Here is a 227,967-nt window from a genome sequence, read left to right as displayed (position 1 = left end):
GGTGTTCGCCCGCGACTTGAAGGCGCTTGCGGGCCGGGCCGGGCTCGATACCGCCCTCGTCTCGCCGCACGTGCTGCGGCACGCCTTTGCCAGCCATCTGCTTGCCAATGGCGCGGATCTTCGCGTCGTGCAGGAACTGCTCGGCCATGCCGACATCTCCACCACGCAGATCTACACCCACGTGCTGGAAGAGCGGCTGCACCGGCTTGTGCAGGACCACCACCCCCTTGCAAAGCGCGGAAAAAAACAGGAAGAGAACGCCTGAAAGCGCGGCCGTCAGCCGCGTGCCGCCTTACCGACACGATCTTCACGCAGGTGTCGGCCGTCGCCATCAGATAACCGACCGGGCCCATGCATAATTATCTCGAATTCGAAAAGCCGATCTCCGATCTCGAGGGCAAGATCCACGAGCTGAAGAAACTGGGCGAAGAGGACGAGAGTGTCGATACGGCCGATGAGATCGCACGGCTCGAGGCGCGCGCTCGCGATGCGATGGCCGACATCTACGCGAAGCTGACGCCATGGCAGAAGACGCAGGTCGCGCGTCATCCCGCCCGGCCGCATTTCCTCGATTACGCGAAAACGCTCTTCACCGAGTTCACGCCGCTTGCCGGTGACCGCAAGTTCTCCGAGGACGCGGCAATTCAGGCCGGCCTCGCCCGTTTTCGTGGTACGCCCGTCGCGCTGATCGGCCAGGAAAAGGGCCACGACACCAAATCCCGCATCCGGCACAATTTCGGCAGCGCCAAGCCTGAAGGCTACCGCAAGGCGATCCGCGTCATGGAAATGGCGGACCGTTTCGGCATGCCGATCGTGACGCTGATCGATACCGCAGGCGCCTATCCGGGCGTTGGTGCCGAAGAGCGCGGCCAGGCGGAAGCCATCGCGCGCTCCACCGAAATGTGCCTCAAGGTAAAGGTACCGATCATCTCGGTCATCATCGGCGAAGGCGGCTCGGGCGGCGCGATCGCGATCGCCACGGGCAACCGCGTCTATATGCTCGAGCACTCCATCTACAGCGTGATTTCGCCGGAAGGCGCGGCCTCGATCCTGTGGCGTGACTCGACCAAAGCCAAGGATGCCGCGACGAGCATGCGCATCACGGCCGAAGACCTGAAGGACCTCGGCATCATCGACGGAATCATTCCCGAGCCTGTCGGCGGCGCGCATCGCGAGCCGGCACAGGCGATGGCTGCTACTGGCAGCGTGATCGCGGATGCATTGCAAGATCTTTCGGCGCTTGACGGCGCCGCGTTGGTCAAGGATCGCCGCGAGAAATACCTGGCGATCGGCCGTCAGCAACACTGACGGCCCTACAGTTTCCGAACGTCCGGACGTCGCCTTTAGAAGACCGCTTCAGAGAACGGCAGTCGCTTCGATCTCGACCTTGGCCCGATCTTCGACGAGCGCCGTGACCTGCACCATCGTCATGGCCGGGAAATTGCGCCCCATGACGTCGCGATAGACGCGGCCGAGGTCCTTCAAGCCGGCGAGGTATTCCTGCTTGTCGGTGACGAACCAAGTAAGTCGCACGAGGTGTTCGGGACCGGCGCCACCTTCTTCCAGCACCGCGCGGATGTTCTTCAACGCCTGCTCGCACTGGCCCACGAAGTCGTCCGTTTCGAAGACCTGCTCGGCCGTCCAGCCGATCTGGCCGCCGACGAAGATCATCGTTCCCGTTGCCTTCATGCCATTCGCGTAGCCCTTGGCGGGCGCCCAACCTTCGGGGTGGAGTGTGGTCACGCTCATTCGTCTTCTTTCCGTCTTGTCGTTCAGTTTTCGGCGCGCAGCCTGAAGCGCTGAATCTTGCCGGTCTGGGTCTTCGGGAGTTCGTCCACGAAGCGGACGAGGCGGGGATATTTGTAAGGCGCAATGACCGCCTTCACGTGGTCCTGAAGGCGTCTGGCGGTCTCGGTTCCCGTTTCGACACCCTGTGTCACGACCACATAGGCGCAGACGACCGTGCCGCGCTCCTCGTCCGGCACGCCGATGACAGCGCATTCGGCGACATCGTCATGGGCGAGCAGCGCCGCTTCCACCTCGGGCCCGGCGATGTTGTAGCCGGCGGAGATGATCATGTCGTCGGAACGGGCGGCGAAATGAAAATAGCCTTCCTCGTCCTGGGTAAAGCTGTCGCCGGTGACATTCCAGCCGTCACGCACATAGTCGCGCTGGCGGGCGTCTGCGAGATAGCGGCAGCCCGTCGGGCCCTTGACCGCCAGCTTACCGACCGTGCCGCGCGGCACTTCCTGCATGGCCTCGTCGACCACAATCGCCGAATAGCCGGTGACCGGACGCCCGGTCGATCCCGCGCGCGCATCGTCGAAGCGGTTGGTGATGAAGATGTGCAGGAGTTCAGTCGATCCGATACCATCGAGCATCGGCTTGCCGGTCTTCTTCACCCACGCATCGAAAACCGGCGCCGGAAGCGTTTCGCCGGCCGATACCGCGGCACGGAGCGAGGATAGATCGGCGCCCTCTTCCATCGCCGCCAGCATGGCGCGATAGGCCGTCGGCGCGGTGAAGCACACGGTGGCGCGGTACTTCTGAATGATCTCGATCATGTTCGGCGGCGCTGCCTTTTCGAGCAGCGTCGCAGCCGCGCCGAAGCGCAGCGGGAACACGGCCAAGCCGCCAAGGCCGAAGGTGAAGGCAAGCGGCGGCGAGCCGACGAACACGTCGTCTGGCGTGACGTTCAGCACCTCGCGTGCATAGCCGTCCGCGACGATCAGGAGATCGCGGTGGAAATGCATCGTCGCCTTCGGCTCACCCGTCGTGCCGGAGGTAAATCCGAGCAGCGCCACGTCGTCGCGGCCGGTCTTCACCGCATCGAAGCGCACCGGCTTGTCGAGTGCCACGCGGTCTAGTTCCGCATCGAAATTGGCGGTGCCATCGAAGCCGACGACCTTCTCCAAAAACCTGCTGTCCTTGGCGCAGGCGACGAGTTCGTCCATCAGCCGCGTGTCGCAGAGCGCCAGAGAAATCTCCGCCTTGTCGACGATTTTCGCCAGCTCGCCGGCACGCAACATCGGCATCGTGTTGACCACGACGGCGCCGGCTTTCGTCGCAGCGAGCCAGCAGGCCACCATGGCAGGGTTGTTGGCAGAGCGGATCAGCACGCGGTTGCCGGGCTTGACGCCGTAATCCTCGGTCAGCGCATGCGCCAGGCGGTTCGTCCAGTCCGACAGCTCCTTGTAGGTGCGGCGGCGGCCATTGCCGATCAGCGCGACATTGTCGCCGAAGCCTTTTTCGACCAGCCGATCGGTGAGCTCGACGCCGGCATTCACATAATCCGGATAATCGAAGCCGGAGAGATCGATCTCAGGCCACTGATCGAAGGGGGGCAGGTTGTCGCGGGCGAAGGTGTCGATGTGGCCCGTCGGTCCCAGTTGCATGTCTCTCTCCCAAAAAACCTCGCGCCCAACCTCAGGCCATGACCTGTCTGGCGATGACGACCTTCTGCACATCCGATGCGCCCTCGTAGATCCTGAGCGCGCGGATCTCGCGGTAGAGGCTCTCGACGATCGAGCCCTTGCGCACTCCATCTCCTCCATGGATCTGCACGGCCTTGTCGATCACCGATTGCGCTCGGTCGGTCGCGTAGAGCTTCGCCATCGCCGCTTCGCGCGTGACCCTCGGCGCGCCCATGTCCTTGGTCCAGGCGGCGCGGTAGATGAGGAGCGCCGCCGCATCAACGTCGAGCGCCATGTCGGCGATGTGCCCCTGCACCATCTGCAAATCACCGAGCGGTGCTCCGAAGAGTTCGCGCTCGCGGGCGCGCTTCACCGTTTCGTCCAGCGCCCGGCGGGCAAAGCCAAGCGCCGCCGCGCCAACGGTCGAGCGGAAGACGTCGAGCACGGACATGGCAATCTTGAAGCCATCGCCCGGCTTGCCGATCAGGGCGGCGGCGGGGATGCGGCAATTCTCGAATTTCAGGCGGGCCAATGGATGCGGCGCGATGACGTCGATCCGCTCGGCGATGGTGAGACCCGGGGTATCGGCCGGCACAACGAAGGCCGAAATGCCCCTTGCGCCCGGTGCCTCGCCGGTGCGCGCAAAGACGCAATAGAGATCGGCGATGCCGCCATTCGAAATCCAGGTCTTCTCGCCGTCGAGCACATAGGCATCGCCATCGCGGCGCGCCGTCATGTCCATGTTCGCGACGTCCGAGCCGGACCTCGGCTCCGAAAGCGCGAAAGCCGAGATCGCGTCGCCCGCGCGGGTTTTCGAAAGCCAGGCCTTCTGCTCGGGCGTGCCGAACAGCGAGATCGCGCCGGTGCCGAGGCCCTGCATCGCGAAGGCGAAATCGGCAAGACCGTCGTGGCGCGCCAGCGTTTCGCGGATGATGGCGAGCGAACGCACGTCGAGCGGCTGATCGCTTTCCGGATCGATTGCAGAGTGGCGCAGGAACCCGGCGGCGCCGAGCGCCTTGACCAGCGCCTTGCAGGCGCCGTCTACATCGTGATGGTCGACTGGAAGATGCTTTTCGCACCACACTTCGAGTTCGGCTGCCAGCGCGCGATGCCGGTCCTCGAAGAACGGCCAGGAGAGGAAGGACTGGTCAGGCATGGTTTTCCTCCGCAACAGAACCCTCATCCGGCCCTTCGGGCCACCTTCTCCCCCGTGGGGAGAAGAGGGAATATGCGGTTGGCTCAGCCGTCCTCTTCTCCCCATTGGGGAGAAGGTGGCCGAGCGAAGCGAGGACGGATGAGGGGACGGTCGCCATCAATTGCCCTCGAACACGGGCTTCTGCTTTGCAACGAAGGCGTGGTAGGCGCGGTGGAAATCCTGCGTCTGCATGCAGATCGCCTGCGCCTGTGCTTCCGCTTCGATCGCCTGTTCCAGCCCCATCGACCATTCGTGGTTCAGCTGGGTCTTGGTGATCGAGTGGGCGAAATTCGGGCCTGCGGCGATGCGCGAGGCGATGTCCATCGCATCTTTCTCGAGATCGGCAGCGGCCACGAGGCGATTATAATATCCCCAGCGTTCGCCTTCGTCCGCGCTCATCGAACGGCCCGTATAGAGCAATTCGGCCGCGCGGCCCTGGCCGATCAGGCGGGGCAGCATGGCGCAGGCGCCCATGTCGCAACCGGCGAGCCCGACTTTCGTGAAGAGGAATGCGGTCTTCGCCTCGGGCGTCGCGATGCGAATATCGGACGCCATCGTAATGATCGCGCCGGCGCCGACGGCCACGCCATCGACTGCGGAAATGATCGGCTTGCCGCAGTTCAGCATCGCCTTGACCAGATCGCCGGTCATGCGGGTGAAGTTCAACAGGCCCTTCATGTCCATGCCCGTCAGCGGGCCGATGATGTCGTGCACGTCACCGCCGGAGCAGAAATTGCCGCCATTCGGGAGGAAGACGACGACGTCGATGTCGTCGGCATAGGTCAGCGCGCGGAAGGTGTCGCGCAATTCCGCGTAGCTTTCGAAGGTCAGCGGGTTCTTGCGCTCGGGGCGCGACAGGCGAATGCGTGCGATGGTGCCGTCCACCTCCCATTCGAAGTGCTGCGGCTTCAAATCCTTCATCGCGGTCATTCAGTCTCTCCCAATTTCGGTTCGGCGGCGCCCAGAAGCGCCATCAGCTGGCGGGCAGCATCCTCGTCCAGCCCGCCAAGCAATTCATCCACCCAGCCGCGGTGGACGCCGGCCATCGCGGCGAAATCTTCCTGGCCCTTTCGTGTGAGGCGCACGAGCATGGCGCGGCGGTCATTCTCGACGGAGACGCGCACGACGAGGCCATCCGCCACGAGCCGCTCGATGATCCCGGTCACATTGCCGTTCGAGACCATGAGCTCGGACGACAATTCGCTCATCTTCATGCCCTTTTCGGCACGATAAAGCGCGGCCAGCACATCGAAGCGCGGCAGGGTCGTGTTGTATTCCACCCGCAGGCGCTCGCGCAGAACGGCCTCAATCTGGCGCTGCGTCTTCAAGAGCTTCAGCCAGACCCGCAGGCGCTGGCGCGCCGCATCGGGCTTTGCGATTTCCAGAGGCTCCACGGCCTTGGCGGTTTCCTGATCACTCATATCTCGCCCCCCGAAATCGAGATCGCCTGCCCAGTGACCGAGCCGGCATCGGCGCCGCAAAGCCACGTCACGGCATCGGCAATCTCGCGCGGCTGGATGAAGCGGCCCATCGGGTTGTTGACGGTCAGCGCAGCCGCTGCCTCGTCACGCCCCTTGCCGGTCTTTTCCATGATGTTCTCGATCGAGCGCTCCAGAAGCGGCGTTTCGGTGAAGCCCGGGCAGATGGCGTTGACTGTCACGCCCGTCTTCGCCGTTTCGAGCGCCAGCGCCCGCGTCAGGCCGATGACGCCATGCTTGGCGGCGCAATAGTGCGAGACGTAAGGGTAGCCTTTGAGGCCCGCCGTCGACGCGATTGCGATCAGCCGCCCGAAGCGGGCATCGCGCATTGTCGGCAGCGCGTGCCGAAACGTCGTGAAGACGCCGGTGAGGTTCACCGCCAACATGCGGTTCCAGCCGTCGATGTCCATCTTGTGGAAGGGCACGCTGTCGGCCGCACCGGCATTGGCAACGACGATGGAGAGCGGGCCGCACTCCGCAGTCGCTCTCTCAAACGCATCTGCAATGGAGACTTCGTCGGTCACGTCACCTTCGACCGCGAAAATGCGCTCATGCGAGCCTGCCACATCCTCCAGCGCCGAAAGCCGACGGCCGAGAATGGTGACGGACGCGCCGCGGGCTGCCAGCGTCTCGGCGATCACGGCACCGACACCGGTGCCGCCACCGGTCACGAGCGCATGGCGCCCGGCGAGATCGAGGCCGCTCATCAGACAGCCGTCAGGTTTTCGCCGCGCTCCGACAGGCGGTAGAGCTGGTCGCGACCCGGCCAATAAGGAGCAGGCCAGGCCTCGTTGCGATCACCAAGACCAGCTGCCGCATGCAGCATCCAGTACGGATCGGCCAGGTGCGGTCGGGCAAGGCAAACGAGGTCGGCGCGGCCGGCCATCAGGATCGAGTTGACGTGGTCGGGCTCATAGATGTTGCCGACGGCCATGGTCGCCATGCCCGTTTCGTTGCGAATGCGGTCCGAGAACGGCGTCTGGAACATGCGGCCATAGACGGGCCGCGCACGCTTCGAGGTCTGACCTGCCGAAACGTCGCAGATATCGACGCCAGCTGCCTGCAGCATGCGGGCGATCTCAACCGCTTCGCCTGGGCCGACGCCCTCGCCTTCCACCCAGTCATTGGCGGAGATGCGCACGGAGATCGGCTTGTTCTGCGGCCAGACGGCACGCACCGCGTGGAAGATTTCCAGCGGGTATCGCATGCGATTTTCCAGGCTGCCGCCATACTCATCGGTGCGGCGGTTGGTCAAAGGCGTGATGAAGGCCGACAGCAGATAGCCATGCGCCATGTGGATTTCGAGCATGTCGAAGCCTGCGCGATCGGCCATCTCGGCAGACGCGACGAACTGGTCGCGCACCTTGTCCATGTCGGCGCGGTCCATTTCCTTCGGAGCCGCATTCTTGTCCGACCACGGCACGACGGAGGGTGCGAGAAGCTCCCAATTGCCCTCGCGCAGCGGCGCGTCCATTTCTTCCCAGCCGACCTGAGTCGAGCCCTTGGCGCCGGCATGGCCGATCTGAGCGCAGATCTTGGCATCCGTCTCGGCGTGCACGAAATCGACGATGCGCTTCCACGCAGCCTCGTGCTCGGGCTTGTAAAGCCCCGGGCAACCCGGCGTGATGCGGCCTTCGGGCGACACGCAGGTCATCTCGACATAGACCAGTCCCGCGCCGCCCTTGGCGCGTTCGCCATAATGCACGAGATGCCAGTCGGTCGGGGTGCCGTCGACGGCCTTGTATTGCGCCATGGGCGACACGACGACGCGGTTCTTGAGCGTCATGTCGCGCAGCTTGAAGGGCGCGAACATGGGGCGGCGGATCGGCGAGTTGCCGTTGACGCCCGCCTGCTTCTGGAACCAGCCTTCGGCACTTTCCAACCAATCCGCATCGCGCAGGCGCAGGTTCTCATGGCTGATGCGCTGCGACCGGGTGAGCAGGGAATAGTTGAACTGCACCGGATCGAGATCGAGATAGCGCTCCACATCTTCAAACCAGGCGAGCGAATTCTTCGCAGCCGACTGCAGGCGCAGAACTTCCAGCCGTCGCGCGTCCTCATATTTGGTGAAGGCCGCTTCGAGCGTCGGCTCGGAATGCAGATAATCAGCCATGGCGATCGCGCTTTCCAGCGCGAGTTTCGTACCCGAACCGATGGAGAAATGCGCGGACGCCGCCGCATCGCCCATAAGCGCGAGGTTTTCATACGACCAGCGTTCGCAGAGCACGCGCGGGAAATTGATCCAGGCCGAACCGCGGATGTGGTTGGCATTGGTCATCAGGCTGTGACCGCCGAGGTGGTCCTTGAAGATCTCCTCGCAGACCGCGATCGACTCCTGCTGGCTCATGTCGCCGAAGCCGAACTTGTCCCAGGTCTCCTGGCTGCATTCGACGATGAACGTCGCCGTGTCGGGGTCGAACTGGTAGGCATGGGCCCAGACCCAGCCATGTTGGGTCTTTTCGAAGATGAAGGTAAAGGCGTCGTCGAACTTCTGGTGCGTGCCGAGCCAGACGAACTTGCATTTGCGATTGTCGATGTCGGGCTTGAAGACATCTTCGAACGTCTTGCGGGCCTTGGAGTTCAGGCCGTCCGAGGCGATGACGAGGTCATATTCGGCCATGTAGCGGCGCACGTCGTCGATCTCGGTCTCGAAACGCAGTTCGACACCGAGTTCACGTGCCCGAGCCTGCAGGAGTTCCAGCAGTTTCTTGCGGCCGATGCCGCAGAAGCCGTGTCCGGTCGAAACCGTCTTGGTATCCTTGTAGACGACGGCGATGTCGTCCCAGTAGGCGAAGTGCTCGCGGATCGCTTCAGCGCTCTTGGCGTCGTTTGCCGCCAGATTGTCGAGCGTCTCGTCCGACAGGACGACGCCCCAGCCGAACGTATCGTTCGGACGGTTCCGCTCGATGACGACCACCTCGTGGGAAGGGTCGCGCAGCTTCATGCTGATTGCAAAATAGAGACCGGCCGGACCGCCACCAAGACATGCAACGCGCATCGCTTCACTCCCTCATGTTCGAGCAGGAGAGTGTCAGAGCGAGATGCTTTTTTCAAGCATGAAACTTCAAGCCTAAAGTTTCTGTTTCGGAGGGCTCGAAGGATGCCGTCGCCGCTCCATCGACCAGACATCCCCTTAGGGTGCAGCGACCGGCACGTTGTCGATCAGCCGCACGTCTCCCAACCACACCGCCGCCAGCAGGCGCGCCGGCCGAGCGATCGCGTTTACCGGCGACAGATCGTCCTCATGGCGCAGTTCGAGATACTCGAACCGTGCCTCCGGGATGGATTTCAGCCGCTCGGTTGCCGCACTCAGCGTCTCGGCGATCCCAGCCCCTGCGGCCAGTTGCCTCGCCGCTTCGTACAAGGCGGCCGGGATGGCGGTGGCATTCGCGCGCGCTGCTGGGGACAGCCGCTCGTTTCGCGACGACAGAGCCAATCCATCGGCGTCGCGCACGGTTGGGCAGCCGATGACCTCGATCGGAATGTCGAGGTCCCGCGCCATACGACGAACCACGTGCAGTTGTTGAAAGTCTTTCTCGCCGAAGAACGCCTTGTCGGCACCGGCCTGAAGGAAAAGCTTGGAGACCACCGTCGCGACCCCATCGAAATGACCCGCTCGTCCCGCGCCACAAAGGCCTTCTGAGACACCGGAGACGGACACCTTGGTCTGGAAGCCCGATGGGTACATTTCCGCAGCACTCGGCGCATAGAGCACGTGCGCGCCAAGGGGCTTAAGCTTTTCAGCGTCGCTCTCTTCCGTGCGTGGATAGGCGGCAAGGTCGGACGCATCGTTAAACTGCTTGGGATTGACGAAAAGCGTCACGATCACCCTGTCCGTTTCCGCGAGCGCTCGACGCACCAGGCTGAGATGGCCTTCGTGGAGCGCGCCCATGGTCGGCACCACGCCGACGGTGCAGCCCTCCCGGCGCCACGACCTGACCTCTTCGCGCAGTTCCACCACCGTCCTGATGATCTTCATGGCTCGCTCCCCTTTTCGCGATCGGCAGATGCCACAGATTTACGCGGATATCGACTGTCACTTCCAATCGGACGGAAGCTCGCCATGGCCTCTCATCCGAATTGATTTGCATGCTACCCATAACGCCGGCGGCCGGTTACGGTGCGGCAACTGAGGGGCCGGACCCGGGCGGGAAGCGGCGTCGATCACGTGAAGGAGGAGCACGTCATGTCCATGGTCTTTTATGGCTATTTCCGATCGTCGGCGGCCTATCGCTGCCGCATCGCCTTCAATTTGAAGGGCGTTAGCCCCGAAGCCCGGTACGTGCATCTTCGCAAGAATGGGGGCGAGCAGAAGATGCCGGCCTTTACGGCGCTCAACCCGCAAGGCCTCGTGCCGGCTCTTGAGATCGATGGCGCGGTGCTCACGCAATCGCTCGCCATCATCGAATGGCTGGAGGAAACACAAGGCGGGCCGGCACTTTTGCCGAGTGATCCACTGGAGCGCGCGGAGGTGCGCGCATTCGCGCAGGTGATCGCATGCGACACCCACCCGCTGCAGAATTTGCGCGTGCTCGATTACCTGAAGGGTCCGCTCGGGCTCAGCCAGGCGCAGGCGGACGACTGGTGCCGGGAATGGATCGGGCGCGGACTTTCGGCTTGCGAGTCTTTGCTCGAGCGCCGCGGTGTCGAAACGACCTTCTGTTTCGGCGAGGCACCCGGGCTTGCCGACATCTGCCTCGTTCCGCAAATGTTTTCGGCCGCCCGCTTCGGCGTCGATCTCACTGCCATGCCACGCCTCAGGGCGATCGAACGGGCCTGCAACGCGCTCGAGGCATTCGCCGATGCGCATCCCTCGCGTCAGCCCGACACCGAGGCTTGATCCATAAAAAATGCCGCGGCGCGAGCCACGGCATTTTCGTCTGATGAGAGCGGTGACAGATCAGGCCGCAGGCTGCTTCGTCTTGCGCAGATAGGGCAGCACGCGCTCGAACGAGCCGAAGCGCTTTTCGGCATCTTCGTCGGAAACACCGGCGGTGATGATGACATCCTCACCCTGCTTCCACTGCGCCGGCGTTGCCACCTGGTGCTTGGCCGTCAGTTGGATGGAATCGATCGCCCGCAGGATCTCATCGAAGTTGCGACCAGTCGTCATCGGATAGGTGAGGATCAGCTTCACCTTCTTGTCCGGGCCGACGACGAACACCGAGCGAACGGTGGCATTGTCGGCCGGTGTGCGGCCTTCGGAACTGTCGCCTGCTTCGGCCGGCAGCATGTCGTAAAGCTTCGCGACTTTCAGATCCTTGTCGCCGATGAGCGGGTACTCGACCGAATGGCCGGTCGCGATCTTGATGTCTTCCTTCCACTTTCCGTGGTTCTCGACGGGATCGACCGAAATGCCGATGATCTTGGCGTTGCGCTTGGCGAACTCATCCGCAAGCCCCGCCATGTAGCCAAGTTCCGTGGTGCAGACCGGCGTGAAGTTCTTCGGATGCGAAAAGAGAACTGCCCAACCGTCTCCGATCCACTCGTGGAAATTGATCGTCCCTTGCGTGGTTTCAGCGGTGAAGTCGGGCGCCGTGTCGTTGATGCGAAGACCCATAGCCGTCTCCCTTTCGATTGGGTTTAATCTATTGCCCTAAGATAATGATGCCGACCGCTCCTTGCGACCGGAAGGCGCTCCAAACTTGGCGGCGCACCTGATCAGGCGTTCCGGCATCGGCACCAATCTTGAAAAATCATTCCGCCGGTGATTTTGGCAGCGCGCGCAGATCCTGCGACCACGGCAATGCGGATCCGCACCAGATCTGCCTGGCTGGCGCAAGCATGGCACGTTGGGCAAACGTGCCTACCCTTAGTCCCAGCGGGCTCTCCTCATTGTCCGCATCTGCCGACCATAGCGGCGTACCGCATGTCGAACAGAACGCCTGCTCGCGTCGGTTGCCGCTTTCGGCAACCTTCACATAGCGCTGAGGCTGACCACGCAGCAGAGAGAAGTCAGCCCGCCGCGTCGATACCGAGATGCGGTAGGCTGTGCCCGTCAGCCGCTGGCAGTCGGTGCAGTGACAAATGGTGACACGATCGGGGTCGATCTCAGCCGTGAAAGCGATTGCTCCGCAATGACAGGCGCCGTCGACTTTCATCGCGCGTCTCCTCGATCAGGTGGCGAGCTTTTCTGCGATCAGCTTGGCCAGCCGTGCGGCCACCTCGTCCTTGTCCAGATCGGGCCAGGTGTCCGTTCCCTCGGGCGTCAGGATGTGGACCTGATTTCGCGCGCCGCCCATGACGCCGGTTCCATGCCCCACATTGTTCGCGACGATGAGGTCGGCACCTTTGCGCGCGAGCTTGGCGCGGCCGTTCTGTTCGACATCGTCCGTCTCCGCTGCGAAGCCCACCACCAGCTTAGGACGCTGCGCGTGGTGGCCGATGGTCTTCAGAATGTCCGGGTTTTCGACAAGCTGCAGCGCCGGCGGGGCGGCATTCGCCTGTTTCTTGATCTTGTGACCTTTGTCGGAAATCGTGCGCCAGTCGGCCACGGCCGCGACCATCACCGCGATATCGGCAGGCAAGGCTGCCTCGACGGCCGCCATCATCTCACGCGCCGTTTCGACATGCTTCGTCTCGACACCCGCCGGGTCGGGAAGCGTCACTGGACCCGAAACAAGCGTCACGGAGCAGCCGAGATGGGCAAGCGCGGCTGCGATCGCGTGGCCCTGCCGGCCGCTTGATCGGTTGGCGATATACCGCACGGGATCGATCGGTTCGTGGGTCGGTCCGGATGTAACGATCGCATGCCGGCCGGCAAGCGGCTTCGGCGCTTCGTCCAGCAACGCTTCGGCGGCAGCCACGATGGCCAGCGGCTCGCTCATGCGCCCGCGGCCCGCCTCGCCGCCTTCCGCCATCTCGCCGGTCTCCGGACCGACGAAGTGGATGCCGTCGCTTTTCAACTGCTCGACATTGCGCACTGTTGCCTTGTGGCTCCACATGGCGGGGTTCATGGCGGGAGCGAGCAGCACCTTGCGATGCGTCGCGAGCAGGACGGTCGAGGCGAGGTCGTTCGCCAATCCGGCCGCCATCTTCGCCATCAGGTCCGCCGTCGCAGGCGCAACGACGATCAGATCGCACTCGCGCGCGAGCCGAATGTGGCCCACATCCTGCTCGTCTTCGCGCGAGAAGAGTTCGGTGAAGACCTTGTCCGCCGCCAGCGCACCGACGGCCAGCGGCGTGATGAACTCGCAGGCGCCCGCTGTCATGATTGGTCGAACGGCAGCGCCGCGCTCGCGCAGCCGGCGGATCAGGTCGAGGCTTTTATAAGCCGCAATACCGCCACCGATGATGAGAAGAATGCGCTTGCCGTTCAACGCCATAGCTACCCGTCCGCTTCAATCCGCCGAAAGCGCGGACCGAAGGTCGGTATGCCCGAAATCATCGCCCTTGAACAGAAGCGGCAGGTTTCGAGCGCAGAACCGTCGATGATGAGGCTCATTGCTCTTCAATGTACGCCCAGAGCGCATCAGACTCCGCCTTTTGGTCGAAGTCCGCTCGCGGACGGACGCCAAGTGCGAGAAGGTCCTCGACCCTCGGCTTCTTTCGCCGGCGCTCTCCGCGAACGGATTCAATCAAGATCCGCCACGCTTCTTCTTCCATGGACACGCCGTGGGCAGCCGCGCGTTCGCGCAGCGCCTGCTTCGTCTCCTCATCCAGCTTGCGTACGGTGATTGTCGGCATACTCTAGCCTCTGCAATCGAGATTACCGCGCGTCGCTTGATGCAAGCAATGCTAGCACGATCAGCCGATCTGGAACGCGATCCAGACCAGTGTCGCCGCGATGATCCAGAGTGCGACGCGTCCGCTTCGGCTGTGACGGGCCTCCGACCGACCGATTGCTTCCGCCGTTTCGGCATCGAACCGCAGTCCGTTTTCGGCCATGGCATCGATTTCCCGCGTCAGCCGCTCGGTGCGCGCTGCGATCTCGGGCGCCTGCTCGGCCAGCTTGAAGGCGGCGCGCAGTCCGTCACGCGCGTCGCTGACGAGGCGGGCCGGGCCCAGATTGCCGCGGATCCATTCGCCGACGACCGGTTCGGCAGCGCGCCACATGTTGAAGCGGGGGTTCAGCGTGCGCGACACGCCCTCCACCACGACCATGGTCTTTTGCAGCATGACGAGTTCAGGCCGCGTCTGCATGTCGAAAAGCTCGGTGACCTCGAACAGAAGCGTCAGCAGCCGCGCCATGGAAATCGTTTCGGCCGACTGGCCATGGATCGGCTCGCCGATCGCCCGAATGGCCTGGGCAAAGCTCGCCACGTCATGGTTGCGGCCCACATAACCCGCTTCGAAATGCACCTCGGCGACGCGCATATAGTCGCGCGTGATGAAGCCAAAGAGAATTTCGGCCAGGAACCGTCGTTCCTTCTTTCCCAACCTGCCGACGATGCCAAGATCGACCGCGACGATCGTGCCATCGGCCTGCACGAACAGATTGCCCTGGTGCATGTCGGCGTGGAAGAAACCGTCCCTCAGCGTGTGCCGCAGGAACGACTGGATCAGAACGTCGGCCAGGTGATCGAGATCGTGGCCGGCCTCGCGCAAGGCGTCCACCTGGGACATCTTGATGCCGTCGATCCACTCCATCGTGATGACGTCGCGGCCGGTGCGTTCCCAATCCACCTTCGGAACACGAAAACCGGGATCGCTGGCCGTATTCTCGCCGAGTTCTGAAAGCGCTGCCGCCTCCAGCCGCAGATCCATCTCGATGCGGGTCGTCTGCTCCAGGATGCGGGTGACTTCGATCGGCCGCAGCCGCCGCGTGAGGGGCACGTGGCGTTCCAGCAATTCGGATACGAAGTAGAAGGTCGCAAGATCGCGCCGGAAGCGACCGCGAACGCCTGGGCGGGCAACCTTGACGGCAACCTTGTGCTCGACCCCGTCCTTGATGACGTAGGCCGGATGGACTTGCGCAATCGAGGCAGCTGCGATCGGCGGTTCAATCCGCATATAAGCATCGCTGATCGGGCGCCCGATCGACAGGGAAACGCTCTCCATCGCCTGTTCGAGCGGAAAGGTCTCCATCCGATCCTGCAGAAGCGCCAGATCGGCGGCAATATCGGCGCCCACGACATCGGGTCGGGTCGCCAGGAACTGGCCGAGCTTGACGTAGGATGGGCCGAGCCGCGCGACTGCCCGCGCCAGCCGGTCGCTGCGGCTCGCTTCCTTGGCCTTGGACCGAGCCAGGTAGCGGGAAAAGCCGTGCAGCGTGCGCATTAGCGGCGGCAGATCGTCCGCTGGCAGGGCCGCGATCACGCCTTCGCGCACGAACACCCAGCCGACCCGGACCAGTTGCAGATAGGACATGAAATTGCCCATGCGGCTCAAAGCTTCCAGCCGGAATGCAGAGCCGCGATGCCGCCCGAATAATCGGTCCACTTGACCCTGTCGAAGCCCGCCTGCTCGATCATGCGCGCAAATTCACCCTGGCGCGGGAATTTTCGGATGGATTCGACGAGATATCTGTACGGCTCGCCATCGCCTGCAATCGCCTTGCCGAGCGCGGGGATGCCATTGAAGGACCAGGCGTCATAGACCTTGTCGAGGATCGGCATCTGGACCTCGGAAAATTCCAGCACGAGCAGCCTGCCGCCACGCTTCAGGACGCGGTGCGCCTCCTTGAGCGCCTTGGCGATGTCGGGAACGTTGCGAATGCCGAAAGCGATCGTATAGGCATCAAATTCAGCATCGCCGAACGGCAATTCTTCCGCATTGGCCTCGACGAAATCGACGTTCTCGGACAGGTTTCGCTTCTCGGCACGCTCTTGACCGACTCCCAGCATCGATCCGTTGATATCGAGCACGGTCGCATGCGCCTGGCGGTGCGAGGCATCGACGATGCGAAAGGCGATATCGCCCGTACCACCTGCCACATCGAGCACCTTGAAGCCTGGGTGCCGGGGCGGATTGAGCGCCGTCACCATCGCGTCCTTCCAGACACGGTGCAGGCCGGCCGACATCACATCGTTCATAATGTCGTAGCGTCGGGCCACCTGATGGAAAACGGCATCGACCATGCCCTGTTTCTCGCCACTTCCCACGGATTTGAAACCGAAGGAGGTATCCATGCCGCCTTGGGCAGTCGCGCGCTCATCGGACATGCAGTGTCTCAATCCTTGTTGCCATCGGCTTTGCCGCACTCGTCGCGAGGTCTTATATGGGCAATCATTCTGAAATCAAAAGCTTCGGCGCAGCTTCGCCGCGAAGCTCATCGGGAAAGCGCGGACTGATCAATGCCCGAATTGCCTGAGGTGGAAACGGTGCGGCGCGGCCTGGCGCCCGCCATGGAAGGTCGCACGATCGCCCGTGTCGAGCAGCGGCGGCCCGACCTTCGGTTCCCTTTTCCCGAGAACTTCGCCGCACGTCTTGAAGGCCGCTGCATCGTCTCGCTTGGCCGGCGTGCGAAATATCTGCTGATCGAACTCGATGACGATGCTGTCGTCGTCGCACATCTCGGCATGTCGGGATCGTTCCGGATGGAGGCACCCGGCGCCCCTGATCCGGAGACCGACACACCCGGAAATTTTCACCGTGCCCGCTCGCGCCTCACCCAGCACGATCACATCATCTTTCATCTTGCGGACGAAGGGGCACCGCTTTCCGTCATCTATAATGACCCGCGGCGCTTCGGCTTCATGACACTGATCGAGCGCAAGGCCGATCTTCCGGTTCACCCGCATTTTCTGGGCCTCGGGCGCGAGCCGACTGGCAATGATCTCGACGCCGATTATCTCGCATCGCGCTTTGCGGGAAAGACCGCTCCGCTCAAGGCCGCGCTTCTCGACCAGCGGGTGATCGCCGGGCTTGGCAATATCTATGTGTGCGAGGCGCTATGGCGCTCCCGCCTATCACCGCGCCGCGCCGCCGGCTCGCTTGTCACGTCCAGCGGCAAGCCGGGCAAGCGGCTCGATGCCCTGAGTGTCGCCATAAGGGACGTGATCGCCGACGCCATCGCTGCCGGCGGCTCGTCATTGCGCGACTACATGCAGGCGGACGGGGCGCTCGGCTATTTCCAGCACAGCTTTTCCGTCTACGATCGCGAGAGCGAGCCTTGCCGTCGCGAGGCTTGTGGCGGTACGGTCCGCCGCATCGTCCAGAGCGGGCGATCGACATTCTTCTGCCCCAGCTGCCAGCGGTGATACCGGGCCGGCGGGGCCCTCAGGCGCAAGGGAGGTTTCATGGCCTACGAAACGATCAAGGTGGAGACGCGCGACCGTGTGGCGATCGTGACTTTGAACCGGCCGGACGCCCTCAATGCGCTGAACTCCACCGTGATGACCGAGATGATCGACGCTACGGAAGGCTTCGATCGCGAAGCCGGCATCGGCGCGATCGTCATCACCGGTTCGGAAAAGGCCTTCGCCGCCGGTGCCGACATCAAGGAAATGCAGTCGCTCACCTTCGTCGACAATTACCTCGGCGACTTCATCGGCGGCTGGGATGCCATCGCCCGCACCCGCAAGCCCAAGATCGCTGCCGTTTCGGGCTACGCGCTGGGCGGAGGCTGCGAGCTGGCGATGCTTTGCGATTTCATCATCGCTGCCGACACCGCGAAGTTCGGTCAGCCGGAAATCACGCTCGGCGTCATCCCGGGCATGGGCGGGACGCAGCGCCTGACGCGGGCGGTCGGCAAGGCCAAGGCAATGGATCTCTGCCTCACCGGCCGCATGATGGACGCCAATGAGGCCGAACGCTCGGGGCTTGTCGCACGCGTCGTGCCGGCTGCCGAACTTCTCGACGTGGCGATTAAGGCTGCACAGAAGATCGCATCCTTGCCGCTGCCGGCCGTGATGATGGCGAAGGAAACCGTCGATCGCGCCTTCGAAAGCACCCTCAGTGAGGGCCTGCGCTTCGAGCGCCGGGTGTTTCACTCGCTGTTTGCGACGGAAGACCAGAAGGAAGGCATGGCGGCCTTTGCCGAAAAGCGGAAGCCCGTCTTCAAGAACCGCTAGCTGGCGATCGGGCGCGCGACGATCTGCGCCCCGGACAGACGTTTGCGATGGCCTGTCCTGCGTTTTGCGCGTTGACGCGTCCGATCATTCCAGCTATACGCGCCGCACGGATTTGGCAGACCATTCGTGTGTCCGCCTGCTCATTTGCTCCCACTCTCGATGATGACGAAGCCTCCGACGAGGTTTTTCCGCGGGCAGTGGCGGCACGGAACAAGTTTGTAAGAGAGGCATCGATGGCCAATACCACTTCGGCGAAAAAAGCGACCCGCAAGATGGCGCGCCGCACCCTGATCAACAAGTCGCGCCGCTCGCGCGTCCGTACGTTCGTCCGCAAGGTCGAAGAGGCGATTGCTTCGGGCGACCTGCAGGCAGCTGCAGCCGCTTTCAAGGCAGCACAGCCCGAGCTGATGCGCGCTGCGACCAAGGGCGTGATGCACAAGAACACGGCATCGCGGAAGGTCTCGCGCCTGGCGGCTCGGGTCAAGGCGATCAGCGCCTAAGACGTCCCATTTCCGAACACCATCTGGTTAAGCCTGGCCGCGGCCGGGCTTTTCTGATTCATGCCTTTTCGAATTGCCACAGTCGCTGGATTGCCCGTCACATCCCTGACATAGACCTTACGGGCCGACAGATTTTATTGTTTGAGAACAGTATCTTACAGGAGGTGTCTCTTTGTACGCAACTTGTTCTCCCGGCCGCAATTTGGCCAAAAGCGGTCAAGCGCTATTTTATTTTTTTCTCCGCGCCCGTGACTTTTTAGAGTGGATTTTTCGAAAAGCGCCTTCCTTCAACGCTTTACCGAAAACGCACTTGTTGCGGCCCCTGCGCAGCCGGGCTGTCAAGCCTTCCACCGTTAAAACGGCGTAAATTCTCCAGTTGATATCTCTGAACGAGGCTGCCTTAATACCTTCCACAGGGGGCAGCCAGTAAACAGGTGACGGACCGCATGCGGATCGTCACTGCCGACGGCCAACGTCGAGCTGAGCTGTTTCCGCACATCGTTAGCGCGCGGCGTTATCGCGCATTCATTGTCTTGATGACGAGGATCGGCACGCGGATCATCCTTCGCGTGATACGTTTCTTGTTGTCTTTTAGAAGACCACTGCATCGGGGCGCATGTGGAACACTGCGAGGGGAAACGCTGAGAATGAGCAGATAGCGGGGCGACGGGCAAAACCGGCTCTCCTTCGTTGCGAGGCGGAGGGACCGGAGCCGGTAGTCGGTGTGGACGCGAGGCCTCACCGACTGATGCGAGTTTCGACATGGCAAACGAGCGAAACGGCATCTGAAAAGGCGCCATCCGATGGGCATGATGTCCGGGATGGGTGGGACAGGCGAACAGCAGTTTAAAAGGCGGCAAAATATGCAATCGACACCAGCGTCCGTCGCACAAGGCGGCGATTGGAATGCGCGTAAGGATGTGGAGGACACCAGTTCGTCCGACCTCAACCCGCACCAGCGGAATGGAGGCGATGAGATGGTCCATGATGCGCAGTTCGAACGGGTTCGCGCTCGCCTCAAGGCGCAGCTCGGCCAGGAAATCTTCACGAGCTGGTTTGGCCGCCTGAAGGTCGACTCCACATCGAAGAGCGTCGTGCGGCTTTCCGTTCCGACAACCTTTCTCAAGTCGTGGATTCAGAACCGCTATCTCGACCTGATCTGCAAGCTGTATCAGGAAGAGAACGCCGAGATCCTCCGCGTCGAGATCGTCGTTCGTTCCGCCACCCGGTCTTCACGTCCGATGATCGGACAGAACACCGGTGAGGCCGCAGGCGCGGCGCAGATCGGCAACGCGATCAATCCCGTCCACATCCGCATTCCGTCTGCTGGCCCAGCACCCGCTTCGGCCCGCCGCCCTGCCCCGGGCTCCAATCCTGTCGTCGGCTCGCCGCTTGACGCCCGCTATACGTTCGAGTCCTTCATCGAGGGATCGTCGAACCGCGTGGCGCTTGCCGCCGCGAAGACCATTGCCGAGGCCGGTGCGGGCGCGGTGCGCTTCAACCCTCTCTTCGTTCACTCCAGTGTCGGGCTCGGGAAGACCCATCTCCTGCAGGCGATCGCCTCGGCAGCGCTCGCCAGCCCGCGCAACCCGCGCGTCGTCTATCTGACGGCGGAGTATTTCATGTGGCGGTTCGCCAGCGCCATTCGCGACAATGATGCGCTGTCTTTTAAGGATGCGCTGCGCAACATCGACCTCCTGATCATCGACGACATGCAATTCCTGCAGGGCAAGTCGATCCAGAACGAGTTCTGCCATCTCCTGAACATGCTGCTCGACAGCGCCAAGCAGGTGGTCGTTGCCGCCGATCGGGCACCGTGGGAGCTGGAATCGCTCGACGCCCGCGTGCGCTCGCGTCTCCAGGGCGGTGTTGCGATCGAGATGGAAGGACCAGATTACGAGATGCGCCTGGAAATCCTGCAGCAGCGGCTTGCCGCCGCGCAGGCAGAAGACCCATCCGTCGATATCCCGCTGCCAATCCTCGATCATGTGGCGCGCCACATCACCGCGAGCGGCCGTGAACTGGAAGGTGCCTTCAACCAGCTTCTCTTCCGTCGCTCCTTCGAGCCCAATCTCACGATCGAGCGGGTGGACGAGTTTCTCGGCCATCTCGTCAATGCCGGCGAGCCGAAGCGCGTCCGCATCGAAGATATTCAGCGTGTCGTGGCGCGCCACTACAATGTCTCGCGACAGGAACTGGTTTCCAATCGCCGGACGCGCGTGATCGTCAAACCACGTCAGATCGCGATGTATCTCGCCAAGACGCTGACGCCGCGCTCCTTCCCGGAGATCGGCCGCCGCTTTGGCGGACGCGACCACACGACCGTTCTGCATGCCGTGCGCAAGATCGAAGACCTGATCGGGAAAGACACCAAGCTTTCCCACGAGGTCGAACTGCTGAAGCGTCTGATCAACGAATAGCCATCGCGCTGCCGCCTCCTCCCCCCGTCCATGGGGTGCGCGGATCCGCGGCAGCGTGACCGGAGCCCGGAGAGGGCGGCGGACGGCCGACAGCGGCATTTCGGTTTTCCTTGAAGACCGGTGCCGCTGCCGGTCGCCTGGTTTTTACCTGTCTTTTCCCCATGATCCACGCCGTCCAGAGGCATGCTTGAGCCCCTTTGGTCTTGCGCTCAGCCGGCCAAATTGCCAAATTGCCGGTCCACATTTAAGCGAGCCTCCGAACAAGCGATCGCAGTAGGTCCGGCCAGTCGCCGTCGGAGAGGCTGGCCCGCCAGAACGCCCCAAGAAGGCTTGAGAAGACGAGAAACGGTCCCATGCGTGTCACGCTCGAACGGTCGAACCTCTTGAAGTCGCTGAACCACGTTCACCGCGTGGTGGAGCGGCGCAACACGATCCCGATCCTGTCGAACGTGCTCCTGCGCGCCGAGGGCGCGAGCCTCTCCATGCGCGCCACGGATCTGGATCTCGAAATCACCGAAGCCGCTCCCGCCATGGTCGAGCAGGCCGGATCGACGACCGTTCCCGCCCATCTTCTCTACGACATCGTCCGCAAGCTGCCGGACGGCGCCGAGGTATCGCTGTCGATGACGGGCGAGAAGGGACAGATGAGCGTTTCCTCGAGCCGCTCGCGCTTCACGCTGCAGTGCCTGCCCGAGACGGATTTTCCGGATCTGACGGCCGGCGCCTTCAGCCACACCTTCCGTCTGCCCGCCGAGACGCTGCGCATGCTGATTGCGCGCACCCAGTTCGCGATCTCGACGGAAGAGACCCGCTACTATCTCAACGGCATCTACATGCACACGGTCGAGGATGGCGACAAGCTGAAGCTGCGCGCCGTTGCGACCGACGGACACCGCCTGGCGCGTGCCGACATCATCGCGCCGTCGGGCGCCGAGGGCATGCCGGGCATCATCATCCCGCGCAAGACTGTCGGCGAGTTGCAGAAGCTGGTCGACGATCCTGAAGTCGTCGTGACGGTGGAACTGTCGGACGCGAAGATTCGCTTCACGATCGGCTCGATCGTTTTAACCTCTAAGCTGATCGATGGCACCTTCCCCGACTATCAGCGCGTTATCCCGACCGGGAACGACAAGGAACTGACGATCGACTGCCAGTCCTTCGCCCAGGCCGTCGACCGCGTATCGACGATTTCGTCGGAGCGCGGGCGCGCCGTCAAGCTCGCCATCCGCGACGGTCAGCTGGTGCTGACGGTGAACAACCCGGATTCCGGCAGCGCGACGGAAGAGCTTGCCGTCGGCTACGACAACGAGCCGATCGAGATCGGCTTCAACGCGAAGTATCTGCTCGACATCACGGGCCAGCTCACCGGGACCGAAGCCGTGTTCATGCTGGCAGATCCGGGCTCGCCGACGCTTGTGCGCGAAACCAGCGACGACGACGCGCTTTACGTTTTGATGCCGATGCGGGTTTGACCCCGGCTTCTAACGCCTCGAGGCGGCAAGGCTGATGCCGGATAAAGTGGCCATCGGGCGTCTCAGCCTCACCGATTTCCGCAATTATAGCGAGCTGACGCTGCGCTTTGCGGGAAAACATGTCGTCTTCACCGGCAATAATGGTGCCGGCAAGACGAACCTGCTCGAAGCGATCTCTCTGCTTTCGCCTGGCCGCGGCATGCGGCGAATTACCTATTCGGAAGCCGCGCGCGAAGGGTCGACCGGCGGTTTCACGCTGTTTGCGGAAGTCGAGGGCATGGCGGGTCCCGCCACAATCGGTACGACCGCTGGTGATGAGGCGGAAGGCGGCCAGCGCCGCGTGCGCATCAATGGTGCAGCCGCGCGCACCAACGAGGCGCTTCTCGACCATGTTCGGATCACGTGGCTGACGCCGGCGATGGACGGGCTTTTTACCGGACCTGCTGGCGACCGCAGGCGGTTTCTCGACCGCATGGTGCTTGCGGTCGACCCCGGTCACGGCCGCCGCGTGGCGGATTATGAAAAAGCCATGCGCGGACGCAACAGGCTGCTTTCGGAGGGCCGGTTCGATCGCGCCTGGCTTGAAGGTATCGAGGCACAGCTGGCCGAGCTTGCCGTCGCGATCGCCGTTGCCCGGCAGGATTTCGTGCGGCTGCTCACGATTCTCCTGGAACGGGCGCCGGGTGAAGCCGCGAGCCGCTTTCCGAAAGCCGCGATCAAGCTCACGGGCTTCATGGATGATCAGCAAGCCCTTGCGGCGAGCGACATGGAGACACGCTTCGCCGCGTCGCTCGCAGAATCCCGCTGGCGCGACGAAGCGGCCGGGCGGATGCTGGAAGGTCCGCACCGGCAGGATCTCGAAGTGGTGCATGCGGAAAAGTCCATGCCCGCCGCACAATCGTCGACCGGGGAGCAGAAGGCGCTCCTTGTGGGCCTCGTTCTGGCCCACGCGCGGCTGGTCGGCGACCTGACGGGAGCGGCACCGATCCTGCTGCTCGACGAGATCGCCGCGCATCTCGATCCATCGCGCCGTGCCACACTCTTCAGCATCATCGACGATCTCGGCGGCCAGGCCTTCATGACAGGCACGGATGCTGCGCTGTTTTCCGCCTTGGAAGGGCGCGCGCAATTCCTTAGCGTGAATGCCGGCACAGTGACGGAGACCGTTTTCGATGGCTGAACCCGCGCCGCCTTCCCTTTCGCCGGATGAGATCCAGCGCTATGCGCGCCACATCGTGCTTCCCGAAGTGGGCGGGCCCGGCCAGCAGAAGCTGAAGGCTGCGCGGGTCCTCGTAATCGGCGCCGGCGGCCTGGGCGCTCCCGTGATTGCCTATCTGGCGGCGGCAGGCGTCGGCACGATCGGCATCGTCGACGACGACATCGTTTCGCTGTCGAACCTCCAGCGCCAGGTCATCCACCGCACCGCGTCCATCGGCATTCCCAAGACGGAAAGTGCTGCGCAATCGGTTCAGGCCCTCAACGACAACGTCGAGATCGCCCAGCACCAGACACGGCTTGATAGTGAGAACGCGCAGTCTCTCTTAGCCGGCTATGATCTCGTCATCGATGGGTCGGACAATTTCGACACCCGCTATCTCACTGCCGATACGGCGCTTGGGGTGAAGATCCCCCTGGTCACGGGCGCAGTTGGGCGGTTCGATGGGTCGCTCACCGTCATCCTGCCCGATGGTGTCGACGCAGATGGCCGGCCGCACCCGAGTTTCCGCGATCTCTTTCCCGAGCCACCGCCGCCCGGCCTTGTGCCGTCTTGCGCCGAAGCGGGCGTCGTCGGTGCGCTCACCGGTGTGATCGGCACGCTGCAAGCCATGGAAGCGATCAAGCTGATCACCGGGATCGGCGAGCCGCTGGTTGGACGGCTCTTGCTCTACGACGCGCTGGGTGCGCGCTTCGACGTGATGCGCTATCGCAAAGCGCCAGCTGCTTAGCCGGCTTTGTCGACGAAGTCGGTGTTGGCGAATGCCATGATGGCGTCGAGCATCAGTTCATCCTCGTCGCCTTTCATGCGGCTTTGCAGCGCCTGACGCGACATCTTGAAGACCGAGCCGTCCACTTCCTTCACGGGGTCGAGGCGCTTGAACCCCATCTGCCACTGCGAGAACGCACGCTGTTCGGCATTCCGCTCGACGAGGACCATGAAGTTGCGGTGGCGGGGGTCCCTGCGAATCACTCGGGCCACTTCGCCGATCGTTGCCCGGTTTCCTTCGAGAACCTGAATGAAGGTGTCGTCGGCATAGAGCAGCACGCCGGTGACGTCGCGCGCCTTGTTGTTGCGGCGCGAAGCCGACAGGATGTCGTCGAGATCGGCTGGGCTGATCGGACGGGTGGCACCGCTTACGTACAGCAGTTGGAAGATCGACACGCGGGGCCTCCGGATGCTCTTTGGCAGGAAGCACCCGGAGTATCACAAAGGCGTTACTCGACCCTTAAGTCGTTGTATTAGAAGTACTTATATCAGGGATGCGGAAGATACGCTCAGGCCGCGATGCCGATTTGGTACTCCTTGATGGCATCAAACTTGATCGCTTTCCAGCGCTCCGCCTCGTAGTTCAAGGAGAACCCGTCGGACGCAAGGAATACCGGATCGCCATCGAGATCGCGGGCAATATCGCCGCGTTTGACGGTGACGAAGCGTTCCAGTTCGGCCTTGTCCGCCGACGAGATCCAGCGGCAGACATTGAAGCGCGCCAGCTCGAACGATACCGGCAGACCGTATTCGGCTTCCAACCGCGCCTTCAGAACGTCGAGCTGCAGGGCACCGACGACGCCGACGAGCGGTGGCGACCCATCTTCCGGCTGGAAGAGCTGCACGACGCCCTCCTCCGCCATCTGCGCCAAGGCCTCCTTCATCTTCTTCGCCTTCATCGCATCTTCGAGCCGGACGCGGCGCAGGATCTCGGGCGCGAAGTTCGGCACGCCCTTGAAGACCAGATGTTCGCCATCGGTCAGCGTGTCGCCGATCCTGAGCGTGCCATGGTTCGGGATGCCCACCACGTCGCCGGCATAGGCCGTGTCGGCAAGCTGGCGCTGGTGGGCGAAGAAGAACTGCGGGGCCGATAGCGACATCGGCTTCCCGGTGCGCGCAAGCCGCGCCTTCATGCCGCGCTGCAGCTTACCGGAGCACACACGCACGAAGGCGATGCGGTCACGGTGGTTCGGGTCCATATTGGCCTGGATCTTGAAAACGAAGGCCGACATCTTTTCGTCGGTGGCCGCAACCTTGCGCGTGTCGGCAATCTGGTCGCGCGGCGGCGGCGCGTAGCGGCCGAGCGCATTGATCAGGTCACGAACGCCGAAATTGCGAAGCGCCGAGCCGAAATAGACCGGCGTCAGATGACCTTCGAGGAAAGCCTGGCTGTCGAACGGCCGGCATGCCTCCATGGCTAGCGCGCACTCCTCGATGAAGGCTTCGCGCTCGTTTTCGGGCAGAAGACCTGCGACCGCGTCGGACTCAGGCCCATTCACGGACGTCGTCTGCTCCTCGGCGTCGCTGCGGCGGATGGTGTTGTCGCTTAAGTGGTACGTGCCCGAAAAGCTTTTGCCGCGACCGATCGGCCAGGTCATGGGCGCCGTGTCGAGCGCGAGCTTTTGCTCGACTTCGTCGAGGATCTCGAACGGGTCGCGGCTTTCGCGGTCCATCTTGTTGATGAAGGTCACGATCGGAATGTCGCGCAGGCGGCAGACTTCGAACAGCTTCAACGTGCGCGGCTCGATGCCCTTCGCCGCGTCGATGACCATGATGGCAGCATCGACGGCAGTCAGCGTGCGATAGGTGTCGTCGGCGAAATCCTCGTGGCCCGGCGTGTCGAGCAGGTTGAAGACATGATCGCCATATTCGAAGGTCATCACCGAGGTGACGACCGAAATGCCGCGTTCACGTTCGATCTTCATCCAGTCGGAACGCGTGTTCATACGGTCCTTCTTGGCCTTGACCTCGCCGGCAAGCTGGATCGCGCCCCCGAACAGCAGCAGCTTTTCGGTCAGCGTCGTCTTGCCGGCGTCGGGGTGCGAGATGATCGCGAAAGTGCGGCGCCGTGCCACTTCGGCGGCCAGTGGTTCGCTCATGGTGTGGATATCCTGTTGTTGCGGGGTTTCTAGCCGGTCCTCCCGCGTCTTTCAATTGACCGTAGCGCTTGGCTTGCGGCAAATGCGGCGATGACCAGCCCTGCCACCAGCGACGCCCCCATTCTCGGCCTGATCCGCCTTCCGCATGGCGAAGGGCTTGCCCTGCCCGGCTACCAGACCGGCGGTGCCGCCGGCATGGATCTGCGCGCTGCCGTCGAGGCGGATAGGCCCCTGATGCTCGCCCCCGGCGCGCGGGTGCTGGTGCCGACCGGCTTCATTTTCGAGATTCCCGTCGGCTACGAGGCGCAGATTCGGCCCCGTTCCGGGCTTGCTTTTAAAAATGGGGTGACCTGCCTCAATACGCCAGGGACGATCGACTGGGATTATCGCGGCGAGGTGCAGGTGCTCTTGATCAACCATGGCGATGCGCCCTTCGACATCACCCGCGGTTTGCGCATCGCGCAGATGGTGATCGCCCCGGTCGTACGCGCTGCCGTCGAGGAGCGCGCGGAGGCTTCCCAGAGCGCGCGCGGGACGGGCGGGTTCGGTTCGACCGGCACTGGATAGCCTGTGGATAACCGCTGGAAAAGCTGTGGGACGATCGTGGACGGAGCGCTCGTCACGTTCTGCTAATGTTCAGACGGCGAGCACCAACGCCGCCACGCCGCAAACGATCAGCGCGCAGCCTGCAAGTTCCATGCGCGTGATGGTTTCCTTGAAGATGAAGACCGATGCGGCGAAGGTGAACAGCATCTCCACCTGCGCCACCGCCTTCACGTAGGCCGCCTGCTGCAGCGTCATCGCCGTGAACCAGCCAAAGGATGCTGTGGCGCCCGCTAAACCCACCAGAAGCGCGAGTTTCCACGCCTTGCGGATGCGGGCAAATTCCTCCGGCTCCCGCAGCGCCATCCAGATCGACATGACGATGGTCTGGAAGATGACCGCAACGACGAGCGTAGTCCCTGCCTGGATCACCGCATGGGGGCCGCCGAGCGAAACGGACGCCGCACGATAGGAAACGCCGGAGACGCCGAACAGCGTTCCCGAAGCAAGGCCGATCAGCGCCGTTCTGCTGGTGACCGAAAGCAAAAGCGCCTTTGTGGAAAACGTCGTGCGCGCCACCGAAATCAGCATCACGCCGAAGACCGAGATCGCGATCGCGACGAGCGTTCCGACCGTGACGACTTCGCCGAGGAACAGGAGCCCGAACAGGGCTGCCTGCGCGGGTTCGGTCCGCGAATATGCAGTGCCGACCGTGAAGTTTCGAAACGAGAAGAGATGGACGAGAAGCGCCTGCGCAAGGATCTGCGCGATGGACGCAAGCACGACCCAGAGGAAGAAGGTGGTGTGGACCGCTGGGATCGGCAGATCGAGCACCGCGACCGCAATGGCCAGGAAGAGAAGCGCAAAGGGCACGCCGAAGCCGAAGCGCACAAAGGTTGCCCCTGTCGTGCCCATCGCGCCCTTGAGATATTTCTGAAGCGCCGAACGGATATTCTGAACGAATGCCGCGGCGAAAGTGATTGCGACCCAAAGTTCCATGTCGGTCGCGTTAGCACGAAGCCATCGCGCTCGGTAGCATCCCCGATCCGAGAATGATGGCTTTAATGCCTGCCAATCACCACATTCGGGGTTCTTCCTGTTTCTTTACGAGCGGTATGGCATAAAGTGGCGATGGCACCGAAGAATCACACACCACAACCCGACGATTTCACGCATATCCGCGACTGGGTCTTCGATCTCGACAACACGCTCTACCCGCGCCACACGGATCTGTTCTCGCAGATCGACGCGCGGATGACCGATTTTGTGGCGGAGCTGCTGCATCTGCCTTCGGACGAAGCGCGCGTGCTGCAAAAGCAGTATTACCGCGACCACGGCACCACGCTGAAAGGCCTGATGACCGAGCACAAGATCGACCCGAACGCTTTTCTGGAGCGGGTGCACGACATCGATTATTCGTGGGTGAAGCCCGATCCGGCGCTGGGCGAGGCGATCAAGTCGCTGCCCGGCCGCAAGTTCATCTTCACCAATGGTGATACGCGCCACGCCCAGCGCACCGCACAGGCGCTCGGCATTCTCGACCATTTCGACGACATCTTCGACATCGTCGCCGCAGACCTGATGCCGAAGCCGGCCGCCGTGACCTACGACAAGTTCATGGGGCTGCACCGTATCGAGGCGGACCGCGCGGTCATGTTCGAGGACCTGCCGCGCAATCTCACCGTTCCCAAGGCCGTCGGCATGAAGACCGTTCTGATCGTGCCGAACAACATGGAAGGCCCGCTCGGTGACGTCTGGGAGCACGAGGGCTATGACGGCGAACACATCGATTATGTGACGGATGACCTCGCCGCCTTCCTGAAGGCGGCTCAGCGCCAGTTGGAGCCGGGCGAGTAACGCCCGGCTTTCATTTCCGCAAGTTTTAGTGCTGATGCTCGTGCGCGCCACCCGCCTGACGGGAGCCCGCTGCAAGCACGGGCAGGTCGAGCGTCACTTCGCCGGCATTTTCGAACTCGAGCGTCACCGAAACAGTCTCGCCTTCCTCGAAGCCTTCCGACAGGTCCTGGAACATCAGGTGATAGCCGCCTGGCTCAAGCGCGATGCTTTCACCAGCGGGAATCGCGATCCCGTCATCCAGCCGGCGCATCGTCATGACGTCATTCTCGACGGCCATCTCGTGAATTTCGGCGCGCTCGGTCACCGGTGAAGTCACGGCAACCAGACGATCCTCGTCGTCTCCGGTATTCTCGACCGTGAGATAACCACCGCCGACGCGCTGGTTCGGCAGGGTTGCGCGGGTCCAGTAGCCCGAGATCGTCAATTCGCCGATTGTGACCGGTTGAACTTCGGCGTCCGCCGCAGCCTCGGCGCCGTGTGCGTGGCCGCCATGGGCGTGGGCATGCTCGCCGGCTTCTGTCTCAGCGGCAACGACGGTCAGCGTCGGTGCAGGATAGTCGAGGCTGTGCGGGTCGATGCCGTCTTCGGCCACGTCCACCCAGGCGACTTCTCCGTCGGCGCAAAGCTGGGTCGTCGGGAAGCTGAGGACCGCGCCTGCCTGCACATTGGAGATGCGTCCTGCAACGACGAATTCGTCGTAATGGCCGTCCTGCAGATCGCCACCCGACCATGTGACGGAGCGCACGCCCGACGTGATTTCACGGCCATGGAGATTGTGGGCCTCGGCATAGTCTCCGGTTTCGGTCTCGAGCGTCCAGCCGGCCTTCGGCATGGGCTTGGCGTCGATAAAGCCTTCCGGCAGGTCGATCGTCACGGTGTGCGTGGCCTGACCATCGCAACCGTGCGGAATGCGCATGACAGCCTTGAAGGAGCCCGGCTGAGCCTCCGCCCGCTCGAGCGATGCGTGGGCGGATGCGTTGGAGATCGGGAATACGGAAAGCGTGGCGAGCATGGTGCCGGCCAGTACGGATGCGTGAACGCGCATGAAAATGCCTTTTTCAGATCTGGGAATGCCAAAGCGTCGACCACGTTCGTGGCCGTATCGGATCAGATCGAAAAAGGTGGGGCCTGGCCGGGAGGTCCAAAACTGCGGTCGGGACCTGGAACGACCGTCGCTGACAGGGGAACCGAACTGCCGGCCGCTTGCGGCTCGCCGATGCGTCCGATCTCCGGCTGCGATGGCTCGGGAAGCGCGGTCAGCGCGCAGAGCGCGGTGCAGACGCAGTGGTCGATGGCCGACGAGGCACCGTCGCCATCGATTGCCTCTGCCGGATCGAACGGCCCGTGGACGGTACAGATGACCCCGGATGGCTTGCCCGCAGCCGCATGCGCCTCGACGAAGGGCTGTAGGAACGGCAGTGCGAGCACGAGCAGCGCCACCCGCGCGAACAGCGAGATCTCGCTGCGCAGGCCGACGATCAATCCCTCGTGCCGCCGTTTCCTCATGGCAGCACCTCTTATCGGCTTCGGCCGTGGGCGCCAAACGACAAATTGCAGCAGGCCCGGTGCATTGCGCTCCTTGCCACAATCGTGCCTCTTCCTTAGGAGGACGGACATCGTGCGGGGCAGCAATGTCCGGCACCACCGAAACCCAGACGAGAGGCCCGCATGACCAGCCATCAAGACCTTGCCCGGATCATCGATACCGCCTTCGAGGGGCGCGACCAGATTACCACGTCCACCAAGGGCGAAGTGCGCGATGCGGTCGAAACCGCGCTCAACCTGCTCGACCAGGGCAAAGCGCGCGTTGCCGAAAAGGGCAGCGATGGCGAGTGGACCGTCAATCAGTGGCTGAAGAAAGCCGTGCTTCTCTCTTTCCGCCTCAACCCGATGGACATCATCAAGGGCGGCCCCGGCGACAGCGTCTGGTGGGACAAGGTCGGCTCAAAGTTCGACGGCTGGAGCGGCATCGATTTCGAGAATGCCGGTTTCCGCGCCGTACCCAACTGCACCGTGCGCCGCTCGGCCTTCATCGGCCGCAACGTCATTCTCATGCCCTCCTTCGTCAATCTCGGCGCCTATGTGGATGAAGGCACGATGGTCGACACCTGGGCGACCGTCGGCTCTTGCGCGCAGATCGGCAAGAACGTGCATCTGTCAGGCGGCGTCGGCATCGGCGGCGTCCTGGAGCCGCTGCAGGCCGGCCCGGTCATCATCGAGGACAATTGCTTCATCGGCGCGCGCTCGGAAGTGGTCGAAGGCTGCATCGTGCGCGAAGGCGCCGTTCTTGGAATGGGCGTCTATATCGGCAAATCCACCAAGATCGTCGATCGCGAGACCGGCAGCGTCACCTATGGCGAGATCCCTGCCTATTCGGTCGTGGTGGCCGGCACCATGCCGGGCAAGCCGATGGGCAACGGCGAGCCCGGCCCCGGCCTCTATTGCGCCGTGATCGTCAAGAAGGTTGACGAGAAGACGCGGTCGAAGACGTCGATCAACGAGCTGCTGCGGGCATGAGATGAGCGACAGCCAACGAGGGGCGGACAAGGATCCAAAGGGCGCCGGCGGCGCCACCCTCTTCTGGCTGTTTTTGTCGGGACAGGGGCGCATCGGCCGGCGCCTCTTCGTTCTCGGCTGGCTGTTTCTGACAGCCATCAACGGCTTCCTGCTCTCCATCCTGCTCAAGCTCGACGAGGAAAGCGAGGCGGTCCTCTTCTGGATTTCGGTCTCGTTCGTCGTCGGGCTCTTCACCCTCGCCGCGTCCATCATGCTGACGATCAAGCGCCTGCGCGACATCAACGCGGCGAGCGCGTTTGCCGTTTTGATCTTCATTCCGATGCTGTCGCTGATCGTACTCGGGCTGCTGGCGCTCATTCCGGGGCAGCCTGAGGGCACGGACGTGGACGAGCGCGACGAAAGCGATGACACCGACCTCTGAACCGGGCTAATTTTCCGCACATGACACAAGAGACCCTCGCCACGGACCCCGTCGTCAATCTGTCAGCGCTGGTGCGCTGCGCCTCCGTCACGCCGGCAGAGGGCGGAGCGCTCGGCGCGCTCGAAGCCATGCTCGTTCCTCTCGGCTTCAGTGTCGAGCGCGTCACTTTCAGCGACGACGATACGCCCGACGTCGAAAATCTTTATGCGCGTCTCGGCAGCGCGGAGCCGCATCTGATGTTTGCCGGCCACACCGACGTGGTGCCGCCCGGCGATGTCGCCGCCTGGTCGAAGCCGCCTTTCGAGGCAGCCATCGTCGACGACATGATGATCGGGCGTGGCACGGTCGACATGAAGGGTGGCATTGCCGCCTTCGTGGCCGCCTGCGCGAGCTACATCGCCGAAAACGGACCGCCGAAAGGCTCGATCTCTTTCCTCATCACGGGCGACGAGGAAGGGCCGTCGATCAACGGCACCGAGAAGCTCTTGAAGCATGCCGATGCGAAGGGCGAAGTCTGGCAGGGCGCGATCGTCGGCGAACCGACGAACCCCGAAGCCATGGGCGACATGATCAAGATCGGTCGCCGGGGCTCGCTGTCGGGCTTCATCACCGTTCACGGCGTGCAGGGTCACGTCGCCTACCCGCATCTTGCCGACAACCCGATCCGCGCGATCGTGGCGTTCTGCAATGCGCTGCTCGACACGCCGTTCGACAACGGCACGGATACTTTTCCGGCTACCAATCTCGAAATTACGTCGATCGACGTCGGCAATCCGTCCGTCAATGTGATCCCGAGCAAGGCAACCGCAGCTTTCAACGTGCGTTTCAATGATCGCTGGGACGCGGAAAGCTTGCAGATGGACATTCACAACAGGCTGGATCAGGCGGCGGAGCGTTTGCGCAGCGGCACGGAGCGGCCGCCGGTCGACTTCGACATCGCCTGGAAAGAGCGGCCGAGCCCATCGTTTCTGACACGTGACGAAACGCTGATCGCCGCCATGCAGCAGGCGGTCGAGGGCGTGACCGGGCGGACGCCCAAGCTTTCCACGACCGGTGGAACGTCGGATGCCCGTTTCATCAAGGATTATTGCCCCGTCGTCGAATTCGGCCTTGTCGGCCAGACCATGCACATGGTCGACGAGCGCGTGGCGCTCTCCGATCTTCGGACGCTGACGCAGATCTACCGCCAATTTCTCGATCGCTGGTTCGCCTGATGGTCAGCGGCGGAGAAGTGCAGCGATATCTCTCCGGCGTGTTCATGCTGGCACGCAACGATCAGCGCGGCTTTGCCTATCTCGATCTCACCGCGGACGGGTTCTGGCGCTCTTTCACCGCGATCCTCTACGCCGTGCCAGCCTTCGCGCTGTCCTGGCTCAACTACCGCACGAGCTATATCGCGGCGGCGGGCGACAGCGCTACAACGGGCCTCGGCTTCTTCCTGCGGCTCGCTCTCATTGATGTGCTCAACTGGATCGTGCCGGTGATCATCGTTGCTCTCGTCGCCGCGCCGCTCGGTCTCTCGGCGCATTTCGGCCGGTGGGTCATCGCCACGAACTGGCTGAGCCTGCCCTTTGCCTATCTTATGGCGATCCCGGTCACGATCATGCTTTTGATGCCCGGCGCCGAACCGATCGCGGTGATCACTTCGCTCGCGTTCTTCGGCATCGCAATCGCGATCTTCTTCCGCGTGACGCGCATCGCCTTCGATAACGACATGCCGGTCGCCATCGGCATCACCATCGGCATCGTCGTCCTGTCCTTCACCATGACCGGCATGCTCCACGCCGCCTTCGGGCTCGCGCTGGAGCCCTTGCCGTAAGCGCTGCGGCCACGATCAGATGGCGCGCTGGTTGACGCGTTTCGAAAGCTCTTCGGCGCTCTCGACGCGCTCCGAATAGCGATCGACGAGATAGTCGGCGCGATCACGCACCAGCAGCGTGAACTTCATCAGCTCTTCCATCACGTCGACCATCCGATTGTAGAAGGGCGATGACTTCATGCGGCCGTTCTCTTCGAACTCGGTGAACGCCTTCGGTACGGAGGACTGGTTGGGGATCGTCACCATGCGCATCCAGCGCCCGAGGATGCGCAGTTGGTTGACCGTGTTGAAGCTCTGCGAACCCCCACAAACCTGCATCAGCGCTAGCGTTCGACCCTGGGTCGGGCGCATGCCGCCGAGCGCAAGCGGCAACCAGTCGATCTGGGCCTTCATGATTCCGGTCATCGCTCCGTGCCGTTCGGGCGAGCACCAGACATGGGCCTCCGACCAGAGCGACAGATCGCGCAGTTCCTGCACCTTAGGATGGTCAGCAGAGGCAGCATCCGGAAGTGGCAGATCCTTGGGATCGAAAATCCTCACTTCTGCACCGAAGCGGGTGAGAACCCTGGCTGCTTCCTCGGTCATCAGGCGCGAATAGGACCGTTCGCGCAACGATCCATACAGCATCAGAACGCGGGGCGGATGCGTCTTGTGAGCGGGCCGCAGCAGCGCGTCCTCGTCGATGGGCCGGAACGCATCGTCGCGCAGCGCCGGGAAATCTTGCGTCATGAGTATGCCTTTGCTGTTGGTGGAGGACCCCGAGACTTAAGGCCGCCGGATCACTTCACCATCTTCCTTCGTAAACTCTGTCACCGCACCGTCCGGCAGCAGATCCAGAACCTGTTCGGAGGGACGGCAAAGGCGCGTGCCCAGCGGCGTAATCACGAATGGCCGATTGATGAGGATCGGGTGTTCCATCATGCGGTCAAGCAGATCATCCTCCGTCAGGCTTGCATCTTCGAGACCGATCGCATCATAGGGCGTGCCTTTACGCCGTAGCGCCCCACGGACCGTCAGACCCGCATCGGCGATCATCTGCCTGAGCGTCTCGCGCGTCGGCGGGTGCTTCAGATATTCGATTACCAGGGGTTCGACGCCGCTTGCCCTGATCATCGCAAGCGCATTGCGCGAGGTGCCGCAAGCGGGATTGTGGTAGATCGTCACGCTCAAGCGCATCTCCATAGAGTGATATTTCTAGATTTATCGATATATCTGCCGCTGCGGGGAACTGCAACACCCTCGCGGATCGACATTGCAGGGCAGCAGGTGCCCTCCTACATCCTCAGACACAAGAGAGAACCTGGGCCATGATTTTCAGCAGCATCCGTCTCGCAATTGCAGACCTTTTCGCGCCGGAAAGCCGTTCGGCATTCTGGAAGGTGATCGGCCTGACATTGCTGATGCTCGTCGGGCTGTGGTTCCTCGTCACCGGTGTCTTCTCCGAATGGACGCTGCCCTGGCTGCAGGGCTTCTTCCCCGACATGCCGGAATGGACGAGCACGGCCGGATTCCTGTTCGGCATTCTTGCATCGATCGCGCTGGCTCTTGGCCTTGCGTTTCTGATCGCGCCGATCTCCGTGCTGATCGCCGGCCTGTTCCTCGACGATGTGGCGGAGGCGATCGAGCGGCGGCACTATGGGGATCGGCCGGTCGGTCAGGCGCTGTCGCTGCGCCAGTCCATTCCGCACACGCTCAAGTTCCTCGGCATCGTCATCCTGGGCAACCTTCTGGCGCTGATGCTGCTCTTCATCCCGCTCGTCAATCTGATGGCGTTCTTCGTGGTCAACGCCTACCTGCTGAGCCGGGAGTTCTTCGAATTCGCCGCCATGCGCTACCACACGCCGGCGGACGCCAAGCAACTGCGGTCACGCCACGGCACGACGGTGTTCTTCGCGGGCATCGCGATCGCCGCGTTCCTGGCGATCCCCATCCTCAACCTTTTGACGCCGCTCTTTGCGGCGGCGCTGATGGTGCACCTGCATCAACGCGTCGTGGCCAAGGACCCCGAATACGCACTCACGGCGCGCGCCCCGACCCCTGCCACGGTGCGCTGACGCTCCAAGTCAGATCGCTTCTGCCGTCGGAGCGTCGATGTCCTGCATCAGTTCGACGATCGGTGCGGGAACGTCCGTCGTCTTTTCCTTCGACTTGCAGATATCGGCGATAATGCAGCGCTCGCATTCCGGTTTGCGGGCCTTGCACACATAGCGCCCGTGAAGGATCAGCCAGTGATGCGCGTGGTAGAGATAGGGCTGCGGGATCACCCGCATCAGGATCTCCTCCACCTCGTCCGGTGTCTTGCCGGGCGCGAGGCCGATGCGGTTGCCGATGCGGAAGATGTGCGTGTCGACCGCCATCGTCGCCTGACCGAACGCCATGGAGAGCACCACATTCGCGGTCTTGCGGCCGACGCCCGGCAGCGTCACCAGCTCTTCCCGCGTCATCGGCACCTCGCCACCGAAGTCATCGACGAGCTTCTGGCTGAGCGCGATGACGTTCTTCGCCTTATTGCGGAATAGCCCGATCGTCTTGATGTAGTCGCGGACCGTGTCTTCACCGAGTGCCAGCATCTTCTGCGGCGTGTCGGCCACTTTGAAGAGCGCCCGCGTTGCCTTGTTCACGCCCGCATCGGTCGCCTGGGCTGAGAGCGCCACCGCGACGACCAGCGTGAACGGGTTCACGTGCTCCAGTTCGCCCTTCGGCTCGGGCCGCTGCAACTGGAAGCGCCGGAACATCTCCTCCAGCTCCACCTTGGTGTAGCGGCTGCGCCGCGTCGGTTTGCGGGGACTGCGGCTCGCGATTATTTGTCCGGCGGGGGTCTTGGGCTTTTGCATCCGGCCTCTATAATCTGCGTCCATGAGCCAAGGCAACGCGGCCGATGCCGCACCCGACACACCGGTCTTTGAGGCCCTTTTGACCCCGCACCGGTCGCTCGGTCGCGGCGGCTTCATCGTCTTGATGGCGCTGACTTCGGCGCTCTTCATCGCCCACGGGATCGTGTTCCTGATTGCCGGGGCCTGGCCGATCTTTCTGTTCTTCGGGCTGGATCTTGCGCTGCTCTACGGCGCGTTCTGGCTGAATTACCGCTCGGCCCGTGCGCGTGAAATCGTCAGCGTGTCGCGAACACTGCTCACGGTCCGCAAGATCGCGCCATCCGGCCGCAGCGCCGAACACCGGTTCAACCCGTTCTGGGCGCGCTTCCATGTGGCCCGGCATGAGGAGATCGGCATTACCGGCATGGCCGTGGAAGGTGAAGGCCGGCGCACCGATGTCGGCTCGTTCCTCAATCCGGACGATCGCGAAAGCTTCGCCCACGCCTTTTCGGGCGCGCTCGCTTCGGTGAAACGCTGAACGAACCGGCCTGATCAGCCGCAGAAGCGGCTGGCATCGGCGCGGTAGTAGTTCACGTAGCGCGGGCTGATCGCGGCGCGCGGCAGGACCACCATCACATCTGTCGTGCCGAAGGCCCGATCGATCACGGCACCGTCGCCGAAACGGGCCCCAAGCCTCAGATAGCCCTTCACCAGCGGCGGCAGTGCCGCAAGCGCCTCGCGCGGACGGATCGCTTCGACGGGCATCAGATCCATCTTGCGGTAAAGCTCCGGCAGCGCCGACACGGCCCACTCGCCTTGCGCGGCCGCGGAATGATGCAGGAACGACAAGGCGAGCGCATGGGCTTCCGGCCGGCAGCCGCCGAAGGATGCGCAGCCGAACATCACGTCGATGCCGTGCTCCAGCGCGTAGGCCCAGATGCCCTGCCACAGCAGTTCAACGGTGCGCTTGGTGCGGTAGGTCGGCAGCACGCAGGAGCGGCCGAGCTCGAGAAACCGCTTCTGCGGGTGGCGCGCGATCAGATCGGAGACGCCGAATTCCGAGGTGGAGTAGAAGCCGTGATGCGCCTTCGCCACGCTTTGGCGCAGCAGCCGGTAGGTGCCGACGATCTGGTCTTCCGCGTCACCGCCAAGGCTGGTGTCCAGCACCAGCAGGTGGTCGCAATAGGCATCGAAGCTGTCGACATCGTAACCTGTCGATGCGGACGCCGGCGTCATGCGAGCGCCGAACTCGCCCACGAAAACGTTGTGACGCACACGTTGCGCGGCACGGACCTCAGAAGGCCCTGCTGCAAGGCGGGTGACCAGCGTGCCGATGCGGCCGAGGACGGCGCTGTCGGCGACGACATGGGGCGGGATCATCCGGCTCTGGCTGGCGGCAAGCTGTCGAAGCTCAATCGTCATGGGAATCATCCAAAAAGGCAACCGTTTCTGCAGCGCCTTTAAACATGACTGTGCAACAGAGCAGTGACAAGGTCGGCGGGCGGATGAAACCCCCGGCTGCGGCCTCAGGACGCGATGCGCGCGATCAGCCGCAACAGGCTCGTCGGATCGATCGGCTTCTCGAGATAGAGATCTGCCCCGATGAGAAGCGTCGACTCGCGCGTCTCATTCTGCCCGTCGGCGCTGAGCACAACGACAGGGATATGCGGCAAGCGCCGGGACCGCTGCGTGGCGCGGATTTCGCTGATCGCAGTTGCACCATCCATCACCGGCATCGCGAGATCGGTGATGAGCAGATCATGGGCGCAGGCGCCGGTGATTGGATCAAATGTTTGTTCGATCAGTTGCTGCCCGTTCTCGACGAGAACCACAGAGTGGCCCTCCTTGCGCAGGACATTGGTGATGAGCAGCGCATTCACCGGATTGTCCTCGGCAACAAGGATGTTCAGCGAGCGCGTCATCCCGTCGAGAACGATGAGGCGATCGCCATCGGGATGCGGCGCGTGGTCGGGCAGTGCACGAAACTCCCCGCGAAGAACCGACACGAGGCTCTTGAGGCGGATCGGCGCGATCAACCAGCTGTCGAAGCCGCGTTCGGTCAGACGCTGCAGTGCCTCGCGCTCGATGGGCCGAACGAGAAGCGTGCGCCGTGGGCCGCCACTTTCGAGAGGCGGCAGTCCGGCGATCGATCCGCGGGCACGGTCCAGGATCCGTGCATCGACAATGACGTCGGTGATTTCTTCATCGGCGCAGAATGCCGCAAGATCGCCGCTGGGCGTCGCCACGTGCCAACTGCGGCCCCCTTCAGCTGCGATGCGCTTGACCAGCGCATCCGCCGTCTGGCCGCGCGGCACGAGCAGCAGCACGCGGTTTCCGGCAAGCGCCGGCTGCTTGGCGAAGTAATCGATGCCCGAGGGCGACAGCGCCTCGGCGAGCGGCAGGGTCACGATGAACCGGCTTCCGTGCCCGGTCAGGCTCTCGACCGTAATGGTGCCACCCAACGCCTTGACGATGCGGTTGGAGATGGACAGCCCCAGGCCAACGCCGCCATGGGTGCGTGTCTTGCCGCCATTCGCCTGCTCGAATTCCTCGAAGATGCGTTGCTGATCGCCACGCGCCAGGCCCGGGCCGGTGTCGGCAAAGGTCAGCACGAGGTTGTCGTCGACACGTGCCACCTCGAGCATGACGCCGCCCGTATCGGTAAACTTGATCGCGTTGCCGAGGAGATTGAAGACCACCTGACGGAGGCGGTTGTGGTCGGTCGCGACCATCGTCGGCGTGCCGGCGGCGATCGCTGCGGCGACATCAATGCCCTTTTCGTGGGCCCGCGGCGCCATCAGTTCGATTGCGTCTTCGATCAGATGGTGCAGATCGCCCGTCTCGCGTCTCGGTTCGAACTTGCCGGCCTCGATGGCCGAGAAGTCCAGAAGATCGGCCACGAGATCGAACAGCGCGGTGGCGGAACGGCGTACGGCTTCGACATAGCTTTCCTGCTCTGCGGAAAGCTGCGTACGCTCAAGCAGATGCGTCATGCCGAGAATGCCGTTCAGCGGCGTGCGCACTTCGTGGCTCACCATCGCGAGGAAGCGCGATTTGGCGCGGCTCGCCTCTTCCGCCTTGCGGCGGGCCTCGACCAGTTCGGCGGGCAGCGCTGCCGGTTTCTGATCGGGAGCGACAGGTCGACCCGTGCTGCCGGAGACGAAGGCAATTGCAGCCGCACCGGTCAGGCCCACCATGAGAAAGGGTATGCTGGCCGGCGCGATGAAGGAGACGATGGTCGCGACGAAAAGGCCGGCAAGCACGATGCCGGCCTGGGGCTGGTCTGAAAGCCGCTGGCGAAAACTGCCGAACCACCCACCGGAGGCCGGTTGGGAAGCCTCCAAGGGTCTCAAGACCCGTGAACGTTCGCTGTCAGGGACAAAGGCCATGAGAGCGAGACTAGCAGCCTCACCCTAGGGAAGATTTGAAACCTTCCGTAAGATTTTAGGGAGATCGTGAGGCGGTGCGCCTCAGACCGCCTCGACTTCCCGAACTTCGGGAATGAAGTGCTTCAGAAGGTTCTGGATGCCGTGCTTCAGGGTCGCCGTGGAGGACGGGCAACCGGCGCAGGCGCCCTTCATGTTCAAGAAGACCGTGCCTTCCTTGAAGCCGCGGAAGGTGATGTCGCCACCGTCCTGGGCAACGGCCGGACGGACGCGCGTTTCCAGAAGTTCCTTGATCGTCGCGACGATCGTTTCGTCCTCGTCGTCAAAGAACTCGCCGTCATCCATGGCGTTGCCGCCCGAATTGGCTGCCGCCATCACCGGCTGTCCGGCCATGAAGTGTTCCATGATGGTGCCGAGCACGGCGGGCTTGAGGTGCTGCCAGTCGAGCGCATCGGACTTCGTGATGGTGACAAAGTCATAGCCAAAGAAGACGCCTTCGACGCCGGCAATCGCGAAGAGTTTGCCAGCAAGCGGGGAGGTTTCGGCGGCAGAAGCGGCATCGCGGAAATCCGCCGTGCCCTGCTGCATCACGACCTTGCCCGGCAGAAACTTCAGCGTCGCCGGGTTAGGGGTGGCTTCGGTCTGGATGAACATGTTCATTACTCCCTGTAAACCGGGCTTAACCGATCGGAGCGCCAAGCGCGCTGCTAATTTCTCGCGTTTCCGGACGGTGAACCGGTATCCAATGCTCCTGGAAACGCTGCTAGTTTGGAATCTTTCCAAAGAAGATATGGCTTTCCGCGGTCGCGATCAAGCGACTGCTTTGCGATAGTTGACTGCTTTTGGAAAGTTTGATGCGCGGTGGCTCAGCTCAGCGCATCGATGTCATCGTCGGAGAGATCGCTCGGAATGACGGTGACCGGCACCGGGAAGGCGCCTGCCCCGCGTCCACCGATCGCCGAAACGAGAGGACCGGGGCCATCTTTAGCTGAGCCCGCCGCGAGAACCAGGATCGCGATGTCCTTGTCTTCCTCGATCAGCGCGTTGATCTCGTCGCGCGTCGATCCTTCGCGCACCACGGTTTCGGCGTCGATACCGATCGTTTCACGCACGCGGCCGGCAGACTTGGCGAGAAGGCTTTCGGCTTCCTCGAAAGCCTCTGCCCGCATGATTTCCTCGACACCGAGCCAGTGTTGGAAATCAGCGGGCTCCACGACGAAGAGCAGCACGAGGCCGCCGCCGGAGTTCTTGGCGCGCATGGCCGCGTAGCGCACGGCACGTTCGCATTCGGGGGTGTCATCCAGCACCGCCATGAATTTGCGGCGGTGCCCTTCTTCGCGCGATAGTCGTCTTGATACCATGGCGCGGACATTGCCACCGCGCCCATGCCCCCGCAAGAGACATTGTGAGCGGCTGCTTTGCCCCGCTCAGAGGAAGCCGATAATGTCCTTGACGTCTGCCATCGTCTCCTCCGCGATGACACGCGCCTTGGCGGCGCCTTTTGCAAGAACCGCGTCGATATGGCCGGGATCGTCCATCAGGCGGCGCATTTCACCGTTCATCGGCGCCAGCTTTTCGACGGCGAGATCGGCAAGTGCCGGCTTGAATTCGGAGAACTGGCGGCCACCGAATTCGGCGATCACGCTCGCCCGGCTCGTCTCGGCCAAGGCGGCATAGAGCGTGACGAGGTTCTCGGCTTCCGGGCGGCCGGCGAGGCCCTCGACCTCGGACGGCAAGGCGTCTGGATCGGTCTTTGCCTTGCGGATCTTCTTCAGGATCGTGTCGGCATCGTCGGTCAGGTTGATGCGCGACAGGTCGGACGGATCCGACTTCGACATCTTCTTGGTTCCGTCACGCAGCGACATGACGCGCGGTGCCGGGCCTTCGATCAGCGGCTCGGTCAGCGGGAAATAGGCGTCGATGCGCTCTTCGCCGACGATGGTTTCGACGGCGCGGCCGCTCGAGGCGATCTTGCCGGAAAAGTCGATGTTGAACTTCATCGCGATATCGCGGGTCAGCTCAAGGTGCTGCTTCTGGTCGTCGCCGACCGGCACGTGGGTTGCGCGGTAAAGCAGAATGTCGGCAGCCATCAGCGACGGATAGGCAAGCAGGCCGAGCGAGGCGTTCTCGCGGTCCTTGCCGGCCTTGTCCTTGAACTGAGTCATGCGGTTCATCCAGCCGATGCGCGCGACGCAGTTGAAGATCCAGGCGAGTTCGGCGTGGCCGGACACGGCAGACTGGTTGAAGACGATGTGGCGCTCGGGATCGATGCCCGCAGCCAGGAATGCTGCAGTGATCGAGCGCGTCTGGCCCTTCAAATCCTCATGGACGAGCTGCGCCGTGATCGCATGCAGGTCGACGACGCAATAGATGCAGTCGTAGCTGTCCTGCAGCGCGACGAAACGCTTGATGGCACCGAGATAGTTGCCGAGATGGAGGTTGCCGGTGGGCTGAACGCCTGAAAACACCCGCTCCTTGAATTCTGCCATGCGCATTGCCGGGCTTGTGGAGGGCCCGCTCCTTTGGTTCGGCCCGATCAGGCCCATTGAAATCGCGGCGGGTTATGCATGGACGCCCGCCCTTCTGCAAGAGCCAGCCACCCGCAAGGGTCGGCGTCGTGGATCAGGTTGCCGCCTTGTTGCGCTTGAGGAGCCGCATGAGATGGCGGCCCTCGATTGCGCCCGTGGCGAGCGTGAAACCGAAGTAGACGAGCGCTGCGACGCCGATCGTGCCGAAGACGGCAATCGCTCGCACCAGCAGCCCCGCATCCATCAGATACGGCTCGAGATAGGCGAGCGCCAGCCACAGCACCGCGCCCATGAGCGCGCTGCCGGCGATGATGAGCGCGATGCGCCGCAAGGTGACGCCGGACGGCCGGAAGAGGTTGCGGTTCCACAAAACGATGGCAAGCAGGCCGGCATTCGCCCAGCCAAAGAGCGCCGTCGCGATACCGATGCCGACGACGCCGTAGATCGGGAACAGGATGAGGCTTGCGGCGACGTTGACGACAACGCCGACGCCCGCCATCCACATGGGCGTGCGCATGTCTTCGCGCGCATAAAACCCCGGCTGGAAGATCTTGATCAGCACGAAGGCCGGAAGGCCGAGCGCGAACGCGGCAAGCACCGCCGCCGTGATCTCGGTGGTCTCCCGGCTGAACGCACCGCGCTCGAACAGAAGCGCCACGATCGGCGCAGGCAGGATGAGCAGTCCGACGGTCGCGGGGACCGTCAGCGCCAGGCCGAATTCGAGGCTGCGGTTCTGGAGCACGGCCGCATCGCCCAGATCGCCGGCCTTCAGCGAGCGCGCAAGTTCCGGCAGCAGAACAACCCCGATGGCAACGCCGATCGTCGAGAGCGGCAGCTGGAGAATACGGTCGGCATAATTGATGACGGCGATCGCACCATCCTGGCCGGATGCGATGACCTGGCCGATCAACAGGTTGATCTGCGTGATGCCGCCGGTGATCGCCGCCGGCAGCGCCAGCCACAGCAGGCGTTTGACGGCAGGCGTCGGTCGCGGCACCCGCAAGCCAATATGAAAATGCTCCCGCCGAACGCCCCAGATGATCGCGGCGAGCTGCACGAAGCCTGCGACCACGACGCCCCAGGACAGGGCAAGGCCAAGCCCCTCCTCATCATAACCGAGCGCCATGGCGATCAGGATCGCGCCGATCATCACGACATTGAGAAGGATTGGCACGAAAGCGGCCAGGAAATAGCGGCGAAACGCGTTCAGGATACCCGAAAACATCGCCACCAACGACATGGCGGCAAGATACGGGAACATGATCCGCGTCATCGTCACCGTCAGGTTGAACTTGTCGGGCGTATCGGCAAAGCGCGGTGCGATCACGGTGCCGACGAGAAATGGCATAAAAATCATCGCGAGCGCCGATAGCGCAATCAGGATGAAGATCAGGACCGAAAAGACCTGCTCGGCAAAATCCCTCGCCGCAGCACGCCCGCCGCCCTCAAGCTCCTTGGCGAACAACGGCACGAAAGCGGAGTTGAACGCGCCTTCCGCGAAGAGCCGTCGAAAGAGGTTCGGAAAACGGAACGCCGCATAGAACGCATCGGCAACCGGTCCCGCGCCAAGCGTGCTCGCGATCAATGCCTCGCGCACGAAGCCGAAGACGCGGCTGCCCATAGTGGTGCCGCCGACAGTGGCGAATTTTGCTATCAGTCCCATGGTGATTCAGGCTTTCACGCGTCTGGCCGACGCACGGCGCGGCGTCGGCGGAGCAACCATCCCGTTCGGCATGCGCTCTCGCGCTTCGTCTTCGACATTCGCCATCACCGCCTTCAGCCGAGCAATGATGTTGGCTTGGCGCGTTTCGGAGACGATCTTGTGGCCGACGAGATCGGTCACGTAAAAATTGTCGATGACTTTTTCCCCGAAGGTCGAGACATGCGCAGACGTGATGTCGAGCGAAAGGTCGGACAGCACGGCGGTGATGCTCGCCAGCAGGCCCGGACGGTCCAGCCCTTCCACCTCGATCACCGTGAACTTGTTCGACAGGGAATTGGAAATGGTCACCGCCGGCGGGACCTTGAAGGCATGTGCCTTGCGCGGCTGTTTCGATTTGGGGGCGATCACGTCCGGAAGGCGCTTCTTGCCCGACAGCATGTCCTCGATCAGGCGGCCGATGCTCGTTGCACGGCGGATTTCGTCGGCATCATCCTTGAACTCGCGGTTGATCAGGATCGTGTCGAGCGCGCGGCCGTCGGATGTCGTGAATATCTGCGCGTCAGCGATGTTGGCGCCGGCCGCGGCGCAGGCACCGGCAACCAGCGTCAAGAGGCGCGGATGGTCGGGCGAGAGCACGGTGATTTCCGTGATCGCGTGGAAGGAATGGGTGCGCACCATCGTCGCGAGCACCCGGCCTTCTCGATCGGCCTCGCGCACGAATTCCGCATGGCGGATCTGGTCTTCGAGTTCGGTCGACAGAAGATACGGTTCGTAATGCAGGCCGAGATAGCGCTGACGGTCCGCCTCGTCCCAGGAGGAGAGCGCCTTGCCCAGCTGCTCGGAGGCAAACAGTGCGCGCTCCCGGCGGGAGACTTCCGAAAAACCGCCCGACAGCATCAGCTCGGTCTCATAATAAAGCGTGCGCAGGAGTTGGCCCTTCCAGCCGTTCCAGACGCCCGGGCCGACCGCCCGGATATCGCAGACGGTCAGGATCAGGAGCAGCTTCAGCCGGTCGAGCGACTGCACGATCTGCGCGAAATCTTCGATCGTCTTCCGGTCATTGAGGTCGCGCGCCTGGGCGATCATCGACATCTTCAAGTGCTCTTCAATCAGCCAGGCGACCAGTTCGGTCTGCTTCGGCGAGAGGCCGAAGCGCGGGCAAAGCTTGCGGGCAACACGGGCACCGGCGACCGAGTGATCTTCGGGGCGCCCCTTGGCAACATCGTGCAGGAATACGGCCACATAGAGCGCCTGGCGTTCCTCCACGCTCGGCATAAGCTTGGACGACAGGGGATGGGCGTCCATGTCACGGCCATTGTCGATGTCGGAAAGTACACCCACGGTGCGGATCAGGTGCTCGTCGACCGTGTAGTGATGATACATGTTGAATTGCATCATCGCGACGATCTTGCCGAATTCCGGGATGAATCGGCCAAGCAGGCCCGCTTCGTTCATGCGCCGGAGGATGAGCGCAGGATCACGGCGCGACGTCAGGATCGACAGGAACAGCCGGTTTGCCTCGGCATCCTCGCGAAGCTCGTTCTTGACGAGCCGCAGCGACCGCGTGACCCGCTTCAAGGCATCGGGATGAAATTCGAGCCCGTTGAGATCGGCAAGGTGGAAAAGGCGGATCAGGTTCACCGGATCGCGCTTGAAGACGTCCTTGTCGGCGATGGTGATGCGGCCCCGGTCTTCCAGAAAATCCAGCGTGCCGGGGATCTTGCGTGTGCGGGCGGTGAAGCGCGTGATCATCGCGGTGATGCCCGGCGCCTCTTTCGCCTGCTGGTCCTCAAGCTCCGCGCAGAGGATGCGTGTCAGGTCGCCCACATCCTTCGCCACGAGGAAATAGTGCTTCATGAAGCGTTCGACGGCGGAGAGGCCCGGGTGGTCGTGGTAACCGAGCGCTTCGGCGATCTCGCGCTGAATGTCGAAGGACAGGCGCTCCTCGGCCTTGCCGGTGAGAAAATGCATCTGGCAGCGTACGGCCCAGAGGAAATCCTCGGCCTTTTTGAAGACCTTGAACTCGCCCTTGGAGAGCACGCCGAGCTTCACCAGCTCCGCCTCGTCATCGATGCGGTAGAAGTATTTGGCGATCCAGAACAGCGTGTTCAGGTCGCGAAGGCCGCCCTTGCCTTCCTTGACGTTCGGCTCGACGAGATAGCGCGTGTCACCGGACTTGCGGTGACGCTGATCCCGTTCGGCAAGCTTCGCCTCGATGAATTCCGGCGCTGTCGATCGCACCACCTGCGTGTCGAACCGTTCGGTCAAGGCGTCGAAGAGCGGGACCGCGCCACAGATGCGCCGCGCTTCGAGGATCGCGGTGCGGATGGTAATGTCGCTGCGCGACAGTCGAATGCACTCGTCGATCGTGCGCGTGGCGTGACCTACCTTGAAGCCCATGTCCCAGAGCACGTAGAGCACGAACTGGGCGACCTCCTCTTCCCGCCCGGAACGGCGATCGGCAAGAACGAAGAGCAGGTCTATGTCGGAACCCGGCGCGAGCGTGCCGCGGCCATAGCCGCCGACGGCCGCCACCGTCATCCCGTCACCCGCTCCAGTACCGGAGCCTTGCGAGGGGTAGACATGCGTCGTCGCAAAGTCGAAGAGCGCGGTGATGATCGTGTCCTGGAGATGCGAGATTCGTGCCGCACAGAGCAGGCCCGAGCCATCGCTTTCCAGCAGCGAACGCGCCTTTTCCCGGCCTTCGGTGCTCACTCGTCGCATCTCGGCAAGAAGGGCAGCGCGTGCCTCCGGCGTGGCGCCCCCATGCTCGGCGGCGATGGCCGAGACGGCCTGGGCCAGCGCAGGGGCGTCGACGATCTCGGTGAACTTCATGTCGTGCTGCGTCATGGAATCATGCCGGCCCCAGTTTCCCAGAAGCGCTATAGCCTATCTCGATGCCCGGGCGCCATTGCGGCCGCTCAGGAATAGGTAGCGAGACGTTCCGTCAGAAGGGCGAAGAAGCCCTCGGCATCCACCTCCCGCATGACGGTCGCGTTCGGCGCCCGGTCGGTGACATGCCACCAGTCGACGACCGTCATGCCACGCGTCAGATCCGAGGCAGTCTCGATCTCGACGTTGCAGAAACGTCCGGCGAAAAGCTCGGGGCGCAGCAGATAGGCGATGACGCAAGGATCATGCAGCGGCGCACCGTCGGAACCGTATTTCTGCTCGTCGAAACGCTCGAAGAACACCAGCATTTCGGCAAGCGCTCGCGTAGCCTTCGAAGGGAGCGCGGCGATTGCCTCAGTGCGGGCACGGGTGGTCAGCACCTTGTGCGTGACGTCGAGCGGCATCATCACGATCGGCACGCCGGCGCGAAACACCACATCCGCCGCTTCCGGATCGACATAGATGTTGAATTCAGCGGCAGGCGTGATGTTGCCGCCTTCGAAGAAGCCGCCGCCCATCAGGACGATCTCGGCAATGTGGCCGGCGATCTCCGGCGCTTTTTGAAGAGCCAGCGCCAGATTGGTGAGCGGCCCCAACGCACAGAGCGTGACCGTGCCTGTCTCTTCGGCAAGAAGCGTGTGGATGATGAAATCGACCGCGCCCTCATCCTGAAGCTTGCCGACGGGCTCATCGAGCAGCGGACCGTCGAGCCCGGTCTTGCCGTGAACGTGTTCCGCCGTCACAAGCGGACGCTTCAACGGTGCATGGGCGCCAGCGTAAACAGGAATGTCGGTACGTCCCGCCAATTCGCAGATGATCAGTGCGTTGCGCGTCGTCCAGTCGAGCGGAACGTTGCCGGCCACCGCCGTAATGCCGAGAATGTCGAGTTCCGGGCTTGCCAGCGCCAGCAAAATTGCGGCTGCGTCGTCCTGTCCCGGATCGGTATCGATGATGATTTTGCGCGTCGTGCCGCTGTGCATGTCGTATCAGGTCCTGGTCTCTTTCCGGCAACGCCTATCCTTGCCGGCCCCTCGCCGCAAGCCGCTTGCAGTGCAGCAATCCGCCACCCATATTGAGAGCAACGGAGATGCCGCCCTCTAAGGGTCTCCGCCTGAATGGTCGCTTCGTGCAAGGACTGGCAGACGATGTCACGCATAACTCCCTTTTCGAGCCCGCTGCTGCTCGGCTTCGACACGATGGAAAAGACGCTGGAGCGTCTCGCCAAGGCGAGTGATGGATATCCGCCCTACAATATCGAGCGGATCTCCCCACGTGACGGCATCGGAGACAGGTTGCGCATCACGGTAGCCGTCGCTGGCTTCAGCGACGACCAGCTGGATGTGACCACCGAAGAGAACCAACTGATCATCCGCGGCCGTCAGGTCGATACCGAAGAGCGTGATTATCTGCACCGCGGTATTGCCGCGCGACAGTTCCAACGCATTTTCGTGTTGGCGGATGGGATCGAAGTTCTCTCTGCGGAGTTGAACAATGGACTGCTTTCCATTGATCTTGCCCGTCCGGAACCGCAGCGACTGGTGAAGAAAATTAATATTTCGGTTCGAGACTGAAATATGCAGGGCGCGCGAGTCGATCTTCGATCGAGCGGCCCGTTTGGAGAAATGCCATGGCTTTCAAGGAATTGACATCGCGAGATGCCGCCGGCGCCGAGCTGGCAGCGAAGATTAGCGCGAACGAGCTTGCCGATCTCGGCAATGGCGAAGTCGGCTATATCCGCAAGATGCGGTCGGAAGACGTGTCCAAGAAGTTCCCTCAGGCACCGGATCTGGAACCCGGACTCGACCTTTGGGGTCTATTCGGTGCCGACGGTACGCCGATCCTCCTGAGCGACAGCCGGTCCAGCGCCTTCTTCAAGGCAGCCGAAAACGACTTGAGCACCGTCAGCGTTCACTGACGCTTGCATTGATACACGAGGGCGGCGTCTTCGACGCTGCCCTCATCAGGCGGCGTTCGACGCCTCGTCCTGGGTCAGGAAGGTATAGATCGCCGACGCCTGGTCGCTCGCACGCAGCTTTGCGACCGTGTCCTGATCCCGCAGCACGCGTGCAATGCGCGACAGTGCCTTGAGGTGATCCGCACCCGCACCCTCCGGAGCAAGCAACAGGAATACGAGGTCGACGGGCTGATCGTCGAGCGCTTCGAAGTCGATCGGTTGATCGAGACGCGCAAAAACACCGACGATTCCAGGCAGCGTCGTCAATTTTCCGTGTGGGATGGCGATGCCGTTCCCCACACCGGTTGAGCCGAGCCGTTCGCGCTGAAGAATGACCTCGAAGATTTCCCGTTCGGTCAATCCGGTGATTTGGGCGGCTTTCGAAGCCAGTTCCTGAAGGAGCTGTTTCTTCGAGTTTGCCTTCAGCGCGGGTATCACCGCGTCCGGGGCAAGCAGATCAGCCAAAGCCATTCCTATTCCTCGCGTATCATCCCGGCGACATCGAACGTCCGCCCCAAAAAGGGGCGGACATTACGCATCAACTCGTCAGGATTTATTGTTGGCTGCGTCGACCCAGCCAATGTTGCCATCTGTCCGGCGGTAAACCACGTTGAGGGCATCGTTGCCGGCATTGCGAAAAATCAGAACCGGTTCATCCGTCATGTCCAGCGCCATCACTGCGCTTGCGACCGACATGGTTCTTACCACTTTTGAGCTCTCGGCGACAATGACGGGCGCGTAATCCTCAGGAATTTCGTCGTCCTCGTCGGAGCCGCTGTCCATAACCGTGTAGGGCAGTTCCATCATCTTGCTCTGGCCGTTGCCGGCGTGATGGTCCTTCAAACGGCGCTTGTAGCGGCGCAGTCTCTTCTCCAGGCGCTCCGAAGCGCCATCGAATGCGAACTGCGGCTCCTGTCCTTCCCCGGTCGCCTGCATTACCACGCCCGTATCGAGATGAATCTTGCAATCGGCGGTGAAGCGCGACCCGGATTTCTCGACCGTCACCTGGCTGGAATATCCTCCGTCGAAATACTTGCTCACCGCATCCTGGATCTTGTCCTCGATCCTGGTACGGAAGGCTTCGCCGATTTCCATATGTTTTCCAGACACGCGCACGCTCATGGAGAGCCCTTTCTTATTCTGTGACTTGCGGTGTCAGCTTATGCCAAGGTCGAGCGCCATCCAAGCGCAGACCTCGTAATCGGTCCGGTCCTTCGCGGCGCTTGGCTCGCGCATCTCGTCCGGCCGTCGGCGGTTATCTTTTCGGAACGCAGCCTCATGCACTTTGATACTGCCGGTTCCACGAATGGCGGGGCGTGTACGCGCCGCAGAATGGCCTGTCAAGCAAGGCGAACCGGCACTCGGGGAAGCTGAAAGCCTAGGAAGCGACGCTTGCCATGAGCGCCTTCTTTTCCCGTCGGCGCTGGACCGACGAGGGAATGTTCATCGATTCCCGGTACTTCGCGACGGTCCTGCGGGCGAGATCGATGCCCCGATCCTTCAGCACCTTGACGATATCGTCATCGGAAAGAACCGCATCTGCCGCTTCCGCGCCGATCATTTTCCGAATCGTTTGCCGCACGGCCTCGGCCGAATGGGCGTCCCCGCCTTCGGACGAGGCGATCGAGACAGTGAAGAAATACTTCAGCTCGAACACGCCGCGCGGCGTCATCATGTATTTGTTGGAGGTGACGCGGCTGACGGTCGATTCATGCATGCCGATCGCGTCGGCGACGGCGCGCAGATTGAGCGGCCGCAAATGGCTGACGCCATGCAGCAGAAACGCGTCCTGCTGCCGGACGATCTCGCTTGCCACCTTCATGATGGTGCGGGCGCGCTGATCGAGGCTGCGCGTCAGCCAATTGGCGCTTTGCAGGCATTCGGCGAGGAACGCCTGGTCTTCGGGGCTCTTGCCGGCGATGCGACTGACATTGGCGTAATAGGTCTGGTTGACGAGCACGCGCGGCAAAGCGTCGGGGCTCAGCTCCACATGCCAGCCGCCCTCCGCGGCCTGGCGGACCATGACATCGGGCACGATCGTCTCGACGCTGCCCTTCTGGAAGGCCAAGCCCGGCTTCGGGTCCAGCGCGCGGATTTCGCCCAGCATGTCGAGGATGTCTTCATCGTCGACGCCGCAGAGCTTGCGCAGTGCTGCAAAATCCCGCCGCGCCAGCAATTCAAGGTTCTCCAGAAGGCACGCCATGGCCGGGTCGTGCCGATCACGCGCTTTCAGCTGCAGTGCGAGGCATTCTTTCAGCGACCGTGCGAATAACCCGGGTGGGTCCATGCGCTGCAACCGAGCGAGCACGGCCGTGATCACATCGGACGAAACGCCCAGGCGCTCGGCCATCGCAGCCGCGTCGAAATCGACATAGCCCGCATCGTCCAGATGATCGGCGATCTCAGCCGCGATGGCGCGCTCGATGGGATCGGCAATGGACAGCGCGATCTCGGCCTCGACATGGTCGCGCAGCGTCGTTGCGGCCGCGACGAACTCGTCGAGATCATGGATGTCGCCGGCACCGGAGCCGTTCGCGCCAGGCATCGATTTCCAGCTGTCGAGGAATTCGGGCGACGCGGCTTTTTGGGGCTCGCCATCGTCGGGAAAAACATTATCGTAATTCGCATCGAGGCGCTCGGACACGAACTCACCATCCGGTGTCAGGCCGTTTTTAGCCCAATCGGCATCGCCGTCGGCAAAGGCTCCGTCCCCGGCTGCATCATCGCGCCTGTCGCCGTCGTCCGACCGACGCTCACCTGAGCGACCGAAGTCGTTTGCGTGCATGTCCCCGTCGTCACCCGCCAATTCCAGCAGGGGGTTCTTTTCGACTTCCTGCTCGATGAAGCGGTTGAGCTCGATATGGGTCAGTTGCAGCAACCGGATCGACTGGATGAGCTGCGGGGTCATCACCAGTGATTGGCTCTGGCGCAATTGCAGGCTTGCCGACAGTGCCATGACTGAAACGAACTCCGGAAACGCGACGCTCGGTGCGGCTTGCCGCACGACCAAAGTGATGTGGCCCAAAAATTGCTTTTTTCCCGATCCGGGTCAAGTCAAAGCAGATTTCTGCGACATTGTGCTTAAAGCGTAAACTGTTCGCCCAGATACAGGCGGCGAACGTCCGGGTTGGCCACGATTTCATCCGGCCGCCCATGGGTGAGCACCGCGCCCTGGTGGATGATGTAGGCCCGGTCGATGAGGCCGAGCGTTTCGCGCACATTGTGGTCGGTGATCAAAACACCGATGCCGCGCTTGGTCAGGTGGCGGACCAGATTTTGAATGTCGGCGACTGCGATCGGATCGACGCCGGCAAATGGCTCGTCGAGCAGCATGAAGGTCGGGTCGGAGGCCAGTGCCCGGGCGATTTCGAGGCGACGCCGCTCACCACCGGACAGCGCGATCGATGGCGATTTCGCGAGATGGTCGATGTGGAATTCTTCCAGCAGCGAGGCGAGCTTTTCGGACCGCTTCTTCCGGTCAGGCTCGACCACCTCGAGAACGGCGCGAACATTTTCCTCGACACTCAGGCCGCGAAAGATCGACGCTTCCTGCGGCAGGTAACCGACGCCGAGCCGGGCACGGCGATACATCGGCATCTGCGTCACATCGAAACCGTCGATCTCGATCGTGCCCTTGTCGACCGGAACGAGCCCCGTGATCATGTAGAAACACGTCGTCTTGCCGGCGCCGTTGGGCCCGAGAAGGCCTACCGCCTCGCCGCGACGCACACCGAGGGAAACGCCGTTTACGACGGCGCGCGACTTGTAGCTCTTGGTCAGGCCTCTCGCGATCAGCGTGCCCTGGTAACGCGCCTCGGATGGCGCATCGCTGTCGCGCGCCGGCGGCGCTCCCCGGTTGAAGAGAGAATTCAGCAAGAGGATGGGTCCTTGAGGCCGTTATTCCGAAGGCCGCGAGGCTGGGTTCAACTGGATCTGCACCCGGTTCCCGCAGCTTTCGAGGCGTGCATTGCCGTTGGCGACCTCGACCGTCAGCTTGCACCCGACGAGGACGTTGTCGCCTTCCGACAGAACGACCCTGTCGCCGGATAATGTCAGGATTTCGTTCGACATGTCGTAGGTGCCGGCGTCCGCGGTCGCAGTCTGCTCGCCGGACTGAAGAAGCACGTCGTTGCGCAATTCGATGCGCTCGATCGCCGCCGTTCCGGTGGATACAGAGCCGCTGTCGCCGCTGTAGAACACGGTCATGGCGCCCGACTTCAGCACCATCTCGCCCTGAACGACATTTACATTGCCGGTGAAATCGGCGCGGCCGTTGCTTTCGCTGACCTGCAGTTCGTCGCTTTCGATCTGGATCGGCTGATCCTCGGACAAAGCGAACCTGGAGCTTTGCCGCTCGACCGTCTGCGCCTGAAGAGACGGCACCGACAGGGCGAGCGCTGCAAGGACAAAGGCTGCATAACGCGTCGGACGGGCGAGCGACGAAGTATAGAAATTCATGGAAGACATATCAGTCGGCGCTTTCTTCGCGGCTGCTCAGCGTCGACGGATCGATAATCATCCGCACGTCACGCTCGAAAACTATGATCGCGCCGTTATCCCTGATCCGAACAGACTGCGCAACAAGAGACGTCTTGCCATTGCGGATGACAACACCGTCATTGGTTTCCATGGCCCCGACACCCATGTCGAACCTGGCGGATTGAAGATCGACTTCAAGGCCTCCGGTCGCACGCACCGTGAAGGGTGCATCGAGCACCAGGGTTTCGAGCAGACGGTCATAGATTCCGCGCTCGGCCTCGACGCTTGCGATCTCATCGTCGCCGACGGGCAGTTCCGCTTTGATGTCGTTCAAGGTGATGACATCGGGCGTCGCGACATTCTGGGTGGCACGCGCGGCGTTCATCGTGAAGGTCCGGCGATCGTCGTTCTGTCCGGAGAGCGCCGGATTTTCCATGACGATGACGCCATTTTCCATCGTCATGCGATCGAAGACGATGTCGGCGGGAGTCACCCGAAAAGCAATTGAGACAACGACGAACGCGACCGCAAGGCCGATCGACACCACCGGCAGCAAAATCTTGAGCCGTTTCACCCATGCGGAATGGCGCTGCCCCTTGCGGTATTCGCGTGCAGCACGGCTGATTTCCGTACCGCTGCCATCCGCCATTGCCTCACCACTCACTGCCATTTCGCCGCTCTTTTGATCCGTCGCACTTCGACCTTGTGCGCCAATATGGTTATTTTGCCGTTGACCGACCAGTCGACGACGGAAGCGTCAGCGATATTTCCTCTGCCGTCATGGCGCAGCGGTTGCGGCTCTGGTATGGAAACCGGCCACGGGATCACGTGAAAGGATTGTTATCTTGGACCAATCTGGCATCGCCGATCGTCGGCGGCTCAGACGCAAACTGACCTTCTGGCGCATCGTCGGCCTGCTGGCCGTCGTGCTGCTCGTCGTCGGCCTCACCTATGCCGGTGGGTTTGCCGAGCGCGGTGAGAAGGCACGGTCCCATATTGCGCGCGTCATGGTTTCCGGGGTCATCACGGCAAATGAAGACCTGCTGGAACGGCTCGAGGACGTCCGCGATGATCCAAACGTTCGGGCCGTCGTCATCGGCATCGAGTCCCCCGGTGGCACCACCTATGGCGGCGAGGTGCTCTATAAGGCGGTGCGGGACATTTCCGCCGTCAAACCCGTCGTCGCCGAAGTGCGCGGGCTTGCCGCTTCTGCCGGCTACATGATCGCCAGCGCCACCGACCACATCGTTGCCGGCGAGGCTTCCATCGTCGGGTCGATCGGCGTGATCTTCCAATACGGCAATATTTCCGAGCTCCTCGACAATATCGGCGTCAGCGTAGGCGCCGTGAAATCGTCGCCGCTCAAGGCAGAGCCCTCGCCTTTTTCGCCCGCAAATCCTGAAGCCGAAGAAATGATCGGCCGGCTCGTCGCCGATTCCTACGACTGGTTCGTCGATCTGGTGGCCGAGCGGCGCAACATGTCGCGGCCGGAGACACTTGCGATCGCCGACGGGTCGATCTTTACCGGACGTCAGGCGCTTCAGAACGGCCTGGTCGACGCCATCGGCGCGGAGGACGAAGTGCGCGCCTATCTCGGCACGCGTGACATCGACACCAATCTCGATATCGTCGACTGGGAGCCCGAGCGCTCGCGTGGCCTGCTCTTCGGCCAGGCAGCAGCTGGCCTCATCGGTGGAATGTTCGGCAATTCCGCTCTTGGAAGCCAGGTTCTGTCAGCTTTTACCGATCAGAAGTTGTTTCTTGACGGTCTGATTTCGGTTTGGCAGTTTGGCGGGCAACAAGCACGAGACGACTGGGGGAACACACCGTGATAAAGTCGGAGCTGGTGCAGATCATTGCGTCTCGTAATCCGCACCTCTTCCATCGCGACGTCGAGAACATCGTCAATGCGATCCTGGACGAGATCACCAATGCTCTGGCCGATGGAAATCGCGTCGAACTGCGCGGTTTTGGCGCTTTTTCGGTGAAGAACAGACCGTCGCGGTCTGGCCGGAACCCGCGCACGGGTGAAACCGTTTTCGTCGAAGAGAAGTGGGTCCCCTTCTTCAAGACCGGCAAAGAACTGCGTGAGCGCCTGAACCCCGATCAGGTCGACTGAACGCGGTTCGCATGAAGCCGCCGATCAAGAAGCTGGCCCGGTTCACCAGTCATTACCAAGAGGCGCTTTCGCGTGAGAAAACTCGTCAACATCCTTATCCTGTTGCCCATCGCCGTCATCCTGATCGCCCTGTCGATCGCGAACCGCGGGGCGGTGACGTTGGCGCTGAACCCTTTCGCGCCGGATGACAGCGTGCTGTCGATCACGGGACCGTTCTTCGTCTTTCTTTTCGTCACGCTGATGCTTGGCATCCTGATTGGCGGCCTCGCCACCTGGTTCACGCAAGGGCACTACCGCAATCGCGCCCGCAAGCAGCGCTACGAGGCGGCGAAGTGGCAGAACGAGGCGGACCGGCAGCGCGAACGGGCCAACGATCTTGCCCGACAGACTGGCGGTGCTTCACCGAATTCCCTGACGAGCGGCTCCGGGTCCACCTTGCCTGCCCGGACGTGATGGTCCGCTCGCCATCTTGAAAGTGCGTTTCCCATGCGCGTGATTTCTGCCAGCGACGTCGACCGGGTGCTCGGTTACACCGCCCTTGCCGATGCGCTGACCAGGGCTTTTGCCGAGGGCGTCCAGGCGCCGACGCGGCATCACCACACCATCGAACGGCCCGACGGCGCGGACACGACGCTGCTCCTGATGCCGGCCTGGAGCGATTTCTGCGCCCGGGGCACGTCGGCCGATGGCTATATCGGCGTGAAGCTCGTGACCGTCAGCCCGGACAACAACGCGCTCGCCAAGCCGGCCGTCATGGGCGTCTACATTCTTTCCAACGGACAGACAGGCGAACCGCTCGCTCTCATCGACGGGCAAGCTTTGACGGTCTGGCGCACGGCCACCGCGTCGGCGCTCGCCGGCCGCTATCTCGCCCGCAAGAACGCTAGCCGCATGGCCATGTTCGGCGCCGGCCGACTTGCCCCTCACCTCATCCGCGCGCACGCCGCCATGCGGCCGATCTCGCACGTCACGCTCTGGAACCGCAGCCGGGAGAACGCCGATGCGGTTGCCGAGGCGCTGCGCGACGACCCGTTCGAAGTCCGTGTCGTGGAAGATCGCGAGGAAGCCATCCGCGATGCCGATATCATCTCCGCCGCGACGATCTCTGAGACGCCGCTGATCGAAGGCCGGTGGCTGAAACCTGGCGCGCATGTGGATCTCGTCGGCGCGTTCACGCCGAAGCTTCGGGAGAGCGACGACGAAACGGTGCGCCGGACCACACTCTTCGTCGACACGTTCGATGGCGCGCTCACCGAAGGCGGCGACCTCGTCCAGCCGATCGCAGCCGGCATCGTGTCGCGTGATGACGTGAAAGCCGATCTCGCCATGCTCGCCAGCGGGACCCATCCTGGCCGCACTTCAGACGGCGAGATCACGCTCTTCAAATCAACCGGCTGCGCACTGGAAGATTTCGCGGCTGGAATTCTGGTCTATGAGACAATCACACGCGAGATGTAATGCGCGTCATCGCGCCATTTTGGCGAATTACCGCGTATGCCTCTTAGCCCGCTACCGCAGATGGTCGGGGCGAGCCCGACCATGAAGAGGTCGCGCCTCAGGCCGACGCGTTGGCGCCGCTGACCACTTCGTTGAACTTGGCAAAGAACTGGCCGGCGAGCTTCTTGGCGGTGCTGTCGATCAGGCGGGAGCCCATCTGGGCGATCTTGCCGCCAACCTGTGCCTTGCAGTCGTAGTTCAGCACCGTCTCGGCCCCGTCCTCCTCGAGCGACACGTCGGCACCGCCCTTGGCGAAGCCCGCGACGCCGCCCTTGCCTTCGCCCGAGATCGTGTAGCCCTTCGGCGCGTCGATGTTTTCCAGCGTCACGTTGCCGTTGAAGGTGGCGGACACGATGCCGATCTTCAGCTTCACGGTCGCCGCCATCGCGTTGTCGCCGGTCATCTCGAGCGACTGGCACCCCGGAATGCACTGGCGCAGGATTTCCGGGTCGTTCAGGGCCTCCCACACCTTCTCACGCGGTGCCTGGATGCGTTCGCTGCCATTCATTTCCATGAAGCCGTCCTCCGCGCTTTCACTTCGATTTCCGGGCCTTTCTTGCAATTCGCCGGGCGCTTTGCCAAGAGGGAGCGCAAGAGACTGCCTTAAAGTATGAGCCCGGCCATTCTACGGCCCGCTCACCCATGGATCCGCCCTTGAGTGCAAAGACACGCCGCAGTCGAAGCAAAGCGCCTGCCGAAGACGCGCAAAAACCGCCGCTTGCCGAACGCCCGCTGACCCCGCGCCGCGGCGCGCGGCCGGCCGAGCGCGTGCCAGTCATTCTGGAAAGCGAGGCGTCAGACGGCTACCGCCTCATCGATAGTGGCATGGGCGAGAAGCTGGAGCAGTACGGCCCCTACCGCATCGTGAGACCGGAAGCGCAGGCGCTGTGGCAGCGCACGTTGCCGGCCAAGGACTGGGACCAGGTCGACGCGGTCTTTACCGGCGATACCGAGGAAGACGGGATGGGCCGCTGGCGCTTCCCGAAGACGCCGCTCGGTGAAACCTGGCCGATGAAGCTCATGGACGTCGATTTCCACGGCCGCTTCACGGCGTTTCGCCATGTCGGCGTGTTTCCCGAACAGATGGCGCACTGGTCGTGGATGGCCGATCGGATCGCGTCTGCCGACCGGCCGCTCAAGGTGCTCAATCTCTTTGGGTATACTGGCGTCGCCTCGCTGATCGCAGCGGCCAACGGCGCGGAGGTCACCCATGTGGATGCCTCCAAGAAAGCCATCGGCTGGGGCCGCGAGAACCAGGCGCTCGCCCGGCTCGACGACAAGCCGATCCGCTGGATTTGCGACGATGCCATGAAGTTCATCGCGCGCGAGGAGCGGCGCGGCAACCGCTATGACATCATCCTGACCGACCCGCCGAAATTCGGCCGCGGGCCGAACGGCGAAATCTGGCAATTGTTCGATCATCTCGCTCTGATGCTCGATATCTGCCGGGAACTCTTGAGCGAGCGGCCGGAGGGCTTGGTGCTGACGGCTTATTCCATCCGGGCGTCGTTCTATTCGATCCATGAGCTGATGCGCGAAACGATGCGCGGCGCCGGCGGCACGGTGGAATCGGGCGAGCTCATCCTGCGCGAAAGCGAGGCGGGCCGCGCGCTTTCGACCTCCCTCTTTTCACGGTGGCTGCCCCAATGACCGAACGCCGCCGCATAGGCCAGGTGAAGGAAGTCACGAGCCTCACAAACCCGCTGATCAAGGACATTCGTGGCCTCACCCAGAAGAAGAACCGGGAGGAGAGCGGGCAGTTTCTCGCCGAGGGCCTGAAGCTCGTCATCGACGCGCTCGATCTCGGCTGGACGATCTCGACGCTGATCTACGCCAAGAATGCCAAGGGACGCCCGCATGTGGAGCCGACGGCGTTGAAAGCGCTGAACGCCGGCGCGCTGGTGCTCGAAGTCAGCGAAAAGGTGCTGTCGACGATCACACGGCGGGACAATCCGCAGATGGTCGTCGGCGTCTTCGAGCAGCGCTATGGCAAGCTCGACCGGCAAACGCCGGCCAGGGGCGAGACCTGGCTTGCTCTCGACCGGGTGCGCGATCCCGGCAATCTCGGCACCATCATCCGCACCGCCGATGCGGCCGGCGCGTCCGGCATCGTGCTCGTCGGCGAAACGACGGATCCGTTCGCGCTGGAGACGGTGCGAGCAACCATGGGCTCCATCTTCGCCGTGCCGCTCTACCGAGCTTCGGTTCCTGAATTCCTCGCCTGGTGTGGAAAGCACAAGGCGCCGCTGGTCGGCACGCATCTCGAAGGCGCAGTGGACTACCGCACCATCGATTTCAAAAAAGCGCCGACAGTGCTCTTGATGGGCAATGAGCAGCAGGGCCTGCCTGCGGAACTGTCGTCGGCCTGCTCGGCGCTCGCACGCATTCCGCAGCAGGGTCGGGCCGACAGCCTCAATCTCGCCGTTGCGACCGGGCTCATGCTCTTCGAGGCGCGCCGGCATCTTCTTTCCCTGGAGACATGACCCCGATGGCCAAGCCCACCGCCCTTTCCCGGCCCCTGCCGGCGCTTGGCCTGCTGGCACTGCTGATTGCTGCCGACCAGGCGATCAAGCTCTGGGTCGAGGCGGCATTGCCGCTGCAGCAGCCGATCGAATTGTTGCCGATGCTGGCGCTCTTCCGCACCTACAACGAAGGCATCGCGTTCTCCTTCCTTGCCGGCCAGTCGGAGTGGACGCTGGTCGCCGTGACGACCCTGATCGTCTGCTTCGTCGTCTATCTCTGGCGGTCGACCGCGCCCGACCGGTTCTTCGCCCATCTTGGCTATGCGCTGATCGTCGGTGGCGCGATCGGCAACCTGATCGACCGGGCGGCCTACGGCCACGTCGTCGATTACATCCTGGTCTATACCGAGACCTGGTCTTTTGCGGTCTTCAACCTCGCCGACAGCTTCATCACCGTCGGCGCGGTCTCGATCGTGCTCGATGAAATTCTTGCATGGCGGCAGGGCCGGACCACACCGAAAGACCAAGCCGAATAAGGTTTCGCATCGGGCCAGACGCGCCTATCTCTGACAGACGATCGCAAGCGAAGGAGGAAGCGCATGCAGGAGCCGTTCAAGGCCATCGTCGTCTCGCGCGATGAGAACAAGAAGCAGTCGGTGGCGATCACCGAACTCACCCATGCCGATCTGATGGAAGGCGACGTCATCGTCGAGGTCGAGGCGACCACCGTCAACTACAAGGACGGGCTTGCGATCACCGGCAAAGGGCCGGTCGTGCGCCGCTGGCCGATGGTTCCCGGCATCGATGCCGCCGGCACGGTCGTTTCCTCCACCGGCACGGAATTCAAGGCAGGGGACAAGGTGCTGCTCAACGGCTTTGGCGTCGGCGAAACGCATCTCGGCGCCTATGCCCGCTACATGCAGCTCAAGAGCGACTGGCTTATCCCGCTGCCGGAAGGTTTGAGTGCCCATGACACGATGGCCGTCGGCACGGCAGGCTACACCGCCATGCTCTCCGTCATGGCGCTCGAGCGCCACGGCATCACGCCGGCATCGGGACCGATCGCCGTCACCGGCGCCAATGGCGGCGTGGGCACGGTCGCGATCGCGCTGCTCTCGAAGCTTGGCTTTGAGGTGGTCGCCTCGACCGGTCGCTTAGGCGAAGCGGACTTTCTGAAATCGCTCGGCGCGACCGAAGTGATCGACCGGGCGGAGCTCTCCGAACCCGGCAAGCCGCTTGGCAAGGAACGTTTCGCCGGCGGGATCGACGCGGTCGGCAGCCATACGCTCGCCAATCTGCTTGCCCAGACCCGCTATGGCGGCGTGGTCGCGGCCTGTGGTCTCGCCCAGGGCATGGATTTGCCGACGACGGTCGCCCCGTTCATCCTGCGCGGCGTCACGCTTTGCGGGATCGACTCGGTGATGGCGCCGAAGCCGGTGCGTATCGAGGCGTGGCAGCGCATTGCCAAGGACCTCGACATGGACAAACTCAAGGCGATTTCGACGACGATCGGCTTTGAGGACATCACCGGCGCTGCAACGGATATTCTGGACGGCAAGATCCGCGGCCGGGTCGTCGTCGACATGACCGGTTAGGCCCGACCGTTTACCCTGCGCGCTGCAACGGCTAGACCGATGCCATGATCATTCTTGCCCTCGATTCTTCCGCCGGCCTCTGCGCTGCGGCCTTCTACGACGCGTCCGACGGCACCGCGCTCGGCCGTGTCGTGGAAGATATCGGCCGGGGCCATGCGGAGCGCATGATGGCGGTGATCGAGGCGGCACGGCTTGAGGCCGGCATCGCGCTGAAGGAGATCGACCGGATCGCCGTGACTGTCGGCCCGGGCTCTTTCACGGGCATCCGCGTGGGCGTCGCCACCGCGCGCGGGCTGGCGCTGGCACTTGGTCGCCCTTCCGTTGGGGTGACCACACTCGAGGCGTTGGCTGCTTCTGTCGCGCCGGCGGATGTTTCCGTGATGGCGATTCTCGATGCACGGCGTGACGAGGTTTTCGCGCAGGTCTTCGCAGCCGATGGCACCCCGCTGACCGATCCGGCCGCACTGTCCGTGGCGGAAGCGGCGGATCTGGCGATACGGCATGACGCCCGCCTCATCGGTTCCGGTTCGCCTCTCGTTGCTTCCCTGTTGGGCCAGCCGGAGCGCGCCATCTCCGAAGCGGGCACGGTCGAGATCCTGGATGTTGCCCGGGTCGGGGCAGGAAAAACCGCGAGCGCACCGCCGGCCCCGCTTTACCTCCGGTCGCCCGATGCCAAGCCGCAGGAGGCCTACCTCCTGGCGCGGCAGGAGCGGCTGGCGCAATGATCGGCGGCTTCTTCACCCGGACCGCCGATGTCGAGGTCGTGCCGATGGAACAGGCCGATTGCGATCGCGCGGCCGAGCTGCATGGCGCCAGCTTCTCGCGGCCCTGGAGCGCGGAGGAAATCGACGTTCTCCTGACGCAGACCAACGTGCACGGTTTCGTCGCACGTCAGTCTCCGACGGGACGCGGATCCTTTGCCGGCTTCATATTGCTGCGCACTGCGGCGGACGAGGCCGAAGTGCTGACGATCGCCGTGCGCGAAAAATTCCGCAGCCAGGGCATCGGCTGGCGGCTGATGCTTGCCGGTATCCGGCAGATGCGCCAGGAAGGCGTCGCCTCGATTTTTCTGGAGGTCGATGCCACAAATCTGCCGGCGCTGGCACTTTACCGCCGGCTCGGCTTCGTCCAGGTGGGCGAGCGAGAGGCCTACTACAAAGCCGCCGATGGACGACGGACGACGGCGCTTGTCATGCGGCTTGATCTGATTTAGTGCGGCTAACCCTCGCCGGTCGTGCTCTGACGGCGAGGAACTGAACGATAAGAGGGTCGGAGCGTTCGTGACCAGCGAGACAAAGCCACTGGAAGAACGCTGCGCCGAGCGCGGCATGCGCATGACCGAGCAGCGCCGCGTCATCGCGCGCGTGCTCGATGGCGCGGACGACCACCCGGACGTCGAAGAGCTCTACCGCCGCTCCGTCGAGGTGGATCCGAAGATTTCCATTTCCACCGTCTACCGCACCGTGCGTCTGTTCGAGGATATCGGCATCATCGAGCGGCACGATTTCCGAGACGGGCGTTCGCGCTACGAAACGGTTCCGGAAGAACACCACGACCACCTGATCGACCTCAAGACCGGGCAGGTCATCGAGTTCCATTCGGCCGAGATCGAAGCGCTGCAGGAGCGGATCGCCCGAGAGCACGGCTTTCGCCTTGTCGACCACCGCCTGGAACTTTACGGCATCCCCCTCAAGAAGGGCGATGCCTGAGAGTGCGTGCGCGCTCGGTGCTTGCGCTCCCCCGGAAGACGAGACTGCGATGATCGGCTGGCTGCGCCTCGTCTATGTCGCCCTTGCCTTTCTGGCCATCACCGCGGTTCTTTTGCCGCCTCACCTTTTTGCATTGTGGCGTGATCGGCCGCTAGCGCGCCGCATTCCGCGGCTGTGGCACCGGCTGATGTGCCCTGTTCTTGGTCTGAAGGTCACCACGCGCGGTACCCAACATTCGAATGGCCCGCTGATGTTGATTTCGAACCATGTTTCGTGGCTCGACATCATCGCGCTGGGTTCGGTTGCAGACGTGGCCTTCATCGCCAAATCCGAAGTGAAAGACTGGCCGGTCTTCGGGCGGCTGGCGCGTTGGCAGCGCTCGATCTTCGTCGAGCGCAACCAGCGGCGCTCCACCGGCGAGCAGGTCAGTGCCATCACTGAGAGGCTCGAGCGGGGTGAGATCGTCGTTCTCTTTGCCGAAGGGACGACGTCGGACGGCAATCGTGTTCTGGAGTTCAAGTCATCGCTCTTCGGCGTTGCCCGCCAGGCCGGCGAAGATGCCCATGCCGGCGTGGTGCTGCAGCCCGTATCGATTGCCTATAACCGCATCCAGGGCCTGCCGATGGGTCGACGACACCGCTTCCTCGCCGCTTGGCCGGGCGATGTGGAGCTTCTGCCGCATCTTTTGACAGTGCTGCGCGAGGGCGCGATCGACGTGGAGATCTGCTTCGGCAAGCCGCGCGAGGTGTCGGACGCGCGCGATCGCAAGGCTGTGAGCCGGCTCCTGCGCGAGGAAGTCGAGACGATGCTCGCGGAAGCGCTTCGACGCTAGACTTCTGCGCTTTTGCTGCAACCGGCATTTTCTTCCGCCGCCGGACCGACTAAATAGGCGGCCATGCAATCAACGAGCACCCCTTTGGCAAGAACGCCTTCGCCCGCCGACAATTCCTCTGCGCCGGCGGATTCCAACCAGCGCAAGGTCTATGTGAAGACCTATGGCTGCCAGATGAATGCCTACGATTCCGATCGCATGGCGGACGCGCTGGCGAAGGACGGCTACGCCCGCACGGAGCGGCCGGAGGATGCGGACCTTTATCTCATCAACACCTGCCACATCCGCGAAAAGGCCGCCGAAAAAGTCTATTCCGAGCTCGGCCGCCTCGCCAAGCAGAAGGCCAAGGCCGAACCCGGCGCCAAGGATTTTCTCGTCGGCATCACGGGCTGCGTCGCGCAGGCCGAAGGGCAGGAAATCTTCCGCCGTGCTCCTGTGGTCGACCTCGTCGTTGGCCCGCAAACCTATCACCGGCTGCCCGAGATCGTCAGCGAAGCGCGCGCCGGGCGTCGCGTGGTCGATACCGACTATGCGATCGAGGACAAGTTCGCGCATCTGCCGCGGCCCGACCGCAAGATCGTCCAGGCGCGCGGCGTCACGGCCTTCCTCACCGTGCAGGAAGGCTGCGACAAGTTCTGCGCCTTCTGCGTGGTACCCTATACCCGTGGCTCGGAAGTCTCCCGATCGGTGGCGCAAATCGTGGCCGAGGCGGAAGCGCTGGCCGAGGCAGGCGTGCGCGAACTCACTCTTCTCGGCCAGAACGTCAATGCGTGGCACGGCGCGGGCGCCGATGGTCGGCAATGGGGGCTGGGCGAACTTCTCTTCCGTCTGGCGGAAGTGCCCGGCATCGCCCGCCTTCGCTACATGACGAGCCACCCCCGCGACATGGACGATGCGCTGATCGCGGCGCATCGTGACCTCTCGCAGCTGATGCCGTATCTCCACCTGCCGGTGCAGTCCGGATCGGATACGATCCTCAAGGCGATGAACCGCCAGCACCAGGCGGACGACTATCTGCGCCTGATCGATCGGATTCGCGCCGCTCGGCCCGACATTGCGCTTTCGGGCGATTTCATTGTCGGTTTCCCTGGTGAGACCGATGCGGATTTTGAAGCGACACTCCGCCTGATCGAAAACGTCGGCTATGCGGCTGCCTACTCGTTCAAATACTCGCCACGACCGGGCACACCTGCGGCGGAAGCCACGGATCTACTGCCCGAAGAGGTGAAGTCGGAGCGTCTGCTGCGCCTGCAAGCGCTTGTCACAAAGCAGCAATATGCTTTCCAGCAAGGGTGCGTCGGCAAGACCGTGGACCTGCTGATCGAGAAGCCGGGACGTCGCGAAGGCCAGATCGTCGGGCGCTCTCCGTGGTTGCAGCCAACAATTGTTGATGCAAAGGCCGGTGCGATCGGCGACATTGTGAAGGTACGAATCACGGCGAGCGAGGCCAACAGTCTCTTTGCCGAATGCATCCAAGGCTGATAGTTTGTCGATGAGTTGAGCGAAAGGAGCCCCACCGCTTGCAAGCGCACGATCCCGTCATGACACCGCCGGACAGAAGCGCCTCCGGCGCCTCCGACACCACCCACATCGTGCTCACCTTCGACAACAACAGACTTGCAAGCGCGCTGTTTGGCCAGTTCGACCAGAACCTCGCTCTCATCGAGCAGAAACTCGGCGTCGATGCCCGTGCCCGCGGCAACCAGGTCGCGATCCGCGGCGATGCTACGGCGACGGACCATGCCCGCCGCACACTCGATTTTCTCTATGAACGCCTGCAGTCCGGCAGCGAAATCGCTGCGTCCGACGTGGAAGGGGCCATTCGCATGGCGATTGCGTCGGACGACCAGCTGATCTTCCCGACCATGGAACGCAAGGGCAAGATGGCGCTTGCGCAGATCTCCACCCGCAAGAAGACGCTGGTGGCGCGTACGCCGACGCAGGATGCCTATATCCGCGCGATGGAGCGCAGCGAACTCGTCTTCGGCATCGGGCCGGCCGGTACCGGCAAGACCTATCTCGCGGTCGCCCACGCGGCGCAGCTGCTGGAGCGCGGTGCGATCGACCGCATCATCCTGTCCCGCCCGGCCGTTGAAGCCGGCGAGCGCCTGGGCTTTCTTCCGGGCGACATGAAGGAAAAGGTCGATCCCTATCTCCGCCCCCTCTATGACGCGCTCTACGACATGATGCCCGGCGACAAGGTCGAGCGCGCGATCACAGCGGGCGTCATCGAAATCGCCCCACTCGCCTTCATGCGTGGCCGCACGCTGACCAACGCCGTCGTCATTCTCGACGAAGCGCAGAACACCACGTCGATGCAGATGAAGATGTTCTTGACGCGTCTCGGCGAGAACGCCCGCATGATCGTGACCGGAGACCCGAGCCAGATCGACCTTCCGCGCGGGGTGAAATCCGGCCTCGTCGAGGCGCTGCGCATCCTCAAGGGCGTCGAGGGCGTGATCACCTGCCGCTTCCGCGACGTCGACGTGGTGCGTCACCCGCTGGTGGCGCGCATCGTTCGCGCCTACGACGCCGACAGCACCATGATCGACGAAAGCGGCAAGCCCGATCCGCGATGAGCGCGGCCGAGATGGGCACGATCGACATCCAGGTCACGGTAGAGGCAGGCGACTGGCCGGCGGAAGAAGCGTTGTACGAGACGGCGACCCGAGTGCTCGGGGCCGCAAACGCCTATCTGTCGACCGAGCTTCATCAGCCATTCCCCGCCATGTCGCCAGAGCTGTCGCTGCTCTTCACGAATGACGCGGCGATGCGGACGATCAACGCCGAATGGCGCGACAAGGACAAGCCGACGAACGTCCTGTCTTTCCCCGCATTTCCACTGGTTCCAGGGGGGATGCCTGGACCGATGCTTGGCGACATCGTGCTCGCAAGTGAAACAATTGCCAATGAAGCCAATGACTTACAACGAAGTTTCGGCGATCATCTGGCGCATCTCCTCGTGCACGGCTATCTTCATCTCTTCGGCTACGACCATATCGAGGTCGAGGATGCTGAGATCATGGAACACCATGAGATCCGTATTCTTGCCACACTCGGCATATCAGACCCATATGAGGGACAATCCCTCTTGGACACGACGAAGAGACAATGAACGAACAAGTTCGAATGCCCCTGCCGTCTCCCGCCTCCGATGAGAGCGGCGAAGACGGCTCCCAACCTCCGAGTACGAAGCCTCAGCAGCGCAGACGGACCGGCCCCCTAAACCTATGGTCCAAGGCGACGCGCTGGTTGAGGCCCACAGATCGCAACAATATCCGCGATAATTTCGCCGACGCTCTCTTGAGCGACGCCGAACACAATCTCGCGTTCTCACCCGAAGAACGCGCCATGCTGCACAACATCCTGCGGCTGCGCGAAGTGCGCGTGGAAGACGTGATGGTGCCGCGTGCCGACGTCGACAGCGTCGATCAGACCACGACGCTTGCGGAACTGCTCGTCCATTTCGAGGAATCCGGGCACTCGCGCATGCCGGTCTATGCCGATCATCTCGATGATCCGCGCGGCATGGTCCATATCCGCGATCTTCTCGGCTACATCACCAAACAGGCCCGCTCGAAACGCCGGGCGACGACCACCAAGACAGTGGGCGCCGCCAATGCCAACGGCCAGGCTGGCAGTGGCGAGAAAGCAAAGCCGCGGCCCGCGGTCGATCTCGGGCGGGTGGATCTCTCCAAGACGGTCCAGGAAGCCGGCATCATCCGCAAGGTGCTGTTCGTGCCGCCATCCATGCTCGCTTCCGACCTCATGGAGCGCATGCAGGCGACGCGCACACAGATGGCCCTCGTCATTGACGAATATGGCGGCACCGACGGTCTCGTTTCGCTGGAAGACATCGTGGAGATGGTCGTTGGCGACATCGCGGACGAGCATGACGACGAAGAAGTCATGATCACGCGGTCGTCCGACGACGTCTTCCTGGTGGATGCCAAGGCCGAACTCGAGGATATCGCGGAAGCGATCGGCCCGGATTTCGATGTGTCCGAACAGATCGAGGACGTCGACACGCTGGGCGGCCTGATCTTTTCGGAGCTCGGCCGCATTCCGGCCCGCGGGGAACTCGTCCAGGCGCTGCCCGGCTTCGAGTTTCATGTGCTCGACGCCGATCCTCGCCGCATCAAGCGGGTTCGCATCGTGCGCAAGCGCCACAACGACCGCCGCCGCCGTCCGGCACGACCGGAGTTGGAAAGCAACGCTCAGCCGCTCGCTCTGCCGGCACCCGAGCATGTGAACGAGCAGCCCATCGCAGCGGTATCGCCACCGGTGCCGCAGCCGCTGGAGCAGTCGCAAAGAGGCTGACGGCGCACTCGGGTGCCTGATCCTTCATCTCCACACAGATCAGCCGCCGCTGCCTTCAAGACAGCGGCGGCTTTTTTTGGAAGGATGGCGCCGGCGATTCGGGCAAAGGGCAAGCCATCATGAATGCATTGGAAGTGTTCGCAGGCAACCTCATGCTCGCCTGGGGCTGGCAGCGGGCAGTCATCGCCATTCTGGCCGGCGCGCTCGCCGTGTTGGCACTGCCGCCGTTCGACTTCTTCTTCGCAATGTTCCTGACGTTTCCGATCCTCGTCTGGCTTCTCGACGGGGCAAGTGGCGATCCAGACCGGGGGTTCCTGCGCCGCCTCTGGCCCGCCTTCGTGACCGGCTGGTATTTCGGTTTCGGCTATTTCCTCGCCGGCCTCTGGTGGCTTGGCAACGCGCTCCTGGTGGAGGCCGAAAGCTTCGCCTGGGCCATTCCCCTTGCCGTTCTGGGTCTGCCTGCTTTTCTTGCGCTGTTTTTCGGCGTTGGCACGGCGATCGCCCGCATTTTGTGGTCCGACGGGCTTGGGCGCATCGCGGCTCTCGCCTTCGGGCTTGCGCTCATGGAGTGGCTGAGAGGCTTCATCCTGACGGGCTTTCCGTGGAACACGATCGGCTACGGCGCGATGCCCCTGCCGGTTGCCATGCAGACGGCGCAGATCCTCGGGCTGAACGGCATCACCGCCCTTTCCATCTTCACCTTTTCCATGCCGGCGCTTCTGGCGACACGCCAGCATATGCGGCTCGGTCTTGCATTGGCCGCAGCACTCGTGGCCGCCCATCTCGGCTACGGTGCCTATGTGCTGAACAGTGCGACAGCTACCCCGGCCGAAAACGCACCGACAATCCGCATCGTCCAGCCCTCCATCCCGCAATCGACCAAATGGGACGAAGCGGAACGCGACCAGATTTTCGAACAGCACCTGGCACTGACCCGGCAGGCTCCGGCGGAGGGCGGGCCTGTGCCCTCGCTCATCGTCTGGCCGGAAACGGCTGCACCCTTCATTCTGACCGAAGCGCCGATCGCGCTCGAAGCGATCGCGCAATCCCTGCAGCCCGGCCAGCAGCTCGCCACCGGCGCGATCCGGATGGAGACCGTACCGGGCGATGGCGTGCGCTACTACAATGCGATCAGCGTCATCGGCGAGGATGGCGAGATCATCGCCTCCGCCGACAAGGTTCATCTCGTACCGTTTGGCGAATATCTGCCGCTGACGGACCTTATGAGCTCGCTCGGGTTCTCGGCTGTGGCGCAAATGCCGGAGAGCTTCACGCCTGCACCGGCCACCAGCCTGCTGACGCTGCCGACCGGCACCGCGCTGCCCCTGATCTGCTACGAAGCGATCTTCCCGCTGGAACTGCCCGAGGGCGGCGATGCGCCCGATTTCATCCTCAACGTCACCAACGATGCCTGGTACGGCGCGACGCCGGGTCCCTACCAGCATTTCCGGCAGGCGCAGGTTCGTGCCGTCGAACTCGGCCTGCCGCTCGTTCGTGCCGCCAACAACGGCATCTCGGCCGTCACCGACAGCCAGGGGCGAATCATCGAAGGCCTCGGACTGGACGCCGTGGGGGTCATCGATGCCCAGGTGCCGCCGAAAACCGTATCAAATTGGAACAACAGCGATCGTGCACAAAACTTCTGGTTGATAATCGTGATACTTTTGTTAGGAGCTGCTACTGCGCGTTACGGTTTCAAGCGCCGGAGAATTGACTAAAAACCCCTAGAATTGCATAGTCATTTGCAAGGGCAATCTCGCGTATAGTGACCATACGGCTCGTCCAATCTCGGACGGGGCGACGCGCCACCTTGCTATATCGGAACCCTTGTCGAGCAATTTCCGGGTGGCCGCGCGCAGAGGTAGTGTCATGATCACCAACAAGAAGAAGCCCAATCCTATCGACATCCATGTCGGCAGCCGCATTCGCCTGAGAAGAACCATGATGGGGATGAGCCAGGAAAAGCTCGGCGAGAGCCTGGGCATCACCTTCCAGCAGATCCAGAAATACGAGAAGGGCACCAACCGCGTCGGTGCCAGCCGCCTTCAGAACATTTCCTCGATCTTGAGCGTCCCGGTATCGTTCTTCTTCGAAGATGCTCCCGGCGACACCTCCGCGCCGGGTGGCTTCTCCGAGGCGGCAAGTCCCAATTATGTGGTCGACTTCCTGTCGTCTTCCGAGGGACTCCAGCTCAACCGCGCCTTCGTGCGCATCGAAGATCCAAAGGTTCGCCGCAAGCTGATCGAACTGGCCAAGGCGCTGGCGGGCGATCAACCAGACTAGCAATTACGGAGAGCGAAAGGGCGCCGTCGCCCTGAGCCTCCACCATGGGCCTGTTCTATCCCAAGCGCGACTTGCGGATGGAAATGCTCATATCAAGATATATTTATGTCGTTCTACGCTTGTTTTTGGGCTTCGCCTTCAATATCACAGGGCGAGATTTGAAAGCCTGAAAAGGGTCATGGAATGGCGCGCGCCGAATACTTCTTTACGAGCGAATCCGTCTCCGAAGGTCATCCCGACAAGGTCTGCGACCGCATCTCGGACGAAATCGTCGATCTCGTCTACAAGGAAGCCAAGAAGACCGGCGTTGATCCCTGGACGGTGCGCGTCGCCTGCGAAACCCTTGCCACGACGAACCGCGTCGTGATTGCCGGCGAAGTGCGCATTCCCGAAACGCTCATGAAGAAAGACAAGGACGGGAAGTCGGTCATCAACCCGTCCCGGTTCAAGTCGATAGCGCGCCGCGCCATCCGTGACATCGGTTACGAGCAGGACGGCTTCCATTGGAAGACGGCGAAGATCGACGTGCTTTTGCATTCGCAGTCGACCGACATCGCGCAGGGCGTCGACAATGCTTCAGACAACCAGGGCTTCGAAGGTGCCGGCGACCAGGGCATCATGTTCGGCTACGCCTGCCGCGAAACCGCGGAGCTGATGCCGGCGCCGATCTACTATTCCCACAAGATCCTCGAGGTGCTGGCAGCGGCGCGCAAGACGGGCGAAGGCGATGTCGCGGGCCTCGGCCCGGACTCCAAGAGCCAGGTCACGGTACGCTATGTCGACGGCAAGCCTGCCGAAGTCACGCAGATCGTGCTTTCGACCCAGCACTATGACGGCGCTTGGGATTCCAAGAAGGTTCGTTCAGTCGTAGAGCCTTACATTCGTGAAGCGCTGAGCGACATCCAGATCGCCGACGACTGCGTCTGGTACATCAATCCGACCGGCAAGTTCGTCATCGGCGGCCCCGATGGCGACACCGGCCTTACCGGCCGCAAGATCATCGTCGACACCTATGGCGGCGCAGCGCCCCATGGCGGCGGCGCGTTTTCGGGCAAGGACACGACCAAGGTCGACCGTTCCGCCGCATATGCAGCTCGCTACCTCGCCAAGAACGTGGTTGCAGCCGGGCTTGCAGAGCGTTGCTCGATCCAGCTCGCTTACGCAATTGGCGTGGCTCAGCCGCTGTCGGTCTATGTCGACCTCTACGGCACGGGCACGGTCAGCGAAGAAGCCATCGAAGCTGCCGTGCGCAGCGTGATGGATCTGTCGCCGACCGGTATCCGCAAGCATCTGGATCTGAACAAGCCGATCTACGCCAAGACCTCCGCCTACGGCCATTTCGGCCGTAAGGCTGGTCGCGATGGCTCGTTCTCCTGGGAGAAGACCGACCTGATCAAGGCCCTGAAGGACGCCGTCAAGCAGGCAGCTTGACGGCATACCGGCGCTTCCCATGACGGAACCAAGACGTGAACGATCGACGGAGGCCTTTTTCGGCCGCCGCCGCGGGAAGCCTCTGACCGACCTGCAGAGCGAGCGGATGCGCGACCTCCTCCCGCGTCTGCGTCTCGATCTCGACAGTGCGCCGCCATCTGACCTGAAGACGCTGTTTGCAGCGCCTGTGGACTTCGTGCGGCTGGAGATCGGGTTTGGCGGCGGCGAGCATCTCCTGCATCGCATAGAAGAAAACCCGCGCACGGGCTTCATCGGTGTCGAGCCCTTCGTCAACGGCATGGCGAAATTTCTGCGTGCCGTGGCGGAGACCCCCGGCGACCGCATTCGGGTCTATGAAGACGATGCGACGCGGGTGCTGGACTGGCTGCCGGATGCCTCGATCGACCACATCGACCTGCTTTATCCGGACCCGTGGCCGAAGCCGCGTCACTTCAAGCGGCGCTTCGTCAATCCGGGCAATCTCGACCGCTTCGCCCGGGTGCTGAAGCCCGGTGGCGCCTTCAACTTCGCGTCCGACATCGACACCTATATCGACTGGACGCTTAGCCATTGCGACCGGCATGCCGCGTTTGAATGGCTGGCGACGCGCCCGACCGACTGGCACACACCCTATGCCGGCTGGCCAGGCACGCGGTACGAGGAGAAGGCGATCCGCGAAGGGCGCAAACCCTGCTATTTGAGGTTCCGCCGGGTCTGACCCCGGCGTTTCACCGCGTACGCTGGCTTCAAAGACCGCCGCGCTTCCAGTGACGGCCTTCGATCGCGATGCCGAAAAGCCCCGGCGTGCGCGCATAAGCGGCAAGGCCCGAGAGCGCCGCGAGCGGATGCGTCATCACGAAAGTCGGCATCGCTGATAGAAGCCCCTGATGCGGAGCCTTGTCTTCGAAGGCGGCGCGGAATTCCGGTCCCTCGAGCGCCTTGATAACCTTCTGCGAAATGCCGCCTGCCAGATAGACACCGCCCTGCGCCATGAAGATCAGCGCCAGGTCGCCAGCGCAGCGGCCGAGATAGGTCGCAAAGAGCCGTAGCGTCTCGGCGGCAGGTTCCTCGCCCGCAAGACCGGCGGTGGTGATGTCGGCAGGTGTGGAGAGAGCGGCCTCCCGCCCGTCGGCAGCACAGATCGCCCGATAGATGTTCACGATGCCGCGGCCGCACAGGAGCTGTTCAGCCGAGATGCGACCGTCGATCTGTTCCAGATGCGGAAAGATCTCGAAATCGCGCTTGGAGCGCGGCCCCATGTCGATATGGCCACCCTCGCCCGGCACCGGGATCCACCGGCGCTGGGCATAGACGAGGCCGGCAACGCCGAGACCCGTGCCGGGTCCGAGCACGATGCGTGACGCATGCGGCTCGATGCGGCCCTTGCCGATCTGGTGCCTATGGCTCTCATCGAGCGACGCGACGGCGAGTGCTTGCGCGGCGAAGTCGTTGACGACCACCACCTCGTTGAACCCGAGCTCGGCGATCATCTGCCTGGGGCGCACGACCCAGGGGCAGTTGGTCAGATCGATCTCGTCGCCGTCCACCGGGCCGGCGACGGCAAGGATGGCGCTGCGCGGCTGCAGGCTCGTCTTGTCGAGCACACTCGTCTGGATCGCCTCGTCGATGGTCGCGAAATCGGCAGTCGCGACATTCGGGAAGGCCTTCGGCTCGGAATGGGCGTCCACCAGTATGGCAAAGCGGGCATTGGTGCCGCCGATATCCCCGATCAGGATCGGAAAGGGAAAGTTCGGCTCATTGTCGTGCTGCGCCATCGTCGCTTCCTGTCTGCAATCTTCACTATGGGTCGCACCGTTCAGCGGCGCAACAATATCTCGGCTGTCGCGCGGTTGAGCGCCATCGGTATGTCATAGACGATGGCAAGGCGCATCAGCGCCTTCACATCGACGTCGTGCGGCATAGGCGTCAGGGGATCGACGAAGAAGATCATCATGTCGACCTCACCCGTTGCGATGAGCGCGCCGATCTGCTGGTCGCCGCCCAGAGGACCGCTTTTCAATCGAACGAGTTCCAGATCGGGCACCGCTTCGAGCACACGACCGCCGGTCGTCTCCGTCGAAGCAATCCGCAGGCCCTTAAAGTCGGCGGCGTGAGCGGTCGCAAAGGCGACCATCTCGTCCTTCATCTTGTCATGCGCAATCAGCGCTACCGTTTTCCGCCCAGTCGACACCGCCTGTCGCCCCACCGATTAAATCGATTTGATAATGGGACGTATAGCGAAGACGGTCGATCATTGGAAGTCGCAGCGCTTGTTGCCGCTTATTGAAAAGGCCGCGGCGTGGGGATTGGTACCGGTGCGAAGCCTATCGCAGAACCCGGCATGGCGGCTTGCGTACCGCTCGCGTAGGTGACGGCCGCTTCCGATGCTGGAGCCGCCGCATCGAGCACCTGGGCGCAGGCCCGCGGCAGATCGGAAAGCGGGGTAATCCGTGGCTTCGGCGGTGGTGGCGGGGGATCGTCCGGCTGGGCCCACGGCTCCTCGGTAAACCACCAGGCGAGCGAAGCGTCGCAGCCCGAGCCAGGCGCCACGGGCTGCTGCGCCGTACAGCCGGACGCACCATCCGGGCACTTCATGCGGATGTGGAAATGATAATGGTGGCCATAGGCTGGCCGCACCTTTCCAAGGTTCGATCGGTCACCGGAATAGCTGTCGCAAAGCTTCTGCTTGATGCCGGGATGAACGAAAATGCGCTCCACCTGGGGATAGCTTGCCGCCCGCATGATCAACCGGCCATGCGCTTCGGACCAGCGGTTGGGGTCGACCTGCAACGAGCCATCGGCCAGCACGGAGGGCGCTTCTGTGTCCTCGCGCTCCTGCGCCGTCAGACGTCGGTTCGGCATCGGCGTCAGCCAGATGTCGGCATCGAGGCCGATCTGGTGCGATGCGTGGCCGGACAGCATGGGACCGCCACGGGGCTGGGAAATATCGCCGACGAGAAGTCCCGGCCAACCATCCTGCGCCGCCGCTTCACGCGACAGACGATCAAGCAGCGCGATCATGTCGGGATGGCCCCAGCGGCGGTTGCGGGAAAGGCGCATGGCCTGCCAGGTCGGCCCATCTGTCGGGATGGCGATGCCGCCGGCGAGGCAGCCCTTGGAATAGAAGCCGATCGGTGCCGGCGCCGTCGCCGCCGGCAGAGATCGGGCGCCGAAAAGCTCCTTGGCATCCTGCGCGGTGGCCGGAAGCTCGGCCGCCAGCAAGGCGATGACAACCGCTCCCCAGACGCTCGCGCGCTGCATCAATCTCGATCGTGCCAAGGCTTCACTCCCGCGTTTCGCGAGTGACGGTAGCGAAGATTGCGATTCGAGGGAATCGTGTCGGCTTCGCGCTCAGCGCACCCGGAAGATCGAGATGTCGCCCCCGCTCGGCACGGGCTCGAGATAGGACGGCACGCGGCCCTCTCCGATCGCGGCATAGAGCCCATCGGGTGCGCGACGGGCGAGCATCCGCGTTTCCGGATCACCGGGGCAATAGACGAGGATCCCGACGCCCGCTCCCTGCATGAAGGCACGCGCGCTTTCAGGCGGCTCCATCGCAAGATGCAGTTGCGTGAGCATGCCGCCCTGATTGCGATGGTAGGGCGCCGATAGCACGCGATGGCTAGTAAAGCGCAGGATCGACGCGCCGAGATTGGAGACGGAGGACACGGTGCTCGGCGCCAAGCCGCGCAACGGGGCCAGCGCTTCCGCCGTCTGGCAGGAACGCGCCGTCGGGGAAGGCGCATCGGCCGCATTCGCAGTCTCTTCGCTGAAGGCCAGATGCCCGGCGATCGCCCAGGAGGTCGGTGTCAGGACGATCACCGCCGCGCAGAAAGCCAGTGCGCGGCGCCAATTGCCGGGTTCGACATGCATCCGGGCACGCAGCGCCGCGACCACTGGCACGAACGCGAAGATCGCGAAGAGATTGCCGAAGACGGCGCCGCGCACCTGGACGGATGCAACGAGCAGCGCGGTGGCCAGCAGCAGAGCAAGCGTCAGCGCCTGGCGACGGCAATTGCCGGTCCGGGCTGCGTAAAGGCAAAGCGCGAGCGCTGCGAGCGACAGCAGATAGTTGCTGACCAACGCCTCCGGCGTGCTTCTGGCGAGATCCAACAGCGACTGCGCTTCCGTCACCTGCTCCAGCCACAAATCGCGCAGCATCGGGTCGAGCCCGGCGAGTGGATTGGCGAAGCATTGGGGCGCAAATGCAAGCGCTGCCCCACCCGCCAACACTCCGACCCCGGCCAGCATCATGAAGCGCCCAGGCAATTTCTGCCGACGCCCCAGCGCTGCCGCGGCAAAAAGAGCGCCGGCGCCGACCACGCCCGGCAGGTAGAAACCGGCCGAGTAGGCATCGCAATAGGCGACCATGCGAGCACCCGGCGGGACGGTGGCGAGGAAGGTCGCGGTCAGCGTCGCGACGAAGGCCAGCGTGAAGCCCTCGACGCCCGGCCGCGCTCGTTCGCCAAGCGCAAGCCGGACGAGAGCGACCGCAAGGCACCCAGCCGCCACGATCGGCATGGTTTCGGCACCGATGCTGAGTGCCAGCGCGCCGGCCGCGCCGGCCACGGCAAACGCTGCCCTGCTTGGCTCGCGCTGCAGCAGGCCACCTGCCATCGCCGCGAGGAGGACGAGCTGGACATTGTGGTGATCGATCGCACCCGGCGAAAACCGGTTGATGCCGACCGTGTACATCGCGCCGAGAAACAGCACTGCCACGACCGCATGCGGCCCCTCGCTGCGAAACGAAAGCGCAAGCGCGGAGAGAAGCGCGAGAAGCAGCAGCGCAGGCCACGCGGCAAGCGCAAGCGCCTCGCCGGTCGCGCCCGGTACGATTGCCTGGAAGAGCGTGATCAGGTTGGCGATGGGCAGATCCACCAGTCGCGACCAGTGCATCTCGGTGCCCGCTTCAAGTCCGAGCCTGTATTGGGTGAAGTCGAACCAACCCTGACCGGCGAGCAGATCGCGCACCTGAACGAGGCGCATGACGTCGTCATTGTCGGCGCCGACATAGTCACCGTCATCGAAGCGTCGCGCGACGAGCACCGCGAAGGCCATTACGAAGGTGGCAAGCGTCGGCCAGAAGATTCCGACGCGGGAGGTTATTGGGGTACCCGTCTTCGGCCCCGCCCGCTCGGCGATGCCATTCGCTGTGCCAGCCGCCATGTTGGCTTACCCCGCGCCCGCAAAACAAAGAACTGTTCGGGCCGCAACCTAGCCTTAACCTTCCCAAGAAATAGTAAAGCGCCCGGAACAGCCGGCCAAAACGTCCAACGCTTGAGGATGGACAGAAGATGCAGGCCTACGACATCGCCGTCCTCATTCCTTGCTACAACGAGGAGGCGACGATTTCTTCCGTCGTTGCCAATTTTCGGCGGGTGCTGCCGGATGCGCGGATCTACGTCTACGATAACAATTCCAAAGACCGCACCGCGATGCTGGCCAAGCTTGCCGGTGCGACCGTCGTGCGCGAGCGCCGGCAGGGCAAGGGCCATGTGGTGCGCCGCATGTTCGCCGACATCGACGCCGACATCTACGTCATGGCCGATGGCGACGGCACCTATCCCGCCGACGACGCGCCGGAACTCGTGCTGACCCTGATCAGCGAACGGGCGGACATGGTCGTCGCGACCCGCAAGGACGTGACGCGGGACGCCGGCCGCAAGGGTCACGCATTCGGCAACCGGATCTTCAACAGCATCTACCGGCGGCTTTTCGGGCGCGATTTCACGGATATCTTTTCCGGCTATCGCGCCTTTTCACGGCGTTTCGCGAAGAGCTTTCCAGCACTTTCCGCAGGCTTCGAGATCGAAACGGAAATGTCCGTTCACGCCTCGCAGCTCAAGCTGCCCGTCGCCGAAATCCCCGTTGCCTACGGACGGCGCCCGGAAGGGTCCCACAGCAAGCTCGGCACGTTCCGCGATGGCGGTCGCATTCTGTGGATGCTTGCGCTTCTGATGAAGGAAACGCGGCCCTTCACCTTCTTCGGTTCGATCGCGCTTGGCTTCGCGGTGGTCTCGCTCGGCTTCATGGTCCCGGTGCTCATCGAGTATTTCCGCACCGGGCTCGTCGACCGGTTGCCGACCTGGATTCTGGCAGTCGCGCTCAGCCTCATGGCGCTCGTCGCCTTCGTGTCCGGCGTCATCCTGGATTCGGTTGCGCGCGGGCGCGCCGAGCAGAAACGCGTGCACTATCTGACTTTGAAACCCGGCTTTGCGCCAACGGCCGAACGCACGGACACGCAACCTGCCGCCAAGACCAAATCCACACGCAAAGTCGCCTGATGCGGCGCGTGCTTGCCTTCGGCATGGTGGGTGCCATCGGCTTCGCCGTCGATGCAGGCGTTCTCGCATCTGGCCTGCATATCGGGTTGGATCCGCTGATCGCGCGTGTCGTCTCGATCGGAGCGGCCCTGCTGGTGACCTATGCGCTCAACCGCGCGGTGACCTTCGGCAAGAGCGATCGCTCGGTAGCTGTCGAAGGCCTGCGCTATGGCGGCGTGGGCTTAAGCTCGGCCGGTGTCAACTACCTCATCTATGCGGGGCTTCTTGTTGCCTTCCCGCGGCTCATGCCGCTGGCCGCGCTTGTCGCGGCTTCGGCCGCGGCAGCGCTCTTTTCCTATGTCGGCTACCAGAAGCTCGTCTTCCGGCGACCCTGAAGCCGCCTGTCAGATAGCTTCCCAGCCTTCGTGCTCGCCCGCCCTGAAGATCGCGTCGATCACCTTCTGGTTGGCACGCGACGCTTCCAATTCGAACAGGTCGACATCGCCGCCAGCGACCTTCTCGGCAAAGGTTTCGGCCTGGAGGCGATACTGGCGGACACCGGAAAAGCGGAAAACCTCCGAGCGGTCGCGCTTCACCGAATGCAGCGTGACGCTGGCCAGATCGTACTCGCCCGCATTAAAAGGCGCAGCCACTTCGATCGTGCCCTGATCTCCGTGGAAGACCATTGCCTGGCGTAGCGCCATCTGGGTGGAGCAGTAGAACCCCATCTCGAAATCGCCGAAGTCGACGACCGCGCTGGCATAACGGTCGGTGCCGAAATCCGGATCACGCTCCACCGTGGCGCGCACGCGCTGTGGCTCCAAGCCGGTCGCAAACCGCGCGGTAATGACGGGATAGACCCCGATATCGGCAAGCGCCCCGCCGCCGAGTGCCAGCTGGTTGCGCATATTGCCGGGGTCCCGGTTGGCATAGGTAAAGGCGCCGTCGATGCGCCGCAGCTTGCCGATCGCGCCGCCGGCGATCAGTTCGCGCACCTTGCGCCATTGGGGATGGTAGAAGACCATGAAGGCCTCAGAGACGACGACGCCGGCCTTGTCGCGCGCGGCGATCACCGCGTCGATCTGCTCGGCCTTCAGCGCCAGCGGCTTTTCCACCAGCACATGCTTGCCGGCCTCTGCGGCGCGCACGGCCCAATCGACATGCTGGCTCGTCGGTAGCGGAATATAGACCGCGTCGACGTTCGGCGAGGCGAGAAGCGCATCATAACTGCCGTGCACTTCGGAGATCCCGAAACGTTGCGCCGTCTCACGCCCGCGCTCCATGTCGCGGCTACCGATGGCCGTGACGACGCAATTGCCCGCGTCCAGGAGCGCCGGGATCACGTGTTCGCGCGCGATCTTGGCCGTCGAGAGAATTCCGAAGCGCAGCATGGGTCTTTCCTTGCGTGATGGCTGACTGGTGTTGGAGCCATACAGGCAGGCCGCGCGCTTGTCATCGACCGGCGCTGCCGCATCGCTGTTGCCGATGCGCAACATAGGCGCCGCGCGTCCGATTTTTGCGGGAATAGCCGGCAGCGCCCTTTCGTTAACGCCTCGTCAATCCCATCAGGAGACGAGCGATGCGCTACCGGACAGGGCGCGTTGCCGGCATTCTCCGTCAGGGACTGCTTCAGGCTGCGGCACTCGCGGCAGCGCTGATGCTCGCCCCGATGACGGCCAATGCCAGCACCGCAGACTACATTCCCCGCTATCTCGACATTCGCACACCCGAACATCTGCGCGGCGTTCCAATCGACCGGGAGCAGCGTGATTGCCTGGCACAGGCGCTTTACCACGAAGCGCGTGGAGAAACGGAACTTGGCCGGATTGCGGTGGCCCAGGTGATCCTCAACCGGGTGCGCGCCAGGGTCTATCCCGATACCATCTGCGGCGTGGTCTATGAAAATTGGCACATGAAAGACCGCTGTCAGTTTTCCTTTGCCTGCGACGCTATCAGCGATCGGCCGCGTGAAGCGAAGTCCTGGCGGTCAGCCGTCAGGCTCGCCAATGGCATTCTCTGCATCGGCGGCTGCGCCCGCCGCGCCGCATCACCCGAGATCGAGCGGCTGCCACAAGGGCTCAAATCGGCGACGCATTACCACGCAACCTATGTCAGCCCCGCGCTGGGCGCGTGCCAAGAAGCGCGTGGGGCATATCGGCCTTCACATCTTCTACCGCAGCGAGCGTGTGGCGCGGACCATGCCGGCGTCCTACTGAGAAGATGCGGTCTGCGCTTCAGGATGCGGTTGCGCGGGCTCGGATGTCGGCGAAGGTCCAGTCCTTCAGCAATTTGCCGTCCTGCCAGACGGGTTCCATGAGGTTCACGTCGCCGTTCAGATCCTTGAGCGGCACCGCCTCGGGTCGACCGTTCTTCAGGATGACGGCCTGGCGGTAGCGCTTGGAGGCCTTGCCGGGGTCGGTCTTCGGGTCCTTGGCAATGCCGTGCCACTGCCCTTCGCTGTCCTGGCGGGAATTGGCCTTCATGGCGAAGCGGAGCGTGTCGCGGTTGACCTTCTGCAGGAGGCCGCCGCCCATGCCGAATGCGAGGTTTTCCGACGACCAGCCTCGATCCTCGAGCCCTGTCAGCAGCCGGCGGATCATGTCGGGCGAAATACCGTCGCCCTGGATGACGCGCACCGCGGGATTGAGAACCTTGTAGCCTTTAGCGTTGACGGAGTGGCCGAAGATCTCACCGAGCATCTCGATCGTGTCGATCGGCACCCGCGCCGCGTCGCCGGAATCGGGCCGGACCACCAGCGTGCCCCCGCTCGCCTCGACCTCGGCGCGCAGTTCCCCGCCCCAGATCTTCTTCACGGCGCGGTAGAGATCGTAGCTGTCGGAGACGACGGCGACCAGTTTGCCCTTGCCGCCGAACTGCACGAGCATGTTGCGGTAGGCATCCGTTTCGCGTTCTTCGCCCCAGCTCGTCATGGTCGAATGTTCCGCCGCCGGGATTGAGAAGCCGGCCATCTGCTCGTGGTAGAAGCGGCGGGCATAGACGACGCCGGCGACCGTGTCGGTGCCGAGGAAGCTGACGAGATGCGCCGCTCCACCGATGCCTGCCTGTTCGGCCGAGGTCGCGCCGCGCGCGCCGAAATCGTGCAGGCGGAAAGGCAGCACTTCGTCCGGCGTCTCGCAGGTGCGCTCCAGCGATGCCTTGATCATGCCGCGCACCGAATGGGACACGGTGGCGACGGTGGACGGATACCAGACGGCGCGCAGCAGGGCCGTTTCCAGAAATGTCGGCAGCCAGAAGAAATCCGGGTCCGTGTTGCGGATCTGGACGAGCGGCGTCCCGGTCGGCACCACCATGCCTTCCGGCAGCGCCTCGATCATCACAGGCATGGCACCGCCGTGCCGTTCGACAAGCAGTTCCCAGCCTTCGCGGTGAAATGGCAGGCCGTGCGCAGTGACGATGTCTGCGGCCTCCTCCACATCCTCGCGCGTCACGCGGCGGGACAGATAGTCCTTCAGGAACATCTGCAGACCGAAGAACAGCACATGGTCGTAGGCACCGCCGGAGCGCGCTTCGATATAGGCGGAGATGGCGGCCGTCTGCGGCGGATACTGCGCGAAATGCGAGTATTTGTAGCTGTCGGTGTTGAGGATAGGGTTCATGCTCATCTGTCCGAAGGAAAGGCCGCCAAAATGATCTGACCGTCCTTAGCGCGGAACAGCTTTGCCCGGCCACTGGCAAATGTCGACAATGACACAATCGGCACAGCGCGGCGCGCGCGAGGTGCATATCCGCTTACCGAACTGGATCAGCCAGAAATGCCCGTCCCGCATGGCCCAGCCCGGCGCGCGCGCCTCAAGTTGAGCCGCGGTCTGCGCCTCGGTCTTTCCGAGTGCGAGGCCCGTGCGGTTGCAGACGCGGTGCACATGGGTGTCGACCGCGATCACGTCGGCGCCGAAGGTGAAGCTCATGACGATGTCGGCGCATTTGCGCCCGATGCCGGGCAGCTTGAGAAGACCCTCGCGCGTGTCGGGCACGACGCCGCCATGCTCTTCGAGCAGCACCTCGCAGAAACGGCGGATGTTGCGGGCTTTCATGTTGTAGAGGCCGGCCGGACGGATTGCGTCGATCAGGTCCTCTTCGGGCAGCTTCAGGATCGATCGCGGCGTGCGGGCCTTGGCAAACAGTGCCTTGGTGGCCGCCGCCGTGTTGCGATCGAGGCTCTGCGCCGACAGCATGCAGGAAATGCAGGAACGGAATGCATCCGGCTGCCCCTTCGGGCCCTTGGCGTTCTTCGTGCGTCCCGGCATCGTCCTAGACAAGCGGGAAAAGAGCGTTTCGATTTCTTCCGGATCGAGCGGGCGTTCGGCGGGGGTCGTCATGCAGACAGACTTAGCGCGCTTGGCACATGCTGACAGTGTCTGGCGGGTCAGCTTGCCGATCAGGCGGCGGTCTGCCCTGTCTCCCAGCCGAGCATTGCGCGCTTGCGCGTCAGGCCCCAGTGATAACCCGTCAGGTCGCCCGATTTTCCAAGCGCGCGATGGCACGGCACGACGAACGAGATCGGGTTGCGCCCGACAGCAGCGCCGACGGCACGCGACGCAGTCGGCTGGCCGATGTCGCGGGCGATATCGGAATAGGTCACGGCCTTGGCGAGCGGGATCGTCATCAGCGCCTGCCAGACGCGGATCTGGAAGTCCGATCCGATCAGCACGACGTTCAGCGGTGCATCCGCCGACCACCGCGCCGGATCGAAGATACGGGTGGCATAGAGTGCCGTTGCGGCTGCATCCTCGACATAGGTCGCCCGCGGCCAGCGCGAGGCCATGTCCTCGAAGGCATCGCGGCGTTCGCCCGGATCGTCGAAGGCAAGACCGGCCAGGCCCCGATCCGTGATCATCACGAGAGCCGTGCCGAATGGCGAGGGATGGTAGCCATACCGGATCGTCAGCCCCTCGCCCTTCGCCTTCCAGACACCGGGCGACATCGCTTCATGGGTGACGAACAGATCGTGCAACCGTCCGGGGCCCGAATAGCCGACCTCGAAGCTCGCATCGAGCAGCGGCAGCCCCTCATGGCCCAGCAGGCGCTTGGCATGATCGAGCGTGACCGCCTGCAGGAAGGCCTTCGGTGAAAGACCCGCCCAGCGGGTGAAGACCTTCTGCAACTGCGTTGGCGACTGGCCGAGTTCAGCCGCGATCGTCTCCAGCGTCGGCTGGCTGCGGTAATCGTTGGAAATCAGTTCGATCACGCCGCGCACGGTATCGTAATCCGTGCCCTGCGGCGTGATCTCCGTTTGCAGGCGGGCAGCAATCGTCATGGCCGACATCTCCGGGTCATGGCGGAGATATCATCACGACGGCCACCTGCCCGCCACCCGATTCATGCGCCCATCAACTCGCATTGAAGGCTGCGATTGCGGCCAAGTTGACGAGGTCGGTGTCCTTGGCGCTCATCGAGGCGATCTGGACGGATTTGTCGAGGCCGACGAGAAGCGGGCCGATGACGGTCGAACCGCCGAGTTCCTGCAGCATCTTCGTCGAGATCGAGGCCGAGTGGAACGCCGGCATCACGAGCACATTCGCCGTGCCGGAGAGCCGGCAGAACGGATATTGCTCCATGATCTTCGGGTTAAGCGCGACGTCGGCGGCCATTTCCCCGTCATACTCGAAATCGACGCGGCGCTTGTCGAGGATGCGGACCGCTTCCTTGACACGGTCGGAGCGCTCGCCGGACGGATGGCCGAAGGTGGAATAGGCAAGCATCGCGACGCGGGGCTCGTAGCCCATACGCCGCGCCAGACGGGCTGCCTCCTCCGCGATGTCGGCGAGTTCCTCCGACGAGGGCATATCGATCACCGCCGTATCGGCCACCAGCACGGTGCGACCGCGGCAAAGCGCGAGCGACGCGCCGATGACGCGGTGGCCGGGCTTCACGTCGATCACGCGGCGCACGTCTTCCAGTGCGGTGGAATAATTGCGCGTCGTACCCGTCACCATCGCGTCCGCATCGCCTAGTGCGACCATGCAGGCGGCGAAGTGGTTGCGGTCGTTGTTGATGAGGCGCTGACAGTCTCGCTGCAGATAGCCCTGCCGCTGAAGGCGCCCGTAGAGATAATCCACATAGGCGTTCACACGGTGGGAGCGGCGGGCGTTGACGAGTTCGATGCCCGGGCGGTTGAGATCGATGCCGGCCTTCTGCGCAGTTTCATGCATCTGCTCGTCGCGGCCGAGCAGGATCGCGGTGCCGAGCTTCTGGTTCACGTAGGAGACGGCCGCGCGCATGACCTGCTCTTCCTCGCCCTCGGCGAAGACGACGCGGCGCGGGTGGCGCCGCACGCGCTCGTAGATGCGCTGCAAAGTGGACGCGATCGGATCGCGGCGCGCGGACAATTCGTTGGCATAGGCCTCCATGTTGAGGATCGGCTTTTGCGCAACGCCAGAGTCCATCGCAGCCTTGGCGACAGCGAGCGGGATGGCGGAGATCAGGCGTGGATCGAACGGCACGGGGATGATGTATTGCGGGCCGAAACGGGGTCTGTTGCCGGAATAGGCGGCGGCGACATCATCGGGGACGTCCTCGCGCGCAAGAGCCGCGAGTGCCTCGGCCGCGGCGATCTTCATCGCGTCGTTGATGGTCGATGCGCGCACGTCGAGTGCGCCGCGGAAGATATAGGGGAAACCAAGGACGTTGTTGACCTGGTTGGGGTAGTCGGAACGACCCGTCGCCATGATCGCATCGGTGCGGATCTCGGCCACTTCCTCCGGCGTGATTTCCGGATCCGGGTTCGCCATGGCGAAGATGATCGGATTGGGCGCCATGGAGCGGATCATGTCCTCCGTCAGCGCGCCCTTGACCGAAAGCCCGAAGACCACGTCGGCACCTTTCAGCGCATCGGCGAGCGTGCGATCCTCGGTGACGATCGCATGCGCCGATTTCCACTGGTTGAGGCCTTCGGTGCGGTCCTTGTGGATAACGCCTTTGGTGTCGCAGAGCGTGACATTGCCGGGCGTGAAGCCCATGGCCTTGATCAGTTCCACGCAGGCGATGGCGGCAGCACCCGCGCCATTGACGACGAGCTTCGTCGTCTTCACGTCGCGGCCGGTGAGGTGCAGCGCGTTGATCAGACCGGCGGCGGCGATGATCGCCGTGCCATGCTGGTCGTCATGGAAGACCGGGATATCCATCAGTTCGCGCAGGCGCTGCTCGATGATGAAGCAATCGGGTGCCCGGATGTCTTCCAGGTTGATCCCGCCGAAGGAGGGTCCGAGATAGCGCACGCAGTTGATGAATTCGTCGACATTCTCGGTATCGACTTCGAGGTCGATGGAATCGACGTCGGCAAAGCGCTTGAAGAGCACCGCCTTGCCTTCCATGACGGGCTTGGAGGCCAGCGCGCCGAGATTGCCCAGGCCGAGAATGGCCGTGCCGTTTGAAATGACGGCGACCATGTTGCCACGCGTCGTGTAGTCGAAGGCGCGGGAGGGATCTTCGGCAATCGCCTTCACCGGCACGGCGACACCCGGCGAATAGGCGAGCGCGAGATCGCGCTGCGTCGCCATCGCCTTGGTCGGCGTCACCTCAAGCTTGCCGGGGCGTCCCCGCGCGTGAAAATCCAGCGCCTCCTGATCGGATATGCTGGACGCCGAACGGCCAGCCTTGCGCGGCTTCATTTCCATGGGCATGTTTCCTCATCATTTCGCGTCGCCGATTATTCGGCGCTTCTCGTCGCAGGCCGTTCTTGAGACGACTCTGAAACATCTTTATTCCTGTGGAGCGGGCTCGTGCAAACGTGCTTTCCGCCCCCGGGTCCCGCACACTAGACATCCCAAGCGAAATCGCAATTCGACAGGACGGACAGACCGCGTGCTCATGAAGAACGCTTCGTCGACAGAGTTGACCGCCGAGCGCCTGATCTCGGCCGAAAGCCTGTCGTCGGCGACGCCGATGATGGCGCAATTCATCGAAATCAAAGCCGCCAATCCGGATTCGCTGCTGTTCTACCGGATGGGCGATTTCTACGAACTTTTTTTCGATGACGCTGTTTCGGCGGCCCGCGCGCTCGGCATCACGCTGACCAAGCGCGGCCAGCACATGGGCGAAGACATTCCCATGTGCGGCGTGCCGGTGCATGCGGCCGACGATTATCTGCAGAAGCTGATCGCCCTTGGATTCCGTGTCGCCGTCTGCGAGCAGATCGAAGATCCGGCCGAGGCGAAGAAGCGCGGCGGCAAGTCGGTCGTGAAGCGGGACGTCACCCGCTTGGTCACGCCCGGCACGCTGACGGAAGAACGCCTGCTCGACCCGGCCGAGCCCAATTACCTGATGACGCTCACCCGGCTGAAATCGGCCGGCGATCGCGGCTTCGCCATCGCCTGGATCGATATCTCGACGGGTGTCTTCCGCGTGGCGGAAACGGATCCCTCGCGGCTCGTCGCCGACATTCTGCGCATCGATCCGCGCGAAGTGCTGGTGCCCGACACGCTGTTCCATGCCCCGGAAATGCGGGCGGCGATGGACATGCTCGGCCGCATCGTCATGCCGCAGCCGGCGGTACTGTTCGATGGGACAAGTGCTGAGGGCCGTGTCGCCCGGTTTTTCGGCGTCGCAACGCTTTCGGGCTTCGGCAATTTCTCCCGCGCCGAACTCTCCGCAGCGGCTGCGGCGATCGGCTATGTCGAGAAGACGCAGCTTGCCGAGCGACCGCCGCTGTCGCGCCCGCAGCGCGACGAAGCGGGCTCGACGCTCTTCATCGATCCCGCCACACGGGCCAATCTGGAACTGACGCGCACGCTTTCCGGCAGCCGTGACGGCTCGCTCCTCAAGGCGATCGACCGGACCGTCACCGGCGGTGGAGCCCGTCTCCTCGCTGAACGGCTGACCGCGCCTTTGACCGACCCGGATGCCATCGACCGGCGCCTCGATGCGATCGCCTGGCTGATGGCGGAGCCACGTCTCGCCGACGACCTCACCGATCACCTCAAGCAGATGGCTGACATGCCGCGCGCGCTTTCCCGCATCGCGCTGAACCGCGGCGGACCGCGCGATCTCGGAAGCCTCCGCCAAGGCCTCACGACCGCGCGCGCCATCGGCCAGATGCTTGCCGAACGTGATCTGCCCGAAGAACTCGCCGAGGCGCGGGACGCGCTCGGCCGCCTGCCCCTGTCGCTGATCGCCGAGCTCGACGCGACGCTCGACGACGAGTTGCCGCTGCTCAGGCGCGAGGGTGGCTTCGTGCGTCCCGGCCGCGACGGCGAGCTCGACGAGATGCGCGCACTGCGCGACGATACGCGCCGGGTCATCGCCTCGCTGCAGGCGCGCTACGGCGAGGAGACCGGCGTCAAGTCACTGAAGATCCGGCACAACAATGTGCTCGGCTATTACATCGAGGTGACCGCCGGCAATGCCGGACCGCTTACGAGCGACGAAGGCCGGGAGCGCTTCATCCACCGCCAGTCCATGGCCAACGCCATGCGGTTCACGACGACGGAACTTGCCGATCTGGAATCGAGGATCGCCAATGCGGCGGGCCGCGCGATCGCGATCGAGCTTTCGATCTTCGACACGCTGTCCGCACAGGTGGTTGCCAGCGCCGACCCCATTCGGGAGGCGGCGCATGCGATTTCCGTCATCGACGTCGCGCGCGCGCTCGCCACGCTCGCCGAAGAACAGGGCTATTGCCGCCCGAGTGTCGACCGCTCCATGGATTTCGCCATCACGACAGGCCGCCACCCGGTGGTGGAGCAGGCGCTGAGGCGCCAGGCGAGCGACCCGTTCGTTGCCAATGATTGCAACCTGTCACCGCCGGATGGTGCAAAGCACGGCGCGCTTTGGCTTCTGACCGGCCCCAACATGGGCGGTAAATCGACCTTCCTGCGCCAGAATGCGTTGATTGCGGTCATGGCGCAGATGGGCTCCTTCGTGCCGGCCGGGGCTGCCCGCATCGGCGTGATCGACCGGCTGTTCAGCCGTGTCGGCGCGTCGGACGATCTGGCGCGCGGGCGCTCCACCTTCATGGTCGAGATGGTCGAGACGGCTGCGATCCTCAATCAGGCAAGCGAGCGGTCGCTGGTGATCCTGGACGAGATCGGCCGCGGCACGGCGACCTTCGACGGGCTGTCGATCGCCTGGGCAGCGGTGGAATATCTGCACGAAGCCAATCGCTGCCGCGGACTTTTCGCGACGCATTATCACGAGCTGACGGCACTTTCGGAAAGGCTCGCGCGGCTCTCCAACGCGACGATGCGGGTCAAGGAATGGCAGGGCGAGGTGATTTTCCTGCATTCGGTCGGCCAGGGAGCCGCGGACCGGTCCTACGGCATCCAGGTGGCGCGGCTTGCGGGCCTGCCCGACAGCGTCGTTGCCAGGGCGCGCGACGTGCTTGCCCAGCTTGAAGAAAACGATCGCAAGAGCCCGGCCGCCAATCTCGTCGACGACCTGCCGCTCTTTGCCGCCTCGATGCGGCAGACGAAGTCGGAAAGCGCCGCCCAGCCCGCAGCTTTATCGGGTCTGGCGATCGAACTCGCCGCCGTCAATCCGGATGAGCTCAGCCCAAGGGAAGCGCTCGAGGTGCTTTACAGGCTGAAAAGCCTTGCCGTGGATGGCTCGCCCCAAGGCTGAAGGCGACGACATCCTTGATTTTTGGCGCCCGAAAGTCGATATGCGGCCCAAGAGAATTCGCCGCCGTTACCGAAGTCGCTTGTCACGCAATCGCGCGTTGGCAGCCGGAACGGTGCAACTTCAGGCCGACAGGGAATGAAACGAGCGTCATGACCGACGACACGAAGAAGACGACCGAAACCACCCACCAGGACAGCGCAAACGAGCGCATGGAAGAAGCGGTGAAGGCTGCCGAGTCCGCGTTCGACGAGCCTCACGCCGGGCATGACGATGGCGCGCCGGACAATTCCGAGGCGATCGCCATCCTCGTCGACGGGCTGAAGGCCGAGAATGCCGATCTCAAGGATCGCTACCTCCGCCTTGCCGCCGACATGGACAATCTGCGCCGTCGCACCGAGCGCGACGTGAAGGATGCGCGTTCCTATTCGATCGCCAATTTCGCGCGCGACATGCTTGCCGTTTCAGACAATCTGCGCCGTGCGCTCGATGCCATCCCGGCGGAATCGCGCGAAGCCGGGGATGACGGTTTCAAGGCGCTCGTCGAAGGCGTCGAGATGACCGAACGCGCGATGCTGTCGGCGCTGGAACGCCACGGCGTGGCGAAGCTGAAGCCGGAAGGCCAGCGTTTCGATCCCAATTTCCACCAGGCGATGTTCGAAATCCCGAACCCGGACGTGCCGAACAACACCGTCATGCAGGTCGTCCAGGATGGCTACGTGATCGGCGAACGCGTTCTGCGCCCGGCCATGGTCGGCGTTGCCAAAGGCGGCCCGAAGCAGCCGGTGGAACCGAAGCCGGATGCCGGTGCGGAACCAGGCGCACCAAACGGCGAAGCCGAGCGGGACGCTTAAAGCCTCAGATCTGCGTTTTTCCCACAATTGACGCGCCCGGGATCCGGGCCATAAAAAGGCCGGCCAGTCCGGCCTTTTCACGTTTTCAGGACCGCTCGAATGCCGATTATCGACCTGCTCGACTATGCCGGCGTCGCGGTCTTTGCGGCAACCGGCGCGCTTGCCGCCTCGCGCAAGCAGCTCGATATCATCGGCTTCATCTTCCTGGCGGCCGTGACCGGCATCGGTGGCGGCACGCTTCGCGATCTCATCCTCGACGTGCCGGTGCTTTGGGTCGCCGATCCCGCCTATATCCTCGTCTGCGCGCTCGTTGCCGTCGCCGTCTTCTTCACCGCGCATCTGTTCGAGTCGCGCTACAAGCTTCTCCTCTGGCTCGATGCGATAGGGCTTTCCGCCTATTGCGTTATGGGCGCCGCGAAAGGCTATGCCGTGACCGGGTCGGTCACGGTCGCGATCGTGATGGGCGTGCTCACATCCACCTTCGGCGGGATTCTGCGCGACATGCTCGCGGGTGAGCCCTCCGTCCTCATGCGGCCGGAAATCTACGTCACCGCCGCTCTCTCAGGAGCCGCGACTTACACGTTTCTGGCCGAAGCCGGGCTACCGGTGATCGTCGCAACGCTCTCAGGCGTCATCGTTGCCTTCATCGTGCGCGGCGGCGCGCTGAAGAACGGCTGGACCTTCAAACCCTACCGAGCCCGCCCGGGCCGCAAGCCGGAAGACATCATGTAGATCAGCAAACGCCTCATCCCAGCCCGTGCGCCTTCGCCTCGTCGCGGAGCGACTGCAGGGGGCGGGGGCCGATTTGCTGGATGACGAGGCCGGCGGCGAGCGAGCCCAGTCGGCCGCAGGTGGCGAGGTCGCGGCCCTGGGTATAGCCGTAAAGAAAGCCGGCGGCGTAGAGATCGCCTGCGCCGGTCGTGTCGACCAGTTCCTCGATGGCGAGGGGCTCGACGATGACGCGCTCGTCACCGGTGACGACGATCGAGCCCTTTTCGCTCATGGTGACGACCGCGAGGCGGCAATCCTTGGCGATGCGTTCCAGCGCCTCTTCGAGGCTCTCGGTATCATAGAGCGATTTCGCCTCGCTGGCATTGGCGAAGACGATGTCGACCGTTCCCGAGCGCATCAGATCGAGGAACTCGGCCCGGTAGCGATCCACGCAGAATGGATCGGAAAGTGTCATCGACATCTCCCGGCCATTGGCATGAGCGATGCGGGCGCATTCGCGGATCGCTTCCTTGGCGCGGGGCGGATCCCAGAGATAGCCTTCGAAATAGGTGACCTTGGCGGATGCGACGACCGCCTCGTCGACGTCGTCCGGTCCGAGTTCGACGCAGGCGCCGAGATAGGTGTTCATCGAGCGCTCGCCATCGGGCGTAACGAAGATCATGGAGCGCGCCGTCGGCGGGGGCGAGGCGAGCGGTGCCGTTTCGAAATGAACGCCTTGAGCGCGGATGTCGTGCGCGTAGATTGCGCCGAGCTGATCCTTGGCGACCTTGCCGAAGAAAGCGGCCTTGCCGCCGAAGCTTGCGATGCCCGCTGCCGTGTTGCCGGCCGAGCCACCGGAGGCTTCGACAGCCGGACCCATCCGGTCGTAGAGCGTCTCGGCGCGTTGCGCATCGATCAGGTTCATCGCGCCCTTGATGATGGCATTGTCGTTGAGGAACGCATCGTCACAGCGGGCGATGATGTCGACAATGGCATTGCCGATGCACAGGACGTCGATGGAAGACATGAAGGGTTCCGGAGCTGTTGGAGAAGCGGGCCGTCCGCTGTTCTAGAGGTGCTGCGGTTCGAATGAAAGCAGCGATGGGTTCAATAGTCGACGCTTGCGAAATAGAGCCCGTCGGGCGGTGCGACAGGGCCACATTTCTTGCGATCGCGCGCTTCAAGCGCGGCGGTCATGGTGTCGGCGCTCCAGCGGCCTTCGCCCACGAGCTTGAGGGACCCTGCAAAAGAGCGGATCTGGTTGTGCAGGAAGCTCTGGGCCGAAGCGTGGATCTCGATCACCTCCCCGCTGCGCGATACATCCAGCCGGTCGAGCGTGCGCACCGAGTTCTTCGCCTGACACTGGACGGAGCGGAAGGTCGTGAAATCGTGGCGTCCGACCAGGCGCTGCGCCGCCTCGTGCATGGCGTCGGCATCGAGATGGCGCGGCACCCGCCACGCGCGGTCGCGAAGTACGGTCAGCGGCGCCGCGCGGTTGACGATGCGGTAGACATAATGCCGTTTCAGCGCCGAAAAGCGCGCATCGAACTCTTCGGTCACCAGGTCGACGGCGAGGATCGCGACGGCATCACGGGCCTTGATCAGATGCGCGTTGACGGCATTGCGAACGGTCTCGACCGGCCAGTCGCGCGCCAGGTCCACGTGGCCGACCTGGCCGAGCGCATGGACGCCCGCATCGGTGCGGCCGGCGCCTTTTACGGTCACCGTCTCGCCGCTGAAGCCGAAGATCGCAGCCTCGATGGCGCCCTGCACGGAGCGGCCATTGTCCTGGCGCTGCCAGCCGACGAAGCTCGAGCCGTCATATTCGATGGTCAGCTTGTAGCGCGGCATCAGGAGAGGACCGTGCCCTTCACGATGCGGCCGCCGCGCTGGAAGTCGTCCGCCGCCAGCGGCTTGCCGCCGGCACGCTGCAGCTTCACGAGGCGCACCGCGCCGTCCGCGCAGGCAATGGACAAATCGTCATCCAGCACCGTTCCGGGCGCGCCGCTGCCTTCTACGAGGCGCGATGCCAGCACCTTCACGCGCTCGGGCTTGCCGGCGAACTCCGCTTCGAACCACGCGCCTGGGAAGGGCGAAAGGCCGCGTATGTGGTTGTGGACCTCCGCAGCCGGTTTGGAAAAGTCGATGCGCGTTTCGGCCTTGTCGATCTTGCGGGCATAGGTCGCGCCCTCTTCTGGCTGCTGGGTCAGGGTCAGCGTGCCGGCCTCCAGCGCCTTCATCGCGCGGGCCATCAGGCTGCCGCCGATCACCATCAAGCGGTCGTGAAGTTCGCCGGTGGTCATGTCGGGATCGATCGTCACGCGCTCGGTGAGCGCAACGGGGCCGGTGTCGAGGCCGGCATCCATCTTCATCACCATCATGCCAGTTTCCGCGTCGCCCGCCATGATCGCGCGGTGAATGGGCGCCGCGCCGCGCCAGCGCGGCAAGAGCGACGCATGGCCATTGAAGCAGCCGTGATGGGGCGCATCGAGGATTGGCTGCGGCAAGAGCATGCCATAGGCGACGACGACGGCGACGTCGGGTTTCAGCGCAGCGAAAGCTGCCTGTTCCTCGGCGCTCTTCAGGCTTGTCGGCGTGCGCACGTCAAAGCCAAGGAGTTCGGCCTGCTGGTGCACGGGCGACTTGACGGGAGCCAGGCCTCGACGGCCACCGGGCCGTGGCGGCTGGGTGTAGACGGCGAGGATCTGATGCCCGTCCTGCGCCAAGGCGGCAAGCGTCGGCACCGCAAATTCCGGCGTTCCCATGAAGACGATCTTCAACGGCATCGGATCTCTTTCCGCAGACGCAGCCGCCTGCCGGCCAATTCAGAGCGCCGAGGCCGGCCGCGACTTGGCGAGCTTGGTGAATTTGCGCACGACCATATCGCGCTTCAGCTTCGAGATGTGGTCGATGAAGAGCACGCCGTTCAAATGGTCGAGTTCATGCTGGAGGCAAGTGGCGAGAAGGCCATCGGCCTCGACGGTGCGCTTCTTGCCGTCGATGTCCAGGTGGCGCACGGTGACCCGTGCCGGCCGTTCGACTTCGGCATAATAGTCAGGGATGGAGAGGCATCCCTCTTCATAGACCGACCGTTCGTCCGAGGATGCCAAGATCTCCGGATTGATGAATATCTGGGGCTGGCGGCCCTCTTCTTCCTTCGCGACATCAATCACCAGAAGCCGGCGCGGAACACCGATCTGGATCGCCGCGAGCCCGATGCCCGGCGCATCATACATGGTCTCGAGCATGTCATCGACGAGCCGGCGCACGTCGCCATCGACGCGTTCGAGTGGCTCGGAGTGCTGGCGCAGCACGGGATCGGGAAGGAGGACGAGTGGCTTGATGGTCATGCCCGGCAATTAAGCATCGCCGGCTTTCTCGTCAATCTTCCGCATGCTCAACGAGGCTCGTGGCTTTGCAGGTTACCGCGAGATCGTTAAGCCTGTTCACGTTTTGATCTGGCATGGAGCAGGAATCCGTGTAGGATTTGGGGATGGTCGACTTGTCTCTCCTCGCGCAGCCCCTCTTCACCCTCGGCGATGCCGCCGTCAGCTTCGGCATGGCTGGTGCTACGTTGCTGGTGGTTCTCGCCATCCTGTGGATGTGGCGCTCCGCCGTCCGGCGTGCCGAACGTGCCGAGCTCGTGCAAGCGGCGGAGGAGAGCGAGCAGCGGCTTGCCGAAATCCTCAAGGCGCAGTCGGAAATGCAGGGCCGCATGGCGACCATGGCCGAGCTTTTTGGCGCACGGCAGGCGGAACTCAATCAGTCGATCCAGCAGCGGCTGGACGGCATGACGCAGCGGCTCGGCACGACGCTCACCGAGCAGACGCGTTCGACACACGAGAACCTGACGAAGCTTCAGGAGCGCCTCGCCGTCATCGACACGGCACAGAACAACATCCAGTCGCTCGCCAAGGATGTCGTCGGGCTGCAGGCGATTTTGTCCAACAAGCAGACGCGCGGGGCGTTCGGCCAGTCGCGCATGGAAACGATCATCGCCGACGCGTTGCCGATGGGCAGCTACACCTTCCAGGCTACGCTTTCGAATAACCAGCGCCCCGACTGCCTGATCCACATGCCGAACGGGCAGCCCTCGCTCGCGATCGACGCCAAATTTCCGCTCGAAGCGTGGCATGCCATCCGGGCGGCGGAGAATGCGGAAGCGGCGAAACCGGCCGCGCAGCAGTTTCGCCGCGACATGGACGTGCATATCCGAGCCATATCGGAAAAATACCTGATCAAGGGCGAGACGCAGGACACGGCATTTCTCTTCGTGCCGTCGGAATCGATCTTCGCCGAAATCCACGAGAATTTCGAGGAGATCGTCCAGCGCGCGCACCGTGCCCGCGTGGTCATCGTCTCGCCCTCGCTGCTCATGCTGTCGATCCAGGTGGTGCAGGCGATACTGCGTGACCAGCGCATGCGCGAACAGGCGCATCTCATCCAAGGCGAAGTGGCAAAGCTGATGATGGATCTGACGCGGCTGGATCAGCGCGTGCGGAACCTGCAGACCCATTTCGGCCAGACGCAGAAAGACATCGACCAGATCGTCACTTCGACCGACAAGCTCGCCAAGCGGGGAGCCCGGATCGAGGCACTGGAACTCGAGGCACCCGGTGCCGACACCGCTCAGCCAGCCGCCGAGCCGACCCAGGCGGTCGAGAGCCGCACCGGGTCATTGCGGCTGCGCGTGGTGGAAGAAGACTGACACCCCCTTGCCGGCTCAGCCGAAAAAGGCAGAGTGGCCGGCGCATGCAAGCGGGGAGACAATCAGGGCATGATCACCGTCGTCGGCTCCATCAACATGGACCTCATCGCCAATGTCGCGCGGTTGCCGAAACCGGGCGAGACGCTGGCGGGTACTGCGTTTGCCACTGCCGCTGGTGGCAAGGGCGCCAACCAGGCGCTGGCTGCGCGCCGCGCCGGTGCCGATGTGGCAATGGTGGGCGCCGTTGGAGCGGATGGCTTTGCCGCTGAGGCGCTCGCGCTTCTCGCCGAAGCGGGAGCCGATCTCGACAAGGTGGCTCGCGTCGAAGGCGCCACCGGCATCGCCTCGATCCTGGTCGGTGCCGAAGACGGCGACAATGTCATCGTGGTCGTCGCGGGTGCCAATGGTGAAGTCGGTGCGGATGCGGCGAAAGCGGCCGTCGACCGGATGGGCAAGGACGATACGCTGCTTCTGCAGATGGAGATACCGGCGCCTGCGATCGAAGCGGCGCTGCGCGCGGCGCGCGACAGGAGCATCCGCAGCATCCTCAATGTCGCGCCCCTGACGGAGGATGCGATGACACTCGCTCCGCTCGCGAGCATCGTCATCGCCAATGAAACGGAATTCGCGTTGCTCTGCCGTATCAAGGACCAGTCTGCGGCAGAGCGCGAGGGTGCGATGCAGGCGATGAGCCGGGACAGAGACCAGACGATCATCGTGACGCTCGGCGCCGATGGCGTAATGGCCTTTCACGACGGCCGGATGCATCACGTGCAGGGACTATCGATCAAGCCGGTCGATACGGTCGGCGCGGGCGACACGTTCTGCGGCTATCTCGCAACCGGGCTCAATGCTGGTCTCGATTTCGAGCTGGCGCTCCGGCGCGCGGCCGCTGCCGGCAGCCTCGCCTGTCTCAAGCCCGGCGCGCAGCCCTCGATCCCCACGGCTGTGGAGGTCGATGCCGCGCTGGCCGACACCCAATAAGCGGGCGCTCAACCCTCGAGGCGTTCGAGGAACCAGTTGGTCAGCCTGGTCCAGACTTCATCCTTCTCGGCGAAATCCTCGACACCATGTTCTAGGTTCGGATTGTCGTTGACCTCGATCACGAACACGCCATCGTCGGTCTCTTTGAGATCGACGCCATAGAACCCGTCGCCGATGCAGCGCGCAGCACGCAGGCCCGTGTCGAGCACGAGCGGTGGCGCGGATGCCAGCGAAAAACCACGGAAGCCGCCTTCGAGCGGCTTGCCGCCGGTATCGTGCTTGATGATCTGCCAGTGTTCCTTGGCCATCAGATACTGCACCGCGAACAGCGGTTTGCCGCCAAGCACCCCGATGCGCCAGTCATAGGCCGTGGGCATGAATTTCTGCGCCAGCAGCAGGTCGGAATCCTCAAGCCAGGTCGTTGCGAGCGCCTTCAGCTCTTCAAGAGACCCCACCTTGGAGACGCCGCGCGAAAATGACGAATCCGGGATCTTCAGCACCATCGGAAATCCCAGAAGATCGGCGGCGCGCGGCAGGTCGTCTATGCCGGCAATCATCACCGTCTTCGGCACAGGGATGCCGTTTCCAGCCATCAGCTCGTCGAGATAGACCTTGTTGGTGCAGCGGATCATCGAAACCGGATCGTCGATCACCGGCATGCCTTCCTGCTGGGCACGGCGCGCGAAGCGATAGGTGTGGTTGGAGATCGACGTCGTTTCGCGGATGAAGAGCGCATCGTAGTTGGCAAGCCGCGACAGGTCGCGCTTGCCGATCGGCTCCACTTCCACACCCATGCGGGCGGCGATCCGCGCCCAGTGCTTCAGGCTCGATATGGACGATGGTGGCAATGCCTCGTTGGCGTCGACGAGGGTGGCGAAGGTGTATTTCGCCGGTGTCTTGGCCTTGGCGTCGCGCCATTGCCGACCCGTATAGCGGTTGAGGCATTCGAAGAAGAAGGCGCGCTCCTTGTCGGAAAGCTTCGTCACCGAGCCGAGCGCCACTTTCGGGATCGAGAGCCAAGCGCCATTGTCCTTGATGGTGACTTCGACGAAGGGCGCGCGAAACCAATCGAAGACGAGGCGTGCAAAGCGTTCCAGGCGCTGGTCGGCGGTATAGCCGAAAAAGATGTTGAGCCGGGTTGGCCGCTCGCCTGCCTTGGCGCAGACCTTGTTCAGCGTGTCCTCGAGTTCGGGGATTGCGTTTTCGTAGAGCTTGCGCGCCGACAGGTCGATGATCGTCTCGACCGACGGAATCACGCGCTGGCCGCGCGCGCCGGCGAGCAGCGAGGCGTAATAGCCACGGCTCTGGTAGCGATAGGAGCGCGCCAGGTTGATGATGTTCGGACGGGAGCCCCGGAACAGTTCCGGGCGCGCGAGGTAGTCGCGGGTCGCAAGCACTTTGTGGGAGGTCGCCGCATGATCGATGTCGTTCATGCGCGACGACAGAATCACCCAGTTGAACATCAGGACCGTCTGCCTTTCAGAATCACCGCAGCACGCAGGTTGGAGCGGCCGAAACGGGTGATGCGATCGAATATGTCGTAGGGAACCGGCAGGTTGGATGCGTCCGACGCCGTTTCGGACGTTTTCTCTTCCACCCACGGATCATTGATAATCAGGTGCCGACCATCGTCACCATGCACGAGCACCCAGTGCGGCACCTTCTTGCCGAACATGTAATAGCCGGAGATCAAGACGATGGCCGAGTGGCCCCGTTCGATCGCAGCCCGGATCGTATGCAGCGAAGCGGCAAAATTGAGGACGGGAATGGCCGCTTCTTCCACCCGGCGACGAAAATCGCGCTGAGCCAGTTCCATGACCTGGCGCTTCTCCAGGTTCCGGACCGTGTCGAGGAAAAGCACGTTGGTATCGGTGACGTAGATCTCCGGCTCCAGCCCATAGGCATGGGCCGTAACGGCAAGACCGAACGGTTCGCAGCCGCCCATGCCGGACATCATGAAAACGGTCGTCGCCTCGCGCCAAAAGCGGATTTCCCAGACCGGATCCAGATAATCGCGCGACACATAGCGCGCGAGCGCCATGTTCAGGCAGGCGGCACCGCAGGTAAAATCCGTCGTCTGCTCATAGAACGGCGTCACATAATCCTGATGCTCGTCGTCGCGCAGGCGTTTCTCAAAACGCAGCGCGCGGCTGTGGTCCTCGTAATAATCCTCGTAGACGCCGATGCGGCGATAGCCGGAGCGCTTGTAGAGCGCGATCGCCGGCATGTTGTCTTCCCGCACTTCAAGCCGCAGGAGGAAGCGGTCATGCTGCTTGGCAGCCTCTTCCGCCTTGGCCAGCAGCGTCTTGCCGGCACCCTGCCCCTTTGAATCGGGCGCAACCGCGATCGAATAAAGCCGCGCGAGGCCCGTGCCCTTGCGAAACAAAAGCATCGCGTAGCCGACGATGCGCCCGGCCTCGTTGCACGCCACGATCGTCTCGGCTGTCGGCCGGTTGATCAACGCGCGAAAGGAACGCCTCGAAATCCTGTCGGTCGTGAAGACGGCGTTCTCGATGGCGAGAAGGGCATCGATGTCGTCGTGGGTGGCGGGACGTATCCGCAGAGCGGACATGGGAACACTTCCAAAAGGTGCGCCGCGTGTGGCACGGCTGCTTTGCATAGGCCGACCTTATCATCGGCACGCGGAGCGGCGGAATGGGCCAACCACCCGCCCATGCAAAGAAATATGATCGATCAGCGCATCATCTTCGAGACGAGCTGTGCGGTATAATCGACCATCGGAACAATCCGCGCATAATTCAGCCGGGTTGGCCCGATCACGCCCACCGCGCCGACCACATGCGCTTCGCTGTCGCGATAGGGCGCGACGATGAGCGATGAGCCGGAGAGCGAAAAAAGCTTGTTTTCGGAGCCGATGAAGATGCGCACGCCGGACCCTTCCTCGGCGAGCGTCATCAGCTGCACGAGGCTATCCTTCTTCTCCAGTTCATCGAACAGGAGCCGCAGCCGCTCGATGTCTTCGCCGCCCGAGACGCTGTCGAGCAGATTGGCACGGCCGCGCACGATGAGCTGGGCGGGTTGATCCTTGCCGCTGCCCGACCACACAGCGAGACCCCGGGAAACGAGATCCTGGCTGAGTTCATCCAGTTCGCGCGTCAATTCGGATTTCAGCGTTTCCAGCTCGCGGCGCACTTCGGGGATCGTGCGGCCGGCGAGATGCGCGTTGAGAAAGTTCGAGGCCTCGGTCAGCTGTGACGCGGTGGTTCCGACCGGCAATTCCAGGATGCGATTTTCGATATGGTCGTGCTCACCCACGAGGACGGCGAGCGCGCGCGTCGGGTCCAGCCGAATGAACTCGATGTGCTTCAGCACCGTGTCGGATTTTGCCGCGATCACGAGACCCGCGCCGCGCGAGAGCCCCGACAGCATCTGGCTCGCATCGGTCAGAAGGTTCTCGACCGTCTGGTCGCGGTCGCGGTGGGTCTGGCGGATCTGCGTCTCGATCTGCACCCGCTCGTCATCGGACAGCGCGCCCGCCTGCATGAAGGCATCGACGAAGAAGCGCAGCCCCTGCTGGGTCGGCAGCCGCCCGGCCGAGATATGCGGCGCATAGATGAGGCCGAGATGCTCCAGATCGCTCATCACGTTGCGCACGGATGCAGGCGAAAGCGCCATGGGCAGGATGCGCGACAGGTTGCGCGACCCGACAGGCTCGCCCGATTCAAGATAGGATTCGACAATGCGTCGGAAGATCTCGCCGGTCCGGTCGTCAAGCGCTCCCGAAAGCGACGATGATCCGGACAAGGAAGCCGAGCCCTGGCTCAGCTTTGGCGTCTTGGAGAAGCTGTTCACGTTGGTGGTCGACTCCGTGCCATTCGTCCTCAGATATAGTGTCTCCGCGAAGCGGACGGAAGAGAGGCGCATCCTGTGCCATCAGGCTTTTCCTTTGCAAGCGGGCTTTGCCGACGATAGAAGGCAGCCAACTTGATCAGCAGGAGCTCCCAATGCGACCTTCAGGGCGGAAGCCAGACCAGATGCGCGCCGTTTCCTTCGAGCGGAACTTCTCCAAGCATGCGGAAGGCTCGTGTCTCGTGAAATTCGGCGATACGCATGTGCTCTGCACCGCATCGCTGGAAGAGCGGGTTCCGCCATGGTTGCGCAATGCCGGTCGCGGCTGGGTCACGGCCGAATACGGCATGCTGCCACGCGCTACCGGCGAGCGCATGCGCCGTGAGGCCGCTTCCGGCAAGCAGGGCGGCCGCACTGTGGAAATCCAGCGCCTCATTGGCCGGTCGCTGCGCGCCGTCGTCAATCTGGAAGCGCTCGGCGAGCGCCAGATCTCGATCGACTGCGACGTGATCCAGGCCGATGGCGGCACGCGTACCGCGTCCATCACCGGTGCCTGGGTCGCCCTCCACGATTGCCTGAAATGGATGGAAGCACGCAGCATGGTAAAAACCGATCGCGTGCTGAAGGACCATGTGGCAGCCGTTTCCTGCGGCATCTTCGCCAGCCAGCCGGTCATCGACCTCGACTACCTGGAGGATTCCGCCGCCGACACCGACGCCAACTTCGTCATGACGGCGTCTGGCGGCATCGTCGAAATCCAGGGCACTGCGGAAAAGGATCCGTTCTCGCAGGATGAGTTCCAGACGCTGATGAGCCTTGCGCGCGCCGGCATCGACGAGCTCGTCGGCCTGCAGAAGGCTGCGATCGGCGCATGACGAACGGGCCCGCCGCACCCTCTGCCATCCTGGAATCGGCGCTTTACGCCGAGGATTTGGAGCGCGCGGAGGCGTTTTACGGCGGGATACTCGGCCTGGAGAAGATCGTGGCCGTCGAGGGACGCCACGTCTTCTTTCGTTGCGGCGCCGGCGTGTTGCTGATCTTCAATCCGCAAGCGACGCGGGAACCTTCTACGGATCCAGACATGCCGGTCCCACCGCATGGGACAATTGGCCAAGGGCATCTCTGTTTTTCGGCAAGCGCAGACGAGATCGACGGCTGGGTCATGCATCTCGCCGCAAACGGCGTCGCCATCGAGGCCGATTTCCATTGGCCGAATGGCGGCCGATCCATCTATTTCCGCGATCCGGCCGGCAACAGCCTGGAATTCGCCGAACCCAAACTCTGGGGACTGGAATGAGACGTCTGACGGAAAAGAAGCTCGTCGTCGCTTCGCACAATGAAGGCAAGATCCGCGAAATCGCAGAGCTCATCGAGCCCTTCGGCTTCGAGATCGTGACGGCGAAATCGCTTGGCCTTCCCGAGCCGAAGGAAACCGGGACCACGTTTGAGGAAAATGCGGCACTGAAGGCGCTTTCCGCAACGAAGGCGACCGGTCTGCCGGCATTGTCCGATGACAGTGGCCTGATGGTCGATGCGCTTGGCGGAGAGCCCGGCGTCTACACGGCCGACTGGGCCGAACGACCGGATGGCAGCCGCGACTTCATGATGGCGATGGAAAAGGTCGAGGCGCTGCTGTCCGAAAAGGGAGCCACAGCGCCCGAGGAACGCCGTGCGCGCTTCGTATCGACGCTCTGCCTCAGCTGGCCGGATGGCCATGTGGAATTCTTCCGCGGCGATGTCGAAGGCACGCTCGTCTGGCCGCCGCGCGGCAATGACGGCTTCGGCTATGATCCGGTGTTTCTGCCTGACGGCCATTCCCGCACCTTCGGGGAAATGACGGCGACGGAAAAGCATGGCTGGGTTCCGGGTCAGGCCGAGGCGCTTTCCCACCGGGCGCGCGCCTTCAAGCTCTTCGCGGAAACAGGCCTTGCCGAACGAAATGCGTCGTGAGACGCGTTGATCATCGCGCGGATGCGTCGCGATTCGACGCAGATGGCCGCTGAACCGAAAACGTTGCGAAGACACTGGCCATGACCATCACGACCCGATTTACCGGCGATTTCCGCGCCTATCCCGACGCGGGCGACCCGGGCTTCGGCGTCTATCTGCATTGGCCGTTCTGCGCGGCCAAATGCCCCTATTGCGACTTCAACAGTCACGTCCGCCACAAGCCGGTCGACCAGAACCGCTTCGTCGACGCATTCCGGCAGGAGATTGCCTATACGGCGGGGATGACCGGACCGAAGACGGTCACCAGCATATTCATCGGCGGCGGCACTCCGTCTCTCATGGATCCGTCGACCGTCGGCGCCATCCTCGACACGGTCGCGCGCAACTGGCATGTGCCGGACGGTATCGAGATCACGCTCGAGGCCAATCCATCATCGGTGGAAGCGACGCGCTTTCGCGGCTATCGCGATGCCGGGGTGAACCGCGTTTCCATGGGCGTCCAGGCGCTCAACGACGCCGATCTTAAGGTGCTCGGCCGGCTCCATGACGTCGAGGATGCGCTGAAGGCGATCCGGCTTGCACGCGAGATTTTCCCTCGGCTTTCCTTCGACCTCATCTATGCCCGCCCGAACCAGACTGTCGCCGCCTGGGAAGCCGAACTGAAACAGGCGATCGGCTACGCGGTCGACCATCTGTCGCTTTACCAGCTGACCATCGAAGAGGGCACGCCCTTCTACGCCCTGCACAAGGCGGGCAAGCTGATCGTGCCCGATGGCGATCTTTCAGCCGAACTCTACGAGGCGACGCAGGCAATCACAGGCGAGGCCGGCATGCCGGCCTACGAGGTCTCCAATCATGCCCGGCCAGGTGCCGAAAGCCGTCACAACCTCACCTACTGGCGCTACGGCGACTATGCCGGCATTGGCGCCGGCGCGCACGGGCGGCTGACGCTGAACGGCACCCGCATCGCCACCGCGACGGAGCGCATGCCGGAACGCTGGCTGGAGATGGTGGAAGCCCGCGGCGCCGCCCATGTCGAGATCGAGGAGCTGGAGCCCGAGGAGCAGGCCGACGAATTGCTGCTCATGGGGCTGCGGCTGACGGAAGGCATCGAAGTGTCGCGTTGGCAGGCGCTTTCGGGGCGGCCTTTCGATTCCGCGCGCGAGCGGGACCTGATCGCCAACGGCTTCCTGGAGCGGCTTGGCAACGATCGCATCCGCTGCACGCCGGCCGGCATGCTCATTCTCGATGCGGTGGTTGCGGATCTCGCGATCTAAAACCCATCAACGGGGCTATTCGCTGATTTTTCAAGAAACCGGTCAATGATCGCATCAATGGGCTGGTCGATGTCGATCACCCTCGCGCCCTCGTCCGGCCCCGGCACTTCCAGCGTTGCCAACTGGCTGGCCAGCAGATCGGCCTTTATGAAGTGGCCTTCGCGCGTTTCAAGCCGCTGCCGCAGCACATCCTCGCTTCCCACGAGGCAGAGGATACGCATGGCCCGTGCCGCTGAGCGTAGACGATCACGGTAGGCGCGTTTCAAAGCGGAACAGGCAACCACGATCGGGGAGCCTCCCGCCTTCTGCAGGGCAGTGATTTCCGATGCGATGCGATCCAGCCAGGGGCCCCGCATTGCATCGTCAAGCGGCTGGCCGGCAGCCATTCGGGCGATGTTTTCAGGCGGATGGAACGCATCGCCTTCGATCAGGCGACCGCCGATTCTGTCGACAAGTTCAGTCGCCACGCTCGACTTGCCGCAGCCGCTGACGCCCATGACGAGGATGACCGTGGCTTGATCCGGCATCAGCACGGCGTCAGAGTTTCGCGAGAAGCGCCTGGCGCGTCGGCTCGTCGACGAAAGCAGCCTCGATCGCAGTGCGCGTCACGTCCCGCAATTGGGCATCCGTCAGGCCGAACTCTTCCGACCCCAGCGCATATTCCCGCGCGAGCGACGTATCGAAGAATGGCGGATCGTCCGAGGCCAGCGTGACGTTCACGCCCGCTTCCATCAGCCGTCGAAACGGGTGCGCTGCGAAGTCGGGGAAGACGTTCAGCGCAATGTTTGAACCGGGGCAGACTTCCAGCACCGTCCCCTCGTCGGCCAGGCGACGTACGAGATCGAAATCCTCGATCGCACGCACGCCGTGGCCGATGCGGCTTGGCCGCACCACATCGAGCGCGTCGCGCACGCTTTCGGGACCGACGAGTTCGCCGGCATGAATGGTGATGCCAAGGTCCGCATCACGCGCAATGTCGAAAGCACGCGCGTAATCCGCGACGCGGCCGAACCGCTCTTCCCCCGCCATGCCGAAACCGGTGATCAGCGGATGCGGACGGGCCGCCGCGAAGCGCGCCGCACCCTCCACGGCCTCCGCCCCCAGATGGCGCACGCCGACCACGATCATCCGGCATTCGATGCCGGATTTGTCTTTGGCGCGCGCAATTCCTTCCGCCAAGCCTTCGATATAAGCTTCCGCCGACAGGCCGGCGGTGCGGGCATGGTCAGGGGAAACGAAGATTTCGCTGTAGATGGCTCCGGCCACATCCAGTTCGGCGAGATAGGCTTCGGCAAGCAGCGCGTAATCCTCCGGCGTCCGGAAAAGCGCGGCCGCTCCGTCATAGGCTGCCATGAAGGTCGTGAAATCGTGCCAGACATACCGGTCGCCGGCAATGAAGCTGGCGGTGTCGACACCGTAGCGCTTAGCCTGCGCCCTTGCCAGCGCCGGCGGGATGGCGCCTTCGATGTGGCAATGAAGTTCTGCCTTGACCACCGGACCCGTCACAGAAACGACCGCCCATGCCTGCCGCGCGGCAGTTGCAGATGCGTGGCGATGCTTTCGCCGATATCTGCAAAAGTCGTGCGCACGCCGATCGACCGCGCGATGACATCCGGCCCGAAGGCCAAGATCGGCACCCGTTCGCGCGTATGATCGCTGCCCCGCCAAGTGGGATCACAGCCATGATCCGCAGTGATGATCACCACATCGCCCTTCTTCAGCTTGGCCTCGATCTCCGGCAGGCGCTGATCGAAGGCTTCAAGTGCGGCGGCGTAACCGGGCACATCGCGGCGGTGACCGAAGAGCATGTCGAAATCGACGAAATTGGTGAAGACGAGATCGCCGTCCTCGGCATCGTCGATCGCTTCCAGCGTCCGCTCGAAAAGCGCCATGTTGCCATTGGCCTTGCGCAGGTCCGTCACGCCTTGGTGGGCGAAGATATCGCCGATCTTTCCGACAGCGATAACGTTGCGGCCGGCTTCCTTCGCGCGATCCAGCAAAGTCGGCTCCGGCGGCGGCACCGAATAGTCGCGGCGGTTCCCCGTACGCTCGAAGGTGGCAGCGCTCTCGCCCACGAAAGGACGGGCAATGACCCTTCCGATGTTCAGCGGCGCGACGAGGTCGTGCACCAGTTCGCAAAGCTTCAGGAGCCGGTCAAGACCGAAATGCGTCTCATGAGCGGCAATCTGAAAAACGCTGTCGGCAGATGTGTAGCAGATCGGCTTGCCGGTGCGGATGTGCTCTTCACCCAGCCTTGCGATGATCTCCGTGCCGGATGCATGGCAATTGCCGAGGATGCCGGGAATGCCTCCTTGCCCCACGATCTCGGCCACCAGTTCGGGCGGGAAAGCATCGCCTTCGCTCGGGAAGTAGCCCCATTCGAAATCGACGGGCACGCCTGCGATTTCCCAGTGGCCGGAGGGCGTGTCCTTGCCGCGCGAGGTTTCGCTGGCTGCGCCATAGATCGCGCGCGGCCGCTCATTGGTCGCGAGCGCTTCCGGTGTCGCGCCTGCAGCAAGGCGCATTGCGCGGCCGAGCCCGAGCGCTTTCAGATTGGGAAGATGAAGCGGCCCTTCGCGCAGGCCCTGCCGGTCGCCCGCGCCCATGGCGCAGAACTCGGCGATGTGGCCGAGCGTATCGGCACCCTCATCGCCGAATGCCTGGGCATCGGGAGCGCCGCCGATACCGACGGAATCGAGCACGAACAGAAATGCGCGCGACATGAAACACCTTCTTCAAGACCAGGCTTCAAAGAGGTTCCATCGCCAGAATGGTCAAGTCATGTCAAGCGCAGGCGCTCAGCGCTAGCAGGAGCAGGTGACGCGTTCGCCGATGCGGGGGCGCAGATGATAAGTCTTGGCCATGTCGATACCGGTCATCGTCTGCCCGGTGATCGGGAAAGACGTGATCATGTCGTGCCGGTAATCGATCTCGCTGCGCAGCAGGAACGTGTTCGCGATCTTCAGATTTTCCGGAATGTCGACGACGGAGCCGACCGTGTAGGCCGCCTCGCCATTGCCGCCATTCGGCTTCCAGGACCATTCGACCTTGGGCACCAGATCCGTCCCCACCCAGATGCCGGTGATCTTCATCGCAACCGGCGTGGGGTCATAGGGCGACATGATGCTTTGGGCGACCGTGTTCATGCTCTTCAGCTTGTCACGCGTGACCGACTGCTCCTGCGTGATCAGGTCGGCAACCGTGCTCGAGGCGCGTGCCAGCTTCTTGTTGACCGACATGGCAACCGACACTTCGACCGCGCCGATATAGAGCACGATCATGACCGGCGCGATGAAGGCGAACTCGATGGCGCCGACACCGGACCGATCGCCACGCAACCGACGCAACAGCCCGCGAAACGTCGTCTTTGGCGCAGCGCTCATCTCAATACGCCTCGTTCTGGAATGCGGAGGTCCCGACGATCAGGTAGTCGGTGGGCATCGACCCATCTTCGGGCCGGATGTTCGTGATGTACGGACGAATGAGGTCCGTGATGATCGGCCAGCGATAGAAGGCGCGCACCATGTTGATCGAGCCTGCGCCGCCTGGCGAATAACCGAAATTCGTCGTGTCCAGATCGCCAAAGGCGCGGTTGTCTTCACGGGGAATTCCAACCGGAATGTTGGAAAAATTCGAGAACGACCGAATGTCGAGATAGAGCTTGTCGGTGTCGCAGGAGAGCATGATCTCGATGCGTTCGCAGAAGGCTTCGCGAAATTCAGCTGCGTTCATGTCGGTCGGCAGATTGGCGCCAGCCGTGATCTGACCGGTGCGCAGCTGTCGGCCGATATCGTCGACAGCGTTGTCGAGCACCTGCTCCGCCGCATAGGCGATGCAGGATTCGATGATGGCGAAAAGCAACATGAAGAACGGGATCGCGAGCATGGCGAACTCGATCGCGACCGCACCTTCATCGGAACGGCGGAACGTACGCCCTTTCAGACAAAGGCGTCTGAACACACCTTTGCGCCCTGTCGATGCTGTCATCATGGCCCCCGCAGCTGCCCTTTTGTCACCAAAAGGATTAGCGCAAAGGCCTTTACAATCCGTAATGGGAACCGCTCGAATCCGGCGCAACTGCCCCGGATACAGGCGTTTCATCAGCTAAATCGGGTCAGTTGACCGCAGCGGCGGCCTCGGATGGGCGCTCGCAGGTGGGCGAGCAGATCAGGGTCGAAGGCTCGGTGTTGCGGTAGACGCGCAACTGGTCCGTGCCATCCCGCGCGACGACGATCCGTTCGTCGACGAGCGTCGTGCCTTCGGTGTCGATGATGACGAGGTTCGTCACGCCGAACGATCTGCCGGTGACGACGATCGTCTGAGGATCGCTGACCGTGACATCGGCAATGTTGGGGTTTCCGATGATGACCTTGCTGACAGCGCGGTCGAGCTTCAGCACACGCGCGTAGTCCATGAACACGCGGATGTTCTCGGCCGTGGCCGGGAGGGTCGATACGGCGCCGAACCCGACAAGGCTGCAAAGTGCAATGAGACCCGATCTGGCGGCACGCTTCATCATCTTGGTCGACCCTTCAAGGCTGATCTGGAAGGCGCCATCGTTCCGCCTCCGCATAGAACGCGCGTCGGCGCCCATGTGCCAAGACTGAACGAGAATGGTGAATGAAGGCTTAAAGCGGCCCGCTATGCACAGTTTGAATTTTAACGATCACCGACTGCACTTGTTAACCATCGGGGCGGGATGGGGGCGGCAAGCTTTCGGTAACCCTGTTTCTTAAGTGGATCGCAATGGGCCACACGTAGATTAGCGTCATCCGATCAACACGGCAGAACACGTTGACGGCAAATGCTGAATTTCACGGTGGAGCAAGGAGTAGCAAGATGAAAAACCTTATCGCACGTTTCATGAAGGACGAGTCGGGTGCAACGGCCATCGAATACGGCCTGATCGCAGCTCTGATCTCCGTCGGCATCATCAGTGCAGTCGGTCTTCTGGGTAATGAGTTGGCGCTGACCTTCAACGAAGTAACGGACGGCCTCCAAAATCGTAACTAACGATAAGATGGTCGCCTCTTGACCGAAATGGAAAGCCGCGCGCGATGCATGCGGCTTTTTTCATTTAAGAATGCTCCGGAAGCGCGGAAACTTTCACGGGTTCAACTTCGCCATAGGCTAACGCTCATGCTCACAGCAGCTATTCTCGTCATCTTTCCGCTCTGCATGGCCTATGCGGCGTTTACGGATCTGTTGACGATGACGATCGCAAACCGCGTGTCGTTGCTGCTGATCGTTTCCTTTTTCTGCATAGCGCCGATGGCAGGCCTGGGTCTCCACGAGATCGGAAATCACGTGGCGGCGATGCTTGTCGTCTTCGTCATCTGCTTCGGCCTTTTCGCTGCAAACACGATGGGCGGCGGCGACGCCAAGCTTCTATCCGCCAGCGCGCTCTGGTTCGGGCTGGGCACGGAACTAATGACGTTCCTCATCCTGGTCACCGCGATCGGCGGTCTTCTGTGCCTCTTCATCCTCAAGGCGCGTAGCCCGGCTGGCATTTACATCATGTCGCGCATCCCGCTGACGCATAATCTAACCGCCACTTCTCAGGGCGTGCCCTACGGCATCGCGATCGGCGCTGCCGGGCTCATCACCTATCCCGACACGGCCATCATGCAGCAGGTCATGGCGCAGCTCGCGGCCGGCTAAGGCCGCTCTAGCAAGGTTTGGTTAACTACGCTTGTAAGCATCACGTTAACCTTAATTACACCAATAGCCGACATTCTCCGCAGAACAGACAGTCGTGTTCCGGGGAATCACCATGAAGCCTGCCCGCCTCGTCATACTTACCGTGGCCGTTGCCGCGGCTGGCCTCGCCGGGTATCTGGCGATGACGCTGAGCGCACCGCAGCCCGTCACCGAGCCGACCATTCAGCAGGTCACCGAACGCATCGACGTGACCGACGTGCTGGTCGCCAATACCAGCCTGCCCATCGGCACCCGCATCACCGAAGAGGTGATCGAATGGCGTGAATGGCCGACGAGCGGCCTGACCGAAGGTTTCATCACCCGCGACGAACGCCCTGACGCATCGACCGAGCTTGCAGGCGCCGTGGTCAGATTGCCGGTTTTCGATGGCGAGCCGCTGCGCGCCGAGAAGATCGTCGATTCCTCCTCGCGCATCATGTCGTCGCTGCTGCCGTCCGGTAAGCGCGCTGTCGCAACCGACATTTCCGTATCGACCAGCGCCGGCGGCTTCATCCTGCCGAACGACCGCGTCGATGTCGTCATGGTGCGGCGCGGGGAGACCGACAACTATCTGACGGAAGTCGTGCTCAGCAACATCCGCGTTCTGGCGATCGACCAGACCATCCAGGAAAACGAGGACGGCAGCCGCACGGCGATCGGTTCGACCGCGACGCTCGAGCTGACACCTGAGCAGACGCAGGTCATCGCGGTCGCCCAGCAGATGGCCGACCGGCTGACGCTCGCGCTGCGCAGCGTCGCCGACGTCCAGCAGCCCGACACGACATTTGCAGAACATCTCTTGAGCGGTGCGAGCGGCGCTGACGCGATCCAGCTCATCCGCTCCGGCGCCATCACGAGCGTTGGCCAGTAAGACTTAAACGGGGGCAGACCACAGTGCTGACATCCAAGACATTTCGCCCGACCGCCCGCACGACCCGTTTGTCGACGGCTTTCGCGCTGATCCTTCTCACCGGTGCGGCGACGCTCGGCAATCCCTTCGACGGCTTCCAGGTCGCGACCGCTCAAGCGCAGGAAGCGAACATCATTCGCATCGCACAGGGCGGTGCCGGCGTTTCCAAGCGCGTCGGGCTCGGTCTCAACAAGGCGGTGGTGATCGATCTGCCGAGCCAGGCGGGCGACATCCTCGTTGCCGACCCCTCCATCGCCGATGCGGTCAGCCGCACATCCACACGGCTCTATCTCTTCGGCAAAGCAGTCGGCCAGACCAACATCTTCGTGTTCGGGCCGAACGGCGAAGAGGTGGTCACGCTCGAACTCCAGATCGAACGTGACATTACGGGGCTGCAGCAGCAGCTCGCACGCTTCATTCCCGACAGCGACATCAATGTCGAAATCATCAACGACAACATCGTGCTGAACGGCTCGGTGCAGACGCCGCAGGATGCTCAGCGCGCCAGCCAGCTCGCGCAGATCTTCCTGACGGGCGGTGAAGCGACGACCCGCAACCTCACGGCTGTTGGCGACGGCGGCGATGCCGCGATCTTCGCCGAAGATCGCCAGGTCTCGCAGATCGTGAACCTGTTAACGATTCAGGGCGAAGACCAGGTCACGCTGAAGGTCACTGTCGCGGAAGTTAGCCGCCAGGTGCTGAAGCAGCTCGGCTTCAATGGATCGACCTCCGGCACGAGCGGAGCCTTCTTCGGCCAGCTCAGCCAGGGCCTCGGCAGCAATCTCGAGCAACCGCCGATCGCCGGCCTCAGCAGCTCGATCGGCGGTACGATCGGCAGCGTCAACCTGGCTTCTCAGCTCAACGCGCTCGAACGATCCGGCGTGATGCGCACACTTGCCGAGCCGTCGCTGACCGCAATTTCTGGCGAGGCTGCTTCTTTCTTCGTCGGCGGCGACTTCCGTCTCGTCGAAGACATCACCGTCACTCCAGCGGATGACAACAACCCGGCTCGCCAAAATTATACCATCGGCGAAGTGCAGTACGGCATTGGCCTGGACTTCACGCCACTGGTGCTGGGACCGGGCCGTATCAGCCTCAGGGTCCGCACGGAAGTGTCGGAACCAACCTTCGAAGGCAGTGTCGGAAACCAGGCCGGAACGCTGCTCGGCATTCGCCGGCGCGAGGCGCAGACCGCGGTGGAACTGCCTTCAGGCGGCTCGATCGTGATCGCCGGCCTCATTCGCGACGATATCCGCCAGGCCATGTCGAGCGTGCCTGGAGCGTCGAGCATTCCAATCCTCGGCACGCTCTTCCGCAGCCGCGATTTCCAGCGCAACGAAACCGAGCTGGTGATCATCGCAACGCCCTATCTCGTGCGTCCGGTGGCCCGCAACGAGCTTGCCCGTCCCGATGACAATTTCAACGCAGCAAGCGACGGCGCCGGCTTCTTCCTCGGTCGCGTGAACCGCGTCTATGGCCGCGCCGACACCAATCTGCCCGATGGCCGTTATCACGGCGTCGTCGGCTTCATCTACAAGTAAGGGCGGGGGCTTCCACCATGACCTTGAAGGCACGATCACCTCACATCAGCCTCCGCACCGTGCGCAGCGCCCTTCTGGTTGGCCTTGCCACGACGCTTGGCGCCTGCGCCAACGTGCACCACATCGAAGTCGGTGCCGTACCTGACGATTATCGCACCAACCACCCGATTATCGTCAGCGAGCAGGAGCGCACGATCGACATTCCGGTCGCCTCGGGCGATCGGCGCATGACGCTCGGTGCACGCAGCGCAGTCCGCGGCTATGCCAATCGTTATCGCGACACGGCGTCTGGCGCGATCACGATCCTGACACCGCACGGCTCCATCAATTCGAACGCCGCGTCGATCATCGCCAACGACATCCGTTCCGAGCTGGTGGCGCAAGGCGTTCCGGGTGGCAACATCATCGTGACGGGCTACCAGGCCAACACCACGGGCGATGCGGCGCCGATCCGCCTTTCCTATTATGCGACGGCCGCCTCGACCGGCGAGTGCGGACGCTGGCCGGAAGACATTCTCGCCAATGGCAACGAGAACAAGCACTACGCCAATTTCGGCTGCGCGACGCAAAACAACCTCGCTGCCCAGATCGCTGATCCGATGGATCTGATCGCACCGCGCGGCTCGTCGCCGATCGACGCAGAGCGCCGCGGCAATGCGATCCGCGACTACCAGGCAGACGGCGCCGGCCTTTGAGCAGCGACGCCGGCCAGTGATTTGAGCCTTGGGGGCAAAACGACGATGAACGACAGCGGCATTGAAGGACGGGGCGAGATGAGCGAGAGCGACGTCGCACGCGGACAGATCGACAAGCTGAGGCCGCTTCCGCGGATCTCCATCCAGGCTTTCTTCGAAACCGAAGGCCTGCTGCGGACGATCGAGCGCTGTGGCGAAGATCGCCGCATGGCCAAGGTCAATCTTCGGGTGAACAAGGGCGGACTGCCGGCTGCGATCAACATGTTCGCGTCGCATCCGACGCCCAATCTGATCATCCTGGAATCGGATGGCGACCGGGCAACGCTGCTTGGCGAACTCGAGCAACTCGCAGAGGTTTGCGATGCCTCCACCAAAGTGGTCATCGTCGGACACCAGAACGATGTCGGCCTTTACCGCGAGCTTATCCGCAACGGCATTTCCGAATACATCGTCGCTCCGGTATCACTTGCCGACCTGATCGGCGTCATTACCGCGATCTTCGTCGACCCCGAAGCGGAGCCGCTCGGCCGCACCATCGCCTTTGTGGGCGCGAAGGGTGGCGTCGGATCGTCCACCATGGCGCACAACTGCGCCTTTGCGATATCGAACCTCTTTTCCGAGGAAGTCATCCTCGCCGATCTCGACATGCCCTTCGGGACGGCCAACATCAATTTCGACCAGGACCCGCCCCAGGGCATGTCCGAGGCGGTGTATTCGCCAGAGCGGCTCGACGACGTGTTCCTCGACCGCCTCCTGGCCAAGTGCTCCGAGCGTCTTTCGATGCTTGCCGCACCGTCGATGCTCGACCGCACCTATGATTTCGACCCCTCGGCCTTCATGCCCATGGTGGAAGTGGTGCAGCGCAGTGCGCCGGTGGCCGTTCTGGATGTCCCGCACATCTGGACCGACTGGGCGCGCAATCTGCTCTCATCGGTCGATCAGGTGGTCATCACGGCGGTGCCGGATCTCGCTAATCTGCGCAACACCAAGAACATGCTGGATGTGCTGAAGAAGATGCGGCCGAACGATCAGCTGCCGCATCTCGTGCTGAACCAGGTGGGCTTGCCCAAGCGCCCCGAAATCACGCCGGCCGATTTCTGCGATCCACTCGGTATCGAGCCGATCGCGATCCTTCCATTCGAAGCGGCGCTCTTCGGATCGGCGGCAAACAGCGGCCGCATGATCAGCGAGATCGACGCCAAGTCTGCCACGGCCGAGACGATTTCGCAGATCGCGCATGTCGTCACGGGACGCGCAGAGGCGAAGAAGCGCAAGAAGTCTGGCTTGCCGGACCTGATGTCGCTGCTCGGCAGGAAAAAAGCAGCACGCTAGTCGGTCCCCAGACCGCCCCACACGTGCGGCAAGCGAATTGAAGAACGGAAAGATCGATGTTCGGCAAAAGAGGCAAGGACGGATTTCAGCGCCCCCAGGTGCCGGTAGAGCAGATGCCGCCATTGGCTCCGGAAAGCCTGCGGCCGGTTGCCGACGAGCTTGAGCTGGCAGGCGCCGAGCCTACCGGCCAGGCTGCCGATGCGATGCAGGCCAGAGCGCCGACGCCCCCGCCGGTGCTCGAAACGCGCACCAAGGTGGCGCCACCCCCGCCGGCACCGGAGCGCAAGCGCCCCCGCAAGACGGAAAATTATTACGACACCAAGAGCCAGGTTTTTGCCGCGCTGATCGATACGATCGATTTGTCCCAGCTTGCCAAGCTTGATGCCGAAAGCGCGCGGGAAGAAATCCGCGACATCGTCAACGACATCATCACGATCAAAAATTTCGCGATGTCGATCTCCGAGCAGGAAGAACTGCTCGAGGATATCTGCAACGACGTGCTCGGCTACGGCCCGCTGGAGCCGCTTCTGGCCCGCGACGACATCGCCGACATCATGGTCAATGGCGCCGGGCAGACCTTCATCGAAGTCGCCGGCAAGGTGGAAGAATCCGAGATCCGCTTCCGCGACAACTCGCAGCTTCTGTCGATCTGCCAGCGCATCGTCAGCCAGGTCGGCCGACGCGTCGATGAAAGCTCGCCGATCTGCGATGCGCGCCTTCCCGACGGCAGCCGCGTGAACGTCATCGCGCCGCCGCTCGCCATCGACGGCACCGCGCTTACCATCCGAAAATTCAAGAAGGACAAGCTGACGCTCGATCAGCTGGTCAAATACGGCACGATCACGCCGGAAGGCGCGACGATCCTGCAGATCATCGGTCGCGTTCGTTGCAACATCGTCATCTCCGGCGGTACCGGCTCGGGCAAGACGACGCTGCTCAACTGCCTGACGCGCTATATCGACCGCACCGAGCGGATCATCACCTGCGAAGACTCCGCCGAACTTCAGCTGCAGCAGCCCCATGTGGTTCGTCTCGAAACCCGCCCGCCGAACATCGAAGGCGAAGGCGAGGTGACGATGCGCGACCTCGTCAAGAACTGCCTGCGTATGCGCCCCGAGCGGATCATCGTCGGCGAAGTCCGTGGACCGGAGGTGTTCGACCTTCTGCAGGCAATGAACACCGGTCACGACGGTTCCATGGGCACCATCCACGCCAACACGCCGCGCGAATGCCTGGCACGTATGGAATCGATGATCGCCATGGGAGGCTACACGCTTCCCGCACGCACGGTGCGCGAGATGATCGTCGGCTCCGTCGACGTCATCATCCAGGCATCGCGCCTGCGCGACGGTTCGCGCCGCATCACGCACATCACCGAAGTGATCGGCATGGAGGGTGACGTCATCATCACCCAGGACCTGGTGAAGTTCACCATGGACGGCGAAGACGCCAATGGCCGCATCATCGGCGCGCATAAATCGACCGGTATCGGCCGCCCCTATTTCTGGGATCGTGCGCGCTACTACAACGAGGAAAAGCGCCTCGCTGCCGCTCTGGATGCGATGGAACGGGAATAGGGAAGGCGACGCTCGTGTTCGGTTTGGACCCGCAAGTTCTGCTCATCGTTCTGCTTGTCGCGGTGGCCGCTGCGGGGCTGTCCTATGGCGCCCTCTACTCACGGTTCGAGAATGAAAAGAAGGCGGAAGTCCGCCTGAAACGCGTGCGCGCGGCTGAAACAGACCAGAACGCCGTGCGTGTTGCGCGCGACCGTGTCAACGAAGCATCGCGCCGCCGCAAGACGATCGAGAACTCGCTCAAGGATCTCGAAGACAAGCAGAAAGAGAACCAGAAGACGTCCAAATCGCCGCCACTCAAGGTGCTTCTGGTTCAGGCGGGTCTCTCAATTACCCCGCGCCAATTTTACCTGATGAGTGCCGCGCTCGGCTTGCTGCTCGGCTTCGTCACCTTTGCAGCGGGAATGCCGCTTCTCGTCGTGGCGGGCGTTACGTTTGCCGCCGGTTTCGGTGTGCCGCGCTGGATCGTCGGCTACATCCGCTCCAAGCGCATGAAGGCGTTCCTCAACGAATTTCCAAATGCGCTCGACGTCATGGTGCGCTCGATCAAGTCCGGTCTGCCCCTGAATGACGCGATCCGCCTGATCGCAGCCGAAGGCCAGGAGCCGGTGAAGAGCGAGTTCCGCCGCATCGTGGAAGCCCAGCAACTCGGCCTCTCCGTACCGGATGCGGTCGCCCGGCTTTACAACAGCGTGCCGCTGCCCGAGGCGAGCTTCTTTGCCATCGTCATCGCGATCCAGGCGCAAGCCGGCGGCAACTTGTCCGAAGCCCTTGGCAACCTTTCCAAGGTCCTGCGCGACCGCCGGAAGATGAAGGCCAAAGTTCAGGCCCTGTCGATGGAAGCAAAGGCATCGGCTGCCATCATCGGCGCCCTGCCCTTCATCGTCGCTATTCTCGTCTACCTGACGTCGCCCGACTACATGATCGTGCTTTTCACCGATCCGCGCGGCCAGTTCATCATCGGCGTGTCGGCCGTCTGGATGACGATCGGGGTTCTCGTCATGCGCAACATGATCAATTTCGAAGTCTGAGACGGGGCGAGCACGGCGATGTTCACGACCATCATCAACACCGCGACCCAACCGAGCTTCGTTCTGGCTGTGCTCGTCTCGATTTCGGTCTTCGCGACGCTCATCACCTTCGTGATGCCCTATTTCGAGCGCGGCGATCTCAACCAGCGCATGAAGGCGGTCGCCGTCGAGCGTGATGAGATCCGTGCCCGGGAACGCGCGCGTCTCAACGCGGAACAGAACCGCCGCGGTTCGCTGCGCCAGGAAAACAACTCCTCGCTGCGCCAGATCGTCGAGAAGCTGAACCTGCGCAAGGCCCTCGTGGACGACAACACGGTCGCGAAACTCCGCTCGGCCGGCTATCGCAGCCCGAATGCCCTTAACCGGTTCCTTCTGGCGCGCTTTGCCTTGCCGTTCTTCTTTCTGGCCGGTGCGGTCTTCTACGTCATGTTCATGGGCGGGCTCGCCGAGCAGCCCTTCACCATCAAGCTCCTGTTCTGCATGGTCGTCGCCTATGCCGGGTTCTACGCGCCGAACCTCTACGTCTCCAACAATGCCAGCAAGCGGCAGAAATCCATCCGGCAGGCTTGGCCAGACGCGCTGGACCTGACGCTGATCTGCGTCGAGTCGGGCGTCTCGATCGAGGCGGCGCTGCGCCGCGTGGCGGACGAAATCGCTGCGCAGTCGACGGCATTGGCCGAGGAGCTCGTCCTCACGACAGCTGAACTCTCCTACCTGCAGGAGCGCCGGCAAGCTTATGAAAATCTCGGCATCCGCACGGGGCTCGAAAGCGTCAAATCCGTTTGCCAGGCTTTGATCCAGGCGGAGCGGTACGGCACACCGATCGCCCAGGCCCTGCGCGTGCTTGCCCAGGAAAGCCGCGATCAACGCATGACGGAAGCGGAAAAGAAGGCGGCCGCACTGCCGCCGAAGCTTACCGTGCCGATGATCCTGTTTTTCCTGCCGGTCCTCTTCGGGGTCATCCTTGGACCCGCCATCATCGGCGTCATGGACACGTTCTGAGTACTATCCCGGCGTCCGGTCTGAGTGGCCAAGATCGCGGTCCGGAAACGCCGCATCCCGCACGCGCTGCTTCAGCACCTTGGCTTCGGGGAAACCGCCGTCACGCTTTCGCTCCCAGACAAGCACGCCATCGACGCTGATCTCGAAGATGCCACCGGTCCCCGGCTCGAGCGAAACTGATCCCAACTCCTGGCCGAATGTCTGCAGGAGTTCCTGTGCCAGCCAGGCCGAGCGCAGAAGCCAGTTGCACTGGGTGCAATAGCGGATGGAGACCATTGGCTTTCGCCCATCCCCGGTCACATCGACCTCGTACCGGCGATCTCGCCGAGCCTGTCTTCGAACTCATAGATCGCGCAGGCGATGTGATAGAAGCTGCTCGCCGGTGCAGGCTCGTCGACAAATGTGCCATCGGGGCGCATCTTGTCGAACCACAAGCCATTGACCGGCGTTTCCAGGAAACGCCGGAGCGCCGATGCTGCCCGCTCTGCCGAAGTGAGATAGCGGTCACGCTGAGCACCGGTTGACATCGCGGCCAGCAGGCTTGCAGCCTTCAACCACTCCGTCTGCGCCCAGAGCCGTGCGATCGGGTCCAAGACACCAAACGCAGCGTCGAGCGCCATGAAAGCGACGCCGCGCTTGTCCACGCCATGCGTCTCTCCGATATCGAAGAGCCGGGCGGCATGGGTAACGTGACGGTCCTCGTCGAGGCTGCCGCGGGCGTGCCGGGCGAGGAGCCAGGCCCACTCGAACTGATGGCCCGGTTCTACGATGCAGCCCGTCTCGTCCGGCATCGGCAACCAGTCGCGGCCGAAGTATTCTCGAAGCGCACCTGTCTCGGCATCAATGAAGCTGCGCGTGGCGAGCGCTGCGATCTCGTCTGCGAGCGCGGCAAATGCACCCGTGTCCACATCCGGCACCGCCGTCCAGGCCTGTGCGGCTTCGAAGAGATGCATGTGCGGATTGGATTTCAGCGGTGCCGTCGGCGGCTCGCTTTCCTCGAAACCGGCGACCGGATGGGCAAACCGCGCCTTCAAGAGCGACAGGAGGGCCGTGGCCTCTTCATGCAGCGCGTCACGCTTGTCCGGGTAAACCTTCGCTGCCGAAGCGAGCGCCAGAAGAACGAAGGCGTGGTTGTAGAGATCGAACCGATCGTCGATCAGACCGTCGGGTCCGGCGACATTTCCGTAAAGACCGTCGCTGCGGCGGTAAATCGTCGTCAGCCGCTCGAGCGCCTGTTCTACCGGTCGCTGCCAATCGCCGCCCCAGTGATGCAGCCCCGCTTCGGCATAGACATAGATCTGACGCGGCACCACGCGTGCGCGCACCGGTTCCTTCACCGCCTCACCAGAATGGTCGATCCGCTCGACGAAACCCCAATCGGGATCTACGCCGCGATCCGTCCAAAGCGGCAAAGCGTCTTCGTCCAGCCAGCGCCGCAATTCCTGCGCGTGTGCTCGAACACGGTCCAATGCGCCACTCATGCGAAGGCAAGCTCCTCGGCGCTTCGGCCGAGAAGAGCCGCGAGCGCGGCCACCACCATGGCGTGGTCGTCACGCTGCGGCAGGCCCGAAACGGTGACTGTCCCGATCATGCCAGCACCTTGAACGCGGATCGGGAAGCTGCCGCCATGGGCCGCGTAATCGGCATCGGCTAATGCGTATTTTCCGTCGAGCGTCGCCTCCGCCCGCTTCAGCCCGAGACCGACGGCATAGCTCGCCCGCTGGAAATGAAGAGCGACGTTGCGCTTGCGCCGGATCCAGTTGCTGTTGTCGAGCGTCGCGCCGCCAACGACGGTATGAAACAGGCATTGCCCGGCGATGGTGATATCGATCGCAACCGATACCTGCGCCGCTTTTGCGGCATCGCGCAGAAGCGTGCCCAGTTGCCAGGCCTGATCCGCATCGAAAGTCGGAAATACGAGCGCGTCTTCCTGCTCGGCGATCCGTCTCAGATCGGCTTCGATATCCTGCATGTGTCGGTCCTTCGCGGTTCAGGCGCTTGTCGCGCTATCCTTCCACAGCCAGGCAGCGCCGCGAACCCCCGAACTGTCGCCATGCACCGCCTTGCGGATCGGCGTTTCGAAACCATCGCCGAAAATGTAGGTCTCGATCAGCGGCGGGAGGTCGCTGTAGAGCTCGTCGACATTGGACATGCCGCCGCCCAGCACGAAGACATCGGGATCGACGACGTTGACCAGAAGCGCGAGACTGCGGGCGAGGCGATCGGCGAAGCGTCGGTAGACACCATCGGCCACAGCATCGCCGTCGCGCTTGTCCGTCAGAATATCGCGGCCACGCCGTTCCCGGCCGGTCGTCAGGCGGTAATCGAGCTCGAGCCCCGTGCCCGACGCATACATTTCCTGGCAGCCGGTCTTGCCGCACCAGCAGGCATGGCCGGGATATTCGTCCGCCCGCATCCAGGGCAGCGGGTAGTGGCCGATCTCGCCGGCAAAGCCCTGAAATCCGGCATGCACGCGGCCGTCGATCACCAGCCCTCCGCCATGGCCGGTGCCGATGATGATGCCGAAGACCACATGGGCGCCCTGTCCCGCCCCATCCACCGCTTCCGAAACGGCAAAGCAGTTGCCGTCATTGGTGATGCGCACCGGGCGACCCAGCGCATCCTGAAGATCGGCGCCGAGCGGCTTGCCGTTGAGAAAGGTCGTATTGGCGTTGCGAATGAGGCCGGTGCGCGGCGACGGGCTACCCGGAATGCCGAGGCCCACCGTGCCACGGTCGCCCGTTTCACCTTCCACGCGCGCGACGAGATCGCGCACCGCCGTCACGCAAGCGTCATAGCCGGTCCGTGGCGTGTCGATGCGATGGCGTGCGCGCGTCTCGCCATGGGGCGAGAGCGCGATCACTTCCATCTTGGTGCCGCCCCAATCGATACCGATCAGCATTGCTTCAGCGATCAGGCGAGGCGCTTCGTCGTCTTGGGATCGAAAACGACGGCCTTGTCGAGATTGAAGGCGAACTGGAAGGTCTCGCCGGCGCGCGCATCGACGTCCGAGCGCACACGGGCGGTGATCTCCTTGCCGGCGATCTTGGTCACGACGAATGTGTCGGAACCCGTCGGCTCGACCAGATCGACCAGCGCATCGACGATGCTGACGGTGGTCGCCTCAGGGTCGGTCAGGCCGCGATCGGTGATCGCTTCGGGTCGGATTCCCAGGATGACGCTCTGCCCATCGACGAACGTGGTTTCACGAACGGAACTCGGCATAGCGAGACGGATCGGCCCATCGCTGCCGCTTCCAGCAAATTCGATCGCACGTTCCGCACCGTTGGTGACCACCTTGCCTTCCAGCAGGTTCATCGCGGGAGAGCCCATGAAATCGGCGACGAACAGATTGGCGGGGCGACGGTAGATTTCCTCCGGCGAGCCCACCTGCTGGACGATGCCTTCCTTGAGCACGGCGATCTTGGTCGCCATGGTCATCGCCTCGATCTGGTCGTGCGTGACGTAGACGATCGTTGCGCCGGTATCGCGGTGAAGGCGCTTGATCTCGGCCCGCATCTCGACGCGCAGCTTAGCGTCGAGGTTCGACAGTGGCTCGTCGAAGAGGAAGACGCGCGGCTTGCGCACCAGCGCGCGGCCCATGGCGACACGCTGGCGCTGGCCACCGGACAGCTGGCTCGGACGCCGCTTCAAAAGATGCTCGATCTGCAGCGTCTTTGCCGCCGCCCGCACCGCTTCGTCGCGTTCGGACTTTGGCACGCCGCGCATCTCGAGCGCGAAGGCGATGTTCCCCTCCACCGTCATGTTCGGGTAGAGCGCGTAGGACTGGAACACCATCGCGATATCGCGCTTGGACGGATGCAGGTCGTTGACGATCTCGCCATCGATGACGATGTCGCCCTTGGTCACGTCCGTCAGGCCGGCCACCGTGTTCAGCAGCGTGGACTTGCCACAGCCAGATGGGCCGACGAGGACGAGGAACCCGCCCTTGTCGAGCGTGATGTCGATGCCCTTGAGGATGTCGGCACCGGCGATCGTCTTGTAGAGATCGCGAATTTCAAGAAACGCCATGGGCTTATCCCTTCACCGCGCCGGCCATCAGACCGCGCACGAAATAGCGCCCCGCGACGACATAGACGATCAGCGTCGGCAGAGCGGCGAACATGGCGGCTGCCATGTCCACATTGTATTCCTTCACGCCCGTCGACGACGAGACGAGGTTGTTCAAGGCGACCGTCATCGGCGCTCCACCGCCCGAGGCGAAAGAGACCCCGAACAGGAAGTCGTTCCAGATATTGGTGAACTGGTAGATGACCGTGACGACGATGATCGGCCCCGAGCTTGGCAGCAGGATGCGCCAGAAGATCTTGAAGAAGCCGGCACCGTCCATCTGGGCGGCCTTGATCAGTTCATCCGGGAACGCTTCGTAATAGTTGCGGAAGAACAGCGTCGTGAAGCCGAGACCGTAGACGACGTGGACCAGCACGAGCCCGGCCGTCGTGTTCGACAGACCGATTTCCCCAAGCACGCGCGCCATCGGAATGAGAACCGCCTGGAACGGGATGAAGCATGCAAAAAGCATCATGCCGAAGACGAGCTTGTGGCCGGGAAAGCGCCACTTGGTCAGCACATAGCCATTGAGCGCGCCGAGGATCGTCGAGATGGCCACGGCCGGAATGACCATCTTGATGGAATTCCAGAAATAGCCGCTGATGCCGGTACAGTTCACACCGACGCAGGCCGTGCCCCAGGCCTTGAACCAGGCGTCGAGCGATGGCGCCTGGGGCAATGCCAGCATGTTGCCCGAGCGGATTTCGTCCAGCGGCTTCAGCGACGTGATGATCATCACGAAGAGCGGCAAGAGGTAGATCAGCGCAAAGATAACCAGCGTTGCGTAGATAAAATACCGGGCAAAGCGCGCCGAACCCGGCGAGACGGATGTGGCAGCCGCGCTCATCGCTCACGCTCCCTCAGTTCCGAATAGAGATAGGGGATGATGATGGCGGAGATGCCCATCAGCATCATGACCGCGCTCGCCGAACCCACGGCCATCTGGCTGCGCGTGAAGGTATAGGAATACATGAAGGTCGACGGCAATTCCGTCGCGTTGCCCGGTCCGCCACCCGTCAGTGCGATGACGAGGTCGTAGGACTTAATCGCCATGTGGGCGAGCACGATGACGGCCGAAAGGAAGGCGGGCCGAAGCAGCGGAATGATGATCCGGCGATAGATCGAGAAGGTCGATGCGCCGTCGATCTCGGCAGCCTTGATGATCTCGCTGTCGATGCCGCGCAGGCCGGCGAGGAACATGGCCATGACGAAGCCGGAGGCCTGCCAGACGCCGGCGATCACGACCGTATAGATCGCCATGTCGGTGCTCGTCAGCCAGTCGAAGCGGAAACTTTCCCAGCCCCATTGCTGCATGGTGCGCTGCAGGCCAAGCCCGGGGTTCAGGAACCACTTCCATGCCGTGCCCGTGACGACGAACGAAAGCGCCATGGGATAAAGGAAGATCGGCCTCAGCACGCCTTCTCCGCGAATGCGCTGATCGAGAAGGATCGCGAGCGTCAAACCGATGGCGATGCAGAAGAAGATGTAGAGCGAGCCGAAGATCGCGAGATTCTGCAGCGCCACATACCAATTGGGCTGCGACCACAAATTCACATAGGCGCCGAAGCCGACCAGTTCATAGACCGGCAGGATGCGCGAATTGGTGAAGGAGAGATAGAGCGTCCACAGGATGAACCCGTAGACGAAGAACAGGATCAGCGCGAAGGAGGGTGCGAGCACCACTTTCGGCAGGATGTCGCGGGCCTTGTCGAGGACCCCGGCCCTGTGGCGCACCGGCTCGACCGCGTCCACTGTGACGGTCATGTCCGCCCTCTCCCCATGTGTGTCGGATTGTTCGGACGCATGGCCGGCAGCATCTGCCGGCCATGCGCGCCTTGGGTCGTCGGCGCCGAAGCGCCGATGTTCAAGCCTTAGGGCTTACTGAGCCGAAGCGACGGCCTGCGGCAGGCGCTCGAGCGCTTCGTCGGTGGTGATCTGACCGTTGAGGTGCTGGGTGATCACGTCGTACATGGCTTCCTTGACGGCAGCCGGCTGAGCATGGCCATGGGCCATCGAACCTGCAAGATTGCCGCTTTCGGCAGCTTCGGCGAGATCGGCCATGCCCTTCTTGCCGCAGTCGTCGAACTCGGTGTCTTCAACGTCGGTACGGGCAGGAACGGAGCCCTTGACGGTGTTGAAGGCAACCTGGAAAGCCGGATCCATGACGGCCGACGCCATCAGGTTCTGGGCTTCGCGCTGGTCGTCACCGACTTCGAACATGACGAACTGGTCGGAGTTGAACAGAACGCTGCCCTGGGTGCCCGGGAAGCGCATGCAGACGAAGTCTTCGCCCGGCGTCAGGTCTGCGCGCAGGAACTCGCCCTTTGCCCAGTCGCCCATCTGCTGAGCGCCAGCTTCGCCTTCGATGACCATGGCCGATGCCAGGTTCCAGTCGCGGCCCGAGAAGTTCTCGTCGAAATAGGTTGCGAGCTGGGTCATGTTATCGAAGACTTCGCGCATCGTGTCGCCGGTCAGCGCTTCTTCGTTCAGTTCGATGACGGCGTCACGGTAGAAGTCCATGCCACCGACGGAAAGAACGACGTTTTCCCAAAGCGTCGCATCCTGCCAGGGCTGGCCACCATGGGCGAGCGGGGTGATGCCCTGCTCCTTGAAGGAGTCGAGCATGGCAATCAGGCCAGCGAAATCGGTCGGCTCTTCGCCGCCTGCCGCATCGAAGGCTTCCTTGTTCACCCAGAGCCAGTTGGTCGAGTGCACGTTGACGGGAGCAGCGATCCAGTTGCCGTCGTACTTGGAGAACTCCTGAAGAGCAGCCGGCACGACATCGTCCCAGCCTTCTTCGGCCGCGAGATCGTTCAGGTTGGCGACGACGCCGAGTTCAGCCCAGTCCTTGATGTCGAAACCGAGCATCTGAACGGCCGTCGGCGCATCGCCGGACGTGACGCGGGCGCGCAGAGCGGTCATGGCCTGGGTACCGCCACCGCCGGCGACCGGCATGTCGGTCCAGCTGACGCCTTCACCTTCCAGGTTTTCTTTCAGAACGTTGACAGCTGCAGCCTCGCCACCGGCAGTCCACCAGTGCAGAACTTCAACGCTCTTGTCCTGGGCGCTGGCACTGCCGGCGGAAAGCGCCAGAAGTGCGGTACCAGCGGCCAGTTTTGCAATCGTGCGAATAGTCATGGAAACCTCCCATCGTGTCCGGTTCCTTCCGGACGTGAGGATTTATAACGATACAAGCTTGGAGATTGTCAAGCCGGGAAGATCAAACCGATTTAAAATTGTGCAACAGGCGCGATATGATCGTTTTCTCGCCGTTTCACCTATGCGAATTGTGCTTCCGATCGCCCCTCATTCATGTTTATAACGTTGCAAATGCGTGGGGAGACGCAAAAATCGGGAGGCTGCAGCATGAGTGGACGGGATGACCTCCCGCGCCGGGACGTGGACGATGCCGGCGGCAAGCCGACATTGCGGACGATCGCCGAGATCACCGGTCTTGCGGTCACGACCGTGTCCCGAGCGCTGAGCGGCGCACCGCAGATCGCGCTCGAGACGCGCCAGCGCGTGCGCCAGGTGGCCGATCATATTGGCTACATGCCCGATCGGGCTGCGCAGCGGCTGCGCACAGGGCGCACCAATGTCATCAGCCTCATTCTCGATCCCCACGAGGAAATCATCAATTTCGGCACGTCGCTGATCCGCGGCATCAGCACGGCGCTTAGGCAAACGCCTTACCATCTGGTCATCACCCCCTCTTTCGAAGATGCGCCGAACCTCGATCCCGTGCGCTACATCATGCGTAACCGGATGGCGGACGGCATCATCTTTTCGCGCACGCAGCCTTTCGACGAACGGGTGCGGCTGCTGCTCGAGAACGACTTCCCCTTCGTCTCGCACGGGCGCACGGAACTGTCCGTGCCGCACCCCTACGTCGATTACGACAATGAGGAGTTCGCCTTCCAGGCAACGATGAAGCTGATCGCGGCCGGGCGAACTAAGCCGGCGATCATCCTGCCACCGGAGCGCTTCACCTTTCATCATCATCTGCGCTACGGCTTCATGAAGGCGGTGCGCATGCAGGGCGTCGACTACGAAGTCCTGTCCGGCGTCAGCCTCGACAGCTCGGCGGAGACGATCCATGCGCGCATTCTGGCCCGGCTCGACGAAGCGTCGCCGCCCGACGGCTATGTCTGCGGCGGGGAAGTCTCGGCGCTGGCCGTGATGGCCGCTTACACGGATCGCGCGATGGTGCCTGGCCGGGACGTGGGCATCGTGGCGAAGAAGACCTCGACGCTCTTCACACCTGTCAGGCCGCGGATCGATACGATCGAAGAGGATTTGGCCGCTGCCGGCGAGGCCATGGGGCGGCTGCTTTTGAAGCGCATCGGTGGTGCAGCCGCGGAGGACCTCCAGGAATTGCATCGCCCTCAGATGGAGACCGCCGACGCAACGGCTGCCTGATCCAATCCCGAACGATCGCCGCCCGACGGGGCGGCAAATCCGAGTTTCCCGTCAATAATCGCGCTCGAAGAAGATGCCGAGGCTCGTGTCGCCGTCGGCACCTGCGGCACCGCGTGCTTTCAGGCTGTCGGTGATGTCGAGATCGATCGTGACCTCGCTGGAATCTCCCGAACCGGCCTGGATGCCGAGATAGACGTTCTCGCGCAGATACCGGCCGGCCCTGAGCGCGGCGTTGCCTTGGTCGTCGGTGACGACATCGAGATCATCCAGCCCGGTCGACTGGCGCAATTGACCCAAGAGCGACGTGTTCTGCCCGCCCGAGAGCTCGGCGACCGCAGCGGCAAGCTGTGCGATCTGAAATGCCGACAGGTCGGCGATGCCACGATCGAAGATCAGGCGGGAGATCACCTCATCTTCCGGCAGCTCCGGCTGCGAGGAGAAGTCGATCTGGATGTCGGACGCCCTTCCCGACACGGTGATGATGACCGTCGTATCGCCGGATTGGGACGAGGCGGTCAGGTTCACGAACGGGTCGAGATCGCCGATGAGCGTGACGTTGCCCTCATCGAACACGATGCGCCGTCCGAGGATGGCGAGGCGACCGCGGATCAGGTCGAACGCGCCAACGGGCTGGACGTTGGTGGCCGGGCCGGTGATGCGAAGGCTGCCGCCGAGTTCCGCATCGAGGCCACGGCCGCGTACGAATATCTGGTTGTTGGCGTTCACCTGGATGTCGAACTGAACCACGCTCGGCCGCGCCGTCGGCACGGGCATTTCGCCGTCCTGGCGCAGACGGGCGCGGTTGAGCGTTGCGGCAACGGCCGGCGGCGGGTCGATGTGCCGAACATCCGTCAAGCCATTGGCACCGCCGCCACCTTCCGGGATGCCGATCTCGGCATTGTCGATGTTGACGGTGCCGGACACCAACGGATCGCGGGTGAGACCGCCGGTGACAGCGAGATTGCCCGAGGCCGTCACGATCAGGAAATCGCCGTCGGCATAGCGCGTCTGGTTGAGTGCGATGTTGATATTGGCCGGAAAGCCAGCGGCGGCATCGAGCGAGATGGTCCCGCCGACAGTGATGGTGCCGCCGGTCGAGAGGCTCGCTTGGAAGGTGTTGATCGTGACCTGCTGGCCCTGGATCGACGCCATAACGTTGATGCCGCGCAACTGCACATTCGTATCGGGATCGAGCACAGCGGCGTTGGAGGTGGACACCATGCCGTCGAAGCGGGGATCGGCAATGGAGCCCGATGCCCGCACGGACAATTCCACAGTGCCATCGACACGCGTGCCGCGCTCGGCCAGCGCCACATTGGCGATGGAGAGCGGAGCGCTGCCCTGCACGTTGATATTGAGCCCGCTGCCGGTGAGCGGAACCGTGCCCGACGCGGAGATGTCGATGCCCTGTCCGTTGGTGACCGTGGCCGACGAGAGTGCAACGGACTGGTCGGCGAAGCGGCCGCTGGCAGCGACGCCGAGCGGCGTGATCCCGTTGCTGGCCAGCACGCTTGCCGAGACGCCCGAGCCGGTGACATCGAAAGCAACCACCGGGGCCGCGATCGTTCCCGTCACCCGCGCATCGGCGGAAACGCGGCCCTGAAGCCCCTGATTGCCGGCCAGTGCGTCGATCGTCGCCAGCGGCAATTCGTTGACCGTGACATCAAGCGCGAGCTGACCGTCGCCGATGGGCGCGGAGCCGGATATGTTGACGTTGATGCCACCAGCCGCCGCAAGCTGCGCATTGAGGTTGACCCGATTGCCCGACGAGCGACCCGAGGCATCGACCGAAATCGCGCCGAGACCGAGTTCGCGCACCGGTGCGGCCGTGATGCCGCGGCCTTGGACGTCGAAGGTAATGTCCGGCGCATCCCGCGCGCCGCGGATCTGCGCCGTGCCGTTCACCATGCCGGCCGCCTGGAGATCGGGCATAACGGTGTTGGCGATCGCGAGCGGAAGGGCCCGGATTGCGACATCGAGGTTGATCTCTTCTGCGACCGTGCCGCTCGCCCGGATCTCGCCTCCGGCGACGTCGAGCACGATGTCGCTCAGCGTGTAGCGCTCGCCTTCGACCAGAATTTGCGCCGGTTGCAGAAGCCGTGCCGCCGTCTGGCCTTGCCTCAGAGCGAGTTCGGCCAAGGCCACGCGGAAACCCGTTTCGATGTCTTCAAGCGCACCGGATAGCGCGATCGTCGTGCCGCCTGCCAGGTTGGCATTGGCCGTGAAGTCCGTCAGGGCGCCCTGCCGGTTGGCCGTCGCGTTGAGCCGCTCGACGACCGTGCCGCCCGCTTCCAGCCCGGCTGCTTCTACCGTGCCGTCGATCTTCGGAACTTCGAACAGGTCTTCGATGGTCGCATCGATCTGCGCGGAGGACAGCGTGACGGCCTCGGCAGCAATGTTGGAAAGATTGGCGGAAACGACTGCGTTTTGACGCCCTTCGACGATGATGAACTCGATGTCGGCATTGGCCGCGCCGGTGGCATCCTGAAGTGCAAGCGCAGCCAGCGTCTCGATTTCAGGCGCATCCAGCGTGATCGCGCCGCTCAGCAGACCATCGGCATTCTGTTCGACCGAGCCGGCGATCGTCGCGCCGCCTGCCCGGAAATCGAGATTGCCGAGGGCGCGGCGTTCCGGCGAGGCGAACAGATCGGCGCTGAGGCCGATGCGCTGACCGTCGAGGAAGGCATCGACCAGCAACTCGCCTTCGACGCCGTTGCCATAGGGCGAGCCCGTCGTCGCATCGACGCCGATCACGTTGCCCTGGAAACCGAAGGTTGCCTCGCGCAGCGGACGGTCGACGAGTGTGCCGCTCGGGATGCTGCCCTGAAGATCGAGCGCAACGGGACCACCGTCTCCGGTCGCAGTTCCCGTCAGGGTCAGCCGGCCGGATGCGTCCTCACTGACCAGCGCGAGATCGGCGAGCATGATGTCGAGCGCGATATCGGCGCGTTCGGTCGAATAAACGCCGTCGGCCACAAGGCTGAACTGCTCGTTCTCGATGCGGAAATCACCGGCCTGGAAACCAGCCTCGCCACGGGCAAGCCTGCCGGACAATTGCACGGTGCTCTCGATCAGCGCATCGAGCGCGGGTGTACCCACCTGCAGCCCAGTGCCGCTGCCGTCCAGCGTCAGGTCGAATGCGCCCGAGATCGGCGCCAGCGTGCCATCGGCCGTCAGATCGATGCTGCCTTCGAGCGGGCGTCCTGCAAGATCGGCGAAAGGCGCGATGCTTTCGGCGACGATGCCGATCGTGCCGGTATAGGCGAACTCCTCGATTGCGCCTGCAAGCTGAAGCGCCAGCGCCTCGCCGCGAAGTTCGGCGCGCGACAGTTCCACCGCGCTGCCCGAGGACCATGCGCCATCGATCGCTAGATCGAGCCTCTGCCCGAGCGCACTCGCCACAGCCTCGTCCTCGGCTGCGATGCCCGTCATCGCGCCTTCGACGGTGAAGGTCACGCGCCGGTTTGCCGGATCGTCCAGAGCAGCGGCGATCCCGCCGAAGGTCAGCTCCAGATCGTCTGCAGCAAGAGTGGCCGTTTCCAGCCCGCCGACAGTCAAGGCGCCCGACCAGTTCTCCGAAGCGTCGGCGCCATAATCGACCGTCAGTCGCGCCTGCCGCACACTGGTGTCGCCGCCGGCAACCGGGAGTATCACGGCGTCGCCGGACGGATCGGCAAGGGTGGCTTCAAGACGAAGGCGCCTGAGGAAATTGTCCGCGCTGGTCTCAGCAGTCGCATTCACGGAGAGGGAGGCCGTGTCGATGGTCAGCGCCTCGACCGCGAGACCACCTTCGTCTCGCACCAGAGCGTCGACGCTCAGGCTGGCGTTATCGCCAAAGAAATCGCGGAAGGCCGGGGCAACGAGGCGGGCAATTGCGCCTTCGACATCGGCATCGACCGCCAGGCCTGCTGCGGTTCGCTCCAGGCGCGAAGTGCCAGACACGACCCGTGTTCCGTCGGCATCGAGTGTCAGCGCAACCGTCAGATCGGCGAGCGGTCCGGAGCCGGCGAGGCTGAGATCGACCGCAGGCCGGCCGTCGATCGAAAGCAGGTTTGCCAAAATCCCGTCTTGTGGCTCCGAGACGGCAAGATCGAGGTTGAGCTGCTCGGTGGCATTGGAATAGGCGAGCGCCAGCGTGAGCGATCCGCCCGGGCCATCGAGCCGCTCGATCGCAAGGTTCGTTTCCAGCGCACCATCAGTCAGACTGATGCCGCCATTGATCGACAGGATCGATTCAAGACCGAACACCGTCGGGCCAAAAAACACTTCCGGCACGGTCAATTGCTGCAGGCGGATCGCCACAGGCAGTTCGGGAAGCGCAAATCCGCCGGCTTCCGGCGGGGGCGCGCCCTCTGCCGGAACCGGCTGGCGGCTGACCTCGATGCGATCGGCCGTCAGGCTTTCGATATCAAGCCGGCCGCGCAACAGGGCCGAACGCGTCCAGTCGATGCGCGCATTGACGATTCGCAGCCACACGCCCTCGCGGTCGGCGACGGTGATTTCGCCGATCACCGCCTCGGACGACAGTGCGCCCTGGATGCCGCGCAGACGGATCTGCCGGTTTTCCGCCGACAGCTGGTTCTCGACGAAGCGCGTGAAGGCCGAACGGGTTTCCGCTTCCTCGCCCTGCGCAAAGGCCGGACCAGCGAAGAGAATCGCAAGGATGATGAGGAGAAAACGGGTCAAAACGCCTGTCCTATCCCGACATAGAGGGCAAAGTCCGGATCATCCGGTCCCGGATCGAGCGGCATGGCGGCATCAAGGCGGATCGGCCCAAGGCCGGTCTGGTAACGCAGGCCGATACCGACGCCGACTTTCAGGTCTTCGGAAAAGTCCGGGAAGGATTCCGCGCCGACATAGCCAACGTCGGCAAACCCGACGAGGCCGATCGAGTCCGTCACCTTGGTGCGAATTTCGCCGGATGCCTCGATCAGAGAACGGCCGCCGGTGACTTCGCCGCTCGGGTTGACCACCCCGATCCCGCGATAGGCATAGCCGCGCGTCGAGCCGCCGCCACCCGAAAGAAACAGCTTGTCCGGCGGGAGCTCGAAAAGATCGGCGCCCACGATGGAGCCGATCTTGAGCTTGCCGGCCAGCACGAAACGATCGTCCGCATCGATGCCGTAATAGGCCCGCGCCTCGGCTGTTGCCCGACCCGCTATGTTGCCGAACTCAAACTCGTAGAACGGCTCGGCGGTCACTTCGAGGAAGTAGCCCTCCGTCGCATCGGCGGCGTTGTCACGCGTGTCGTGGGTAAGCTTGGCCGGCAAACCAAAGGTGGTGAAGCTGCGCTCGCCGAGATCGTCTTCGAAGTCGGCATATTTCGCCTCGGCGAAAATCTCGCCGCTCAGATAATCGGAGAAGATGTGCGTGAAGCCCATCCGTGCCGCAACGGACGTCTCGGTATAGACATCGAGCACCTCACGCTTGCCGAGCAGGCTCGCGACGAAGTTCGTGTCCGGCGTAAAGACGCCCGGCCGCGTGAAGGTGGCGCCGATCGAATAGTCGAATTCCTGAACATCGAGCGTGTCGCCGATGCCGCCGACCCGCGCGTCGAGCCTGAGCCGCTCAGCCTTGCCGAACAGGTTGCGGTGCAACCAGAATGTCTCGACGCCCAGCCCATCGACGGTCGAATAGGTGCCGCCAACGCCCAGGCGGCGGAGCGGGCGTTCCTGGACATTCACCGTCATCGGCAGAAGGCCGTTGCGGGCAATCTCATCGGCCTCGCGCACGGTGAGTGCTTGGAAGACATCGAGGCGCGCGAGGCGCTGGCGGGCCCGTTCGATATCGTCGGGATCATATTCCTGCCCCTCCGGCAGGTCGGTCATGTAGCGGATATAGCCCGCATCCATGCGCTGTGCGCCTTCGACCCGCGTCTGGCCGTAGGCGGCGCGCTGGCCAGGATCGACGATGATCGAGACATCCACAGTCTGGGAATTATGATTGGCGGTCACCGTCCGGTCGGCAATCTCCGCCTTGGCAAAGCCCTGCTGCCGCCAGGCTTCGGTCGCCAGTCGCTCGCCGCGAATGACCACGCCAGAGCGAGCGATCTCTCCCGGTGCCAGCCCCTCTTCGGATGGCAACGCGACTTCGTCGCCACGCTCAGTCGCAGGCGGTGCCTGATTGCCGATTGTTGCCTGGCCAAATGAAAACTGCGGGCCGACATCGACGGTGATCGTCACCACAGCAGGATCAGGCAGGGTTGTGTCGACCGGCAGATCGGCAGCTTCTCGGCCATCAACGAGGATGCTGACGGAACCGCCATAATGTCCTTCGGTGTAAAGGGCTGCGACCATGCGGGCGTAATCGGACTTGGCCCGGCCGATCAATCCTGCAGATCCGGAGGCTGGTTCGTCGCGATCGCCCCAGAGCCGGGATGCGCCGCGCACGGCATTGAGAACGTCGCCCTCGGCCGGCCCGGCGTCGAACGTGACTTCATAGGATTGCGGATCGCCGATTACATCGGCTTCAGTTGGCTCGCTGCTCCCGAAAATGCGGATGCCGAACAACTCGAAGGCAGCCGCCTGCCCACTCGTCCCGGCAATCAGCACCGCCAAGGCGATGGCTGATGCGCTCTCTCCCAGTCTTCGACGCAACGCGAACCCACTTCCTCGACAGCCGTTCGTCTTGACGCACTGCTGCGCCTTCGGAGCGGCGACCTTACGTAAACGCGGCGGCAATCGGCAAGGCGAGCAGCCCTGATTTCACGTAACTGGCAGCAACGAGGCGTGTTGGTGCAGCAAGATTGCACCACTTGACGTTGGTCCAAAGAGGTTACCGGTCTGTTAAACTCGACGACAACGATGCGTGAGAACGGGAATGACGCGCCCAAAACGGGCTGTGCCATGGCTCTATCAGAGAATGCTTCTGCTGAATTGCTTCAGGGCGAGCAATCCTTGTCTTCGCTTCATAGGTCCAGACGTTGAACATCTCCAGCGTATGGGGACCGAACGTATGAAACAGCGGAATATCGGCGGCATCCCGTCCCTTTGCGACAGCGATGCGACCGATGCGTCGCTGGTTGTGGCGAGCGTCAAACGTGTACCAGCGATCGCCAAGATAGACTTCGAACCATGCGTTGAAATCCATAGGCGCCGGATCGACCGGAACGCCGATGTCACCCATGAAGCCATTGACGTAGCGCGCAGGAATATTGAGGCAGCGGCAAAGTGCCACCGCCAGATGGGCGAAGTCACGGCACACGCCAACGCGTTCGTCATTGGCCTGGCAGGCAGTGCGTGTCGCGCGGGCATAGCCATAGGAGAAGGTCAGGCGCTCGTGCACATAGTCGCACACCGCCTGCACGCGCTCCCAGCCCGACTGGATCGAGCCGAAGCGGCGCCAGGCGAAATCCGACAGATGTTCCGTCTCGCAATAACGGCTCGGGAGCAGGAAGGCCAAAGCCTCTGCGGGCAGACGGTCGACCGGAACCAATTCGGCGGTCGGGTCGTACTCGTCCGGCTCGCCATCATCCTCCACGACGGCGTCGTAACGCATCTCCATGCCGCCCTCGGGAACGAGGCAGCGGCGGCAGTCATTGCCATAGATGTCGCGATAAGACGCAAAGCGCACATCCTTCGAAGCGCTGAGCCCGGTCTCGCCAACGATATCGCGACGACGCTCGGGATGGATCGCGAGATGCATCGTCATCGGCGTCGGCTGGCTGCAGGAAATTCCGATCTCGAAACCAACACGTACCAGCATGATCAACCTCCCTGCGTGTGATCCCGCTACAACCGACACGGGGCACGCAAGTTCCGCGAGGTGTGCGGTTTATCTCGCTATGATTGCAGGCGGTCACGAAAAGCGATCAAAGCCTTTCAGCAGGTTAAGCTCAGTGGGCGATGAACATCGGCACATCCGTGTGAGCGAGCAGATGGCTTGTCGCGCCGCCGAAAATCATCTGCCGCAAGCGGCTTTGTGTATAGGCGCCCTTGATGATCAGGTCGGCACCAAGATCGTGGCCTTGCTTCATGATCGATTCGCCGGGGCCCGAAACGAGCGGTCGCGAGGCAAGCTCGGCGTTCACACCGTGCCGCTTCAAAAACTCGACCTGGTCGGACGCGCGCGGACCGTCGACTTCCCAGCCTTCCAGGTGCAGGACGATAGCGCGTTCCGCCTGCAGCAGGATCGGCATGGCGAAGGCGATGGCGCGGGCCGTTTCGAGACTGCCATTCCAGGCGATCACCACTCTGCGACCTATGGCCTTCGGAATCGCAGGCGGAACCAGCAACACCGGCCGGCCGCTTTCGAAGAGGATGGTTTCAACGGTAGCGATCCGACTGCCGTCACGGCGCTGCTCCGGACGAGCCAGCACGACAAGGTCGAACAGGCGCGCATAGCTCGCCACGCGTCCATCCTCGCCAAGCTCGTCGATGGCCCAGCGGTAGCAGGGACCGGCCACCTTGTCCGCACATCGCGGCAATTGAGCCTGCTGCATCTGCTGCTCGAAATGTCGTCGCGCCGTCGTCACCATGTCGCGCCGGTTGTCCGGGTCGATGTAGTGCGGGTCGATCGGAAATTCGGCTGCGATGGTACGTGACAAATCAGGTGCGAGCGCCATGCCTTCGATAAGGCTGCCGAAGACATGAGCGAAGGAGATCGCGCAATCAAAGACGGCAGTGCTTGGTTGTTCGGGAACCGGAACCAACAGCGTCTTCATGCACATTCTCCAGTATCAATCAGTGCTTGCGCGCCACCATGCCCGCTTCGCCTGCATCGGGCAATGTCTGCATGCGCATCAGCGCGGAGGCACAGAACCCGTCGTAAACACGCGTCAGTTCCTGTTCGGACACACCGAGGCCGCCGTCTTTCAGATCGGCCGCAAGCCGCTTGAGAAGAAGTCCGGATCCATCGCGTGTTAGAACAGCGTGCGCATGCGTCGAGACATAGCTGTCCGCATCCGCTCCGATCAGGCCGAGCCTGTCTGCGGCCCAGCGCGCCATGTCCCGCATGGCGATGACGCGCATGCGGAATGCCGCTTCGAGATCATGGACGTATTTGAGTTCGAAAGCCCGTTCGCGGTCGTCAAAAAGGGACATGCTGCGTACCCCTGAACCAATGAACATTGAAGGATCATACCAGATCGCGGCTCCACTCAAAAGCCGATCGCTTGCGTCTGGCGCTGCTCAAAGAAAAAGCCCCGCACTCGATGAGCACGGGGCACAGTCTGATTGCAGTTTGCGGCAACTGCCGCAGCGCTTAGTTTTTACTGCACTGTCGGTGCTTGGGTTGGGCCGGGCTCGTCGGTCGCATCCTGCTCGATCACATTTTCACCGACTGGATTTTCCGGCTCCGTCGTCTCGCCAAAGAGACCGGCGGCTGCCCACGCCAACAAGGCGAGAACCAGGGCAGCGATCAGGATCTTCAGGACGGGCAGACCACGTTCGCCCTGACGGGCCTCACGTGGCGTCAATTTCTCGTTCATGCATCTCTCCGACTGGTATTCGCGCGCGCCTCATAGGCGCGCTATTTCAGCTTCAGATGATAAACGACCTTCCGCGTGGAATGTTCCGTCCACGCTCAGGGTAGATGACGTCAGATGTCGAGATTGGCGACCGTCAGCGCATTGTCCTGGATGAATTCGCGGCGCGGCTCAACCTCGTCGCCCATCAGCCGGGTGAAAAGGCTGTCGGCATCCGTCGCGTCGCTGATCTTGACCTGCAACAGTGAACGGACATTCGGATCGAGCGTCGTTTCCCAAAGCTGCTCGGCGTTCATTTCGCCAAGACCCTTGTAACGCTGGATCGAAAGCCCCTTCCGGCCGATGGCGAAGATCGTGTCCAGCAACAGGCGCGGACCCGTCATCGGCGTGCGATCATCCTTGCGCAGAAGCGATGGCGTTTCGCCGTAGACCTCGCGCATGCGTGGCGCCATCTGGTCGATGTGGCGCGCGTCAGCCGAACCGATGAGGGCGTTGTCGAGCAGGTGCGACTCCTTGACGCCTCGCACGGTGCGCTCGAGCCGGATCCCGCCTTCGGAGGTGACAGTGCCCTGCCAGCCGCGCTCGGTGTCTTCGGAAATCATATCCAGACGCCGTGCGATCTCGTCGGCGGTTTCCTGCGCTCTTTGCGGATTGGCAGTCAGGTCGGGATTGAGTGCGCCTGCGACAGCGGCCTGCTCGATCACGGAGCGATCATAGCGCGAGTGGATGCCGTCGATCAGCGTGCGGATGCGCAACGCGTCGTTGATGACGGCACGGAAATCGTTGCCGAGCCGCACTTCACCATTGCCGAGTTCCAGCGAAGCCTCTTCGAGGCCCATGGAGATCAGATAGTCCTCCATGGCCTTCTCGTCCTTCAGGTACTGCGAGGACTTGCCGCGCGTGACCTTATAGAGCGGAGGCTGGGCGATATAGATGTGACCGCGCTCGATCAGTTCCGGCATCTGGCGGAAGAAGAAGGTGAGCAGCAGCGTGCGAATGTGGGCGCCGTCGACGTCGGCGTCCGTCATGATGATGATCTTGTGGTAGCGCAGCTTGTCCGGGTTGAACTCGTCCTTGCCGATACCGGCACCGAGCGCCGTGATCAACGTGCCGACTTGGTCGGACGAGATCATGCGGTCGAAGCGCGCGCGCTCGACGTTCAGGATCTTGCCGCGCAAGGGCAGGATGGCCTGGTTCTGGCGCGACCGGCCGCTCTTGGCCGAGCCGCCTGCGGAGTCGCCCTCGACGATGAAAACTTCGGATTTGGCCGGATCGCGTTCCTGGCAATCGGCAAGCTTACCCGGCAGCGACGTGATGTCGAGCGCGCCCTTGCGCCGCGTCAACTCGCGCGCCTTGCGCGCCGCTTCACGCGCCGAAGCCGCTTCGATGACTTTGCCGACCAGGATCTTCGCCTCGGTCGGGTGCTCTTCGAGCCACTGGTTCAAGCCCTCGTTGACGAGGCTTTCGACCACGGGCCGCACTTCGGACGAAACGAGCTTGTCCTTGGTCTGCGAGGAGAATTTGGGATCTGGAACCTTGACCGAGAGAACCGCCGTCAGGCCTTCGCGGCAATCGTCGCCGGTCAGCGAGACCTTTTCCTTCTTCGTCAGGCCCGATGTTTCGCCATAGGACACGATCTGGCGCGTCAGCGCGCCGCGGAAGCCGGCCATATGGGTGCCGCCATCGCGCTGGGGGATGTTGTTGGTAAAGGCGAGCACGTTCTCATGGTAGCTGTCGTTCCACCACATCGCCACTTCGACCGTGATGCCGTCTTTCTCGCCCATCATGGTGATCGGCGAAGGCACCAGCGCCTTTTTGGAACGATCCAGATATTTGACGAAGGCTTCGAGACCGCCCTCATAGAGCATCTCGACTTCCTTGACGTCGGCATGCCGCTTGTCGGTCAGCTTGATGTGGACGCCGGAGTTGAGGAAGGCGAGTTCGCGCAGCCGGTGCTCTAGCGTGCCGAAATCGAATTCGGTCATCGTGAACGTCTCGCCGGACGGCAGGAAGGTGATCTCGGTGCCCGTGTGGACGCCGGCATCGCCCGTCACCGCAAGCGGAGCATCCGCAACGCCGTGCGTGAAGCTCATCTCGTGCCATTTGCCGTTGCGCGCGATGCGCATCTTCAGCATCACGGAAAGCGCGTTGACCACCGAGACGCCGACGCCGTGCAGACCGCCGGAGACCTTGTAGGAATTCTGGTCGAATTTACCGCCGGCATGAAGCTGGGTCATGATGACCTCGGCGGCTGAAACGCCCTCGCCGGCGTGGATGTCGACCGGAATGCCGCGGCCGTTGTCGGTGACCGTCACCGAGCCGTCCGCATTGAGCGTGACGGTGACGATGTCCGCATGGCCGGCAAGCGCTTCGTCGATGGCGTTGTCGACGACTTCGTAGACCATGTGGTGCAGGCCCGAGCCGTCATCGGTATCGCCGATATACATGCCCGGCCGCTTGCGCACGGCATCCAGCCCCTTGAGCACCTTGATCGATTCGGCGCCGTATTCGCTGTTTGCGGAAGCCTGCGGCGTTGGCTCGTTCGAAGGGGTATCGCTCATCGTCGGGAATGCTTTCGAAAGGAGGTGGATGACGGTCGGTTGTCGTGCCTAGCGCGACCCGTGGCGGAAACGGCTCCGACCGCATCGAATCGATGTCATTTCACTGTGCAAGATAATCATTCCGCACGGTCACTTCAAACTTTGGCGCCCCAAGATCTGGGGATTGCTACCCGAGCAACCCACTTCTCAGGGCTACGGCGACCGCCTGCACGCGATTGGTGGATTTCAGCTTACCCGAAGCGGTGTTGAGATAATAGTTCACTGTGTGCTCGGAGATGCCGATGATCTTGCCGATCTCGAAACTCGTCTTGCCCTCGGCCGTCCAGCGCAGGCATTCGCGCTCGCGCTCGGTGAGACGAGGCTTTTCCTCGTCGCGCGTCCCACGCAGCTTTGCGAGCTGGTCGAATATGCCCGTGGAGACAAGCTGCAGTTCACCCATTTCCTGCATGTCGAGTTCGTCACGCTGGCCCGAGTAGCCGATCGCACCCGTACCGTAGGAGGGGCAGTGCACCGGAAAATATGCCCAGCGGACCATGTCGAACTTGCGGAAGAGATCGACGACCGACGGCCGCTTCCCGGTCTCCAGGTGCGGAAGCTCATCGAGCGTATATTGGAAGCACATGGCCGATTGGGACAAGCGCTTCAGGATGGGGCTCGAAGACCCCACCTTCCGTTCGTCATAGGTACGGGTGAGTTCGGCAGGCCAGTTGGACAGCTCCGAGAGAGCACCGATCTTCGCCTCGCCGACCGCAGGCAGCTTCAGAACCGTGAAATATGCAAAACCATATTCCTGCGTCTTGGAACGCAGCAACCGCAAGAGGTCGTAAGGCGTCTGCATGTCGCCCATGACGGCCGGCATATCCGATGCACTGGAAATGCCTAGATTCATGCCGCCGTCACCCGCTCCGTCCCGATCGAGCCGCCCAATGTCGTTTCCTGCACGCTCCACGATTGTCGAGTGCCGACAATGGGGCAGGCGCGTTCATGGAGCAAGCGGGAATGCGCGAGAACGCAACCTGTCCTCATCAAATGCTCCCGATCAAATGCCAAGCACACTTGCACGCCATGGTGCACTTGCTAGATGACGGGTCAGCATCCATCCAGGGGTTGCAGTTTTCGGGGCCAGGCTTTGAGCAACCCAATATTTCTCGGCATTGATACCGGCGGCACCTATACGGATGCCGTGCTTTTCAGCGAGACGCGCGGCGTCGTCGCGAAGGCGAAGGCGCTGACCAGCCACGACGACCTCGCAACGGGTATCGCGGCTGCCGCGGATGCCGTGATCGCGCAGTCCGGAATCGAAGCAGCATCGATCGCGCTTGTCTCCCTTTCGACGACGCTTGCGACCAACGCGCTGGTGGAAGGCCGCGGCGGACAGGTGGCACTGGTGGCCATCGGGTTCGAGCCCGCCGATCTCGAACGCGCAGGTCTTCTCGAGGCGCTGTCCGGTGCACCCGTCTACCGGCTGCCAGGCGGCCACGACGTTCACGGCAAACCACGCACGCTCGATCTTTCGGCTCTGCAAGCGGCGCTGCCGACGCTGGCCGAAGAGGCGGAAGCGATTGCAGTCGCCGGCTATTTCGCGGTGCGCAATCCAGAGCACGAGATTGCCGTTCGCGCGCTGATCCGCGAGGCGACCAGCCTGCCGGTCACCTGCAGTCACGAACTTTCGTCGAAACTCGGGGGTCCGAAGCGGGCCTTGACGACGCTTTTGAACGCGCGGCTGATCGGCATGATCGATCGGCTGATATCGGCCAGCACCGCGTTTCTTGCCGCGCGCGGCATCACCGCCCCGCTGATGGTCGTGCGCGGCGACGGCGCGCTGATTTCGGCCTCGGAAGCACGGCTTCGGCCGATCGAGACGATCCTGTCGGGCCCGGCCGCAAGCCTCGTCGGCGCCCGTCATCTGACCGGGCTCGACCGCGCCATCGTCGCCGACATCGGCGGAACGACGACGGATATCGCCATTCTGGAAGACGGGCGGCCTCGGCTCGATCCTGAAGGCGCGCTGGTCGGTGGGTTCCGCACCATGGTGGAAGCCGTGGCGATGCAGACGCATGGGCTGGGTGGGGACAGCGATGTCTCCATCCTGCGTGACGGCATCGCTGCCGGCATTCTGCTCGGACCGCGCCGCGTGGTGCCGCTGTCGCTCGCGGCGCTGAGCGACGGCAGCGATCTCGTCTCAGCGCTCAAGCGGCAACTGGCCAACGACCGGCCCGGACGGCTCGACGGGCGCTTTGCGGCGAGAACTGCCATGACGCCGCCGCGCCATCTGCCGGACCGCGACCGCTCGCTGCTTGCGCGGTTCGGCCACGATTTCCGCCCTCTCGACACGGTCCTCGTCAGTGCGTCTGAACGATCGGCGCTCGATAGGCTTGCCAGCCAAGGGCTCGTGCGCATCAGCGCTTTCACGCCGACCGACGCGATGCATGTGCTCGGGCGCTTGTCGCTCTGGAACAGCCAAGCCGCGCGGCTCGGCGGGGCGCTTCTCGCCCGTCAGCGCGACGGCAGGGGCGATACGCTGGCCGCCGATGAAGCGGCCCTGGCCGAGCGCGTGATCGCCACGCTGACGGAGATATCTGCCCACAAGGTTCTGGAAGCTGGGCTCAGCGAGGATGCCGCGCGCGGGTTTGGCCCCGCCTTCGATCCGGCACGCACGGAGGCAGTGCGGCGCGCGCTGGCCCGCCCGACATCGATCGTCGGCTTCCGGCTTTCGCTCGATCGCCCGCTGGTCGGGCTGGGCGCTTCTGCTGCCACCTATTATCCGGGGATCGGCGCGTTACTCGGAGCGGAGATCGTCGTGCCGGACCATGCGGATGTCGCCAACGCGATCGGTGCCGTGGTCGGGCAAATCACCGAGATGGCCGAGGTTCTCGTCACTGCGCCGGAACCAAGCGTCTTCCTTGTCAGCGGCGGTGCGCAGATGGAACTGTTCGACGCCGAGGAACCTGCCCTTAGAAATGCCCGCGAAACCGCAAGCGCAATCGCCCTTGCGAAGGCCGAACGCGCTGGCGCCAGCGATCCGTCATTGGCCGTGGACGAGCACATTTCCGCTCCGGTCATCGACGGGCAGCGCCAGTTCGTCGAAGCGCGGATCCGCGCTGTCAGCTCCGGAAGACCACGGCTTGCGGTCGATCCGGTCTGATTGTTTCCGAAATGGAACAAATCTTTGGAATTGATGATCGATTGACAGGGAATGCGCCGGGCTTATCTCTGGCGTAACGGAAGTGCGACCAGCCGGTTGCCGCGCCAAGGGAGATCCACGCATGACCACGACCGAGCAGCACGGGCTGACGATCGACACCACGCTTTACGACTTCATCGTCTCGGAAGCTTTGCCGGGGACTGGTGTCGAGGCCGATGCATTCTTCAAGGCGTTATCCGATGCGATCCACGAGCTTGGACCGAAGAACCGTGCACTGCTTGCCAAGCGGGATGATCTGCAGGCGAAGATCGATGCGTGGCACCGCGAGAACGGCGCACCGTCCGACCTAGAGCGCTACAAGGCGTTCCTCGCTGAGATCGGTTACCTCGTACCTGAAGGCGGCGCTTTTTCCGTCTCGACCGACAATGTCGACCCAGAAATCGCGACGACAGCCGGCCCGCAGCTCGTCGTCCCGGTGATGAATGCACGCTATGCGCTGAACGCAGCCAATGCGCGGTGGGGTTCGCTCTACGATGCGCTCTATGGAACAGACGCGATCTCCGAGGCTGACGGGGCGGAAATGGGCAAGGGCTACAATCCGAAGCGTGGCGCGAAGGTCATCGCCTGGGGCCGCAACTTCCTCAACCAGAGCGCACCGATCCAAGCCGCCTCGGGCGATACGACCTGGGAAAATGTCAGCGGTTTCTCGATCGAAGATGGCCAGCTCGTCATCGCGCTGACCGACGGCGCGCTCGGCAAGCTGAAGGACAGCGCGCAGTTTGCCGGCTATCTCGGCGAAGCCTTCGCCCCGACATCGATCCTCCTGAAGAAGAACGGCATGCATGTGGAGATCGTCATCGATCGCCGCAGCCCGATCGGCGAAGGCGACAGCGCCGGCATTTCCGATATCCTTCTGGAGTCTGCGCTGACGACCATCCAGGACTGCGAGGATTCCATCGCGGCGGTCGACGCCGAGGACAAGGTCGCGGCCTACCGCAACTGGCTTGGCCTGATGAAGGGCGACCTGGAAGACACATTCGACAAGGGTGGCAAGTCGGTTACGCGCGCGCTCAACGACGACCGCGAATACACCGCGCCGGATGGCTCGACGCTGACCCTGCCCGGCCGTTCGCTGATGCTTATCCGCAATGTCGGCCACCTCATGACCAACCCTGCAATCCTCGACCGGGACGGCAACGAGGTTCCGGAAGGCATGATGGATGGCTTCGTCACCGGCCTGATCGCGCTGCACGATGTCGGCGCCAATGGCAGGCGCAAGAATTCCCGCGCCGGCTCCATGTATGTGGTCAAGCCGAAGATGCACGGGCCTGAGGAAGTCGCCTTCGCGGCGGAGATCTTTACCCGTGTCGAGCAGGCGCTGGGCATGGCGCCCAACACGATCAAGATGGGCATCATGGACGAGGAACGCCGCACCACGGTCAATCTCAAGGAGGCGATCCGGGCTGCCAAGGAGCGTGTCGTCTTCATCAACACGGGCTTCCTCGACCGCACGGGTGACGAAATCCATACCTCGATGGAAGCCGGTCCGATGATCCGCAAGGGCGACATGAAAGCCTCGACCTGGATCCAGGCATACGAGAACTGGAACGTCGATATCGGTCTCGAATGCGGCCTTTCCGGCCATGCCCAGATCGGCAAGGGCATGTGGGCCATGCCGGACATGATGGCGGCGATGCTGGAGCAGAAGATCGGCCACCCGAAGGCGGGCGCCAACACGGCTTGGGTGCCCTCGCCGACCGCTGCGACGCTGCACGCGACACATTATCATCAAGTGAAGGTTTCCGAGATCCAGGCCGGTCTCAAGTCACGCGGCCGCGCCAAGCTCGACGACATCCTGTCGGTGCCGGTTGCCGAACGTCCCAACTGGACGCCCGAAGACATCCAGCGCGAGCTCGACAACAATGCTCAGGGCATTCTCGGCTATGTCGTGCGCTGGGTCGACCAGGGCGTTGGCTGCTCCAAGGTGCCGGACATCAACAATGTCGGCCTGATGGAAGACCGCGCGACGCTGCGCATTTCCGCTCAGCACATGGCCAACTGGCTGCACCACGGCGTGGTGACCGAAGCGCAGATCGTCGAGACCATGAAGAAGATGGCGAAGGTGGTCGACCAGCAGAACGCCGGCGACAGCGCCTACCGGCCAATGGCTGCCGATTACGATGGTTCGATCGCCTTCCAGGCTGCTCTGGACCTCGTTCTCAAGGGCCGCGAACAGCCATCCGGCTATACCGAACCGGTCCTGCATCGCCGCCGGCTTGAGCTGAAAGCCGCCACGCGCGGATAACGCACCGTCCAACCTAATCTCACGACGCCATGCGCCCCGCTGTGAAAACGGCGGGGCGCATATGCCTTAAGGAAACGTTAAGGCCGCATTTTAGACCAATCGAGGCCATAATCGCCCGGCATGGATGCCCCCGCGTCGGTAACGGCGGGTGCATCGGAACTGCCAGCAAGGCAGCACATCCCGCCGATCCGTTCGACCAAGGGACATGTCTCCTGCGTTTCGAGAGGCGTCGGAATGATCAAGAACTACAGATTCGAAAGTGATCCGGAAGACCGCATGTCGCTGCGGCAGATCGCGCTTTGGGCAGCCTTTCCAATCGGTGCCGCGCTCGTGCTTGCAGGTGGCATCGCGGTCAACATGGATCGGGCGCAACAGACGGAGCCCGTCGTCGAGCTTGCAGCAGCTGAGGAAGCGCCGAGCGCCACATTCATGGCAGCAACTTCTGTCGCCAAGGCCGAACGTCCGATCGACGCCGAAGCATCTGAAATGGCCGAGTTGACACCGCAGCCGCTTGCCGAGAGCGACCCCCGTTGGGGCGGCGAAGCCATCGCCGCTACGGAGCCTTCACAAGCGGAAGAAACGGCGTTCGGCGCCCAGGGGGATGCCGATCCGCTGCCGGCTGAAACAGCTGATGATCTTGGTGCAGCGCTGGCCGCAGCCACAATTGATGAGGAGACGACGTCAGCGATCGACGCTCTTCAGTCCGATCCAGCCGCAGAAGTCGTCGTCGCTGAAAGCGAGCAGGAGGTTGCAGCGCTCGAGCAGGCAGTTGCCGTTCGCCAAGACCAGCTTCCCGACGCAGCTTTCGTTGCGGAGCCGAATTCCGCAGTGGCCGCGCTCGATGCGCAGACCGGCGGAGTCTCTGGCGAAGGCGCCAGCGGCGTCGCCACCGCCGGATTTCTCCCAGGCCGAACGACGGAATATGTGAACTTCCGAACGGGACCCAGCAACGACGCGGAGACCATCAGCATCGTTCCGGGAGGGACTCAACTGACAGGACAGCCCATCGACGAGTGCGTGCATTTCTGCGCCGTCGAGATCGATGGTCGGCAGGGCTACATCTACAAGGCGTTCATCGACTATGCGGCGCCTTCGGTCGACACCGCGCGCTCCGAATAGAGCGATAGCGGCGGACGCAGCGTCCGCCGCCTGTTGTGCTTACTGAAGTACCACGACCTTGGTGTTGCGGCCGGGCGTCACGCGATCATAGAGATCGATGATGTCCTGGTTGATCAGGCGGATGCAGCCGGACGAGGCTGCGGTACCAATCGAATCCCACTGCGGCGTGCCGTGCAGGCGGTAGAGCGTGTCCTTGCCGTCCTGATCGAACAGATAAAGTGCTCGTGCACCAAGCGGGTTCGTGAGGCCCGGATCCATCCCACCATCGGCATATTCTTCCAGATGCGGCTCGCGTTCGATCATCTCGACAGGCGGATGCCAGCGCGGCCAGGCCTGCTTCCAGGCCACATAGGCTTCGCCTTCCCAAGCAAAACCCGCGCGCCCGACGCCGATGCCGTAGCGCACGGCTTCGCCGTTCGGCAGCACGTAATAGAGAAACTTTTCCGGGGTATCGACGATGATGGTGCCCGGCGCATGCTCGGTCGGGTAGCGCACGATCTGGCGTGAGAAGCGCGCTTCCAGCCGCTGCATCGGCACGGCCGGGATCGTGTAGCCGGCATCGACGATCACGCCGTAATCCGGCGTCAATTGCGGTGTCGCGGCGATGGGCGGAACGGTGGTGCAGCCGGCCAACGCAAGGGTCGCGGTGGCGGCGGAAGAGATTAGAAACTGGCGGCGGTTCATTGTGGGATGTGCCTTCGGCGGGGGCGGCCTGCCCTCGGCATCCGCACTTCGCCCGAACCATATTTTTGCCACCGCAGCGCCACAAGCGGCAGGCACATGCACCAGCGCGATTTAGCGGCGGGATTGTTTTTCAGCAACAAGTCATGGCTGGCGGCCAGCCGCTACGTGCGTTCTGTTATTGTTCCGAATCGGCCGCCATGGCAGACTGGCAAAATGCCTATTGTTGCCCCCTATGCTCAGAATCCTTTGATCGATGGTCGTCAGTCCGATCGCGCCATGATGGTGCGGCGCGGTGTCCAGCGGTTGCTCGCGGATCTTCGCTACGCGTCCCTGCCAGAACTCGCATTGGCCAGCGGGCGGCGTGCGGATATTGTGGCGCTCACCAGCGGAGGTGAATTCTGGATCGTGGAGATCAAGACGTCGGTGCAGGACTTTCGCGTCGACCGCAAATGGCCGGACTACAGGCTGCATTGCGACCGGCTCTTCTTCGCCACGCATCCCGGCGTACCGATCGACATTTTTCCTGAAGAGTGTGGGCTGATCCTCTCGGACGGCTTCGGCGCCCATCTCTTGCGCGAGGCGCCGGAGCACAAGCTTGCCGGTGCGACGCGCAAGGCGATGACATTGAAATTTGCGCGGGCCGCCGCCGGACGACTTCTCATGGCCGAGTGGGCGACCGGCAACAGCTTTCCGGCGGAAGACGCCGAATAGACCTACCTTCAGCGCGGCGCGCGTTTTGCGAGAATGCGCTGCAGGGTGCGGCGATGCATGTTGAGCCGACGGGCGGTTTCCGAGACGTTGCGCTCGCACATCTCGTAGACGCGCTGGATGTGTTCCCAGCGGACACGGTCGGCCGACATCGGGTTTTCCGGCGGCTCGGCCTTTTCACCAGGCTTGCGGGTAAGGGCCGCCGCCACTTCGTCGGCATCGGCGGGCTTGGCGAGATAATCGATGGCTCCGAGCTTCACCGCGTTTACCGCCGTCGCGATATTGCCATAGCCTGTCAGCACGATCATGCGGGTATCGGTCCGACGCTGGCGGATCGCATCGATGATGTCGAGGCCGTTGCCGTCGCCCAGCCGCATGTCGACCACGGCGTATTTCGGCGGCGCGGCTTTCGCCTTGGCGAGGCCTTCTGCCACGGATTCAGCCGTCTCCACCACGAAGCCGCGGGTTTCCATGGCGCGCGCCAGTCGTTTCAGAAATGGCGCGTCGTCATCCACCAGCAGAAGGGAAGGATCCGGGCCGATATCGCCGTCGGCAACATCCTCGTTGTTCATTCTTCAGGCTCCATTGCGGTACCGGCCGTCCCGCCGGCTTCTATCCACTCGTTACATATGGGAGTTTCGCGCCCTGCGGCAATCTTTGGGCAGAATTCGCCGCATCCATCGCGCTTCTCGGCCAGCTGAGCCGGATCACGGCCCCCTTGCCATCGCCGGCTCCGTTTTCGAAGACCACCGTCGCACCGGTGCGCTCCAGCAGCGTCTTGGCAATGAAGAGCCCAAGACCGAGACCCCCCGCGCGCTTGTCCTTTCCGCCCGTGCGCCGCGTGACGAAAGGCTCGCCGATCTTCACGAGGATCTCCGGCGAAAAACCCGGACCGTCGTCGGAAATCACGATATCCACGCGATCCCGGTCGTAGCGCGCGTTCACCCGCACCTTCTCATGGGCAAAATCCACGGCGTTTTCGACGAGGTTGCCGAGACCATAGAGGATGCCGGCATTGCGCAGGCCGACCGGCTCCTCATCGGTCACGGCCTCGATCGCCACATCGATCTCGACGCCGAATTCGCGATGCGGCGCGACCACTTCTTCCAGGAGCGACGAAAGCGGCAGCTTGCGCATATGCTCCTCGTCATCCGTCGACAGCGTGGTCAGACGCCGCAGAATGTCCCTGCAACGTTCAGTCTGGGAACGCAGTAGCTGCAGATCTTCGCCGTAGCGTTCGTCGGAGCCCAGCGCGCGCTCCATTTCCTTCACCACGACAGAGATGGTGGCGAGCGGCGTGCCCAGTTCATGGGCGGCAGCGGCAGCCAGACCATCGAGCGCGAAGAGATGCTGCTCGCGCTGCAACGTCAGTTCCGTTGCCGTCAGCGCGTCAGCAAGCTCGTTGGCTTCCGACGACACGCGGTGGACGTAGAAGGCAGCGAAAAGCGTCGTCGAGACGATCGCGATCCAGATGCCGGTGATCAGCACCAGATGCGCCTCGTAGATGATGCCCGGGTACCAGGGCAGCGGCAGGTGAAAGGCCGCCAGAAGCGTGACCGCAGCGATGGTGAGAGCGCCGAGGACCAGCGTCTGGCGGATCGGCTGTGACGCGGTCGAGATGATGACAGGCACGCTGATCAGCACGGAGAACGGGTTGACGAGACCGCCGGTCATGAAGAGCAGACCGGAGAGTTGCAGCACGTCGAAGCCAAGCACGCCGAGTGCTGCCGGCGGGCTCAGACGGTGGGTCGCCGGATAGCGAAACGTCAGAAAAATGTTCAGCCAGGCCGAGGATGCGATGAGGGCGAAACAGAGGAGAACCGGAAACGGGAACTCCAGGATGAAGGCGACGATCAGCACCGTCAGCGACTGGCCGACGACGGCGAGCCAGCGAAGCCGCGTCAATGTCTGGAGGCGCAGACGATGGCGCGAGAAACGATCGCGTCCGCTCAAGGAATTGTCGGCAACCGCCATGGTCGAAGCCCGTCCTTCTCGAGGTCGTTCTGACATGGCAAAGGCGGCGGGCGGAGTCCAGCGAAGCTCACGAACCGCGCGGTTTTGCCCTGCGCGTCGGTTCAGCCCGGCCGGGATCCTCAGGCCATGGGTGCTTGGGATAGCGCCCGCGCATGTCGGCGCGCACATCGGCCCAGGAGCCGACCCAGAACCCCGGCAGATCGCGCGTCGTCTGGAGCGGCCGATGCGCGGGCGAGAGCAGTTCGAGCAATAGAGGCAGGCGTCCCTGCGCAATCGTCGGATGGGACGCGAGCCCGAAAAGCTCTTGCACCCGCACCGCCAGCACCGGCACGTCGCCATCGTAGCGGATCGGGATGCGCGAACCGGTCGGCACGACGAAATGGGTCGGCGCCTCCGCCTCGAGCATGCGATGCAGGTCGTAGGGCACGAGCGCCATCAGGCCTTCGGTCAGGCTTCCCGCTGTAATCCGATCGAAGGCCCGCACGCCCGACTGGTACGGCGTAAACCAGATTTCCAGCTTCGCCAGCAGCGCATCGTCGTCGACCGCCGGCCAAGGGTCCCCGATCGAACGATTGAGGAAGCCGAGGCGTGCGCGCAACTGCCGGCCATTGTCGCTCCAAGGCAGTGCGTCGACGCCGAGCCGGCGCACGCCGTCTGCCAGCGCTTGCGCGGTTCGCTCATCGGTCGGCACCGGGATCGCGCGCTCTTCCAGCACGATGGCGCCAAGGCGGCGGACGTGGCGGGCCCGCACCGATCGACTGTCCGTATCGAACATGCACTCGTCGCCGTCGACGCCGCGCGTCTCGACCAGCGCTTCCACCTCGCCCGGATCGATGGCAGCGGCTGCCTGGATGCGCTGGGCACCGGCGCGGCCGGTCAGATCGGCGATCACCAGCCATTCCTCCTCTGCCAGAGGGTCGTGCGGATCGAGCTCGGCGCCGCGGCCATTGGCCATGAGATAACGGCCACGTCCACCGCGGTTGCGGGCAACACGATCGGGATAGGCCAGCCCCAAAAGCCCGCCCGTCGAAAGCTTCTGCGCGTCGGCGCCCGCTTCATCCAGATTTTTGACGATGCGGCGGGACAACTCGCGTGCGGCGGATGCGCGCTCTCCCTTCTCGCTGCGCCAGCGGCGAAGCCGCTCCGACACATCGATGGACGAGCCGCCCAGCCCCTGCTCCGTCAACAGCACGGCGATGTCTGCGGCATCGAGGCGACTCGAGCGCGGCGCTGAGGCCACCATGGCCGCGAGGCGGGCGGGAAGCCCGAGCCCGCGGATCGCGCGTCCCATAGCGGTCAGTCCGCCGGCGGGATCGAGGGCGCCCAGTTCCACCAGCAGAGCACGCGCCTCTTTGAGGGCAGGCGCCGGCGGTGGATCGATGAAGGCAAGCACCGTCGGATCGGGTACGCCCCACGCAGCGCTGTCGAGGATCAGTCCGGAAAGATCGCTCGACAGGATTTCCGGCGGCGTGAAGGCCGGCAGCGCGGCGGTCTGCTCGGCGCGCCAAAGCCTGATCGCAACGCCGGGCTCGGTGCGTCCGGCGCGTCCGGCGCGCTGATCGGCGGACGCACGCGACACCCGCACCGTCTCCAGCCGCGTGATCCCCGTTGCCGGTTCGAAATGCGGCAGACGCTGCAGGCCGCTGTCGATAACGACGCACACGCCGTCGATCGTCAGCGATGTTTCGGCAATCGAGGTCGCAAGCACGATCTTCCGCTCGCCAGGTGCTGCCGGCCGTATCGCGCGATCCTGCGCTTGCCCATCCATCATGCCGAAGAGCGGCGCCAGCACCGTGCCTTGCGGCAGCCGGCCTTCCAGCCGCTCGGCCGTGCGGCGGATTTCCGCCTGGCCGGGCAGAAAAGCGAGGATCGATCCTGTCTCCTCGCCGAGCGCGGCACGGATCGCATCTGCCATGGCATCTTCGATGCGGTCGCCCGCCCGGCGTTCGCGATACCGCATCTCCACCGGAAAGGCCCGGCCGGCGCTTTCGATCACCGGCGCATCGATCAAGGCGGAGACGCGGTCGGTATCGAGTGTCGCTGACATGACGAGCAGGCGCAGATCGTCGCGCAACGCTGCGCGCACATCGAGGGTGAGAGCAAGGGCGAAATCCGCATCGAGCGCGCGCTCGTGGAATTCATCGAAGATGACCGCCGCGATCCCTGCGAGTTCTGGATCATCGAGGATCATGCGCACGAAGACGCCTTCGGTCACGACTTCGATGCGCGTCCGCTTCGATATCTTCGTGTCGAGCCGCATGCGGTAGCCGACCATATCGCCGACTTCTTCACCAAGCAGATCCGCCATGCGGCGCGCGGCGGCGCGGGCGGCCAGGCGGCGTGGTTCCAAAAGGATGATCCGACCGTCGCCCCGCCAGGGGGCGTCGAGAAGCCTGAGCGGAACGAGCGTGGTCTTGCCGGCACCCGGAGGTGCGGCGAGGACCGCAGCGCCTTGCCTATCCAGCGCAGTGGCAAGGTCGTTAAGAACCGCCCCGACTGGCAGAGCCCGCGCCGCCGCATCGAATGTGTCGCGGTTCATGGCGCGCCGTTCATCTCGAAGACCGCGCCGCCCGCAGCCTCTGCGTCGGCCGCATCATGCGTGACCAGGATGACGGGCAGTTTCGCCGCCCGCGCCTGGTCGAAGACCAGTCGTCTCGTCTGCGCCCGCAGGCTCATGTCGAGCTTGGCGAAGGGTTCATCCAGCAAGAGCAGGCGGGGGCGCGACAGGAGCACGCGCTGCAGGGCGACACGCGCCTTTTGCCCGCCCGAAAGCGTATCGGGGTCACGGGGCCCGAAGCCGGCGAGATCGACCTCCGCCAACGCCTTTTCGGCGATCGCGCGGCGATTTGCCCGACCCTTCACGTCCGGCGGAAGGGCAAAGGCAATGTTGGAGGCAACCGACATATGCGGGAAGAGGAGCGGGTCCTGGAACAGGATGCCGGCATGGCGGGCGTCGGCCGGCAGCGCCGTCAGGTCAACGCCATCGACGAGCACCTGTCCTTGCGCATCGAAAATCGGATCGAGAAATCCGCCGATATAGGCAAGCAGCGTCGATTTGCCGGAGCCGGACGGGCCCATCACCGTCAGCGTCTCGCCCGGCGCCACATGGGCGTCGAGTGCGATCAGCAGGCGGCCGTCGAGACGGATCGCGATGTCGCGGAGGCTAAGCCCCGCTCTTTCAGGCTGTGTCATTTCGCTCAGACGCGCATGGATCGACGACCGCGAAATAGCAGCGCAGGCACGAGCGAGGCAATCGCGAAGGCGAGAAACGGGAGAAGCGTCTGCAGAAAGGCATAGACGCCGATGATCCGCCGGTTACCACCGGATGCAAGCGCCACCGCTTCGGTGGTGATCGTCGTCAGCCGCCCCTCGCCGATCAGCACGGTTGGCAGATATTGACCGACGGAAACGGCAAAGCCGACCGCCGCAGCCGTCGCGATGGCACGCGCCAGCATCGGCAGGCGAATGCTGACGAGGGTCACGAGCCGCGATCGTCCAAGGCCCGCTGCAACACGGTCATAACGGCGGTCGAGTGCGCGCCAGGGATCGGACAGCGACAGGAACACGTAAGGCAATACGAAGATCAGATGCACGAAGACGAGTGCGGCAAAGCGCTGGTCGGTGCCGCTTGCGACAAACAGCACCTGCAAGCCGAAGACGAAGGCGATCTGCGGCACCATCAGCGGCATGTAGATCGCGAGCAGCGCTCGGCTGCCGCCGGTCTTGCCGGTCTCGATTTCACGCTCGAGACACCCGATGGTGAGCAGAAGCGCAATCAGCGTGGAGGCAAGCCCGGCGAGCAGCGTGGTCGCCAGAGGATCGAGAATGCGCGGCAAGGCGCTCTGCCAGGTGGAAAGCGACAGCGCCTGTGGCCAAAGGTCCGGAAACTGCCAGAAGGCCGAAACGGACCAGAGAGCCAACAGCGCCACACCGGCGAAGACGAGCAGGCCCGCAATCGCAGTCGCTGTGAGCGACAGGATGCGCACGATCCGGTCGCGGCGAAATCGAAGGCCGCCGTCACAGGCCGCCGTGACCACTGCCGCAACGAAGCGCTCCAACAGCCACCAGAGCGCAAGCGCCGCGATCGTGACCGAGAGCTGCAACACTGCACCGGCGGAGGCCAGGAAACGCACCGAGAGATCCGGATCGTTCATCCATCTCAGCAGTCTGACCGGCAGCGTCGGCGGCAGGTTGGGGCCGAGGATGATCGCCACATCCACGACCGAGGTCGCATAGGCAATGACCGCATAGACGGCGAAGCGGATCTGCCGGTAGACGCGCGGCGCAAGCGCATAGGCGAAGCCGGCCACCCGGCCATAGCCCATCGCCGATGTGAGTTGCATGGTCGGTCGGTGCGGCAGCTGCGGCAGGGCGGCGAGCGTCACCAGAAACAGAAACGGGATTTCCTTGACGATCAGGCCGGCCATCATCGTCAGCCCAAGCGGGTCGTTGATGATCAGGAGATCGGGTGGCCGATCGATCCCGAAGACCGGCGCCGCCAGCCGGATGAGATAGCCTGACGGCGCAATGAGGAAAGCAAGCCCGAACGCGGCGGCCGCATGGGGGATAGCGAGCAGCGGGGACAAGAGATGCTGGACGCGCTGAAACACGCGCGTTTGCGACCAGCCCGCAACGAACAGCATGACGATCCCGAGCGAGATCGCCGTCGTCGCGAGACCGACGAACAGGCTGAGCCAGGCAGAGCGCCAGATCGCAGGCATGGCGAAAAGCTCGGCGAAATGTGTTGTGGTGACGGTCGTGCCGCCGAGTGCCGGCAGATAGCCGAAAGCCGGCAACACAGTGCCGACAAGGCCGAAGACGAGCGGCAGGATCAGAATGCCGATCGTCAGCGGTGGAGCGAGACGCGCGAGCGTCATCGCCGGACCACAGTCAGATCGGGAGCTGCGCGCTCGTCAGGCCGGGCGGGCCAAGGCGATCTGGCGAGGCGCGGCCTGGTCACTCAATTGCCGGCGATGTAACGGCGGCGCCACTCGTCTTCGATCCGCTCCATCCAGGATGCGTGGGGCTCGTCGATGATCGGTCCGAGCTCGTCCGGGGCGAGCGTCGCAACACCGAGGTCGAGAGCGTCGAACGCCGCGCGATCGGCGTCGCTGAGCTTCGCCATCGCAAGCACGGTCGGATCGCCCCAATAGGCCGGGTCCTGCTTGCGCAACTGCGCCTCGGGCGAGATCAGGAAATCGGCGACGACCAGCGCCCCGGCGGCAGCGGAGGAATTGTACGGCACGGCCACGAAGTGGGTATTGCCAAGCGTACCTTCGGGGAAGGTGAAGGAGCGCACCGTATCCGGCAGCTCACCGGCAGCAATGGCAGCCGACGCTTCGGCCGGGTTGAACGCGAAGATGATGTCCAGTTCGCCATCGGCGAGCTTCTGCTTCATGTCCGGATAATTCTGCGGAAAGGCCGCAGCGGAGCGCCAGGCGACGCTGTGAAGCTCATCCAAATAGGCAAAGAGCGGGGCGACATCGGCTTCGAAGGTTTCGGGATCGACCGGCTGCTGCAGCTTCTCGCGATCGTCGATCAGTTCGCTCAGCACCTGCTTCAGGAAGGACGATCCGATGAAATCCGGCGGAGCAGGATAGGAGAAGCGGCCGGGATGTTCCTTTGCCCAGGCGAGCAGGCCTTCCGCATCCTGAGGAAGATCGGCCGCATCCGTGCGTGCATCATCGTAGAAGAAGACGAGCTTCGCGCCGCCCCAGGGGCTCTGCAGGCCTTCCGTCGGCACGGTGAAGTCGGTCAGGATCGAAGGCTGGCTTTCGAAATCCACATACTGCCAGTTCGGCAAATCCTGCGCCCAGCCCGGCGAGAAAAGCAGGTCCTGCTCCTTCATCGCGACGAAATTCTCGCCGTTGATCCAGATGAGGTCGACAGAGCCGCCTTCGTTGCGACCGGCGGTGCGCTCGGCGACGACGCGCGCGACGGCATTGGCCGTGTCGTCCAGCTTCACGTGCACGACATCGATGTCGAAGCGGGCATTTACTTCGCCAGACACCCACTCGAGATAGGCATTGATGTTTTCCGAGCCGCCCCAGGCGTTGAAATAGACCGTCTGGCCGCGCGCGTCTTCCAGCACGGCATCCCAGTTCTTCGGGTCGATGTCAGCGGCGTGGAGGGAAGAAGACAGCGACAGACCGACCGCTGCGGCGAGTAGAATTCGTTTTAGCCCCATCGGCATGTCCCCTCCGGTTGATGACGGACGAACTTAAAGCGAGGGCAACCGGCGTCAATGCACGACGCGACACGCCCCAACACGACTTCGTGTGGACCGCAGGGCGAAATGCTCTGGCCTAGTCCCGCGCTGCGCGCAGCATGGCGGCCCGCAGTTCTTCTATGCCGCTCCCTTTTTCGGAAGAGGTCGCAAGCACTTCGGGAAAGGCTGCGGGATGCTTGGCGATCTTGGCGAGCGTTTCGGAGATCAGCCGCGGCACGCCGGCGGCCTTGATCTTGTCGGTCTTGGTCAGGACGAGTTGGTAGGACACGGCCGCCTTGTCGAGCAGATCCAGCACTTCCTCGTCGTTTGGCTTGATGCCGTGGCGGGCATCGATCAGCACATAGACGCGCTTCAGCGTCGCGCGACCCCGGAGATAGTCGAAGACAAGCTTCGTCCACTGGTCGACCTGTTCTTTCGGGGCCTGGGCGTAGCCGTAGCCCGGCATGTCTACCAGGGCGAGCGGCGGCAGATCGTCGGCCGCGCCCGAATAGCCGTCCGGGACGAAGTAGTTGAGCTCCTGAGTGCGGCCCGGCGTGTTGGATGTGCGCGCCAGGCCCTTCTGGATCAAAAGCGCGTTGATCAGCGACGACTTGCCGACATTGGAACGGCCGGCGAATGCGATTTCCGGTGGGCCCTCCGGCGGCAGGAACTTCATCGCCGGCACGCCGCGGATGAAGATCCACGGCTTCAGGAAGAGATTGGTGTCGGCGAGCGTGCTTTCGGCAGTCACAGGCTTTTCCTTTCGCGCGCCGCGTCGAAAAAGGAGAACCCCGGATGGCCGGGGTTCTCGATGGTCGCACATTTATTCGGCGGGCTTCGGCTTGCGGCGGAACATGCCGCGCAGATTGTCCCACAGCTCGATCTTCACGCCCTGGCGCTTCATGATGAAGCCCTGCTGAAGGATCGAAAGCGTATTGTTCCATGCCCAGTAGATGACGAGACCCGCCGGGAAGGTTGCCAGCATGAAGGTGAAGACCACCGGCATCCAGTTGAAGATCATCTGCTGCGTCGGATCAGGCGGGGTCGGGTTCATGCGCATCTGCAGGAACATCGTGACGCCCATGATCAGCGGCCACACGCCGATGAGCAGGAATGCCGGCACATCGTAAGGCAGGAGGCCGAAGAGGTTGAAGATCGACGTCGGATCGGGCGCGGACAGATCCTGGATCCAGCCGAAGAACGGCGCATGGCGCATTTCGATCGTGACGTAGATGACTTTGTAGAGCGCGAAGAAGACCGGAATCTGCAAGAGCACGGGCCAGCAACCGGCGATCGGGTTGATCTTCTCGGTCTTGTAGAGCTCCATCATGGCCTGTTGCATCGCCATGCGGTCGTCGCCGTGCTTCTTCTTGATCTCCTCCATCTTCGGCTGAACCTTCTTCATGTTCGCCATGGAGACGTAGCTCTTGTTGGCGAGCGGGAAGAAGACGAGCTTGATCAGCACGGTGGTGATCAGGATCGAAACACCGAAATTGCCAAGGAGGCGGTAGAAGAAGTCGAGAAGGTAGAAAAGCGGCTTGGTGATGAAATAGAACCAGCCCCAGTCGATCATCAGGTCGAAGCTCGGAATCTGGAACTGATCCTGGTAGCCGTCGATGATCGGCACCTGCTTGGCACCGGCAAACACCTTGTTGGCAACTTCCACCGTGCCATCGGCCGGGATTGTCAGGGCGTCGGCGCGGAAATCGGTCTGATAACGGGCACGGCCTTCGCCGAAATAGGCAAAGCGCGACACGAAGGGGTTCGCCTGGTCCGGAATGAGCGCGGTTGCCCAGTACTTGTCGGTGATGCCCATCCAGCCGGCGGACGCCTGCTCGACGGAGATGATGCCATCTTCCTCGACGTCGGAGTAGTCGATTTCGCGCAGGCCGGCATCGCCGAAAAAGCCGAGGAGCCCTTCGTGCAGAACGAAGATCGATGGCGTGGTCGGCTTGGAGAAGCGGGTCGAACGTCCATAGGAGGCGAGCGATACGGTTTCACCGCTGGTGTTGGACACCGTATCGTCGACCTGGAACATGAAGTCGTCGTCGACGGAGATCGTGCGGGTGAAGACGAGGCCCTGGCCATTGTCATAGGTCAGCGTGACGGGCGTCTGCGGCGTCAATTCCGCGCCCGCTTCGGCTTCCCAGACGGTCTCGGAACCAGGAACGGGACCCGCCGCTTCACTGCCGACATAGCCAAGCTCGACGAAGTACCCGGTGTCGATGGCGGCAGGGGACAGGAGCGTGATGATCGGGCTGTCGTCGTCGACGGTCTCGCGATAGCCCTTCAGGCGCAAATCGTCGAAGCGCGCGCCGGTCAGGTTGATCGAGCCGATGAGCGACGGCGTGTCGATTGCGACGCGTTCACTCGCGGCGATTGCGGCATCGCGGTTGACGGCAGTGACTTCGAGACCACCTGCCCCACCGGGCAGGGCTGCGTCCGGCGCTTGACCGGCGGCAGGTGCAGGCACACCTTCGACACCCGGGCTCGGGTCACGCGTCACGGCTTCCTGCTGCTGGCCAGCGGCCTGCCGTTCGGCCTCGATGCGCGGATTGATGTAGAAGAACTGCCAAACGATCAGCACAAGCACGGAAAGCGCTATTGCGATGAAGTAATTGCGGTTGTTTTGCATCCTGCTTTCCTGGATTTCCGCCGTGGGCGCGGCTTGATCGAGCCGCTGCCGCACCGCCGTCGAAGCGGCATTTGCGCGGACCCTACGTGTCCTTGACCGAACCTGTTTTCGGCCGGCTCTGGGAGCGCGGCCCTTCGATGCGTTCTTTGATGGCTGCCGTCAAGCGACAAAAGGGCGCAGAGAGCATGTCGCGGCGACCGACCAGCACATAGTCGACCCCAGGCTTCATCGCTGCGGCTCCCGAGAGCCTCACTGCTTCGCGCAAACGGCGCTTCATGCGGTTGCGCTCAACCGCGTTGCCCTGGCGCTTCGTCAGTGTGAAGCCCACGCGCGGCGGCTCATCGTCTCCACGAGATCTCGTCTCGAGAAGGAAGAACGGGCCTTTGTGTTTTTGCCCGGTCTTCATGGCGACGAAATCGGCACGGCGTTTCAGCCGTTGCGGATTTCCTTTCGGCTTGTCGTCGAGCATGTGCCAGCCTTTTCAATCAAAAGCGGGCAACAGACCGATCAAGCCGACAGACGCTTGCGGCCGCGTGCGCGACGTGCTGCGAGTACCTTGCGGCCGCCTGCGGTGGCCATGCGTGCGCGGAAGCCGTGACGGCGCTTGCGCACGAGTTTGGAAGGCTGAAATGTACGCTTTGTCATTTATTTAGATACCGCGGGGTGCGGCCCTTCTTGGTCTGTCGAAACAGAAGCGTTGCGATGGATCATCCGTCTCGCGGCACGTTCAGCTCCCTTGGGAGCGGCCCGACCGAGCGCGAATGTGGCCGGCTTATAGGCAAGAAGAGCCCTCAAAGTCAATCTCGCCCGGGCTTTGCCGCGGTGACCGGACACGCACCCATCACGCAGACGTTTGACAAAGCGAGCGCATGTCATTGGCCTCTGCGCTCTTTTCACTGTAGCCCGATGCTGGTCATACCCGCTAAAGGATCGCCTCACGTGAAGCAGCACAGCCCCTATCCGACCGCCAATTCGGCTTTCGATGCCGAAGGGCAGGACGCGCAAGGTCGTGAAGGGCATGGATCGGAGCGGCGCATGACCGGACGGGCCCTCAGCCGCTTTCTGCCAGCGGCCGCCATCCTTGCCTGTCTGGCGCTCGGCTACGCCTTCGGGCTCCAGGACTATCTGACGCTGAACGCGCTTGCCGATCATCGGGACCAGTTGCAGGGTCTCGTCGCGGACAACTTCCTTCTTGCTGCGGCAGCGTATGTCGGCGTCTACGCGCTCGCGGTGGCGGTCGCGTTCCCCGCGGCATCGGTTCTCACCGTTTTCGGCGGCTTTCTCTTCGGCTGGCTGGCCGGGGGCGCCTTGACGGCAGTCGCCGCGACCACGGGTGCGACGGCGCTGTTCCTTGCCGCGCGCACCACGTTTGGCCCGACCCTGCGCGATCGTGCCGGCGGAAGCCTCGCGCGTTTCGCCGATGGTTTTCGCGAGAATGCCTTTTCCTATCTGCTGATCCTGAGGCTCGCGCCGATCTTCCCCTTCTTCCTGGTAAACATGGCCCCGGCCTTCTTCGGCGTCGGCACCCGCACTTTCGTGATGGCGACACTGATCGGCATCCTGCCGGGCACTTTCGCCTATTCCTATCTCGGGTCCGGCCTCGACAGCGTGCTCGTTGCGGCCAGCGAAGCCGGCACGACGCTGTCGCTCGGCGATCTGGTCACGCCGCAGATCACGCTGGCCTTCGCGGCCCTGGCAGCCGTTGCCGCCATCCCGCTGATCGTCAAACGTGTGACCCGCCATACCAAGACCTGAAGCGTCGCATGCGTTTCCGGCCCTTCGCGCAAAGCCGAGACTGATCTAGAGATGCGCAAGCGATGAAGGAAACATCATGACTTCCAAAACTGCAGAGAACGCCGTTCTGAAACCCGACATCTGCGTCATCGGGGGAGGCTCGGGCGGCCTGACGGTTGCCGCTGCCGCCGCCTCCTTCGGCGTTTCGGTCGTCCTCATCGAAAAGGGCAAGATGGGTGGCGACTGCCTGAACTATGGCTGCGTTCCCTCCAAAGCGCTGATCGCCGCGGCCAAGCATGCCGAAGCCATCCGCGAGGCGCCGCATTTCGGTGTTTTCGCCGGCGAGCCCGAGATCGACTTCACCAGGGTCAACGCCCACATTCACGAGGTGATCGGGGCGATCGCGCCAAACGATTCCGTCGAGCGCTTCCGGGCGCTGGGCGTCAACGTCATCCAGGCGGAAGCGCGCTTCACCGATGCCCGCACCGTGGTGGCCGGCGACCAGACGATCCGCGCCCGGCGCTTCGTGCTTGCCACGGGCTCCAAACCGCGCGTTCCGGACATTGCCGGTCTCTCGGACGTCGATTATCTCACCAATGAGACGCTGTTTTCGCTGACGACCCGACCGGAGCATCTGATCGTCATCGGCGGTGGGCCGATCGGCGTCGAGATGGCGCAGGCTCATCGCCGTCTGGGCTGCGCCGTCACCATCCTCGAAGCGGGCACGCTGCTTGGCAAGGAAGATCCTGAACTCGCCCGCATCGTTGTGCGCCGTCTCGAAGCGGATGGCATCGCCGTGCTCGAACACATCGAGATCCTGAGGGCGAGCAAGGGCGGTGACGGCTCGGTTTCGATTGTCTACCGGCTCAACGGCGAAGAGACGTCTGTTACGGCAAGCCACCTGCTTGTTGCGGTGGGGCGCGCCGCTCAGGTCGACAATCTCGGCCTCAAGGAAGCCGGCATTGCATTCGATCAGCGCGGCATCAAGGCCGGCGGCGGGCTCAAAACCAGCAACAGCCGCGTGTTCGCGATCGGCGATGCGGTGGCGGGCGGCCTGCAATTTACCCATGTGGCGAACTACCATGCGGGCCTCGTCCTGCAGCAGATCCTCTTCCGCGTGCCGGCCAAAGAGAACCGTTCGGTGATTCCGCGCGTGACCTTCACGGACCCGGAACTCGCCCAGATCGGTCTCACCGAGGACGAGGCTCGCAAGGCGGGCCACACCATCACCATCCAGCGCTGGCCCTATGCCCAGAACGACCGCGCCGAGGCGGAGCGCCGCACCGGCGGCGAGATCAAGATCGTGGCGGGAAAGCGCGGAGTGATCCTCGGTGTCGGCATTGTCGGCCACGGCGCCGGCGAAATGATCAATCTCTATGCGCTCGCTCTGTCGAAGAAGATGACGCTCAACGATCTGCGCGGTTTCATTGCGCCCTATCCGACCATGAGCGAGATAGGAAAACGTGCGGCGATCTCCTATTATGCACCGATGACGCGCAAGCCTTTCGTGCGCAAGCTCCTGGCTTTTCTGCGTCGCTTCGGCTGATGGTTCAGGCTGCGGCGCAGAGAACCGGTGCAGATGGATAGGATATGAGCGAAGCGGATACCCCGCCCCCTGACATGGTGCCGCCGGGTCGCGTTTCGGCGACGGAAGAGGCACGGACACCCGGTGGGGACGACGAGATCCGGCTCGGGCGTGGGCTCTCCAGCAAGCTCCTCTTCCTGACGATCCTTTTCGTGATGATCGCCGAAGTGCTGATCTTCGTTCCTTCCGTCTCCAACATGCGGCTGCGCTGGTTGTCCGACAAGCTTGCGACGGCTGCGTCGGCCAGCATCGTCGTCGAAGGCTTCGACGAGATGGACCTTCCCCAGCCGGTCCAGACCGATACGCTGATGAGCACCGGCACCAAGGCCATCGCGCTCCGGCGTGCAGGCTCTTCGCGCCTGATCGCCAGCACGGAAGTGCCGCCGACGGTCGACATGCAATATGATCTTTCCGATGTCGGGCCGTTGACGGCGATCGGCGACGCCATTGGAACGCTGGTCCATGGCAGCGACCGGATCATCCGTGTTTTCGGTCCGGTCGCCGGCGATCCGGGCACGATGATCGAGATCGTGATGGAAGAGCGGCCGCTGAAGACGGCGATGCTGGTTTACGCGCGCAACGTCCTCATCCTGTCGCTCGTCATCTCGCTCATCACGGCAGGCCTTGTGTTTCTTGCCATCAACGCGCTCCTGATCCGCCCGATCCGGCGCATGACGTCCAACATGCAGGCCTTTGCCGAAGCACCGGACGAGCCCGCGCGCGTGATCCGCCCCAGCACGCGCGATGACGAGCTTGGCCAGGCCGAGCGCCACCTCGCCTCCATGCAGCAGGAATTGCAGCACACGCTGAAGGAGCAGAAGAACCTCGCCGATCTCGGCCTCGCCGTCTCCAAGATCAACCACGACATGCGCAACATCCTCGCCTCCGCGCAGCTCATCTCGGACCGCCTCGCCGGCGTCGACGATCCGATCGTGCAGCGCTTCGCGCCGAAGCTTCTGCGCACCATCGACCGCGCCGTCTCCTATTCGAACGAGGTGCTCGCCTATGGCCGCGCACGCGAAGCGACGCCGAAGCGGCGCTGGCTGGATCTGAAGCGGCTGATCGAGGACGTGCGCGACATCACCGCAGTGGACCCCGCCTTCGAGATCGATTTCGTGATCGACATGCCCGACGGGCTCGAGGTGGAAGCCGACAGCGAACAGCTCTTCCGCGTCATCCACAACCTCTCCCGCAACTCGGTCGAGGCGCTGAAGAGCCTCGAAGGCGACGCGGCGCTCGTGAAGCGCATTCGCGTGGCCGCCAGGCGCGAAGGCAGTGTGGTGACGATCATGGTCGAAGACACCGGCCCCGGCATGCCGGCCGGCGCACGGGCCAATCTCTTCAAGGCGTTTCGTGGATCGACCCGGCCCGGCGGCACGGGTCTTGGCCTCACCATCGCGCGCGAGCTCGTCCTGGCCCATGGTGGCGATCTGAAGCTGGTGGAAAGCAACGGCCCCGGCACGATCTTCGCCATCGTCCTGCCCGACCAGCCCCTGCCAATCGCTGCTTTTCGCAACCGCCCGAAGCACCGGCTCGACCAGGATCGCCAACAGATCCCCTGATCGTCGCCTGGCCATCCCGTGCAACGCATGAGCATGCGGCTGCACTGGCCGTAGCTCCATGGACCCAACAGCGCTTGATCTGCAGGCCGCACGACGTGCCCACAAGAGAACAGTTCGAGCTCATCCAATTTTTTCCCGAACCGCGCTTGCATTCCCCCCGGCTACGTTTTAGGTAAGCGCCGTCGCGGTCGATCCACCGGATCCACCGCCAACGCGCCCGTAGCTCAGCTGGATAGAGCACCAGACTACGAATCTGGGGGTCAGAGGTTCGAATCCTTTCGGGCGCGCCATTTTGAAATCTTCCTATTGCTACGCATGTAATCCGGTATCCTGTGCCGGAGGGTCCCATCGGCGATACCGCCTCCCCAGCATCCGGACACTCAAGGGCTGATGCATGCCATCCCTGAAGGCTTTCGTGCACAGTCGGCTCTTGGGAACCGCGCGCATTGAGACCGTTTTCTGGCGTGACATGATGCTGACGGGCACGACCCTGACGCTGGCGACATTCGTCGCAGCCATGCTGTTGCTGGCGCAGGACTATCCGACGACGCTGATCCTCGTGATCTACTTCATGACCATGCCCTACAACATCTTCATCACGATCGCCGTTTGGCGAGGCGCTGCGCAGGCCGGTGCAGCAGGCCAGATGTTCTATCGTGCGAGCGCCGCGCTCTGGCTCGTCGTTACAACGCTGCTGTGATTCGATTTCGGCGTTCCGGTCACTGACCTGGCTGAGGGTCCGCCTCTTCCATCAGCAGTCTTTCCAGTTCCAGCGTCGCGCGGGTGCGGTGGCGGTCGCTGTGGCGGATGACGAAGAACTGGCGTTCGGCGCCTTCGAGCGGCAGCATCGCCACGAGGCCCGCGGCGGATGCGGCCATGGCTGCGCGTTTCGACAAGACAGTCGCGCTGCGCCCCGCCATGATCGCCGCCAGGACCGCTTCGTTGGATGGCAGATCCAACGTCACGGTGAGATCGTCGAGCGCGCCGCCCTTGTCCTCAAGCCAGTCCTCGAACTCGGCACGCGTTCCCGAGCCGCGTTCGCGAAGGATCCAGTCGCTCTCCTTCAGCCGGGCCACGGGCAGCTTTTGCGCGGTTGCAAAGGGATGACCCGGCGCAACGACCACCACGAGCTGATCGGTTGCGACGACATGTGTTGTCAGATGCGGCCGCGCGACGGATGATTCGACGACGCCGAGGTCGGCCTTGCCTTCCATGACAGCGAGCGCCGCCTGGGTCGTGTTGGCGACGGTCAGCTCTATCGCCACGCCCGGGTGACGCTCGTGAAACCGCACCAGCCGCTCCGGCAGCCAATAGCTCGCAACCGTCTGGCTGGAATGGATGCGGACGCGGCCTGTCGTGGTGTCGGCCACGTCCGCGAGCATTAACGCGGCGGTTTCCGCCGCTGCCAGCACTGCCTCGGCCTGAGGCACCAGAAGGCGGCCCGTCTCCGTCAGCTCGATGCGGCGGCCGACGCGGTCGAAGAGCCGCACGTCGTGGCGCGTCTCGAGCGCGGAGATGGCCGCGGAGACGGCCGATTGCGTCAGGTGCAGCGTCTCGGCTGCACGGGTCACGTGCTGATGGGTGGCGACCGCCAGGAATATGCGCAGCTGTTCGAGTGTCATGTGGCTCTCCCCAGAACAAAATAACAAGAAAAATCGAACGAACATACAAATACTATTCGATGGATCGATCGAATGCTGCGGGTGGATAAGAGGTGGTCGCAACTCTAGGACCAGCCCAGTCAATGTCGCTTGCACCTTCGCCCACCGCTGCCGTTGCCACGCATCGCAAGGATGGTTCGGCTGGCCGCGGCGGTTTGGTCGCGACAACCCGCATCCTTCCGGGACTGGCATTGAGTTTCGCCATTGCGGCGCTCGCCTACGGGATCGTGGCCGCTTCCGGGCTGTCGTTTCTCAGCCCGCTGATCGTGGCAATCGTGCTCGGCATGGTCGGTCGCCTCATCATTAGGCCACCTATCGCCGCCGAGCCGGGGCTGCAATTTGCGCTTCGGCCGGTGCTGCGCTTCGCGATCGTCCTGCTCGGTCTGCAGCTGACCATTGGGCAAGTCATCTCGGTCGGCGGGCGTGGCGTTCTCATCATCCTGGCTACGGTCATCGCCTGCTTTTTCTTCACGTGCCTGGCCGGGCGCTTGCTCGGTGTCGACAAGAAGTTGGCCGAACTGATCGCCGCCGGCACGTCGATCTGCGGTGCCTCCGCCATTCTCGCCACCAACACCGTGACGCGCGGCAGCGACGAGGACGTCGCTTACGCGGTTGCCTGCGTCACGCTCTTCGGATCGCTGTCCATGGTCCTGTTTCCGCTGATCGCTGCGATAAGCGGAATGGGAAGCGACGATTACGGGTTTTGGACCGGCGCGGCGATCCATGAGGTGGCGCAGGTGCTTGCCGCGGCGTTCCAGGGCGGCGAGCAGGCGCTGGAAAGCGGCACGATCGCTAAGCTCAGCCGCGTGATGCTTCTCGCGCCGCTTGTGCTGTCGCTCGGTTATTGGGCCGCCTGGCGCGGGCGTGCGAGGCGGGATCTGAACAGCGGGAAAGCGGCCGGGCCGGCACGGGTGCCGATGCCCTGGTTCGTGCTGGGCTTTCTGGCGATGGTGGCACTGAACAGCGCCATTGCGCTGCCTGAGGCCGTCAGCACCGCCGCTTCAGCAGCAGCGTCGATCCTTCTCGCCGCAGCCATGGGGGCGATGGGGCTGATGACTGACATTGGGAAACTGAGAGCCAAGGGGCTCCGCCCGCTTGCGCTGGGCGCAGTCTCCTGGGTCTTCATTTCCGTGACGGCGTTCGTGCTGATTGCCGTTTGAAGCTGAGGTCTATCCTCAGGCGGGGGTGGTTTCGCCGGGTTTGAAGACGAGCGCGACGCCATTCAGGCAATGCCGCTTGCCAGTCGGCTGCGGGCCATCGTCGAAGATGTGGCCGAAATGCCCGCCGCAGCGGCGGCAGTGGCATTCCGTGCGGGTCATGAAAAGCGAATTGTCGGCCTTGGTGCCGATGGCATTCGGCAGCGAGTCCCAGAAGCTCGGCCATCCGGTCCCGCTGTCGTATTTCGTCGTGGAGGAATAGACGGGAAGATCGCAGCCGGCGCAGTGGAAGAGGCCAGCGCGCTTTTCGTCGTTCAGCGGGCTGGTGAATGGCCGCTCAGTCGCCTCTTCGCGCAGCACGGAGTACTGCTCGGCATTCAGCAGTGCGCGCCATTCCTCTTCTGTGCGCGTGAACTCGAAGGTGCCTTCAGGGGCGGCATGGGCCTCCATGCGCCGCGTGATCGAGAAGCCGATGCCGGAAGCAATCGCCAGTGCGGCTCCGGAAAGCAGAAAATTGCGTCGCGTGATCATGATCACTCCTCTGCGGGCACGATTGCAGCCGCTGTGTTGCATCCAATATAGATAATCGACCGCCGAATGGCGAATTACGCCTCTTCAACTGCGCGTGACGAGCGATGCGTACTTCTCAGGGGCGAAGGTCCCCTCCGCCATGCGTTGGAGTGCGTTGGGTGCTCACATGACGGAGGGTGCAGGCCGCGCCGCATCCGGACAGCATGGCAGCGGCGGACCTGATGGGGTTCGCGCTTGGATGTACGGGTGCGGTTTTCAGAAAGTTTCAGCCGCGTGCAGCAATTTCTTCGGCCACAGCTGCGACCGACAATCCAGCGCTGATCAGGGGCGCCGAACTTCGCCGCTTGCGATCACCGGGCCGGTCGGCTGGCCCGTCGGCGAACCGCCCTGCGGCTCCAGACTAACGGCCAGCACGGCGCCTTCGGAGAGCCGGGCGCGCATCGGCGCCTCGATCACCAAGACGCCCTCACTGTCCCGCCCGACAACGCCGAGCGAGACGGGCGCGGCATCGGCCGTTTCGATCAGCCACAGTTCCATCACGCGCGCATCGTCGGCGCTCAGCGAGGCAGCCATCAACTGAATGCGCCCGGAGCCGCCGTCATAACGGGCGACGAGGTCGACCGGCGCGTCGCCGACCGCAGCCAGTTCGGCAATCAAAGCGTTCGGGGTCTGTGTCGACCAGCTTCCGTGCCAGAGCAGTGCGCCCAGCGCGAGCACCGCGACCAGGGACGCCGCAGCCAGTCCCTGCCACAGACCAACGGATTGCCAGAGAGATCCAAAGCGTCCCGGCCGTGCAGCTGGAACGCCGAAGATCCGGCCTTCTATGCGGGCGAAAAGGTCGCGCGGCGGGGCGGACGCGGGAAGAGCGTCATCGATGGCGGCGAAATCCGCCTGCCAGCGGGCGACGCGTTCCGCAAATCCCGGGTCGCGCGCAATGCGCGCCTCGAGCTCCTTGCGGAGCGCCAGATCCTGGACGCCGAGTGCGTATTCGCCGGCGAGCGTCTCGTCGTCGTCCCACCTATCCGTGTCGTCGTCACCGGCCGCGTTCATCGTTCCAGGCATTCTCTCAGCTTGATGAGCGACCTGCGTAGCCAGGTTCGCATCGTGTTCAGCGGCACGCCATAATGGCGCGCCAGTTCTTCGTAACTCAAGCCCTCGACATAGGCCTTGAGCACCGCCTGGGCCCTGTCCTCCGGCAGTTCCTGCAGGCAATCTTCGATCCGCCTTCCCTCGCTGGCGGCCAGAGCCGTCTCTTCGGGATTGCGGGACGGATCGGCAACGGCGATCGCGTCATCGATGTCGCGTGCAACCGGCTTTCGCGCCCTGATGACGTCGATCGCGTGGTTGCGGGCGATCGCCGACAACCACGTCATCCCTCTGGCGCGGCCGATCGCAAACCGGTCAGCCCGCTGCCAGACTTTCACATAGACTTCCTGCAGTGCCTCTTCGGCCTCGGCCCGATCGACCAGAATACGCAGGCACACGGCAAAAAGTTTCGGACTGGTCTTGCGATAGAGTTCGGCAAAGGCTGAACGGTCGCGAAGCGCGACGCGAGCGATCAACGCTTCGATATCCTGCGTCATTGCCTTACCAGTTCCGTTTCCCGCACTTCCCTGATCTAGCGCAGATGCGGGTTATTAACACCCATATCGTGGCGCAAAGGCAGCGCAGCCCTTTGTGGTCAAGCACATTGCGGCAGAGGGGCAATCCGTCTAAAAGCCGGCAAACCTTGAGGGCACCCGAGAGCACGGCGACATGGCAGACAGCGAAAACAACAGCCAGATCAAAGCGGAACTGCTGTCGCAGGCACTACCCTACATGCAGCGCTACGAGAACCGCACGATCGTCGTCAAATATGGCGGACATGCCATGGGTGACGCGGCGCTGGGCCAGGCTTTCGCCCGCGACATCGCGCTCTTGAAGCAGTCCGGCGTCAACCCGATCGTCGTTCATGGCGGTGGGCCGCAGATTGGCGCCATGCTGACGAAGATGGGCATCGAATCGAAGTTCGAAGGTGGCCTGCGCGTCACCGACCAGAAGACGGTCGAGATCGTCGAGATGGTTCTTGCTGGCTCGATCAACAAGGAAATCGTCGCGCTGATCAATGCCGAGGGCGAGTGGGCCATCGGCCTGTGCGGCAAGGACGGCAACATGGTCTTCGCCGAAAAGGCCAAGAAGACCATCGTCGATCCGGACAGCCATATCGAGCGGGTTCTCGATCTCGGCTTCGTCGGCGAAGTTGTCGAGGTCGACCGCACGCTTCTCGATCTTCTGGCGAAATCGGAAATGATCCCCGTGATCGCGCCCGTCGCGCCCGGCCGGGATGGTCACACCTACAACATCAATGCGGATACGTTCGCGGGTGCTGTTGCGGGCGCACTCAACGCGACGCGGCTTCTGTTCCTCACCGACGTTCCGGGCGTGCTCGACAAGTCGGGCGAGCTGATCAAGGAACTGTCGGTCGCCGAAGCCCATGCGCTGATCGCCGACGGCACGATCTCGGGCGGCATGATCCCAAAGGTCGAAACCTGCATTCAGGCCATCGAGGCCGGCGTCGAAGGCGTCGTCATCCTGAACGGCAAGGTCGCCCATTCGGTGCTGCTTGAACTCTACACCGAACATGGCGCCGGCACGCTGATCGTGCGCTAATTCCAGCTTTCTCCTGAGATCAGTTGCGGCCCGGCAGCACCCTGTCGGGCGGCCGGTGGCCGTCGACGAAAGCGCGGATGTTGATGATGACCTTCTCGCCCATGTCGATGCGACCCTCGACGGTCGCCGACCCCATATGCGGCAGGAGCACGACGCGGCCGCTTTCCGCCAGCTTGATGAGTTTCGCATCGACGGCCGGTTCGTGCTCGAACACGTCGAGCCCTGCGCCGGCGATAGCACCGTCCTTCAGCGCCTGGATCAGCGCTTTCTCGTCGATGATCCCGCCGCGCGCCGTGTTGACGATGTAGGCGCCGGGCTTCATCAGCGCGATCCGTCGCGCCGAAAGGAGATGGAACGTCGCCGGCGTCGACGGGCAATTGACGGACACGATGTCGACGCGCGCCAGCATCTGGTCGAGGCTGTCCCAATAGGTTGCCTCGAGCTGGTCCTCGGTCTGCTGGCTGACGCGCCGGCGGTTGTGATAGTGGATCGACAGGCCGAACGCCTTTGCCCGGCGTGCGACCGCAGTGCCGATGCGGCCCATCCCGACAATGCCGAGCCGCTTGCCCCAGATGCGGTGGCCGAGCATCCAGGTGGGCGACCAGCCCTGCCAGGATCCATCGTCTGTCGTCAGGATCTGCGCGCCTTCGGTCAGGCGACGGGGCACGGCGAGAATCAGCGCCATGGTCATGTCGGCCGTGTCTTCGGAGAGCACGTTCGGCGTGTTCGTGACCGTGATGCCGCGCTTTGCCGCAGCGTCGACATCGATATTGTCGACGCCATTGCCGAAATTGGCGATCAGTTTCAGGTTCTCTCCGGCCTGCTCGATGATCGCCGCATCGATGCGGTCGGTCACCGTCGGCACCAGCACGTCGCTCTCGCGCATTGCTGCGACGAGCTCGGGCTGGGCAAGCGGGCGGTCCTCGATATTCAGATGCGCATCGAACAATTCGCGCATGCGCGTTTCGACCGGATCCGGCAATTTGCGCGTAATGAAGACCTTAGGCCGCTTCCGGATCGCCATCTTGTATCAGGCCCCTTCTTGTTGAGAGCGCGTTAACCAAACTCAGCGACACTTTCTCCCTGGAACCTCGCTTCTACCAGACAGCCCGGCGATGACAAACAAAAGTCGGTGCCGTCTCGTGTCCGCCGTCCGCGGCGTCGGAGCACACCGGGAGCATGAGGCTCGATCGGCACCCTTGGGAGTTGAAAATCTTGCGTAAGTCGATGATTGCAAAACTTCTGCCCACGCTCGTGCTCACGCTGGCGATGACAGCAGGGGCGACGCTTGCGCAGGCTCAATCGACCAACCGTGGAGCGAGCGGCTTGCCGCTGCCGCGGTTCGTCAGCCTCAAGGCCGCGAAGGTCAACATGCGCGTCGGCCCGGGAATCGATTACGCCATCTCGTGGCGCTACACCCGCTCCGGCATGCCCATGGAAGTCATCCAGGAGTACGACAACTGGCGCAAGGTCCGCGACGCGGAAGGCGCCGAGGGCTGGATCAACCAGGCGCTGCTTTCGGGCGAGCGCACCGCGATCGCGGCACCCTGGATGCGCAATCGCGGCGAAAACGTCTATGTCGAGATGTATGGCGATCGCGAAGCGCGTGGACGCCTCGTCGCCAAGCTCGCACCGGGCGTCGTTTTGCGCGTCAATGGCTGCGATGGGAACTGGTGCGAAAGCACGGTCGACGGCGCATCGGGCTGGGTTTCGCAGCAGGAGATCTGGGGCGCCTATCCGGGCGAAGCCTTCCGCTGAAACGAAAAAGGATCGGCGCTTCGCGACGATCCTCGCAACCCATTATCCTGCCGGAACGAACTAAGTCTTTTTCCGCAGCCGGATGATCACGTCGACATGGGCGATTTCCATGCCTTCGGGTGGCTCCGGCAGATTGCCGACCTCGACATCGCCGGTGTCGATGTCCAGCACTTCGCTGTCGCCTTCGACGAAGAAATGGTGATGGTCCGACGTGTTTGTGTCGAAATAGGTCTTCGCCGTTTCGACTGCGAGAACGCGCAGCATGCCGGCTTCGGTGAACTGATGGAGCGTGTTGTAGACGGTTGCGAGCGAGACCTGGACGCCGGCGCGAACCGCTTCCTCGTGCAGATCCTCAGCCGTCAGATGGCGATCGCCCTTGGCAAACAGAAGCCCGCCCAGCGCAATGCGCTGCCGCGTCGGGCGCAGACCTGCATCGCGCAGGCGCACGTCGATCGAGCGCGTCGGGCAAGAGAAGGCTTCCATGGCATTCAGCGTCGCGGTCATGGCACTCATTATCAGGGTCAATCCTTGCTTAGGATATAACTTTTCCGGCAAGCGCATGCAATAGAGCCCACTTTGACGCGCATGGACACTGCGCCTGAATGCCTTGCGCACTGGTGCTTGAGATAAAGTTCGGTTAAGCGGTGGGCGCGAATTGCCGAGGGTTCAATCCCGCGGCAACGGTATGATAGGGTCGGCCGCTCCCGTCGAACTGACGTAGGGGAAGTTTTCGAGCGAGCGGCGCGCCGAGGAGATGCAAGCCTTCATGGATAAGAAATCCAGTTACGATTACGAGGACATCCTGCGATGCGGCCGTGGGGAGCTGTTCGGACAGGGCAATGCGCAGCTGCCGCTGCCGCCGATGCTGATGTTCGACAGGATCACCGAGATATCGGAAACGGGTGGTGAGTTCGGCAAAGGCTTCGTGCGCGCGGAGTTCGACATCAAGCCGGATCTCTGGTTCTTTCCGTGCCATTTCCAGGGCGACCCGGTCATGCCCGGCTGCCTCGGCCTAGACGCCATGTGGCAGTTGACCGGCTTCTTTCTCGGCTGGCTCGGCGAGCCGGGCCGTGGCCGGGCAATCTCCACCGGCGAAGTGAAATTCACCGGCATGGTCACGCCCGAGACGAAGCTCGTCGAATACGGCATCGACTTCAAGCGCGTGCTGCGCGGCCGCCTCGTGCTCGGCATCGCCGAGGGCTGGCTGAAGGCCGATGGCGAGACCATCTACAAGGCCAGCGACCTCAGGGTCGGCTTGTTCAAGGACAAGAGCGCCTGAGACCAGGACTCGGCGGGTGGAACTGGCCTGTTTGAAGGGGTCAGTCCATGCGACCAGTCCAGCGGACGGATGAAAAAAGGAATTTCCAGATGAGACGTGTGGTTGTGACCGGGCTCGGCATCGTGTCCTCGATCGGCAACGATCAGGAGGCGGTCACGCAGTCGCTTCGGGACGCCCGTTCGGGCATTTCCCGCTCGGAAGACTTCGCCGAACACGGCTTTCGCTGCCAGGTCTGGGGTTCGCCCAAGATCGACACGAGCGAGCTGGTGGATCGTCGTGCGGCGCGCTTTCTCTCCCAGGGCGGCGCCTGGAACCATGTCGCCATGCAGCAGGCGATCGACGATGCCGGGCTCGAACAGGGCGACATCACCAACGAGATGACCGGCATCGTGATGGGCTCGGGCGGCCCGTCCACCCGCACCATTGTGGAAGCGGCCGACATCACGCTCAAGAACGGCAGCCCCAAGCGCATCGGACCGTTCGCGGTGCCGAAGGCCATGTCGTCCACCGCCTCGGCGACGCTTGCCACTTGGTTCAAGATCCACGGCGTCAACTATTCGATTTCGTCGGCCTGCTCGACATCGGCGCATTGCATCGGCAACGCCGCCGAACTGATCCAGCTCGGCAAGCAGGACATCGTCTTCGCCGGCGGCCACGAGGATTTGCACTGGTCCATGTCGAACCTCTTCGACGCCATGGGCGCCATGTCGTCGAAGTACAACGACACACCGGAATCCGCTTCGCGTGCCTACGACGCCAACCGTGACGGCTTCGTCATCGCCGGTGGTGCCGCCGTTCTGGTCATGGAAGAGCTGGAACACGCCAAGGCACGCGGCGCAAAGATCTATGCCGAACTCGTCGGCTACGGCGCAACGTCGGATGGCTACGACATGGTCGCTCCATCCGGCGAAGGTGCGGTACGATGCATGCGCCAGGCGTTGAAGACGGTCGACGGTCCCGTCGACTACATCAACACCCACGGCACATCGACGCCCGTCGGCGACAGCAAGGAGATCGGCGCGATCCGCGAAGTCTTCGGCGACAAGATCCCCTTCATCTCGTCAACGAAGTCGCTCACCGGCCATTCGCTCGGTGCGGCGGGCGCGCAGGAGGCGATCTACTCGCTTCTGATGTTGCAGGCGGGTTTCCTCGGCAAGAGCGCCCATATCGAGACGCTCGATCCCGAGTTCGAAGGCATGCCGATCCTGACCGAACGCCGCGACGACGTGAAGATCGATCGGGTTCTATCGAACTCCTTCGGCTTCGGCGGCACCAACGCGACGCTGGTCTTCCAGCGCTACGAAGGCTGAAGGCAGGATCGATCGCATGAAGACCGACATCATGAACGGAAAGCGCGGCCTCATCATGGGGGTCGCCAACAACCATTCCATCGCCTGGGGCATTGCCAAGGCGCTGCGCGCTGCCGGCGCGGAACTTGCCTTCACCTATCAGGGCGATGCTTTCGGCAAACGCGTGAAGCCGCTCGCCGCCGAGCTCGGCTCCGACATCCTCCTCCCGTGCGACGTGGAGCAGATCGAAACGGTCGATGCCGTGTTCGACACGCTGAAGGAAAAATGGGGCACGCTCGATTTCGTCGTGCACGCCATCGGCTTTTCGGACCGGAACGAATTGAAGGGGCTCTATGCCGACACCACGCGGGACAATTTCTCCCGCACCATGGTGATCTCGTGCTTCTCCTTCACCGAAGTCGCCAAGCGCGCTGCGGCCATGATGAACGAAGGCGGCTCGCTTCTGACGCTCACCTATGCCGGCTCCACCCGCGTCATGCCGAACTACAACGTCATGGGTGTCGCCAAGGCAGCCCTCGAGGCAAGCGTCCGCTATCTCGCTGCCGATTACGGGCCGAAGCAGATCCGCGTGAACGCGATTTCAGCGGGTCCGGTGCGCACGCTGGCCGGCGCCGGCATTGCCGATGCGCGGGTGATGTTCAGCTACCAGGCACGCAATTCACCCATGCGGCGCACCGTCACGATCGACGACGTGGGCTCGTCTTCGCTTTACCTTCTTTCGGACATGTCGCGCGGCGTGACGGGCGAAGTGCATTTCGTTGACTCGGGCTACCACATCACGTCGATGCCAGTGCTGGACGAGCTCAAGCGGCAGGACCCGGAAGAAGGCGAATAGGGTTCATCTGGAAGAGCAGCCAAGTAACGCGTAGTAAGCCACAGACGTTCACGCACACGTTACCAATTTGTAATCTTCGTCATCCTTGAATCGCCATATTCCCAGAGCCAAATTGATGTCATCGGCAACACGAAATCTGCCGGTGTCCGGCTCTACTGGCTTGTCCCCCGCCACTGCCGGACATAGGGACAAAGGCCTCATCCCCCTCTCCGGGCCTTTGTCCGATCTATAGGAAGCCGTCGCGACACCGCCCCCCGTCGCGGCGGCTTTTCTTTTGGCCGGACGCGGCTATGGTCCCACGCAAATCAATTGCCCTAAAAATCTGCAAGGATCCGTCCCATGTCCCTGTCCGCACCTGCGCTCGAGCGCGCCGACGCCAACCTTCCGGCAAGCCTGGAGCGTCTGTTCGATCTCATCCGCATCCGCTCCATCTCCACGGATCCCGCCTATAAGGACGAGTGCCGCAAGGCGGCTGCCTGGCTGGTCGCGGAACTGTCGACGATTGGCTTTGAGGCATCGGTGCGCGACACGCCGGGCCATCCGATGGTGGTGGCGCACAATGACGAAGCCGGCGCGAATGCCCCGCATGTCCTTTTCTATGGCCATTACGACGTTCAGCCGGTCGACCCGCTGAACCTTTGGGAAAACGACCCGTTCGAGCCGGCCGTGCGCGAGGCGAAGTCGGGCCGCAAAGTCATCACCGGCCGCGGCGCTGCTGATGACAAGGGTCAGTTGATGACCTTCGTCGAGGCCTGCCGCGCCGTGCGCGAGACGGCTGGAAAGCTGCCGGTCCGCGTCACGATCCTGTTCGAAGGCGAGGAAGAATCCGGCTCGCCGTCGCTCAAGCCGTTTCTCGAAGCCAATGCGGCTGAGTTGAAGGCCGATTTCGCGCTCGTTTGCGACACCAATATGTGGGATGCGGAAACGCCGGCGATTTCAGCAGGCCTGCGCGGGCTCGTCGGCGAAGAGATCACCATCACTGCCGCAGACCGCGACCTGCATTCGGGCTATTTCGGCGGAGCGGCCGCCAATCCGATCCACATCCTCTCGTCAATTCTCGCCGAAATGCGCGATGCCGATGGCCGGATCACGATCCCGGGCTTCTACGACGGCGTCGAGGAGACGCCTGACGAGATCAAGGCGATCTGGGACAAGCTTGGGCGTTCTGCCGAAGACTTCCTCGGCGAAGTCGGTCTGAAGAAACTTGCCGGCGAAAAAGGCCGCTCGGTGCACGAACTCACCTGGGCCCGCCCGACGGCGGAAGTGAACGGCATCTGGGGTGGCTATACGGGCGAAGGCTTCAAGACAGTCATCGCGGCGCAGGCATCTGCCAAGGTCTCGTTCCGCCTCGTCGGCGCACAGGATCCGGCCAAAGTGCGCGCTGCGTTCCGCAAGTTCGTCGAGGATCGCATTCCGGAGGATTGCTCCGTCAGCTTCCACGAGCATGGCGGCTCGCCGGCGATCCAACTGCCTTATGATTCACCGCTTCTGAATACGGCCAAGGATGCGCTTTCGGGCGAATGGCCGAAGCCTGCGGTGATGATCGGCATGGGCGGGTCGATCCCGATCGTCGGCGATTTCCAGAAGCTGCTCGGCATGGATTCGCTGCTGGTCGGCTTCGGTCTCGCCGACGACCGCATCCATTCGCCGAACGAGAAATACGAGCTGACATCGTTCCACAAGGGCATCCGGTCCTGGATCCGGATCATGGACGCGCTGGCAAACCAGCCGGCCTGAGCCGACGTTCGCCCTACTCTCCGGGAACCATGCGGTCGGCTTTTTGCCGGCCGCCCTCGTTTGAGAGCTTCGCCCAGGCTGGCCGCTCGAACAGGAAACGACCCAAGCCCGTCCATTGGACGATCATGTAGAAGACGATCGGGCCGCTGACCGCCGCGATCCAGACAAGCAGCGATATCGTGCCGACGTCCGTGATGATCCCGAGACGGATCAGGATGACGCGGGCGATCGCCATCGGCAGGAAGAAGGCGAGATAGATCACGATCGAGTGGGCCCCGATCCAGCGCAGCCCGTTGGACCATGAAACCCGGGCGAGCAGGCCGGAGATCGCGATCACGGCCAGCGTGCCGATGCTCCCCGCCAACAGCGAGATGCCGGGAAGGTCGGCCCATTTCGCCGCTTTGTCTTCCCAAGTGAACGCCTGGGCGTAGCCTGCGAGTGCTGCGGGTGCGATCCCGAAGGCCAGCGCAACATTCACCAGAGCCCAGACGCAGAGCGCGCCGGCGGTCAAAGCCCCGTTGCGCGCGGTCCAGCCTTCGAAGGCGAACACCCGCGCCGCGAGCGCGTAGCCAGCGAAGAAATAGACATATCGCGCGGCGAATTCGTCGAAGATCACGCTGCCGGTCGCGATCGGCATGATTTCCATGATTGCCGCCCATGCGAGCACGAGCCAGACCGGCAGGCCTTTCACCAACCGGGTGAACAGGAAGAAGACCGGCAGGATATAGATGAACCATAGCGTGCCGAAGGGCTGCAGGAACGCCGTGAGATAGGCGCCGAGTGCTGCACCCGCCCCTTCTTCCATGGCAATGCCCGGGCCCTTGAATGCGAACTGGATGGTCAGCCACAGCACGTAGAAATAAGCGAAGTGCACGACCTTCCGGTCGATGTAGCGGCCCCACGGCGCGTCGATGGTGCGCGCGAGGAACAGCCCCGAGATCAGGAAGAAGGCCGGCATGCGGAACGGCCGGCAGAATTCGACGACCGGGTGCAGCCAGCCGGGAACGCCCATCGCCGCCTCGACGCCGAGCACCGAGTGCATCATCACGACCAGCAGGATGGAAATGCCCTTGGCATGGTCTACCCAGTCGACGCGGGTGGGCCAGTCGACGCGGCCAGGCCAATCGACGCGGTTAGGGTGCTGCGGTGCAGGGATCGTCATCTCGGTCGTCTCCAATCTGTGGAGCGACACTAACCTCGCGCCTCTTGGCAATTGCTAAAGGCGGGCGCCAAGCTGCGCATCAACGATCTGTGTGGTTAAGGCGCGGTTGCTGGCGCAGGCCGATTTGGACCGATCGCCTGGGGCCGCGCTCCTGCCGGCGCCTCTGAAGCCGTCGGCGGTGCGACACGCGGGCGGACCGCGGCACCAGATGGCGGCATGGGCGGGCCGATGACCGATGGGCGCTCGGCTGCGCCGGTCTGCCGCGTCGTGGTGGGGGTGGATGGAGCCGCCGGCCCGATCGCGGGCGTCGCAGCCGGAGCCGCAGGTGCCAGCGCAGCAGGGTTCGATGGCGCCCCAGGCATCGGCGCAAGCGTTGCCGGTCCTGGTCCGGTCTGGCGCGGCGGTGGAGCAATCTCGCCGGGCGGGACCGGGGCCACGTCTTCTTCACCATCGAACCAAGCTCGCGCCCATTCCGGCACCGCGCATTCGTAGAGATAGGTGACCATCGAGGTTGCCTGTGCCTCGTTGTCGATTTCGGACACGAAGCGGCGCACGCCCCAGCGATAGCCGGCGCCGAGCGCATACTGGCCGACGCAGCGATAGACGCGCGTCTGCACGGAGAAGCTATCGCGATACTCCCACAGGAAACCGGCAAAACGCAGTGCCAGTCCGTAACAGCCGGCAGTCGGGCCGCAGGCGGAACTGAGCGAGGTGCCAAGCCGCTCCATGAGGCCAGCACGCTCCGCAGCCGGCAGGTTCTCCGGCTCGGTTTCGGCGGTCGACGCACAGGCGGACAGGGCGATGCTGGTCGCCAGAAGCAAAGGGAGGGCAATCAGACGCACGTTGAGCCTCGGGGCAAGAGTATGGTTTGCGGCGCGGCGGCACTCCAACCATGGCGCCCTTCTTGCCTGCGAATGGTGGCCATCGCGTGATCGCGCAACACCGTTCTTGCCAAGGAACACAAAATCGGCACGCTGCAAGGCCGGCCGATACACTACCCATGTACTTGATCGCAACGCTGCTCTAGTCCCACCCCATGCTCCAGATCCGTCGGACTTTCCTGCACGCTCCCTGCTCCACCGGCCTGATCGTCGGCACGCTGTTCTTCGCAGCCTCGCTGACGCCGAGCCTGTTGCCACGCGACTTCCTCATGCAGGGCATTCTCTCCGGGTGCTCCATGGCGGCCGGCTATGGAATCGGCAGCTTTGGGCGATGGCTTTGGCGGTATCTTGAATTGCCCGAGCTGGACGAGGCAGGCACCCGCCGGGCGCTGCGCGTCGTCTCGGTGCTGTGCGGCATCGTGGCCTTCACCTATCTCTGGCTCGCCTCCGACTGGCAGAACGCCATTCGCCGGCTGATGGAATTGCCACCGGTCGACACGGTCCAACCCTTCCGCGTCGGCCTCATCGCGCTCGCCATCTTCGCGCTGCTGCTGCTTGTCGCGCGCATCTTCAAGACGGTGAACCACATCTTCGCGCAAAAGCTGAAGAGCTTCATCCCGCGGCGGGTGTCGAACGTGCTGGGGCTCATTCTGGCGGCAGCGGTGTTCTGGGCGCTGGTCGACGGCGTGCTCTTCCGGTTCGGACTGCGCGCCGCTGACGCCTCGTTTCAGCAGATCGATGCTCTCGTCGACGATGCGCTCGCGCGCCCGCAACTTGCTTTGAAGACCGGCAGCACGGCATCGCTCGTCACATGGGAGGATCTTGGGAACCGGGGCCGCGAATTCGTCGCTACCGGGCCGAGCGCCGCGGAGATCGCGGAATTCACCGGCGACAGCGCCGTCGAAGAGCCCATCCGCGTCTTCGTCGGGCTGAATTCCGCCGAAACGATCGAGGAAAGGGCACGGCTTGCGTTTGACGAGCTGATCCGTGTCGATGCCTTCGAGCGCACCAACCTCGTCATCATCACACCGACGGGCACCGGATGGGTGGACCCCGCCGCCATGGATCCGCTCGAATATCTCCTGCGGGGAGATGTCGCGAGCGTTGCGGTTCAGTATTCCTACCTCACGAGCTGGCTTTCGCTGCTCTTCGAGCCGGGCTACGGGGCCGACACGGCAAGCGCGCTTTTCGATCTGGTTTACGATTATTGGCGGCAACTGCCGGAAGATGGACGGCCGAACCTTTACCTCTACGGCTTGAGCCTTGGTGCCCTGAATTCCGACCTTTCCGTCGATCTCTATGATGTGATCGGCGACCCCTTCCAGGGCGCTCTCTGGAGTGGCCCGCCGTTCTCCACTGCCACCTGGCGCAACCTGACGGCCGACCGCAATCCCGACAGCCCCGCATGGCTTCCCAGGTTCCGGGACGGGTCGGTCGTGCGCTTCACCAACCAGACGAACACACTCGACGAGGCGGAGGCCCCATGGGGTCCGCTCAGGATCGTCTATCTGCAATATGCGAGCGACCCGGTGACGTTCTTCGATCCGCCAAGCGTCTATCGCGAGCCGTCCTGGATGCAGGCGCCGCGCGGCCCGGACGTTGCCGACGAATTTCGCTGGTTCCCGGTCATCACCTTTCTGCAATTGACCGTCGACCTCATGGCGGCGACCACCGCGCCAATTGGCTACGGCCACGTCTATGCGCATGAGCATTACATCGATGGCTGGATGGAAGTGACAGAGCCGCAGGGCTGGACGCCGGCGGACATCGACCGCCTGAAGGCGTTCTTCATCGAACAAAGGCAGAAAGCCGGCGACTGAAATTTGGGCAAGAAAAAAGCGGGGTCTGTCTAGAACCCCGCTTCCTCAACGATCAGCCGTGACTGCCAGTACATCCGTGGTCAATCCGTGCGGATCGTCAGCCGCGCACTCGACACCATCCAAAACCCGGCCCGAAGGCCGTACCCAGATCGTGGAGCGCGCGGCGTTGAGCCTGAAGTGGGGTGGGGTCTCTCGAATTACAAGAGGCGGCACACGGGTTGGGTGACCCGGACGCTTAATCAACGACGAAAGAGCATCCTTAACCCCACCTTAAATCGCCGCATTTTAGTTTCACAGGCACATTTCCCGCAGAAACATTTGAGTAGTTCGTTGCCATGGCCCCAAGACGCAGCACCAGCAGGCGGATCGAGCCGTCGCTCGAGGGCGCGCGGGCTTCCAGCGGGGGCCAGGGCGATTTTCGGGTGGAGCGCAATGACCGCGTGAGCGGTGGCGGGCGAAGCACTGCATCGTCCAAGCGGAGCGCCGTGTCGCCCAGCCGCAAATCAGGTGGCGGCGGCGGCAATGGTGGCGGCGGGCGGCGCGGCCGCAAGCCCCGGCGCGGCGTGTTCGGAATGATGCGCACGCTTGTCTACTGGTGCTTCGTTCTCGGCATCTGGGGCGCGCTCGGCGTCGGCGGCATCGTCGCCTATTACGCCGCGCAAATGCCCAACGCATCGACCTGGAGCATTCCCGACAGGCCGCCGAACGTCCGCATCGTCTCGGTCGGCGGCGAGGTGCTCGGCAATCGTGGCGCCACCGGCGGCGAACAGCGCGGCTTGTCCGAAATCTCGCCCTATATCCCGCAAGCGGTGATGGCGATCGAAGATCGGCGCTTCCAGAGCCATTTCGGCATTGACCCGATCGGCCTGGCGCGCGCCATGGTCACCAACCTGGTGGCGGGCGACGTGGTGCAGGGTGGTTCGACCATCACGCAGCAGTTGGCGAAGAACCTCTTTCTGACGCCTGAGCGCACGGTCGAGCGAAAAGTCCAGGAAGTGCTTCTCGCGCTCTGGCTCGAGCATGAATTCACCAAGGATCAGATCATGGAAATGTATCTGAACCGGGTCTATTTCGGCTCCGGCGCCTATGGCGTGGAAGCTGCTTCGCGGCGCTATTTCGACAAGACGGCCGACGAGGTCACGCTGGCCGAGGCAGCCCTTCTCGCCGGGCTTTTGAAGGCGCCGTCGCGGCTTTCGCCGGCGCGCGATCCGCAGGCGGCGGAAGAGCGCGCCCAGGTGGTGCTGCAGGCCATGCGCGATTCGGGCTATGTCAGCGACGCCGAAGTCACCACGGCCATGACGCAGTCGCCGACGCGCGCGCCGAGCTACTGGACGGGCGCCGAGCACTATGTCGCCGACGCCGTCATGGACCAGCTCACCGAGGTGATCGGCGCCGTCGAGACCGACCTGGTCGTGACCACCACGATCGATTCGCAATTGCAGGATCTCGCAGAAGACGCCGTTGTCGACGCGATTTCCACGCGTGGCGGAGAGCTGGCCGTCACGCAGGGCGCGCTGATCTCGCTCGATGCCACGGGCGCGGTGCGCGCCATGGTGGGCGGTTACGACTACGCGAAGAGCCAGTTCAACCGCGTCACCGATGCCCGGCGCCAACCGGGTTCGGCCTTCAAACCCTTCGTTTATGCGAGCGCGCTGGAGATGGGCTACGGCCCCTATTCGGTGCGCCAGGATGCCCCGATCCAGATCGGCAACTGGTCGCCCGAAAACTACGATCAGAAATTCCATGGCCCGCTGACGCTTGCCCAGGCGCTGGCCCGCTCGACGAACACCATCGCGGCGCAGCTCGTCATGGAGACGGGGCCAGAGAATGTCGTCGCGCTTGCCAACCGCCTCGGCATCAAATCCACGCTGACGCCGAATGCTTCGATTTCGCTCGGTACGTCGGAAGTGACCCTGCAGGAACTGACCGCGGCTTATGCGCCGATGATGAATGGCGGCTACAAGGCAGAGCCCTACATGATCGAGCGCGTCGAGACGCTGGACGGCGACCTCATCTATCAGCGCACAGCGACGCAGCCCGAGCGGGTGCTGGATGGCGATGTCGCGGCGATGATGAATGCGATGCTGGCCGAAGTGGTGCGTTCTGGCACCGGGCGCAATGCGCAGATGAGCGGCTGGCTTCCGGCCGGCAAGACCGGCACGACCCAATCGTTCCGCGATGCGCTTTTCGTCGGTTACACGAGCAATCTGGTGACGGGCGTGTGGTTCGGCAATGACGATGGGAAATCCATGAACCGGGTCACCGGCGGCGGGCTGCCGGCCGAAACCTGGCAGGCTTTCATGAGCGGCGCGCATCGCGGCGTTCCGGCGGCGTTGCTGCCCGGCGTTCGTCCCGATGGCGTGATCGATCAGGGGCCGGGATACGGCCCCGTGCCGCCGGACGGCATCGGCGACATCATCGCCGGCCAGGACGATCCTTCCGGCTGGGGCATCGACATTCTCGACGGATCGGCGCGCGTCACCTCGCCTCGAATTAACGAAGGCGCCCCCATGCCGCCGGCTTCCGTCGGTGAAGGCAACTGGGACGCACAGCCGACGGGCGCCACGCAGCCGCGCGCAACGACGCTGCTCGACCTCATCCTCGGCAACTGAGCCCGCAAAAAGCCTTCTCGACCGACGCCTCGGCGTCGGTTTGAAGTGCTTGCATGTTGTCGCTCATCCAGCGCCTTGCAGTCTAAAAAACCCGTTCTTATATACGCCGAAACCTGCTTGGCTCTGCTGTTGACGCCAAGCTCGCCACAACCGAACACCAATCCCGCTAGGGGCCGTCGAACGGAACGCCACAGAGGGTCCGGACGGCTCGCTTCAAGGAGAGAGAAGAACAATGGCTAAAGTTATCGGTATCGACCTCGGAACCACGAACTCCTGCGTCGCTGTCATGGACGGCAAGGACGCCAAGGTGATCGAAAACGCGGAAGGCGCGCGCACGACGCCGTCCATGGTTGCTTTTTCCGATGATGGCGAGCGCCTCGTCGGCCAGCCGGCCAAGCGCCAGGCGGTGACAAACCCGGAAAACACGCTTTTCGCGATCAAGCGCCTCATCGGCCGCACCTTCCAGGATCCGACGACCCAGAAGGACAAGGGCATGGTGCCCTACAAGATCGTGAACGCTCCGAACGGCGACGCCTGGGTTCATGCCAGCGGCACCGACTATTCGCCTTCGCAGATCTCGGCGATGATCCTTCAGAAGATGAAGGAAACCGCTGAAAGCTATCTCGGCGAAAAGGTCGAGAAGGCCGTCATCACGGTTCCTGCCTATTTCAACGACGCACAGCGCCAGGCCACCAAGGATGCAGGCAAGATCGCCGGCCTTGAAGTGCTGCGCATCATCAACGAGCCGACCGCTGCCGCGCTTGCCTACGGTCTCGACAAGAAGGACGGCAAGACGATCGCCGTTTATGACCTTGGCGGCGGCACGTTCGACGTGTCCATTCTCGAAATCGGCGACGGCGTCTTCGAGGTGAAGTCAACGAACGGCGACACCTTCCTCGGCGGCGAAGATTTCGACATGCGCCTCGTTGAGTACCTCGCTTCCGAGTTCAAGAAGGAACAGGGCATCGACCTAAAGAACGACAAGCTCGCCCTGCAGCGCCTCAAGGAAGCTGCGGAAAAGGCAAAGATCGAGCTGTCGTCCTCGTCGCAGACCGAAATCAACCTGCCGTTCATCACGGCCGACCAGTCGGGTCCCAAGCACCTGACGATGAAGCTTTCGCGCGCCAAGTTCGAGAGCCTGGTCGACGACCTCATCCAGCGCACCGTGGCTCCATGCCGCGCGGCGCTCAAGGATGCCGGCATGCAGGCAGGCGAAATCGACGAAGTCGTTCTTGTCGGCGGCATGACGCGCATGCCGAAGGTGCAGGAAGTCGTGAAGTCGTTCTTCGGCAAGGAGCCGCACAAGGGCGTCAACCCGGATGAAGTCGTCGCACTTGGCGCCGCCATCCAGGCCGGCGTTCTGCAGGGCGACGTCAAGGATGTGCTCCTGCTCGACGTGACCCCGCTGTCGCTCGGCATCGAAACGCTCGGTGGCGTGTTCACGCGCCTGATCGACCGCAACACGACGATCCCGACGAAGAAGTCGCAGACCTTCTCGACGGCCGAAGACAGCCAGAATGCCGTGACCATCCGCGTCAGCCAGGGCGAGCGCGAAATGGCGGCCGACAACAAGTTGCTGGGTCAGTTCGACCTCGTCGGCATTCCGCCGGCGCCGCGCGGCGTGCCGCAGATCGAAGTCACCTTCGACATCGACGCCAACGGCATCGTCAACGTCTCGGCCAAGGACAAGGGCACCGGCAAGGAGCACCAGATCCGCATCCAGGCATCCGGCGGTCTGTCCGATGCCGATATCGAGCAGATGGTGAAGGACGCCGAAGCCAACGCCGAAAGCGACAAGAAGCGCCGCGAAGGCGTGGAGGCGAAGAACCAGGCTGAAAGCCTGCTGCATTCGTCCGAAAAGTCGCTCAAGGAGTATGGTGACAAGGTCTCTGCCGAGGACCGGAAGGCCATCGAGGATGCGATCGCGGATCTGCGGTCGACTCTCGACGCTTCCGAGCCCGACGCCGAAGCCATCAAGGCGAAGTCGCAGACCCTTGCCGAAGTGTCGATGAAGCTCGGCCAGGCCATGTATGAGGCCAGCCAGGCGGAAGCGGCAGCAAACGATGCCCAGCGCGATGCAGCGCAAGATGGGGATAACGTCGTCGATGCGGACTTCGAAGAGGTCAATGACGACGACGACAAGAAGAAGTCGGCTTAACTTCAACTGAGAGATCCCGGCAGCCCATGCGCGGCGGCCGGGATCGTCAGACGTGTGGGGCTGGCATTCAATGGCGAAAGCAGATTTCTACGAGACGCTCGGGGTCCAAAAAGGGGCCGACGAGAAAGAACTGAAAAGCGCCTATCGCAAACTTGCTATGAAGTACCACCCCGATCGCAATCCCGGCGATGCGGAGGCGGAGCGCAAGTTCAAGGAAGTCGGCGAAGCTTACGAGACGCTGAAGGATCCGCAGAAGCGGGCCGCCTATGACCGCTTCGGCCATGCAGCTTTCGAGCAGGGTGGTCCCGGTGGCTTCGGTGGTGGTGGCTTCGGCGGCGCAGGCGCCGGCGGCTTCTCCGATATTTTCGAAGACATCTTCGGCGAGATGATGGGTGGCGGCGGTCGCCAGCGTCGCTCCGGTGGCGGCGGAAGCGGTCGCGAGCGTGGTGCCGATCTGCGCTACAACATGGAAATCAGCCTCGAAGAGGCGTTCCATGGCAAGACCGCCCAGATCCGCGTCCCCTCGTCCATCCAGTGCGACAATTGTTCGGGCTCCGGCGCCAAGCCGGGCACGCATCCGACGACGTGCACCACCTGCTCGGGCAGCGGCCGCGTGCGGGCAGCGCAAGGGTTCTTCTCGATCGAGCGCACCTGCCCGACCTGCCAGGGTCGCGGGCAGACGATCAACGATCCCTGCCCGAAATGCTCCGGCCAGGGCCGCGTGACGGAAGACCGGTCGCTGTCGGTCAATATTCCGGCCGGTATCGAAGACGGCACGCGCATTCGGCTTGCGGGCGAAGGCGAAGCTGGGCTTCGCGGCGGTCCATCCGGCGACCTCTACATCTTCCTGTCGGTGAAGCCGCATGAGTTCTTCCAGCGCGACGGCGCCGACCTTTATTGCGCCGTGCCGATCTCGATGACGACCGCCGCACTTGGCGGCCAGTTCGACGTCGTGACGCTCGATGGGACCAAGACAAGGGTCAAGGTTCCGGAAGGCACGCAGTCCGGCAAGCAGTTCCGCCTGCGCTCCAAGGGCATGCCGGTTCTGCGCTCGCAGCAGTCCGGTGACCTTTACATTCAGGTGGCCATCGAGACGCCGCAGAACCTGACGAAGCGCCAGCGCGAATTGCTGACTGAGTTCGAGCAATTGTCGTCGAAGGAAAATAGCCCGGAATCCTCAGGCTTTTTCTCGCGCATGAAGGATTTCTTCGATACGCTCAGCAATTGATTGCCGGCTGCTTCAGGCGGCCGGTCATCCATTGCGGGCCTGGCGGCTCGCTGTTACACCGGGCTTGAGCTTCCCTTACGGAAGGTCATGCAGTGTTCTGAGGAGAGGCGATCCCTGGCTCTCCGCCAACGGGAAGAGGATATCGCCATGGTCGGCACTTTGACACGGAAACTGTCCAAGCGCTTCGACGACGAGATCCGGTTTTTCAAGGGGTGGATGGATGGCCCGAAGGCTGTCGGATCGATCGTGCCGACCTCGGCCGTCACCTCCAGGCGCATGGCGAGCGTCATCGATACGACCTCCGGCCTTCCCGTTCTCGAACTCGGCCCTGGCACGGGCGTCGTCACCAAAGCGATCCTCGAACGCGGCGTCTCGCCAAACAAACTCGTCTGCGTCGAATATTCGGATGATTTCGTCAGCCATGTCCGGCGGCTGTTTCCGGGCGTCAACGTCATCCAGGGCGACGCTTTCGATCTCGACTCCACGCTTGGACCGCTTGCCGATCAGACATTCGATTGCGTCGTGTCCGGCATTCCGCTCCTTAATTTCCCGATGCCCGAGCGCGTCGCGCTGATCGAGGATTTGCTCGGCCGCATTCCGGCCGGTCGACCTGTCGTCCAGATCACCTATGGCCCGCGCTCGCCCGTCGCGCCCGGGCGCGGCAACTACGTGGTCGAGAAGTTGGATTTCGTGGTGCGTAATATTCCGCCCGCCCATCTCTGGCTCTACCGCCGCCCGATCTGACCCCAGCACCTGCCTTCTGCGATGACCCCCAAGATCCTCGTTTTCCCCGGCTCCAACCGAGAAGGCTCGTTCAACGCGAGCCTCGCCGCCGCCGCCGCCCACGCCCTGACGGTGAAAGGGGCCGACGTGACGCGCATCTCGCTTGCCGACTATCCCCTGCCAATCATGGACGAAGACCTGCAGACGCGTGAGGGAATTCCCGAAAACGCCCTGAAGCTCGCGCGGCTCATCGCTTTACAAGACGGCCTCTTTCTCGCCTGCCCGGAATACAATTCGTCGATCCCGCCTTTGTTGAAGAACACGATCGACTGGGTCAGCCGCGTGTCGACCGATGCCGGACGGCCGCTTCGCGCCTGGCGCGGCCGTGTCGTTGCGCTCGGTTCGGCGTCGGATGGTCAATTTGCCGGCATTCGCGGGCTCTATCACGTGCGCTCGGTGTTGATGAATGTTGGCGCGCAGATCGTCACCGAGCAGTGCTCGGTCTCGCGGGCGTCTACCGCCTTCACCGAGGACGGCCAGCTTGGCGACGAACGTAACGCGCGGATGCTGGACGCAGCCTGCCAGTCACTCATCGATCATTGCCGGGCAGTCGCAAGTCGCTAGAGCCTTGCAGGGCAAGGCGCCGCATGCCAGTAGAAGCCCAGAAAATTGCAGCCGAAATGGGCAACGCGCGATGTCAGCACCCAGCAGAAACCTCTCGACCGGCCCGGCCATCGCCGATCCGCGTGACAGGTTGATCGTCGGGCTCGACGTCCCGACGCTCAAAGACGCTGAAGCCATGGTCGCGACGCTCGGCGACACGGTGTCCTTCTACAAGATCGGCTACCAGCTGGTCTTCGCCGGCGGGCTTTCCTTCGCGAAAGACCTTGCGGCGTCCGGCAAGTCGATCTTCCTCGACATGAAGCTTCATGACATCGACAACACCGTTGCCAAGGGCGTCGAGAACATCGCCCAGATGGGCATGACGATGCTGACCGTGCATGCCTATCCTAAGGTGATGCGCGCTGCCGTCGACGCCGCCAAGGGCTCCGGCCTCTGCATTCTCGGGGTTACGGTGCTCACATCGATGGACGAAGCCGACACGAAGGAAGCCGGCTATGCATTGTCGCCGGCAGACCTCGTCAGCCGCCGCGCGCAGCAAGCGGTCGACGTGGGCATGGGCGGCATCGTCTGCTCACCGGCGGAGGCAAAGGCCGTGCGTGCCATTATCGGCCCGGACATGGCTTTGGTGACCCCCGGCATCCGGCCACTCGGCGCCGACGCCGGCGACCAGAAGCGGATCACGACGCCAGCCGATGCCATTCGGGCCGGGTCGAGCCATCTCGTGGTTGCCCGCCCCATCATCGCGGCGGACGATCCCAAGGCAGCGGCGAGCGCGATCATCGCGGAGATTGCCGCTGCTCAGAACAGTCACTGAAAGAGGAGGACAGATTATGGCTAAGGCATATTGGATTGCACGCGTCGATGTACGCGATGCGGAGCGCTACAAGGACTACGTTTCGACCGCCAAGCCGGCTTTCGAGCGCTATGGCGCCAAATTCCTGGTGCGCGGCGGCGATACCCATGTTCTGGAAGGCGGCGCACGCGCTCGCAACGTCATTATCGAGTTTCCTTCCGTGGCCGACGCCAAGGCGTGCTATGAAAGCCCGGAATATCAGGCAGCCGTAGCCATCCGTCAGGAAGTTGCCGATGCTGACATGATCGTCGTCGAAGGCTATGAAGGCTGATCGCCCGACCTAATTACACTTCATCATCGCATCCACGGGAACGCGCTCACATGACGACGATAATGCCCCATCCCAAGCTGGTTACCGTGTTTGGCGGCAACGGATTCGTCGGGCGTCACGTCGTTAGGGCGCTGGCCAAGCGTGGCTACCGGGTGCGCGTCGCCTGCCGTCGCCCGGATCTCGCCGGCCATTTGCAGCCACTCGGCGCGGTCGGCCAGATCATGGCCATGCAGGCCAATCTGCGCAATCGCCCGTCGATCGACCGCGCCGTCGAAGGCGCCGATCACGTGATCAACCTGGTCGGCATTTTGCACGAGAGCGGCCGCAACATGTTCGACCCCGTGCAGGCGTTCGGCGCTCGCGCGGTTGCCGAAGCTGCCCGGGCTGCCGGTATTCCGCTCAGCCACATGTCGGCGATCGGCGCCGATTCCCAGTACTGGTCCGACTATGCCCGTACCAAGGGCAAGGCGGAGGAGGCCATTCGCGAAATCAAGCCGGATGCGCTCATCGTCCGTCCGTCGATCATCTTCGGTCCTGAAGACAATTTCTTCAACAAGTTCGCCGACATGGCGCGTGTTGCGCCGTTCCTGCCGCTGATCGGCGGCGGCCATACGAAGTTCCAGCCAGTATACGTCGCGGATGTCGCAGAGGTCTTTGCACGTCACGTGGATGGATCAATCGAAGGCGGCCAGACGCTGGAATTGGGCGGTCCGGAAGTGCTGACCTTCCGCGAATGCCTCGAGACGATGCTCAAGGTGATCCAGCGCAAGCGCCGCTTCATCACCATTCCCTGGTATCCCGCAACGGTGCTGGGTGGCATCTTCAGCCATCTTCCGCTGATTACGCCGCCGATCACCGCAGATCAGGTCACCCTTTTGAAGCGTGACAATGTGGTCTCGGAAGCGGCGAAGCGCGAGGGGCGGACACTTGAGGGCGTCGGCATCAAGCCGACCCTGCTCGAGGTCATCCTGCCCACCTATCTTACGCGCTTCCGCGTCCAGGGCCAGTTCACCAAGCCCGACGGGCCGACAGCGCAGAAAAGCAACTAATTCTTTGAGGAACCGTCTCGCGGTTCCTCAAGATCGTCGGGACTTAAGCCGCCCACCAGAGGGCGGCGAGGCCTACCGTGCCGACAAGAATGCGCCAATAGGCGAATGGCGCGTAGCCATGGCGTGATACGAAGTCGAGCAGCGACCGTACGACCACGACAGCTGCAACGAACGCCGCCACGAACCCGACGGCGATGATGGTGAAATCGTCTGCGCTCAGGATGTCGCGGTTCTTGATGAGGTCGAGCGTGAAGGCGCCGGCCATGGTCGGCATCGCCAGGAAAAACGAGAATTCCGCAGCCGAGCGCTTGTCGGCACCATTCACCAGCGCGCCGACGATCGTCGCGCCCGAGCGCGACGTCCCCGGTACCATGGCGAGGCACTGGAAAAAGCCGATCTTCAGCGCAAGCGATGCCGGAAACTCCGCGACATTCGTGTAGCGCGGGGAAAGCGCCATGCGGTCCACCCAAAGCAGGATGAAGCCGCCGACGATCAACGACACGCAGATCACCACGGGCGTTTCGAACAGTACGGTCTTGATGAAATCATGCGCTAGAAAGCCGATACCGGCGGCTGGCAGGAAGCCGAGCAGCACGATCAGGACAAATCGGCGTGATTCGGCGCTTGTTGGCAAGGAACGGGCAATCCACCACAGGCGGTGGGAGTAGACGGTGAGGATGGCGAGGATCGCCCCCACCTGGATGAGCACCTCGAAGCTGTTGCCGGTGGAACTGAAGCCGATGGCGCGGCCTGCAAGCAGCAGATGTCCGGTCGACGATACGGGAATGAATTCCGTCAAACCCTCTAACAGGCCGAGCAGAAGCGCTCCGACAATCGTTTGTTCACCCATGCAAATGTCCTGTAGTTTTTTGGCCGGAAGTGGCGCCAGAAGTGACGAAAGAGGCGCCGGCTTGTCTTCGGTGGAGCGAGCCCCTATAGCTGCTTCGTCGGAAGCGTAGCCAGAAAAACATTAAAATTCGGGCATACCGACCTTTTCATGAGCTTTTGAAAGCCGTTTGCGTAATGCCGACACTCTACCACCATCCGATGTCGTCCGCTTCCCGGTTCATCCGTCTGGTGCTTGGCGAATACGGTTTCGAGTATGATCTGGTCGAAGAGCAGCCTTGGGAGGGCCGGCGCGAGTTTCTTGCGCTCAACCCCGCGGGCACGCTGCCGGTCTTTCTGGACGATTCCATGCGTTCGCTCTGCGGCGCGGTCGTCATTTCCGAGTATCTCGACGAGACGCATGGCGCACTGAAGCGCGACCGGCGGCTTCTGGCCGAAAACAGTTTCCAGCGCGCCGAGATCCGGCGGCTGGTGGAGTGGTTTCTGGTCAAGATGGAGCAGGACGTGACGCGCCACCTCGCCCGCGAGCGCGTCTTCAAGCTGCAGATGCCGACGGCGCAGGGCGGCGGGGCTCCGGATTCCAAGCTGATGCGCGCCGCGCGCGGCAATATCCGCCAGCACATGAAGTACCTCACCTGGCTCGCCGGCTCACGGCCTTGGCTTGCGGGCGACCGGCTGAGCTACGGTGACCTGGCGGCAGCGGCTTCGATTTCCGTCCTCGATTACCTTGGCGAGATCGACTGGAGCGAATTCCCCCAGTCCAAGGACTGGTACCAGCGCATCAAGTCCCGGCCGTCCTTCCGGCCGTTGCTCGGCGATCGCATCCGCGGCGTAACCCCTGCTTCGCATTACGCCGACCTTGATTTCTGACGCGGTCAAGCCTTGGATCGTCCGACCGTCTCACTAAATGAGCGTCAGGCACGCCGGCGGGGTGCGGTCGAGGCAACAAGCGAAGCGGCAGAACACGATGGCATCGCGCCTGGCCAATCGGCCATCGTCCAGCAACACGAATAACCTTGAGGCGACCGAGCTTGCTCGGCTTGTTCGTCAGGCCGCGCTTGAGGAAGGCTTCGACGCCGTGCGCATCGTTGCGCCGGACGCGATCGAGAGCGCAGCCGGACATCTTGCCAGCTTCATCGCCGAGGGTCGGCACGCGACCATGGACTGGATGGCGGAGACGGCCGAGCGGCGCGGCGATCCGCGTGTGCTCTGGCCGGATGTGCGCTCCGTCATCATGCTGGCGATGAACTACGGCCCGGAGCATGACCCTCTCGCCAATCTCGCATTTCCGGACCGGGCAGCGATCTCGGTCTATGCCCAGAACCGCGATTATCACGATGTCATCAAGGGCAAGCTGAAGACGGTCGCGCAGAAATTCGCCTCGCGCGCCGGCGCCGACGTCAAGGTCTTCGTCGATACCGCACCCGTCATGGAAAAGCCGCTTGCCGAAAAGGCTGGCCTCGGCTGGCAGGGCAAGCACACCAATCTCGTCAGTCGCGAATTCGGGTCCTGGCTGTTCCTGGGGTCGATCTTCACCACCGCCGAGCTTGTCGCCGACGAGGCTGAAAGCGACCATTGCGGCTCCTGCCGCGCCTGCCTCGACATCTGCCCGACCAACGCCTTTCCGGCGCCCTACCAGCTCGATGCGCGCCGGTGCATCTCCTATCTCACCATCGAGCACAAGGGGACGATCCCCGAAGAGTTTCGCCGGCCGATCGGCAACCGCATCTATGGCTGCGACGACTGCCTGGCCGTCTGCCCGTGGAACAAGTTTGCGGAGACGGCGCGCGAAGCCAAGCTCAAGGCGCGGGACGACCTCAAGGCGCCTCCCATCGCCGATCTTCTGTCGTTCGACGATGCCGCCTTTCGCCAGCACTTTGCCGGCTCACCGATCAAGCGCATCGGCCGGGACCGTTTTGTCCGCAATGTGCTGATCGCTGCCGGAAACAGCGGCCTTGCCGAACTGTCGGCACATTGCGACCCACTTCTCGCCGATCCCTCGCCGCTGGTGAGGGCTATGGCTGTGTGGGCCACGGCCGAGCTCGCTGACGCGGGGACGCTGCGTCACAAGGCCGGACATCATCTCGAATCGGAAGCCGACCCCGTCGTGCGCGCCGAATGGACGCGCGCACTGGACCGGCAGACACTGCAGGAGACCATCTGATGAAACCCCGCTTGCTCATTTTCGGCGCCGGCTATTCCGGCCAGGCCATCGCGAAAGCTTTCGACGGACGGGCGGAATGGATCGGCGGCACCACCCGCAGTGGCGGCAAGTTCGAGGCGCTGCGCTCGTCCGGCATGGAGCCCTTTCTGTTCGACGGCACGACCCTTTCGGACGAGCTTGCGGCGGCGATGCAGACGACGACGCATCTCGTGCAGTCGATCGCGCCTGGCGAGATGGGCGATCCGCTGCTCGGCCTGATCGGCAACGATCTCAAGACTCACTTTCCCGCGTTGCGTTGGGTCGCCTATCTCTCGACCGTTGGGGTCTATGGAGACCATGAAGGGGCCTGGGTGGACGAGGCCTCCGACTGCCATCCGGTCTCCGATCGATCGATCATGCGTCTGACCGCCGAAACCGCATGGTCCGACGCGGGGGTAAGCGCCCATCTGCCCGTGGCGATCCTGCGCCTTTCCGGCATCTACGGGCCGGGTCGCAACGCCATTCTCAACCTGCAAAACGGCACCGCAAAGCGGCTGATCAAGCCTGGCCAGGTGTTCAACCGCATCCATGTTGAAGACATTGCCGGGGCGACGCGCCATTTGATGGCGCACGAAGCGGCCGGGATCTTCAACGTGACCGACGACCAACCGGCGCCGCCGCAGGATGTCGTGTCGTTTGCTGCCGAATTGCTGGGCGTCCAACCGCCGCCGGAACAGGATTTCGCTACGGCGGAACTTTCTCCCATGGCACGTAGTTTCTATGGCGAGAACAAGCGCGTTTCGAACGTTCGGTTGAAGGAAACTGGCTACGTTTTCCGCTTTCCCGATTACCGGACCGCGCTCCGTTCTTTAGCAAATACGGAAAGATTGGCCGGCAACCCTTTGCCGGCACAGTAATATTCCGATTCAGAGCGTGACCGGGCGTGCCCGGTTCTCGCCCCATTTGCCCCGTTCCTCGCAAGGGTCAACGGGGTAATTGTTTATGAAATATCTAAAGGTTTCGGCCGCAGCAGCCGCTATCGCTGCGTTCGCACCCATTCTGCCGCCATCTTCGGGGAATGTCGCACAGGCCCAGGAACAATGCGGGCGCGCTTCATGGTACGCGCTCACATCCATGACCGCTTCGGGCGAACAGATGGATCCGGGCAAGTTGACCGCCGCCCACCGCAATCTGCGCTTCGGCACCAAGGTCCGCGTGATCAATCAGAACAACGGCCGTTCGGTCGTGGTGCGCATCAACGACCGCGGTCCCTTCATCAAGAACCGGGTCATCGACGTATCCCGCGCGGCTGCCAGCGAACTTGGCTTCGTCAGCGCCGGCGTCACCAGCATTTGCTACCAGATCATCAGCAGCTGATATCGCCTACCGTGGTCAGGCCGCGAAGGAGCGAGGTCGACGGCTTGCTGCCACCTGCTCGCGGGCGGCTTCGATGCGGAACTGGGCCATCTGCTCGGTGAGGCGCACAGCCTCGCCTCTCAGCGCGTGGGTTTCGGCCGTCGTTTCTTCCACCATGGCGGCGTTGCGCTGCGTGATCTCGTCCATTTGGTTGATGGCGCTGTTGACCTCGGCCAGGCCGGTCGACTGTTCGCGCGCAGCAGAAGCGATCCCCGTCACCAGCGCATTGATGTCTGAGACGCGATGAATGATCGAATTCAGGGCTTCTCCTGTGGAATCCACCAGCGTCACGCCGGAGCGCACCTGCTCGGACGAGATGGTGATCAAGCCCTTGATCTCCTTGGCCGCGGCGGCGCAACGCTGAGCCAGCTCACGCACTTCCTGTGCGACGACCGCGAAGCCACGGCCCGCGTCACCGGCGCGTGCTGCCTCGACGCCTGCGTTCAATGCCAGGAGATTGGTCTGGAACGCGATCTCGTCGATCACGACGATGATCTTGGCGATCTCGTCCGACGAGGTCTCGATGGCCCCCATGGCGCCCACCGCCTTGGCGACGACCTCGCCTGAGCGATCCGCTTCTTCCTTGGCCTTGTCCACGACGTGAGCAGCCTTTTGGGCGCTGGCCGCCGTCACTTTGACGCTCTCCGTCAATTGATGAAGCGCAGCGGAGCTTTCCTCCAGGCTCGCTGCCTGCTGTTCGGTGCGATGCGACAGATCGTCGGCGGCCTGGGCAATACTGTCGGCGCCGATCAAGATCTGATCGGCTGCCCCGCGCGCATCCGATATCGTGCCTTTCAGAGACTGGACCGCGTTGTTGTAATCGCTCGCCATCCCGCGGAAATTCTCCGGCAGATCACTGGGCATGCGGCTTTGCAGATCGCCTTCCGCCAGCGCCTGCAGCGCACGGCCGAATGCCGCCATGGCGACTGACTGATCCTCTTCCGTCTTGAGCCGCGCCTCTTCGGCTGCCTTGCGCTCGTTGGCGAGCGTTTCGAGATAGACCGAGATGGCATAGTCCATGTCGAGGAGCGCGGCTTTCACCACGACGGCGATGTCGGCTGCAAGCGGCGCGCGACCGGATCGGCCAAATCGCGATGGCCAGCGTTCCCGCACGATGCTGGCGATCAGATCCTCGATGACGAGCGCATAGCCGCCGATGTACCAGCGGGGCTCCAGTCCCAGTCTGGCATGCGCACGGCCCACCTTGTTGACGCCGTCCACATAGGACGCGTCATATTCGGCCTTCGCGATCACATCCCAATGGCTTTCCTGCCGCGCCTTCGCACCCTTCATCTGGCCTTCGTTGGAGAAGAACTGGCTGGTCTGCGGGGTGGCGCGAACCTTGTCGTAGAATTTTGCCATCGCGTCGCCGATCACTGCGGCGATGATCGGCTGCAGGCTCCGCATCCGATCGCGTGCGGCCTTGTCGATGCCAATGAAGTCCAAGCGCTCGTTGAGCGCGTCCGTGCCCTGTGCCATGCGGCATCCCCGAAACGACTGCGATGAGAAGACATATCGGACAGCCGATGGTGATTTCGCCGGCATCATGCACGCGGCGGGCCCCGAACCCAACCGCTGAAATCCACCCGCATAGGATGTAGTTCAGGTATTGCCGAAAACTTAATGAACATCGGCAGGAAGTAGCCCGAACCGCGGTTTTCTCGTTATACCAAAGACAGTTGGGAAATTTGATCCAGATCAACACCTCGCGCTAAAAGTGCAGAACCGAGATCAGGCGCAGCCGCTAACAGCTCCGCCGTGTAGGGGTGCTTGGGCGACGCAAACACGTCGCTGGTCGGCCCTTCTTCCACGATCCGGCCGTCCCGCATCACCATCAGCCGGTCGGTGATCGCGCGCACGACGGAGAGATCGTGCGAGATAAACAGGTAGGACACCGATAGCCGGCTGGAGAGATCGGCAAGCAAATCGAGGATCTGGGCGCGGATCGAGACGTCGAGTGCGGAAACCGCCTCGTCCAGGATGACCAGCTTCGGCTCGACGATCAGCGCGCGGGCGATCGCAATGCGTTGGCGCTGACCGCCCGAAAATTCGTGAATGAAGCGCTTGCCCACATCGGCCGCCAGACCCACCGCCTCCAGCACGGCACCGACCTTGCGGCGTCTTTCGAGATCGGACGGCCTCTCGTTCAGAAGGTGCAGGGGCTCGGCGACCAGCCGATCCACGCGATGGCGTGGATTGAACGAGCCATAGGGGTCCTGGAACACCACCTGGATCAGCCGGCGCTGATCGGCCGCGGGCGGCTTGCCGGGTTGTGCGAAAGGTTTGCCACGCAGCGTGATCTGCCCACCTTGCACCACTTCCAGACCGAGCAGCGCACGTGCCAGCGTCGACTTTCCGCAGCCCGACTCGCCGACCAATCCGACATTCTCGCCCGGGAACATGGCGAAGCTGACATCGTCGACGGCGCGCACGGTCCTGGCTTTGCCGGAGAACAGGCTATTCGGCCGGTAGTCGCGCACCAGATTGTCGACCTTCAGCAGCGGGATGTCGCCCTGCTGCGGCACATAGGCCCGCCTTTTCGGGACATGGCGCGAGGCAGCGAAAAGGCGCTGCGTATAGGGGTGCTGGGTGTGCTGAAAGAGGTCTGTCGTCTCCGCGCATTCGACGATCCGACCCGCCTCCATCACGCCGATCCTATCCGCCATGTCGGCGACGACCGCGAGATCATGGGTGATCAGCATGAGGCCGATACCGTCTTCGACCACAAGCGTCTTCAGGAGCTGAAGTATCTGCGCCTGCGTCGTCACGTCGAGCGCGGTCGTCGGCTCGTCCGCGATCAGGAGCTTGGGCTTCAGCGCGACGGCAATGGCGATGCCGACACGCTGGCGCTGGCCGCCGGAGAGTTCATGCGGATAGCGGTCGAGCGGGAAGCGATCGCCCGGCAGCCCCACGCGCGCCAGCGTCTCGCGCGCGGTGTCGAGCGCGTCCTTGCGGCTTCGATCGGTGTGGATGCGGATCGTTTCTGCTACCTGCTGGCCGATCGTATGCAGCGGATTGAGCGCCGTCATCGGCTCCTGGAAGATCATGCCGATCTCGTTGCCGCGCAGATGGCACATCGTGTCTTCCGGCAACCCGATAAGCTCACGCCCGGCCAGCTTGATGCTGCCCGTGAGGCGGGCGCCTGCCGGAAGGAGGCGCATGGCGCTCATCGCTGTCAAGGATTTGCCCGACCCGGATTCGCCGACGAGGCCGAAGATCGATCCGTGCGGGATGTCGAAGCCAACCTCTTCGAGGATGGGCGTGCCGCCGATCGAAAGGCTCAGGTCGTGGACGGCAAGGATGGGTGCACTGCCGCTCATCAGCGCCTCACCGCTTCCATGCGCGGGTCGGTGAGATCGCGCAGGCCGTCGCCAAGCAGGTTGAGGCCGAGCACGGTCAGCACGATCGCCAGCCCCGGGATCAGGGCCAGCTGCGGCGCCAGCGCGATCATCGTCTGGGAATCGGCAAGCATCCGGCCCCAGCTGGCGAGCGGCGGCTGCGCACCGAGGCCGACATAGGAAAGGCCCGCTTCGGCCAGGATTCCGAGCGAGAACTGGATCGTCGCCTGGACGATCAGCAGGTTCGCGATGTTGGGCAGAATGTGCTCGTAAGAGATGCGGACGGCGCCCTTGCCGGCGACCCGTGCCGCCATGATGAAGTCCCGCGTCCAGAGCGACAACGCCCCCGCCCGCGACAGGCGCGCGAAGACCGGGATGTTGAAGATGCCTATCGCGACAATGGCGTTGACTGCCCCCGGACCGAAGACGGCGGTGATCATAATGGCCAGCAACAGAGCCGGAAAGGCGAAGACCAGATCGTTGAACCGCATGATGAGTTCGTCGATCCATCCACCGCGCCGCGCCGCTGCCCAGAGGCCGAGCGGCACCCCGATGACCATGCCGACGCCGACTGCAATTAGCGCCACCGCGATCGATGTTCGGGCGCCCACCATGATCATCGACAGGAGGTCACGCCCGTAGTGATCGGTTCCGAGCCAGTTTTGTGGCGACGGCGGTAGAAGACGCGCCGAAACGTTCAGCCGCGCGATATCGGCGGGTGTCCAGAAGAGCGAAACGAGCGCCAGGCCGACGAAGATCGCGGTCAGGATGGCGCCAAGGAGGAACGACGGATTGCGCAGGTACCGCCGCGGCCGGTGAGAATACGCCCCGCTCATACCGTGCCCCGTCGCAGACGCGGATCGATGAAGGCATAGGCGATATCGACCAGGAAGGTAACGAGCGTGACGGCGAAGACCAGCAGGATCACCACGCTCTGCACCACGATCAGGTCACGCTGGGTGATGCCCTGGAACACCAGCCGGCCCAACCCCGGCAGGAAGAACACGTTCTCGATGATGATGGCGCCCGCCAGGAGAAACGAGAACTGCAGGCCGATGATCGTCAGCACCGGGATCAATGCATTCCTGAAGGCGTGCCGCCTGAGTGCCTGGCCGCGCGACAGCCCCTTCGCGCGCGCGGTGCGGATATAATCCTCACCCAGCGTGTCCAGCAGCGCGGAACGGAGAACCCGGGCAAGGATCGACGCCTGCGGCAGCGCCAGCGCGATCGCTGGCAAGGTGAGCGCCTTCATGGCCGGCACGAAACCCGCGTCCCAACCGGGGAAACCACCGGCGGAAAACCAGCGCAGGGTGACGGAGAACAAAAGCACCAGAAGCATCGCGAACCAGAAGTTTGGCACCGCGATGCCGATCTGCGACAGCCCCATCACCGAGATGTCGCCTGCCTTGTTGTGCCGCTGAGCCGCAAACAGCGCCGCCGGAATGGCAATGACGACGGACAGCAAAAGCGCGAGGAAGGCGAGCGGGAGCGACAGCCCGATGCGGTCGAGGATCAATTGCGAGACCGAAACGCGGTAGGTGTAGGACTGGCCGAAATCGCCGATCACCAGACCGCCGACCCATTCCAGATAGCGCACGAGCAGCGGCCGATCGAGACCGAGTTCAGCCCGCAGCGCTGCGAGCGCCGCCGGGTCGGCATTCATGCCCATCATGAACTGGGCCGGATCGCCGGGCACGACACTCATCAGGAGGAAGATGACGATGCTCGCGGCGACCATCGTCAGGGCGAGGACCAGAAGGCGGCGCGCGAGATATCTCAGCATGCGTGCCTGCCTCGAGGCCGCGCAACCCCCAGCGCCAACCAGCCGTTAAAGGCAACGCCCGTCATGTTCGGCCCTCGGCGTTGTGCGTTACTCCTCCCAGTAGACGCCGGTCATATCGTTTGCCTGGGTCGGCGCATTTTCCCAGAGGCCCTTCAGCCGAGCGTCGGCGACGCCGGTCTTCGGCAGCTGGAACAGGAAGGCGTTCACGTAGTCGTCGGCGATCTGCTGCTGAGCCCGCTTGAGGATCTCGTTTCTAGCCGCCTCATCTGAGGTTTCATCCAGCTCCGCCATGATCGCTTTGAATTGATCGCTTTGGTAGCGGAAATAATAGTCGTCGCGGGCGTAGATGTTGATGTCCAGCGGCTCGGTGTGGGAGACGATCGTCAGGTCGAAATCGGCATTGGTGAAGACCTGCTCCAGCCATTGCGCCCATTCCAGCGTGACGATCTCCGCATTGATGCCAACCTCGCGCAGTTGGGAAGCGACGATCTCGCCGCCGCGGCGGGCGTAGGACGGCGGTGGCAACTTCAGCGTCACGCTGATGCCATCGGACAGGCCCGCCTCTTCCAGAAGCGTGCGCGAGCGCTCCGGGTCGTAATTCGATTGCTCCGTCAGGTCGAGGTAAGCGGGATGATGCGGCGCGAAGTGGCTGCCGATCGGCGTGCCGTAGCCGAAGAGCGCGCCGTCGATCAGCGCCTGCCGGTCTATCGCATGGGCGATCGCCTCGCGCACGCGCACATCGTCGAAGGGCGCCTTGGAATTGTTGATGCCGAGAACCGTCTCGCCTTCCGTCGACCCGATGATCACGGCAAAGCGCGGATCGGCCTCGAACTGCACCAGATTTTCAGGCGCCGGGAAATTAGGAAAGGCATCTATATCGCCGGCCATCATCGCCGCAAAGGCAGCGGTCGGATCGGCAATGAACTTGAAGGTGACGGTTTCGAGCGCCGGAGGCTCGCCCCAATAGGTGTCGGACCGGGCAAGCGTGACGCTGTCGCCCTGCACCCAGTTTTCGAAGCGGAACGGCCCGGTGCCGACTGGATTGGTCGCGTTCGAACCGGCACTTTCCTCCGCGACGATCACCGCATCGCCCCAGGCCATGTTGAACAGAAACGAGCCATTCGGCTCGCTGAGCGTCACCTCGACCGTCGCCGGATCGATCGCCTCGACGCTGGCGATGTCCTCGAACAGCACCTTTTGCGCGTTGGTCGACTCCTCGGCCATGGCGCGCGTCAGCGAGAAGACGACGTCTTCCGCATCGAAGGCCGAACCGTCATGAAAGGTGACATCGTCGGCTAGCGTAAATGTGTAGGTGAGGCCGTCGTCCGAGATCGACCATTCGCGCGCGAGCGCCGGAACGATCGTGCCATCGGCGGCAAAGCGCGTCAGACCCTCGAACACATTCGCGTAGACCACCTCGTCGATCGCAGCCGCGGCGCCTGCGGTCGGATCGAGGTTCGGTGGCTCCAGTTGCATGCCGATCGTCGCGCCGGTTTCCTGCGCGCCGGCCAGGGCGGTCGATCCGAGAAGAAGGGCCGCAGCCGCGGCACCGATGGCAAAACGCTTGCTCATGATCGTCACTCCGTTGATCCCGCCGGCCTTGGCACGGGCGTCATTTTCCAACCTTAGCCGAAGCGGCACCGCCGGCAAGCAGGTCGCCGATCGCTACGGCCATGATGGTCGCGCTTTCCACCATGTCGTCGATGCACACATACTCATCCGGCTGGTGTGCCAAGTCGAGGATGCCGGGTCCGTAGGCGATGCAGTTCTTGAGCTTGCCGATGCGGTCGATATGCTTCTGGTCGTAGGTGCCGGGCGACACGACATAGACCGGCGGACGCTTCAGCACCGTCTCGATGGCATCGGCCACGGCCACGACCACGGGCGCATCGCGCTCGGTCATGGTCGGGCTTACCTGCCAGAGCTCCTTCAAGGCGTAATCGAAATCCTTGCGACCGGCCTTCAGCCCCTCGAGCAGATCGACGATTTCGCCGCGCACCTCTTCGGCATTCTCCTCGATCAGATAGCGCCGGTCGATCACCATGCGGGCCGAATCCGGCACGCAGGCCGACGGGAAGCCGGTGTAATCCGCTTCAGGCTCAGCCTGGCCGCCATGGAGCGAATTGATGTTCATGGTGGAGTTGCGCGCACCGTCCGGCACGACGGGCATGGACGTCGATTTGGCCGCGAGCTTGGGGAAGAGATCGTCCTCCATGGCGCGCATCACCGCCCCCATGTGGCGCACCGCGCAGTCGCCGAGAAACGGCATCGAGCCATGCGCGATCCTGCCCTTGGTCTCGATCTCGGCCCACCAGACCCCGCGGTGCCCGAGGCAGACGCGGTCCTTGTTCAGCGGTTCGGGAATGATGACGTGCTGGACGCGTTCGGGCGAGAAATAGCCTTTTTCGGCAAGCCAGGCGACGCCGCCGTAGCCACCGGTCTCTTCATCGGCCGTGCCGGAAATCTCGATGGCCCCAGCAAAATCCGGGTTCTCGGCGATGAAAGCTTCCGCCGCGATGATTGATGCGGCAAGGCCGCCCTTCATGTCGCAGGCGCCGCGCCCGTAGACGCGCCCGTCCTTGACGACCCCGCCGAAGGGATCGACAGTCCAGCCCTTGCCCGTCTCGACCACGTCCGTATGGGAATTGAAGTGAACGCACTGGCCGGGCACACGGCCTTCTCGTCGAGCGACGATGTTCCAGCGCGGGTAGCGCGTGCTGTCGCCTGGAGTTCCTTCAGCGCGCAGCAACTGCGTTGCAAAGCCCGAGGCGGTCAGTCGCTTGTCCAGATAGTCGCAGATATCGCGATAGTTTTCGCCGGGCGGGTTCAGCGTCGGAATGCGGATGAGGTCCTGGGTCAACGCCACGAGATCGGCACGCATCGTCTCGATCCGACCTGCCAGCCGCTCGGCGTTCCCGTTCCTCATGCTCACCCGCATTCAACCCCCGCATCACGCGGAGGCAGTTGAACCGAGGCAGCCTGCGATTGCAAGAACCTATCGAATGGTCGAAACCAGATCGCGATCGGGGAAGCAGGTCGGCGCGCGTCCGGCCCGGGCCTGCCACTCACCGATCGAACGGCGCGTCTTGAAGCCGGGAAGGCCATCGGCGCCGCCCACGTCATATCCAGCACCCTCGAGCGACCGCTGCATGCTGGCGATATCGGAGCGCAACATCGTGCCGACATTGCCCCAGCTGCCGCGAAAACCGCCGGAGCCATAGGCAATGCGGTCGCCGAGATTGCCAACGAAGAGCGCGTAATTGTCGGAGTTGTTGTATTCCTTGAAGACGTAGAAATTTGGGGTCACGATGAATTCCGGGCCGTGCCGGCCGGCCGGCACGAGCATCATCCCCGCGCCGCGGCGCTCATGCTCGGGAAAGGCATTGCCGGAAATGCGGCGGATGCCCATCTGCTCCCACTCCGCAATCGTCCGCGCACGATCGGGGCCTTCCTGCGCGCAGGAGACGCCATCGGGTATCACCACTTCGAAGCCCCAGTCGCGGCCGCGCTGCCAGCCCTTCTGGGCAAGATAGTTCGCGATCGATGCGAGCGCGTCGGGCACCGAATTCCAGATGTCGCGGCGCCCGTCGCCGTCGAAATCGACCGCATATTCCAGGTAGCTCGACGGCAGAAACTGCGGCTGACCCATGGCGCCGGCCCAGGAGCTCTTCATCGCGGCCGGTGAAATGTCGCCACGCTCGAGGATCTGCAGAGCTGCGATCAGTTCGCGGCGAAAAAGGTCCGGACGCGTGGACATGAAGGCCTTGGTGGCCAGCACCCGAATGGCCGAGTGCGGAATTGCCGCCTGGCCGAAACCGGATTCACGCCCCCAGATCGCAACCAGGAAATGACCGGGAACCCCATAGCGCGCCTCGATCTGCTGCAAGACCGGCTGATAGCGCTGCGCAAGCGAACGGCCACTGGACGCGAGGCCCTGCAGGCTCTGCTCGGAGAAGTAAGCGGCGGGCGAGCGGAATTCCGCCTGTGACTGGCGCCGCTCTGCCGGCGGTGCGCTGCCCGGCGGCACGAGGTCCGGCAGGTCCCAGTCGAGCGACACGCCACTGAATGCTGCTGCGAAGGTTTGGCCCGACACCCCCGCGCGCGCCGCTTCCGCGCGAATGTCGTTTTCCAGAAAGGCGCGGAACCGTACTTCCGTGTCGCCGCGAGACTGGGCCGCAACGGAGGTCGCCAACGCCACTAAGGCGGCGAGTGCCGTCACAAATCTCAGGACCATGTGCTTCCCCCTCGAGCAACCCGAATCATCTTGCACGACCGTAACGAAGCGTGAAGGCGGACTGAAGGCGACAGGGAACGAAGCCGGATGCGGTTCGTTAAAGGCGGCGTAGGGACACAAGAACAAAATCTCGTGAACAACAACAAGAACAACGCCACAAAGGAGTTCCTGATCATGACCACCCGCTTTACGAAAATCGCGTCCGCGACAATCGTCGGCGCCGCTCTTCTGGCATCAGGCGCCGCATTCGCACAAACGACGGCTTCGGCCACCGCCGACCTCAACATTCGTTCGGGCCCTGGCCCGCAGTTCCCGGTCACGGGCGTCATCAACACCGGTGAGCAAGCCACGATCAATGGCTGCCTCGAAGGCTCCAAGTGGTGCCAGGTGTCGGGTGCCGGCGGCGAAGGCTGGGCTTACTCGGACTACCTCACCGCTGACCTCTCGGGCGAAACAGTCGTCGTCACGGAGCGCTACCAGGATGTCGGCGTGCCGGTCACGACCTATGACGAAGGCTCCGCAACCGATGGCGCCGTCATGGGTGGCGCAACCGGCGCAGTCGCTGGCGCCCTTATCGGCGGTCCGATCGGTGCAGTCGTAGGCGGCGTCGCCGGCGCTGCCGCAGCCGGCACGACCGCTGGCGTCATCGATCCGCCGGAAACCGTCACGACCTATGTCACCAGCAATGCTGCCGAGCCTGTCTATCTCGAAGGCGAAGTCGTCGTCGGCGCGCAGGTTCCGGACACGGTGGAACTGCGCGAAGTACCGGACTACGAATATCGCTATGTGAACGTGAACAGCCAGCCGGTTCTCGTCGATCCGGCTAGCCGCCAGATCGTTTATGTCTATCGCTAAGCCGAACTAGCGGTTCTTGCGTCCGAAATGCCGCTGCGGGTTCTCCTGTGGCGGCATTTTTTTGTTCGGAGCTGCCTAGAAGTTGGTGCGCGCACGAAGCGCCGCAGACAATGTGCCTTCGTCGAGATAGTCGAGCTCGCCTCCGACAGGCACTCCGTGCGCGAGCCGGGTAATCTTTACGTCCATTCCGGCAAGGCGATCAGTGATGTAATGCGCGGTCGTCTGACCTTCGACGGTCGCGTTGACGGCCAACACGATCTCGACGATGCCGCCGGCTGCGACCCGCTCGACGAGCCCAGCGATGTTCAGATCATCGGGCCCTACTCCGTCGAGCGGCGACAGCGTTCCGCCGAGCACGTGATAGGCGACGTTCATGGCGCCGGCGCGCTCCAGCGCCCAGAGATCGGCGACATCTTCCACGACGATGATCACGGACTGATCCCGCTGGGGATCCGCGCAGACCGCGCATGGATCGGCGGTATCCACATTGCCGCAGCGCGAGCAGACGCCCACCTTGTCCCGCGCCACCGCCAAAGCATCGGCAAGCGGCGCGAGCAGTGGCTCCTTCTTCTTGATGAGATGCAAGGCCGCACGCCGAGCAGACCGTGGGCCCAAGCCCGGAATACGAGCCAGAAGCTGGATCAAACGTTCGATTTCGGGACCGGTGACGCGTTTTGCCATGGGCCGTTGTCTAGCCGATCACCGGTTTGATGAACAGGCGGTCGAACGGTGTGTCCGGCCTAAAAAGGCAGCTTCATACCGGGCGGGATCGGCAGGCCGGCGGTCAGCTCCTGGGTGCGCTTCTGCAGTTCGGTCTCGGCCTTGCCCTTGGCGTCGTTATGGGCGGCAATGATCAGGTCTTCCAGGACTTCGATCTCCTCTTCCTTGAAGAGGGACGGATCGACCTTCATGCCGAGCATGTGGCCCTTGCCGTTGAGCTTGACGGTCACGAGACCGCCGCCTGCGGTGCCTTCCACCTCAAGCGCTGCAATCTCTTCCTGCAGGCTGCCCATCTTGTCCTGCATTTCCTTCAGCTTGCCCATCATGCCCATGATGTCGCGCATCGTATCGTCTCCATTCTTGCACAGCCGTCACGGACGGCATCTTCTAGTCGTCGCCGGCCTCGTCGGCATCGGGGAGGATATCCCCTTCGGCGGATTGCGGCGCGATCTCCGCATCCGCTTCCCCTTCGGTCGATATGCGGACGTCGGTGATCCGCGCGCCCGGAAAGCGCGCAAGGATCGCGGCGACGTCCGGATCTTCCTTCGCATCCCGCACGAGAAGATTGCGCGCGCCGGTTTCCTGCTCGGCAAGCGTCGCTTCGCCCTCTTCGCGGCTCAGCATCACGATCCAGCGGCGGCCGGTCCATTTCTCCAAAGCGACGCTCAGATCGTTGAGGAAGGTCTTAGGCGCTTCGCCGCCGACAGCCGCCTCGATCCGGCCGGGCTCGATGCGAACCGGGCGTAACGCCGTCCGCAAAAGCACTTTCAGCCTTATGTCCCGGTTCTCGTCGGCAAGCGCCACGATTTCCGCAAGCGTGGTCGGCCCCGTCCAGTCGTCATCGTCGGATTGCTCGGCAGGCGTCGGCTCTGCTGCGGCGTTGCTTATGGGCTCTGGAGCGGATGCTTGCGCAGGCGCCTCTTGCCGCTGTGGCTCAGGCGTCGAGGCCACGGCCCGCAGGATCGCGCCGTTCTGGCGCGGCTGTTGCTGCGGCATGGCGCGCATCTGCGGCTGCGCGACCTGCAATGCCGCCGACGACGACGCGGATGCCCCGCCGCCGCCTGAGGGTCGGGAAGGCGCCGCGTCGGTTGTCCGGCCTTCCGCAGAAGGCTCGTCGGCGCGCTCCAATGCGCGACGCGCGGCATCTTCGGGAGATGGCAGGCTCGCCGCATGGGCAAGCCTGATCAGCACCATTTCCGCTGTCGCATAGGGCCGGTTGGACGCCTCTGTCTCGGTGATGCCTTTCAGCAGCATCTGCCACAGGCGCGACAGGACGGGCACGCCGAGACCAGCGGCAAAATCGGCGCCTCGTGTGCGCTCGGTTTCGGACAGGGAGGGATCGTTGACCGCTTCCGGCACGAATTTCAGCCGCGTGACCAGATGCGTGAAATCGGCAAGGTCGGTCAGCACCACCGGCGGATTGGCGCCGGCTTCGTATTGGCCTGCAAATTCAGACAGTGCCGCAGCGACATCGCCACGCGCGACATGCTCGAACAGATCGACGATGCGGCCGCGATCGGCAAGGCCGAGCATGGAGCGAACGGCTTCCGCTTCGATCCGGCCGCCGCCATGGGCGATCGCCTGATCCATCAGCGACAGGCCATCGCGCGCCGATCCCTCGGCAGCACGGGCGATCATGGCGAGCGCCAGATCTTCCGCCGGTACGTCTTCGGCTTCGGCCACGCGGCGGAAATGATCGACGAGCAGGCCCACATCGATGCGCCGCAGATCGAAGCGCTGGCAACGGGACAGAACCGTGATCGGCACCTTGCGGATTTCGGTCGTCGCAAAAATGAATTTCACATGCGCCGGCGGCTCTTCCAGCGTCTTCAACAGGCCGTTGAAAGCCTGCGTCGACAGCATGTGCACTTCGTCGATGATGTAGACCTTGTAGCGCGCCGAAACCGGCCGATAGCGCACCTGCTCGATGATTTCGCGGATATCGTCGATGCCGGTGTGCGAGGCGGCGTCCATCTCGATCACGTCGACATGGCGGCCTTCGATGATCGCGCGGCAATGTTCGCCGAAGACGCGCAGGTCGATCGACGGTTCATGCACGGTCTCGGTTTCGTAATTCAGTGCGCGCGCCAGGATACGCGCCGTGGTGGTCTTTCCGACACCGCGGACGCCGGTCAGCATATAAGCCTGGGCGATGCGCCCCGACTGGAAGGCGTTGGTGAGGGTCTGCACCATCGGCTGCTGGCCGATGAGATCGTCGAAATCGCGCGGCCGGTATTTGCGGGCGAGTACGCGGTACTCGCCGCCGTTCGCTTCGGCGGACGTGTCCTTGTCCCACATACTGCGCTCGATGCCGCTCATCGGCCGCACTGCGTCCCGTCTGCACGGCGATCGATCGGTGCGGTCATGGCGTCTTCCGTCATCCTCGCTGGGGTGGCCGCCATCTTGGCCCTGCCGAGGCCCGCGCGTCAACGCGGGGGTGCGTTGCCTGGAGCCTCTTGAGCCACATGGTGCCGCAACTGCATGCGCACCAGAGCGGTCAAGGTGGGAGGCTGGCACGATGACCCGTACCGTTCCTCGTTGGGGCTGCTTCCTTCCGGACCTGACCCGGTTGGCGAGTGGTTCGTCCACCACCAACCTCCCGGCCCGGATATCGTTCAAAGGCTTGCCAATTGCAAGGCGGCGCGCGAAAAATGCGGCAAGGCCGTTCGCACATCCGCGCGCGCCGGGCACGGAGTAACGCGTATGGCATCCTTCACGCTCGACGAGCGGCTCGAAAACGACAGCATCGCCATGGCAAGCCTTGGCCTGTGCCAGGTGCGGCTGATGAACGATGCGCGCTGGCCCTGGATCATCCTTGTGCCGCAGCGCGACGGGATGAGCGAACTGCACGACCTCTCACCGCTCGACCAGACGATGCTGACCTTCGAACTCGGCATGGCGGGCAAGGCGCTGAAGGACGCGACGGGCTGTCTCAAGCTGAACATCGGCGCGCTTGGCAACCATGTGCGCCAGCTCCACATGCATGTGATCGCCAGGAACGAGGGCGACGAGGCTTGGCCGGGCCCGGTCTGGGGCGTCGGCACCCGCACCCCTTATGACAAAGAAGACGCCCGCAGCCTCATCGCCTCCATTCTCGCAAAGCTTTGACTGATCCCATGACATCTCTCTTCACCGGAACCGGCGCCGAGCCCAGCGCCCGCGTGGCGTTTGCCGGCAACCGGCTGCAGCGGCTTTCTGAAAAGCGGCCGGCAGGATGCCTCGAGGACGCGCTGTCGGCTCCCAAAACGCGTATCTTCGGCTTCATCGGCGGCAAGCTTCTCCTCGACAACCGGCAAGGCGAGCCGCAGGCGGGTCTCTCGTTGAGCGCCTTCGAGGCGCTGTCGCCCGATCGTTCCAACGCCATTCTGCTCGGCTACGACAAGGGAGTCGCGCAGGTCGCGATGCCGCTCAAGGCCGATGTCGAGGCGCTGCCCGAAGGGCTCGAAGCGCTCGCGCCGCGTGGGCTCTACCTGAAACATCTGCTACCGGACGAGACCGTCGGCATCGTCGCGCAGGGTACGGCGATGGTGAACTGGACGCTTTCGTCGCAATTTTGCGGCGTGTGCGGCGGCCGAACCGTCAGCGAGGCCGGCGGCTACCGCCGTCGCTGCCCCGAAACGGAAGGCGGCTGCGGCACGACGCTTTTTCCGCGCACCGATCCCGTCGTCATCATGCTGGCCATCGACGAAGCCGAGGATCGCTGCCTGCTTGGGCGCAGCCCGCATTTCCCACCGGGCTTCTATTCCTGCCTCGCCGGCTTTCTGGAACCAGGCGAAACCATGGAAGACGCCGTCCGGCGCGAAACCCACGAGGAGTCCGGCATCTCGGTCGGGCAGGTGCGCTATCACGCCAGCCAGCCCTGGCCGATGCCGCATACGATGATGGTCGGCTTCTATGCGCAGGCGCTGTCGATGGACATTGCCATGGACGGTGACGAGCTCGAGGACTGCCGCTGGTTCACGCGGCAGGAGGCCGTGCGCCTTTTAGAGCGAATCGAGGGCGAACTGACAACGGCGCCGGATGGCACCATCGCCAACCGGCTCTTGCGCGACTGGGTGGCGCGGAGCTAAGCCCGACCACTGCCGTTTGCGGCGCTATTTGGCCGTCGGGATCTGCACCTGCTCCAGTTCCTCTTCCGCCATCTGGGTGACGCGGAAAGGGTGTGCAGGGTAGACGCCGAGGATCTTGATCTCGCGCGAGAAGAAGGCGAGTTCCTCCAGCGCGCGGGCAAGATTGTCGTCGTCCGGGTGGCCCTGCACGTCGGCATAAAACTGGCTGGCGAAGAACTTGCCGCCGAGCTGATAGCTCTCGAGCTTCGTCATGTTCACGCCGTTGGTCGCGAAACCGCCCATCGCTTTGTAGAGCGCGGCCGGCAGATTGCGCACCCGGAAGATGAACGTCGTCACCATCAGGTCGTCGCTGGATCCGCGAGGCGCCCACTGGGCTTCGCGCGACAGGACGATGAACCGTGTCACGTTGGTTTCGGTATCCTCGACATTCTCCGCGATGATCTTCAGCCCGTAGAGATCGGCTGCGAGCCTTGGCGCGAAGGCCGCCATGGTGGGATCACCGCGCTCGGCAACGAGCTTTGCCGCACCGGCCGTGTCGCCGGCCACGACAGGCTTCCACTTGTTTTCGCGCACGATCCGGCGGCACTGGCCAAGCGCATGAATGTGGCTGTGCACCGTCTTGATGTCCGCCATGTCGGCGTCGGGCAGGACCATCAGCTGGAAATGGATCGGCATGAAATATTCGCCGACAATGTGCAGCGAGGATTCCGGCAGAAGATGGTGGATATCGGCCACGCGACCGGCGATCGTGTTTTCGATCGGGATCATGGCGAGATCGGCCGTCCCAGCCTCCACAGCGGCGAATGCATCCTCAAAGGTCGCGCAGGGCAGCGGTTCCATGTCTGGAAACATGTCGCGGCACGCCATGTCGGAATTCGCGCCGAATTCGCCCTGGAAGGCGATTTTGCCGGTCATCTCGGTCATTGATTGTCCTTATCAGTCCTTGGCGAGCAGACGCCGCGCCTTTGCAAGATCCGCCGGGGTATCGACGCCAAGCGGAACCGTGTCGACGATCTCGACATCGATGCGCATACCGGCTTCGAGCGCGCGCAACTGCTCGAGCTTTTCGCGCAGTTCCAGCGGCGAGGGTCCGAGCGCCACGAAACGGGTGAGCGCCTCGCGCCGGTAGGCGTAGAGGCCGACATGGTGATAGAGCGGACCATCACCATGGGGTGCCGTCGCGCGGGTGAAATAAAGTGCCCGAAGCCGGTTGGGTGCGATTTCGGTGCCAACGACCTTCACCACATTGGGATTGCTGCGCTCGTCGTCCTCGGTGATCTCGACGGCGAGCGTCGCGATGTCGACGGCTGGATCGTCGAGCGGACGGAGCGCAGCGGCCAAGCTCTCAGGATCGACGGTCGGCAGGTCGCCCTGCAGATTGACGATGCGCTTGATGCGGCCCTCGGGATCGAGCGTCTGCAGCGCCTCGGCGATGCGATCGGACCCCGACTGATGCTGCGTGCCCGTCATGATGAAGCGGAAGCCCGCGGCCTCCACCGCTTCGCGCACGTCATCGGTATCGGCGCAGACGGCGACGGGGCCGATATTCGCTTCCATTGCCCGCATGGCAACCTGCACGATCATCGGTAGCCCGGCGATTGGCGCGAGCGGCTTTCCCGGCAGGCGGGTAGAGGCCATTCGCGCCGGAATGAGCACGATCGTTTCACCAGCGTCTTGTGTCGTCATGATTTCCCAGGCCGGAAAGGGCGAAAAAGTGTCAAAAAGTCTCAGGCGGGCTGCGACAAACAGTGTTGCAAGCCCTGTGCAAAAGACATAGGTTCCGCGCGAATTCAAGAAGGCCCCTGTCGCAAGGGCAGCGGCGCATCGGAGCTACGGAATGAACTCCTCTTATCTGAACATGGCCGCCGGCGCATTTCTCGGCACAGTCTTTGTCGTTATGTCGGTGTCGCTCGTGTCGGATGCGCTGTTTCACGCCGAAGCGCCCGAACAGGAAGGCTTCGTGATCGAAGTTGCCGAGGCCGAGACTGGTGATGGCGGCGGTGCTCCGCAGGCGACGCCGATCGCAAACCTGCTGCAGACGGCCGATGCCGCTGCCGGTGAGGCATCCTTCGCCAAGTGCCAGGCTTGCCATACTGTCGACGAGGGTGGCGCAAACCGCGTCGGACCGAACCTCTGGGGCGTCGTCAACCGTCCGATCGCAAGCCACGAAGGCTTCAGCTACTCGGCCGCAATGACGGAATTCTCCGAAGGCGGCGAAGTGGTCTGGGACTACGAACACCTTGCCGGCTTCCTTGCCGCTCCGCGCAGCTACATTCAGGGCACGGCGATGAGCTTTGCCGGCCTGACGCGCGAAGACGAACTGGCCAACGTCATTGCCTATCTGCGCGAGCTCTCCAACGAGCCGGCACCGCTGCCTGAGCCCGTCGAAGTCGCTGAAGCACCTGCCGCTGAAGGCGGCGAAGGCGAAGCAGCCGCTGCCGAGGGCAGCCCGGCTCTCGCGATGCTTGCCGATGCCGACGCTGCAAACGGCGAATCGATCTTCCGCCGCTGCGCCGCATGCCATAGCGCCGAAGAAGGTGGCGCCAACCGCGTCGGCCCGAACCTGTGGGATGTCGTCGGTAACCCGGTTGCCAACAACGAAGGCTTCTCCTACTCCGCCGGCATGGTCGAATACAGCGAAGGTGGTGCGAAGACTTGGGAATTCGCCAATCTCGACGCCTTCATCCTTGCTCCGCGTGAAGAAGTTCCCGGCACGTCGATGAGCTTCGCCGGTCTCGCCAACGACAGCGACCGCGCCGACCTGCTCGCCTACTTGGCAACCCTGTCCAACGAACCCGTCGCGCTGCCCGCAGCCGGTGGTGAAGCAGCTGCAGCGCCGGCCGAAGGTGAAGAAGCCCCTGCAGAAGAGGCCGCGCCTGCTGAAGGCGAAGAAGCAGCCGCTCCTGCGGAAGAGGCTGCTCCTGCGGACGACGCCGCTCCCGCACAGGATGCCGCGCCAGCCGAAGGCGAAGCCGCTCCCGCCGAAGAAGGCACCGCACCGGCTGCAGAGCCTGCCGAAGAAGCTGCTCCGGCAGAAGACGCCGCTCCCGCTGAGGACGCAACTGAAGCCGCTCCGGCCGAAGACGCAGCTGCACCCGCTGACGAAGAAGCTTCGGCTGCCGGTGGCGCCGTTGCGCTCATCGCCTCCGCTGACGTGGCTCTCGGCGAAGAAGTCTTCCAGGAATGCTCCGCCTGCCATTCGGTCGATGAGGGCGGCGAAGCGATCGTCGGCCCCAATCTCTGGGGCATTGTCAACCGTGACGTCGCCGGCGTCGAAGGCTTCGAATATTCAGAGAACTTCGTGAACTATGGCGGCGAAGGCGCTGTCTGGGACTACGCCCTTCTCGACCAGTTCCTCGCTGCACCGATGGATGAAGTCGAAGGCACTTACATGGCCTATCCGGGCGTCGTGGAAGACGATCGCCGTGCAGCTGTGATCGCGTATCTGCGCACACTGGCCGACACGCCGGCCGAGCTGCCCGCCGAATAAGCGGACGCACGTTCTACAAGTTTCAAGAGCCGGAGCCATCGCTCCGGCTTTTTGATTCCAGCCCCCTGACAAAAAATGATCCTACGACGAGGCTTTGCCTCACGAGCGCGTGACAGTGCACAGCCTGTTCTTTGTCACAATTTTGCTTATTGTCTGGTTGGGCAACGCATGAGGAGACCTGCATGATTGCAGCCTGTGGCAAGACTTCAAGACAGCGCATCGCCGTTGTGGCTCTCGGGGCCGTTTTTCTGATGGCGAATGCTGTTTCCCCCGTCGTCGCACAGGAGGATCCGGCACGGGAGTGGCGCCATGGCGCAGCCCTCATCGGCGAACCAAAATACCCGGCCGATTTCCCGCATTTCGATTATGTGAACCCGGAAGCGCCCAAGGGCGGGACATTGCGGCTTTCGCAGTCTGGCTCCTTCGACACGTTCAACCCGCTGCTTGCGCGCGGTGAACTGGCAACGGGCCTGAACCTTGTCTACGAAACGCTGATGGAGCGTTCCCAGGATGAAGCTTCGGCCGAGTACGGGCTTCTCGCGGAAGCGGTGAGTTATCCCGAAGACTATTCTTCCGTCACGTTCAGGCTGCGCGAAGGTGCGCGTTGGCATGATGGCGAACCGGTGACGACGGATGACGTCGTCTGGAGCTTCGAAAAGGCGGTCGAGCTCGATCCGCAGATGCAGTTCTACTACCAGCATGTCACCGGCGCGGAAGCGACCGGCGAGCGGGAGGTGACGTTCACCTTCGATGAGGCCAACAACCGAGAATTGCCGCAAATCGTGGGTCAGTTGCTCATCCTGCCGAAGCACTGGTGGGAAGGTGAAGGGCCCAACGGCCAGCCGCGCGATATCGGCTCTACCACTCTGGAGCCGCCGCTCGGCTCCGGGCCCTACCGCATTGCCTCCTTCAATCCGGGTGCGGACATCACCTACGAGCGCGTCGAGGACTATTGGGGCGCCGACGTGCCGGCACGGGTCGGCACCAACAATTTCGACCGCATCAGCTACATCTATTTTGCCGACCGCAATGTGGAATTCGAGGCGTTCAAGGCCGGCAATTTCGATTATTGGGAAGAGAATGCAGCCATTCGCTGGGAAACAGGCTACGATTTCCCGGCCGCCAATGACGGCCGCGTCGTGCGCGAGGAACTGGAAAACCCCTATCGCGCCTCCGGCCAGCTCGTCGGCTTTATCCCCAATCTGCGCCGCGAGAAGTTCCAGGACGAACGGGTGCGCCGCGCGCTGAACTATGCCTTCGACTTCGAGGAACTGAACCGCACGATCTTCTTCGGCGCCTACGAGCGGGTGGACAGCTATTTCTTCGGCACGGAACTCGCATCCTCGGGTCTGCCCGAAGGCGAGGAGCTCGACATTCTCGAGCGCGTGCGCGATCAGGTCCCGGCGGAAGTGTTCGAGACGGAGTACACCAACCCGACGGGTGGAAACCCGCAGGCGCAACGCGACAATCTGCGGGAGGCGGTGCGCCTCTTTTCGGAAGCCGGCTACGAAATTCAGAACAATCGCATGGTTCATGTCGAGACGGGGCAGCCTTTCGGCTTCGAGATCATCCTCAACGGCCCGACGATCGAACGCGTCGCCTTGCCCTGGAGCGAAAATCTCCGCCGGATCGGCGTGGCCGTCACTGTGCGCACGGTCGAACCCTCGCAGTACATCAACCGCATCCGTTCCCGCGATTTCGACGTGATCTATGCGGGCTGGGGCCAGTCGCTGTCGCCCGGCAACGAGCAGTGGGAATACTGGGGCGCACGCTCGGCCGAGCGCGAAGGGTCCCAGAACTTCGGCGGCATCGCCGATCCCGGCATCGACGCGCTCATTCGCGAAGTGGTCTTTGCCGACGACCGGGAGACGCTGATCGCCGCAACGCGTGCTCTCGACCGCGTGCTGCTCGCCCATGATTTCGTGGTGCCGACCTACACGGCCCGCGCCGCACGCATCGCCTATTGGGACAAGTTCGCGCGTCCCGAGCTTTTGCCGGAATATTCGATCGGCTTCCCGGAAGTCTGGTGGTCGAAGGATGCAGAAAGCGGCAATGAGGGCTGAGCCGATGGCCCCGTCGCTCCTTCCGCCGGACGCCGCCCGGCGGACCTTTCTGAAAGGGGCGGCTGCAGCGGCCGCAGCGATGGCCCTGCCGATGTCGATCAGCGGTGCTTTCGCGGCCAACCCGACCGGCCGGCGCCTGCACGGGCTCTCGGCCTTCGGCGAACTCAAATACGCTCCGGATTTCGCTCATTTCGACTATGTGACTCCGGACGCCCCGAAGGGTGGCCGGTTCCACATGGCCGTGCCGAACTGGCTCTACAACCAGAACCCGCAGACCTTCAACACGCTGAACACCTTCGTGCTGTCAGGCGACGCGCCGCCGCGCATGGACATGTGTTTCGACACGCTGATGGTTTTGGCGCTCGATGAGCCGGATGCTCTTTACTGCCACGCGGCCGAGTGGGTCGAGATCTCCGAGGATCGCAACACGGCGCGCTTCGGCTTGCGGGACGGCATCCTCTTCCACGACGCGACACCACTTACGGCGGACGATGTCGCCTTCTCGCTGCAGCTGATCAAGGAGAAGGGTCATCCACAGCTTTCGTCCGCGCTCGTCTCGATGACACGGGCGGCGGCGCTTGATGCCCGGACGATCGAGATCGTTTATGACGGCCAGCAGTCCGGCCATGCCCTGCTCGCCCTCGCATCGATCCCCATCCTGTCGCAAATCTATTATTCGGCTAACGAGTTTACGGCATCGTCACTTCACGTGCCCGTATCCTCTGGCCCCTACCGGCCGAGCCGGGTCGAGTCGGGCCGCTTCATCGAGTATGAGCGCGTACCCGATTACTGGGCAGCCGACCTGCCGACGCGCCGGGGTCTCGCGAATTTCGACATCATCCGCATCGAGTTCTATGCCGAGCGGACAGCCGAGTTCGAAGCCTTCAAGAAAGGTGACATTCATTTCAGGCAGGAATCGACCGCGCAGGTCTGGTCGACCGGCTACGACTTTCCGGCCGTTGCCGATGCCCGGGTGCTGAAGCGCGAATTTCCGCGCGAGACACGTCCGGCGATGCAGGCCTGGGCCTTGAACCAGCGCCGCGCGCCCTTCGACGACATCCGGGTACGGGAAGCGATCGGCCTGTGCTTCGATTTCGAATGGACGAACGACAAGCTCTTCTACGGGCTCTATGCCCGCTCGCAGTCGGCCTTCGAGAATTCAGAGTTCAAGGCCGAAGGCTTGCCCGATGCCGCCGAACAGGCGCTGATCGACGGGCTTGAGAACCCGCTCCCCGAGGGCCTGACGGGCGAGCCGCGCCTGCCGCCGGTCTCGGACGGCTCCGGACGCGACCGGCGTCTGCTGCAGCGCGCGGTCGACCTGCTCCGCGAAGCCGGATTTGCTCAGGAGAACGGTCGGCTATCACGCGACGGCAAGCCGATTGCGCTTGAAATCCTCATCCAGGCGTCAGTCTTCGAACGGCTGCATGCGGGATTCATCGAAAACATGCGCCGTATCGGCGTCGATGCGCGGCTCCGGCTCGTCGATTCGGCACAATATACCGCACGCACCAGTGACTACGATTTCGACATGGTGATGATGGCCGTGCAATTCACGGCCACGCCGACGGCCGAATCCTTCGCGACGTTCCTCTCGACGCGCTCGGCGGACATCAAGGGCACCCGGAATCTGCCGGGCATGAAGGATCCGATCTACGACGAACTGCTCGAGCGCCTGGAACGGGTGGAAAGCCGCGACGAACTGGTGACGGTGATGCGCGTGCTCGATCGGGTCTTGCGGGCGCGGCTCGACTGGATTCCAAACTGGTATTCGGCGAATCATCTCGTCGCCCACTGGGACATGTTCGGCTTTGTCGAGCCGAAGCCCGATTATGGGTGGCCGGTGGAACAGCTCTGGTGGTACGACCAGGAAAAGGGTCGGGCAATTGGCAGGACATAGCTCTGCGCGCCTTCACCGGCATTTCAGAGGGAACCGCATCTGATGGGCGCCTATATCGCGCGTCGCCTGCTTTTGATGATCCCGACGATCTTCGGCATCATGGCGATCTCCTTCGCCGTCATCCAGTTCGCCCCGGGCGGGCCGGTTGAGCAGGTCATTGCCGACCTCACCGGTCAGGGCGACGGCCTGTCCGATCGCATCGGCGGCGGCAGCGGCGATCTCGGTGCAGGCCAGGAGTTTTCTGGCGGCGACGGCGGTTCATCGCGCTATCGCGGTGCGCAGGGCCTCGACCCGCAATTCATCGCGCAGCTGGAAGCGCAGTTCGGCTTCGACAAACCACCGCTCGAACGCTTCGCAACGATGATCTGGAACTATCTGCGGTTCGATTTCGGGACGAGTTACTTCCGCGACGTGACCGTCATCGATCTCATCATCGAGAAACTGCCCGTCTCGATCTCGCTCGGGGTCTGGATCCTGCTTCTCTCCTACATCATCTCCATCCCGCTCGGCATCAAGAAGGCCATGGAGGACGGCTCGCGCTTCGATGTGTGGACGTCCGGCATCATCATCGTCGCCTATGCGGTTCCGGGCTTCCTGTTCGGCATTCTCCTCATCGTGCTCTTTGCCGGCGGATCATTCTTCGACTGGTTCCCCTTGCGCGGTCTCGTGTCCGACAATTTCGCCCAGCTCTCCTGGTGGGAGAAGATCATCGACTATTTCTGGCACCTGACGCTGCCGCTTTTGTCTCTCGCGCTCGCCGCCTTTGCCACGACGACGCTCCTGACCAAGAACTCGTTCATCGACGAAATCCGCAAGCAATATGTGACGACGGCGCGGGCCAAGGGTCTGTCGGAGCGCTCCGTGCTCTACAGGCACGTCTTTCGCAACGCGATGCTGATCATCATCGCCGGCTTCCCGGCAGCCTTCATCTCGGCCTTCTTCACCGGATCGCTGCTCATCGAAACAATCTTCTCGCTCGATGGCCTCGGTCGCCTCGGCTTCGAATCCGTCGTGCGGCGCGATTATCCGGTCGTGTTCGCGACGCTCTACATCTTCTCGCTCATGGGGCTCCTGATCGGGCTTCTGTCCGACCTCGTCTACACATGGGTCGACCCGCGGATCGATTTCGAGCGGAGGGATGTCTGACATGACCGTCACTCAGCCCGTTTCACCGACCGAGCGCTCGGCGCCCGCGGAGGCTCCAGGCCCCGGCACCGACACGCCTGTCGCGCCGCCGCGTCCCAATCGTGCCTTCCTTTCACCGATGAACCGGCGCCGCTGGCAAAACTTCAAGGCCAACCGACGCGGCTACTGGTCGATGTGGATATTCCTGGTCGTGTTCGTGCTGGCCATGCTGGCCGAATTCATCGCCAATGATCGCCCGATCATCGCATCCTACAATGGCGAGATCCTCTTCCCCGTCGTCGTCGACTATCCGGAGGAGAAATTCGGCGGCTTCCTCGCGCAGACCGATTATCGCGATCCCTTCATCCAGGAGGAGATCGAGGCGAATGGTTGGATGATCTGGCCGCCGATCCGCTATTCCTACCAGACGGCAAATTCCAACATCCCGCGCTCGGCGCCGACCCCGCCCTTCTGGATGATGAGCGAGACCGAGCGCTGCTCGGCCTATCCGCTGGGCGCGGACGATCCCAACTGCACGCTTGGCAACATGAACTGGCTCGGCACGGACGACCAGGCGCGCGACGTCACCGCCCGACTGATCTACGGTTTCCGCATCTCGGTGCTCTTCGGGCTCATTCTCACAGCAGCATCGGCCGTCGTCGGCGTCGCCTCCGGTGCCGTGCAAGGCTATTTCGGCGGCTGGACCGACCTCATTCTGCAGCGCTTCATCGAAATCTGGTCCTCGATGCCCGTGCTCTACATTCTCCTGATCATCGCCGCGATCCTACCGCCCGGCTTCTGGGTGCTGCTCGGCATCATGCTGCTCTTTTCCTGGGTCGCCTTCGTCGGCATCGTGCGTGCGGAGTTCCTGCGCGCACGGAATTTCGAATATGTGAACGCAGCCCGCGCGCTCGGCGTTTCGAACACCACGATCATGTTTCGCCACCTTCTGCCCAACGCGATGGTCGCCACGCTCACCTTCCTGCCCTTCATCCTATCAGGCTCGATAACGACGCTGACCTCGCTGGACTTCCTGGGCTTTGGCCTGCCCCCCGGCTCGCCATCGCTCGGCGAGATGATCGCGCAGGGGCAGCGCAATTTGCAGGCCCCTTGGCTCGGTATCACCGCTTTCCTCGTCATATCGCTGATGCTCTCGCTCCTGATCTTCATCGGCGAAGCGACCCGCGACGCCTTCGACCCGCGCAAGACTTTCCGGTGAGGGGAACCGCATTGACCAACGTGCCAGATACGCCTCTCCTTTCCGTCCAAGACCTCTCCGTCGCTTTCCACCAGGAGGGCATCACCGTTCCGGCGGTCGATCGCGTGTCGTTCGACATCCATGCCGGGGAAACGGTGGCGCTTGTCGGGGAGTCCGGATCGGGCAAGTCGGTCTCCGCTCTTTCGGTTCTCAAACTTCTGCCCTATCCGGCCGCGAGCCATCCATCCGGCCGGATCCTGTTCGATGGGCAGGACCTGCTGTCGGCCGACGTGAAAGCGCTGCGGCGCGTGCGCGGCAACGACATCACGATGATCTTTCAGGAGCCGATGACGTCGCTCAACCCGCTCCATTCCATCGAAAAGCAGATTGCCGAAATCCTGATGCTGCATCAGGGCATCCGCGAAAGTGAGGCGCGCCCGCAGGTCATCGATCTCATGCATCAGGTCGGTATCCGAGAGCCGGAGAAGCGGCTTGAAGCGTTTCCGCATCAGCTGTCGGGTGGCCAGCGCCAGCGCGTCATGATCGCCATGGCGCTCGCCAACCGGCCGAAGCTGCTGATTGCCGACGAGCCAACGACTGCGCTGGACGTGACAGTTCAGGCACAGATCCTGGAGCTTTTGAAGTCGCTGAAGGACAAGCACGGCATGGCCATGCTGTTCATCACCCACGATCTCGGCATCGTGCGCAAGATCGCCGATCGCGTCTGCGTCATGACCAAGGGCAAGATCGTCGAGACGGGACCGACGGCGGAGATCTTTGCCAATCCGCAACACGACTATACGCGCCATCTGCTGGCGGCCGAGCCAAAGGGCCGCGCGCCGGCCTTGAACGAAAACGCCCCCGTCGTGCTTTCCGGCACCGGCGTGAAGGTCTGGTTCCCGATCAAGAAGGGCTTCCTGCGCAAGACCGTCGACCATGTGAAGGCGGTCGATGGCATCGATCTGGAACTGCGCGCCGGCCAGACGCTCGGCGTCGTGGGCGAATCCGGGTCCGGCAAGACCACGCTCGGCCTTGCGTTGACGCGCCTGATCGCGTCGGAAGGACGCATCGGCTTCGTCGGCAAGGACATCAACGCCTTTTCCTTCGCCGAGATGAAGCCGCTGCGCAACCGCATGCAGGTGGTGTTCCAGGATCCCTACGGCTCACTGTCTCCGCGCATGTCCGTGGCGGAAATCGTGGCCGAGGGGCTTGCGATCCATGAGCCCAAGCTGTCCGCCAGCGAGCGTGACGCCAAAGTCGTCGAAGCGCTGCAGGAAGTGGGCCTCAACCCGGAAACCCGCTTCCGCTATCCGCATGAATTTTCCGGTGGCCAGAGGCAGCGCATCGCGATCGCCCGCGCCATGGTGCTGAAACCGCGTTTCGTCATGCTGGACGAGCCGACCTCGGCGCTCGACATGAGCGTGCAGGCGCAGGTGGTCGATCTGTTACGCGACCTGCAGAAGAAGCACGATCTGGCCTATCTCTTCATCAGCCACGATCTGAAGGTCGTGCGTGCGCTCGCCAACGAGGTGATGGTGATGCGCAACGGCAGGGTGGTCGAACGCGGCTCATCCGACCAGATCTTCGACAACCCGCAGACGGACTACACCAAGGCGTTGATGGCGGCAGCTTTCGGCATGGAGACCGTGGCCAGGGAAGCGGTGAACCAGTGACGGACACCGCGATCGACCTCAAGGACGGCGAAAGCCGCATCCGCATCGACGCGCGCGAGACGGTGTTTTCCAGCTTTCGCACCTATGATCTCGTCACCTTCGCGGAAGCCAACGAGGCGGCCGGTCCGGTGGAGCCGGATGACGGCGCACCGGTGCTGACGCGCGAGCTTCTCGTGACCCATCGCACCGCTGCCGTGCTGCCCTATGATCAGCGCAGCGGCGACATCATCCTGCTCCGGCAGTTCCGGCTCGCGGCGCATCTGCGCACCGGGCGCGGCATGATGATCGAGATCGTCGCCGGCGCCGTCGATGCCGGCGAAGACATCGAGGCTGCCGCCCTGCGCGAACTGACGGAGGAAACGGGGCTCGTCGCTGAAAGGCTGCACTGGGCGGCCGACTTCCTGCCGTCGCCGGGCATGTCGGACGAGTACGCCACGCTCTTCGTCGCGCCGGTCGATGCGACAGCGCTTCATGCGCAGGCCGGCACGGATGAGGGCGAGACGATCTTCCCGTTTCGCGTCTCGCTCAAAGATGCCATCGCGGCTGCGGATGCCGGCCACATCACGAACGGCTTCACGCTCATCGCCCTCAACTGGTTTGACCGCCACCACACCCGCTTCGTCGATCTTCGGGACGCATGATGGACATGTTACGCAAGGGTCGCATTCTCCTGTCACTCACCGGCTGGTCGCCGGATGTCTGGCTCGAGACGCTGCGCCATGAAGCACCCGATCGCGACATCGTGCTGGCTCCCGATCACGCGGCCGACCCCACCATCGACTATGCGGTCGTCTGGAAGCAGCCGCACGGGATCCTCAAGGACCTGCCGAACCTGAAGGCGATTTTTTCGATCGGCGCGGGCGTCGATCATCTCTTCCAGGATCCGCATGTGCCGGACGTGCCGATCGTCAGGGTCGTCTCGCCCGATCTTACGCTGCGCATGAGCGAATATGTCGTCTGGCAGGTGCTCGACCATCACCGGAAGGGCTTGGCTTATCGCGACCAGCAACGGCGTTGCGTCTGGCGTGAAGATCTCACCCAAAAGTCTGCGGACGAGGTCACCGTTGGCATCATGGGCCTCGGACACCTCGGGCTCGACGCGGCGACCAAGTTGCAGGCGCTGGGCTTTCGGGTCACGGGCTGGTCCCGCCGGCCAAAGGACGTGGCCTCAGGCATCACCATGTTTGCCGGTGAAAACCAACTCGGTGCCTTCCTCGGCTCCGCCGACATGATCGTCTGCCTGCTGCCGCTGACGCCCGAGACAGCCGGCATTCTCGCGGCGCCGCTTTTCGCGCAGATGAAGAAAGCCGGACCGGACTTTGCAGGTCCGATCCTGATCAATGCCGGCCGTGGTGGATTGCAGAACGAGGCCGACATCCTGGCCGCGCTCGAGAGCGATGCACTTGCCGCTGCAAGCCTCGACGTCTTCGAGAGCGAACCGCTGCCTGCCTCAAGCCCGCTCTGGCATCATCCGCGCGTCACGATCACACCGCATGCCGCCGCTGCCTCGTCTCCCGCGAAGATCATCCCGCCGATGGTCGCGCAAATGAACCGCCACGATGCGGGTGGACCACTCACCGACCTGGTCGACCGCACCGCTGGCTATTGATCCGCCGCACGAGGACGATAAGCTGCCGCCAAGGGCCTCGATTGGATGCGCGACAATGGCAGACACCTCGCAAAAGCCGCCAAAAGCCGACGATCAACCCCGCCTTCTCTCAGGCGGCAATCCGCAGATCGCGAAGGGATATGGTGAGGCCCCGGTCCAGGCCTATATCGTGGCGATGCCGGGCTGGAAGAGCGATCTCGGTCGGCGCCTCGATGCGCTGATCAATGAAACAGTCCCGGACGTGCGCAAGGCAGTCAAATGGAATTCGCCCTTTTACGGCGCGGATGATGATGGGTGGTTTTTAAGTTTCCACTGCTTCGCAAAGTACGTGAAAGTTGCATTCTTCCACGGCGCCTCGCTCGACCCCGTGCCGCCCGGCAAGTCCAAACAGGCCAATGTGCGCTATCTCGACATCCACGAAGACGACACGCTGAACGAAGCCCAGTTCCGCGCCTGGGTAAAACAAGCCAGTGCGCTGCCGAGCGAGAGGATGTAGGGCCAGCTGTGTTCAGCGCACACGCCGCAGCTTCGTCGGCCGGCCGTAGACAGGACCGATCCGCGTGATCGCATCCGCCAGCGTCTCGCGGGCAACGGTCATCGTGTGCCCATTGGCGTGTATCACCGTCTCGGCGTCCTCAAGGATCGCGACATGGCCTTTCCAGAAGACAAGGTCGCCGTGTCGACGCTCGTCGAAACCGATCTCGCTACCGAGATCGTTTGCCTGCATGTCGCTGTCCCTCGGCGCAGCCTGGCCTGCCATCATGAGCGCCATCTGCACCAGGCCGGAACAGTCGATGCCGAAACCGGAGCGTCCACCCCAGAGATAGGGCGTTTCTAGGAAGCGTGCGGCCCAGGCCACATGGTCTGACGACGCAGTGTCGATCGGCGCCAGATGCGCGGCGATCACGGCATGGCCGTCGTCCGTCAGCGCATACTGCGTGCCGCGCACCTCGGCTTCACCGGCAACCCTTAGCCGGCTTCCGATCGAAAGCTGGTCGACGATCGGTCGCTTCATGTCCGGTTCAGCGTATCGATAGGTGCGCAGCGCCGTCACCCAATGGGTCGGCGCTTCATCACTGCTTTCCTTGATAGCGCCTTCCGAAATGTAGCCCACATAGCCATCGAGCTCAGCGCGCACCCACGCGAAGCCGTTCGCGCGGTCGAAGATTTGCACCCGCTCTCCCAGGAGCAACTGGCTGTCGATCCCGACGTTGCCGTCGGGATGCGGCCTGAGATCGGCGAGCGGCACCGAAACGCGCCCGGCGGTGCCTTTCGTAAAGGTTTCAGCCTCGACCAAGCCTTTCAGCCGCTCTTCGGCCAGGTCGGCACGATAGGCGTTCAGCCTTCGATCAAGCATGGCGTCGTCTCACCCTTCCAACTCGCGCCCGGATGCGACGATCAGGTCGCCCAGGCGCTCCAGATACAGCGCGCCCTTCACGGTGCGCTTGATGATCACGTTGCGCTTGTCGTCGTCGTCGCGGACGCGGTCGACCAGACCCATCTGCCCCATGCGATCGAGCGCACGGGTGATCACCGGCTTCGTCACATTCAGCGTTGCTGCCAGTCCGCGCACCGTATGCGGCGGCGCGACGAGGTAGATCTGGCTAAGAATCGCAAGCTGTCGCAGCGTCAGGTCCGGACCCGCCTCGCGTACCAGATCGACGCTGACGCGATGCCAGAGCCCGAGCGCTTCCGAAGCCCGCAATTGCAGCATCGTCCACCTCGCCCCTTTGTCACGCCAGCGAGCCGGCTCGCTGCCAATCCCGTTCTCAGTGCCCTGGCGACCCCGCAAGCAACCCGTCAGCCATAGCGTTTTTCGATGATATGATACAGCGCGCGGATCGCCTGCGCTTCGCCGCCCATGGGCGACTGCGGCCGATCCTTGGGATTCCAGCCATAAATGTCGAAATGGACCCAGGAGCCTGGCCCCGCGACAAAGCGCTTGAGGAAGAGCGCCGCGGTGATCGAACCGGCAAAGCCGCCGGACGGCGCATTGTTGAGGTCGGCGACCTTGCTCGCGAGATCGCCATCATATCCCATGTGCAGCGGCAGGCGCCACAATGGGTCGGCCACCGCGCGCTGCGCCGCGTCGATCTCGGCAGCGAGGGTTTCGTCATCGGTGTAATAGGGTGGCAGGTCGGGTCCGAGCGCGACGCGGGCAGCGCCCGTCAGCGTCGCCAGGTCGATCAGAAGCTCCGGCTCGCGTTCGGAGGCGAGCGCCAGCGCGTCGGCGAGCACGAGGCGGCCTTCCGCATCTGTGTTGCCGATCTCCACCGTCAGTCCCTTGCGGCTCGTCAGGATGTCGCCAGGGCGGAAGGCGTTACCGGCAATGGCATTCTCCACCGCTGGCACGAGCACCGTCAGATCGATGTCGAGGCCCGCATGCATCAGCATGAAGGCAAGGCCCATGACATTGGCCGCGCCGCCCATGTCCTTCTTCATCAAGAGCATTCCGGAAGCCGGCTTGATATCGAGCCCGCCGGTGTCGAAACAGACACCCTTGCCGACCAGGGTCACCTTGGGTGCGCCCTCGCGGCCGTGGCGCAGCTCAAGAAGCCGCGGCGCATCCACGCTTGCCCGACCCACCGCGTGGATCATCGGGAAATTCTGCTCCAGAAGCGCGTCGCCCTTGATGACCGTGATCGCAGCACCGAACCGCTCGCCAAGGGCACGAAAAGCATCTTCAAGCTGCTGCGGGCCCATGTCGTTGGTCGGCGTGTTGATCAGATCGCGCGCGAGAAACGAGCCGGCGATCAGGCGCTCGATGCGCGCGCCGTCGACTGTCTCTGGAAGCGCCATCGAAGGCTGGTCGGTTCCGTTGCCATTCGTGCGGTATCGGTCGAAGCGGTAGGATCCCAGCCCATAGCCGAGCGCGAAATCCTCGGCCCCATCTGCGGGGCCAGCGTAGCGCCAATTGCCCTTCGGCAGCAAACGGGCAATCTTGCCGGCTGCGAGTGGCAGCGGCTTGGCACCCATGCCGACGAGGATGCCCGATAACGCGCCGTCCGGCCCCGGCACAGGCAACAGTGTTCCGGCATCCGCCTTGAAGCCCACCCGGTCTGCCCAGTCGCTCGCATGCTGGGGCACATGGGAAGCGTCTGCGCCTTTGGCCAAAGGCCAAACGGGCAACGCGTTCTCTGCAGGTGCGGAGAAAACGGGCTTGCGGTCGAAGGGAAACGTCACGTCTGAGCCTCGTGTGGAATGCCGCCAAGCGCGCAAGGGCGGCCTGGAGGGAATCGGCGTTAAGGAACGGTTAGGGTTAACAGATTATCTCTTTCAGTCGAGCAGCGCTGCAAATCGACCCCCTCGAATGTCAAGCGCTCCGCCATTTTGACGATGGGCGAACGACCATGAAAAACGCGACGACACGAGCCATTTCCGTTTCCCGAACCGCGCGAATTGGCGCCATTCTGGCGCTGGGCATCGCCCTTTCCGCATGCGCGTCGGCCCGCGACCAGATGTCGACAGGCTCCATTCCCGGCGGCGATTCGCGCAAGCCCGTCGCTGCGATGAACACCGTCGAGATCGACGCTGCGACCCGGCGCGTCGGTACCGCCTACGAGCGGAACCCGCAGGACAAGTCGATCGGCATGAGCTATGCCAGCATCCTCAACATGAACGGGCGATCCGATCAGGCGCTGGCGGTCATGCAGCAGGTGGCCATCTCGCATCCTTCCGACAACGAAGTGCTTGCCGCCTTCGGCAAGGCTCAGGCTGCAGCCGGCGAATTGCAGCCGGCGCTGGATACGATCCGTCGTGCACAGACGCCCGACCGGCCCGACTGGAAGCTCCTTTCGGCAGAAGGCGCGATCCTCGACCAGCTCGATCGGCCGCAGGAAGCGCGCGCGCTTTATCGAAAGGCGCTCGACATCCAGCCGAACGAACCATCGGTCCTTTCGAATCTCGGCATGTCCTACCTGCTGAAGGGCGATCTGCCGGCGGCCGAAACCTACCTCAAGACGGCTGTTGCCCAGCCGGAAGCCGACAGCCGCGTGCGCCAGAACCTCGCGCTCGTCGTTGGTCTTCAGGGCCGCTTCGGCGAAGCGGAACAGATCGCTGCCGGTGAATTGGAACCGGCCCAGGCTGCCGCGAACGTCGCTTATCTGCGCAACATTCTCGCTCAGCAGAATGCCTGGGCCGATCTGGCCGACAAGGACGCCAGCGCGACGAACTGACGCCCTCGACAAGCCGCTACCAGCCGCGAGAATCCCGTTTCAATCGGACCTTTCCCGCGCTATATGCGCGCCATGACCAGATCCGTGAACGAAACGCCGCTTTCCCATATCCGCAACTTCTCCATCGTCGCCCATATCGACCATGGAAAGTCGACGCTCGCCGACCGTCTCATCCAGATGACCGGCTCGCTCGAAATGCGCGAAATGAAGGACCAGATCCTCGACGCGATGGATATCGAGCGCGAGCGCGGCATCACGATCAAGGCGAACACCGTCCGGCTCGAATATGACGCCAAGGACGGCGAGCATTATGTTCTCAATCTCATCGACACGCCCGGCCACGTCGACTTCGCCTATGAGGTCTCGCGGTCGCTCTCGGCGTGCGAAGGCTCGCTTCTGGTCGTCGATGCCAGCCAGGGCGTGGAAGCGCAGACGCTCGCCAACGTCTACCAGGCGCTCGACAACGACCACGAGATCGTCACCGTCCTCAACAAGATCGACCTGCCGGCCGCCGAGCCGGAGCGCATCAAGGCGCAGATCGAGGAAGTGATCGGCCTGGATACGGCGGACGCGGTCGAAATTTCCGCCAAGACGGGTCTCGGCGTCGAAAACGTGCTGGAAGCGATCGTCAAGCGCCTGCCGCCGCCGAAGGGTGGCGACCGCAACGATCCGCTGAAGGCGCTTCTCGTCGACAGCTGGTACGACAGCTATCTCGGCGTCATCGTCCTCGTGCGGGTGCTCGACGGGCACCTGAAGAAGGGCCAGATCATCCGCATGATGGGCACCGACGCCAAATACACGGTCGAGCGCGTTGGCGTGATCACGCCGAAGATGGTGACGGTCGAGGAACTCGGCCCCGGCGAGATCGGCTTCATCACCGGCTCGATCAAGGAAGTGGCCGACACGCGTGTCGGTGATACGATCACCGAGGACAAGCGCCCGACGTCCACAATGCTGCCGGGCTTCAAGCCTGCGCAGCCGGTGGTCTTCTGCGGCCTGTTCCCGGTCGACGCCGCCGACTTCGAAGATCTGCGCGCAGCCATGGGCAAGCTTCGCCTCAACGATGCGTCGTTTTCGTTCGAGATGGAAAGCTCCGCCGCACTTGGCTTCGGTTTCCGCTGCGGCTTCCTTGGCCTGCTGCATCTCGAGATCGTGCAGGAACGCCTCGAGCGCGAATTCGATCTCGACCTGATCGCAACGGCACCGTCCGTGGTCTACAAGCTGTCGATGACAGACGGCACCGAGCGCGAACTGCACAATCCCGCCGACATGCCCGATGTGGTCAAGATCCGCGAGATCCACGAGCCCTGGATCCGCGCGACCATCCTGACGCCGGACGACTATCTCGGCTCGGTGCTCAAGCTTTGCCAGGATCGCCGCGGCATCCAGGTCGACCTGTCCTATGTCGGCAATCGCGCCATGGTCATCTACGACCTGCCGCTGAACGAGGTCGTCTTCGATTTCTACGACCGGTTGAAGTCGCTGTCGAAGGGCTACGCCTCCTTCGACTACCAGATCACCGAATATCGCGAGGGTAACCTCGTGAAGATGCAGATCCTCGTAAACTCGGAGCCTGTCGACGCGCTGTCGATGATGGTGCACCGCTCGGCCGCCGAACGCCGCGGCCGGGAAATGTGCGAGAAGCTCAAGGATCTGATCCCCAAGCACATGTTCAAGATCCCGATCCAGGCTGCAATCGGTGGCTCGGTGATTGCCCGTGAGACGATCTCGGCACTGCGCAAGGACGTGACGGCCAAGTGCTACGGCGGCGACGCCAGCCGCAAGCGCAAGCTCCTCGACAAGCAGAAAGAGGGCAAGAAGCGCATGCGCCAGTTCGGCAAGGTCGACATTCCTCAGGAAGCCTTCATCGCTGCCTTGAAGATGAGTGATCAGTAGCAGGCTCTGCCTGCACATTAGCGTCGATTTACAGAAGCTACAGCCAGCGGTAGTGTTTGCCCGGGATTGGGGAGACACTCATGGGCGATCGCAATCAGCTTCTGTTCGTCAAGCAAAATGCGTCGCTTTTCGACGGCCCGTTCCTCGAGATCGGTTCCCGTGACTACGGCGATACTCAGAATCTCAGGGCCCTGTTTGCTCCCAGAGGCCACTACATCGGCATCGATGCGCTCGAAGGCGCCGGCGTCGATCGCGTCGTTGACCTGACGCAGCCGATGGAGACGATCTCAGCTGCGCTTGATGGTCAGCGCTTCGGCACGATCTTCTGCATGAGCGTGATGGAGCATTGCCGGCAGCCTTTTGCCATGGCGGATGCGATCACCCAATTGCTCAAGCCCGGCGGGGTGCTCTGTCTCTCAGTGCCGTTCGCCTGGCAATTTCACGGCTATCCGTCGGATTACTGGCGGTTCACCCATGAAGGCGTGAAGCAACTGTTTCCAGCGCTGGTCTTCGATGAGGCCTTGGGACATGCGGCTTTGCGGGATAGCGAATTCAATCCGCTCGACACCGAGATCGGGAAAGCGGCGCTCAGCACCTCGCTGCAGCGCAAGGCGGGAAAAGCCGGTCGCGCCGTGAGTGCTGGTTTCCTGAAGATGATCGGCCGAAGTCCGGCTTTCGGCTGGGCACTCGGGCATCCCTATCTGCTCGCGCCGACCATGATCAACATGATCGGGCGGAACCCCGCCGCCTGAGGCAGGTCCGAAATCGATGACGTCAAAATATCGCAGGCCGCTTGTTTCGTTGCACCTCAGCCTGCAACGTCGTAAGAGCACTGGGTGTGGCGCGTCGCTTCGACGCGACTGGTCCGGTTAGCCCGCATGCATTTCCTGCATGGGTTCAACTCCCGGCCGCGGTTGGAGTTTTCGTGAACATACGTCCTAGCCATGAAGCGACTGCCGAGGCGCAGGCGCGCGCGTGGGCCAAAGTCCTCGCCCCCTATCGCAAACCTAATCCCGTGCGTAGCACCTACGAACTGGCCATCACGGCCGTTCCGTTCGTGGCGCTGTGGGCGCTGACCGCGCTTGCCGTCACGCACGGCTATTGGTGGGGTCTCCTGCTCACCATACCGGCTGCGGGATTTCTGGTGCGACTGTTCATCGTCCAGCATGATTGCGGGCATGGAACGCTTTACCAGCGCCGTAGCCTCAACGACTGGATCGGCCGGGTCCTCGGCGTCTTTACGCTGACCCCTTACGATTATTGGCGCCGGACCCACGCGGTCCACCATGCCACCGCCGGCAATCTCGACAAGCGCGGCATCGGCGACATCACGACGCTCACCGTTGCGGAATACCGCGCCCTGCCGTGGCTCGGGCGCCTGCGCTACCGGCTCTATCGCCATCCGGCCGTCATGTTTGGTCTCGGACCGGCCTGGCTCTTCATCTGCCAGTACCGCCTGCCCTTCGGGCTGATGCGGGCCGGCGTCCAACCCTGGACATCGACGCTCGCCACCAATGTCGCGATCGCCATTCCGGTTGCGCTGCTGATGTGGCTGATGGGCCCGATCGAGTTCCTGCTCGTGCAGATTCCGATCACGCTGATGGCCGCCACTGCTGGCGTCTGGCTGTTCTACGTGCAGCACCAATTCGAAGAAACCCACTGGTCGGATGCCGACGAGTGGAACTTCCAGAACGCGGCGCTGCATGGAAGCTCGCATTACGATCTTCCGGCGCCCCTGCGCTGGATAAGCGGCAATATCGGTATCCATCACGTGCACCATCTCTCGGCAACGGTGCCGTTCTACAGGCTGCCCGAAGTGCTTCGGGACCACCCCCAATTGCACGATATCGGCCGCATCACATTTCTGGAAAGTCTTGCCTGCGTAAAGCTCGTTCTGTGGGACGAGAGCGCCCGCCGGCTCGTTTCCTTCCGGCAGGCGCGGGCCGTCGCCTGAGGGCGAGCCCGCGCTTCCCGCCTTTTATCAGCATTTTCGGAACTGATTGTCCTCCAGCGCATTCTGAACCATGCGCGGCCACCTTTTGGCCGCAATCTCAGAACGTTTGAAGGGCAATTTTTCCATGGCTTCAGAGGTCAAAATTGGCCGGCTCGGTCCGTTTCCACATGTCAGTATTCCGGTCTTTTCGATCTCTGCAGGATTGATCGTCGCGTTCATCCTGTTCGGGGCGCTCTTCCCCGAGACCTCGGGCGCGATCTTCCTCGGAGCACAGGCAGCGGTCGCTGATTATTTCGGCTGGTTCCTCATCCTCGTCACCAATCTCGCCGTTGCCGCAAGCCTCTATCTCGCCATCGGTCCCTACGGCTCGATCCGGCTGGGCGCGCAGACGGAAACCCCGCAATACGGACTGTTTTCTTGGATCGCGATGATGTTTTCGGCCGGCATCGGCATCGGGCTGCTCTATTGGGGTGTCGCCGAGCCGCTGACGCACTTCTACGC

General features: G+C 63.2%; 217 protein-coding genes, 1 tRNA gene and 1 other RNA gene (2 of these 219 only partly in view). 108 read left to right on the top strand and 111 right to left on the bottom strand.

Annotation, left to right across the window (positions count from 1 at the left end):
- Positions 1–265: the final stretch of a site-specific tyrosine recombinase XerD gene (locus QQL76_RS18545; RefSeq protein WP_499208889.1), read on the top strand. 716 nt of this gene lie to the left of the window's left edge; only the last 265 of its 981 coding nucleotides appear in the window; the start codon falls outside the window, past its left edge; the stop codon is at positions 263–265.
- Positions 266–351: 86 nt separating this feature from the next.
- Positions 352–1,308 (top strand): acetyl-CoA carboxylase carboxyltransferase subunit alpha, encoded by a 957-nt coding sequence (locus QQL76_RS18540; protein ID WP_404862984.1) that lies wholly within the window; start codon positions 352–354, stop codon positions 1,306–1,308.
- A 48-nt stretch (positions 1,309–1,356) separates the two neighbouring features.
- Here the strand turns inward: QQL76_RS18540 and QQL76_RS18535 are convergent, their stop codons facing one another.
- The 8 genes from QQL76_RS18535 to panC form a co-directional block, all read right to left on the bottom strand.
- Positions 1,357–1,749 carry a RidA family protein gene (locus tag QQL76_RS18535; protein ID WP_499208888.1) on the bottom strand — a complete coding sequence of 131 codons (393 nt, stop codon included), beginning with the start codon at positions 1,747–1,749 and terminating at the stop codon, positions 1,357–1,359.
- Between the two features lie 23 nt (positions 1,750–1,772).
- On the bottom strand, positions 1,773–3,395 hold the full coding sequence (locus QQL76_RS18530; protein WP_499208887.1) for an acyl-CoA synthetase family protein: 1,623 nt from the start codon (positions 3,393–3,395) through the stop codon (positions 1,773–1,775).
- Positions 3,396–3,426: 31 nt separating this feature from the next.
- Positions 3,427–4,569: an acyl-CoA dehydrogenase family protein gene (locus tag QQL76_RS18525; protein WP_499208886.1), complete on the bottom strand. Its 1,143-nt coding sequence runs from the start codon at positions 4,567–4,569 to the stop codon at positions 3,427–3,429.
- Between the two features lie 156 nt (positions 4,570–4,725).
- The gene (locus QQL76_RS18520; protein WP_126012471.1) at positions 4,726–5,538 is read right to left on the bottom strand and encodes an enoyl-CoA hydratase family protein; all 813 of its coding nucleotides are present in this window, start codon (positions 5,536–5,538) and stop codon (positions 4,726–4,728) included.
- Positions 5,535–6,029, bottom strand: a complete 495-nt coding sequence (locus tag QQL76_RS18515) for a MarR family winged helix-turn-helix transcriptional regulator (RefSeq protein ID WP_499208885.1) — start codon at positions 6,027–6,029, stop codon at positions 5,535–5,537. Before QQL76_RS18515 ends, QQL76_RS18520 begins: the two co-directional genes overlap by 4 nt.
- The gene (locus QQL76_RS18510) at positions 6,026–6,793 is read right to left on the bottom strand and encodes an SDR family NAD(P)-dependent oxidoreductase (protein ID WP_499208884.1); all 768 of its coding nucleotides are present in this window, start codon (positions 6,791–6,793) and stop codon (positions 6,026–6,028) included. Before QQL76_RS18510 ends, QQL76_RS18515 begins: the two co-directional genes overlap by 4 nt.
- The gene (locus QQL76_RS18505) at positions 6,793–9,084 is read right to left on the bottom strand and encodes an oxidoreductase (protein ID WP_499208883.1); all 2,292 of its coding nucleotides are present in this window, start codon (positions 9,082–9,084) and stop codon (positions 6,793–6,795) included. The genes QQL76_RS18510 and QQL76_RS18505 overlap by 1 nt, the downstream gene beginning before the upstream one ends.
- Positions 9,085–9,219: 135 nt before the next feature.
- Positions 9,220–10,065 carry a 4-phosphopantoate--beta-alanine ligase gene (panC, locus tag QQL76_RS18500; RefSeq protein ID WP_499208882.1) on the bottom strand — a complete coding sequence of 282 codons (846 nt, stop codon included), beginning with the start codon at positions 10,063–10,065 and terminating at the stop codon, positions 9,220–9,222.
- A 213-nt stretch (positions 10,066–10,278) separates the two neighbouring features.
- On the opposite strand from panC, the gene maiA reads away from it, so the two are divergent.
- The gene (maiA, locus tag QQL76_RS18495) at positions 10,279–10,926 is read left to right on the top strand and encodes a maleylacetoacetate isomerase (protein WP_499208981.1); all 648 of its coding nucleotides are present in this window, start codon (positions 10,279–10,281) and stop codon (positions 10,924–10,926) included.
- A 60-nt stretch (positions 10,927–10,986) separates the two neighbouring features.
- Here the strand turns inward: maiA and QQL76_RS18490 are convergent, their stop codons facing one another.
- From QQL76_RS18490 to ubiE, 6 genes are all read right to left on the bottom strand, one after another.
- Entirely contained in the window at positions 10,987–11,646 is a 660-nt protein-coding gene (locus QQL76_RS18490; RefSeq protein WP_126012485.1) for a peroxiredoxin, read from the bottom strand.
- A 136-nt stretch (positions 11,647–11,782) separates the two neighbouring features.
- Positions 11,783–12,187 (bottom strand): GFA family protein, encoded by a 405-nt coding sequence (locus QQL76_RS18485; RefSeq protein ID WP_499208881.1) that lies wholly within the window; start codon positions 12,185–12,187, stop codon positions 11,783–11,785.
- Positions 12,188–12,202: 15 nt separating this feature from the next.
- A complete protein-coding gene (gene coaBC, locus QQL76_RS18480) occupies positions 12,203–13,411 on the bottom strand; it encodes a bifunctional phosphopantothenoylcysteine decarboxylase/phosphopantothenate--cysteine ligase CoaBC (RefSeq protein ID WP_499208880.1) in 1,209 nt (402 codons plus the stop codon).
- Between the two features lie 115 nt (positions 13,412–13,526).
- A complete protein-coding gene (locus tag QQL76_RS18475) occupies positions 13,527–13,772 on the bottom strand; it encodes a FitA-like ribbon-helix-helix domain-containing protein (RefSeq protein WP_499208879.1) in 246 nt (81 codons plus the stop codon).
- Positions 13,773–13,832: 60 nt separating this feature from the next.
- A complete protein-coding gene (ubiB, locus tag QQL76_RS18470) occupies positions 13,833–15,407 on the bottom strand; it encodes a 2-polyprenylphenol 6-hydroxylase (RefSeq protein ID WP_499208878.1) in 1,575 nt (524 codons plus the stop codon).
- A gap of 5 nt (positions 15,408–15,412) precedes the next feature.
- On the bottom strand, positions 15,413–16,189 hold the full coding sequence (gene ubiE, locus QQL76_RS18465) for a class I SAM-dependent methyltransferase (RefSeq protein ID WP_499208877.1): 777 nt from the start codon (positions 16,187–16,189) through the stop codon (positions 15,413–15,415).
- Positions 16,190–16,321: 132 nt separating this feature from the next.
- On the opposite strand from ubiE, the gene mutM reads away from it, so the two are divergent.
- The 7 genes from mutM to QQL76_RS18430 all read left to right on the top strand — a co-directional run bounded on the left by mutM (position 16,322) and on the right by QQL76_RS18430 (position 24,378).
- Entirely contained in the window at positions 16,322–17,227 is a 906-nt protein-coding gene (mutM, locus tag QQL76_RS18460) for an Fpg/Nei family DNA glycosylase (protein WP_499208876.1), read from the top strand.
- Between the two features lie 39 nt (positions 17,228–17,266).
- Entirely contained in the window at positions 17,267–18,040 is a 774-nt protein-coding gene (locus tag QQL76_RS18455) for an enoyl-CoA hydratase (RefSeq protein ID WP_499208875.1), read from the top strand.
- Positions 18,041–18,273: 233 nt separating this feature from the next.
- Positions 18,274–18,540: a 30S ribosomal protein S20 gene (rpsT, locus tag QQL76_RS18450; RefSeq protein WP_499208874.1), complete on the top strand. Its 267-nt coding sequence runs from the start codon at positions 18,274–18,276 to the stop codon at positions 18,538–18,540.
- A 977-nt stretch (positions 18,541–19,517) separates the two neighbouring features.
- Entirely contained in the window at positions 19,518–20,960 is a 1,443-nt protein-coding gene (gene dnaA / locus QQL76_RS18445; RefSeq protein ID WP_126006410.1) for a chromosomal replication initiator protein DnaA, read from the top strand.
- Between the two features lie 353 nt (positions 20,961–21,313).
- Complete coding sequence (gene dnaN / locus QQL76_RS18440) at positions 21,314–22,432, top strand: DNA polymerase III subunit beta (protein ID WP_126006413.1); 1,119 nt, start codon at positions 21,314–21,316, stop codon at positions 22,430–22,432.
- A gap of 34 nt (positions 22,433–22,466) precedes the next feature.
- The gene (gene recF / locus QQL76_RS18435) at positions 22,467–23,612 is read left to right on the top strand and encodes a DNA replication/repair protein RecF (RefSeq protein WP_499208873.1); all 1,146 of its coding nucleotides are present in this window, start codon (positions 22,467–22,469) and stop codon (positions 23,610–23,612) included.
- A complete protein-coding gene (locus QQL76_RS18430) occupies positions 23,605–24,378 on the top strand; it encodes a molybdopterin-synthase adenylyltransferase MoeB (protein ID WP_499208872.1) in 774 nt (257 codons plus the stop codon). The genes recF and QQL76_RS18430 overlap by 8 nt, the downstream gene beginning before the upstream one ends.
- Here the strand turns inward: QQL76_RS18430 and QQL76_RS18425 are convergent.
- Together QQL76_RS18425 and QQL76_RS18420 are read right to left on the bottom strand one after the other, a co-directional pair.
- Positions 24,375–24,812 carry a BLUF domain-containing protein gene (locus QQL76_RS18425; protein WP_499208871.1) on the bottom strand — a complete coding sequence of 146 codons (438 nt, stop codon included), beginning with the start codon at positions 24,810–24,812 and terminating at the stop codon, positions 24,375–24,377. The two genes, QQL76_RS18430 and QQL76_RS18425, sit on opposite strands and share 4 nt — an antisense overlap.
- Positions 24,813–24,925: 113 nt before the next feature.
- On the bottom strand, positions 24,926–26,515 hold the full coding sequence (locus tag QQL76_RS18420; RefSeq protein WP_499208870.1) for a peptide chain release factor 3: 1,590 nt from the start codon (positions 26,513–26,515) through the stop codon (positions 24,926–24,928).
- 90 nt (positions 26,516–26,605) lie between these two features.
- Here QQL76_RS18420 and dut point away from each other — a divergent pair, with 90 nt between their 5' ends.
- On the top strand, positions 26,606–27,082 hold the full coding sequence (gene dut, locus QQL76_RS18415; protein ID WP_499208869.1) for a dUTP diphosphatase: 477 nt from the start codon (positions 26,606–26,608) through the stop codon (positions 27,080–27,082).
- A 69-nt stretch (positions 27,083–27,151) separates the two neighbouring features.
- Here dut and QQL76_RS18410 read toward each other — a convergent pair whose 3' ends face one another.
- On the bottom strand, positions 27,152–28,057 hold the full coding sequence (locus QQL76_RS18410) for a DMT family transporter (RefSeq protein WP_499208868.1): 906 nt from the start codon (positions 28,055–28,057) through the stop codon (positions 27,152–27,154).
- Between the two features lie 132 nt (positions 28,058–28,189).
- On the opposite strand from QQL76_RS18410, the gene QQL76_RS18405 reads away from it, so the two are divergent.
- Positions 28,190–28,915, top strand: coding sequence for an HAD family hydrolase (locus QQL76_RS18405; RefSeq protein WP_499208867.1), 726 nt, complete (start codon positions 28,190–28,192; stop codon positions 28,913–28,915).
- Positions 28,916–28,940: 25 nt separating this feature from the next.
- On the opposite strand, the gene QQL76_RS18400 is transcribed toward QQL76_RS18405, so the two are convergent.
- Positions 28,941–29,960, bottom strand: coding sequence for a DUF1775 domain-containing protein (locus QQL76_RS18400; RefSeq protein ID WP_499208866.1), 1,020 nt, complete (start codon positions 29,958–29,960; stop codon positions 28,941–28,943).
- Between the two features lie 62 nt (positions 29,961–30,022).
- Positions 30,023–30,421 (bottom strand): hypothetical protein, encoded by a 399-nt coding sequence (locus tag QQL76_RS18395; protein WP_499208865.1) that lies wholly within the window; start codon positions 30,419–30,421, stop codon positions 30,023–30,025.
- Between the two features lie 162 nt (positions 30,422–30,583).
- Between QQL76_RS18395 and dapD the strand changes: the two genes are divergently transcribed.
- The 4 genes from dapD to QQL76_RS18375 are packed head-to-tail and all read left to right on the top strand — an operon-like array spanning position 30,584 to position 33,672.
- Positions 30,584–31,432, top strand: coding sequence for a 2,3,4,5-tetrahydropyridine-2,6-dicarboxylate N-succinyltransferase (dapD, locus tag QQL76_RS18390; RefSeq protein ID WP_499208864.1), 849 nt, complete (start codon positions 30,584–30,586; stop codon positions 31,430–31,432).
- 1 nt (position 31,433) lies between these two features.
- On the top strand, positions 31,434–31,853 hold the full coding sequence (locus QQL76_RS18385; RefSeq protein ID WP_126006445.1) for a DUF805 domain-containing protein: 420 nt from the start codon (positions 31,434–31,436) through the stop codon (positions 31,851–31,853).
- A gap of 20 nt (positions 31,854–31,873) precedes the next feature.
- Complete coding sequence (dapE, locus tag QQL76_RS18380) at positions 31,874–33,067, top strand: succinyl-diaminopimelate desuccinylase (protein WP_499208863.1); 1,194 nt, start codon at positions 31,874–31,876, stop codon at positions 33,065–33,067.
- Positions 33,067–33,672 (top strand): hypothetical protein, encoded by a 606-nt coding sequence (locus QQL76_RS18375; RefSeq protein ID WP_499208862.1) that lies wholly within the window; start codon positions 33,067–33,069, stop codon positions 33,670–33,672. The genes dapE and QQL76_RS18375 overlap by 1 nt, the downstream gene beginning before the upstream one ends.
- 15 nt (positions 33,673–33,687) lie before the next feature.
- On the opposite strand, the gene arsH is transcribed toward QQL76_RS18375, so the two are convergent.
- Together arsH and arsC are read right to left on the bottom strand one after the other, a co-directional pair.
- Positions 33,688–34,401, bottom strand: coding sequence for an NADPH-dependent FMN reductase family protein (gene arsH / locus QQL76_RS18370; RefSeq protein ID WP_499208861.1), 714 nt, complete (start codon positions 34,399–34,401; stop codon positions 33,688–33,690).
- 36 nt (positions 34,402–34,437) lie between these two features.
- On the bottom strand, positions 34,438–34,842 hold the full coding sequence (gene arsC / locus QQL76_RS18365) for an arsenate reductase (glutaredoxin) (protein ID WP_499208860.1): 405 nt from the start codon (positions 34,840–34,842) through the stop codon (positions 34,438–34,440).
- 137 nt (positions 34,843–34,979) lie between these two features.
- Between arsC and QQL76_RS18360 the strand changes: the two genes are divergently transcribed.
- Positions 34,980–35,726: a sulfate transporter family protein gene (locus tag QQL76_RS18360; protein WP_499208859.1), complete on the top strand. Its 747-nt coding sequence runs from the start codon at positions 34,980–34,982 to the stop codon at positions 35,724–35,726.
- A gap of 9 nt (positions 35,727–35,735) precedes the next feature.
- On the opposite strand, the gene nth is transcribed toward QQL76_RS18360, so the two are convergent.
- Entirely contained in the window at positions 35,736–36,530 is a 795-nt protein-coding gene (gene nth, locus QQL76_RS18355; RefSeq protein ID WP_499208858.1) for an endonuclease III, read from the bottom strand.
- Between nth and QQL76_RS18350 the strand changes: the two genes are divergently transcribed.
- Positions 36,529–37,023: a DUF2244 domain-containing protein gene (locus QQL76_RS18350; protein WP_499208857.1), complete on the top strand. Its 495-nt coding sequence runs from the start codon at positions 36,529–36,531 to the stop codon at positions 37,021–37,023. The two genes, nth and QQL76_RS18350, sit on opposite strands and share 2 nt — an antisense overlap.
- Before the next feature lie 14 nt (positions 37,024–37,037).
- On the opposite strand, the gene olsB is transcribed toward QQL76_RS18350, so the two are convergent.
- From olsB to QQL76_RS18310, 8 genes are all read right to left on the bottom strand, one after another.
- Complete coding sequence (gene olsB, locus QQL76_RS18345) at positions 37,038–37,907, bottom strand: GNAT family N-acetyltransferase (protein WP_499208856.1); 870 nt, start codon at positions 37,905–37,907, stop codon at positions 37,038–37,040.
- A 104-nt stretch (positions 37,908–38,011) separates the two neighbouring features.
- Positions 38,012–39,838, bottom strand: a complete 1,827-nt coding sequence (locus QQL76_RS18340; RefSeq protein ID WP_499208855.1) for an ATP-binding protein — start codon at positions 39,836–39,838, stop codon at positions 38,012–38,014.
- Between the two features lie 117 nt (positions 39,839–39,955).
- The gene (locus QQL76_RS18335) at positions 39,956–40,525 is read right to left on the bottom strand and encodes a NifU family protein (protein WP_404863016.1); all 570 of its coding nucleotides are present in this window, start codon (positions 40,523–40,525) and stop codon (positions 39,956–39,958) included.
- A gap of 212 nt (positions 40,526–40,737) precedes the next feature.
- Positions 40,738–41,232 carry a universal stress protein gene (locus tag QQL76_RS18330; RefSeq protein ID WP_126006469.1) on the bottom strand — a complete coding sequence of 165 codons (495 nt, stop codon included), beginning with the start codon at positions 41,230–41,232 and terminating at the stop codon, positions 40,738–40,740.
- Positions 41,233–41,298: 66 nt separating this feature from the next.
- Positions 41,299–42,360 carry a tryptophan--tRNA ligase gene (trpS, locus tag QQL76_RS18325; protein ID WP_404863017.1) on the bottom strand — a complete coding sequence of 354 codons (1,062 nt, stop codon included), beginning with the start codon at positions 42,358–42,360 and terminating at the stop codon, positions 41,299–41,301.
- 133 nt (positions 42,361–42,493) lie between these two features.
- Positions 42,494–44,062: a murein biosynthesis integral membrane protein MurJ gene (murJ, locus tag QQL76_RS18320; protein ID WP_499208854.1), complete on the bottom strand. Its 1,569-nt coding sequence runs from the start codon at positions 44,060–44,062 to the stop codon at positions 42,494–42,496.
- Positions 44,063–44,068: 6 nt separating this feature from the next.
- Complete coding sequence (locus QQL76_RS18315; protein WP_499208853.1) at positions 44,069–46,912, bottom strand: [protein-PII] uridylyltransferase; 2,844 nt, start codon at positions 46,910–46,912, stop codon at positions 44,069–44,071.
- 71 nt (positions 46,913–46,983) lie between these two features.
- Positions 46,984–47,934: a nucleoside hydrolase gene (locus tag QQL76_RS18310; protein ID WP_499208852.1), complete on the bottom strand. Its 951-nt coding sequence runs from the start codon at positions 47,932–47,934 to the stop codon at positions 46,984–46,986.
- Between the two features lie 165 nt (positions 47,935–48,099).
- On the opposite strand from QQL76_RS18310, the gene QQL76_RS18305 reads away from it, so the two are divergent.
- Together QQL76_RS18305 and QQL76_RS18300 are read left to right on the top strand one after the other, a co-directional pair.
- Positions 48,100–48,525: an Hsp20 family protein gene (locus QQL76_RS18305; protein ID WP_499208851.1), complete on the top strand. Its 426-nt coding sequence runs from the start codon at positions 48,100–48,102 to the stop codon at positions 48,523–48,525.
- A gap of 56 nt (positions 48,526–48,581) precedes the next feature.
- A complete protein-coding gene (locus QQL76_RS18300; protein WP_126006485.1) occupies positions 48,582–48,869 on the top strand; it encodes a BQ00720 family protein in 288 nt (95 codons plus the stop codon).
- Positions 48,870–48,914: 45 nt separating this feature from the next.
- Here QQL76_RS18300 and ptsN read toward each other — a convergent pair whose 3' ends face one another.
- From ptsN to QQL76_RS18270, 6 genes are all read right to left on the bottom strand, one after another.
- Positions 48,915–49,379: a PTS IIA-like nitrogen regulatory protein PtsN gene (gene ptsN / locus QQL76_RS18295; protein ID WP_126006488.1), complete on the bottom strand. Its 465-nt coding sequence runs from the start codon at positions 49,377–49,379 to the stop codon at positions 48,915–48,917.
- Positions 49,380–49,454: 75 nt separating this feature from the next.
- Positions 49,455–50,030: a ribosome hibernation-promoting factor, HPF/YfiA family gene (gene hpf / locus QQL76_RS18290; protein WP_126006491.1), complete on the bottom strand. Its 576-nt coding sequence runs from the start codon at positions 50,028–50,030 to the stop codon at positions 49,455–49,457.
- Between the two features lie 256 nt (positions 50,031–50,286).
- Entirely contained in the window at positions 50,287–51,864 is a 1,578-nt protein-coding gene (gene rpoN, locus QQL76_RS18285) for an RNA polymerase factor sigma-54 (protein WP_499208850.1), read from the bottom strand.
- 125 nt (positions 51,865–51,989) lie between these two features.
- Positions 51,990–52,781, bottom strand: a complete 792-nt coding sequence (gene lptB / locus QQL76_RS18280; protein WP_404864598.1) for an LPS export ABC transporter ATP-binding protein — start codon at positions 52,779–52,781, stop codon at positions 51,990–51,992.
- Positions 52,782–52,805: 24 nt separating this feature from the next.
- Positions 52,806–53,366, bottom strand: coding sequence for an LptA/OstA family protein (locus QQL76_RS18275; protein WP_499208849.1), 561 nt, complete (start codon positions 53,364–53,366; stop codon positions 52,806–52,808).
- Between the two features lie 10 nt (positions 53,367–53,376).
- The gene (locus QQL76_RS18270; protein ID WP_499208848.1) at positions 53,377–54,057 is read right to left on the bottom strand and encodes an LPS export ABC transporter periplasmic protein LptC; all 681 of its coding nucleotides are present in this window, start codon (positions 54,055–54,057) and stop codon (positions 53,377–53,379) included.
- A 175-nt stretch (positions 54,058–54,232) separates the two neighbouring features.
- On the opposite strand from QQL76_RS18270, the gene sppA reads away from it, so the two are divergent.
- The 4 genes from sppA to lhpI all read left to right on the top strand — a co-directional run bounded on the left by sppA (position 54,233) and on the right by lhpI (position 56,964).
- Positions 54,233–55,219, top strand: a complete 987-nt coding sequence (gene sppA / locus QQL76_RS18265) for a S49 family peptidase (protein ID WP_499208847.1) — start codon at positions 54,233–54,235, stop codon at positions 55,217–55,219.
- The gene (locus QQL76_RS18260; protein ID WP_126006504.1) at positions 55,216–55,506 is read left to right on the top strand and encodes an integration host factor subunit beta; all 291 of its coding nucleotides are present in this window, start codon (positions 55,216–55,218) and stop codon (positions 55,504–55,506) included. The genes sppA and QQL76_RS18260 overlap by 4 nt, the downstream gene beginning before the upstream one ends.
- A 72-nt stretch (positions 55,507–55,578) precedes the next feature.
- Positions 55,579–55,959, top strand: a complete 381-nt coding sequence (locus QQL76_RS18255; protein WP_245451381.1) for a DUF1049 domain-containing protein — start codon at positions 55,579–55,581, stop codon at positions 55,957–55,959.
- Positions 55,960–55,992: 33 nt separating this feature from the next.
- Positions 55,993–56,964, top strand: coding sequence for an ornithine cyclodeaminase family protein (gene lhpI / locus QQL76_RS18250; RefSeq protein WP_499208846.1), 972 nt, complete (start codon positions 55,993–55,995; stop codon positions 56,962–56,964).
- 97 nt (positions 56,965–57,061) lie between these two features.
- On the opposite strand, the gene QQL76_RS18245 is transcribed toward lhpI, so the two are convergent.
- Positions 57,062–57,517 carry an SRPBCC family protein gene (locus QQL76_RS18245; RefSeq protein ID WP_404863027.1) on the bottom strand — a complete coding sequence of 152 codons (456 nt, stop codon included), beginning with the start codon at positions 57,515–57,517 and terminating at the stop codon, positions 57,062–57,064.
- Positions 57,518–57,564: 47 nt separating this feature from the next.
- Here QQL76_RS18245 and QQL76_RS18240 point away from each other — a divergent pair, with 47 nt between their 5' ends.
- The 16 genes from QQL76_RS18240 (at position 57,565) to trmB (ending at position 72,353) form a co-directional block, all read left to right on the top strand.
- Positions 57,565–58,653, top strand: a complete 1,089-nt coding sequence (locus QQL76_RS18240) for a class I SAM-dependent methyltransferase (RefSeq protein WP_499208980.1) — start codon at positions 57,565–57,567, stop codon at positions 58,651–58,653.
- Entirely contained in the window at positions 58,650–59,486 is an 837-nt protein-coding gene (locus tag QQL76_RS18235) for a TrmH family RNA methyltransferase (RefSeq protein WP_499208845.1), read from the top strand. The genes QQL76_RS18240 and QQL76_RS18235 overlap by 4 nt, the downstream gene beginning before the upstream one ends.
- A gap of 5 nt (positions 59,487–59,491) precedes the next feature.
- Positions 59,492–60,001 (top strand): signal peptidase II, encoded by a 510-nt coding sequence (gene lspA, locus QQL76_RS18230; protein WP_499208844.1) that lies wholly within the window; start codon positions 59,492–59,494, stop codon positions 59,999–60,001.
- 63 nt (positions 60,002–60,064) lie between these two features.
- Positions 60,065–61,060 carry an MDR family oxidoreductase gene (gene acuI / locus QQL76_RS18225; protein ID WP_499208843.1) on the top strand — a complete coding sequence of 332 codons (996 nt, stop codon included), beginning with the start codon at positions 60,065–60,067 and terminating at the stop codon, positions 61,058–61,060.
- Between the two features lie 44 nt (positions 61,061–61,104).
- Entirely contained in the window at positions 61,105–61,785 is a 681-nt protein-coding gene (gene tsaB, locus QQL76_RS18220; RefSeq protein ID WP_499208842.1) for a tRNA threonylcarbamoyladenosine biosynthesis protein TsaB, read from the top strand.
- On the top strand, positions 61,782–62,273 hold the full coding sequence (gene rimI / locus QQL76_RS18215) for a GNAT family protein (protein WP_499208841.1): 492 nt from the start codon (positions 61,782–61,784) through the stop codon (positions 62,271–62,273). The genes tsaB and rimI overlap by 4 nt, the downstream gene beginning before the upstream one ends.
- Before the next feature lie 115 nt (positions 62,274–62,388).
- A complete protein-coding gene (locus tag QQL76_RS18210) occupies positions 62,389–62,769 on the top strand; it encodes a Fur family transcriptional regulator (RefSeq protein WP_126012515.1) in 381 nt (126 codons plus the stop codon).
- A gap of 49 nt (positions 62,770–62,818) precedes the next feature.
- Positions 62,819–63,601, top strand: a complete 783-nt coding sequence (gene olsA, locus QQL76_RS18205; protein ID WP_499208979.1) for a lysophospholipid acyltransferase family protein — start codon at positions 62,819–62,821, stop codon at positions 63,599–63,601.
- 84 nt (positions 63,602–63,685) lie between these two features.
- The gene (gene miaB / locus QQL76_RS18200; protein WP_499208840.1) at positions 63,686–65,083 is read left to right on the top strand and encodes a MiaB/RimO family radical SAM methylthiotransferase; all 1,398 of its coding nucleotides are present in this window, start codon (positions 63,686–63,688) and stop codon (positions 65,081–65,083) included.
- 59 nt (positions 65,084–65,142) lie between these two features.
- Entirely contained in the window at positions 65,143–66,180 is a 1,038-nt protein-coding gene (locus QQL76_RS18195) for a PhoH family protein (protein ID WP_126012518.1), read from the top strand.
- An 11-nt stretch (positions 66,181–66,191) separates the two neighbouring features.
- Positions 66,192–66,716: an rRNA maturation RNase YbeY gene (gene ybeY / locus QQL76_RS18190; RefSeq protein ID WP_499208978.1), complete on the top strand. Its 525-nt coding sequence runs from the start codon at positions 66,192–66,194 to the stop codon at positions 66,714–66,716.
- A complete protein-coding gene (locus QQL76_RS18185; RefSeq protein WP_499208839.1) occupies positions 66,713–67,921 on the top strand; it encodes a hemolysin family protein in 1,209 nt (402 codons plus the stop codon). Before ybeY ends, QQL76_RS18185 begins: the two co-directional genes overlap by 4 nt.
- A 128-nt stretch (positions 67,922–68,049) precedes the next feature.
- Positions 68,050–69,639 (top strand): apolipoprotein N-acyltransferase, encoded by a 1,590-nt coding sequence (gene lnt / locus QQL76_RS18180; RefSeq protein ID WP_499208977.1) that lies wholly within the window; start codon positions 68,050–68,052, stop codon positions 69,637–69,639.
- A gap of 151 nt (positions 69,640–69,790) precedes the next feature.
- The gene (locus QQL76_RS18175) at positions 69,791–70,204 is read left to right on the top strand and encodes a helix-turn-helix domain-containing protein (RefSeq protein WP_126006538.1); all 414 of its coding nucleotides are present in this window, start codon (positions 69,791–69,793) and stop codon (positions 70,202–70,204) included.
- A gap of 183 nt (positions 70,205–70,387) precedes the next feature.
- Positions 70,388–71,635, top strand: a complete 1,248-nt coding sequence (gene metK / locus QQL76_RS18170) for a methionine adenosyltransferase (RefSeq protein ID WP_499208838.1) — start codon at positions 70,388–70,390, stop codon at positions 71,633–71,635.
- Between the two features lie 19 nt (positions 71,636–71,654).
- Positions 71,655–72,353 carry a tRNA (guanine(46)-N(7))-methyltransferase TrmB gene (trmB, locus tag QQL76_RS18165; RefSeq protein ID WP_499208837.1) on the top strand — a complete coding sequence of 233 codons (699 nt, stop codon included), beginning with the start codon at positions 71,655–71,657 and terminating at the stop codon, positions 72,351–72,353.
- Positions 72,354–72,381: 28 nt separating this feature from the next.
- Here trmB and QQL76_RS18160 read toward each other — a convergent pair whose 3' ends face one another.
- The 4 genes from QQL76_RS18160 to QQL76_RS18145 all read right to left on the bottom strand — a co-directional run bounded on the left by QQL76_RS18160 (position 72,382) and on the right by QQL76_RS18145 (position 76,801).
- Positions 72,382–73,410: a glucokinase gene (locus tag QQL76_RS18160; RefSeq protein ID WP_499208836.1), complete on the bottom strand. Its 1,029-nt coding sequence runs from the start codon at positions 73,408–73,410 to the stop codon at positions 72,382–72,384.
- Between the two features lie 41 nt (positions 73,411–73,451).
- Positions 73,452–73,826: a methylglyoxal synthase gene (locus QQL76_RS18155; RefSeq protein WP_499208835.1), complete on the bottom strand. Its 375-nt coding sequence runs from the start codon at positions 73,824–73,826 to the stop codon at positions 73,452–73,454.
- Positions 73,827–73,915: 89 nt separating this feature from the next.
- Complete coding sequence (gene mepA, locus QQL76_RS18150) at positions 73,916–74,896, bottom strand: penicillin-insensitive murein endopeptidase (protein WP_499208976.1); 981 nt, start codon at positions 74,894–74,896, stop codon at positions 73,916–73,918.
- Positions 74,897–74,986: 90 nt separating this feature from the next.
- On the bottom strand, positions 74,987–76,801 hold the full coding sequence (locus QQL76_RS18145) for a hypothetical protein (protein WP_499208834.1): 1,815 nt from the start codon (positions 76,799–76,801) through the stop codon (positions 74,987–74,989).
- Positions 76,802–76,929: 128 nt separating this feature from the next.
- Between QQL76_RS18145 and QQL76_RS18140 the strand changes: the two genes are divergently transcribed.
- Together QQL76_RS18140 and QQL76_RS18135 are read left to right on the top strand one after the other, a co-directional pair.
- Positions 76,930–77,919 carry a glycosyltransferase gene (locus QQL76_RS18140; protein WP_499208833.1) on the top strand — a complete coding sequence of 330 codons (990 nt, stop codon included), beginning with the start codon at positions 76,930–76,932 and terminating at the stop codon, positions 77,917–77,919.
- Positions 77,919–78,293: a GtrA family protein gene (locus QQL76_RS18135; RefSeq protein WP_499208832.1), complete on the top strand. Its 375-nt coding sequence runs from the start codon at positions 77,919–77,921 to the stop codon at positions 78,291–78,293. The genes QQL76_RS18140 and QQL76_RS18135 overlap by 1 nt, the downstream gene beginning before the upstream one ends.
- Before the next feature lie 9 nt (positions 78,294–78,302).
- On the opposite strand, the gene QQL76_RS18130 is transcribed toward QQL76_RS18135, so the two are convergent.
- Complete coding sequence (locus tag QQL76_RS18130; RefSeq protein ID WP_499208831.1) at positions 78,303–79,289, bottom strand: Gfo/Idh/MocA family protein; 987 nt, start codon at positions 79,287–79,289, stop codon at positions 78,303–78,305.
- A gap of 188 nt (positions 79,290–79,477) precedes the next feature.
- Between QQL76_RS18130 and QQL76_RS18125 the strand changes: the two genes are divergently transcribed.
- The gene (locus tag QQL76_RS18125) at positions 79,478–80,215 is read left to right on the top strand and encodes a cell wall hydrolase (RefSeq protein ID WP_499208830.1); all 738 of its coding nucleotides are present in this window, start codon (positions 79,478–79,480) and stop codon (positions 80,213–80,215) included.
- On the opposite strand, the gene QQL76_RS18120 is transcribed toward QQL76_RS18125, so the two are convergent.
- The 4 genes from QQL76_RS18120 to QQL76_RS18105 all read right to left on the bottom strand — a co-directional run bounded on the left by QQL76_RS18120 (position 80,133) and on the right by QQL76_RS18105 (position 85,526).
- Positions 80,133–81,515, bottom strand: a complete 1,383-nt coding sequence (locus QQL76_RS18120; protein WP_499208829.1) for a nicotinate phosphoribosyltransferase — start codon at positions 81,513–81,515, stop codon at positions 80,133–80,135. The two genes, QQL76_RS18125 and QQL76_RS18120, sit on opposite strands and share 83 nt — an antisense overlap.
- A gap of 45 nt (positions 81,516–81,560) precedes the next feature.
- Entirely contained in the window at positions 81,561–82,235 is a 675-nt protein-coding gene (locus QQL76_RS18115) for an endonuclease III domain-containing protein (RefSeq protein WP_499208828.1), read from the bottom strand.
- 59 nt (positions 82,236–82,294) lie between these two features.
- Positions 82,295–83,173 carry a methylated-DNA--[protein]-cysteine S-methyltransferase gene (locus QQL76_RS18110; protein ID WP_499208827.1) on the bottom strand — a complete coding sequence of 293 codons (879 nt, stop codon included), beginning with the start codon at positions 83,171–83,173 and terminating at the stop codon, positions 82,295–82,297.
- Positions 83,174–83,246: 73 nt separating this feature from the next.
- Complete coding sequence (locus QQL76_RS18105; protein WP_499208975.1) at positions 83,247–85,526, bottom strand: NADP-dependent malic enzyme; 2,280 nt, start codon at positions 85,524–85,526, stop codon at positions 83,247–83,249.
- Positions 85,527–85,725: 199 nt separating this feature from the next.
- Between QQL76_RS18105 and mutS the strand changes: the two genes are divergently transcribed.
- The 3 genes from mutS (at position 85,726) to QQL76_RS18090 (ending at position 90,056) form a co-directional block, all read left to right on the top strand.
- The gene (gene mutS / locus QQL76_RS18100) at positions 85,726–88,473 is read left to right on the top strand and encodes a DNA mismatch repair protein MutS (protein ID WP_499208974.1); all 2,748 of its coding nucleotides are present in this window, start codon (positions 85,726–85,728) and stop codon (positions 88,471–88,473) included.
- Between the two features lie 149 nt (positions 88,474–88,622).
- Positions 88,623–89,324 (top strand): nucleotide exchange factor GrpE, encoded by a 702-nt coding sequence (grpE, locus tag QQL76_RS18095; protein ID WP_499208826.1) that lies wholly within the window; start codon positions 88,623–88,625, stop codon positions 89,322–89,324.
- Positions 89,325–89,423: 99 nt separating this feature from the next.
- The gene (locus QQL76_RS18090; RefSeq protein ID WP_499208825.1) at positions 89,424–90,056 is read left to right on the top strand and encodes a trimeric intracellular cation channel family protein; all 633 of its coding nucleotides are present in this window, start codon (positions 89,424–89,426) and stop codon (positions 90,054–90,056) included.
- A 13-nt stretch (positions 90,057–90,069) separates the two neighbouring features.
- Here QQL76_RS18090 and QQL76_RS18085 read toward each other — a convergent pair whose 3' ends face one another.
- The 4 genes from QQL76_RS18085 to def all read right to left on the bottom strand — a co-directional run bounded on the left by QQL76_RS18085 (position 90,070) and on the right by def (position 93,385).
- Positions 90,070–91,062 (bottom strand): adenosine kinase, encoded by a 993-nt coding sequence (locus tag QQL76_RS18085; protein WP_499208824.1) that lies wholly within the window; start codon positions 91,060–91,062, stop codon positions 90,070–90,072.
- 80 nt (positions 91,063–91,142) lie between these two features.
- Positions 91,143–91,886 carry a tRNA pseudouridine synthase A gene (gene truA / locus QQL76_RS18080; RefSeq protein WP_499208823.1) on the bottom strand — a complete coding sequence of 248 codons (744 nt, stop codon included), beginning with the start codon at positions 91,884–91,886 and terminating at the stop codon, positions 91,143–91,145.
- A complete protein-coding gene (fmt, locus tag QQL76_RS18075; RefSeq protein WP_404863052.1) occupies positions 91,886–92,821 on the bottom strand; it encodes a methionyl-tRNA formyltransferase in 936 nt (311 codons plus the stop codon). Before fmt ends, truA begins: the two co-directional genes overlap by 1 nt.
- A gap of 39 nt (positions 92,822–92,860) precedes the next feature.
- On the bottom strand, positions 92,861–93,385 hold the full coding sequence (gene def, locus QQL76_RS18070; protein ID WP_499208822.1) for a peptide deformylase: 525 nt from the start codon (positions 93,383–93,385) through the stop codon (positions 92,861–92,863).
- A gap of 143 nt (positions 93,386–93,528) precedes the next feature.
- Between def and QQL76_RS18065 the strand changes: the two genes are divergently transcribed.
- Positions 93,529–94,743 carry a DNA recombination protein RmuC gene (locus tag QQL76_RS18065; protein ID WP_499208821.1) on the top strand — a complete coding sequence of 405 codons (1,215 nt, stop codon included), beginning with the start codon at positions 93,529–93,531 and terminating at the stop codon, positions 94,741–94,743.
- 69 nt (positions 94,744–94,812) lie between these two features.
- On the top strand, positions 94,813–95,727 hold the full coding sequence (locus QQL76_RS18060; RefSeq protein ID WP_499208820.1) for a ribokinase: 915 nt from the start codon (positions 94,813–94,815) through the stop codon (positions 95,725–95,727).
- 8 nt (positions 95,728–95,735) lie between these two features.
- On the opposite strand, the gene QQL76_RS18055 is transcribed toward QQL76_RS18060, so the two are convergent.
- From QQL76_RS18055 to hrcA, 3 genes are all read right to left on the bottom strand, one after another.
- Complete coding sequence (locus tag QQL76_RS18055; RefSeq protein WP_404863055.1) at positions 95,736–97,190, bottom strand: RimK family ATP-grasp domain-containing protein; 1,455 nt, start codon at positions 97,188–97,190, stop codon at positions 95,736–95,738.
- Positions 97,190–98,299, bottom strand: a complete 1,110-nt coding sequence (locus tag QQL76_RS18050; protein ID WP_499208819.1) for a GNAT family N-acetyltransferase/peptidase C39 family protein — start codon at positions 98,297–98,299, stop codon at positions 97,190–97,192. Before QQL76_RS18050 ends, QQL76_RS18055 begins: the two co-directional genes overlap by 1 nt.
- Positions 98,300–98,421: 122 nt before the next feature.
- Positions 98,422–99,492 (bottom strand): heat-inducible transcriptional repressor HrcA, encoded by a 1,071-nt coding sequence (hrcA, locus tag QQL76_RS18045; RefSeq protein ID WP_499208973.1) that lies wholly within the window; start codon positions 99,490–99,492, stop codon positions 98,422–98,424.
- 200 nt (positions 99,493–99,692) lie between these two features.
- Between hrcA and rph the strand changes: the two genes are divergently transcribed.
- The 4 genes from rph to hemW all read left to right on the top strand — a co-directional run bounded on the left by rph (position 99,693) and on the right by hemW (position 102,764).
- Positions 99,693–100,412: a ribonuclease PH gene (gene rph / locus QQL76_RS18040; RefSeq protein ID WP_404863057.1), complete on the top strand. Its 720-nt coding sequence runs from the start codon at positions 99,693–99,695 to the stop codon at positions 100,410–100,412.
- Positions 100,409–100,834 carry a VOC family protein gene (locus QQL76_RS18035; protein ID WP_499208818.1) on the top strand — a complete coding sequence of 142 codons (426 nt, stop codon included), beginning with the start codon at positions 100,409–100,411 and terminating at the stop codon, positions 100,832–100,834. The genes rph and QQL76_RS18035 overlap by 4 nt, the downstream gene beginning before the upstream one ends.
- Positions 100,831–101,487: a non-canonical purine NTP pyrophosphatase gene (rdgB, locus tag QQL76_RS18030; protein WP_499208817.1), complete on the top strand. Its 657-nt coding sequence runs from the start codon at positions 100,831–100,833 to the stop codon at positions 101,485–101,487. Before QQL76_RS18035 ends, rdgB begins: the two co-directional genes overlap by 4 nt.
- An 80-nt stretch (positions 101,488–101,567) precedes the next feature.
- Positions 101,568–102,764 (top strand): coproporphyrinogen-III oxidase family protein, encoded by a 1,197-nt coding sequence (hemW, locus tag QQL76_RS18025; RefSeq protein ID WP_499208816.1) that lies wholly within the window; start codon positions 101,568–101,570, stop codon positions 102,762–102,764.
- On the opposite strand, the gene QQL76_RS18020 is transcribed toward hemW, so the two are convergent.
- From QQL76_RS18020 to QQL76_RS17995, 6 genes are all read right to left on the bottom strand, one after another.
- Entirely contained in the window at positions 102,761–103,261 is a 501-nt protein-coding gene (locus tag QQL76_RS18020) for a gluconokinase (RefSeq protein WP_499208815.1), read from the bottom strand. The genes hemW and QQL76_RS18020 overlap by 4 nt on opposite strands.
- A gap of 40 nt (positions 103,262–103,301) precedes the next feature.
- Complete coding sequence (locus QQL76_RS18015) at positions 103,302–104,270, bottom strand: adenosine deaminase family protein (RefSeq protein WP_499208814.1); 969 nt, start codon at positions 104,268–104,270, stop codon at positions 103,302–103,304.
- Positions 104,267–105,487, bottom strand: coding sequence for a phosphopentomutase (locus tag QQL76_RS18010; protein WP_499208813.1), 1,221 nt, complete (start codon positions 105,485–105,487; stop codon positions 104,267–104,269). Before QQL76_RS18010 ends, QQL76_RS18015 begins: the two co-directional genes overlap by 4 nt.
- An 81-nt stretch (positions 105,488–105,568) precedes the next feature.
- Positions 105,569–106,147, bottom strand: coding sequence for a TadE/TadG family type IV pilus assembly protein (locus QQL76_RS18005; protein WP_499208812.1), 579 nt, complete (start codon positions 106,145–106,147; stop codon positions 105,569–105,571).
- A 1-nt stretch (position 106,148) separates the two neighbouring features.
- Complete coding sequence (locus QQL76_RS18000) at positions 106,149–106,754, bottom strand: TadE/TadG family type IV pilus assembly protein (protein WP_499208811.1); 606 nt, start codon at positions 106,752–106,754, stop codon at positions 106,149–106,151.
- A 124-nt stretch (positions 106,755–106,878) separates the two neighbouring features.
- Positions 106,879–107,283, bottom strand: a complete 405-nt coding sequence (locus QQL76_RS17995) for a pilus assembly protein N-terminal domain-containing protein (RefSeq protein ID WP_126012530.1) — start codon at positions 107,281–107,283, stop codon at positions 106,879–106,881.
- Positions 107,284–107,603: 320 nt separating this feature from the next.
- Between QQL76_RS17995 and QQL76_RS17990 the strand changes: the two genes are divergently transcribed.
- The 9 genes from QQL76_RS17990 (at position 107,604) to QQL76_RS17950 (ending at position 116,549) form a co-directional block, all read left to right on the top strand.
- Positions 107,604–107,777 (top strand): Flp family type IVb pilin, encoded by a 174-nt coding sequence (locus QQL76_RS17990; protein WP_499208810.1) that lies wholly within the window; start codon positions 107,604–107,606, stop codon positions 107,775–107,777.
- A gap of 126 nt (positions 107,778–107,903) precedes the next feature.
- A complete protein-coding gene (locus QQL76_RS17985; protein ID WP_499208809.1) occupies positions 107,904–108,425 on the top strand; it encodes an A24 family peptidase in 522 nt (173 codons plus the stop codon).
- 112 nt (positions 108,426–108,537) lie between these two features.
- Complete coding sequence (cpaB, locus tag QQL76_RS17980) at positions 108,538–109,335, top strand: Flp pilus assembly protein CpaB (RefSeq protein ID WP_404863064.1); 798 nt, start codon at positions 108,538–108,540, stop codon at positions 109,333–109,335.
- An 86-nt stretch (positions 109,336–109,421) separates the two neighbouring features.
- A complete protein-coding gene (locus tag QQL76_RS17975; RefSeq protein ID WP_499208972.1) occupies positions 109,422–110,915 on the top strand; it encodes a type II and III secretion system protein family protein in 1,494 nt (497 codons plus the stop codon).
- A gap of 17 nt (positions 110,916–110,932) precedes the next feature.
- Positions 110,933–111,610 (top strand): CpaD family pilus assembly protein, encoded by a 678-nt coding sequence (locus QQL76_RS17970; protein ID WP_404863066.1) that lies wholly within the window; start codon positions 110,933–110,935, stop codon positions 111,608–111,610.
- Between the two features lie 78 nt (positions 111,611–111,688).
- Positions 111,689–112,942, top strand: coding sequence for a CpaE/TadZ family protein (locus QQL76_RS17965; RefSeq protein WP_499208808.1), 1,254 nt, complete (start codon positions 111,689–111,691; stop codon positions 112,940–112,942).
- Positions 112,943–112,998: 56 nt separating this feature from the next.
- On the top strand, positions 112,999–114,519 hold the full coding sequence (locus tag QQL76_RS17960; RefSeq protein WP_499208807.1) for a TadA family conjugal transfer-associated ATPase: 1,521 nt from the start codon (positions 112,999–113,001) through the stop codon (positions 114,517–114,519).
- Positions 114,520–114,533: 14 nt separating this feature from the next.
- Positions 114,534–115,547, top strand: a complete 1,014-nt coding sequence (locus QQL76_RS17955) for a type II secretion system F family protein (RefSeq protein ID WP_499208806.1) — start codon at positions 114,534–114,536, stop codon at positions 115,545–115,547.
- A gap of 18 nt (positions 115,548–115,565) precedes the next feature.
- Positions 115,566–116,549 carry a type II secretion system F family protein gene (locus tag QQL76_RS17950; protein ID WP_404863069.1) on the top strand — a complete coding sequence of 328 codons (984 nt, stop codon included), beginning with the start codon at positions 115,566–115,568 and terminating at the stop codon, positions 116,547–116,549.
- A gap of 3 nt (positions 116,550–116,552) precedes the next feature.
- Here the strand turns inward: QQL76_RS17950 and QQL76_RS17945 are convergent, their stop codons facing one another.
- The 8 genes from QQL76_RS17945 to QQL76_RS17910 all read right to left on the bottom strand — a co-directional run bounded on the left by QQL76_RS17945 (position 116,553) and on the right by QQL76_RS17910 (position 123,752).
- Positions 116,553–116,825, bottom strand: coding sequence for an Rdx family protein (locus QQL76_RS17945; protein WP_499208805.1), 273 nt, complete (start codon positions 116,823–116,825; stop codon positions 116,553–116,555).
- Positions 116,826–116,845: 20 nt separating this feature from the next.
- The gene (locus QQL76_RS17940; protein ID WP_499208804.1) at positions 116,846–118,030 is read right to left on the bottom strand and encodes an AGE family epimerase/isomerase; all 1,185 of its coding nucleotides are present in this window, start codon (positions 118,028–118,030) and stop codon (positions 116,846–116,848) included.
- A complete protein-coding gene (locus tag QQL76_RS17935) occupies positions 118,027–118,521 on the bottom strand; it encodes a heme-degrading domain-containing protein (RefSeq protein ID WP_499208803.1) in 495 nt (164 codons plus the stop codon). Before QQL76_RS17935 ends, QQL76_RS17940 begins: the two co-directional genes overlap by 4 nt.
- Before the next feature lie 18 nt (positions 118,522–118,539).
- Positions 118,540–119,451: an acetate and sugar kinases/Hsc70/actin family protein gene (locus tag QQL76_RS17930; protein WP_499208802.1), complete on the bottom strand. Its 912-nt coding sequence runs from the start codon at positions 119,449–119,451 to the stop codon at positions 118,540–118,542.
- Between the two features lie 11 nt (positions 119,452–119,462).
- Positions 119,463–120,581 carry an ABC transporter ATP-binding protein gene (locus QQL76_RS17925; RefSeq protein ID WP_499208801.1) on the bottom strand — a complete coding sequence of 373 codons (1,119 nt, stop codon included), beginning with the start codon at positions 120,579–120,581 and terminating at the stop codon, positions 119,463–119,465.
- Positions 120,582–120,585: 4 nt separating this feature from the next.
- Complete coding sequence (locus QQL76_RS17920) at positions 120,586–121,467, bottom strand: carbohydrate ABC transporter permease (protein WP_499208800.1); 882 nt, start codon at positions 121,465–121,467, stop codon at positions 120,586–120,588.
- Positions 121,464–122,384, bottom strand: a complete 921-nt coding sequence (locus tag QQL76_RS17915; protein ID WP_499208799.1) for a carbohydrate ABC transporter permease — start codon at positions 122,382–122,384, stop codon at positions 121,464–121,466. The genes QQL76_RS17920 and QQL76_RS17915 overlap by 4 nt, the downstream gene beginning before the upstream one ends.
- 114 nt (positions 122,385–122,498) lie before the next feature.
- A complete protein-coding gene (locus tag QQL76_RS17910; RefSeq protein WP_404864605.1) occupies positions 122,499–123,752 on the bottom strand; it encodes an ABC transporter substrate-binding protein in 1,254 nt (417 codons plus the stop codon).
- A gap of 234 nt (positions 123,753–123,986) precedes the next feature.
- On the opposite strand from QQL76_RS17910, the gene QQL76_RS17905 reads away from it, so the two are divergent.
- The gene (locus QQL76_RS17905) at positions 123,987–125,039 is read left to right on the top strand and encodes a LacI family transcriptional regulator (protein ID WP_126006648.1); all 1,053 of its coding nucleotides are present in this window, start codon (positions 123,987–123,989) and stop codon (positions 125,037–125,039) included.
- 51 nt (positions 125,040–125,090) lie between these two features.
- Here the strand turns inward: QQL76_RS17905 and QQL76_RS17900 are convergent, their stop codons facing one another.
- From QQL76_RS17900 to QQL76_RS17865, 8 genes are all read right to left on the bottom strand, one after another.
- Positions 125,091–129,725 carry a translocation/assembly module TamB domain-containing protein gene (locus tag QQL76_RS17900; RefSeq protein WP_499208798.1) on the bottom strand — a complete coding sequence of 1,545 codons (4,635 nt, stop codon included), beginning with the start codon at positions 129,723–129,725 and terminating at the stop codon, positions 125,091–125,093.
- Positions 129,722–131,635, bottom strand: a complete 1,914-nt coding sequence (locus QQL76_RS17895) for an autotransporter assembly complex protein TamA (protein ID WP_499208797.1) — start codon at positions 131,633–131,635, stop codon at positions 129,722–129,724. The genes QQL76_RS17900 and QQL76_RS17895 overlap by 4 nt, the downstream gene beginning before the upstream one ends.
- A 178-nt stretch (positions 131,636–131,813) precedes the next feature.
- The gene (locus QQL76_RS17890; RefSeq protein WP_499208796.1) at positions 131,814–132,743 is read right to left on the bottom strand and encodes a transglutaminase-like domain-containing protein; all 930 of its coding nucleotides are present in this window, start codon (positions 132,741–132,743) and stop codon (positions 131,814–131,816) included.
- Positions 132,744–132,873: 130 nt separating this feature from the next.
- Entirely contained in the window at positions 132,874–133,701 is an 828-nt protein-coding gene (locus QQL76_RS17885; protein ID WP_499208795.1) for a universal stress protein, read from the bottom strand.
- 19 nt (positions 133,702–133,720) lie between these two features.
- Entirely contained in the window at positions 133,721–134,080 is a 360-nt protein-coding gene (locus QQL76_RS17880) for an ATPase inhibitor subunit zeta (RefSeq protein ID WP_499208794.1), read from the bottom strand.
- 167 nt (positions 134,081–134,247) lie between these two features.
- Positions 134,248–134,466, bottom strand: coding sequence for a hypothetical protein (locus QQL76_RS17875; RefSeq protein WP_499208793.1), 219 nt, complete (start codon positions 134,464–134,466; stop codon positions 134,248–134,250).
- A gap of 110 nt (positions 134,467–134,576) precedes the next feature.
- Positions 134,577–137,024, bottom strand: coding sequence for a DNA gyrase subunit B (locus QQL76_RS17870; RefSeq protein WP_499208792.1), 2,448 nt, complete (start codon positions 137,022–137,024; stop codon positions 134,577–134,579).
- A 166-nt stretch (positions 137,025–137,190) separates the two neighbouring features.
- Positions 137,191–137,913: a helix-turn-helix transcriptional regulator gene (locus tag QQL76_RS17865; RefSeq protein WP_205665500.1), complete on the bottom strand. Its 723-nt coding sequence runs from the start codon at positions 137,911–137,913 to the stop codon at positions 137,191–137,193.
- A gap of 240 nt (positions 137,914–138,153) precedes the next feature.
- Between QQL76_RS17865 and QQL76_RS17860 the strand changes: the two genes are divergently transcribed.
- The 3 genes from QQL76_RS17860 to QQL76_RS17850 all read left to right on the top strand — a co-directional run bounded on the left by QQL76_RS17860 (position 138,154) and on the right by QQL76_RS17850 (position 143,593).
- Positions 138,154–140,169 carry a hydantoinase/oxoprolinase family protein gene (locus QQL76_RS17860; RefSeq protein ID WP_499208791.1) on the top strand — a complete coding sequence of 672 codons (2,016 nt, stop codon included), beginning with the start codon at positions 138,154–138,156 and terminating at the stop codon, positions 140,167–140,169.
- Between the two features lie 121 nt (positions 140,170–140,290).
- Positions 140,291–142,474, top strand: a complete 2,184-nt coding sequence (locus QQL76_RS17855) for a malate synthase G (RefSeq protein ID WP_499208790.1) — start codon at positions 140,291–140,293, stop codon at positions 142,472–142,474.
- A 234-nt stretch (positions 142,475–142,708) separates the two neighbouring features.
- Positions 142,709–143,593, top strand: coding sequence for an SH3 domain-containing protein (locus QQL76_RS17850; RefSeq protein ID WP_499208789.1), 885 nt, complete (start codon positions 142,709–142,711; stop codon positions 143,591–143,593).
- Between the two features lie 39 nt (positions 143,594–143,632).
- Here the strand turns inward: QQL76_RS17850 and QQL76_RS17845 are convergent, their stop codons facing one another.
- Complete coding sequence (locus QQL76_RS17845; protein ID WP_499208788.1) at positions 143,633–144,277, bottom strand: L,D-transpeptidase; 645 nt, start codon at positions 144,275–144,277, stop codon at positions 143,633–143,635.
- A gap of 213 nt (positions 144,278–144,490) precedes the next feature.
- Here QQL76_RS17845 and QQL76_RS17840 point away from each other — a divergent pair, with 213 nt between their 5' ends.
- Positions 144,491–144,988, top strand: coding sequence for an MmcB family DNA repair protein (locus tag QQL76_RS17840; protein ID WP_499208971.1), 498 nt, complete (start codon positions 144,491–144,493; stop codon positions 144,986–144,988).
- 8 nt (positions 144,989–144,996) lie between these two features.
- On the opposite strand, the gene QQL76_RS17835 is transcribed toward QQL76_RS17840, so the two are convergent.
- From QQL76_RS17835 to rpmH, 10 genes are all read right to left on the bottom strand, one after another.
- On the bottom strand, positions 144,997–145,557 hold the full coding sequence (locus QQL76_RS17835) for an ActR/PrrA/RegA family redox response regulator transcription factor (protein ID WP_499208787.1): 561 nt from the start codon (positions 145,555–145,557) through the stop codon (positions 144,997–144,999).
- 40 nt (positions 145,558–145,597) lie between these two features.
- On the bottom strand, positions 145,598–146,959 hold the full coding sequence (locus QQL76_RS17830; protein WP_499208786.1) for an ActS/PrrB/RegB family redox-sensitive histidine kinase: 1,362 nt from the start codon (positions 146,957–146,959) through the stop codon (positions 145,598–145,600).
- A 67-nt stretch (positions 146,960–147,026) separates the two neighbouring features.
- On the bottom strand, positions 147,027–149,498 hold the full coding sequence (gene hrpB / locus QQL76_RS17825) for an ATP-dependent RNA helicase (protein WP_499208785.1): 2,472 nt from the start codon (positions 149,496–149,498) through the stop codon (positions 147,027–147,029).
- A complete protein-coding gene (locus QQL76_RS17820; RefSeq protein ID WP_126006681.1) occupies positions 149,495–150,151 on the bottom strand; it encodes an ATP-binding cassette domain-containing protein in 657 nt (218 codons plus the stop codon). Before QQL76_RS17820 ends, hrpB begins: the two co-directional genes overlap by 4 nt.
- A 5-nt stretch (positions 150,152–150,156) precedes the next feature.
- Positions 150,157–151,836: an ABC transporter permease gene (locus tag QQL76_RS17815; RefSeq protein WP_499208784.1), complete on the bottom strand. Its 1,680-nt coding sequence runs from the start codon at positions 151,834–151,836 to the stop codon at positions 150,157–150,159.
- Positions 151,837–151,919: 83 nt separating this feature from the next.
- Positions 151,920–153,146, bottom strand: a complete 1,227-nt coding sequence (locus tag QQL76_RS17810; protein ID WP_499208783.1) for an ABC transporter substrate-binding protein — start codon at positions 153,144–153,146, stop codon at positions 151,920–151,922.
- 118 nt (positions 153,147–153,264) lie between these two features.
- Complete coding sequence (yihA, locus tag QQL76_RS17805) at positions 153,265–153,918, bottom strand: GTP-binding protein (protein ID WP_499208782.1); 654 nt, start codon at positions 153,916–153,918, stop codon at positions 153,265–153,267.
- A 72-nt stretch (positions 153,919–153,990) separates the two neighbouring features.
- Positions 153,991–155,802, bottom strand: a complete 1,812-nt coding sequence (yidC, locus tag QQL76_RS17800; protein ID WP_499208781.1) for a membrane protein insertase YidC — start codon at positions 155,800–155,802, stop codon at positions 153,991–153,993.
- Positions 155,803–155,884: 82 nt separating this feature from the next.
- On the bottom strand, positions 155,885–156,271 hold the full coding sequence (gene rnpA / locus QQL76_RS17795; protein ID WP_126006691.1) for a ribonuclease P protein component: 387 nt from the start codon (positions 156,269–156,271) through the stop codon (positions 155,885–155,887).
- 38 nt (positions 156,272–156,309) lie between these two features.
- Positions 156,310–156,447 (bottom strand): 50S ribosomal protein L34, encoded by a 138-nt coding sequence (gene rpmH, locus QQL76_RS17790; RefSeq protein ID WP_126006694.1) that lies wholly within the window; start codon positions 156,445–156,447, stop codon positions 156,310–156,312.
- 390 nt (positions 156,448–156,837) lie between these two features.
- Between rpmH and QQL76_RS17785 the strand changes: the two genes are divergently transcribed.
- The 5 genes from QQL76_RS17785 (at position 156,838) to QQL76_RS17765 (ending at position 161,383) form a co-directional block, all read left to right on the top strand.
- A complete protein-coding gene (locus QQL76_RS17785) occupies positions 156,838–157,557 on the top strand; it encodes a TVP38/TMEM64 family protein (protein WP_499208970.1) in 720 nt (239 codons plus the stop codon).
- A gap of 76 nt (positions 157,558–157,633) precedes the next feature.
- Entirely contained in the window at positions 157,634–159,082 is a 1,449-nt protein-coding gene (locus QQL76_RS17780; protein ID WP_499208780.1) for a dihydrolipoyl dehydrogenase family protein, read from the top strand.
- A gap of 44 nt (positions 159,083–159,126) precedes the next feature.
- On the top strand, positions 159,127–160,683 hold the full coding sequence (locus tag QQL76_RS17775) for a sensor histidine kinase (RefSeq protein WP_499208779.1): 1,557 nt from the start codon (positions 159,127–159,129) through the stop codon (positions 160,681–160,683).
- A 213-nt stretch (positions 160,684–160,896) separates the two neighbouring features.
- Positions 160,897–160,973, top strand: a tRNA-Arg gene (locus QQL76_RS17770).
- 104 nt (positions 160,974–161,077) lie between these two features.
- Positions 161,078–161,383, top strand: a complete 306-nt coding sequence (locus tag QQL76_RS17765; protein ID WP_499208778.1) for a hypothetical protein — start codon at positions 161,078–161,080, stop codon at positions 161,381–161,383.
- Between the two features lie 19 nt (positions 161,384–161,402).
- Here the strand turns inward: QQL76_RS17765 and QQL76_RS17760 are convergent, their stop codons facing one another.
- The gene (locus tag QQL76_RS17760) at positions 161,403–162,305 is read right to left on the bottom strand and encodes a LysR family transcriptional regulator (protein WP_499208777.1); all 903 of its coding nucleotides are present in this window, start codon (positions 162,303–162,305) and stop codon (positions 161,403–161,405) included.
- Positions 162,306–162,427: 122 nt separating this feature from the next.
- On the opposite strand from QQL76_RS17760, the gene QQL76_RS17755 reads away from it, so the two are divergent.
- Entirely contained in the window at positions 162,428–163,504 is a 1,077-nt protein-coding gene (locus QQL76_RS17755; RefSeq protein ID WP_499208776.1) for a YeiH family protein, read from the top strand.
- A 15-nt stretch (positions 163,505–163,519) separates the two neighbouring features.
- Here QQL76_RS17755 and msrB read toward each other — a convergent pair whose 3' ends face one another.
- From msrB to QQL76_RS17740, 3 genes are all read right to left on the bottom strand, one after another.
- The gene (gene msrB / locus QQL76_RS17750; protein WP_499208775.1) at positions 163,520–164,032 is read right to left on the bottom strand and encodes a peptide-methionine (R)-S-oxide reductase; all 513 of its coding nucleotides are present in this window, start codon (positions 164,030–164,032) and stop codon (positions 163,520–163,522) included.
- Between the two features lie 321 nt (positions 164,033–164,353).
- Positions 164,354–165,082 (bottom strand): anti-sigma factor, encoded by a 729-nt coding sequence (locus QQL76_RS17745; protein ID WP_499208774.1) that lies wholly within the window; start codon positions 165,080–165,082, stop codon positions 164,354–164,356.
- Positions 165,079–165,615 carry a sigma-70 family RNA polymerase sigma factor gene (locus tag QQL76_RS17740; RefSeq protein ID WP_499208773.1) on the bottom strand — a complete coding sequence of 179 codons (537 nt, stop codon included), beginning with the start codon at positions 165,613–165,615 and terminating at the stop codon, positions 165,079–165,081. The genes QQL76_RS17745 and QQL76_RS17740 overlap by 4 nt, the downstream gene beginning before the upstream one ends.
- A 172-nt stretch (positions 165,616–165,787) precedes the next feature.
- Here QQL76_RS17740 and argB point away from each other — a divergent pair, with 172 nt between their 5' ends.
- Positions 165,788–166,681, top strand: a complete 894-nt coding sequence (argB, locus tag QQL76_RS17735; RefSeq protein WP_499208772.1) for an acetylglutamate kinase — start codon at positions 165,788–165,790, stop codon at positions 166,679–166,681.
- A gap of 19 nt (positions 166,682–166,700) precedes the next feature.
- Here the strand turns inward: argB and QQL76_RS17730 are convergent, their stop codons facing one another.
- On the bottom strand, positions 166,701–167,705 hold the full coding sequence (locus QQL76_RS17730) for a 2-hydroxyacid dehydrogenase (protein ID WP_499208771.1): 1,005 nt from the start codon (positions 167,703–167,705) through the stop codon (positions 166,701–166,703).
- Between the two features lie 203 nt (positions 167,706–167,908).
- Here QQL76_RS17730 and QQL76_RS17725 point away from each other — a divergent pair, with 203 nt between their 5' ends.
- The gene (locus tag QQL76_RS17725; protein WP_499208969.1) at positions 167,909–168,439 is read left to right on the top strand and encodes an SH3 domain-containing protein; all 531 of its coding nucleotides are present in this window, start codon (positions 167,909–167,911) and stop codon (positions 168,437–168,439) included.
- A 60-nt stretch (positions 168,440–168,499) separates the two neighbouring features.
- Here the strand turns inward: QQL76_RS17725 and irrA are convergent, their stop codons facing one another.
- Positions 168,500–168,943 carry an iron response transcriptional regulator IrrA gene (irrA, locus tag QQL76_RS17720; protein WP_499208968.1) on the bottom strand — a complete coding sequence of 148 codons (444 nt, stop codon included), beginning with the start codon at positions 168,941–168,943 and terminating at the stop codon, positions 168,500–168,502.
- Positions 168,944–169,205: 262 nt separating this feature from the next.
- On the opposite strand from irrA, the gene fabA reads away from it, so the two are divergent.
- The 4 genes from fabA (at position 169,206) to QQL76_RS17700 (ending at position 173,600) form a co-directional block, all read left to right on the top strand.
- A complete protein-coding gene (gene fabA, locus QQL76_RS17715) occupies positions 169,206–169,718 on the top strand; it encodes a 3-hydroxyacyl-[acyl-carrier-protein] dehydratase FabA (protein WP_126006871.1) in 513 nt (170 codons plus the stop codon).
- Positions 169,719–169,807: 89 nt separating this feature from the next.
- A complete protein-coding gene (fabB, locus tag QQL76_RS17710; RefSeq protein WP_499208770.1) occupies positions 169,808–171,028 on the top strand; it encodes a beta-ketoacyl-ACP synthase I in 1,221 nt (406 codons plus the stop codon).
- 16 nt (positions 171,029–171,044) lie between these two features.
- A complete protein-coding gene (gene fabI / locus QQL76_RS17705) occupies positions 171,045–171,863 on the top strand; it encodes an enoyl-ACP reductase (protein ID WP_499208769.1) in 819 nt (272 codons plus the stop codon).
- Between the two features lie 339 nt (positions 171,864–172,202).
- Positions 172,203–173,600 (top strand): M20/M25/M40 family metallo-hydrolase, encoded by a 1,398-nt coding sequence (locus QQL76_RS17700; RefSeq protein ID WP_499208768.1) that lies wholly within the window; start codon positions 172,203–172,205, stop codon positions 173,598–173,600.
- Positions 173,601–173,613: 13 nt separating this feature from the next.
- Here the strand turns inward: QQL76_RS17700 and QQL76_RS17695 are convergent, their stop codons facing one another.
- Positions 173,614–174,762: an acyltransferase family protein gene (locus QQL76_RS17695; RefSeq protein WP_499208767.1), complete on the bottom strand. Its 1,149-nt coding sequence runs from the start codon at positions 174,760–174,762 to the stop codon at positions 173,614–173,616.
- Between the two features lie 95 nt (positions 174,763–174,857).
- Positions 174,858–175,604, bottom strand: coding sequence for a hypothetical protein (locus QQL76_RS17690; RefSeq protein ID WP_499208766.1), 747 nt, complete (start codon positions 175,602–175,604; stop codon positions 174,858–174,860).
- Positions 175,605–175,798: 194 nt separating this feature from the next.
- Between QQL76_RS17690 and QQL76_RS17685 the strand changes: the two genes are divergently transcribed.
- The 9 genes from QQL76_RS17685 to QQL76_RS17645 all read left to right on the top strand — a co-directional run bounded on the left by QQL76_RS17685 (position 175,799) and on the right by QQL76_RS17645 (position 186,981).
- Positions 175,799–177,463: an alpha/beta hydrolase gene (locus QQL76_RS17685; RefSeq protein ID WP_499208765.1), complete on the top strand. Its 1,665-nt coding sequence runs from the start codon at positions 175,799–175,801 to the stop codon at positions 177,461–177,463.
- Positions 177,464–177,798: 335 nt separating this feature from the next.
- Positions 177,799–180,075, top strand: a complete 2,277-nt coding sequence (locus QQL76_RS17680; protein WP_499208764.1) for a transglycosylase domain-containing protein — start codon at positions 177,799–177,801, stop codon at positions 180,073–180,075.
- A 232-nt stretch (positions 180,076–180,307) separates the two neighbouring features.
- Positions 180,308–182,233, top strand: a complete 1,926-nt coding sequence (gene dnaK, locus QQL76_RS17675) for an Hsp70 family protein (protein WP_499208763.1) — start codon at positions 180,308–180,310, stop codon at positions 182,231–182,233.
- Between the two features lie 70 nt (positions 182,234–182,303).
- Positions 182,304–183,461, top strand: coding sequence for a molecular chaperone DnaJ (gene dnaJ, locus QQL76_RS17670; RefSeq protein WP_126006889.1), 1,158 nt, complete (start codon positions 182,304–182,306; stop codon positions 183,459–183,461).
- A gap of 147 nt (positions 183,462–183,608) precedes the next feature.
- Positions 183,609–184,205 carry a class I SAM-dependent methyltransferase gene (gene pmtA, locus QQL76_RS17665; RefSeq protein ID WP_499208762.1) on the top strand — a complete coding sequence of 199 codons (597 nt, stop codon included), beginning with the start codon at positions 183,609–183,611 and terminating at the stop codon, positions 184,203–184,205.
- 21 nt (positions 184,206–184,226) lie between these two features.
- On the top strand, positions 184,227–184,808 hold the full coding sequence (locus QQL76_RS17660; protein ID WP_499208761.1) for an NADPH-dependent FMN reductase: 582 nt from the start codon (positions 184,227–184,229) through the stop codon (positions 184,806–184,808).
- A 70-nt stretch (positions 184,809–184,878) separates the two neighbouring features.
- Positions 184,879–185,622 (top strand): orotidine 5'-phosphate decarboxylase, encoded by a 744-nt coding sequence (gene pyrF, locus QQL76_RS17655; protein WP_499208760.1) that lies wholly within the window; start codon positions 184,879–184,881, stop codon positions 185,620–185,622.
- A 16-nt stretch (positions 185,623–185,638) separates the two neighbouring features.
- Entirely contained in the window at positions 185,639–185,932 is a 294-nt protein-coding gene (locus tag QQL76_RS17650; protein WP_126006897.1) for a DUF1330 domain-containing protein, read from the top strand.
- 50 nt (positions 185,933–185,982) lie between these two features.
- Positions 185,983–186,981 carry a complex I NDUFA9 subunit family protein gene (locus QQL76_RS17645; RefSeq protein ID WP_126006899.1) on the top strand — a complete coding sequence of 333 codons (999 nt, stop codon included), beginning with the start codon at positions 185,983–185,985 and terminating at the stop codon, positions 186,979–186,981.
- 43 nt (positions 186,982–187,024) lie between these two features.
- On the opposite strand, the gene QQL76_RS17640 is transcribed toward QQL76_RS17645, so the two are convergent.
- The gene (locus tag QQL76_RS17640; RefSeq protein WP_126006901.1) at positions 187,025–187,831 is read right to left on the bottom strand and encodes an undecaprenyl-diphosphate phosphatase; all 807 of its coding nucleotides are present in this window, start codon (positions 187,829–187,831) and stop codon (positions 187,025–187,027) included.
- A 173-nt stretch (positions 187,832–188,004) separates the two neighbouring features.
- Here QQL76_RS17640 and QQL76_RS17635 point away from each other — a divergent pair, with 173 nt between their 5' ends.
- The 4 genes from QQL76_RS17635 to QQL76_RS17620 all read left to right on the top strand — a co-directional run bounded on the left by QQL76_RS17635 (position 188,005) and on the right by QQL76_RS17620 (position 191,347).
- The gene (locus QQL76_RS17635; RefSeq protein WP_126006903.1) at positions 188,005–188,697 is read left to right on the top strand and encodes a glutathione S-transferase family protein; all 693 of its coding nucleotides are present in this window, start codon (positions 188,005–188,007) and stop codon (positions 188,695–188,697) included.
- A 97-nt stretch (positions 188,698–188,794) separates the two neighbouring features.
- A complete protein-coding gene (gene queG, locus QQL76_RS17630; RefSeq protein ID WP_499208759.1) occupies positions 188,795–189,991 on the top strand; it encodes an epoxyqueuosine reductase in 1,197 nt (398 codons plus the stop codon).
- A complete protein-coding gene (locus tag QQL76_RS17625; RefSeq protein ID WP_499208758.1) occupies positions 189,991–190,887 on the top strand; it encodes an SDR family NAD(P)-dependent oxidoreductase in 897 nt (298 codons plus the stop codon). Before queG ends, QQL76_RS17625 begins: the two co-directional genes overlap by 1 nt.
- An 85-nt stretch (positions 190,888–190,972) precedes the next feature.
- Positions 190,973–191,347, top strand: coding sequence for a septal ring lytic transglycosylase RlpA family protein (locus tag QQL76_RS17620; protein WP_499208757.1), 375 nt, complete (start codon positions 190,973–190,975; stop codon positions 191,345–191,347).
- A gap of 15 nt (positions 191,348–191,362) precedes the next feature.
- Here the strand turns inward: QQL76_RS17620 and QQL76_RS17615 are convergent, their stop codons facing one another.
- From QQL76_RS17615 to QQL76_RS17585, 7 genes are all read right to left on the bottom strand, one after another.
- Positions 191,363–192,865 carry a globin-coupled sensor protein gene (locus QQL76_RS17615; protein ID WP_499208756.1) on the bottom strand — a complete coding sequence of 501 codons (1,503 nt, stop codon included), beginning with the start codon at positions 192,863–192,865 and terminating at the stop codon, positions 191,363–191,365.
- Positions 192,866–193,050: 185 nt separating this feature from the next.
- On the bottom strand, positions 193,051–194,706 hold the full coding sequence (locus tag QQL76_RS17610; RefSeq protein ID WP_499208755.1) for an ABC transporter ATP-binding protein: 1,656 nt from the start codon (positions 194,704–194,706) through the stop codon (positions 193,051–193,053).
- A complete protein-coding gene (locus tag QQL76_RS17605; RefSeq protein ID WP_499208754.1) occupies positions 194,706–195,560 on the bottom strand; it encodes an ABC transporter permease in 855 nt (284 codons plus the stop codon). Before QQL76_RS17605 ends, QQL76_RS17610 begins: the two co-directional genes overlap by 1 nt.
- Positions 195,557–196,507 carry an ABC transporter permease gene (locus QQL76_RS17600; RefSeq protein WP_499208753.1) on the bottom strand — a complete coding sequence of 317 codons (951 nt, stop codon included), beginning with the start codon at positions 196,505–196,507 and terminating at the stop codon, positions 195,557–195,559. The genes QQL76_RS17605 and QQL76_RS17600 overlap by 4 nt, the downstream gene beginning before the upstream one ends.
- A gap of 87 nt (positions 196,508–196,594) precedes the next feature.
- Complete coding sequence (locus tag QQL76_RS17595) at positions 196,595–198,079, bottom strand: ABC transporter substrate-binding protein (RefSeq protein WP_499208752.1); 1,485 nt, start codon at positions 198,077–198,079, stop codon at positions 196,595–196,597.
- A 40-nt stretch (positions 198,080–198,119) separates the two neighbouring features.
- On the bottom strand, positions 198,120–199,433 hold the full coding sequence (locus QQL76_RS17590; RefSeq protein ID WP_499208751.1) for an acetylornithine deacetylase/succinyl-diaminopimelate desuccinylase family protein: 1,314 nt from the start codon (positions 199,431–199,433) through the stop codon (positions 198,120–198,122).
- A gap of 69 nt (positions 199,434–199,502) precedes the next feature.
- The gene (locus tag QQL76_RS17585; RefSeq protein ID WP_499208750.1) at positions 199,503–200,741 is read right to left on the bottom strand and encodes a lytic murein transglycosylase; all 1,239 of its coding nucleotides are present in this window, start codon (positions 200,739–200,741) and stop codon (positions 199,503–199,505) included.
- A 174-nt stretch (positions 200,742–200,915) separates the two neighbouring features.
- Here QQL76_RS17585 and QQL76_RS17580 point away from each other — a divergent pair, with 174 nt between their 5' ends.
- Positions 200,916–201,596, top strand: coding sequence for a DUF1236 domain-containing protein (locus QQL76_RS17580; RefSeq protein ID WP_404863116.1), 681 nt, complete (start codon positions 200,916–200,918; stop codon positions 201,594–201,596).
- A 75-nt stretch (positions 201,597–201,671) separates the two neighbouring features.
- Here the strand turns inward: QQL76_RS17580 and recR are convergent, their stop codons facing one another.
- From recR to ffs, 4 genes are all read right to left on the bottom strand, one after another.
- Positions 201,672–202,277, bottom strand: a complete 606-nt coding sequence (recR, locus tag QQL76_RS17575) for a recombination mediator RecR (protein WP_499208749.1) — start codon at positions 202,275–202,277, stop codon at positions 201,672–201,674.
- Between the two features lie 59 nt (positions 202,278–202,336).
- Complete coding sequence (locus QQL76_RS17570; RefSeq protein WP_499208748.1) at positions 202,337–202,660, bottom strand: YbaB/EbfC family nucleoid-associated protein; 324 nt, start codon at positions 202,658–202,660, stop codon at positions 202,337–202,339.
- 43 nt (positions 202,661–202,703) lie between these two features.
- A complete protein-coding gene (locus tag QQL76_RS17565) occupies positions 202,704–204,635 on the bottom strand; it encodes a DNA polymerase III subunit gamma/tau (RefSeq protein WP_499208747.1) in 1,932 nt (643 codons plus the stop codon).
- Between the two features lie 183 nt (positions 204,636–204,818).
- Positions 204,819–204,916: signal recognition particle sRNA small type (ffs, locus tag QQL76_RS17560), an RNA gene on the bottom strand.
- A 103-nt stretch (positions 204,917–205,019) separates the two neighbouring features.
- Here ffs and QQL76_RS17555 point away from each other — a divergent pair.
- Both QQL76_RS17555 and nudC read left to right on the top strand, forming a co-directional pair.
- Positions 205,020–205,424 (top strand): HIT domain-containing protein, encoded by a 405-nt coding sequence (locus QQL76_RS17555; protein WP_126006931.1) that lies wholly within the window; start codon positions 205,020–205,022, stop codon positions 205,422–205,424.
- Between the two features lie 8 nt (positions 205,425–205,432).
- On the top strand, positions 205,433–206,386 hold the full coding sequence (nudC, locus tag QQL76_RS17550) for an NAD(+) diphosphatase (protein ID WP_499208746.1): 954 nt from the start codon (positions 205,433–205,435) through the stop codon (positions 206,384–206,386).
- A gap of 24 nt (positions 206,387–206,410) precedes the next feature.
- Here nudC and QQL76_RS17545 read toward each other — a convergent pair whose 3' ends face one another.
- Both QQL76_RS17545 and QQL76_RS17540 read right to left on the bottom strand, forming a co-directional pair.
- Complete coding sequence (locus QQL76_RS17545) at positions 206,411–207,310, bottom strand: prephenate dehydratase (RefSeq protein ID WP_499208745.1); 900 nt, start codon at positions 207,308–207,310, stop codon at positions 206,411–206,413.
- 12 nt (positions 207,311–207,322) lie between these two features.
- Positions 207,323–208,072: a 3-deoxy-manno-octulosonate cytidylyltransferase gene (locus tag QQL76_RS17540; RefSeq protein ID WP_499208744.1), complete on the bottom strand. Its 750-nt coding sequence runs from the start codon at positions 208,070–208,072 to the stop codon at positions 207,323–207,325.
- 151 nt (positions 208,073–208,223) lie between these two features.
- Between QQL76_RS17540 and QQL76_RS17535 the strand changes: the two genes are divergently transcribed.
- The 9 genes from QQL76_RS17535 to QQL76_RS17495 all read left to right on the top strand — a co-directional run bounded on the left by QQL76_RS17535 (position 208,224) and on the right by QQL76_RS17495 (position 219,937).
- A complete protein-coding gene (locus QQL76_RS17535; protein ID WP_499208743.1) occupies positions 208,224–209,876 on the top strand; it encodes a c-type cytochrome in 1,653 nt (550 codons plus the stop codon).
- A 251-nt stretch (positions 209,877–210,127) separates the two neighbouring features.
- Positions 210,128–211,939, top strand: coding sequence for an extracellular solute-binding protein (locus QQL76_RS17530; RefSeq protein WP_499208967.1), 1,812 nt, complete (start codon positions 210,128–210,130; stop codon positions 211,937–211,939).
- 4 nt (positions 211,940–211,943) lie between these two features.
- Positions 211,944–213,836: an extracellular solute-binding protein gene (locus tag QQL76_RS17525; protein WP_499208742.1), complete on the top strand. Its 1,893-nt coding sequence runs from the start codon at positions 211,944–211,946 to the stop codon at positions 213,834–213,836.
- A gap of 42 nt (positions 213,837–213,878) precedes the next feature.
- Positions 213,879–214,982 (top strand): microcin C ABC transporter permease YejB, encoded by a 1,104-nt coding sequence (locus tag QQL76_RS17520; RefSeq protein ID WP_499208741.1) that lies wholly within the window; start codon positions 213,879–213,881, stop codon positions 214,980–214,982.
- A gap of 118 nt (positions 214,983–215,100) precedes the next feature.
- Positions 215,101–216,180 (top strand): ABC transporter permease, encoded by a 1,080-nt coding sequence (locus QQL76_RS17515; RefSeq protein ID WP_499208966.1) that lies wholly within the window; start codon positions 215,101–215,103, stop codon positions 216,178–216,180.
- A gap of 20 nt (positions 216,181–216,200) precedes the next feature.
- Positions 216,201–217,832 (top strand): ABC transporter ATP-binding protein, encoded by a 1,632-nt coding sequence (locus QQL76_RS17510; protein WP_499208965.1) that lies wholly within the window; start codon positions 216,201–216,203, stop codon positions 217,830–217,832.
- Positions 217,829–218,473, top strand: coding sequence for an NUDIX hydrolase (locus QQL76_RS17505; protein WP_499208740.1), 645 nt, complete (start codon positions 217,829–217,831; stop codon positions 218,471–218,473). The genes QQL76_RS17510 and QQL76_RS17505 overlap by 4 nt, the downstream gene beginning before the upstream one ends.
- A 5-nt stretch (positions 218,474–218,478) precedes the next feature.
- Positions 218,479–219,441 (top strand): 2-hydroxyacid dehydrogenase, encoded by a 963-nt coding sequence (locus QQL76_RS17500; RefSeq protein WP_499208964.1) that lies wholly within the window; start codon positions 218,479–218,481, stop codon positions 219,439–219,441.
- A 55-nt stretch (positions 219,442–219,496) separates the two neighbouring features.
- A complete protein-coding gene (locus QQL76_RS17495) occupies positions 219,497–219,937 on the top strand; it encodes a DUF1801 domain-containing protein (RefSeq protein WP_499208963.1) in 441 nt (146 codons plus the stop codon).
- 12 nt (positions 219,938–219,949) lie between these two features.
- Here QQL76_RS17495 and QQL76_RS17490 read toward each other — a convergent pair whose 3' ends face one another.
- The 3 genes from QQL76_RS17490 to QQL76_RS17480 form a co-directional block, all read right to left on the bottom strand.
- The gene (locus QQL76_RS17490) at positions 219,950–220,798 is read right to left on the bottom strand and encodes a C40 family peptidase (RefSeq protein ID WP_499208739.1); all 849 of its coding nucleotides are present in this window, start codon (positions 220,796–220,798) and stop codon (positions 219,950–219,952) included.
- A gap of 9 nt (positions 220,799–220,807) precedes the next feature.
- Positions 220,808–221,155 carry a helix-turn-helix domain-containing protein gene (locus QQL76_RS17485; protein ID WP_499208738.1) on the bottom strand — a complete coding sequence of 116 codons (348 nt, stop codon included), beginning with the start codon at positions 221,153–221,155 and terminating at the stop codon, positions 220,808–220,810.
- 86 nt (positions 221,156–221,241) lie between these two features.
- Positions 221,242–222,624: a leucyl aminopeptidase family protein gene (locus tag QQL76_RS17480; RefSeq protein ID WP_499208737.1), complete on the bottom strand. Its 1,383-nt coding sequence runs from the start codon at positions 222,622–222,624 to the stop codon at positions 221,242–221,244.
- 167 nt (positions 222,625–222,791) lie between these two features.
- Here QQL76_RS17480 and QQL76_RS17475 point away from each other — a divergent pair, with 167 nt between their 5' ends.
- From QQL76_RS17475 to QQL76_RS17455, 5 genes are all read left to right on the top strand, one after another.
- A complete protein-coding gene (locus tag QQL76_RS17475; protein ID WP_499208736.1) occupies positions 222,792–223,616 on the top strand; it encodes a tetratricopeptide repeat protein in 825 nt (274 codons plus the stop codon).
- A 72-nt stretch (positions 223,617–223,688) separates the two neighbouring features.
- A complete protein-coding gene (lepA, locus tag QQL76_RS17470) occupies positions 223,689–225,512 on the top strand; it encodes a translation elongation factor 4 (protein WP_245451391.1) in 1,824 nt (607 codons plus the stop codon).
- Positions 225,513–225,592: 80 nt separating this feature from the next.
- Positions 225,593–226,264: a class I SAM-dependent methyltransferase gene (locus QQL76_RS17465; protein ID WP_499208735.1), complete on the top strand. Its 672-nt coding sequence runs from the start codon at positions 225,593–225,595 to the stop codon at positions 226,262–226,264.
- 173 nt (positions 226,265–226,437) lie between these two features.
- Complete coding sequence (locus tag QQL76_RS17460; RefSeq protein ID WP_499208734.1) at positions 226,438–227,466, top strand: fatty acid desaturase; 1,029 nt, start codon at positions 226,438–226,440, stop codon at positions 227,464–227,466.
- A gap of 124 nt (positions 227,467–227,590) precedes the next feature.
- On the top strand, positions 227,591–227,967 hold the beginning of the coding sequence (locus QQL76_RS17455; protein ID WP_499208733.1) for a BCCT family transporter. It continues 1,255 nt past the right edge of the window; 377 of the gene's 1,632 nt are visible here — the first part of the coding sequence; its start codon is at positions 227,591–227,593; its stop codon lies off the right edge, out of view.

The sequence above is a fragment of the Rhizobium albus genome (genome assembly GCA_030160035.1).
Taxonomy (GTDB): domain Bacteria; phylum Pseudomonadota; class Alphaproteobacteria; order Rhizobiales; family Rhizobiaceae; genus Georhizobium; species Georhizobium albus.
This window is presented reverse-complemented; position numbering and strand designations above follow the sequence as displayed.

Excerpts from the sequence above, each read along its gene's own strand:
- rimI (WP_499208841.1), top strand. The coding sequence starts at position 61,782 with ATGATCGGCGGCTTCTTCACCCGGACCGCCGATGTCGAGGTCGTGCCG.
- QQL76_RS17465 (WP_499208735.1), top strand. The coding sequence starts at position 225,593 with ATGGGCGATCGCAATCAGCTTCTGTTCGTCAAGCAAAATGCGTCGCTT.
- lepA (WP_245451391.1), top strand. The coding sequence starts at position 223,689 with ATGACCAGATCCGTGAACGAAACGCCGCTTTCCCATATCCGCAACTTC.
- lspA (WP_499208844.1), top strand. The coding sequence starts at position 59,492 with ATGGCCAAGCCCACCGCCCTTTCCCGGCCCCTGCCGGCGCTTGGCCTG.
- QQL76_RS17965 (WP_499208808.1), top strand. The coding sequence starts at position 111,689 with ATGAGCGAGAGCGACGTCGCACGCGGACAGATCGACAAGCTGAGGCCG.
- QQL76_RS17985 (WP_499208809.1), top strand. The coding sequence starts at position 107,904 with ATGCTCACAGCAGCTATTCTCGTCATCTTTCCGCTCTGCATGGCCTAT.
- QQL76_RS17775 (WP_499208779.1), top strand. The coding sequence starts at position 159,127 with ATGAGCGAAGCGGATACCCCGCCCCCTGACATGGTGCCGCCGGGTCGC.
- QQL76_RS17500 (WP_499208964.1), top strand. The coding sequence starts at position 218,479 with ATGTTACGCAAGGGTCGCATTCTCCTGTCACTCACCGGCTGGTCGCCG.
- QQL76_RS18510 (WP_499208884.1), bottom strand. The coding sequence starts at position 6,793 with ATGAGCGGCCTCGATCTCGCCGGGCGCCATGCGCTCGTGACCGGTGGC.
- QQL76_RS17595 (WP_499208752.1), bottom strand. The coding sequence starts at position 198,079 with ATGAGCAAGCGTTTTGCCATCGGTGCCGCGGCTGCGGCCCTTCTTCTC.
- QQL76_RS17830 (WP_499208786.1), bottom strand. The coding sequence starts at position 146,959 with ATGGCGGTTGCCGACAATTCCTTGAGCGGACGCGATCGTTTCTCGCGC.
- nth (WP_499208858.1), bottom strand. The coding sequence starts at position 36,530 with ATGGACGCAGATTATAGAGGCCGGATGCAAAAGCCCAAGACCCCCGCC.
- QQL76_RS18375 (WP_499208862.1), top strand. The coding sequence starts at position 33,067 with ATGGTCAGCGGCGGAGAAGTGCAGCGATATCTCTCCGGCGTGTTCATG.
- hemW (WP_499208816.1), top strand. The coding sequence starts at position 101,568 with ATGACCATCACGACCCGATTTACCGGCGATTTCCGCGCCTATCCCGAC.
- QQL76_RS18535 (WP_499208888.1), bottom strand. The coding sequence starts at position 1,749 with ATGAGCGTGACCACACTCCACCCCGAAGGTTGGGCGCCCGCCAAGGGC.
- QQL76_RS17745 (WP_499208774.1), bottom strand. The coding sequence starts at position 165,082 with ATGAACGCGGCCGGTGACGACGACACGGATAGGTGGGACGACGACGAG.
- QQL76_RS18335 (WP_404863016.1), bottom strand. The coding sequence starts at position 40,525 with ATGTTCATCCAGACCGAAGCCACCCCTAACCCGGCGACGCTGAAGTTT.
- truA (WP_499208823.1), bottom strand. The coding sequence starts at position 91,886 with ATGCCGCGCTACAAGCTGACCATCGAATATGACGGCTCGAGCTTCGTC.
- dut (WP_499208869.1), top strand. The coding sequence starts at position 26,606 with ATGACCAGCCCTGCCACCAGCGACGCCCCCATTCTCGGCCTGATCCGC.
- arsH (WP_499208861.1), bottom strand. The coding sequence starts at position 34,401 with ATGACGCAAGATTTCCCGGCGCTGCGCGACGATGCGTTCCGGCCCATC.
- QQL76_RS18060 (WP_499208820.1), top strand. The coding sequence starts at position 94,813 with ATGATCACCGTCGTCGGCTCCATCAACATGGACCTCATCGCCAATGTC.
- QQL76_RS17570 (WP_499208748.1), bottom strand. The coding sequence starts at position 202,660 with ATGCGCGACATCATGGGCATGATGGGCAAGCTGAAGGAAATGCAGGAC.
- QQL76_RS18005 (WP_499208812.1), bottom strand. The coding sequence starts at position 106,147 with ATGAGCGCTGCGCCAAAGACGACGTTTCGCGGGCTGTTGCGTCGGTTG.
- QQL76_RS18275 (WP_499208849.1), bottom strand. The coding sequence starts at position 53,366 with ATGAATTTCTATACTTCGTCGCTCGCCCGTCCGACGCGTTATGCAGCC.
- QQL76_RS17920 (WP_499208800.1), bottom strand. The coding sequence starts at position 121,467 with ATGAGCGCGGCTGCCACATCCGTCTCGCCGGGTTCGGCGCGCTTTGCC.
- rpsT (WP_499208874.1), top strand. The coding sequence starts at position 18,274 with ATGGCCAATACCACTTCGGCGAAAAAAGCGACCCGCAAGATGGCGCGC.
- QQL76_RS17590 (WP_499208751.1), bottom strand. The coding sequence starts at position 199,433 with ATGAGGAACGGGAACGCCGAGCGGCTGGCAGGTCGGATCGAGACGATG.
- QQL76_RS17485 (WP_499208738.1), bottom strand. The coding sequence starts at position 221,155 with ATGCTGCAATTGCGGGCTTCGGAAGCGCTCGGGCTCTGGCATCGCGTC.
- QQL76_RS17875 (WP_499208793.1), bottom strand. The coding sequence starts at position 134,466 with ATGAACGAGAAATTGACGCCACGTGAGGCCCGTCAGGGCGAACGTGGT.
- QQL76_RS17850 (WP_499208789.1), top strand. The coding sequence starts at position 142,709 with ATGATCAAGAACTACAGATTCGAAAGTGATCCGGAAGACCGCATGTCG.
- QQL76_RS17815 (WP_499208784.1), bottom strand. The coding sequence starts at position 151,836 with ATGACGCTCGCGCGTCTCGCTCCACCGCTGACGATCGGCATTCTGATC.
- ubiB (WP_499208878.1), bottom strand. The coding sequence starts at position 15,407 with ATGGGCAATTTCATGTCCTATCTGCAACTGGTCCGGGTCGGCTGGGTG.
- QQL76_RS17685 (WP_499208765.1), top strand. The coding sequence starts at position 175,799 with ATGCTCCAGATCCGTCGGACTTTCCTGCACGCTCCCTGCTCCACCGGC.
- nudC (WP_499208746.1), top strand. The coding sequence starts at position 205,433 with ATGACATCTCTCTTCACCGGAACCGGCGCCGAGCCCAGCGCCCGCGTG.
- QQL76_RS18490 (WP_126012485.1), bottom strand. The coding sequence starts at position 11,646 with ATGGGTCTTCGCATCAACGACACGGCGCCCGACTTCACCGCTGAAACC.
- QQL76_RS18175 (WP_126006538.1), top strand. The coding sequence starts at position 69,791 with ATGATCACCAACAAGAAGAAGCCCAATCCTATCGACATCCATGTCGGC.
- QQL76_RS17620 (WP_499208757.1), top strand. The coding sequence starts at position 190,973 with ATGAAATATCTAAAGGTTTCGGCCGCAGCAGCCGCTATCGCTGCGTTC.
- QQL76_RS18145 (WP_499208834.1), bottom strand. The coding sequence starts at position 76,801 with ATGGCGGCTGGCACAGCGAATGGCATCGCCGAGCGGGCGGGGCCGAAG.
- QQL76_RS18395 (WP_499208865.1), bottom strand. The coding sequence starts at position 30,421 with ATGAGGAAACGGCGGCACGAGGGATTGATCGTCGGCCTGCGCAGCGAG.
- QQL76_RS18160 (WP_499208836.1), bottom strand. The coding sequence starts at position 73,410 with ATGGCGCAGCACGACAATGAGCCGAACTTTCCCTTTCCGATCCTGATC.
- QQL76_RS17605 (WP_499208754.1), bottom strand. The coding sequence starts at position 195,560 with ATGAGCGGGGCGTATTCTCACCGGCCGCGGCGGTACCTGCGCAATCCG.
- olsA (WP_499208979.1), top strand. The coding sequence starts at position 62,819 with ATGATCGGCTGGCTGCGCCTCGTCTATGTCGCCCTTGCCTTTCTGGCC.
- QQL76_RS18120 (WP_499208829.1), bottom strand. The coding sequence starts at position 81,515 with ATGAACCCTATCCTCAACACCGACAGCTACAAATACTCGCATTTCGCG.
- QQL76_RS17755 (WP_499208776.1), top strand. The coding sequence starts at position 162,428 with ATGTCGCTTGCACCTTCGCCCACCGCTGCCGTTGCCACGCATCGCAAG.
- tsaB (WP_499208842.1), top strand. The coding sequence starts at position 61,105 with ATGATCATTCTTGCCCTCGATTCTTCCGCCGGCCTCTGCGCTGCGGCC.
- QQL76_RS17930 (WP_499208802.1), bottom strand. The coding sequence starts at position 119,451 with ATGCTGATCGGTATCGATTGGGGCGGCACCAAGATGGAAGTGATCGCG.
- QQL76_RS17600 (WP_499208753.1), bottom strand. The coding sequence starts at position 196,507 with ATGCTGAGATATCTCGCGCGCCGCCTTCTGGTCCTCGCCCTGACGATG.
- QQL76_RS18020 (WP_499208815.1), bottom strand. The coding sequence starts at position 103,261 with ATGGGCGTCAGCGGCTGCGGCAAGTCGAGCGTGGCGACTGAACTTGTC.
- QQL76_RS18140 (WP_499208833.1), top strand. The coding sequence starts at position 76,930 with ATGCAGGCCTACGACATCGCCGTCCTCATTCCTTGCTACAACGAGGAG.
- QQL76_RS17765 (WP_499208778.1), top strand. The coding sequence starts at position 161,078 with ATGCCATCCCTGAAGGCTTTCGTGCACAGTCGGCTCTTGGGAACCGCG.
- metK (WP_499208838.1), top strand. The coding sequence starts at position 70,388 with ATGGCGCGCGCCGAATACTTCTTTACGAGCGAATCCGTCTCCGAAGGT.
- QQL76_RS18385 (WP_126006445.1), top strand. The coding sequence starts at position 31,434 with ATGAGCGACAGCCAACGAGGGGCGGACAAGGATCCAAAGGGCGCCGGC.
- QQL76_RS18505 (WP_499208883.1), bottom strand. The coding sequence starts at position 9,084 with ATGCGCGTTGCATGTCTTGGTGGCGGTCCGGCCGGTCTCTATTTTGCA.
- QQL76_RS17990 (WP_499208810.1), top strand. The coding sequence starts at position 107,604 with ATGAAAAACCTTATCGCACGTTTCATGAAGGACGAGTCGGGTGCAACG.
- fmt (WP_404863052.1), bottom strand. The coding sequence starts at position 92,821 with ATGCCGTTGAAGATCGTCTTCATGGGAACGCCGGAATTTGCGGTGCCG.
- yidC (WP_499208781.1), bottom strand. The coding sequence starts at position 155,802 with ATGCAAAACAACCGCAATTACTTCATCGCAATAGCGCTTTCCGTGCTT.
- QQL76_RS17645 (WP_126006899.1), top strand. The coding sequence starts at position 185,983 with ATGACGACGATAATGCCCCATCCCAAGCTGGTTACCGTGTTTGGCGGC.
- dapD (WP_499208864.1), top strand. The coding sequence starts at position 30,584 with ATGACCAGCCATCAAGACCTTGCCCGGATCATCGATACCGCCTTCGAG.
- QQL76_RS18000 (WP_499208811.1), bottom strand. The coding sequence starts at position 106,754 with ATGATGACAGCATCGACAGGGCGCAAAGGTGTGTTCAGACGCCTTTGT.
- QQL76_RS17530 (WP_499208967.1), top strand. The coding sequence starts at position 210,128 with ATGGCGAATGCTGTTTCCCCCGTCGTCGCACAGGAGGATCCGGCACGG.
- QQL76_RS17660 (WP_499208761.1), top strand. The coding sequence starts at position 184,227 with ATGACCCCCAAGATCCTCGTTTTCCCCGGCTCCAACCGAGAAGGCTCG.
- maiA (WP_499208981.1), top strand. The coding sequence starts at position 10,279 with ATGGTCTTTTATGGCTATTTCCGATCGTCGGCGGCCTATCGCTGCCGC.
- QQL76_RS17835 (WP_499208787.1), bottom strand. The coding sequence starts at position 145,557 with ATGAACAACGAGGATGTTGCCGACGGCGATATCGGCCCGGATCCTTCC.
- QQL76_RS18090 (WP_499208825.1), top strand. The coding sequence starts at position 89,424 with ATGCCGATTATCGACCTGCTCGACTATGCCGGCGTCGCGGTCTTTGCG.
- QQL76_RS18530 (WP_499208887.1), bottom strand. The coding sequence starts at position 3,395 with ATGCAACTGGGACCGACGGGCCACATCGACACCTTCGCCCGCGACAAC.
- QQL76_RS17565 (WP_499208747.1), bottom strand. The coding sequence starts at position 204,635 with ATGAGCGGCATCGAGCGCAGTATGTGGGACAAGGACACGTCCGCCGAA.
- QQL76_RS18065 (WP_499208821.1), top strand. The coding sequence starts at position 93,529 with ATGGTCGACTTGTCTCTCCTCGCGCAGCCCCTCTTCACCCTCGGCGAT.
- hpf (WP_126006491.1), bottom strand. The coding sequence starts at position 50,030 with ATGAGCGTGCGCGTGTCTGGAAAACATATGGAAATCGGCGAAGCCTTC.
- QQL76_RS18540 (WP_404862984.1), top strand. The coding sequence starts at position 352 with ATGCATAATTATCTCGAATTCGAAAAGCCGATCTCCGATCTCGAGGGC.
- rpmH (WP_126006694.1), bottom strand. The coding sequence starts at position 156,447 with ATGACAAAGCGTACATTTCAGCCTTCCAAACTCGTGCGCAAGCGCCGT.
- QQL76_RS17615 (WP_499208756.1), bottom strand. The coding sequence starts at position 192,865 with ATGGCACAGGGCACGGACGCGCTCAACGAGCGCTTGGACTTCATTGGC.
- QQL76_RS17760 (WP_499208777.1), bottom strand. The coding sequence starts at position 162,305 with ATGACACTCGAACAGCTGCGCATATTCCTGGCGGTCGCCACCCATCAG.
- QQL76_RS18105 (WP_499208975.1), bottom strand. The coding sequence starts at position 85,526 with ATGAAGCCGCGCAAGGCTGGCCGTTCGGCGTCCAGCATATCCGATCAG.
- QQL76_RS17890 (WP_499208796.1), bottom strand. The coding sequence starts at position 132,743 with ATGCTGGTACGTGTTGGTTTCGAGATCGGAATTTCCTGCAGCCAGCCG.
- QQL76_RS17680 (WP_499208764.1), top strand. The coding sequence starts at position 177,799 with ATGGCCCCAAGACGCAGCACCAGCAGGCGGATCGAGCCGTCGCTCGAG.
- dnaA (WP_126006410.1), top strand. The coding sequence starts at position 19,518 with ATGGTCCATGATGCGCAGTTCGAACGGGTTCGCGCTCGCCTCAAGGCG.
- QQL76_RS18475 (WP_499208879.1), bottom strand. The coding sequence starts at position 13,772 with ATGCCGACAATCACCGTACGCAAGCTGGATGAGGAGACGAAGCAGGCG.
- QQL76_RS17650 (WP_126006897.1), top strand. The coding sequence starts at position 185,639 with ATGGCTAAGGCATATTGGATTGCACGCGTCGATGTACGCGATGCGGAG.
- QQL76_RS18485 (WP_499208881.1), bottom strand. The coding sequence starts at position 12,187 with ATGAAAGTCGACGGCGCCTGTCATTGCGGAGCAATCGCTTTCACGGCT.
- QQL76_RS17925 (WP_499208801.1), bottom strand. The coding sequence starts at position 120,581 with ATGGCGTTTCTTGAAATTCGCGATCTCTACAAGACGATCGCCGGTGCC.
- QQL76_RS17490 (WP_499208739.1), bottom strand. The coding sequence starts at position 220,798 with ATGCTTGATCGAAGGCTGAACGCCTATCGTGCCGACCTGGCCGAAGAG.
- QQL76_RS17960 (WP_499208807.1), top strand. The coding sequence starts at position 112,999 with ATGTTCGGCAAAAGAGGCAAGGACGGATTTCAGCGCCCCCAGGTGCCG.
- QQL76_RS17525 (WP_499208742.1), top strand. The coding sequence starts at position 211,944 with ATGGCCCCGTCGCTCCTTCCGCCGGACGCCGCCCGGCGGACCTTTCTG.
- QQL76_RS17820 (WP_126006681.1), bottom strand. The coding sequence starts at position 150,151 with ATGACACAGCCTGAAAGAGCGGGGCTTAGCCTCCGCGACATCGCGATC.
- QQL76_RS18315 (WP_499208853.1), bottom strand. The coding sequence starts at position 46,912 with ATGACGCAGCACGACATGAAGTTCACCGAGATCGTCGACGCCCCTGCG.
- queG (WP_499208759.1), top strand. The coding sequence starts at position 188,795 with ATGGCATCGCGCCTGGCCAATCGGCCATCGTCCAGCAACACGAATAAC.
- fabA (WP_126006871.1), top strand. The coding sequence starts at position 169,206 with ATGGATAAGAAATCCAGTTACGATTACGAGGACATCCTGCGATGCGGC.
- dnaJ (WP_126006889.1), top strand. The coding sequence starts at position 182,304 with ATGGCGAAAGCAGATTTCTACGAGACGCTCGGGGTCCAAAAAGGGGCC.
- mutM (WP_499208876.1), top strand. The coding sequence starts at position 16,322 with ATGCCCGAATTGCCTGAGGTGGAAACGGTGCGGCGCGGCCTGGCGCCC.
- QQL76_RS18010 (WP_499208813.1), bottom strand. The coding sequence starts at position 105,487 with ATGTCGCGCGCATTTCTGTTCGTGCTCGATTCCGTCGGTATCGGCGGC.
- panC (WP_499208882.1), bottom strand. The coding sequence starts at position 10,065 with ATGAAGATCATCAGGACGGTGGTGGAACTGCGCGAAGAGGTCAGGTCG.
- recR (WP_499208749.1), bottom strand. The coding sequence starts at position 202,277 with ATGGCAAAACGCGTCACCGGTCCCGAAATCGAACGTTTGATCCAGCTT.
- QQL76_RS17540 (WP_499208744.1), bottom strand. The coding sequence starts at position 208,072 with ATGACGACACAAGACGCTGGTGAAACGATCGTGCTCATTCCGGCGCGA.
- QQL76_RS18235 (WP_499208845.1), top strand. The coding sequence starts at position 58,650 with ATGACCGAACGCCGCCGCATAGGCCAGGTGAAGGAAGTCACGAGCCTC.
- QQL76_RS17785 (WP_499208970.1), top strand. The coding sequence starts at position 156,838 with ATGACCGGACGGGCCCTCAGCCGCTTTCTGCCAGCGGCCGCCATCCTT.
- QQL76_RS18525 (WP_499208886.1), bottom strand. The coding sequence starts at position 4,569 with ATGCCTGACCAGTCCTTCCTCTCCTGGCCGTTCTTCGAGGACCGGCAT.
- QQL76_RS17725 (WP_499208969.1), top strand. The coding sequence starts at position 167,909 with ATGATTGCAAAACTTCTGCCCACGCTCGTGCTCACGCTGGCGATGACA.
- QQL76_RS18195 (WP_126012518.1), top strand. The coding sequence starts at position 65,143 with ATGACACCGCCGGACAGAAGCGCCTCCGGCGCCTCCGACACCACCCAC.
- QQL76_RS18520 (WP_126012471.1), bottom strand. The coding sequence starts at position 5,538 with ATGACCGCGATGAAGGATTTGAAGCCGCAGCACTTCGAATGGGAGGTG.
- QQL76_RS18300 (WP_126006485.1), top strand. The coding sequence starts at position 48,582 with ATGGCTTTCAAGGAATTGACATCGCGAGATGCCGCCGGCGCCGAGCTG.
- QQL76_RS18055 (WP_404863055.1), bottom strand. The coding sequence starts at position 97,190 with ATGTTCAACTGGGTGATTCTGTCGTCGCGCATGAACGACATCGATCAT.
- QQL76_RS18185 (WP_499208839.1), top strand. The coding sequence starts at position 66,713 with ATGAACGAACAAGTTCGAATGCCCCTGCCGTCTCCCGCCTCCGATGAG.
- fabB (WP_499208770.1), top strand. The coding sequence starts at position 169,808 with ATGAGACGTGTGGTTGTGACCGGGCTCGGCATCGTGTCCTCGATCGGC.
- QQL76_RS17915 (WP_499208799.1), bottom strand. The coding sequence starts at position 122,384 with ATGACCGTCACAGTGGACGCGGTCGAGCCGGTGCGCCACAGGGCCGGG.
- QQL76_RS17970 (WP_404863066.1), top strand. The coding sequence starts at position 110,933 with ATGACCTTGAAGGCACGATCACCTCACATCAGCCTCCGCACCGTGCGC.
- QQL76_RS17555 (WP_126006931.1), top strand. The coding sequence starts at position 205,020 with ATGGCATCCTTCACGCTCGACGAGCGGCTCGAAAACGACAGCATCGCC.
- QQL76_RS17495 (WP_499208963.1), top strand. The coding sequence starts at position 219,497 with ATGGCAGACACCTCGCAAAAGCCGCCAAAAGCCGACGATCAACCCCGC.
- QQL76_RS18420 (WP_499208870.1), bottom strand. The coding sequence starts at position 26,515 with ATGAGCGAACCACTGGCCGCCGAAGTGGCACGGCGCCGCACTTTCGCG.
- argB (WP_499208772.1), top strand. The coding sequence starts at position 165,788 with ATGGCAGACAGCGAAAACAACAGCCAGATCAAAGCGGAACTGCTGTCG.
- mutS (WP_499208974.1), top strand. The coding sequence starts at position 85,726 with ATGAAGAACGCTTCGTCGACAGAGTTGACCGCCGAGCGCCTGATCTCG.
- QQL76_RS17585 (WP_499208750.1), bottom strand. The coding sequence starts at position 200,741 with ATGGTCCTGAGATTTGTGACGGCACTCGCCGCCTTAGTGGCGTTGGCG.
- msrB (WP_499208775.1), bottom strand. The coding sequence starts at position 164,032 with ATGATCACGCGACGCAATTTTCTGCTTTCCGGAGCCGCACTGGCGATT.
- QQL76_RS18310 (WP_499208852.1), bottom strand. The coding sequence starts at position 47,934 with ATGCACAGCGGCACGACGCGCAAAATCATCATCGATACCGATCCGGGA.
- QQL76_RS18210 (WP_126012515.1), top strand. The coding sequence starts at position 62,389 with ATGCGCATGACCGAGCAGCGCCGCGTCATCGCGCGCGTGCTCGATGGC.
- recF (WP_499208873.1), top strand. The coding sequence starts at position 22,467 with ATGCCGGATAAAGTGGCCATCGGGCGTCTCAGCCTCACCGATTTCCGC.
- QQL76_RS18405 (WP_499208867.1), top strand. The coding sequence starts at position 28,190 with ATGGCACCGAAGAATCACACACCACAACCCGACGATTTCACGCATATC.
- pyrF (WP_499208760.1), top strand. The coding sequence starts at position 184,879 with ATGTCAGCACCCAGCAGAAACCTCTCGACCGGCCCGGCCATCGCCGAT.
- QQL76_RS17740 (WP_499208773.1), bottom strand. The coding sequence starts at position 165,615 with ATGACGCAGGATATCGAAGCGTTGATCGCTCGCGTCGCGCTTCGCGAC.
- fabI (WP_499208769.1), top strand. The coding sequence starts at position 171,045 with ATGAAGACCGACATCATGAACGGAAAGCGCGGCCTCATCATGGGGGTC.
- rph (WP_404863057.1), top strand. The coding sequence starts at position 99,693 with ATGCGACCTTCAGGGCGGAAGCCAGACCAGATGCGCGCCGTTTCCTTC.
- cpaB (WP_404863064.1), top strand. The coding sequence starts at position 108,538 with ATGAAGCCTGCCCGCCTCGTCATACTTACCGTGGCCGTTGCCGCGGCT.
- ubiE (WP_499208877.1), bottom strand. The coding sequence starts at position 16,189 with ATGTCCGATGAGCGCGCGACTGCCCAAGGCGGCATGGATACCTCCTTC.
- QQL76_RS18410 (WP_499208868.1), bottom strand. The coding sequence starts at position 28,057 with ATGGAACTTTGGGTCGCAATCACTTTCGCCGCGGCATTCGTTCAGAAT.
- QQL76_RS17845 (WP_499208788.1), bottom strand. The coding sequence starts at position 144,277 with ATGAACCGCCGCCAGTTTCTAATCTCTTCCGCCGCCACCGCGACCCTT.
- QQL76_RS17730 (WP_499208771.1), bottom strand. The coding sequence starts at position 167,705 with ATGGCGATCCGGAAGCGGCCTAAGGTCTTCATTACGCGCAAATTGCCG.
- QQL76_RS17635 (WP_126006903.1), top strand. The coding sequence starts at position 188,005 with ATGCCGACACTCTACCACCATCCGATGTCGTCCGCTTCCCGGTTCATC.
- dapE (WP_499208863.1), top strand. The coding sequence starts at position 31,874 with ATGACACAAGAGACCCTCGCCACGGACCCCGTCGTCAATCTGTCAGCG.
- QQL76_RS18035 (WP_499208818.1), top strand. The coding sequence starts at position 100,409 with ATGACGAACGGGCCCGCCGCACCCTCTGCCATCCTGGAATCGGCGCTT.
- QQL76_RS17995 (WP_126012530.1), bottom strand. The coding sequence starts at position 107,283 with ATGATGAAGCGTGCCGCCAGATCGGGTCTCATTGCACTTTGCAGCCTT.
- QQL76_RS17870 (WP_499208792.1), bottom strand. The coding sequence starts at position 137,024 with ATGAGCGATACCCCTTCGAACGAGCCAACGCCGCAGGCTTCCGCAAAC.
- QQL76_RS17940 (WP_499208804.1), bottom strand. The coding sequence starts at position 118,030 with ATGAGTGGCGCATTGGACCGTGTTCGAGCACACGCGCAGGAATTGCGG.
- ptsN (WP_126006488.1), bottom strand. The coding sequence starts at position 49,379 with ATGGCTTTGGCTGATCTGCTTGCCCCGGACGCGGTGATACCCGCGCTG.
- pmtA (WP_499208762.1), top strand. The coding sequence starts at position 183,609 with ATGGTCGGCACTTTGACACGGAAACTGTCCAAGCGCTTCGACGACGAG.
- QQL76_RS18050 (WP_499208819.1), bottom strand. The coding sequence starts at position 98,299 with ATGTCCGCTCTGCGGATACGTCCCGCCACCCACGACGACATCGATGCC.
- trmB (WP_499208837.1), top strand. The coding sequence starts at position 71,655 with ATGACGGAACCAAGACGTGAACGATCGACGGAGGCCTTTTTCGGCCGC.
- QQL76_RS18115 (WP_499208828.1), bottom strand. The coding sequence starts at position 82,235 with ATGACGACCCCCGCCGAACGCCCGCTCGATCCGGAAGAAATCGAAACG.
- dnaN (WP_126006413.1), top strand. The coding sequence starts at position 21,314 with ATGCGTGTCACGCTCGAACGGTCGAACCTCTTGAAGTCGCTGAACCAC.
- QQL76_RS18515 (WP_499208885.1), bottom strand. The coding sequence starts at position 6,029 with ATGAGTGATCAGGAAACCGCCAAGGCCGTGGAGCCTCTGGAAATCGCA.
- acuI (WP_499208843.1), top strand. The coding sequence starts at position 60,065 with ATGCAGGAGCCGTTCAAGGCCATCGTCGTCTCGCGCGATGAGAACAAG.
- QQL76_RS17855 (WP_499208790.1), top strand. The coding sequence starts at position 140,291 with ATGACCACGACCGAGCAGCACGGGCTGACGATCGACACCACGCTTTAC.
- QQL76_RS18305 (WP_499208851.1), top strand. The coding sequence starts at position 48,100 with ATGTCACGCATAACTCCCTTTTCGAGCCCGCTGCTGCTCGGCTTCGAC.
- QQL76_RS18430 (WP_499208872.1), top strand. The coding sequence starts at position 23,605 with ATGGCTGAACCCGCGCCGCCTTCCCTTTCGCCGGATGAGATCCAGCGC.
- irrA (WP_499208968.1), bottom strand. The coding sequence starts at position 168,943 with ATGACCGCGACGCTGAATGCCATGGAAGCCTTCTCTTGCCCGACGCGC.
- lhpI (WP_499208846.1), top strand. The coding sequence starts at position 55,993 with ATGCGCGTGATTTCTGCCAGCGACGTCGACCGGGTGCTCGGTTACACC.
- QQL76_RS17945 (WP_499208805.1), bottom strand. The coding sequence starts at position 116,825 with ATGGTCTCCATCCGCTATTGCACCCAGTGCAACTGGCTTCTGCGCTCG.
- ybeY (WP_499208978.1), top strand. The coding sequence starts at position 66,192 with ATGGGCACGATCGACATCCAGGTCACGGTAGAGGCAGGCGACTGGCCG.
- QQL76_RS18350 (WP_499208857.1), top strand. The coding sequence starts at position 36,529 with ATGAGCCAAGGCAACGCGGCCGATGCCGCACCCGACACACCGGTCTTT.
- QQL76_RS18330 (WP_126006469.1), bottom strand. The coding sequence starts at position 41,232 with ATGGTATCAAGACGACTATCGCGCGAAGAAGGGCACCGCCGCAAATTC.
- QQL76_RS17545 (WP_499208745.1), bottom strand. The coding sequence starts at position 207,310 with ATGACCGAGATGACCGGCAAAATCGCCTTCCAGGGCGAATTCGGCGCG.
- QQL76_RS18360 (WP_499208859.1), top strand. The coding sequence starts at position 34,980 with ATGATTTTCAGCAGCATCCGTCTCGCAATTGCAGACCTTTTCGCGCCG.
- dnaK (WP_499208763.1), top strand. The coding sequence starts at position 180,308 with ATGGCTAAAGTTATCGGTATCGACCTCGGAACCACGAACTCCTGCGTC.
- rdgB (WP_499208817.1), top strand. The coding sequence starts at position 100,831 with ATGAGACGTCTGACGGAAAAGAAGCTCGTCGTCGCTTCGCACAATGAA.
- QQL76_RS17840 (WP_499208971.1), top strand. The coding sequence starts at position 144,491 with ATGCCTATTGTTGCCCCCTATGCTCAGAATCCTTTGATCGATGGTCGT.
- QQL76_RS17810 (WP_499208783.1), bottom strand. The coding sequence starts at position 153,146 with ATGGGGCTAAAACGAATTCTACTCGCCGCAGCGGTCGGTCTGTCGCTG.
- QQL76_RS17625 (WP_499208758.1), top strand. The coding sequence starts at position 189,991 with ATGAAACCCCGCTTGCTCATTTTCGGCGCCGGCTATTCCGGCCAGGCC.
- def (WP_499208822.1), bottom strand. The coding sequence starts at position 93,385 with ATGACCATCAAGCCACTCGTCCTCCTTCCCGATCCCGTGCTGCGCCAG.
- hrpB (WP_499208785.1), bottom strand. The coding sequence starts at position 149,498 with ATGAACCGCGACACATTCGATGCGGCGGCGCGGGCTCTGCCAGTCGGG.
- QQL76_RS17610 (WP_499208755.1), bottom strand. The coding sequence starts at position 194,706 with ATGAGCGGCAGTGCACCCATCCTTGCCGTCCACGACCTGAGCCTTTCG.
- olsB (WP_499208856.1), bottom strand. The coding sequence starts at position 37,907 with ATGACGATTGAGCTTCGACAGCTTGCCGCCAGCCAGAGCCGGATGATC.
- QQL76_RS18130 (WP_499208831.1), bottom strand. The coding sequence starts at position 79,289 with ATGCTGCGCTTCGGAATTCTCTCGACGGCCAAGATCGCGCGCGAACAC.
- grpE (WP_499208826.1), top strand. The coding sequence starts at position 88,623 with ATGACCGACGACACGAAGAAGACGACCGAAACCACCCACCAGGACAGC.
- rpoN (WP_499208850.1), bottom strand. The coding sequence starts at position 51,864 with ATGGCACTGTCGGCAAGCCTGCAATTGCGCCAGAGCCAATCACTGGTG.
- QQL76_RS17880 (WP_499208794.1), bottom strand. The coding sequence starts at position 134,080 with ATGTCCCTTTTTGACGACCGCGAACGGGCTTTCGAACTCAAATACGTC.
- QQL76_RS18455 (WP_499208875.1), top strand. The coding sequence starts at position 17,267 with ATGGCCTACGAAACGATCAAGGTGGAGACGCGCGACCGTGTGGCGATC.
- QQL76_RS17950 (WP_404863069.1), top strand. The coding sequence starts at position 115,566 with ATGTTCACGACCATCATCAACACCGCGACCCAACCGAGCTTCGTTCTG.
- QQL76_RS17935 (WP_499208803.1), bottom strand. The coding sequence starts at position 118,521 with ATGCAGGATATCGAAGCCGATCTGAGACGGATCGCCGAGCAGGAAGAC.
- mepA (WP_499208976.1), bottom strand. The coding sequence starts at position 74,896 with ATGCAGCGCGCGAGCGTCTGGGGAGCGGTTGTCATCGCCTTGCTGGCG.
- QQL76_RS17535 (WP_499208743.1), top strand. The coding sequence starts at position 208,224 with ATGAACTCCTCTTATCTGAACATGGCCGCCGGCGCATTTCTCGGCACA.
- QQL76_RS17695 (WP_499208767.1), bottom strand. The coding sequence starts at position 174,762 with ATGACGATCCCTGCACCGCAGCACCCTAACCGCGTCGATTGGCCTGGC.
- QQL76_RS17580 (WP_404863116.1), top strand. The coding sequence starts at position 200,916 with ATGACCACCCGCTTTACGAAAATCGCGTCCGCGACAATCGTCGGCGCC.
- QQL76_RS17865 (WP_205665500.1), bottom strand. The coding sequence starts at position 137,913 with ATGAATCTAGGCATTTCCAGTGCATCGGATATGCCGGCCGTCATGGGC.
- QQL76_RS18245 (WP_404863027.1), bottom strand. The coding sequence starts at position 57,517 with ATGGAAATGAATGGCAGCGAACGCATCCAGGCACCGCGTGAGAAGGTG.
- QQL76_RS18270 (WP_499208848.1), bottom strand. The coding sequence starts at position 54,057 with ATGGCAGTGAGTGGTGAGGCAATGGCGGATGGCAGCGGTACGGAAATC.
- rnpA (WP_126006691.1), bottom strand. The coding sequence starts at position 156,271 with ATGCTCGACGACAAGCCGAAAGGAAATCCGCAACGGCTGAAACGCCGT.
- coaBC (WP_499208880.1), bottom strand. The coding sequence starts at position 13,411 with ATGGCGTTGAACGGCAAGCGCATTCTTCTCATCATCGGTGGCGGTATT.
- QQL76_RS17905 (WP_126006648.1), top strand. The coding sequence starts at position 123,987 with ATGAGTGGACGGGATGACCTCCCGCGCCGGGACGTGGACGATGCCGGC.
- QQL76_RS18110 (WP_499208827.1), bottom strand. The coding sequence starts at position 83,173 with ATGACGATTGCTGCCCGCCTGCAAACGGAGATCACGCCGCAGGGCACG.
- QQL76_RS17520 (WP_499208741.1), top strand. The coding sequence starts at position 213,879 with ATGGGCGCCTATATCGCGCGTCGCCTGCTTTTGATGATCCCGACGATC.
- murJ (WP_499208854.1), bottom strand. The coding sequence starts at position 44,062 with ATGGGACTGATAGCAAAATTCGCCACTGTCGGCGGCACCACTATGGGC.
- QQL76_RS18135 (WP_499208832.1), top strand. The coding sequence starts at position 77,919 with ATGCGGCGCGTGCTTGCCTTCGGCATGGTGGGTGCCATCGGCTTCGCC.
- QQL76_RS17475 (WP_499208736.1), top strand. The coding sequence starts at position 222,792 with ATGAAAAACGCGACGACACGAGCCATTTCCGTTTCCCGAACCGCGCGA.
- QQL76_RS17700 (WP_499208768.1), top strand. The coding sequence starts at position 172,203 with ATGTCCCTGTCCGCACCTGCGCTCGAGCGCGCCGACGCCAACCTTCCG.
- QQL76_RS18400 (WP_499208866.1), bottom strand. The coding sequence starts at position 29,960 with ATGCGCGTTCACGCATCCGTACTGGCCGGCACCATGCTCGCCACGCTT.
- QQL76_RS17780 (WP_499208780.1), top strand. The coding sequence starts at position 157,634 with ATGACTTCCAAAACTGCAGAGAACGCCGTTCTGAAACCCGACATCTGC.
- QQL76_RS18125 (WP_499208830.1), top strand. The coding sequence starts at position 79,478 with ATGCGCTACCGGACAGGGCGCGTTGCCGGCATTCTCCGTCAGGGACTG.
- QQL76_RS18085 (WP_499208824.1), bottom strand. The coding sequence starts at position 91,062 with ATGTCTTCCATCGACGTCCTGTGCATCGGCAATGCCATTGTCGACATC.
- QQL76_RS17885 (WP_499208795.1), bottom strand. The coding sequence starts at position 133,701 with ATGAAGACGCTGTTGGTTCCGGTTCCCGAACAACCAAGCACTGCCGTC.
- QQL76_RS17515 (WP_499208966.1), top strand. The coding sequence starts at position 215,101 with ATGAACCGGCGCCGCTGGCAAAACTTCAAGGCCAACCGACGCGGCTAC.
- QQL76_RS17640 (WP_126006901.1), bottom strand. The coding sequence starts at position 187,831 with ATGGGTGAACAAACGATTGTCGGAGCGCTTCTGCTCGGCCTGTTAGAG.
- trpS (WP_404863017.1), bottom strand. The coding sequence starts at position 42,360 with ATGGCAGAATTCAAGGAGCGGGTGTTTTCAGGCGTTCAGCCCACCGGC.